The organism is Gemmobacter caeni, from assembly GCF_003054195.1.
Taxonomy (GTDB): Bacteria; Pseudomonadota; Alphaproteobacteria; order Rhodobacterales; family Rhodobacteraceae; genus Gemmobacter; species Gemmobacter caeni.
Genome location: NZ_QBKP01000005.1, coordinates 56,562 through 283,095 on the forward strand (window position 1 = coordinate 56,562; position 226,534 = coordinate 283,095).

Sequence of the window (226,534 nt, forward strand, 5' to 3'; positions counted from 1 at the left end):
TCCCGCCGGAAGAACGGTCGCGCCGCAAGCTGGTGCGCCGCGTCCATATCCTGTCCATCGGGGCAGCCTGGGTTGTCACCGTGCCGCTGACCGCGCTGCTGTCGGCGCTGATCTTTGTGATGCTGCGTCTGCTGACCTGACCTGCGTCAGACCAGCAGATCCTGCGCATCCTGATCACGGACATCGAAGACCCGCTTGTAGCGGGCCACTTCCTCTGCGGGGCCCATCGCCTTGTTCGGGTTGTCGGACAGCTTCACCGTGGGCCGCCCATTCGCGCTGACCGCCTTGCAGACAAGGCTGAACGGGGCCAGACGGTCCCCTGCCAACCCCCGGAAATCGTTGGTCAGCATGGTGCCCCAGCCGAAGGATACTTTGACCCGCCCGACGAAGCGGGCGTGGAGCTCCTCGATCTTTTCGACATCCAGCCCGTCCGAAAAGATCACCAGTTTGCGGGTCGGATCTTCCCCCCGCTCCTTCCACCAGCGGATCGCCATTTCGGCCGCCCCCGCCGGATCGCCCGAGTCGATGCGGATACCAGTCCAGGTCGTCAGCCAGTCCGGCGCATGTTTCAGAAACCCTTCCGAGCCGAAAGTATCGGGCAGAATGATCCGCAGATTACCGTCATGTTCGTCATGCCAGTCCGCAAGAACGCGATAGGGCGCCTGAGCCAGTTCGGCATCACTTTCTGCCAGTGCGGCATAGACCATGGGCAGTTCATGGGCATTGGTGCCGATGGCCTCGATGTCGCGTTTCATCGCGATACGGCAGTTCGAGGTGCCGATGAACGCATCGCCCAGACCTTCCTGCATCGCCTGCACGCACCAGTCCTGCCACAGGAAGCCATGACGCCGCCGCGTGCCGAAATCCGCGATCTTCAGCCCCTCGATCCGCCGCAGCCGCTCGATCTTTTCCCACAGGCGGGCCATGGCCCGTGCGTAAAGCACCTGAAGCTCGAACTTGCCCATGTCGCGCAGCACCGCACGCGAGCGCAGTTCCATCAGCACGGCAAGCGCCGGGATTTCCCACAGCATGACCTCGGGCCAGCGGCCTTCGAAGGTCAGCTCATATTGGCCATCCCGCTTTTCAAGATGGTAGTCGGGCAGGCGCATCCCTTCGAACCATTCCATGAAATCGGGGCGGAACATCTGGCGTTTGCCGTAAAAGGTATTCCCCCGCAGCCAGGTGCTTTCCCCGCGGCTGAGGCTCAGCGAGCGGACATGATCCAGCTGTTCCCTCAGTTCGCCCTCGTCGATCAACTCGGCGAGGCGGATGGATTTGGTGCGGTTGATCAGGCTGAACACCACCGTCGTGTCCGGCTTGTTGCGGAAGATCGACTGGCACATCAACAGTTTATAAAAATCCGTATCGATCAGCGAACGGACGATCGGGTCGATCTTCCAGTTGTGGTTGTGGACCCGTGTTGCGATATCGACCATGACGCCTCTCCCTTTGCGCCCATGTCTAAGGCATCGGCGGGGGAAACGTCAAAACCCGTATCGCCATGATGCGCCACCTGGGTCAGCAAATCATACAGTTCCCGGCGTACCAGTGGCTTGGACAGCATGCCATCCATCCCGGCCGCTACCACGGCCGCCCCTTGCTCACCCTCTGAAAAGGCCGTCTGGGCCACGATTTTGCAACGCGGCAGGCCCGTTGCTGCTTCATATGCGCGGATTGCCCGTGTCGCAGCCAGACCATCCATGCCGGGCATCGACAGATCCATCAGCACCAGATCCGGCGGGTCCGCCTTGTACTGGCGCAGCGCCTCGGCACCGTCGCGGGCGGTAGTGACCCGGGCGACACAACGCTCCAGCAGCTTGTGGACAATCATCAGATTCGTAGCATTGTCTTCCGCGATCAACACATGCAGCCCGGTCCGGGGCGCGGCCCCCTGCCCGACTGCCGGTGTCATCAGCATGGCCCCGGTCGCCCGCCGCAAATGCAGCGTCAGGGTAAAGACCGACCCTCGGCCCGGCAGAGCGGCGACCGTGATATCCCCACCCATCTGTCGTGCCAGGAGGCGCGAGATCGTCAGACCCAGCCCCGATCCGCCGAACCTTCGGGAAATGCTGCTGTCAGCCTGGGTGAAACTGTCGAATATGGTCTCCAGCCGCTCGGGCGCAATGCCAATGCCGGTATCCTCGACCTCTATCTGCAGCCGGTCCGCCTCGGGACCGGGCTGGCAATCCAGCCTCACGATGACAAAGCCCTGATCGGTGAATTTCACCGCATTGCCCAGCACATTCAGCAGCATCTGGCGTATCCGCCCGCCGTCCCCAAGATGGCGTGGGAGGTGGTCAGGCTGCACAATCCGAAGCGCTATCCCCTTCTTCGCGGCAGAGGGGCGCAGCAGATTAACCACACTTTCCACGCCCGCGGCGACCGAGATTGGCTCGGTCAGCAGATCGGATTTTCCGGCCTGCAATTTTGACAGATCCAGAACATCATTGATGATCGTCACCAAGGCCCGTCCGGATTCGATGATCGTATCCAGATAATCCCGCTGCTCGGGGTCCAGCGCCGTATCGCCCAGCAGGTCTGCCATTCCGATCACGCCATGCAGCGGGGTGCGGATTTCATGGCTCATCGTCGCCAGAAACTGCGATTTTGTCCGTGCGGCAGCCTCTGCTGCCTCGCGCGCCGCAGCGAGTTCAGCGGCATGCAGGCGCGCCTCGGTCACGTCGCGTTCCACCGCGATGAACACCTCGGCCCGGCCCCCGGCATCCAGAACCGGCGTCAGCGATACATCCATCCAGAGACGCTGACCATCCTTGCGCCGGTTCTGAAGCTCCAGCCGCACCGGCTGCGCCACATCATAGGCCCGCCGCAGGCGCGCCAGATCTTCGGCCCGCGTCTCGGGCGCATTCAGCAGATCGCCAGGCTTGCGACCAAGCGCCTCCTCAAACGTGTATCCGGTGATGCGGGTAAACGCCGGATTAACCCATTGGATGCTGCCATCCGCCCCCGTGAACACCACGCTGTCACCCGCATGCTGCGCCACAAGCGCAAGCCGGGCCGATTTGCGCGCGGCCTCTGCCAGCGCCTCGCGCGACTGGCTCAGCGCAAGCTGTTCATCCAGAAGCGCGCGTTCGAAGCGGCCCCGTTCGTGCCGCCCTTTCTCGACCGCGCGAATGAACAGCGCGGTGCTGTAGCCAAGAATGAGGATCGACAGGATCAGAAACAGACTGTCAGGGCCGTGCTGCGACAGCAGGTCAACCATCAACGCAACAGCAGACACACCATACACGCCCAGACGCGCCGCGCCGCCTTCAGGGAAATGGTGCCGAACCAGACCTGCATTCAGGATGGCCGACATCAGGAAGACGGCGGCAAAGACCTGCGCCCCGATCAGCGGGATCACATGCCAGCAGAGCGCAATGCAGCCAGAAATTGTCAGCGCCTGAAACCCGGCAGAAGCTGTCGCCAGCCTGCGCAGCCCGGGCGGAATACGGTCGGGGCAGCACCGCAGGATCAGCCGCAGCACCAGACAATCCACCGCTTCGCCGCCCAGCGCCAGCGCGATGCTCGCCGGGGCCATCCAGGTAGCGCCAAGCGCGCCAATCACTGCGGCGCCAATTACGGTCATCGTCTGACGCACCAGAAAGGTGCGAACCCGCCCACGCGCATAGCGGCGGAACAATCCATCGGGGCTGTTCCGTTTTATGAAGCTTTCGCGCGCATCGGCGACTGCCGTATCCATCCCAACGCCCTGCAGATTTCCCGCACAGGCTAGATGCCGGACCTTAACAGACCGTGTGCATCAGACGAGTTTCACACCCGCATTCCGCATCTGCTCCAGCGCTGCAGCCAGCGAACCGTCGAGGTCGATCCCCCGGCAGGCAGAAAGCCTGACCTTCACATCGAACCCGAGCCGCACAGCATCCAGAGCCGAATAGGCCACGCAGAAATCCGTCGCCAGCCCAACCAACGTCAGATCCGTAGCCCCGCGCGTGCGCAAATAGCCCTCCAGCCCAGTTGGCGTCGTGTGGTCATTTTCGAAGAACGCCGAATAGCTGTCGATCCCGGTGCGAAAGCCCTTGCGGATCACCAGATCGGCGGCATCGGCATTCAGCCCGGCATGAAAGCCCGCCCCGGCGGTGCCCTGCACACAATGCACCGGCCACAACACCTGAGGACCATAGGGCATCTCGACCATGGAGAATGGCGAAGTGCCCGGATGATTGGCGGCGAAGCTCGCATGATCCGCCGGGTGCCAGTCCTGTGTCAGCACACGCACGGAGTAATCGGCCAGCATCGCGTTGATCTCGGGCACGATCTCGTCGCCCCCTGCAACCGCCAGCGCGCCACCGGGACAGAAATCGTTCTGGACGTCGATCACGATCAGGGCCTCGGTCATGGCTGGTCCTCTTTCACTGCTGCCCCTCTTGCGTAAGGCCGCCCGCAGCTTGCGTCAACGCCGCACCCCTGCGCGCGGCTCTTGCCAGCCAGGGGGCGCTGACCTATGCCCGTGCCATGATCACCATTGCAGCGCTCTACCACTTCACCCGCTTCCCCGATCCCGCTGCACTGCGCGCGCCGCTCTTTGCACTGGCCGAGGCGCAGGGCATCAAAGGCTCGCTCCTGCTGGCGCAGGAAGGGATCAACGGCACGATCGCCGGTTCCCGCAGCGGGATTGACGCGATGCTGGCCCATATTCGCGCCCTGCCCGGCTGCGCGGATATGGAGCACAAGGAAAGCCACGCCGAAACCATGCCCTTCGGCCGCATGAAGGTCCGGCTGAAGCGCGAGATCGTCACCATGGGGCAACCCGATGTCGACCCGCGCGCCCGTGTCGGCCATTACGTCGCGCCCGCAGACTGGAACGCGCTGATCAGCCAGCCCGATGTCGCGGTGATCGACACCCGCAACGATTACGAGGTCGCCATCGGCACCTTCCGTGGCGCCATCGACCCGCAGACCGCCAGTTTCCGCGATTTCCCCGCATGGTGGGAGGCGAACAAGGATCGCTTTCACAACAAGCGCATCGCAATGTTCTGCACAGGCGGTATCCGCTGCGAGAAATCAACGAATTTTCTGCTGGCGCAGGGCGTGGAAGAGGTCTTCCACCTCAAGGGTGGCATCCTGAAATACCTGGAGGACATGCCCGAGGATCAAAGCCTCTGGGATGGTCAGTGCTATGTCTTTGACCAGCGCGTCAGCGTGGGTCACGGCCTCGTTCCGGGCGGGCTTGCCACCTGCCACGCCTGCCGCCGCCCGCTGCAACCCGAGGATCTGTCCCGCCCGGAATACGAGGAAGGCGTCTGCTGCCATCACTGCGCGAATGAATATTCCGAGGCTGACCGCGCCCGCTTCCGCGAACGCATGCACCAGATGCGCCTGGCCGAGACGCGCGGCACCCGGCACCTCGGCGGCTGATCTTTTATCTTGGTGAAAATATCCTCGGGGGTGAATTGGCCGCAGGGCAAGAGGGGGCGGACAGCCCCCTTCTTCACGCCTCGGGGATCAGGATTTCCCGCTTGCCGACATGGTTCGCTGGCGTGACGACACCCTGCTCCTCCATCTGCTCCACCAGACGCGCGGCCTTGTTGTAGCCGATGCCCAGCTTGCGCTGAATGTAGGAGGTCGAACATTTCCGGTCACGCGCCACGATCGCCACCGCCTGATCGTAAAGCGCGTCCTCGCCATCGGTATTACCCCCGGCATTGAGGCCAAGCACCGCGTCGATATCGCTGGCAACCTCGTCATCCGGGCCTTCCACCACGCCCGACATATATTGCGGCGGGCCAAAGCTCTTGAGGTGGTTCACGATTTCCTCGACCTCTTCGTCCGATACGAAGGGCCCGTGGATACGCGTGATGCGCTGGCCGTTGCCCATGTAAAGCATGTCGCCCTGGCCCAGAAGCTGTTCCGCGCCCTGCTCGCCCAGAATGGTGCGGCTGTCGATTTTCGAGGTCACCTGGAAGGAAATCCGGGTGGGGAAGTTCGCCTTGATCGTGCCGGTGATCACATCGACCGAAGGCCGCTGCGTCGCCATGATGAGGTGGATGCCCGAGGCCCGCGCCATCTGTGCAAGGCGCTGGATGCAGGCCTCGATCTCTTTCCCGGCCACCATCATCAGGTCGGCCATCTCGTCCACGATGACGACGATATAGGGGAAGGGCTCGGGCGCGAATTCCTCGGTTTCGAACACCGGCTCGCCGGTATCCTCGTCAAAGCCGGTCTGGATGGTGCGCTTGAACATCTCGCCCGCAGCCTGCGCCTCGCGCACCCGGCCGTTATAGCCGTCGATGTTGCGCACCCCCATCTTCGACATCTTGCGGTAGCGCTCTTCCATCTCACCCACCACCCATTTCAGGGCGACGACCGCCTTCTTCGGATCGGTGACGACGGGCGACAGCAGATGCGGAATCCCGTCATAGACGGAAAGTTCCAGCATCTTCGGGTCGATCATGATCAGGCGGCATTCCTCAGGCGTCAGCTTGTAGAGGAGGCTCAGGATCATGGTGTTGATGGCGACGGATTTCCCCGACCCAGTGGTCCCGGCGATCAGCAGGTGGGGCATCTTGGCGAGGTTCGCCACGATCGGGTCGCCGCCAATATCCTTGCCCAGCGCCAGCGGCAGGCGCAGCTGGCTGTCACCGAAGTCGCGCGCGGCGAGGATCTCGCGCAGCACCACCTTTTCGCGGCTGGCATTGGGCAGTTCGATCCCGATGACCGAGCGGCCCGGAACGGTGGATACCCGTGCCGACAGCGCCGACATTGAGCGTGCGATGTCATCGGCGAGCCCGATCACCCGGCTGGCCTTCAGGCCCGGCGCCGGTTCGAGTTCATACATGGTGACGACCGGGCCGGGGCGGACCGAGACGATCTCGCCCTTCACGCCGTAATCATCCAGCACGGATTCCAGCATCCGGGCGTTTTCTTCGAGCGCCTCGTCCGACAGCGCGTGGCGCGTGATCGTCGACGGCGATGCCAGAAGCGACAACGGCGGCAATTCGTAAGCCGCGTTCACCTGATCCTCGAAACGCAGGCGCGGTTGCGACTCGGCCACCGCCTGACGTGACGGCGTGATCGGCTTCTTGGCCGGATGCTGCACCACACCGCGTTTCACCTCGGGCGTGACCAGAGGCGCCGACGGACGTGCGGGCATCCCGCCCGTTTCGGCACGCAACGGCGCGACGTGGCTCACCGGCGTCGGGTCATAATCCGGTTCGTAATTATCATCCGGCGACCAGTCATCATAGGCGTCTTCCACCGGCTCGGCCACCGGCGCCGGGGCAGGCGCCTGCATGCGCGGGGCGGCGGGCACAATCGTCTCGGCCTCGTCACGCCACATGGCGGGCTGCGCGGGCAGGACCGTAGCCGCAACCGGCATCCGGGTCGCAGCGGGGCGCAGCAGCGGGGCCGGGCGATCCAGATCCGCCGCAGCAGCGGCATGGCCTGAATCGAGCGCCAGCGGCTTTGCACGCGGGGCAATGGCAGGTTCGGCCACCAGACGCGGCATCGGGCGCGGCGCGGGTGCCGCGACCGGCGGAGGCGCAACCGGCTCGGGCCGCAGGGCGGGGGCCGCCATCTGCGCCGCCTGTTCGGCAAGCTGGGCCTGCGCCGCCGCAGCCCGCGCCGCCGCCGAAGCGACCGCTGCGGAAATCGCATTCGCGGGCTCTGCCATCGCCGGTTCGGGTGCGGCCATTGCCGGGGCCATGACCGGCGGCTCGATCCGCAGGCCACGACGGTTCAGCGCCGGTTCACGGCGGGCAATCGCGGCTTGCAGCGGCGTCATATGCGGCTGCGGCGCAGCCACACCCTTGCCATGCCGCACGCGGCTGCGGATCACGTCAGAGATGCGGGCCTTGATCCGGTCTTCCGGGGCCAGATCGGCCTCGGGCATTGCGGCCTGCATCACCGGCAGTTCGGGCATCGGATCAGGCTCTACCACCCGGCGCAGACGGCCCAGCAGCCCTTCCTTCCGGCGCGGCGCGGGCGCCTCCATCGGAGGTGCTGCAAGACGGGCCGGCGCACGGCCTGCCCCGCCGCCCAGCTTGGCCGGAGCGCCGAAGTCCGGCACGAAACCATCATCCTCATCAGCTTCCAGCAGATCATTCTCGACCGGCAGATGCATCGGCAGCGTCGGCTGGAGATCGGCGCGGATGACACGATTGCGGCGGGCGGCTCCGCCCGGCATCGACAGGGCCGCAGGGGCCATCATCGCGGGCTGCATCTGCGGCGGAGGTTCGGCAAGCCGTGCCGATTGGGCCTCTGCCCGACGCTGGCGTTGCCGCGCCTGGGCCGCCTGTGCCGCGCGCGCCGCACCAGCGGTTCCGCGGCCCGCCCAGACCATGATCTGCGAATAGGCCATCACGCTGCCCAGGGCGAGGAAATGCCGCAGCACGCGCAGCTCTTCTGCGTCAAAGCCGGTGACGAACAGCAGCATACCCAGCAGCGCCAGCCCGGAGATGAGCGACATGACCTTCAGCCCGAACGTCGCTTTCACCGGCGCGACGCCCAGCATCGCCCCGAGCACGGTATCTCCGAACAGCCCGCCGATGCCAAAGGCATGCGGCCAGTCGGCACCCGGCACATGGGTCGCGGCAAAGACCGAGGCCATGGCCACAGCAATCAGGGCGAAGACCACGCGGCCCACAGCACGTTCGGCACCGCGATGCAGCACGAAGCGCATACCCCAGGCGAACAGGATCAGCGGGATGGCCCAGGCCCCCTTGCCGGTGATGATCATCAGGGTCGAGGCGATGGCCGCGCCGATCCCGCCCAGCCAGTTGCGCACGGGCTGATCTGTGGCGACCATCCAGCCCGGATCTTCCGGCGAGTAGCTCAGCAACATGACGGTGAACAGCAGCGCGGCGGCGATCAGGCCCAGCCCGATCAACTCGCGCGCGCGGCGCTCCAGCGCGGCCTGGGTGTTCGGGTCCACCAGCGGATCACGTTGACGCATCTGATACAAAGCCATCTGCCACCTCAGCCGTAAATGCAGTCGCGCAGCTTCGTCAGGCCGCGTTCCGTTTCGTCTTTTGGCGCCACCAAAGCGACGCGGATGTAGGGCTTGCCCGGATTCTGCCCGCCGACATCGCGCGACAGATACGCCCCCGGCAGCACCCGCACGCCCGTCTCGGTCCAGAGCTTCAGCGCCGCCGCCTCGCCATCCTCGACCGGCAGCCACAGGAAGAAGCCGCCTTCGGGCGATTGATAGCCCTGCATGCCGCCGAAGATCCGGTCGGCCAGCGCGAATTTCTCCTGATACAGCGCGCGCGAGGCGGCCACATGCGCCTCGTCACTCCAGGCGGCTTCCGCCACGCGCTGCAAGGGCAGCGGCAGTGGCGCACCGGCAAAGGCCCGCAGCTTGCGCAGTCGCTCCATGCTTTGCGGCCCGGCGGCCACGAAACCCGACCGCAGACCGGGCAGGTTTGACCGTTTTGACAGCGAATGAAAGGCCAGCACCCGTTCGGGATCGGCACCCACCTCGGCCGCGACCTCAAGGATGCCGGGCGGCGGGCTGTTGCGCCAGATCTCGGAATAGCATTCATCCGCGAAAATCTGGAAATCATGCTTCTCAGCCAGCGCGAGCAGGGTTTTCCAGTAGTCGCGGCTGGCCACCGCGCCCTGCGGATTGGCGGGCGAGCAGATATAGGCGACTGTCACCCGGTCCAGCAGATCGGCAGAAAGCCCTGCGAAATCCGGCAGATGGCCAGTCGCAGCGGTGGCTGGCACATAGACCGGCTCCGCCCCCACAGTCAGCGCCGCCACGGCATAGACCTGATAGAACGGGTTCGGCATCAGCACCACGGGCTGCTTGCCGTTCTTGGTTTCCGGGCACAGCGCGATACAGGCGTTGAACAGCCCCTCGCGCGTGCCGTTCAGCACCATGAAACGATCCGCCCCCAGCGCCACACCATAGCGCCGCTGCACCCAGCCAGAAATAGCGGCCAGCAGTTCGGGCGTGCCGTCATTCGGCGGATAGACCGAGAAGCCATCCAGATTCGCCGCCAGAATCGGCCCGACGAAATCGGGCATCGCATGTTTCGGCTCGCCGATCGTCATGGCGACCGGCGCCCCGCCGGGGGGCAAATGATCCAGCAATTTCCGCAGACGCGGAAACGCATAATCCGGCAGGTTCGAAAACCGCTCAGGAAACGCCATTGGTATACTGCCTCATCTCGGGGTCATATCGCCCCGTTTGCGATGAGGATAGCGGGCAAGCCCTGCCCGGTCCAGTAGATCGTGACACAATCGGTTGTATGTGCCGGGCGAATGTGACTTTTGCGCCCTCAGCCCAGCGCGCGTTCCACCGCGGCGCCCAGCCGCAGCAGGCGTTCCTCCTGCATCGCGGGGCCCATCAGCGAAATCCCGCAGGACGGCTGGCCAGTTGGAAGGGTCAGCACGCACAGGCCCAGCACGTTACCGATGCGGGTGTTACGCAGCGCCAGCAGGTTTTCAGAGGTGAAATAGGCGTGATCTTCCATCAGCCGCTTCGCATCTGGCGGCAAGATGGGCGAGGTCGGGATCAGCACGGCATCGAAACCGCCAACCCGGCGCTCCCAGATCTTGCGCAAATCCTCCAGCCGCCGCCAGGCCGCGATATAGGCTGTCGCCGTGACCGCAGCACCGGCCCGGAAACGCTCCAGCACCGGGGGGAACATTTTGTCTGGCGCCGCCTCGATGGTCTTGCCCCAGATTGCATAGGCTTCGGGCGTGAAGAGGTCGGCAGCCAGCCGCATCGCCTCGGCCACTTCCGGGGCATCGAACTCGTCAATGGTGGCGCCTGCATTGGCCATGCGGCGCAATGCCCCGTCAAACCCCTGAGCCGGCGCGTCGCGCAGATCATCCAGCGCCACGGTTTTCAGCACGCCGAAACGGGCGTTGGTGAGACTCGCCCCGTTCAGATCCGCCACACGACGGGCTGACAGGACAGAAAGGATCAGCGCGCAATCCTCCACCGTCGTCGCCAGCGGGCCGACCGTATCGAAACGGTCGCACAGCGGCACCACCCCCTTGGTCGACAGCCGGCCATGCGTGGTTTTCAGCCCGACCAGATCGTTCCAGGCAGCTGGCACCCGCACCGACCCGCCGGTATCCGAGCCGATGGCAGCAGGCGCCAGCCCGAAGGCCACCGAAGCCGCCGCGCCCGAGGATGACCCGCCCGGCACCGCATCGGGGAAGTTGATGCAGGGCGGCGTTGCCGTCACCGGGTTCAGCCCGAGGCCGGAAAACGCCAGTTCCGTCATATGTGTCTTGCCCAGACAGACCAGACCCTGCGTCGTCGCCCCATGCAGAAGCTCGGCATCCGTATCCGGCACCCGGCCCTTCAGCAGCGCCGATCCGGCCTCGCAAGGCACGCCCGCCGCATCGAAATTGTCTTTCCAGCTCAGCGGCACGCCATCCAGCGGGCCGATGCGGGTTCCGGCACGCGCGCGACCGACTGCGGAAACTGCGGTGGAGCGCGCCCGGTCCGCCGTCGTGCGGGCATAGATGCGCTTCGCATCAGGGTGGCGGGCGATGGCGTCCAGGAAAGCCTCGGTCAGGTCAACCGGGTTGATTTTTCCCGCGTCGATTGCCCGTCCCAGATCCGCCGCACTGCGCCCGAGCCATTTGTCCATCATCGCCGCAAACTCCGCTGTTTGGCGCAGGCTAGCGACGCAACGGCGCATGGACAATCCCGCTTGGCGCGCCATATTGGGCGCATGATGCCGGATACCGATATTCTGATCGCGGGCGGCGGGCTGAACGGCCCCGCGCTGGCCCTTGCACTGGCCCAAGGCGGGCTGCGTGTCACCGTGGTGGACAGCCGCCCCGCCCCCGCGCGGGCCGAAGCCGGGTTCGACGGCCGCGCCTATGCGCTGGCGCTGGCGTCCAAACGCCTGCTGGTGGCGACCGGCGTCTGGCCGCGCATCGCGCAAAGCCAGCCGATCCTCAAGATCAAGGCCAGTGATGGCGAGGCGGGACAAGGCGCCGCGCCCTGGGTGTTGGGCTTTGATTCGGCCGAGCTTGAGGAAGGCCCGATGGGCTTCATGGTCGAGGACCGGCATCTTTACGCGGCCTTCCTTGAGGCCATGTGCGACGCGCCGGGTATCACGCTGCTGTCGGGCGAAACCGTTATGGCGCAAGAGGCGGATGCGCAGGGCATCATCGTCACGCTCGCCTCGGGTCAGCGGCTGAGCGCACGGCTGCTGGCGGGTTGCGACGGGCGGCAATCAGGCACCTGCGCCCGCGCCGGTATCCGACGCACAGGCTGGGGCTATGGGCAGACCGCGCTTGTCACCGCGATCCGGCATGAAAAACCGCATGAAGGGGTGGCGCATCAGTTCTTCATGCCCTCCGGCCCGCTGGCCATCCTGCCCTTGGCGGGCGGCCACCATTCCAGCATCGTCTGGAGCGAGACCGACGCCACCGCACGCGCCATACAGGCACTGGACGATGAAGGCTATCTGACCGCGCTGCGCCCGCGCTTCGGCGATTTTCTGGGCGAGATCGCACTGGCGGGCGCCCGCTTCACCTATCCGCTGAACCTGACGCTGGCCACCAGCTTCATCGCGCCGCGCGTGGCGCTGATGGGCGATGCCGCGCATGGCGTGCATCCGATTGCCGGTCAGGGGCTGAACCTCGGCCTGCGCGATGTGGCCGCGCTGGCGCAGGTGGTGATCGAGGCGCATCGGCGGGGCGAGGATTTTGGCAGCCTGACGACGCTCGACGCCTATCAACGCTGGCGGCGGTTCGATTCCACGACGCTGGCGCTTGGCATGGATACGGTCAACCGGCTGTTTTCCAACAGCAATCCACTTCTGCGGCTGGGGCGCGATCTGGGGCTTGGCGCGGTGAACGCCCTGCCCGGCCTGCGGCGCAGTTTCATGCGGCAGGCGGCGGGGCTGACAGGCGATCTGCCAAAACTCCTGGACGGGAAGCCGATCTGAGGATCAGTCCAGCGCGCGGGCTTCCGAGACCAGCATGATCGGGATGCCGTCGCGCACAGGAAACGCCAGCCGCGCGGCCTTGGATACCAGTTCCTGCCGCTCGGCGTCCCAGGTCAGTTGCGCCTGCGACATCGGGCAGACCAGCGCCTCCAGCATCCGCCGTTCGGGGGTGTTCTGATCGGTCATTGCAGACGCTCTCCTTCCGTGCCGCCGCGCAGGGCGATTTCCATCAACGTCACCAGCGTTTCGCGTCGCGTGGGCAGCGAGGGGGCCTCCAGCAGCGCCTGCTTGTCCGCCGGCTCGAACGGACACAGTATCGACAGCGAATTGACCAGCAATTCGGCCTCGGCCTCTTTCAGGCTGCCCCAGTCGGAAGACAGGCCCTGACTTTGGAAATACCGCGCCAGCAGATCCAGAAAGCCGTCGCGGTCAAAACCCGGATCGGTTTCCGCCGCACCAAGGTCGCGGGCGAAGGGCGCCCAGTCCACCGCCCAGCGGCGATAAGGCTGAAAACCCTGCACCTCTTCCCGCAGGCGGAAGCGCGACACCCCCGAAAGGGTGATCATATAGCGTCCGTCCTCGGTTTCGGAAAACCCGGTCAGGCGACCAGCGCAGCCGATGGCATGCAGACGCGGTGCCCCGGCCCCCGGCACCTCGCGGGGCTGGACCATCCCGATCAACCGCTGTTCGGTCTTCATGCAATCGGTCAGCATCGCCAGATAACGCGGCTCGAAGATATGCAGCGGCAAACGGGCCCGCGGCAGAAGCAGCGCGCCCGGCAGCGGAAAGACCGGGATCAGGTCGGGCAGGTCGGCAGCTTTGATCATGGCCATCAAACTAGGCCGCGCGGCAGGTCAGGCAAATATCATCGACGAAAGTTTGCGCCGCCCCTTCAGCACGATGGGGTCTTGCGGCTTCAGCGCGTCGAAGATGGTGAAAAGCTGGGCACGCGCGGCACCGTCATTCCATTCGCGGTCCCGGCGGAACAGGTCCAGCAACTCGTCCACCGCCTCGTTCACCTTGCCCGAGGCATTCAGCGCCACCGCCAGATCAAAGCGCGCCTGATGATTGTCGGGATTGGCCTCGACCGCCGCGCGCAGCTCCGCCTCCGGGCCCGCATTGGCAGCCTGCTTGGCAAGCTCGATCTGCGCCCGAGCCGCCTCGACCTCCTTGGCGTGGGCGATCTTCGCGGGCACACCGGCGAGGAATGCCTCGGCCTGTTCGACATTGCCCGCCGCCATATGTGCACGGATCAACCCGCCATAGGCGGCTGCATTCTCCGGCTCCTCGCCCAGAATTGCGGCAAAGATTTCGGCCGCTCCGACGGCATCGCCATCGGTCAACGATTGTTCCGCCATCTCCAGCGCCTCGCCCAGCCCGCCGTCACCTGCCATGGCGGCAACGCGCTCGATAAACTTGGTCAGCTCCGACCCCGGCAGCGCGCCCTGAAAGCCATCGACCGGCTGGCCCTGCCAGAAGGCATAAACCGTCGGGATCGACTGGATACGCAATTGCCCCGCGATCATCTGGTTTTCATCGACGTTGATCTTGACCATCCTGACCCGGCCTTTGGCCGCGGTCACAGCCGCCTCAAGCGCGGGGCCAAGCTGTTTGCATGGGCCGCACCACGGCGCCCAGAAATCGACGATCACCGGCACTTCGCGGCTTGTGTCGATCACATCGGCCATGAAGGTGGCTTCCGACGAATCCTTGATCAGATCGGCCCCGGCGGGGGCGGTCTTTTGGGAATCCAGTCCGAACATCGCGTCCTCGTGTCTTGCAGCTTTGCCCCTATATGGGCGCAGTGCCGCAAAAGGCCAAGGGGAATTGCATTTCCTGCGTCCGGCACTAGCCTGCCGGAAAAGCGGAGAGTGCCATGCCCGTTCTGATGACCTTCGGCGACAGCAATACCCACGGTTCACCCCCGATGACCGACCGCGTGAGCTATCATCGCTTCGGCCCGGATGTCCGCTGGCCGCGCCGGGCGCTGGCGGCACTGGGGCCGGAGTGGGAGCTGGTGGAGGAAGGTCTGCCAGGCCGCACCGCGCAATTCGACGACCCATGTATGGACGGGCTGATGAACGGTCATCCGGCGCTGCGGCAGGCGCTGCAAAGCCACGGGCCGCTGGATGTGCTGACCATCATGCTGGGCACCAATGATGTGAAAACCCGCTTCGGCGCCAGCCCCGAAACGGTAATGGGCGGCATCGCCGGGCTGCTGGACCTTGCGCTCGGGGTCGAGATGCAGGCCCGGCATGGTGGCTTCCGCGTGCTGCTGATCTGCCCGCCGCCGGTGCTGGAAACCGGCGTCCTCGCGCCGGATTTCTGGGGTGCCCGCACCAAATCTCTGGCCCTGCCCCCACTCTACCGCGCGCTCGCCACCTCTCGCGGGGCAGCCTTTCTGGACGCAGGGGAGGTGATCAGCGTCAGCCCGGTCGATGGCGTGCATTTCGAGGCAGAGGCCCATGCGGCTCTGGGCGAAGCCGTGGCCGAAAGAGTGGCGGCGCTGGTGTGAGAACTTGCCCGATGCGACGGGCAGGCTCGCGAACGACGCCTTGTCCGGTGCCGGAAATTTCATCTGACAGGCTCGTTCCCCCGCAGTAAGCTGCAATCATGGGTTTCAGGGCTGCCTTGTTTCGACTGTTGGCTGTCACCGTCTTTATGGCGGCTGTCGGCCTGTCGCCCGGCGCGGTGTCCATCGCCAATGCGATGCCACAGCCGCAGAGGGCGCAGGCCATGACCACCCCCGATTGCCACAGCATGACCGCTGACAGGATGAATGAAACCTGTCGCCAGCATTGTCTGGGCCAGACGGTGATGACCGAAGCCTTCGCGCCGCCTGGCCTGGTGCAGCGTGTCGTGCCGTTCGAACCGGCGCCGGTTCTTGCCCTTGCAGCCTCCACCGGCCCCGAACCGGAAGGCAAGCCACCACGCCTTTGCCTCCTGTCCCAAAGTCCCACTTTTGACCGGAGATCAAGATGACCCGATTTTCCCGCCGCGGCTTCATGGCCGCCTCTGCGGCTATGGCCGCTTCGCTTGCAGTGCCCGCCCGGCTGCGTGCCGCCACCGCCCCGCTGTCGCTGACCGCCACCACCCGCGTAATCGAGGTTGGCGGTCGCGCGGCCACCGTCATGGGGCTGATGAATGCCCAGGGCGGCCTTGGCCTGACGCTCGACACCGATCAACGCTTTCGCGTCGATCTGACCAATGCGTTGCCGGTCGAGACGATCATCCACTGGCACGGCCAGATCCCCCCGAATGCGCAGGATGGCGTGCCCAACACCAATCCGATGCTGAAACCGGGCGAGACCCGTGGGTATGATTATGCGCCCCGCCCCGGCACCTTCTGGATGCACAGCCATCTGCCGGAGCAGGAAATCGGTCTTCTGGCCGCACCGCTGATCCTGCGCAGCGCCGAGGATCTGCGCACCGACCGGCAAGAGGTGGTGATGTTCCTGCACGACTTCGCTTTCCGTTCGCCGGAAGAAGTGCTGGCAGAGGTGACGGGCGGCATGGCGATGGATCATGGCAGCATGAACCACGGCGCGCCGGCTGGCATGGATCATTCCGCCATGGGGCACGGCAGCATGGGGACCATGGGCGAGATGAGCGGTATGGCTGACATGGCCATGGACCTCAACGATTTCAACTTCGACGCCTATCTGGCCAATGACCGCACGCTGGACGACCCAGAGGTCATCGCCGTCGAACCGGGCGGGCGCATCCGGCTGCGGGTCATCAACGGTGCCTCGATGACCGCTTTCTGGGTGGATACCGGCACCCCGGCCCGGCTGGTCGCGGTGGATGGCGAGCCGGTGCAACCTCTTCCCGGCGACCGCTTTTCCATCGCCCCGGCACAGCGGCTGGATATCGAGATCAACCTGCCCGCCGATGGTGCCGCACTGCCCATACTCGCCCTGCGCGAAGGCGCGCGCGAACGCACCGGCATCGTTCTGGCCCCGAAGGGCGCCGCAATCCCCCGGATGGCCACGCTTTCCGACGAGGCGCATCCGCCGGTTTCCGGCGACATGCGGCAGGAATTGGCCTTGCGTGCCGTAACCTCGCTCCCCGAACGCCCGGTGCAGAACCGGCAGATGGTCATGCTGGGCGGCGCGATGCAGCCCTATGTCTGGACGATCAATGACCAGACATGGGACAACCGGACCCCGGTCGCCGCGAAAAACGGCGAGAGGGTGGAACTGATGTTCCATAACATGTCGATGATGGCACATCCGATGCATCTGCATGGCCATGTGTTTCAGGTGGTCGAGGTCAACGGCACCCGTTTCGCGGGTGCGCTGCGCGATACGGTGCATGTGCCCGCCATGGGCAGCGTGACCATCGCCTTTGACGCGGGTGAGGTCGCGCCCTGGATGCTGCATTGTCACCACATGGGCCATCTGGCGACCGGAATGATGACGGAACTCGCGGTCTCCGCCTGAGCCGCCTCAGCCGCCGATCCACCCTGCGTGGGTCGGCGGCTGCGCGGGATCGTCATAAACCCGCCAGTCGATCCCGCCACCGTCAAGCCGCATCACCACCGTGGCCAGCGTGTTCTCCTCATCCGGGTCGCGCGGGTCGCTGCGGCGGATCGGCAGGCCCGGCCCGGCGGCATCGGCCAGCACCGCCAGCGGATCGCCAGCCAGCAAAGCCTCAGCCCGCGCCTGCCGGTCTGCGGAAGACCGGGTGATATATTGCGATGCCAGCCCGCCTGGATGGTGCAGCGCGTGATTGGCATGGGCGAAGGGCGCCGTGACCTCCTGCGCCGACATTGCACCGCCGCCATATTCCACCGACCAGAGCCGCCCGCTGGCGGCCTCGCCCAGCCCGATGTGGAAACCGCCGGAGTTCGCGCCTTCCAGCACCGCCAACGCCTCGGCCGCCGAACGGCAGGCGAGGATCGCCCGGCCCAGCACCATGCGCGGAACCGTTGGCTCCACCCCTTGCAGGCGGATGTTGTTGACCGTCATCCCCAGCCCCGCCCCGGTCATCGCGAAAGTATGGCCGGGGATCGACCCCGGATAGCAGAAGCTGACGAACTGCGGTGCGCCCTCCGGCGCCAGATCAGCCAGAAAACACTGGCCGCGCAGGTTGGGGTAGCCGTCTTCGTTATGCGCCATAACCGCCGGGGTGCCGGGGCGCAGGACCGAGGTGCAGCCCTCGGCTTCAGCAAACGGCGGCAGCGCGGCGAGGATGTCCCCCCGGCACTGCCAGGCGAAAACCTCGGCGAAAGACAGGTCCAGCCCTTCGGCCAGTCCCTCGATCTCAGCCCAGATCGCCGGAAAGCAGTTGCGCACGGTTTCCGCCATCCGGGCGCGGCGGCCTGCGTGTACCGGATCGACCACCTCGCGCCAGAAGGGGTTGCCGCGCAGATGGGTCAGCACGGCCGCCCGCCCCGCCATACCCAGCGCCCGCCCGATCTCGCGCGGGGTGCCTTGGGCTTTCAGTTGACCGAGTGTCATGCTGCCTCCTGTTTTCTGCCATCGAAGCCGGAGGACTGGCGGATGACAAGCCCTGCTGCGGTTAACCGCCCGTTTACGATTCGGGGCGCAAGCTGGCGGCATGACCAGATCACGCGCCTTCGCCGAAGCTCCCCTGCCCCTTTTCGCCCCGTCAGGCGACGAGGATGAGGCGACAGGTGCGGCCCTGCCGGGGCGCTTGCCCTCGTATATTGCCGACCACCGCAAACGCCTGCGCGCACGGTTCATGGAGGGCGGCGCCACCGCCCTGCCGGATTACGAATTGCTGGAACTTCTGCTGTTTCGTGCCATCCCCCGGCAGGATGTGAAGCCGCTGGCCCGGCTGCTGATGGAAACCTTCGGCGATTTCAACCGCGTGATTGCCGCCCCGGTGCCGCGTCTTCTGGCGGTGAAAGGGGTGGGAGAGGCGGTGGTGCAGGAATTGAAGATCGTTGAGGCGGCGGCGCAGCGCATGGCGCGGGCGAAGGTGATGCACCGGCCGGTGCTGTCAAGCTGGGACGCGCTGCTGGATTATTGTCACACCACCATGGCGCATCGGGAAACCGAGCAATTCCGTATCCTGTTTCTGGATCGCAAGAATGTGCTGATCGCGGATGAGGAGCAGGCACGCGGCACGGTGGATCATGTGCCGGTCTACCCCCGCGAAGTGGTGAAACGGGCGCTGGAACTGAATGCCAGCGCACTGATTCTGGTGCACAATCACCCTTCCGGCGACCCGACACCCTCGGATTCAGACATACAAATGACCATGCAGATCCGCGACGCGGCCGAGGTGCTGGGCCTTGTTTTGCACGATCATCTGATCATCGGGAAAGAGCGGGAGCTCAGTTTCCGGTCTCAGGGCTATCTGTGAACACCGGGCGCAACCAGACCTCCACCCGCCGGTTGGCGCGGCGCCCGGCGGCCGTGGTGTCGCAGGCCATGGGCAGCGCCTCGCCAAACGCTTCGACCTCTGGCAGGCGTGCAGGATCGGTGCCGCCCGGCAATGTCGCAGACAGCGCGGTCAGCACACCGATGGCCCGGCTTTCCGACAGCCGCATATTGGCCGCGCCATCGCCCGAACCATCAGAGAATCCCGCGAGGATCAGCCTGTTTCCACGAAAGGCATCAACCTCGATCAGGCGCGCCAGCAGGCGCAGGTTTTCGCGCGAGCGCGCATCCAGCGTCGCGGACCCATCCTCGAACCGGAAGGTCAGCGACGACCGGCTGGCGCCCGCCATGGCATCGGCCAGACGTTTCAGCTCGGCCAGCGGCACATCACCCCCTGCCCCCTTGATCGCGTTCAGCAGGCGCAGCCCGTCCGCAGTCAGCGGCACGCTTTCCGGGGCGCGGTCGATATATCCAGCCCCGGCCACGGCAGTTTCGGCTGCCGGATGGTCGAGGAAATCCAGAAACTCCCGTGCGAACAGCGGCAGGCGGCGGCGCGGCGTCAGGAGGCTGATGGCAAAGGTCAGAGGATAATCCCCCGCCTTCACCAGTGCCCGGTCCGCCAGCAGCGGAAAGCCGCAGCTGTCGGTCAGCGGCAATGCCCGTGCGGCGCCGCGCTGCGCCTGCCCGGTGATCGCCAGCGCCCAGGGGTCACGCGCCACTGCCTCGGCCAGTGCCTCGGGCGTGTCATGGATCACGACCGCAGGCACATCACGCCCCAGACGCGCCACCAAAGCCTGCTGCACCGACGTATCCTTTGCCAGCGCATGCAGCGCCAGCGGCATGTCAGGCCCGCCCAGCGCCTGCCAGTTGCGAATTTCGCCCGACAGCGCCTGCGCCAGATCGGGGGTCGAGATCCGGGGCAGCCGGTTGTCGCGCGCGACAATCGGGACCAGCGCATCCAGCGCCATGGCCCGTGCGCCGAAACCCTTGTCGGCGGTTGCCGAAACCGCAAGCTCTGCCGCGCCGGACAACAGTGCCGCCCGCGCCTCCTCCGGCGAGGACGGGATGAAGGTGATGCGCGCCAGCACCTGATCGGTTCCGGTTTCCGACAAAGCCGCGATGAAACCGGCGTCCTGCGGTTCCAGCTTCAGAGCCAGCCCGCGCGTTTTCGCATAAGCGGCCAGCAGCGGCGGCAAAAGCGCCTTGCCCGGCGCCTCGGCCCCGGTGATGCGCAGAACAGCAAGTGTTGCGGTCAGGTCGGGGCAACCCGGTCCGTCACAGATCACGCCTTCGCCATCCACCGTCAGCATGCCGAACCGGGTTTCGACCCGGTAAAACTCGCCGTCAAAGCCCATCAGCGTGCCGTCGATCGACAAAGACCCGTCGCGCGCGGTCAGGGTGACATCCTGCGCCTGTGCCGCCTGTCCGCAAAACGAGAGCGCGGCGAAAACCGCCGCGCACCAAAGCATCAAACGCATATCGGGCCTTCAAGTTACCTTGTGGCGAGTTTCGTCCCGGACACGAGGTTTTTCAATACCAGAATATCGCCCTTCGCTGCGCAGTCCGGCATGGCCAGTGTCAGTTCAGAGCTGTCGCTTTGTCCGCCGAACGACGCCACAGTTTCGCCCAGCAGTTCGCGTCCGCAGGTCGCATCGGTAACAGCGGCCTCAACCACCACATCCGGCATCCCGTTGGCCGGGAAGGTGTAAACCTCGGCCAGCATCGCCAGATCGACCGAATCGTCCCCCAGAAGGGACAGGAACCCGCCGGTCAGCGGTTTGCCCGGCACCGGCGTGTGCGGCGCATTGGCCGAAACATGGCCGGGCTGGCCATAATCGGCCCCGTTTTCAAACGCCTGCAACTGGAACGCATCGGCATCGAGCCATTGCACCGCGAACCGGCGCAGCCCCGCGACCTCGGGCATCGGGCGGGTTGCCTCGACCCGGGTGCCATCCGCCAGCTTGACTGTCACGGTGCCATCCGTCGTCATCGCGGGCAGATCAAGAAACAGCGCCCCGGTGGTAGAGGTCTTTCCGGTGACGGCCAGCCCGCCCTGTTTGATGACAACGCGCGCGTCCGGCTGGCAGGGGGCCAGCAGGGTCAGGCCCAGCATGGCATGGTCCTTGGCCGCGAGATCCAGCGTCACGGGGCAGGCCTCGGCCTGTGTCGGGGCAGTATCCTGCGGCATGGCGGGTGGCGCAATCTTCGCGGGGGTGCTGTCCGGCTGTGGCGTCAGCATTGGCGCAGCGGGCACCTCGGCAGCGGGCCGCGTCAGGATGATCGGGGCCGGGTCGGATTCGGCAGCCAGCGGCACCACGCTGGTCGATTTCACCTTCACGGCGGCCTCCCGTTGCGCGGCCAGTTTCTCTTCCGCAGCACGGTTCTGCACGAAATGACCAGCGCCCAGCCCGACAGCCAGCAGCGCGGCGGCAAGTGCGATTCGACGTTTCATGTCCATCGGAAGGCTCCCGAGTTTTTGTCCCGGTCAGGACTAGTCAGGAAACCGGGCCATTCCGTGGCGAAAGCGGGGAATGTTTCCAGCAGCGCGCCGGTGGGCCGCCTCAGACGAGGCGACCGTGGCAATGCTTGAACTTCTCACCCGAACCGCAGGGGCATGGGTCATTGCGCGACGGGTTGCCCCAAGTCGAGGGGTCGGCCTCGTCAAAGCCAGCGGCTGCGATATGTTCCACCGCCTCATGGCTACCCGAAGCCGCCGCCGCGTCGGCGGCGTCCTGCGCGGCCTGCTGCTGCGCCAGATATTGCGCCATCATCTGCTGCTGTTCTTCCTGCGTCACCGGCCGGATCAGAGCGAGCTTCTGAGTCACATCCTGACGCAGCCCGTCCAGCATGGTTTCAAACAGGGCAAAAGCCTCGGTCTTGTATTCCGACAGCGGGTCACGCTGGGCATAGCCACGGAAGCCCACGACCGAGCGCAGATGTTCCAGCCGCAGCAGGTGTTCGCGCCACTTGCCGTCGATGGTTTGCAACAGAAGCTGCTTTTCGATGTTGCGCATGGTTTCCGGCCCGAAGCTTTCCAGCTTCTCGGCCATCATGGCATCCGAGGCTTTCTCCAGCCGTTCGCGGATCACATCCTGGTCGACGCCCTCTTCCTTCGCCCAGTCGATCACCTGAACGTCCAGCGCCATCTTTTCCAGCAGCGCCGCATAAAGGCCGGTCGTGTTCCACTGTTCAGGATAGGTCTTGGCCGGCATGAACTGTTCGACCAGATCGTCGATGACCTGATAGCGCATGTCCTGCGCGATTTCCGACAGATCCTCGGCCTGCATGATCTCCAGCCGCTGACCGAAGATCACCTTGCGCTGGTCGTTCATCACGTCGTCGAACTTCAGCAGCTGCTTGCGGACATCGAAGTTGCGGCCCTCGACCTTTGCCTGCGCGCGTTCCAGCGACTTGTTGACCCAGGGGTGAACGATGGCCTCGCCTTCCTTCATCCCCAGTTTCGACAGCACGCTGTCCAGCCGTTCCGAGCCGAAAATCCGCATCAGATCGTCTTCCAGTGACAGGAAGAAAACCGAGCGGCCGGGGTCGCCCTGACGGCCCGAACGGCCGCGCAACTGATTGTCGATGCGGCGGCTTTCATGGCGTTCGGTGCCCAGAACGAACAAGCCGCCCGCCTCGATCACCTTCTGCTTTTCTGCGGCATGTTCCGCCTCGACCTTGGCGCGCACTTCGTCCGGGTGCAGATGCGGGTCGGCGGTGATGGCCTGCATCACCTTCATTTCGACATTGCCACCCAGCTGGATGTCAGTACCGCGCCCGGCCATGTTGGTGGCGATGGTCACCGCGCCGAAGCGCCCTGCATCCGCCACGATCTGCGCTTCCTGTTCGTGCTGCCGCGCGTTCAGCACATTATGTGGCACACCGGCCTGTTTCAGCAGGTCGGACAGGAATTCCGATTTCTCAATCGAGGTAGTACCGACAAGGATCGGCTGGCCCTTTTCATGCGCCTCGCCGATGGCCTTGACCACACCTTCGTATTTCTCGCGCGCGGTGCGATAGACCTGATCGTGTTCGTCCTTCCGCGCGACCGGACGGTTGGTCGGCACTTCGACCACACCAAGCTTGTAGATTTCCATGAATTCTTCCGCCTCGGTCTGGGCGGTGCCGGTCATTCCCGACAGCTTGTTGTAGAGACGGAAGTAATTCTGGAAGGTCACGGAAGCGAGCGTCACGTTCTCGGGCTGGATCTGCACCGCTTCTTTGGCTTCGATGGCCTGATGCAGCCCGTCGGACAGGCGGCGGCCCCGCATCATCCGGCCGGTAAATTCGTCGATCAGCACAACCTCGCCGTCGCGCACGATGTAATTCTGATCACGGTGGAACAGCTTGTGGGCGCGCAGGGCCTGGTTGATGTGATGCACCAGAGACGTGCTTTCGGGGTCGTAAAGCGTCTGGCCTTCGGGCAGCAAACCGGACTGGCGCAGACGGCTTTCGATGAACTCGTTACCCTCTTCGGTATAGGTCGCGTTGCGGCCTTTTTCGTCCAGCTTGAAATGCGCCTCAGTCAGTTCGGGCATCAGCGCATCGACGCGGGTGTAGAGGTCGCTGCGGTCCTGGCTCGGGCCTGAAATGATCAGCGGCGTGCGCGCTTCGTCGATGAGGATCGAGTCGACCTCGTCCACGATGGCGAAGAAATGGCCGCGCTGCATCATCTCATCGATGCTGCCCTTCATGTTGTCACGAAGGTAATCAAAGCCCAGCTCGTTGTTCGTCGCATAGGTGATGTCGGCGCGATAGGCCGCGTGTTTCTCGGCCTCGGGCTGATAGGGGTAGACCACGCCGCAGGTCAGGCCAAGCTGGGCAAAGACCTTGCCCATCCATTCAGAGTCGCGCTTGGCCAGATAGTCGTTCACCGTGACGACATGAACGCCCTTGCCCGCCAGCGCGTTCAGATAGGCCGGGAAAGTCGCCATCAGCGTCTTGCCCTCGCCGGTCTTCATCTCGGCGATATTGCCCTGATGCAGGAAGATCCCTGCCTTCAACTGCACGTCGAAGGCCCGGAGGCCCAGCGCGCGGCGCGCGCCTTCACGGCAGTTGGCGAAGGCTTCGGGCAGGATGCTGTCAAGGCTTTCGCCCTTGTTCTGCACGCGGTCCTGAAGGGCGCGGGTGCGCGCGATCAGATCCTCGTCGCTCAGCGCCTGAAACTCCGGCTCCAGCGCGTTGATCCTGGCGACCATCGGGCGAACCGATTTGACCTTGCGGTCATTGGGCGTGCCAAAAACCTTCCGCGCGAGCGTTCCGAGACCAAGCATGTTTTCTCCGGTGTCCGGTTGCTGACAGAAACGTGCGAGACGGGGGCCTTGCCCGCCTCACCCAGCTTTCATAGAAGAACCCGGAAAGGCGCGGAAGGTGCCCCGTCTCGCGCGACCTTCGCGGATGTAAGGGGGCGGAAGCGCCAAGTCAACGTGGCGCGGCACGCGCCCCGATCAGGAGACGGTGATATGGCGAAAATAACAACGATCCTTGGGGCGTTTGCGCTGACGGTGGCCCTCGCCGCCCCGGCCCTCGCGGCCGACCCCACTGCCGAAACCGTTGTGGCCGATGTGAATGGCACCCCGGTGACGCTGGGGCAGATGATCGCCATGCGCGCCTCGCTGCCGCCGCAATATCAGGCGCTGCCCGATGACGTCCTGTTTAAGGGGATCCTGGATCAGCTTGTGCAACAGACACTTCTGGCACAATCGGTGGAAAAGAACCTGTCGAAGCGCGACCAGATCACGCTGGAAAATGAACGCCGTGGCCAGATCTCGGCCATCGCGCTGCAACAGGTGGTGACAGCGGCCGTGACCAATGCCGCACTGCAAGCCGCCTATGACGCCAAATACAAGGACTTCAAGCCCGGCACCGAATATCACGCCGCGCATATCCTCGTGGACAGCGAGGAGAAGGCCAAGGAAATCAAGGCACAGATCGAGGGCGGCGTCGATTTCGCCGATGCGGCCAAGACCCACGGCACCGACGGCACCGCCGCCAATGGCGGGGATCTGGGCTGGTTCGGCCCCGGTATGATGGTCAAACCCTTCGAGGATGCAGTTGTGGCGATGAAGCCGGGTGAATTGGTCGGTCCGGTGAAAACCGATTTCGGCTGGCACCTGATCAAGCTGGTCGAAACGCGTCCTTCCGCCGCGCCCGCGCTGGACGATGTGCGCGACGAGCTTGCAGCCGAGATCGAGAAAACCGCGATCACCGATCACCTCGCCGCGCTGGAGAAGGATGCGAAGGTCGAGAAACCGGGCGAAGGGATTGACCCGGCCGTCCTGAAAGACGAGAGCTTGTTGGACAAGTAATCTCTGCCGGAGTTGCGCCATGAGCAAGACCGACTGGAAGGCCGAAGCCAAGGCCCTCAAGAAGAAGCTGAAGAAGAAGGTCGCCACCCTCACGGCGCAACTGGAAGAGGCGGCAGAAACCGCCAAAGACCGCGCCGAGGATTTGGCCGAAGCTGCGGTCGCTGCGGTGAAGAAGGCTGCCAAGCCGGTGTCGCCGCTGGCCCCTGCGGCCTTCCCGGTGCTGCCGGTCATCAAGGGTGCGGCCTTTTCCGCAGTCGGCGCCGGGATCAAGTATCAGAACCGCCGCGACGTGATGCTGGTCAGCCTGTGCCCCGGCACCACCGTCGCGGGGGTGTTCACCCGCTCCTCCACCCGCTCGGGCTGCGTGCGCGACTGCCAGGAGAAACTGGCGATGAAGGCACCGGCCGATGCCGGCGCCGCCATCGTGGTGAACTCGGGCAATTCCAATGCCTTCACCGGCAAGATCGGGGACAAGGCGGTGGCCGAGGTCACCGGCAGCGCCGCCGCGGCACTGGGGCTGCCCGCCAGCCGGGTGTATTCCTCCTCCACCGGCGTGATCGGTGAACCCCTGCCCTTCGAGAAAATCACCGCCGTCATGCCCGCGCTGGTCGAGGGCCTGACGGAAGAGGCGATCCAGTCGGCTGCCGAAGCCATTATGACCACCGACACCTTCCCCAAGGGGGCCAGCGCCGTGATCGAAGGCGAAGGTGGTCCGATTCATATCTCGGGCATCGCCAAGGGGTCGGGCATGATCGCGCCGGATATGGCGACGATGCTGGTCTATATCTTCACCGATGCGAAGATCAGTGCCGCCAACCTGCAAAAGATGCTGTCGCGGAATGTGGACGAGACCTTCAACTCGATCACCGTCGACAGCGACACCTCCACTTCGGACACGCTGCTCCTCTGCGCCACCGGCCAGAGCGCAGCGGCAGAAGTCAAGGCCACCGGACCCGTCGCCAAGGCCTTCGAGGCCGCGCTGCGCAGTGTGATGATGGATCTGGCGCATCAGGTTGTGAAGGATGGTGAAGGCGCCACAAAATTTGTGGAAATCCGGGTCACCGGCGCCGCCTCGGCCGAAGATGCGCTTCGCATCGGCAAGTCCATCGCCGACAGCCCGCTGGTCAAGACCGCGCTGGCCGGACAAGATCCGAACTGGGGTCGTATCGTCGCCGCTATCGGCAAATCCGGCGCTGCAGCAGACCGCGACAAGCTGCGTATCACCTTCGGCGATCTGATTGTCGCCGAAAAAGGCTGGCGCAACCCCGACTACCGTGAGGAAGACGGCGCCGCCTATTTCCGCCGTTCGGAACTGGTGATCGGTGTCGATCTGGGGATGGGCCGGGCCAAACGCTCGATCTGGACCTGCGACCTGACCAGCCGTTACATCGAGATCAACGCGGATTACCGCTCCTGATTTCATCTGTTCATAAATATCCCACAGGGGGTCCGGGGGACGCGAAGTCCCCCGGCACCTGCCAGAAGCGGAACATCTGCCATGAAGATTCTTCTCGTCGCCGCCGTGGCGCTGATTGACGCTGACGGTCGCGTGCTGCTGGCGCAACGCCCCGAGGGCAAATCTCTGGCCGGGCTGTGGGAGTTTCCGGGCGGCAAAGTTGAATCCGGCGAATCACCCGAGGCCTGCCTGATCCGCGAGTTGAAGGAAGAGCTGGGCATCGACACCTGGAAAAGCTGCCTCGCGCCGCTGACCTTCGCCAGCCACGCCTATGAGGATTTCCACCTGCTGATGCCGCTTTTCGCCTGCCGGCGCTGGGAAGGCATTCCCACCGGCCGCGAAGGGCAGCGAATCGCCTGGGTGCGGGCACAGGCACTGAAGGATTACCCGATGCCGCCCGCCGATATTCCACTCATCCCGATCTTGCGCGATTGGCTTTAATTTTTTGCAGGCAACGAGAATTTTGCCTCTTTTGTGAAATTTTCTTAGTAGCGGGTTAACCACTTCCCCCGTATTCTTTACCCGTTCTGGCTGAATTTGGGGGGAGAGATGCTGAGAACGATCGCCTTGGGTTCGTGTGTATCCGTGCAGGGAATTGTGGTCGGCTCGACGCAGGACGGAAAGCTGATGGTGCGGGTCGATGACAAGACCTTCGTTGGCTATCCGGTGTCCGGTGCGCGCAACTGAGACAACCGATGAAAAAGCAAAAGGCCGGGCAGTTTGCCCGGCCTTTTGCTTTGCGCGCCACTGACCTCAGGCCAGCGAGCGCTGCACTTCCTCGCGTTCGAATATCTCGATGACATCGCCCGCCCGGATATCCTCGTAGCGTTCGAAGGCCATGCCACATTCCTGACCGGACTGCACTTCCTTGACCTCGTCCTTGAAGCGCTTGAGCGTTTTGAGCGTGCCTTCGTGGATGACCACGTTGTCGCGCAGCAGGCGCACACCAGCCGAACGGCGCGCAACGCCCTCGGTGACGATACAACCCGCCACATTGCCCGCGCCGGTGATGCGGAAGACTTCCTTGATCTGCGCGTAACCGATGAAGTTTTCGCGCACTTCGGCCTTCAGCAGCCCCGAGGCTGCCGACTTGATGTCGTCGATCAGGTCATAGATGATCGAGTAGTAGCGGATTTCCACGCCCTTCTGCTGCGCCGCGTTGCGCGCGGTCGCATTCGCCCGGACGTTGAAGCCGATGATCGGCGCGTTCGAGGCTTCGGCCAGACCCACATCGGTATCGGTGATCGCACCCACACCATAGTGCAGCACGCGCACGCGCACCTCGTCGTTGCCGATCTTTTCCAGCGCCTGAACGATGGCCTCGGCAGAACCTTGCACATCGGCTTTCACCAGCACCGGCAGTTCCGCCACATCGGCATCGGCCTTCGCCTTCGCCATGAGCTGTTCCAGCGTGGTCGCGGCACCGGCAGCGGCGCGTTTGTCCTTGGCGGCCTGTTCGCGGTAATCCGCGATCTCGCGCGCCTGCGCCTCGGTCGACACCACGTTCAGCACGTCACCGGCTTCGGGCGTGCCGTTCAGGCCCAGCACCTCGACCGGAACCGACGGTCCGGCTTCGGTGACGGTTTCGCCCTTGTCGTTGATCAGCGCACGAACCTTGCCCCACTTCTCGCCCACGACGAAGATGTCGCCGCGTTTCAGCGTGCCGTTCTGCACCAGAACGGTGGCAACCGGGCCGCGACCGACATCCAGCTTGGCCTCGATCACCGCGCCCATGGCGGGGCGATTCGGGTTGGCCTTCAGTTCAAGGATCTCGGCCTGCAGAGCGATGGCTTCCAGCAGGTCATTCAGGCCCTTGCCAGTCTTGGCAGAAACCTCGACATCCTGCACGTCGCCCGACATCGCCTCGACCACCACTTCGTGCTGAAGCAGGTCGGTGCGCACCTTCTGCGGGTTGGCATCCGGCTTGTCGCATTTGTTGATCGCGACGATCATCGGCACCTTCGCCGCCTTGGCGTGGGCGATGGCTTCAATCGTCTGCGGCATCACGGCATCATCGGCCGCGACCACCAGGATCACGATATCCGTCACCTGCGCGCCACGGGCCCGCATCGACGTGAAGGCCGCGTGACCGGGCGTATCGAGGAATGAGACCAGCGAACCATTCGGCGTCTTCACCTGATAGGCACCGATGTGCTGGGTGATGCCACCGGCCTCGCCCGACACGACGTTGGCCTTGCGGATCGCATCCAGCAGCGAGGTTTTGCCGTGGTCGACGTGACCCATGATGGTCACGATCGGCGGACGCGATTCCAGATCCTCGGCCTTGTCTTCGACGGTGTCGATGACCTGTTCCACATCGGAATCCGACACGCGCACGGCGCGATGACCGAAATCCTCGATGATGATTTCGGCGGTATCGGCGTCGATGGTCTGGTTCATGTTGACCATCATGCCCATCTTCATCAGCGCCTTGACCACGTCGGCGGCGCGTTCCGCCATCCGGTTGGCCAGTTCGCTGACAACGATGGTTTCAGGCAGCTGCACGTCGCGGGCCTGCTTTTCGGCCTTCTGACCGAATCCCATGGCCTTGTTGCGGGCCTTTTCCTGCTTGCGCTTCATCGCGGCGAGCGAGCGGGTGCGCCCGCCCTCGCCATCCAGCGCGGCAGTCAGGGTCAGCTTGCCGGAACGGCGGCCATCATCGCCCTTGCCCTTGGCACCACGGTCCCGATCACGCTCTTCGCGTTCGCGGTCAGTCTTGCGCGGGCTGACAGTCGTTGCGGGCTGTTTGGCAGCGCCGCGTGCTTCTTCCTCGGTCGCAGGGGCAGCCGGGGCGGCCTCACGCGATTTCGCGGCAGGCTTGGCGGCTTCGGCTGCGGCACGCGCTTCTTCCTGCTCGCGCTGGATCTGCGCACGCGACTTGGTGCCAAGAATATCAGCCTTGCGCTGCGCGGCAGCGGCAGCCTTGGCCTCCGCCTCGGCACGCGCCTGACGCTCTTCTTCTTCCTGACGGGCCTTGATGGCCGCTTCGCGCTCGCGCTCTTCGCGCTCCTTCGCCTCGATTTCCTCGCGGCGGCGCTGACGATCTTCCTCGCGCTGACGCTCTTCCTCGGCGCGGCGCGCGGTATCCTCGGCCTCACGGGCCTTGGCGGCGCGCAGCGCAGCCAGGCGCCGTTCCATCTCGGCGTCGGAGATCCCGGCGGGGCGCTTCGACGGATCGCCCAGATGCGAGGCCGAGCCGCCACCTGCGGCACCGCCTGCGGTGCCGGGCTTCGGCACCACCACGCGCTTGCGCTTGGTCTCCACCACCACGGTGTTGGTCCGGCCGTGGCTGAAGCTCTGCTTCACCTGACCCGGGCGCTTGCCAGCGCCGCCACCAAGCCCGAGGGGTTTTTTACCGTCCGTATCGCTCATACCGTCTTCGTATCCTCTCCGGCGGTCTCGCCGCCGTCATGCTGGCCTGCGACTCCACCCCGGAGCCCTGCCAGCCTTGCCGCTTCCTCTACAACACGGTCGCTGAGTCCACCAGCCGCAAGCGCGCCGTGTATGGCACTTTCGCGGCCAAAAGCCAAACCGATTTCCTGTCCGGTCAGGCAGCCGATGAACAGCCCCGTCTTCGCGGGCGGGCGGAGCTTCGATTTGCCCCGTTCCGACCCGTCACTGGCCTGGATCAGCACGGTCGCCGTGCCATCCACAAGCCAGCCCTTCACCTTCTCGTACCCGGTCACCGCCAGCCCCGCCTTGCGGGCGAGGCTCAACAGTTCGACCACGCGCTTCGCCAGCATCGCCTCAATGAGGTCCGCCAGCGCCGGGGGCGGCGTAACCCTGGTCCGCGCCGCACGCGAGAACAGGCCCTTTGCCGCCGCACGGTCCAGCGCCTCGCGGGTGGAAGTCACCCAGAAGCCCCGGCCCGGCAGCTTGCCCAGCAGATCGGGCACCACGTCGCCATCCGGCCCCGCGACGAAACGGATCAACCCGGCCGTCGGCCCGGAGTCACCCGAAACGATGCATCGCCGTTCCGGGCCGTCCCTGTCGTCCTTGCGGCCGCCGCGCGTCATGGGAAACCCGAGGCTCAGGCCTCGGCCTCCTCGGCGTCGCCCTCTTCGTCTTCAGCCTCGGCCGCTGCCAGTTCGGTCGGGTCGACCCAGCCCAGCATGACGCGCGCCGTCATGATCAGGGTCTGCGCTTCTTCCAGCGAGACCTCGAACTTCTCAAGCACGCCGTCATCTTTCTTGCGCTGGCCGTTTTCGGTCGTCCAGCCGCCAGCCAGTTCCCAATCGGCGCAGGTGGCGAAATCTTCCAGCGTCTTGATGCCGTCCTTCGCCAGCGCCTCGATCATCTGGGGTGTCAGCCCCTCGAAGTTGAACAGGCTGTCATCAACGCCCAGTGCACGGGCATTCTCGATGGCCTTGCGGTTCTGTTCCTCGATGTAATCGCGGGCGCGGGCTTGCAGTTCCTCGGCGGTGCCTTCATCGAAACCGTCGATGGACAGAAGCTCGTCCTGATCGACATAGGCCACTTCTTCCAGATTGGTGAAGCCTTCCGCCACCAGAAGCTGGGCCATCATCTCGTCGATATCAAGGGTATCCATGAAGAGTTTCGTACGCTCGGCGAATTCGGCCTGACGACGCGCCGATTCCTCGGCCTCAGTCATGATGTCGATGTCCAGCCCGGTCAGCTGCGAGGCCAGACGCACGTTCTGACCGCGGCGACCGATGGCCAGCGAAAGCTGTTCGTCCGGCACCACGACCTCGATCTTGCCTGCCTCCTCGTCGAACACGACCTTGCTGACCTCGGCAGGTTGCAGCGCGTTCACGAGGAAGGTGGCGGTATCGCCGTTCCAGGGAATGATGTCGATCTTTTCGCCCTGAAGCTCGTTCACCACGGCCTGCACACGGCTGCCGCGCATACCGACGCAGGCACCCACAGGGTCAATGGAGTTGTCATAGCTGATCACGGCGATCTTGGCGCGCGAACCCGGGTCACGGGCGACGGCCTTGATCTCGATGATGCCATCATAGATTTCCGGCACTTCCATCTTGAACAGTTCCGCCATGAACTGCGGATCGGTGCGCGACAGGAAGACCTGCGGGCCACGGGTCTCGCGGCGCACATCCTTGACGTAGCAGCGGATACGGTCATTCGGGCGATAGCTTTCGCGGCCGATCTTCTCGTTCCGGCGCAGGATGCCTTCGCCCCGCCCAATATCGACGATCAGATTGCCATATTCCTCGCGCTTCACCACACCGTTGATGATGGTGCCCTTGCGATCCTTGAATTCGTCATACTGACGGTCACGCTCGGCCTCGCGCACCTTTTGCAGGATAACCTGCTTGGCACTTTGCGCGGCGATACGGCCCAGATCCACGGGCGGAACCTCGTCGATCACCTCGTCCCCGACCTGCGGGTCTTTCAGATAGGTTTTGGCCTGCTTGACGGTCAGCTGGGCGTGGTGATTCTCGTATTCCTCGTCCGGCACCACGGTGCGGATGCGGGCAAAGGTGGCGCGGCCCGTCTTGCGGTCGATCTTGACGCGGATGTCCAGTTCGGCGCCGTAACGCGATTTGGCGGCACGGGCGAGGGATTCCTCCATCGCCTGAATCACCAGATCCGGGTCGATCATCTTTTCGCGCGCCACCGCCTCGGCGGTTTGCAGAAGCTCCAGCTGGTTCGCAGACGTAATCGCCATGATGTCCTCTTGGCCTGTCAGTGTTTCGTCGCGGGGGTTTCGAGGTCGTCGTCCTCATCCCCTTCGGTTTCTTCGATCTCGTCGAACTTCGATTCGTCGATGACGCCGGCTTCCTTGCGCTGGCGCAGAACCTCGGCGATCAGTTCGTCGGTCAGCAGAAGCTTGGCATCCGACAGCCAGTCGAATTGCAGCCCGATGGTCAGCGTCTCGCCGCCTTCCTCGATCTCGATCAGTACCTCGTCGCCTTCAGTGCCTTGCAGCACACCCTTGAAGCGACGACGGCCATCAATCAACTCGGTCGTTTCCAGCCGCGCCTCGTAATCGACCCACATGTCGAAGTCCTTCAGGCGGGTCAGCGGGCGGTCGATGCCGGGGGACGAGACCTCAAGCACATAATTGTCCTCGATCGGGTCTTCGACGTCCAGCAGGGCCGAAACGGCGGTGGAGACGGCGGCACATTCGTCCACCTCGATCCCGCCATCCGGGCGGTCCACCATGATTTGCAGGGTCCGCGTCTTGCCGCCCATCAGGCGGATGCGCACCAGTTCGAATCCCAGCCCTTCGATGACCGGGCCGACAATGTCGGCCAGTCGGCGGTCGATGGCGGTCTTGGCGATGAGATCGGTCATCCGGGTTCCAAAAAGCAAAAAACGGGCTCGAGCGGCCCGTTTACATCTTTCGATGGGCCGACGGTTTGGACCCGTCAGCGCCGCTGTTGAGAGCCATATAGGCCGTTCCGCCCCGGAAAGCAAGGCGGAATGCCAGAGGCCTCCTCAAGCCGATTGTGGGCCGGGCACGGCACTGATAGCCTGAGGCCGCTGCGGCGCCGTATTTCTGCCGCCTGCAAGACCCCAAGCCTCTGGTTCCATTTTCTTTACGGAGTTTCCCATGTCCAAGCGCATGATCACCCTCAACGGGGCAACTGCGTTCTCTGCCTTCGGCTTCAGTTTCAACTGGGATGAGCGCCAGATCAGCTCCGTCTACATCAACAACGAATCGACCGGCACATCCGACAGCCTGTCGCTGAAACTGTCCGGCCAGCCCTGGACCATCCGGCGCCTTTCCTTTGACAGTTCCGCGCCGGGCACCCCTTTGTCGCTGACGATCACCGATGCGAATGACGGTGTTGTCGGGCGGCGGCTGGATCTTGTGCAGCTGCCCTCGGACGGAAATGTGAACATCACACTGCACGACACCCGCATCCGTTACCTGAGCGGTGGCGCGGATTCGAATGTCACCCTGTCGCTGGGGTCGCAGCAGACCAAGCATGTCGAGCTTTATGACGCGCGACAAAGCAAAGTGACGCTGGGCGACGGCGCGGTTCAGACGCTGATGCTGAGCCAGGGGAATGACACCGTGACCGGCGGCAGCGGCTATGTCGGATTCATCGACTTCGACGAGGGCAACAACACCTTCATCGGTGGCTCGGGCTATGTCGGCTCCATCCGTTCCAACGGCAACAACACCTTCGAACTGAAGGGCGGGGCCGACAGCGTCAGCCTGGGATCGGGCACCAGCAAGGTTGTCGTCAGCGGCGGGTTTGTCGGCGCGATCACCAGCTTCTCCGGCACAAATACAGTCACCATCGGCGCAGGCGGCGAAGTGCGCAGCATTGGCTTCTCCGGCGGCATCGACAAGGTGAGCGTCGCGGGCAGGGTCGAGCAGGTTTCGCTCGGCTCCAACAAGGACACTTTGACGATCACCGGAAACGGTCGTGTCAACCAGGCCGATCTCGGCGACGGCAACAACAGCTTCCGCATGAGCGGGGAGCAGGTGAACTCGGTCATCGCCTATGACGGCAACGACAGTTTCACCGTGACCTCGGGCAACATCAACCAGATCGCGGCGGGAGGCGGCAACAACAAGTTCATCCTCAAGGGCGGCTGGATCGGCGCGATCCAGAGCTATGAGGGCAACGATACCGTCACCTTGTCCGGCACTGCGCAGGTGAACACGCTTTCTCTGGGTAACGGCATCAACAAGGTGAAAACCGCAGCCGGTTGGGTGGATCATATCGCCACCGGCGACGGCGCCGACACCATCAGCCTCGGCGCGGGCGGAGCCGGGTCGGTAACGACCGGCGGCGGCAATGATTTGGTGCGCACCGGCGCGGGCTGGGTGGACAGCCTCAGCACCGGCGAAGGCAATGACACCGTGACGCTGGCCAAGGGCGGCGTCGGTACGCTGCGGCTGGGCGGGGGTGACGACAGGGTGATCGTGCAGGCGCAAGACCCGGCCAACGGGTTGCTGCTGTCCGGTGGTCAGGGTGTCGACACCCTGGATCTGAGCCAGTTCTCAAAAGGCGTGGTGATCACGCTGAACAACCTCGGCGCCTGGCAGAATCCCGCCGCGAAGAACGGCAACATCGACGGCGCGGGCAAGGGCTATCTGGCCGTGACCGGGTTCGAGAATGTGCAGGGTTCCGCAGGCGCGGACCGGATTGAGGGGAACGAGCTGGCAAACCGGCTGACCGGCGGTCTGGGGAATGACACGCTCATCGGCGGGGCAGGCAATGACACGCTGCTGGGCGGCGGCGGCAATGATGTCTTCGTATTCAGTGCCGGCAGCGGCACCGACCGGATCGAAGGCTTCACCGCCGGGGCGGACCGCATCCAGATCGCGGGGGCGGATTCCCTTACGGACCTTACCTTCACCAGCCTCGGCGCCACCGAAACCCGCATCGACATGGGGGCAATCCATATCGTCGTGACCGGCCTTTCACTGGGCCAGTTGCAGGATGCGGGAAACTTCATGTTCTGAGGAATCCGCGTGCGGGCGGTCAGACGCCCGCACCGCCCGCCGGATTGTCACGCCAGACGCGCCAGTTCAACGGCGCCGCCAGACAGAGCCACGCGGCATAGGGCAGGATCAGAACGAAGGCCAAGCCATCAAGACCCCAGAAGGTCCACAGCATCCCCAGTACGGCAAAACACAGCGCCAGCATCACCAGCACCGACATGCCCATGCGGCGCGCACCGAAGAAGGTCGGCGTCCACAGCGTATTCAGCGCGATCTGCAAGGCCCAGAAGCCCATGGCAAAAGCGTTGCCGGGTTGCCCCGCAACCCGCGTGGCCGCAAGGCTGGACAGGACGTAGATCGTGGTCCAGGCAACCGGAAACATCCAGTTCTTCGGTCGCCAGTCGGGTTTCACCAGCCCTTCGTACCAGTCCCCCGGCTTGAACATCCAGCCGGTCAGCCCGGCGGCCAGGCTCGCCCCCAGGAACAACGCGAAAAGCCCCCAGTCAAAGGGAAGTGTGCCATCCATCTACAGATCTTTCATCAGCGGCCGAAGCCCGTTCATCACGGATACAAGCCCGGCAGAGATCCCCGGTTCCGAAAGAGCGTGCCCGGCCATGCCCACCATGCGCAAATCACAGCGCCGCCAGCCCTGCGCAAGACGCCATGCGGCGGCGGGCGGACAGATCATGTCATAGCGGCCCTGCACGATGGTGGCACCGATCTGCTCGATCCGGTCCCGGTTCTGCAAGATCCAGCCATCGCTTTCCAGAAAACAGCCATTGACGAAATAATGATTCTCCAGCCGCGCGAAGGCACGGGCGTAGTCTGACGGGCTTTCGTGCCAGGCCCCCTCGGTGCTGACCGAGGCGAGCGCGTTTTCCCACTGTGCCCAGATACGGGCAAAGCGCATCTCTTCCAGCAGGTTGCCGGAAAACAGGCGACGGTGGTAAGCGCCAATCATATCCCCCCGCTCTGCCTCGGGGATCGGTTCGACAAACCGCGCCCAGAGATCGGGGAAGAACGCCCCCGCCCCGCCGCCATAGAACCAGTCCAGTTCCGACCGCGTGCCCAGAAACACACCGCGCAGCACCAGGTGGCGCACACGGTCCGGGTGGGTGATCGCATAGATCAGCGCCAGCGTCGCCCCCCAGCTGCCGCCGAACAGCACGAAACGGTCGATCCCCAGCAATTCGCGGATTGTCTCGATGTCTGACACCAGATGCCAGGTGCTGTTCGCCGCCACCGCCGCCGTCGGGCGCGAGCGGCCACATCCGCGCTGGTCAAACAGGATCACCCGGTAAACCTCGGGGTCGAAATAGCGCCGCATCGCCGGGCTGCACCCGCCGCCCGGCCCGCCGTGCAGCACCAGAACCGGCACCCCATCCGGGCGGCCGCATTGTTCCACATAGATGCGATGCCCGTCGCCCATGTCGATCTGGCGCTGGTCGAAAGGCTCGACCGGCGGATAAAGATACTCGACTGCGCGCTTTTGGCCTGATCTGTGATCCATGATCGTATTATATAACCGCCCGGAACCATTCCGCCACGGGAGAGAATGCCATGTCCACCACCATCGACCCCGGTGAAGTCGCGAAATTCGAGGCGATGGCCGCCGAATGGTGGGACCCGTCAGGAAAATTCAAGCCGCTGCACCAGATGAACCCCTGCCGGCTGCATTACATCACCAGCCAGATTTCGGCCGAGTTCGACCGCAATCTGACCCATCCGCAGCCGTTCGCGGGGCTACGCATCCTCGATATCGGCTGTGGCGGCGGGCTTCTGTCGGAACCGATGGCGCGACTCGGTGCCGATGTGGTGGGCGCCGATGCGGCGCCGCGCAATATTCCTGTGGCACAGCTTCATGCCGAACAGTCGGGTCTGACGATCGACTATCGCAACACCACGGCAGAGGCGCTGGCCGAGGCGGGCGAACAGTTCGACGTGGTGCTGAACATGGAGGTGGTGGAGCATGTGGCCGATCCGCTGGCCTATCTGACAGCCTGTCAGACCCTGCTGAAACCCGGCGGGCTGATGATCTGTTCCACCCTGAACCGCAACGCCAAGAGCTTTGCCATGGCCATTGTCGGTGCCGAGTGGGTGATGCGCTGGCTGCCGAAAGGCACGCATGACTGGGCCAAGTTCATCACCCCGGACGAGCTTTACGACCTGATCCGCCGCGCCGGTCTCGACCCGGTGGATCGCAAAGGTATGGTGTTCAACCCCGTCAGCTGGAACTGGAGCCTGTCGGCCCGCGACCTTTCGGTGAACTATGTCACCGCGAGCGTGAAGCGGTGAAAGCCGTGCTGTTCTGGGCGCTGCTGCTTCTGGGGTCGGCCTGGGCGGGCACCGCGCTCTGGGTGCAGTTTCCGCAGGCCCGTCCCGTCGCGATGGCGGCTTTCGCGCTGCTGGTCGCCGGGGTGGTCTGGGCCAGGCTTGGCCCCGGCTGGGGGTGGAGCGCACTTGCGCTGTCCGCGCTGGTGATCGGTGGCTGGTATCTGAGCCTGCACCCACAGCAGAACCGCGACTGGGCGCCTGATGTCGCCCATATCGTGCAGGGCGATATCGAGGGGGACAAGGTGACGCTGCACAACGTCCGCGCCTTCCGCTGGACCGATGCCGCCCATGCCACCGAGCTCTGGGAAACCCGCAGCTACGATCTGTCGCAACTGACCGGGGCCGACATGATCACTTCGGTCTGGGACAGTCCGAAAATCGCGCATCTCCTGGTCAGCTTCGGCTTTGCCGATGGCCGCCATGTGGTGTTCTCGGTAGAGATCCGTCGCGAGAAAGGCGAGGCCTTCAGCAGCATCGGCGGCTTCTTCCGCCAGTTCGAACTGTCACTGATCGCAGCCGACGAGGCGGATGTGGTCAAACTGCGCACCAACTTTCGCGGCGAGGAAGTGAGACTGTATCCCCTGCGCCTGACGCCAGAGCAGTTGCGCGCTGTGTTCCTGCGATATGTCGAACTGGGCAATGCACTGAACGAAAAGCCGCGCTGGTATAATACGGTCACTGCCAATTGCACCACCGTTGTCTGGCAACTGACGCGCGTGCTGAACCCCGATCTGCCGCTGGACCGCAGCCTGCTGCTGTCAGGCTATCTGCCCGACTGGCTTTACCGCATGGGCGTTCTGGCCGACGAGGGTACGCTGGAAGATATCCGTGCCCGCGCGGTGATTTCGGACCGCGCGAAGGCCCTGCCCGAAGGGGCGGATTATTCCGTTGGTATCCGCGCGGGGCGCTAAGGCTTACAGGAAGTCCCCGGCTCCGATCTGGTCAAGCGTCAGGCCCTTCAGCAAGACGGTGCCATCGCCATGCTCCACCAGAACGCCCGCGGCCTTCTGGGTCAGACCGTAACCACCACGCACCGAAAGATGGTCGATGCCGTCCTGAAAGTCGGTGATCGTATCGGCACCGCTGCGCGCGCCAAACACGAACAGATCGGCCCCGCGCCCGCCGGTCAGCACATCGCGCCCCACCCCGCCCTCCAGCCGGTCGGCACCGTCGTCACCTGACAGCGCGTCATTGCCCGCGCCACCTTGCAACCTGTCACCGCCCCGCCCGCCAGAAAGCACATCGCGGCCAGCGCCGCCCAACAGCGTATCGGAACCATTCGCGCCAGACAGGGTGTCATTGCCCCCCAGCCCGTCCAGCCGGTCATTACCGCGCAGCAGGAACAGGCTGCCGGGGGCAAGAGTGTCGTCACCGGCCGAACCCGTCACCTCGTAGCTTTGCGCGTTGACAGCGCGCACCAGTGCCGACCGGCCATAGGTCACATAGACCCCGCCTGCATCGCGATGGTGCAGCGGAAACACGCTGTCCGCATCAACACGAAAGCCGTCGATTTTCAGCAGAGTGGTAAAACCAGCGGCAAAATGCGTAAGCGCCGCATAGCTGAAACTGCCGCTCAGGGCCGCATCGCCGCTTTGCTCGATCACTACACCATTGCCCGACAAGCCCGCATAGTAGAAATCGCCGATATGGACGGAAATCGCCCGGCCATAGCCCAGATAGACCGTCGAATTGCCGTATCCAGACAGAAGCTTGTCGCTCAACCCGGCCAGATCGCCGGTCACTGATACCGTTGCCATGTCACCCCTCACGAATCGCTGCACGCAATCTGCCAGAACCGCGTGCAGCGTCAATTCGGGTTACACGGCCTCGGACGACCTCGCCCAGAGGTTGATATCCTCGTCCGAGGCGATGCGGTCGATCTCGGCCAGCTCCTCGGGCGTGAAGGTCAGGTTGCCGATGGCGCCCGCGCAATCGACCACCTGTTCGGGTTTCGACGCCCCGATCAGCGCAGTGGTAATACCACCGTCGCGCAGAACCCAGGCAATCGCCATCTGCGCCAGCGTCTGCCCGCGCTTTTGCGCCAGCGCATCCAGCGCCCGCACGCTGTCCAGCGCGCGCGGCGTGATGGTTTCGGGCGCAAGGCTCTTGCCCTGCGCGGCGCGGCTGCCCGCCGGGATACCGCCCAGATATTTCTTGGTCAGGATCCCCTGCGCCAGCGGCGTGAAGGCGATGGAGCCGACGCCCAGATCGGCCAGCGTGTCCTTCAGCCCGTCGCGTTCCACCCAGCGGTTCAGCAGGTTGTAACTGGGTTGATGGATCAGCAGCGGCGTGCCCAGATCCTTCAGGATCGCCACCGCCTCGCGGGTGCGCTGGCTGTTGTAGCTGGAAATCCCGACATACAGCGCACGGCCCGAACGAACGATGTGATCCAGCGCCATCATCGTCTCTTCCAGCGGCGTTTCCGGGTCGAAACGGTGGGAATAGAAGATATCGACGTAATCGAGACCCATCCGCTTCAGCGACTGATCACACGAGGCAATCAGATACTTGCGGCTGCCCCATTCGCCATAGGGCCCGGCCCACATATCATAGCCCGCCTTGGACGAGATGATCAGCTCGTCCCGGTAGCCCGCGAAATCGGTGCGAAGAATTTCTCCGAATGCCTCTTCGGCGCTGCCGGGAGGCGGGCCATAGTTGTTGGCCAGATCGAAATGGGTAATCCCAAGGTCAAAGGCAGTGCGGCAGATGTCACGCTTGACCTGATGCGGGGTATCGTGGCCGAAGTTGTGCCAAAGGCCAAGGCTGACCGCCGGAAGCTTCAGCCCCGAGTGGCCGCAACGGCGATAGATCATGCGGGAATAGCGGTCATCCGCCGGGCGATAGGTCATGGCATCCTCCGTGTTCGGCAGGATGATAGCGCTACCGCCCGGCATGTGAAAGATCGTGGAGGAAAGATCAGGCGATCTCCATTTCCTCGACCAGCACGGCCCAGCCCGCACCGTGCATATCACGGTCGGCACGGGTGCCCTGCACCACCGGGCGCGGCACCGACAGTTTCACCACGTTCAGATCAGGGATATCGAAGCGTTTCATCGCCTGCGGTTCAACCCCGAACAGATGCGCGACGCGGGTTGTATCCAGCCCCGTCGTGACGCGGGCGAAAGCCTCGGCACTGCCGCAGAAAATATCCACCGTCAGCCAGAACGGCCCGGCATTCTTGGACCGGACCTTTTCGACCAGCGTTCCCAGTTCAGCCATGGCCCACCTCGTGCACATCCAGACGGAAGGCCGACATCGGATCGTCCAGCCGCATTACATGGTTCAGACAGAATTCATACAGCGCCCCGCGCTGCATTTCCGCTGGCGAGAAGGGGAAGGCGAAGGTCGGCATCGGCTCATCCTCGGTCAGCGCGTGATGCAGCAGATAGGGGTTGAGCATCTTGCCCGCCTCAGCCGCCTGCGCCTCGGTCGGGCAGGTGACGATGCCCAGAACCCCCACCTCGACCGGGGTGGTCGTGCGGTTTTCCAGCGGGCCAAGCGTTGCGTCCATGCCGATCAGCCGCAGTTCCAGCGTGAAGTCATCAGGCGAAAGGCCCATCCGCTCCACGATCTGCGCCGCGACGCGGGCCTGCACATCCGCCGCCCATTCGCGGGCATGGCGCACATAGCGGCGGTCCCGCAGCAGGGCCAGCGCCACGGTCTGGTAGCCCGCGACGCGGGCGCCCTCCAGCTTCACCGTATAGACGCCCCTGATCCATTCCGAGCCTTCGACGCGCACGCGCCGCGCATCCAGCGCAGTATAACTGGCGCCGGTGACATCCAGATGCCCGCCCGGCTCATACAGCACGAAGGGATCGGAGTTTTCGTAAAGCATATGCGCCGACACCGTGTAGGGCGTGGCGGCGGCGGTCAGGGCCATCGGCTCCATAGTGAAGCCGGTCGCGTCAAAGTCGATCTGGATGACGCCAGTGGCAGGCTGGGTGGTGGCGATGGCGCCGCATTCACCGATCTTGGCGCCGTGCCAGCAGGCCCCCGGATGATCGCCGTTCACCAGCGGCAGCGCCGCGATGATGGCCGTATCGGTGGTCCGCCCGGCAATCACGATATCGGCGCCGGTCGCCAGCGCCGCCGCGATCTGCTCAGCCCCCGCCAGCGCCACGATATTGCTGCAAGCGTCGATCAGCGCATCCGAGATTTCTGGCGCCGGAAACAGCGGCGCGATGCGCCCTTCGGCCAGCGCGGCTTTCACCGCGGCCGCGGATTGCCCGCTTTTCAGCGTGGCGACGCGCAGGGTTTGTCCGGTTTCGGCTGCGATCTCGCGGGTGATTTCCAGCAGCCAGTCCACTGCGCTGTCGGCGCCGCAGGTGCCCGCCGTGCCGATGACCAGCGGCACGCCCGCCTCGGCACGCGCCTGCATCAGCCCGCGCCACTCCGCCTTGGTCGAGGCGCGCGAATATTTGGACACACCACGCCCAAGGTAAGAGGGCCCACTGTCCGTGGACCCCCCGTCAACCGCGATGATATCCGGCCTGTTGGCGATACCGCGCGACAAAGCCGCGCGGTCATAGCCAAGGCCCAAAGCCCCGGTGGGGATCAGAACCCGTGTCATACCTCAGTCCTCGTTTGCTTCCATGGCAGGCACCGGCGGCTTCTTCAGCACGGTGCGCAGGAACAGCGGCGCAATGAAGCCGGCGATCGCCGCGATCCACAGGCCGATGGAGATGGGGGTCGAGAACAGGAAGGTCCAGTCCCCGTCCGAAATCACCATGGCCCGGCGCAGGCTGTCTTCCATGTTTGAGCCCAGCAGGATGCCAAGGATCACCGGCACCGTCGGCACGTCCAGCTTGCGCAGGAAGTAGCCCAGCACACCAAAGACCACCATCAACAGCAGATCGAAGGTGCTGCCCGACAGAGAATAGATGCCGACAAAGCTGATCATCGTGACCATGGGCAGCAGGACCCAGGCCGGGATCATCAGAACGCGGACGAACAGCTTCACCATCGGCACGTTCATCACCAGCAACACGATATTGGCGATGAACAGGCTGGCGATCAGACCCCAGACCACTTCGGGCTGGTCACGGAACAGCGTCGGCCCCGGCGTGATGTTCAGCGTCAGAAGCAGTGCCAGCATCACCGCCGTGGTGCCCGAACCCGGCACACCCAGCGTCAGCATCGGCACCATCGCACCACCGGCCGCGGCATTGTTGCCCGCCTCGGGCGCGGCCACGCCGCGCGGATCGCCCTGGCCAAAGCGGCCCCGCGAACCGAGGATGCTCTTTTCGGCCATGTAGGCCATGAACGAACCCAGCGACGCCCCCGCCCCCGGCAGAACTCCGGCCACAAAGCCGATGCCGGTGCCGCGCAGCATGGTCCCGGTGGAGGCTTTCAGATCCTGCCACGGGATTGTCAGCTTGCCGAGAGTCACGCCGATGGCGCTGTTGCGGCCATGGCTTTCAATGAAGATGAAGATTTCCGAGATGGCGAACAGACCGACGATTGCGACAAGGAAATCCACCCCGTCCATCAGGTGCATGTTGCCGCCGGTATAGCGCGGCAGGCCGGTCGAATTGTCCAGACCGATCATCGCGATGCCAAGCCCCAGACAGGCCGCCGCTGCAGCTTTCGCCTGGTTCTTCGAGGCGACGCCGCCCAGCGTGCAGAAGGCCAGCAGGTACAGGGCGAAATATTCGGCCGGGCCGAACAGATAGGCGATGCTGGCCAGCACCGGCGCCATCACGACAAGGCCGATGGTCGCAAGGAAAGAACCGACAAACGAGGCGACACCCGAAATCACCAGCGCGTCCCCTGCCCGGCCCTGCCGGGCCATCGGGAAACCGTCCAGCGTGGTCATCATCGCAGGTTCGTCACCCGGAATGTTCAGCAGGATCGAGCTGATCCGCCCGCCATACATGGTGCCGTAATAGACCGAGGTCAGCAGCACCAGCGACTGTGTCGCATCCAGACCCATGGTGAAGGCGACCGGAATGAGGATCGCCACGCCATTGGCCGGGCCAAGGCCGGGCAGCGCGCCGAACATCGTGCCAAGGAAACAGCCGACCACGGCCAGCAGCAGCGTGAAGGGGGTCAGCGCAACGCCGAACCCCATGACGAGGTTGGAAATCGTATCCATCAATGCCCCCTCAACCCATCAGTGCTCTTGGCAGGGCGACAAGCCCGAGGCCGAGGGCGTATTTGAACAGCACGAACAGGCCGACCGACAGGCAGATGCCCGTGATCGCCGCCTTCGCGGGCTGCGGCGCGATCATGTAGCTGACACCGGCCGCGACCAGCGCGGTGGGGATCAGGAAGCCCAGCGGCGCAAGCATGTAGGCATAAAGGGTCAGGATAACGACCGTCAGCGCCATCTTCATCCAGACCGGCAGGGGCGGCCATTCCGGTTCGGCATCGGGCTTCCACAGCATCGCGAGCCCGCACAGCAGGCCGACGACGGCGATCATCATGGGAAACACCCGCGGGCCCACCGGGTCCGACAGAAAGCTGGTCTGGATCTGGAAGGCGCCCGCGAGATACGCGAGCGCCAAGATCGCCACGACCAGACCGAAGATCCGGTCGCTGGCCATTACTGGATCACCCCGATTTCTTTCGAAAGCTCGGTGGTTTCGGCAACGACGCCATCCACCCAGCTCTGGAAGTCAGCACCGACCTTGGTGAAGGGGGCGAGGCCGTTCGACGCCATGACCGCTTTCCACTCATCACTGTCCGCCACTTTTTGCAGCTTCTCGGCCCAGGCGTTGAAGGCGTCGTCGCTGATGCCCTTGGGCACATACAGGCCGCGCCAGTTGACGACCTCGACATTGAGGCCCTGCTCCTTGGCGGTCGGGATATCCTCGAAGCCCGGCACGCGCTCGGAGGTCAGCACGGCCAACGGACGCACGTCGCCCGATTTGATGAAGCCCACGATTTCCGACATGTCGCCGGTCATCGCCTGGGTGAAGCCGCCGATGGTCTGGGTGATCGCCTCTGCACCGCCGTCCATGCCGATGTACTTGACCTTGGCCACATCGGTGAAGCCTGCGGCTTTCAGCACCATCAGCGGCTTCAGGTGGTCAAAGCCGCCCGCAGCCGACCCACCGGCAAAAGCCACCGAGCCGGGATCTGCCTTGATCGCCTCGACCAGATCGGTCAGCGTCTGATAGGGGCTGTCTTTGGCAACCACGATCACACCGGGGTCGCCACCGATGGCACCGACGAAACGCACCTGATCGGCGGTCGCGCCACCATAGGCATTCTGCGCCAGACGGGTGGTGGTGGCCGACGAGGCCGCGACGATCAGATCGGCGTCCTTGCCGCGCTCGGCGACAACATGGCTGAAGGCAAGGCCGCCACCGGCGCCCGCCATATTGGTCACCTGAACCGGCTGGTCGACCAGTTTAAGATCATAAAGGATCTTGCCGATCTGACGGCAGGTGAAGTCCCAGCCGCCACCGGCATCCGCCGGGGCGATGCATTCGGTCGCGAAGGCCGAGGTGGCGCCAAGGCCAAGGGCAGCACTGGCCAGCAGTGCGCGGAACAGGGTCGATTTCATGCGTGTCCTCCCGAGACATCTTTTTCAAAGCGGGGCCGGCCTCCACCGGCCCTTGCGGGGAACACGATTCGCTGAAAAGCTGACATGAACCTGTCACCAGCGATGAAAACTGCGGCAATGCGCTTTCTTCTTGTCGAGGATAACGACGATCTGGCCCATTCGGTCGCCACACGGCTGGCGCTGGACGGGCATGCGGTGGACCGTGCGGCGGGAATCGCCGAAGCCGAGGATTGCCTCGCTGCCGCCAGCTATGACCTGATCCTGCTGGATATCGCCCTGCCCGATGGCGATGGCCGCGATTTTCTGGTGGCCCAGCGCCGCGCCCGCCGGGATACGCCGATCATCATGATGACCGCCCGCGCCGCCGTTTCGGACCGGGTGGATGTGCTGGACCTTGGCGCTGACGACTACATCACCAAACCCTTCGACTTTGCCGAGCTGGAGGCCCGCTGCCGCGCCGTGCTGCGGCGCCGGGGTGGCGCCTTGCAGACGGTGCGCGACTATGCGGGCGTCACCTTCAACCCGTTGACCGCCACGGTCAGTATCGCGGGCGAAACACGGGAACTGCGGTCACGCGAATTGCGGCTGCTGGAAATCCTGCTGTCCGCGCCCGAGCGGATCTTCTCGAAGGCGCAGCTTTGCGACCGGCTGTTTTCCTATTCCGAAGCCGTGTCAGAGAACGCGATCGAGGTCTATGTCGCCCGCCTGCGGAAAAAGCTGGAAGGCTCTGCCGCCCGGATCGAGACGCTGCGCGGCGTCGGCTACCGGCTGACCGGCGAATGACCGGGCGCATACGCTGGCGCATGCCAAGGGCGCCTCTTTCGCTCCGGCAGCGGCTGCTGTTACAGCTTCTGGGCATCGCTGCGATGCTGGCGGTGTTTCTGTATTTCACGGTCCGCACCGTGGCCGGACAGGCCGCCGAAACGACACAGGATGGCATTCTGGGCGCCGCCACCACGGCCATCGCCGAACAGTTACGCGCGGGCACCGAACAGGTGGAAATTGACCTGCCTTACGATGCCTTCTCGGTGCTGGGCTCGATTTCCGAAGACAGGGTGTTCTACCGCATCGACGTGGGCGGCGAGACAGTGACCGGCTATGACGACCTGCCGCTGCCGCCCGAGGCTTCGGGCAAGGTCGGCCCGCAGTTCTATACTCGCCCCTTCCGCGACACCGAGGTGCGCATCGCAGCCGTCACCCGTCAGGTGGTGGTTGCAGGGCAGGCCCTGCCCGTTCTGGTGCTGGTCGCCCAGACCCGGCTGGGGCAGGACGCGATTGCCGAACGCATCGCCAACCGCGCGGCGGGGCTGGGGCTGGGGTTCTTCACCCTGGCACTTCTGCTGTCGCTGATCGCGGCAGGATCGGTTCTGGCCCCCATCGACCGGCTGGCCGAGGCGGTGGCCCGGCGCGGGCCGGAGGATCTGCGCGCCGTCGATGCCAGCACCCCGCGCGAACTGGTGCCGCTGGTCGGTGCGCTGAACGGCTTCATCGCCCGGCTGCGCGCCGCTCTGGGCCGCACAGAAACCTTCATCACAGAAGCCGCGCATCACATCCGTACCCCGCTGGCCACTGTCCGGGCACAGGCGGAAATCGCGCTGCGGCAATCCGATAACGAGGCGACGCGCCAGACTCTGCGTGGCGTGATCCGCGCGGTCGAGGAAAGCGCGCGGTCCGCCACGCAGTTGCTGGATCACGCCATCGTCGTCTATCGCTCCGACAGGATGACCTCGGACGCGCTGGATTTCGGCGCGCTGGTCGCGGGCGTGGTGGCCTCCATCGAACCCGCCGCCTCGCTGAAGGATGTCGACCTGCGGCTGTCACCCGCAGCGCAGCCCCTGCCGGTGACGGGCGACCGGGCGCTGCTGGAAAGTGCGGTGCGCAATATTCTGGACAATGCGGTGAAATATTCGCCCGAGGACAGCGTTGTCCGCCTGTCGCTGGCCGCTGAGGACAACCGCGCGGTGCTGCGGGTCGAGGATCGCGGGCGCGGCCTGTCGGGCCTTGACCCCGCCAGCCTTTCGGGCCGCTTTCGCCGGGGTGGCAATGTCGCCGATGTGGTGGGTTCGGGCCTTGGCCTGACCATCGTGACCGAAGTCGCCGCAGCCCATGACGGGCGGTTCAGCCTGACGGAACGTGAAGGAGGGGGCGTATGCGCCGAATTCTCTGTGCCCTTGCAGTAATCCTTTCGCCTCTCTGCGCCGCCGCCTTCCCGGTGGAGGAGGAACACGTCTTCCCCGGCACCGGCGCAGGGTCCGAGTTGTGGATTCTGTCCACCACCGACACTGAATATTTCGCCCCGCTGCTGACCGCCTTTCAGGCGCGCCATCCGTCGGTGACGATCCGCTATACCGTGACCGGCAGCGCCAGTGTCTACACTGCGGTGGCCGATGAGGGCGTGGCCTGCGATCTGGCGATTTCCAGCGCGATGGACCTGCAGATGAAGCTGGCAAATGACGGCTTCGCCCTGCCGCATGCCAGTGCCGCACAACTGCCGGACTGGGCGCAATGGCAGGATCGTATCTTCGGCTTCGCGCAGGAGCCGGTGGTGCTGGTCGCCTCGCGCAAGGCGCTGGAAGGGCTGGCCCTGCCCCGCACCCGCCGTGATCTGATCGACCTCCTGCGCGATCATCCCGGCCGGTTCGAGGGCCGGATCGGCACCTATGACCCGCTGCAATCCGGCGCGGGCTATCTGTTTGCAACGCAGGAGGCGCGGCAATCCGACAGTTTCTGGCGACTGGCCGAGGTGATGGGTGCCAACCGCCCCCGGCTTTACGCCAGCACCAAGCCCATGCTGGACGATCTGGAAACCGGCACACTGGCGCTGGCCTATAATGTGCTGGGCAGCTACGCCGCCACCCGCGCCGCGCATGACCCGGATGTGGCGCTGATCGAGTTCGAGGATTTCACTCTGACGCTTTTGCGCACCGCGCTGATCCCGAAAGACGCGCGCAACCCCGAGCTTGCAGGCATGTTCATCGACTTCCTGTTGTCACCCGAAGGCCGCCGTCTCTCTGGCCAACAGGGGGGCCTGCCGCCGGTGAACGAGGCCGCACTCGTGCAGACCCCGCGCCTGCGCCCGATCCGGCTGGACCCTGGCCTGCTGGTCTATCTGGACCGCGTCAAGCGCCGCGCCTTTCTGGAGGAGTGGGCCGCAGCAGTGAAGCAGCCGTGAAAGCCCGCCGGATGATCCTTGCCTTGTCCGGAGCGGTTTGAAACAGTTTGGCGGTCCGGCGGGCGTTCATCGCGCCGTCACGTCACCGAAGCAGCCTGACCGCGCCGGGTGCATGTCTCGGATCGGAGCTTTTGCCATGAACCGTCTTTGCCGCCGGAGTGCAGCCTGTCTTGCCTTGCTTCTGTCGGCCCAGCCGCTGATTGCACAAACCACCGATGCCCTGCTGACACCCGAACAGATCACGACACTCGAGGGGGCGGAGGCCGATCTGCGCGCGCGGCTGGCCCCGCACGCCGACGGTCAGGACACCGCCGCCGTGGCCGATTTTCTGGCGGTGATCGACGGGGATCGCCTGCCGATGCCCGACCGGCTGAGCCTTGCCAATACCCCCTGCAGTGTGCGCAGCCTTCAGGTCACCGCCGATATCGCGCTTGGGTATCCGTTCTTTCCATGCAGCTTCCGGCAGGAGGGTCCGGCCGGGCTGGTGTTTCAGAAAGATGCAGGCTCCCAGCGCCGGCTGGGGCTGGTTCTGCCCGGCGCGACCGGAACGAACTTTGCCTTCCGGGGTGGCAGCTATTTCACCGGCGAGGCCCCGCGCGGCTACACTGGCGACCCCGAAGCCGGAACAGACAGTCTGGGCCTGATGTACCGGGGCGGGCCGGATCGGTATTACATCATCTTCGCGCCGGTCGACGGGCGCGGAGAGGTTTATGAAATCCTGACGCAGTAAAGGGCAATGACATGACCACCGGCTTTCTGGCGCTTAACGCCGGGTCTTCCTCGCTGAAGGTGGCCCTGTTTCCGGCAGAGGGAGACACGGCCCTGCTGACCGGCCAGGCCGAGCGGATCGGGCCGGAGGGCCGCATGGTTCTGAAGGATGGCACCGGCGCGGAACTGACATTGCCGCCCGGTGATCTGTCCAGCCATGAAGGCGCGCTGTCCATGGTGATCGGCACGGTGAAACAGCACTTCCCCGGCCTGCGCATGGGCGCCGTGGGCCACCGGGTCGTGCATGGCGGGCTGGATTACGTCCAGCCGGTTGTCGTGACCGATGCCGTGCTGGCAAAGCTGCGGATGCTGGAGCCTTTCGCCCCGCTGCATCAGCCCCACAACATCGCGGGTATCCGCGCCGCCATGGCTGCCTTCCCCGATGTGCCGCAGATCGCCTGTTTCGACACGGCCTTCCATCGTGGCCAGCCCTTCGTGAACGACACTTTCGCCATTCCGCACCGTTATTACGAGGCGGGCGTGCGGCGCTACGGCTTTCACGGCCTCAGCTATGAATATGTCACCGGAGAATTGCGCCGTCTCGCGCCGCATCTGATGGAAGGGCGCGTCGTTGTCGCGCATCTCGGCAATGGGGCCTCGATGTGCGCCATCCATCGCGGGCGCTCTGTTGCCTCTTCCATGGGGTTTTCGGCGCTGGACGGGCTGCCGATGGGCACCCGCTGCGGCCAGATCGACCCCGGCGTCCTGCTGTACATGCTGGATCGCGAAGGGCTGAATACCGCTCAGATCCGCCAGATCCTGTACAACGAATCCGGTCTTCTGGGCCTGTCGGGCGGGCTGTCGAACGACATGCGTACGCTTGAAGCCGCCGACAGCCCCGAAGCCCATCGCGCCATCGACTACTTCGTATTCCGCGTACAGCGCGAACTGGGCGCCATGGCCGCCGTCATGGGGGGAATCGACGCACTGGTCTTCTGCGGCGGCATCGGGGAAAACTCGCGCAGCGTCCGCCGCCGGATCTGCGAGCGTCTGGGCTGGATGGGGGTCGAGATCGACCATGGCAGGAACGCAGAAAGCGCCACGGTCCTGTCATCCGAGTTTTCGCGCACCACGGTCATGATCATCAACACGCATGAGGAACTGGTGATCGCCCGTGCCGCCCGCGCTGCCGTGGGGATTTCGGTGTCCTAGTGCCGCTTCGGCAGCCGACACCAATTCGTCATCTGGCAGTCACCGCACCCTTACAACGCGGGTGTTAGCTGCGGCGCAGGATTTCCGCGCCGCACCAGCCTGCGGCGCCTGCCGGAGGGTACATGCCATGAATGCCGTCCATCCCGTCCGTTGTGCCCGGCAGATTGAAGAGATCGTGCCGGTCATCTCGGTCGTGGTGCCGCTGCATGACGAGGCGGCCAGCATCGCGCCACTTACCGCGCAGATTCTGGAAATCCTCGCCGGGCAGGCGTTCGAACTGATCCTTGTCGATGACGGTTCGGAAGATGAAACACGGGCCGAACTGTTGCGGCTGGCCCGGCACGAGCCGCGCATCCGCGTGCTGGGGCATGACCGGGCGGCAGGGCAATCGGCGGCGATCCATTCTGGCGCGCGGGCGGCGCGCGGCCGTATCGTGGCAACGCTGGACGGGGACGGGCAGAACCCGCCGGTCAACCTTCCGGCGCTGATCGCGCCCCTGATGGACCCGCGCCGCGACCCGGCGCTGGCGCTGGTTGCCGGTCAGCGCATCGGGCGCCGCGATACGCTGGGCCGTCGGCTGGCATCGCGCTTTGCCAACGGGTTGCGCGGCTGGCTGCTGGGCGACAGGACGCGCGACACCGGCTGCGGGCTGAAGGCGTTTGACCGCGCCGCCTATCTGGCACTGCCCTATTTCAACCACCAGCACCGCTTTCTGCCCGCGCTGTTCCTGCGCGATGGCTGGAAGATCGCACATGTCCATGTGACCCATGCACCGCGTCTGGCCGGGCGGTCGAAATACACCAATCTCGGGCGGGCGCTGGTCGGGATCACCGATCTGGCGGGCGTTGCCTGGCTGATCCGCCGCCGCAAACGGGTAACCCCGCACGAAATCGCCGCCGGGGCCGGAGCATGAGCCGCGAGGCGGTCTGGGCCGCCCTGCACGTTACCGACTGGACCGAGTTCACCTGGGTGATGATCGGCCTTGGCGGGCAGCTGATGTTCACCATGCGCTTTCTGGTGCAATGGATCGTGTCGGAACGCACGCGCCGGTCGGTCATCCCGGTGGCCTTCTGGTATTTCTCGATGGCCGGGGGTGTGGTGCTGCTGAGCTATGCGCTGTGGCGGCGCGACCCCGTGTTCGTGTTCGGGCAGGCGACGGGGCTTGTCATCTATTCCCGCAATCTTTGGCTTATCCATGCTGAAAAGCACCAGCCTGCCCAAAGCCGCGCCTGACTGCCTGCAGGCGGCGTTGCTGGCCATTGCCGCGCTGACGCTGTGGCGGCTGGGCATGCTGGCCGCGATGCGGACCGAACTTTGGACGGATGAATCGCAATACTGGCTATGGGGGCAGTCGCTGTCCTTCGGCGCCTATTCCAAGCCTCCGCTGATCGGCTGGCTGATCCGTTCCACGACCGAAGTTGCGGGCGACACGCCCTTCGGGGTGCGTCTTGCGGCGCCTGTGCTGCATGGGGTGACGGCGATGCTGGTCATGGCGCTTGCAGCGCGGCTGACCAATGCGCGCGTGGCGGCACTGGCCGGGCTGACCTATGCGACCATGCCCGCAGCCACGCTGGGCGCGATGATGATGACGACCGACACACCGCTGCTGTGTGCCATCGCGGCGGCGCTGCTGATGCAGCACCGGCTGGCCGCGCGCGCTTCGACCGGCGATGCGGTGTTGCTGGGGCTGGCGCTGGGGCTGGGGTTCCTGTCGAAACATGCGATGCTGTTTGCCATGGCCGGGATGGCTATGGCCGCGCTGGTATCCCCGGCATGGCGGATCACCCGCCGCGATGCGACAATAGCCGGGGCGGTTGCCCTGTTGCTGGCGCTGCCGAATCTGCTGTGGATCGCCAGCCACGGTTTTGTGACCCTGCATCATCTGGCCGAAGATGGCGCGGCGCAGGGTTTTGGCCTGCATCTGTCTGGTGCTGTCCGCTTTTTGGCCGAACAACTCGCGGTGATGGGGCCGCTGGCCTTTCCGGCCTTCCTGCTGGGTCTGCACGCGCCCCGCCCGCCACTGCGCGGCGCCGTGACGGTGGCGCTGGTGATCCTTGGCATCGTCACGCTTCAGGCGCTGACCAGCCGGGCGCTTGCAAACTGGGGCGTGGGCTTTACGGTCACGGGCAGCATCATCGCCGCGCACTGGCTGGCGCGGCACCGGGCGCTGGCCTTTGCCTCGCTGGCACTGGGTGCGGCGGTGGCGATTGCCCTGCCGCTCATCGCCACTTTCGGCACCGGCTGGCGGATCGGGGACGGGCCGCTGATCCTGTCGCGCTATCTGGGCCGGGCCGAGGTCAGCCGGCGCGCAATGGATTTCGCAACGCGCAATGGCGCCGCCGTGATCGTGGCCTCAGATCGTGGCCTTCTGGCTGATCTGAGCTGGCAGAGCCATGGCTCCGGGCTGGAAATCGCCGCCACCCCGCATGACGGACCACCCCGACACCACTGGGACCTGGCGCTGCCGCTGACCGCTGCTCCGGGCACACCGGTTGTGCTGTTGATGCAAGGGGCGGAGCCACCCGCCTGCGCCACCGGCCCGTCTGACCACTGGATCGCCGGGCCAGGCTTTGCCGAGGGGCGACAGATGTCGCTGGTCCTGACCACCCCCGAATGCCTGACGGAGGCCAAGGATGACTGACCCCACCCTCGCCCGCCTGCATCATGCCGCGCTGATTGCAACGCTGGTTGTGCTCTGCCTGTTCAGCGCCGAACCGGCACTGGATATCGCCCTTTCAAGCCGGTTTCTTGATCCGCAAGGCGTTTTCGCCCTGCGCGGAAACCCCGCCATCACCACACTCAACGACAGCCTGCGCTGGGGGTTGACCGCTTTTGCCCTTCTGGCGGTGGCTCTGCCAGTGCTGGCACGCACGCTCGGCTTCACACCGCGATCCGGGCTGGCCGGCTGGCATTTCCTTGCGACCGTGTTCGTCATCGGCCCCGGCCTGATCGTGAACGGCATCCTGAAAGCCTATGCGGGACGTGCCCGTCCCGCTGACATCATAGAGTTCGGCGGGACGCGACAGTTCACTCCCGTCCTGCAAATCAGCGACCAGTGCAGCCAGAACTGTTCCTTCTCCTCCGGTGAGGTCGCGATGACGGCGACTTTCGCCTTTGCCCTGCTGGCCCTGACATGGCCGCATCTGCCGAAACCGCGCCGGTGGCTGGCCGTCGCCGCTGCTGCCGCGCTGATCGGGGCAAGCCTGCTGCTGCGCGTTGGCATGGGGCGGCATTTCACCTCGGACGCGCTGGCCTCGGTCGCCATTTCGGCCTTCGTGGTGATGGGCGGCTACCGGCTGTTCAACCTTGGCACCGCGCGGCAACAGATGACATGGCAGGCGATCCACAGTGATGGGCTGGCACTTTCCGGACATCTGCAACGCCGGTTTCAGCGCCTTGCCGCGCAGATGCGCCGCCTTTTGCCACTGGTGACGGCTGAAAGGCGCTGATGCGCGGAACCGCAAGAAAGTGTCACACGACTTGCACCCAAGGGGGTTAGGCCCTATGTGGACCGCTCTTGTCCCTTTTGGCCCCGGGGGGGATTCTTGATGATCCAGACGCCTTACTACCTGATTGATCGGGTGAAGCTTTCGCGCAACATGGAAATCATCGACCGGCTGCGCGCGCAGTCCGGCGCCAAGGCCCTGCTTGCGCTGAAATGTTTCGCAACCTGGCCGGTGTTCGACCAGATGCGAGAGCATATGGACGGCACGACCTCCTCCAGCCTTTACGAACTGCGGCTGGGGCGCGAGAGGTTCGGCAAGGAAACCCACGCCTATTCCGTTGGCTGGTCCGACCACGAGATCGCCGAGGCGGTAGGCTATGCCGACAAGATCATCTTCAACTCCATCGGTCAGCTTGAACGCTTCGACAATCAGTCGGCACAGATCGAACGCGGGCTGCGGCTGAACCCGCGGTTCAGCACTTCGGGCTTTGATCTTGCCGATCCGGCCCGCCCCTTCAGCCGTCTGGGCGAATGGGACCAGAAGAAGATCGAAACCGTGATGGACCGCATCTCGGGCTTCATGATCCATTACAACTGCGAGAATGCGGATTTCGACCTGTTCGACACGCAGCTTGCCCGCATCGAGGATGAGTTCGGCGACCTGCTGAAACGCCTGAAATGGGTCAGCCTCGGCGGCGGCATCCACTTCACCGGCGAGGGCTATCCGGTGGACAAGCTCGCAGCCCGGCTCCGCGCCTTTCAGGATCGGTTCGGTGTGCAGGTCTATCTGGAACCGGGCGAGGCCGCGATCACCAATTCCGCCAGCCTTGAGGTGACGGTGATCGACACGCTGAACAACGGCAAGGATCTGGCCATCGTGGATTCCTCGGTCGAGGCGCACATGCTCGACCTGCTGATCTATCGCCAGTCGGCGAAGATGGAGGTCGCGGGCGATCATCCCTGGATGATCTGCGGCAAATCCTGCCTTGCGGGCGATATTTTCGGCGAGTTCAACTTCCCCACACCGCTGTCGGTGGGCGACCGGCTGTCGATTGCCGATGCCGCAGGCTATACGATGGTGAAGAAGAACTGGTTCAACGGCGTGAAGATGCCCAGCATCGTCGTGCGCGAACTGGATGGCTCGCTGAGCCTGAAACGAGAATTCGGCTATGCCGACTACGAGAGCAGCCTGGGCTGAGACTCTCCCTTCCCTCTGTCCTTAAAGGAGACGGTTCGAAGTGAAACGGAACGTGTTGATCATCGGCGCCGGTGGCGTGGCTCAGGTCGTGGCGCATAAATGTGCGCAACACAATGACCGGCTGGGCGATCTGCATATCGCCAGCCGTACGCGGGCGAAATGCGAGGCGATCATCGCCAGCGTCCATGAAAAGAACGCGATGAAGGTGCCGGGCACTTTCGCGGCCCATGCGGTCGATGCGATGGACAGTGCCGCCGTCGCCGCGCTGATCCGCGAGACCGGCGCGCAGATCGTGATCAACGTGGGTTCGGCCTTCGTGAACATGACGGTGCTGGAAGCCTGCATCGAGACCGGCGCCGCCTATCTGGACACCGCGATCCACGAAGACCCGGAAAAGATCTGCGAAACGCCGCCGTGGTACGGCAACTACGAATGGCAACGCCGCGACCGCTGCAAGGCGGCCGGTGTGACCGCGATCCTTGGCATCGGCTTTGACCCCGGCGTGGTGAACGCCTATGCCCGCGTGGCTGAGGGGATGCTGGACAAGATCACCTCCATCGACATCGTGGACATCAATGCCGGGTCGCATGGCAAATGGTTTGCCACCAATTTCGACCCCGAGATCAACTTCCGCGAATTCACCGGCACGGTCTATTCGTGGCAGAATGGCGGCTGGCAAACGAACAAGATGTTCGAGGTCGGCCAGACCTGGGATCTGCCGGTTGTGGGCGAACAGAAAGCCTATCTGACCGGCCATGACGAGGTGCATTCGCTGTCGGCGCGCTACAAGGATGCCGATGTGCGGTTCTGGATGGGCTTTGGCGACCATTACATCAACGTCTTCACCGTGCTGAAGAACCTTGGCCTGCTGTCGGAACAGCCGGTGAAGACCGCCGAGGGGCAAGAGGTCATTCCGCTGAAGGTGGTGAAGGCTGTGCTGCCCGATCCGGCCAGCCTCGCGCCGAACTATATCGGCAAGACCTGCATCGGGGACGTGGTGAAGGGCGTGAAGGATGGCCAGCCGGCCGAGGTCTTCATCTACAACGTCGCGGATCACAAAGAGGCGTTCGAGGAAGTCGGCTCGCAGGGCATCAGCTATACCGCCGGTGTGCCGCCGGTCACCGCCGCGCTGCTGATTGCCGATGGCACCTGGGATGTGGGCACGATGGTCAATGTCGAGGAACTGGACCCCAAACCCTTCATCAACCTGCTGAACACCATGGGCCTGCCGAGCCGCATCAAGGATGCGCAGGGCGACCGCCCGCTGGATTTCTGAAACACACAAGGCCCGGTCTGAACGCCGGGCCTTTCGCTTATCGCCGCATCATCGCCAGCCGGATCAGCGCGCGTTCCATCAGTGCCATGGCAGGTGCGCGCGAGGCGGACCGCAGCGTCAGGTCGGTTTCCACCAGCAAGGCCAGCGCATCCTCCAGCCGCCGCGCGCCCCAGCTTTCGGCCTGACGCATCGCCCGATCCTTGCGCGGACCGCGCAGCCGGAACGAGGCCGGGCCGCGCGGATCAACCACCAGCGCATGCAGGGTACGGAAATGGCGCATGGCAAAGATGCATAGCGTGACGGGCTGCACCCCCTGCCCCTCCAGCCGCCGCATCAGCTGCCCCACGGCAGCGCCCCGCCCTTCGGCCACAGCCTCCACCACATCATCTACCTCGGCATCCACCGTCGCCGGGGCCATGGCGATCACATCGGCGGGCGTCAGCGGCGTGCCGTCGCCCCATTTATACAGCGCGATCTTCTCGACTGTCTGGCGGAAGTCACCTGGATCAAGCTCTTTTGCCAGCGACAGAAGATCGGTCATCGCCTCGGGCGCGATGTCGCGCAGGCCGCTTTTGCCCAGCGTGCTCTCGATTTCCTCGCGAGAGGGGGGGTCGTCATAGATGCCAAGGCAGCGCGCCGTCGGATGCGATTCGAACAGCTTCACCAGCGCCGATTTCGCAGTCAGCCCGCCCGCGGTCACCAAGATCTGCGCGTCACCGGGACGCCAGTCGCGGAACGCCTCGGTCACCGCAGGGGCGATGGTGTCGGTCGCTTCCTCCACGAAGACCACGCGCGGACCAGGAAAGAAACCCTGCGCCTTCATCGCATCCATCAGAAGCGCCGGTTCCTTGCGCACATCACCGCCCGACAGGCGCGCAAGCCGCATCTCAGCCTCGCCCTCCGGCCCGATCAGGGCAGCAATAGCCTCCTGCCGCCGCAGTGAAACGCGCATGGCGTCCTGCCCGTACAGCAGCAGCCCCGCCGCCGCCGGATCGGGCTTGGCACAATAGGCCGCCCCCGCCGCGCCGGTCAGCTTCACAGGAAGCTTCCTGCCGTCGCCAGAAGCCGCGTAACGATCTGGTCAGCCAAAATCCGCATCAGGCGATAGGCCGCATCCTCCTCCGCCGCCAAACCGGCGACGGTGGATCCGGTCGCCGACCAGGAGGTGAAGCTGGCTGCCGTGCCTTCGGCCAGCGGTGTGCCCGCAGCATTTTTCACCACCCAGTCCACCGTGCCGCGCAAATTATAGCGCGTCGTCGCGTTCTCTGGTGTAACGCCGACACCGATGCTTTCGGTGCGGATGGTGTAGGACAGCCGATAGCGGTCGCCCTGCGGGCGTCCCAGCCGTTCCTCCAGCCGCTCGACCAGATCGAAGCCGTTCTTGTCGGACGGCGCATCGACGCGGATCGCGCCTTGCAGCGCGGCGGCAGGTCCGCCCGGCGCATAAGCCGGGGTGAAGGTGCAGCCCGTCAGGGCCGCACCGGCGAGCGTGATGAACTGGCGGCGTTTATACCACGACATTGATGATGCGCCCCGGTACGACGATGATCTTCTTCACCGGCTGACCGGCCAAGAACTTAACCACATCCTCGTTCGCCAGCGCGATCTTTTCAACCTCTGCCGCCGCCATATCCTTCGGCACGCTGATTTCCGCCCGCCGCTTGCCGTTGATCTGGATCGGCAGCGTCACGGTATCATCCACCAGCAGCGCCGGATCGGCCTTGGGCCATGCGGCCTGCGCGCAGAGGCCTTCGCCCCCCTGATATGACCAGATGGATTCCGCGATATGCGGGGTCATCGGCGACATCAGCTGCGCCAGCGTGCGGATCGCCTGTTTCATCACCGGAGTCGAGGCATCGGCCTTCGCCAGCACATTGGTAAAAGCGTAAAGCCCGGCGATGGCCTTGTTGAAGGCAAAGCCGTCAATGCCCTTCGTCACCTCATCCACAGCCTTCGCCGTGGCTTTCAGCAGCGCCGCATCGTCCTTGCCCTGATGATCCGCATGCAGTTCGCCGATGCGGGAACACAGGTTCCACACACGGGTCAGATGCTTGAAGGCCGCCTCCGCGCCCGAGGCCGTCCACTCCACGTCACGCTCCGGCGGGCTGTCCGACATGACAAACCACCGCGCGGTATCGGCACCGTAAGAGGCGATGATGTTCATCGGATCGACGACATTCTTCTTGGATTTCGACATTTTGGCCGAGGGGATGACCTCGACCACTGTGCCGTCCTTCAGCGTGGCGCCGGTTTCGCTGCGGATGATGTCTTCGGGCAGATGATAGACATATCCAAAGATCGGCTCTTCATGGCCATCGGGAAACGTGGTTTTTCGTCCCGTATCTTCCCAAGTTCTGTAGATCTCGTGCGTCACCATGCCCTGCGTGAACAGCGCATTGAACGGCTCCCGCGCCTTGGCGGGCAGGTGGCCGGTTTCGTTCATCGCGCGGGCGAAGAAGCGGCTGTAAAGCAGGTGCAGAATCGCGTGCTCGATGCCGCCGATATACTGGTCGACGTTCATCCAGTATTCGGCATCCTCGGCCACAGTCGGCGTGGCGGCGCGGGGCGCGGTGAAGCGGGCGTAATACCAGGACGAATCGACAAAGGTGTCCATCGTATCCGTCTCGCGCCGCGCCGCTGCCCCGCATTTCGGGCAGGCGGTCGCGGCCCAGGTCGGGTGACGGTCGAGCGGGTTGCCAGGTTTGTCGAAGCTCACGTCATAGGGCAGCTCGACCGGCAGGTTTTCCTTTTTCTCAGGCACCACGCCACAGGTCGCGCAATGCACGACCGGAATCGGGCAGCCCCAATAGCGTTGCCGCGACACGCCCCAGTCGCGCAGACGGAACTTGGTGACGCCCTGGCCAAAGCCCTTGGCCTCGGCCAGCGCGATGGCCTCCGCCACACCCTCGTCGCCGGTCATCGGCTTGTTGCCCGCGATACCGCGAACATATTGAACCCGCTCGGATTTCATCGGCACAAAGGCTTCGGTCAGCGGCGCGTCCTCCGCCCCTTCCGCCACATAGACCGCCTTGATCGGCAGCCCGTATTTGGTGGCGAATTCGAAATCGCGCTGGTCATGCGCCGGGCAGCCGAAAATCGCGCCGGTGCCGTAATCCATCAGGATGAAATTGGCGATCCAGACCGGCAGTTCCCAGTTCGGGTCCAGCGGATGCTTCACGCGGATTCCGGTATCCATGCCCAGCTTCTCGGCGGTTTGCAGGGCTTCCTCGCTGGTGCCGATGCGGCGGCATTCGGCGACAAAGGCCGCGATCTGCGGATTGGTCTTTTCCAGTTCCTTCGCCAGCGGGTGATCCGGGCTGATCCCGGCGAAAGAGGCGCCCATCAGCGTGTCGGGGCGGGTGGTATAGACCTCCAGCCGGTCAAAGCCCGCCGGCGCCGCCACGGTTTCAAAGCCGAATTGCAGCCCGCGCGACTTGCCGATCCAGTTGGCCTGCATCAGCCGCACCTTCTCGGGCCAGTCCTTCAGACCATCAAGCGAATCCAGCAGATCGCCCGCCATGTCGGAGATCTTGAAGAACCACTGGGTCAGCTCGCGCCGTTCCACCACGGCGCCCGAGCGCCAGCCCTTGCCGTCGATCACCTGCTCGTTGGCCAGCACGGTCATATCGACCGGATCCCAGTTCACCACCGCCGCCTTGCGATAGACCAGACCCTTTTCCATCATGTCGATGAACATGGCCTGCTGCTGGCCGTAATATTCCGGGTCGCAGGTGGCGAATTCTCGGCTCCAGTCGATCGACAGGCCCAAGGGCTTCATCTGTCCGCGCATGTCGGCGATATTGCCGTAGGTCCAGTCCTTGGGATGGCCGCCACGCTCCATCGCGGCGTTCTCGGCGGGCATCCCGAAGGCATCCCAGCCCATCGGATGCAGCACCGAAAACCCGCAGGAAGATTTGTAGCGCGCCACCACATCGCCCATCGTGTAGTTGCGCACATGGCCCATGTGGATGCGCCCCGAAGGATAGGGGAACATCTCAAGCACATAATATTTCGGCTTGGCCGCATCGCGCCGGGCGGTGAACACCCCGGTCTTATCCCAGGTTTCCTGCCATTTCGGCTCGATCTGGCTCGGTTCATAGCGCGACATGCTGGCCTCATCTCATCGGTTCGACGCGCGCGAATTAAACCGACCGGGCCGGAACAGTCCAGCCCGCGCAGCTTTCAGCTTGGTTCAAATATCCCGGGGGAGTCGCGCCAAAGGCGCGGCGGAGGCAGCGCCCCCACCCTGCGGCGTCACAGACGGCTGTCGCGAACGCGGATTTCCCGTGCGCGGGTCAGAATCGCATCCTCGACCGCGCGCTGGGTCTGCGGCGAGACGGCGGCACCACCGCGCCCCTGCAACGAGACGCGCAGCGAGCGCGCATCCAGCGCCGGATCACTGATATAGATCGTCGCACGATAGGCGCGACCGCCGCCGGGCGGCGTGCCATAGCCGGTCACGATGACGCCGGTGAAGGGGTCGACCGATTCGATGGGCAGGAAATTCAGCACGTCCAGCGAGGCCTGCCACAGATAACGGTTCACCTCGACCGTGGTATTCGGATCGGCACCGCCGCCGAACAGATCCCAGATCTTCCGCTGACGGGTCTCGTCCGAAATCTCACGGGTTGCCACGGTGCTGCGCTGCTTTGCCTTGGGCACCACGGCTTCGGTCTGCGAATGATCCACCGACCTGGCCTTGCCACTGAACAGGCCGGAACCGCCGCTGCCGATCCCGCCACAGGCCGCAAGGGCAAGGACCAGACTGCCGGACAGCGTAAGACGCGCAAGGCTGGGCAAGGACATTCGCTACTCCCGTCGATATAAAGGCTGTCTAGCCGAGCGCCCCGGACCGGACAAGGCTTTTCCCGCCTTCGGCTTTCCCGTGCGGGCTCGCGCGTTCGCGCGAGGGCATCTTGCCCTTCCCGTGGCAGGACTGTGACATTGGTGCACCATACACCGCCGTGTTTCCCGACGGGCCGCCACAGCCGATTGCAATTCGAGGCCCAACGGCAGAAATAGAGGCCATACCCAATTCGGATTCCCCTGAGTTGGGCCGCACCTTTGAGTCAACGAGGGAAAACGATGAAAAAGATCCTTCTCGCCACCACGCTGCTGGCTTCGACCGCCACCGTGGCTTCGGCTGAAACCGGCGTGACCCTGTCGGGCTACGGCCGCTTCGGTCTGACCTACCTCGACACCCGCGCTGTCGAGACCCAAGTGACGACCCGTCTGCGTTTCAACATCGACGGCAAAACCGAGACCGACTCGGGCGTAACCTTCGGTGGCCGTATCCGCATCCAGCACACCAACGGCGCGACCGCTGCGACCGCCAACGCTGCGATGCTCTACGCTTCGTTCGAAGGCTTCCGCGTTGAAGTCGGCAACGTCAACACCGCGTTTGACTCGGCTGGCCTGATCTACAACGCCGAAATGGGCTTCGTGGACTCGTCGTACGGCGACCCGCAAGGCGCGTTCTTCGCCTACGCTTCGGGCGCTACCCCGGCCAACTACACCGGCGTGTTCGCTTCGTACTCGATGGGTGACTTCACCGGTCGTATCTCGTACGTGAACCCGGACCAGACCGTTTCGGGCTCTACCGAAGAGCTCTCGGTGTCGTTCGACTACGCTTCGGGTCCGTTCGCCGTGTCGCTCGCCGCCTACCAGGACGGCGCTGGCATTGCCAACAACGACGGCTTCTTCCTGGGTGCTGCGTACACCATCAATGACGCTGCCACCGTTGGCCTGAACTACATCGACGAAGACTCGGCCGGTGGCCGCGTTGTGACCCTGTACGGCAACTACACCATGGGCGCCACCACCCTGCGCGCCTACGTTGCTGACCTGGACGTCGCCGGTGCTGACACCGCTTACGGCCTCGGCGCTGACTACGACCTCGGCGGCGCTCGTCTGTCGGGCTCGATCCAGTCGGGGTACGCTGGCGAGACCTGGGCTGACGTCGGCGTTCGCTTCGACTTCTGATCCCACGATCAGTCAGTTAGGAAAGGGCGGGGTTTACCCCGCCCTTTTCCTTTTGGGCTCCGGTCTTGCCGGGGCCTTTTCTTTTCCCCCCTGCTGTGGCCATCTGCGGCCAAAGACGGAGGCGGCGATGGGTCTGACGGAAATCAAGTCACGGATAGCAGTGGCAGAAACAGCGGCAGGGCGCCCGCAGGGTACGGTGACGCTGATCGCCGTGTCGAAAGTGCAGCCGCTGGAACGGGTGATTGCCACGCTGGAGCAGGGGCAGCGCATTTTCGGCGAGAATTATGTTCAGGAAGCTGCCGGGAAGTGGCCAGATCTGCGCAGCCGCTTTCCCGGCACCGCGGTCCATATGATCGGCCCCTTGCAGACCAACAAGGCCAGGCTGGCGTTCGATCTGTTCGATGCGATCCACACGCTTGACCGGCCGTCACTGGCGGACAAGCTTTCCCGGCTGGCACAGGCGCAGGGGCGCTGCCCCATGCTTTTCGTGCAGGTGAATACCGGGGCAGAGCCGCAGAAGGCGGGCATTCTGCCCGATGACGCCGATGCCTTTATCGCGGATTGTCGCGCGAAGGATCTGCCGGTCGCGGGCCTCATGTGCATTCCGCCCGAAGATACGGACAGCACGCCGCATTTCGTGCACCTGGCCGAAATCGCGACCCGCAATGGGCTCTCGCAGCTTTCCATGGGGATGAGCAGCGATTTCGAGGCTGCGATTGCCCGCGGTGCCACTCATGTGCGTGTCGGCAGCGCGATCTTCGGCGCTCGCAGTTACGCCTGACGCCTAAAGCAGATGCCCCGATTTCGCGGCTTTCGTCGCCAGATAGCCGCGATTTTCAGGTGTTTCCCCGACGCGAAGCGGCACACGTTCGGTCACATGAAGACCCTGCCCCTCCATCATGGTGATCTTGCGGGGATTGTTGGTCAGCAGCCGCACCTCTGAAAACCCCATGGTCTTCAGGATGCCCGCGCCCAACCGGAAATCACGTTCATCATCCTCGAATCCCAGCCGGTGATTGGCTTCGACCGTATCGAAGCCCTGATCCTGCAAGGAATAGGCCCGCATCTTGTTGGCAAGACCGATCCCCCGGCCTTCCTGATTGAGGTAAAGCAACACCCCTGCGCCCTCGGCCCCCATCTGCGCCAGCGCGGCGCGCAGTTGCGGGCCGCAATCGCATTTCAGGCTGCCGAGTACGTCGCCGGTGAAACAGGCCGAATGCAGGCGGGCCAAAACCGGCGCCTTGCGGTCCGGCTGCCCGATCTCGATGGCATAATGTTCCTCGCCGCCGTCCTCGGGACGAAAGATATGCACCCGCCCCGCCGCACTTGCGACCATCGGCAGGCGGGCCGAAACGACCTCGGACAGCGGCGAGGCGCGGTCCAGCTCCACCGCCGCTTCTGCAATGTCGATCACCGTCAGATCGGCGGCACGCGCCAGGGCAGCACCCTGCACCACCGGCACCACCACGACCGCAGGCAGCAGACGTGCCGATTTCGCCAGGGCGATGGCCGCGCGGTGCAGGCCCGGCCTGCCCCCCCGGATTTCGTGAAACGGTCCTTTCATCGGCAGGCGCAGGTCATCGGCCGGATCGGCCATGGCCGACAGCCAGTCCAGCCCCGCGTCGGCGGGCAAGGCCAGCCGCGCCAGATCGCCGTCGTAAACCCTGATCTTCAGCGTCTCCGCCCGCCGGACGGTCAACGCAAGTTCCGGCTGGCCCAGACGGCGCAGCTCCTCCAGCCGCGCGGAGCCAAGCGTCTCGACCGGCACCGCGACCGCTGCGGCCTCGCCTTCGGTCAGCATTACGGGAACGCCCATGCGCAGATCGCCGCGCGCGCGGGCAAGCCGTTCGATGATGCCGGGGCCGGCGATGGCGGGGGTGCTGGTCATGCTGCGTCCTCTTGCGCCCTATGTAACGATCCGGGTGGGAAAGTGAAACATTTCCCCCCGTTGCGACACGAGGCCGTGACTCCTTCGTCGCAAATCTTGCCGGAACCGTGAAGGGGGCTCATGTGTTGGGCAAGCAACCACGGAGGCCGCACGATGGCAACGCTGCGCAAAATTCTTCTGGTCGACGACGACGACGATCTGCGCGAGGCGCTGAGCGAACAGCTTGTGATGACCGAGGATTTCGATGTTTTCGAAGCCTCTACCGGCCTTGAAGGTCTGGAGAAAGCCAAGGGCGGCGGGCATGATCTGGTGATCCTCGACGTCGGCCTGCCTGATACGGACGGGCGCGAACTGTGCCGCCGGATGCGCAAGGCGGGCGTGAAATGCCCGATCATGATGCTTACCGGACACGATACCGATGCCGATACGATCCTCGGGCTTGATTCGGGCGCAAATGACTATGTGACCAAGCCGTTCAAATTTCCTGTGCTGCTGGCCCGCATCCGGGCACAGTTGCGGCAGCACGAACAATCCGAAGATGCGGTGTTCCAGCTTGGCCCCTATACGTTCAAACCGGCCCAGAAGCTTCTGGTGGACGAAAAGGAACGCAAGGTTCGCCTGACCGAGAAGGAAACCAATATCCTGAAGTACCTTTACCGCGCGCAACAAGGTGTTGTGGCTCGGGATGTGCTTCTCCACGAAGTCTGGGGTTATAACGCGGGGGTTACCACCCACACACTTGAAACCCACATCTATCGTCTGCGCCAGAAGATCGAGCCGGACCCCTCCAATGCACGTCTGCTGGTGACCGAATCCGGCGGATATCGGCTGGTCGCTTGACCAGTTGGAAAAAAATGGGCGACGATGGTCTTATTGTTGCCGGAATGCGTGATTATATCATGCGACAGGTTCCCCTCGCCGCGTCGGGGTCATGACGCGGCATCCTCCCTGTTGGACTAGGCCGGGCAATGCCCGGCCTTTTTTTTCCGAACAGATGTGATACAATCTATGGATGTGCTTCGAGGTGGCCTTTTCGCCCGATTCACATTCTCCCTGTTGGAAGCCTGGCCGGGCCTTGTGCCCGGCGTCTCTTCCGCCCGACAATTCCGCAGCGGCATTTGCTGGTGATGTTGGAATCCTGCATCGCGCATCCTAAATATAATCAGGTGTCTGCGGCGCTTTTGCCCGAGGAGGTCCGGTGTCGATGCGATTTTCCCTTGTCTGTCTTGCCCTTGCGGGCACGACCCTTCCGGCGGCGGCGGAAAGCCTGTCCTTCACGCTGTCGAATCAATCCAATGCCGATCTCACGGAATTTTACGCCTCGCCCGTAGGCACAGAGTCCTGGGAAGAAAATATCCTGTCCACCGGCGCCTTGCCCGCCGGAGCCAGCGGCGACATCACCATCGCCGAAGCCAAGGGATGCGAGTATGACTTCCGCATGGTCTTCGCCGATGGCGACGTGCTGGAAGACCGCAGCAACATCTGCGACAGCGGCGCCTATACCATCCAGTGACATCCTGGCCAGCCATCATGGTGCCTGACACCAGCGGGGCCGTTCCGGCGCTTTACGTCACGCGCCGCGCCGCCTAGACAGGTTGGCGAAAGGAAACCGCCATGCCCTTTACACTTGCCACCTGGAACATCAATTCGGTCCGTCTGCGCGAGGCAATCGTCTCGCGGCTTATGCAGGAGGAGGCGCCTGACGTCCTTTGCCTGCAAGAGATCAAGACCCCGATCGACAAATTCCCCCGCGAGGCGTTCGAGGCGCTTGGCTACCGCTATATGGTTGCGCGCGGGCAGAAGGGCTATAACGGCGTCGCCATCCTGTCGCGCCTGCCGCTGGAAGATGCGGGCGACCGCGATTTCGCCGCGCTGGGTCATGCCCGGCACGTTGCCGCGCGGCTGGAAAACGGCGTGACGGTGCACAATTTCTATGTACCCGCCGGCGGGGATATTCCCGACCGTGAGGCCAATGTGAAATTCGGGCAGAAGCTGGATTTCCTGACCGAGATGCGCGACTGGGCTCATGCGGAAAAGCCGTCGAAAGCCATTCTTGTCGGCGACCTGAACATCGCCCCGCGCGAGGATGACGTCTGGAACCACAAGGCCCTGCTGAAAATCGTCAGCCACACGCCCATCGAGGTAGAGCATCTGGGTGCGGCGCAGGACGCCGGTGGCTGGGTGGACGTGACCCGCAAGGATATCCCCGAAGGGCGACTTTATTCGTGGTGGAGCTATCGCTCCCCCGACTGGGATGCCGCTGACAAGGGCCGCCGGCTGGACCACGTCTGGGCGACGCCCGATATTGCGGGCGCCGCGCATGGCAGCCGCATTCTGCGGCCCTGCCGGGGCTGGGAGCAGCCCTCGGACCATGTGCCGGTCTTCGCCACCTTCGACCTGTGATCACCGCTCGGGCGGAGTGAAGGTCAGCCCGTAGGCAGCATAGGCGGCGGCGATACGCCCGTCGGCCAGTGCCGCCGCGACGGCATCGTCCAGCGCATAGGCAAGGTCGCGGTGGCTTTGATGAACCGCGATACCGACGGTCCAGCTTGCCAGGGCAAAGCCCGCCAGCGGCGGCTGATGCACAGCGATCCCTTCCGTCGCGCCATATTGCAGTTGCGCGCGAGGGCCCATGGCCGCCATGACCTCACCCGCCGCCAGCGCCTTCATCGCCCTGGCCATATCGGGAAAGCGATGGATGTTCGGCCCGATCTGCCCCCCCGGAAAGGCGGTCAGATAGAAGTCAGAGATCGAATCATTCTCCACCGCCACGGTGTCAAAACGGAAATAGGCGGGCACCGGCCCGCCTTCATGCCGGGGTTTGTCGGAAGGCACCGCATCCGGATAGGCGTCAAGCCGGTAGGCAATGGCCACCTCTTCCTTGGCATACTGGCCGGTAAAGACCACCTGTTCGACAAGGCAGGTGAACTCGCTGTTGTAGGGCACCCGCATCATCACATTCGATACGGGCTCCTTCTGCACGGTGCCACGCCAGATGTAGGACATCAGATCGGTCTGCACATTCTCGCCCGCCTGCACGAAGCGATATTCCGGCTTCACGCCCAGCCCCTCGGCCAGAATACGCCCGACCTCGACATCCACGCCGCGCGGCGTACCCGCGTCATCCCAGCTGTAGGGCGGAAAATCCTCGTAGACCGCGATGTTCAGGGTGCCGCGTGCAACGATATCGTCCAGCGTCTGCCCGACATACTGGCGCGAAGTGTTCTGCGGGCGGGCGCCCGGCGCCACACCTTCGCAACGGCCAAAAACGGGTGCGGCGGCGAGGCTGAAAAGCCCCGCCGCCAGCCCCGCAACAAGTGCGGAACGCCGATCCATGTCAGTGTGCCGCCGAAAGCCCGACCGTCAGCGCGTCGGCCGCATGTTTCGCCCCGAGGTCAGAGCCGTCCAGCAGCTTCGCCGCCCGGCTCGCCGCGCTGTCCGCCACCGGCGCCCCGGAGGCCGTCTTGACCTCGACGGCAATGGCTCCGAGTTCTTCTTTCAGAGCCGGTTGATCCGCCCCACCCGCCATCAGCGCGTCGCGGATCGCGGTCAGCCGTGCGGAATGGCCATCCAGCGCACCATCCTCGGGCCGCGTCTCGATATAGGTGCGGATCGCCCAGCCTGCCTTCTGGCCCAGGACCTCGCCAAAGGCCGGCATCTTGGTCACGCCGTCCTGGGTATAGCCGTGCTGGAACCGCTCCATGAACCATTCATCGCCATATTCCTCGGCCTCCAGAAAGCGCAGATCAGGGGCAAGACCGCCCGAAACCGCGCCGAGGCCATGGCAGCGTGCACAGTTCTGATTGAAGGCGCTGTCGCCGATCTCGACCGCCTTGGCCCAGACCTCGTCCCCTGCCGCCGCTGCACGATAGGGATTTTCGGTCAGCCATTCCTCACCCACATCGGGCAGCGCATCGGTATTTACCGGCTGCGGGGCCACATCGCCGTGGGCAAAAGCCATGGTCGCAAGCCCCGCGAGGGCCACAGCGGCAACGAAGCCGCGGGTCATGTTCGTCATTGCGCATCCTCCCTGAGCACTTGAGCCGAGCTAACCCGTCAATGCCGCACCGCGGTATTGGACTTTCGTGCAAAGCGGCAGGGTCTTGCGACCAATGTCCAATACCCTCGGGCCGTCCCGCCGCCCAACATCCCTCTCAGGGAGACGAACGATGCCGAAAAAGACCTTGTGCCGGGTGGCCGTGGCTGCCGTGAGCGGCTTTTGCCTGATGCCCGCCAGCGGCCTGCACGCCGAGCCTCTTGCCGTCGAGGTCGTCTATCTGCGCCAGCAAGAAATGCGTCCGCCTGTGCTGTCGAACCTTGATCCTGTGCCGGAAGATCTGGGCATTGCCGGCGCCGAAGTCGCAATGGCCGACAATGCCACCACCGGCAAATTCCTTGGCCAGACCTATACGTTAAACGTGATCGACATTGCGCCGGAAGGCGATCTGCCCACCGCCGCGCGCGACGCGCTGGCCGGGGCCGGGCTGGTGCTGGTCGACGGCACCGCCGCCGAAATTCTGGCCGTGGCGGACATGCCAGAAGCCGCAGGCAAGCTGCTGTTCAATGTCGCTTCGGGGGACGAGGCGCTGCGGTCCGCCGATTGCCGGGCCAACCTGTTGCACACAATCCCCGAGGATGGTGCGCGCACCGATGCGCTGATGCAGGTTCTTGCCGCGAAACGCTGGTCAAAGCTGGCGATGATCACTGGGCCGAAGCCCGCCGATCTGGCCTATGCCGATCATTTGCGCCGGTCCGCCGCCAAGTTCGGCCTCACGCTGGTGGGTGAAAAGGCGTGGAGCTTCGACACCGACCTGCGCCGCGCCGCCACGGTTGAACTGCCGCCCTTCACGCAGGATCTGCCCGACCATGACGTGCTGCTGGTGGCGGACGAGACCGACGATTTCGGCCGTTATGTGGAAAACAACACGTGGCTGCCCCGGCCCATCGCCGGGTCGGAAGGGCTGGAGCCGCAGGGCTGGACGCATGTGATGGAACAATGGGGCGCCGTGCAGTTGCAGAACCGATTTGAACAGACGGCGGGCCGCGACATGCGCAGCCGCGACTATGCCGCCTGGACCGCCGTACGCGCAATCGGAGAAGCTGTTACCCGAACCGGCAGCGCCGACCCCGCCACCCTGCGCGGTTACATGCTGTCCGATGCGTTCCAGCTCGACGGGTTCAAAGGGCGCGGGCTCAGCTTCCGGTCTTGGAACGGCCAGTTGCGCCAGCCCATCGCGGTGGCCAATGCCCGCGCGCTTGTGACGCTCGCCCCGGTCGAGGGCTTCCTGCACCAGCGCAACGAAACCGACACGCTTGGCCTCGACGAACCGGAGAGCCAGTGCCACGCCTTCACGGAGTAACCCGATGCGCCGCCTTGCTGCTGCCCTGCTGCTGACTGCCACGCCGCTGATCCCTGCCCCGATCCATGCCGGAGAAATCTGGGTCACCAATGAAAAGGATGACACGGTCAGCGTGATCGACACCGATACGCTGGAGGTCATCAAGACCTATCCCACCGGCGAGCGCCCGCGTGGCGTGACCTTCTCCAAGGATTTCAAGCGGCTGTACATCTGCGCTTCGGATAGTGACACCGTGCAGGTGATGGACCCCGACACCGGCGAGATCCTGCATGACCTGCCGTCGGGCGAAGACCCCGAACAATTCGTGCTCGCCCCCGATGACCGGCATCTCTACATCGCCAACGAGGATGATGCGATCACCACGGTCGTCGATACCGAAACCCGTCAGGTGGTGGCGCAGATCGACGTGGGGGTGGAACCCGAAGGCATGGCCATCAGCCCCGATGGCAAGATCGCCATTACCACCTCTGAAACCACCAATATGGCGCACTGGATCGACACGGCGACGCACAAGCTGTTTGCCAATACGCTGGTCGACAGCCGCCCGCGTCATGCCGAATTTACCGCCGATGGCAGCCAGCTTTGGGTCAGCGCCGAAATCGGCGGCACCGTCACAGTGTTTTCGGTGGCCGACCAGCGCGAACTGGGCAAGGTGCATTTCGCCATTTCCGGGGTGAATGACGATCTGATCCAGCCTGTCGGCTTCAAGTTCTCGCCCGATGGCAAGCGTGCCTTCGTGGCGCTTGGCCCCGCCAATCATGTCGCGGTCATAGACACCGCCAGCTTCGAGGTGACGAATTACATCCTCACCGGACGGCGGGTCTGGCATATGGCCTGGTCCCCCGATCAAAGCCAGCTTTTCACCACCAACGGCGTGTCCGGCGACGTGACGGTGATCGACGTTGCCAGCGAAACACCTGTCAAATCCATCAAGGTCGGCCGCTTCCCCTGGGGCGCGGCGATGCGGCCGTAACCTGGAAAGGAAATTCCATGAAACCACTGATCCTTGCCGCGCTGCTGGCCGCCCTGCCTGTTGTCGTTCATGCCGAGGCAGAAGATGACGATGATACGGCCCTGGGCGCTGCCGGTCTGATGTCCAAAGGCAATAAAAGCGAACTGCCGCCGATCCTGTTGTCCGCCGGTACGCCGCTGGCCGATGCGCCCTGGAAGCTGAAATCCGGCCATTACTACGAGGTCGAGATCGAGGCCGATGGCAGCCAGGAGCTTGGCCTTGTCGCGCCGGAATTTTTCCGCGCCATCTGGATCGACGAAATCGTCATCGAGGGGCTGGAAGTGCGGCCGCTGGGCCTCGATTCCGTCGAGTTTGACGAGGCGGGCACCATGGAAATCGGCTTTATCGCCGTGAAGCCCGGCAGCTATGTCATGCGCGTGCCCGGCACCAAGGGCGATACGCAGAAGCTGGACATCGTCATCGAATGACCCCCGGCCTCGGCATCCATGCGGTCAGCTACAGCTATGGCGCGAAAGTGGCGCTGAGCGAGGTGACGCTTGAGGTGCCGAAGGGCCGGTTCTGTGCGCTCCTCGGGCCGAACGGGGCAGGAAAATCGACGCTGTTTTCCCTGCTCACACGGCTGTTTACCACGCGGACAGGCCGCATCGCCGTGGCGGGTCAGGATCTGGCCCGCGCGCCCCGCGCCGCGCTGGCGCGCATGGGCGTGGTGTTCCAGCAACCAACGCTGGATCTTGACCTGACGGTGCGGCGCAACCTGCTGTATTTCGCAGCCCTGCACGGCATCGGCGGGCGCGAGGCCGAGATCCGCACCGCCGAGGCGCTGGAGCGTCTGGGCATGGCCGAACGCGCGGCCGAACCCGTCCATGCCCTGAACGGTGGCCACCGCCGCCGGATGGAACTGGCGCGCGCCCTGATCCACCGGCCCGAGGTCTTGCTGCTGGACGAACCGACGGTCGGCCTTGATGCCGCCGCACGGGCAGCGATCACCGCACATGTCCACGATCTTGCCGATCAGGGGCTGGCCGTGCTCTGGGCCACGCATCTGACGGACGAGGTGCGCGACAGCGACCAGCTTGCCATTCTGCATCGCGGTCGCCTGCTCGCCTCCGGCACCACCGGCGACCTGCGCGGGGACGAGCCGCTGCGCGAGATGTTCCTGCGTCTGACGGGGGTCGAGGCATGATCTGGTGGCTGGCCTTCCGCGCCATCCTGCACCGCGAGGCGCTGCGCTTTCTGGGTCAGCGCGGACGGCTGGTTGCCGCACTGGTGCGACCGCTGGTATGGCTTCTGGTCTTTGCCGCCGGGTTCCGCGCGGCACTGGGCCTGTCGATCATCCCGCCCTACCAGACCTATATCACTTACGAAATCTACATCACCCCCGGCCTCTGCGGCATGATCTGCCTGTTCAACGGCATGCAAAGCTCGCTGAGCCTCGTCTATGACCGCGAGATGGGGTCGATGCGCCTGCTGTTGACCGCACCCTTGCCGCGCTGGTGGCTGCTGCTTGCCAAGGTCACGGCGGGGGCGATGATTTCGCTGCTGCAATGCGCGGCCTTCCTTGCCATCGCGGCGGCTTTCGGCATCCGCATGCCATGGCCGGGCTATATCGCCGCCATTCCTGCCATTCTGCTGGCCGGGCTGATGCTGGGGGCGCTGGGTCTGATGCTGTCCTCCTTCATCCGCCAGCTTGAAAACTTCGCGGGGGTGATGAACTTCGTCATCTTCCCGATGTTCTTCCTGTCCTCGGCGCTTTACCCGCTGTGGAAGATGAAAGAGGCAAGCCCCCTTCTGGCCCGGCTTTGCGCCGTGAACCCCTTTACCCATGCGGTCGAGCTGATCCGCTTCGCGCTGTACCTGCAACCCAATGCGGCGGCTGCGGGATGGGTCTTGCTGGCGCTCATGGTGTTCGGCACGGCAGCGCTTTGGGGCTATGATCCGGCGCGGGGAATGCAGGCGCGCAAAGGGTCTTGAAACCGCGAGACCGGCTTCCCAGATCACTGGAGCGGGTGCCAGTACGGGCCCGCGCTTCAACCCCGGCCCGCCCGTAACGGGGGGCCAGACAGACATCGCTCCAAGAGGATGACCATGCGCAATCTCGATTTCGCACCGCTTTACCGTGCCACCGTGGGTTTTGACCGGATCGCCGATCTGATGGATCGTGCCCTCAGCGCCGACGTGGCCCAGCCGACCTATCCCCCCTACAATATCGAAAAGATTGACGAGAACGCTTATCGCATCTCGATCGCTGTCGCGGGCTTCACGCCCGAGGAACTGAGCGTCGAGGTCAAGGAAGGCGCGCTGTTCGTGTCGGCCCGCAAGGCACCGGAAGAGGCCGAACGCAGCTACCTGCATCGCGGCATCGCCACCCGCGCGTTTGAACGCCGCTTCGCGCTGGCTGATCATGTGCGCGTCACCGGCGCCACCCATGAACACGGCATGCTGCACATCGACCTCGTGCGCGAAACGCCCGAGGCGCTGAAACCCCGCCGCATCGAAATCGCCCGCCCCGCCGGGGTGGCGCAGGTGGTGGATGCCGCCGTCAACTGACCCCGCCCGCAAGGACGGCAAGGCCCGGAGATTTCTCCGGGCCTTTTGCATTGGCGCGAAATTTTCAGGCCGCAGGCCAAGGATTGCGCAGCCCGTCGCGTCTGAATAGCGTCATGCGCATGGAAACACCGGATGAAACCCTTGCTCTGGCCGCCGCAGGTGGCGACCGCGCCGCCTTCGCGGCGCTGGTGACGCGGCATTACGACCGGGTTTACGGTCTGGGCTGGCGGCTGACCGGCTCGGCCGCGGATGCGCAGGATCTGGCGCAGGAGATTTGCGCCGCCCTGCCCGCCAAGCTGGCAAACTGGCGGGGCGAGGCGCGGTTCACCACATGGCTTTACCGTGTCGTGGTCAATGCCGCCTCCGATCTGCGGCGGCGGCAGGCGACGCGGGCACGGGCCGCTGATGGCTGGGGCGATTGGGAAATCGCCCGTCAGGCCGAAATGGAGGAATCCCGCGCCGCGCGGCAGTGGCTGGAAGGCGCCATGGCCCGGCTGTCGCCGGAACTGCGCGAAACCGTCGCGCTGGTTCTGGGCGAGGAACTGACCCAGGCCGAGGCGGCCGAGGTGCTGGGCCTTTCCGAAGGCACGGTCGCCTGGCGCATGTCCGAGGTGAAAAAGCGGCTGCGCCGCATCGCAGCAGAGGACGAGGCGCAATGACCGATGATTTCGACAAGCTGAAATCGGCCCTGCGCGCCGCCCCGCCACCGCCCGGTGATGCGGCGCGGATGGCGGCGCTGGATGCCGCGCTGCAAAATTTCGATCTTTTGCAGGACAGCCGCCAAGAAACCGCTGCGCCCGCACGTCCCAATCCGGCAAGCCCTGAAAGGAAGGGCTTTCTGACCGGAGTCAAAGACATGCTGAAATCCCTTTCCCCCGCCGGGCTTCTGGCGGCAACGACCTCTGTCGCCGCGCTGGCCGTGGCGGTAATCGCCCTTTCCCCTGCGCTGCACCAGCCGCCCGAACCGGCACTGGTGCGTCTTGCGCCGCAACCCGCCACGCCGGAGGCCGCCGAAGACATGGCGCCCCTCGCCGCCCCCGCGCCGCAAGCCGCCCCGCCTGCTTTGACCGCACGCAAGGCCGCTCCGACCAGCATGCCCTCCGCTGATGCGCCAATGGTGTTGGAAGCCGCGCCGGAAGCGATGATCGCGGCTGGCGGCGGAATGGCCCCGACGGACATGGTGGCCGCGCCCGAACCCGATACCTCGGCCTTCGCCAATGCCGATGCGAATCCGGTGAAATCGGTCGAGACTGACCCGGTTTCCACCTTCTCGGTCGATGTGGATACGGCCTCTTACGCCGTGATCCGCCGCGATCTGGAAGCGGGCACCCTGCCCCCGCCCGAGGCGGTGCGGATCGAGGAGATGGTGAATTACTTCCCCTATGCCTATCCCGCACCGGAAGGCGATGCGCCGTTCCGCGCCGATGTTTCGGTCATGCCGACGCCGTGGAATGCGGGCACCCGCCTGGTGCGGATCGGCTTGCAGGGCCGCCTGCCCGCGCTGGCGGACCGGCCGCCGCTCAATCTGGTGTTTCTGGTGGATACCTCGGGCAGCATGGACGAACCTGACAAGCTGCCGCTGCTGAAACAGGCGCTGCGGCTGGTGCTGCCGCAACTGCGCCCCGAGGATGAGGTGGCCATCGTCGCCTATGCCGGTTCGGCCGGTGTGGTTCTGCCGCCCACGCCCGCCCGCGAAACCGCCGCGATTTCCGCCGTGCTGGATGATCTGGCGCCCGGCGGCGGCACGGCGGGTGCCGAAGGGCTGGCCGAAGCCTATCGTCTGGCCGACCAGATGCGCGGCGAGGGTGAAATCAGCCGCGTGCTGCTGGCGACCGATGGCGATTTCAACCTCGGGATTTCCGACCCTAAGGAGCTTGAGACCTTCATCGCCAGGGAACGTGCCGGTGGCAGCTATCTGTCGGTGCTGGGCTTCGGGCGTGGCAATCTGGACGATGCCACCATGCAGGCGCTGGCACAAAGCGGCAATGGCATGGCGGCCTATATCGACACCGCACAAGAGGCCCGCAAGGTGCTGGTGGATCAGCTGTCTGGCGCGCTGTTCCCGATTGCCGACGATGTGAAGATGCAGGTCGAATGGAACCCCGCGCAGGTCGCGGAATACCGGCTGATCGGCTATGAAACCCGTGCCCTGCGGCGCGAGGATTTCAGCAATGACAAAGTGGATGCGGGCGAAATCGGCGCCGGACATCAGGTGACTGCGCTATACGAGATCACCGCGCCGGACAGCCCCGCCCGCCTGAACGAACCGCTGCGCTATGGCACGGCGACCGAGGCCACCGGACCCGCGGGGGAACTGGGCTTCCTGCGGCTGCGCTATAAGGCGCCGGGTGCGGCAGAAAGCCAGCTGATCGAAACCCCTATCCTTTCGAGCGACTTGGCCCCCGACGCGGATGCCCGCTTCGCCGCCGCTATTGCAGGCTTCGGCCAGCTTCTGACCGGCGCGACCTATCTGGGCGACTGGAGCTGGGACGATGCCATCCGACTTGCCGACGGCTCGCGGGGCGATGACCCGTTCGGCTATCGTGTCGAGGCGGTTAACCTGATGCGTCTGGCAAAAAGCCTGAACCGCTGACGCGGGTGATGCCCGCTCAGGGCATCACCTCGAAACGGTCCACGTCGATCATACCATGGTCGGTGATCTTCAGATGTGGGATCACCGGCAGCACAAGGAAGGCGAGTTGCAGGAAGGGTTCTTCCAGCTCCACACCCAGGGACCGGGCGGCAGCGCGCAGCGTGATCAGTTCGTCACGCACCACCTCGAACGGCTGAAGGCTCATCAGACCGGCGACGGGCAGCGCGAGTTCCGCCAGAACCTTGCCGCCTTCCGTCACCACAAAGCCGCCCTCGATCTCGCCCAGCCGGTTGGCGGCCAGCGCCATATCGGCATAATCGGCACCCACCACCGCGATATTGTGGTGGTCGTGACAGACGGTCGAGGCGATGGCGCCGCGCTTCAGGCCAAAGCCCTTGACGAAACCGGTGGCGCGGTTGCTGTTCTTGCCGTGGCGTTCGATCACCGCGATCTTGACCAGATCGCGCGCGAGGTCAGGGCGCTTGTCGCCGTCGGTCGGCGCGATGTCATAGGTCAGATGTTCGGTGATGATCTTGCCGGGCAGGATGCCGATGACCGGAGTTTCGGCGCGGTTGCCGCCGGTGCGGAAATCCTCGGCGCGCACCGGCGGCGCCTTCACCGAATGGCGCGCGACCGGCGGCACGATCTGGCGGGTGGCGAAGGCGGCATCCCCCACCCGCACCCCGCCGGTGAACACCATTTCAGGGCGGCAGGTGGCCAAATCCTGTAGCACCACGATGTCGGCCCGCTTGCCCGGCGCGATCAGGCCCCGGTCCTTCAGGCCAAACGCCTCGGCCGCCGAAAGGCTCGCGGCGCGGTAAGCGGCCAGTGGCGGGCAGCCCAGCGCGATGGCGGTGCGGATCAGGTAATCCAGATGGCCGTGTTCGGCGATGTCCAGCGGGTTGCGGTCATCGGTGCAGAAGCAGCAATAGGGCGAGGTCCGTTCCGTCAGCATCGGCGCCAGCGCATGCAGATCCTTCGAGACCGAGCCCTCGCGGATCAGCACCCGCATCCCCTTGCGCAGCTTTTCCATCGCCTCGGTGGCCGTTGTCGCCTCATGCTCCGTTCGGATACCGGCGGCGATATAGCCATTCAGGTCGCGCCCCGAAAGAAGCGGCGCATGGCCGTCAATATGGCGACCGCGAAACGCCTCAAGCTTCGCCATGCAACCCGCGTCCTGATGCAGCACACCGGGGAAATTCATGAATTCGGCCAGCCCGATGACGCGCGGATGATCCATCAGCGGCACGAGATCCGCGGCCTCAAGCAGGGCGCCCGCCGTCTCCATATGGGTCGAGGGCACGCAGGAGGACAGGTTTACCCGGATGTCCATGACGGTATGGGCCGAGGCGTCGAGGAAATAACCGATGCCTTCCAGCCCGCAGACATTGGCAATCTCGTGCGGGTCGCAGATCGCCGTCGTCACGCCATGGGGGCCGACGCAGCGGTCGAACTCGTAGGGCGTGACCAGCGAACTCTCGATGTGCAGATGCGTGTCGATGAAGCCGGGGACGAGGATCTTGCCCGTCACATCCACCACCTCGCGGCCTTCGTAAGAGTCAAAGACGCCTACGATCAGCCCGCCGCAGATGGCGACGTCGCTTTCCAGAAGCTCGCCCGTGATCACATCGAACACCCGCCCGCCGCGCAGCACCAGATCGGCGGGGGCAAGGCCACGGCCTTGCGTGATGACATCGGAAAGCGGCGGCAGGGTCATGGCGGTCTCCTTTTCCCGGCAGTGAAGCGCAGGGCGGGCGGCGCGGCAAGCCGTTTCCGGCTTGCACCTGCTGACAGGGGATGCCACCCATGGGCCAAGGAAGGAAACGCCCCATGCGACCGCTGCGCGGGATCACCTACAAGCTGCTGTCCGTTCTGGTGTTCATCACCATGTCGGGGCTGATCAAGGCCACCGCCGCGCATGTGCCCGCCGGGCAGGCCGTGTTCTTCCGGTCCTTCTTTGCCATTCCGGTGATCGTGGTCTGGCTGCTGACCCGGCGCGAGTTTCCCGCCGGGCTGCGGGTGCAAAGCCCGATGGGCCATGTCTGGCGCGGCGTGGCGGGCACCTGCGCCATGGGTTTCGGTTTTGCCGGTCTGGCCTGGCTGCCGCTGCCCGAGGTGACCGCCATCGGCTATGCCGCGCCACTGCTGACCGTGGTTTTCGCCGCGATGTTTCTGGGCGAGGAGGTGCGCGCCTTCCGCATTTCCGCCGTAGCCCTGGGCATGTGCGGCGTGCTGATCGTGCTCTGGCCCCGCCTGACGCTGAGCCGCGAGGGCGTCGATCATGCGCAGGCGATGGGCGCGATGCTGGTGCTGACCGGCGCGGTCTTTGCCGCACTGGCGCAGGTCTTCGTGCGCAAGATGGTGGCCACCGAAAAGACACCCGCCATCGTGTTCTGGTTCTCGCTGACCTCGACGCTCCTGTCGCTCATCACGCTGCCCTTCGGCTGGGTGGTGCCCACGGCGCAAGAGGCGGCGCTTCTGGTGATGGCGGGGCTCTTGGGCGGGATCGGGCAGATCCTGCTGACATCGAGCTACCGCGAGGCTGATGCCTCGCTGGTGGCGCCGTTCGATTATGCCTCGATGCTGTTCGCGCTGGCGATCGGCTATTTCATCTTCGCCGAAGTGCCAACCCTCCCCATGCTGGGCGGGGCCAGTCTGATCATCACGGCGGGCATTCTGATCATCTGGCGCGAACGTCGGCTGGGGCTGGAACGCGCGCGGCAGCGCAAGGCAATGACTCCCTGATCAGGCGTTGAGGTGATCCTGAAGCGTCAGCAGGTCGGCCCATGTGTCCCGCTTCGCATGCGGATTGCGCAAGAGGTAGGCGGGGTGCAGCATCGGCAGCACAGGCTTGCCCCAGGCCTCGGCCCATTTGCCGCGCAGACGGGTGATACCCCGCTGACGCAGCACCGCCTGAGCGGGCGTGTTGCCCATGATGACAATGACCCCCGGATCGGCCAGTTCGACATGGCGGCGCAGGAAGGGCACCATCATCGCCATTTCCTCGGGCGTGGGTTCGCGGTTCGAGGGCGGGCGCCAGGGCATGACATTGCTGATGTAAAGCGCGCGCTCCGCGTCGGGGCTTTGGCGGCCAAGGCCGATGGCGGCAAACATGCGGTCCAGCAACTGCCCGGCACGGCCGACAAAGGGCAGGCCCTGCATATCCTCGTCGCGGCCCGGCGCCTCACCGATGACCATGACGCGGGCGGCGGGGTTGCCATCGGCAAAGACGGTATTCCGGGCGCCGCGCTTCAGGTCGCAATGCGGATAGGCGCCCAGCGCCTCGCGCAGTGCCTCCAGCGTCGGCGCGCGCTGCGCTGTTTCCCGCGCCACGGCGACCGGATCAATCTTCGCCGGCTCGGGTGGTGGTTCGGGCATCTGCCGTTGTGCCGGGCCGCGCGCCGGAGCCGGGGCAGCGGCGCGGGCGGGCGGGGCCTCCCGTTCGGCCAGATCATAGCGATCCAGCGGCGCATCCAGCACCGGCTCCGTCACACCAAGTTCGTGAAGCCACTGAAGTGCTGCGGCAGAGGCGTGCCAGTCGGCGAGGATGTCGGCGTCGATTCCCATATTCGCCAACCTATGCCCCGCCGCCTTCCGGGGCAACAGCGCCAGATTGCCCGACGAAGGCGGTTGTGCCAGAACGGGGCATGGCGAGACGGGTTCCCAGGCTTCTGATCCTCGATTGTGACGGCGTGTTGATCGACAGCGAGATCATCAGCGCCCGTATGCTGGTTGCCGAACTGTCGCGCCTGGGTGTGCAGATCGACCTGCCCTATGTGTCGCAGCATTTCCTTGGCCGCAGCTATCCGACCGTCATGGCGACGATCCGGCGCGAATTCGGGCTGGATCTGCCCCCAGAATTTGAAACCCGCTACCGCGAGGCGCTGCTGGAGGCGTTCGGCCGCGAGCTGAAGATCATGCCGGGTGTTGCGGACATGCTGGATGACCTGTCGGTCCCGACCTGTGTCGCCACCTCCTCCAGCCCGCGGCGGGTGGAAATGTCCTTGCGGCTGGTGGGGCTGTGGGACCGGCTGGCGCCGCATATCTTCACCGCATCCGAGGTGTCGCGCGGCAAGCCCGCACCTGACCTGTTCCTGCATGCCGCTGCGCGGATGGGCGCCGCGCCGCAAGACTGCCTTGTGATCGAGGACAGCCTGACCGGCGTGCGCGCGGCCCTTGCAGCAGGGATGGAGGTCTGGCGTTTCACCGGCGGCAGCCATATGGGCCCCGATACACCGCCCGAACCCGAAGATGCGCGCCCGCATCATCGCTTTGCCTCTTTCGGCGATTTCTACCGGATCGCCCCCGACCTACGGAGCACGCCATGAGCCGCGCCGAACCCGAGACCTCACCACAGGACGATGCCGCGCGGGCGGCCTGGCTTTACTACGTCGGGGGCATGACGCAGGACCAGATCGCGGGTGAACTGGGCATCAGCCGCCAGCGGGCGCAGCGGCTGGTCAGCCGGGCGATGGCGGAGGGATTGATCCATGTGCGGCTGAACCACCGCATCGCCGCCTGTCTGGATCTGGAAACCGCGCTGAAGGACAGGTTTGGCTTGATGCGCTGCCGCGTGGTGCCCTCTCTGGGGGCGGGGGCCGATCCGGTCACCGCCATCGGCAGTGCTGCCGCCGCTGAGATGGAACGCTTCCTGCGCATGCCTGATCCGCTGGTCATCGCTCTTGGCACCGGGCGGGCGCTGCGCGGCATGGTGGATGCGCTGACCCCGATGGAGGCAGAACAACATCGCCTCGTATCGCTGATCGGCAATATCGCCCCCGATGGCTCGGCCAGCTTCTTCGACGTGGTGATGCGGATTGCCGACAAGGTGCGCGCGCCCCATTACCCGATGCCGGTGCCGGTGATCAGCCCCACCCCGGAGGAACGCGCCGCCTTCCACGCGCTTGCCCCGGTGCAGCGGGTGGTGGAGCTTGCGCGCAAGGCCGATGTCGTGGTCGTAGGCGTCGGGCAGATGTCCGACGACGCGCCGCTGCTGGCCGATGGATTCGTCAGCCGGGCGGAACTGGACGAGATGCAGGCGGCGGGTGCTGTCGGCGAGGTCGCGGGCTGGGTTTTCGATTCGGCGGGCAATTACCTTGATCTGGGCACCAACCGTCGTACGGGCGGGGTGCGGGTGACACCGGGGCTGGATCGGCCCGCCGTCGGCATCGCTGCGGGCGCAAGCAAGGTGTTGGCGATCATCGGCGCGATGAAATCCCGCATTATCAATAGTCTGGTGACAGACGAAGCCACAGCGACCGCTATTCTGAACCGCCCGTAAGCCTTGTTTCCTTCGCATTTGCGGCGAATCCGGGGGCTTGACGGGTGCGCCATCATGTGAGCAATTACCCATAGTGCGATGATTTGCTCATTCGCATACAGGGAGGATCACTGATGAACATGACACTCCGCGCCATGCTTGGCGCGACGGTTTCGCTTACGCTCGCGGGTGCCGCGCTGGCTGAAACCACGATCACCGTCGCCACCGTGAACAACGGCGACATGATCCGCATGCAAGGGCTGATGGACGACTTCAACACCAAGCACCCCGACATCAAGGTCGAGTGGGTAACGCTGGAAGAAAACGTCCTGCGCCAGAAAGTCACCACCGACATCGCCACCAAGGGCGGCCAGTTCGACGTCATGACCATCGGCACCTATGAGGCGCCGATCTGGGGCAAGCAGGGCTGGCTGGTGCCACTGAACGATCTGCCCGCCGATTATGACGTGGACGATCTGCTGCCTGCCATCCGTGGTGGCCTGACCGTTGACGGCAATCTGGTCGCGGCACCGTTCTACGGCGAAAGCTCGATGGTGATGTATCGCACCGACCTGATGGAGAAGGCCGGGCTGACCATGCCTGACGCCCCCACTTGGGACTTCATCAGGGAAGCCGCCGAAAAGATGACTGACAAGGCCGGCGAGGTCTATGGCATCTGCCTGCGCGGCAAGGCCGGCTGGGGCGAGAACATGGCCTTCCTGACCGCCATGTCCAATTCCTTCGGAGCCAAGTGGTTCGACATGGACTGGAAACCCCAGTTCGACCAGCAGCCCTGGAAGGACACGCTGACCTTCTATCTGGACCTGATGAACAACTACGGCCCGCCCGGCGCGTCGAACAACGGATTCAACGAGAACCTCGCGCTGTTCCAGCAGGGCAAGTGCGGCATGTGGATCGACGCGACCGTTGCGGCGAGCTTCGTGACCAATCCGAAGGATTCGACCGTGGCCGACAAGGTCGGCTTTGCGCTGGCCCCTGACAAGGGCCTGGGCAAGCGCGGCAACTGGCTCTGGGCCTGGAACCTCGCCATCCCGGCGGGCACCCAGAAGGAAGAGGCCGCCAAGACCTTCGTCGCCTGGGCAACCTCGAAAGAGTATCTGGCTCTGGTCGCCGAGAAAGAGGGCTGGGCCAACGTGCCGCCCGGCACCCGCACCTCGCTGTATGAGAATGCCGAATACCAGAAAGTGCCGTTTGCCAAGATGACGCTGGAAAGCATCAACGCGGCCGACCCGACCCATCCGACCGTGGATGAGGTGCCTTATGTCGGCGTGCAGTTCGTGGCGATCCCGGAATTCCAAGGCCTTGGCACCGCTGTCGGCCAGATGTTCTCGGCCGCGCTGGCGGGCACCACCTCGGCGGATGACGCACTGGCACAGGCGCAGGCCATGGTGACCACGGAAATGACCCGCTCGGGTTATATCAAGTAAGGAACACCTGTCGTTCCTCCCTGGGCGGGGCTGGCCCTCTCACATCCGCTGGCCCCGCCGTTTCATTCCCCTCCGACATTCAGGAAACGCCATGGCAACCGAACATTCGCGGACGGCGGCGCGCCTCATGGTCTCTCCCGCGGTCATCCTGCTGTTCCTGTGGATGATCGTTCCTCTGGGCATGACCATCTATTTCAGCTTCCTGCGCTACAACCTGCTGATGCCCGGCATGGAAAGCTGGACCGGCTTTGACAATTATTACTACTTCATCACGCAACACGCCTTCTGGGATGCGCTGATAAACACGCTGCTGCTGGTGGGGGGTGTGCTGGTCATCACCGTCGTCGGTGGCGTTGCGCTGGCGCTGCTGCTGGACCAGCCGTCCAAGGGGCAGGGCATCGTGCGCGTCATGGTGATCGCGCCTTTCTTCGTGATGCCCACCGTTTCGGCGCTGGTTTGGAAGAACATGTTCATGAACCCCGTGAACGGCATGTTCGCCCATATCGCCAAGGCGTTTGGCTTGCAGCCCTTCGACTTCCTGTCCCATGCGCCGCTGGCCTCGATCATCCTGATCGTCGCGTGGAGCTGGCTGCCCTTCGCGACCCTGATCCTGCTGACCGCCCTGCAAAGCCTTGACCGCGAGCAGATGGAGGCGGCCGAGATGGACGGCGCAAGCTGGCTGAACCGCTTCATCTATCTGACGGTGCCGCATCTGACGCGGTCGATCACCGTGGTCGTGCTGATCCAGTCCATCTTCCTGCTGTCGGTCTTTGCCGAAATCCTTGTCACCACCAACGGCGGCCCCGGCACGGCTTCGACCAACCTGCCCTACCTCGTCTATGCGCAATCGCTGCTGAACTATGACGTGGGCGGCGGCAGCGCGGGCGGCATCATCGCCGTGATCCTGGCCAATATCGTTGCGATCTTCCTGATGCGGATGATCGGCAAGAACCTGGAGACCTGAGCCATGTCGCGCAAATCTACCGCCACCCGGCAGGCCGTCGTCACGGTCGCGGCCTGGACCATCGGCTTCCTGATCTTCTTTCCGATCCTCTGGACCATCATCCTCAGCTTCAAATCCGAGGGCGACGCCATCAAGGCGCCGCTGGATGTGCTGACCTCGACCTGGACGATGGAAAGCTATCACGAGGTGCAGGAACGCTCGAACTACCTGAAGCATTTCTGGAACTCGGTCGTCCTGTCGCTGGGTTCCACCCTGCTGGCGCTGTTGATCGCCATTCCGGCCGCCTGGTCGATGGCCTTCGTGCCCGGCAAACGCACCAAGGATCTGCTGATGTGGATGCTGTCGACCAAAATGATGCCCGCCGTGGGCGTGCTGGTGCCGATGTATCTGATGTTCCGCGATTTCGGCCTCCTGGACACCCGCATCGGGCTGGTCGTGGTGCTGACGCTGATCAATCTGCCGATCGTGGTCTGGATGCTTTACACCTACTTCAAGGAAATCCCCGGCGAGATCCTTGAGGCCGCGCGGATGGACGGCGCCAACCTGCGGTCGGAAATCCTTTACATCCTGACGCCGATGGCCGTGCCCGGCATCGCCTCGACCCTGCTTCTGAACATCATCCTGGCCTGGAACGAGGCGTTCTGGACCCTGCAACTGACCACTTCGAACGCGGCGCCGCTGACCCAGTTCATCGCCAGCTATTCGTCGCCCGAGGGGCTGTTCTACGCAAAACTCTCGGCGGCCTCGACCATGGCCATCGCGCCGATCCTTATCCTCGGCTGGTTCAGCCAGAAACAACTCGTCCGCGGCCTGACCTTCGGCGCGGTGAAGTGAGGTAACCCATGGGACAGATTACCCTTTCCTCGATCACGAAAAGCTTCGGCGACGTGAATGTCATCCCGCCGCTGGATCTGACGATCAACGATGGCGAATTCGTGGTTTTCGTCGGACCCTCGGGGTGCGGCAAATCCACCCTGCTGCGGCTGATCGCCGGGCTTGAGGACATCTCCTCGGGCAAGATCGAGATCGACGGGCGCAATGCCACCGATGCGGCCCCGGCCGAACGTGGCCTTGCGATGGTGTTTCAAAGCTATGCGCTTTACCCACATATGTCGGTCAGGAAGAACATCGCCTTCCCGCTGAAGATGGCGAAGATGCCGCAGGCCGAACAGGACCGGAAGGTTGAAAACGCGGCGCGTATCCTCAACCTCTCCAGCTATCTGGATCGCCGTCCGGGGCAGTTGTCGGGCGGTCAGCGCCAGCGCGTCGCCATTGGCCGCGCCATCGTGCGCGAACCGGCCGCCTTCCTGTTCGACGAGCCGCTGTCGAACCTTGACGCGGCGCTGCGTGTCACGATGCGGCAGGAAATCAGCGAGCTGCACCAGTCGCTGAAGACGACGATGATCTACGTCACCCACGATCAGGTGGAGGCGATGACCATGGCCGACAAGATCGTGGTGCTGAACGCGGGCCGGATCGAACAGGTGGGTTCGCCTCTGGAGCTGTATCGCAGCCCGCGCAACCTGTTTGTCGCAGGCTTCATCGGCAGCCCGAAGATGAACCTCATTACCGGGGCCGAGGCCGACAGGCACGGCTGCGCCACCCTTGGCGTGCGACCCGAACATCTGGAAGTCACAGCCGACGGCCCGTGGAATGGCGTGATCGGGCTGGCGGAGCATCTGGGGTCCGATACCTTCCTGAAGGTCGCGGTGGAAGGCGTGGGCGATCTGACGGTGCGGGTGCCCGGCGAACGCGGGTTGCATCATGGCCAGACCATCAGCCTTCTGCCGCCCCCCGACAAGCTTTACCGCTTCGACGCAAACGGGATGGCGCTTTGATGCGGCTGGCGGAGAAAACGGCCCTGATCACCGGGGCAGCACGCGGCATCGGGCTGGAGTTCGCCCGCGCCTACATCGCCGAGGGCGCGACGGTGACGCTGGCCGACGTCAATGCGGCTGCCGCCGAAGCCGCCGCGGCGAAGCTTGGTCCGCAGGCCCATGCGGTGCAGATGGATGTGACCGATCAGGCCAGCATCGAGGCCGGTTTCGCCTCCGCCATCGCGCGGATGGGCAAGCTCGACATCCTTGTGAACAACGCGGCGCTGTTCACCGCCCAGCCCATCGCTGACATCACCCGCACCGATTACGACCGTATCTTTTCGGTCAATGTGGCGGGCACGCTGTTCTGCATGCAGGCGGCGGCGCGGCACATGATCGACCGGGGCGAAGGCGGCAAGATCATAAACATGGCCAGTCAGGCCGGGCGGCGCGGCGAAAGCCTTGTGGCGGTTTATTGCGCCTCGAAAGCCGCCGTCATCAGCCTGACGCAAAGCGCCGGGCTGAACCTGATCGCCCATGGTATCAACGTCAATGCCATCGCCCCCGGCGTGGTGGACGGCGAACATTGGGATCATGTGGACAGCCTGTTCGCCCGCTTTGAAGGCAAGCCCCCCGGCCAGAAGAAACGCGAGGTCGGCGCCGCCGTGCCCTTCGGGCGCATGGGCACGGCGCAGGATCTGACGGGTATGGCGATCTTCCTCGCCACGCCGGAAGCCGATTACATCGTCGCCCAGTGCTTCGGCGTGGACGGCGGAAACTGGATGGCCTGACCATGACTGTAGAAACTCCGCGCTACGACCGCAGCAAGCTGACCCCCGGCATCGTCCATATCGGGCTGGGCAATTTTCACCGCGCGCATATGGCCGTCTATCTGGACGACCTGTTCAACCTCGGCCTCGGACATGACTGGGCGATCCTCGGCGCCGGGGTGCGCGCGCCGGATGCAAAGATGCGGGATGCGCTGAAGGGGCAGGATTGCCTTTCAACGGTGATCGAGCTTGATCCGGCAGGAAAGACCTGCCGCCGTATCGGCAGCATGATCGACTTCCTGCCGGTCGAGCCGGGCAATGCCAGCCTGATCACCGCGATGACCCGGGCAGAAATCCGCATTGTCAGCCTGACGGTGACGGAGGGCGGCTATTTCATCAACGCGGCCACTGGCCAATTCGACCCCGCCGCACCCGAGATCATGGCCGATGCCGCCAATCCCGACGCGCCGGGCACCGCCTTCGGCGCCATCGTCGCGGCGCTGAAGGCCCGGCGGGCTGCGGGCGTGCCGCCCTTCACCGTCATGTGCTGCGACAACCTGCCAGGCAACGGCCATGTCACCCGCGCCGCCGTGGTCGGCCTTGCCCGCCTTTCAGACCCCGAGCTTGCAGGCTGGATCGACGCCCATGTCGCCTTCCCCAATGCGATGGTGGACCGCATTACCCCTGCCACCGGCCCGCGCGAACGCGCCATGGCGGCGAGCTTCGGTCTGGCCGACGATCCGGTGCCGGTAACGTGTGAGCCGTTCCGGCAATGGGTGGTGGAAGACCACTTCCCCGCCGGCCGCCCGCCGCTGGAACAGGTGGGCGTCACCTTCTCCGACCATGTTCATGCCTACGAGATGATGAAAATCCGCATCCTCAACGGCGGGCACGCGATCATCGCCTATCCCGGCGGGTTGATGGACATTGAATATGTGCATGAGGCAATGGCGCATCCGCTGATTTCCGCCCTGCTGGACAAGGTGGAACGCGAGGAGGTCATCCCCTATGTGCCGCCGGTGCCCGATACCGATATCCCGGCCTATTACGATCTGATCCGCGCGCGCTTTGCCAATCCGGAGGTGGCGGATACCGAACGCAGGCTCTGCCTCGACGGGTCCAACCGGCAGCCGAAGTTCATCATCCCCTCGGTGCGTGATGCGCTGGCGGCGGGGCGTCCGGCGCGGGGGCTGGCGCTGGTTTCGGCGATGTGGTGCCGGTATTGCGCGGGCCGCACCGACAGCGGCGCCGAAATCGCACCCAACGACCCGAACTGGGACGTGCTGCAAGGGCTTGCCCGGCAGGCGCAGGAACAGCCGTATGTCTGGCTGGAACAGCGCACGATCTATGGCGATCTGGCCGACCATGCGGGATTCGCGGCGGATTTCGCGCATTGGCTGCGCAGCCTTGCGACACAGGGCACCGAAGCGACGCTGCGCGCCTATCTGGCAAGCTGAACAACGCCCTGCCTCCCCTGATCAGGGGATGCTTTGGCCCAAGACACTTGCCCGTCCGCCCGGCATCGCGTTACGCTTTAAAGACCCCGGCAGGCCCGGGGTCTTCCAGTTCAGTTCTATCGCGATGCATTGATCCGAAGGCCTTGCCTTTTCCACCCGCCATGAAGGGGGACCAGAATGCCGATCAGAGACATGGCCCATAGCTGGCTCACATCCGACGATACTTCTGTGACGCTGGGCGAAGCCGATGATTTCGTATCCGGCGGCCGGATGATCCCGTTCGAACTGGAACGGGTCTGGACTGGCAGCTGGTATGACTACCGGATCGCCACCCCCACCTTCAACGGCCGGTTCACCGTCGATCTGGGCGCGGGTGACGATGTGTTCCAGGTCAGCAGCGGCGATGATGACGTAGAAGGCGGCGCAGGCTTCGACCTGCTGGATTTCCGCATCGACACCTTTGCAGAGGGTGAGCTTTATGGATGGGAGTTCGATCTGCCCTATCCGCGTTACTACGCCAATGTCGATCTGGCCGCCGGAACTGCATCCTGGCAGGGCCGTGACATCGTGCAGGAAGAATCCTCGACGATCTGGGACAACGGCAAGGCCGTGGGCACCAAGCATTTCAGCTTTTCGATCACGAACTGGGGTGGCTACACCGACAGTCTCCGCAACTTCGAGGCCGTGATCGGATCGGAAGGCAATGACATCATCAGCGGCAGCGATGGCGAGGTGGAGTTCTACGACCTCAGCGAGGGCGGCAGCGATACGGTCAACGGGCGTGGGGGGATCGACTGGATCGGTTATGGCCGGGGCTCTGGCGGCTCGCTTTTCCCCGATGACCTCACAGCGATCCGCGCGGACCTGACGGCGGGCACCGTGCAGACCCGCGGTGGCTATTACGAGGATTACGCAACCATCGTCACCTCGCTGAAGGGGATCGAGAATATCCTGGGGTCACCCAACAAGGACATCATCAAGGGTGACAACAAGGCCAATGCGATCTCGGGCGGGCTGGATGACGACACGCTGGACGGGCGGGGCGGTGTCGATACGCTGGTGACCGAATTTCACCTGACCGACGCCTTTGACGATCTGCTGGAAACCTCGTGGGAGGCCTTTAACGGCGAACGCCCCGACCCGAATCTGGGGGTTGAAGTCGATCTGGCGGAGGGCTTTGCCAGGGATGGCAACGACGCAGACTCGATCCGTAACTTCGAGAATGTCACCGGCACATCGCGCAATGACACCATCGCGGGCGACCACAAGGGAAACCTGCTGGAAGGCGGCAAGGGGGCTGACCTGCTGTCCGGTGCGGCGGGCAAGGATACGCTGGATGGCGGCGAGGGTGTCGATACCCTGACCGGCGGTGACGGCAAGGATGTCTTTGTCATCACGCCGGGGGCCACCAACGGGCCAGACAAGATCACCGATTTCACCTTTGGCACCGATGCACTCAGCATCAGGCAACCCGCCGCGACAGGAGTTTCCGCAATGATCAAGCTGGGTGGCAATCTGATCAAGCTGATGGACGGGCTGGAGGGGTATCTCAACACCAGCGGCAAGAACATCATTGTCAGCGATGCGACCAAGACCGCGCTGGTCGAACTATCGAACGGTGTGGCTCAGCTTGCGACCCATCTGACCGACACGATTATCAAGCCGACGGACAAGAGCATCGGCACCTCGGGCGATGATGTGCTGGTGGGCAAGGCTGCGGCGGACAAGCTGGTCGGTCTGGATGGCAACGATGTATTGCGCGGCAATGGCGGCAATGACGATCTTTCGGGCGGCGCGGGCAAGGACCGGCTGCTGGGCGGATCTGGCAACGATGTGCTGTCCGGCGATGCGGGCAATGACGTTTTGTTCGGTGACGAAGGCAATGACCGCCTCTCGGGCGGCGACGGCGCGGATGAACTGCGCGGCGGGGCCGGGGCGGATACGCTGGAAGGCGGGGCGGGCAACGACACGCTGATCGGCGGCGCGGGCAAGGACCGTTTCATCTTCGGCCAGAACGGCGGCGTCGACCGGATCGAGGGCTATGAGCGCGGCGATGTGCTGGATATCTCCGGCTTCGCCCAGATCGGGCTGAAACCGTCGCGCGGCGATCTTGCGATCGAATGGGCCAACAAGGCGCAGCGCATCGCGCTGGTGACGCTGGACGATCCGCTGAGTTCCAAGGACATCGCGCTGTTCGAGGTGGAACTGGGCAAGAAGGACACGCTCAGTTCTTTCCTCGACAATGCGAATTTCGCCTTCAAGGGCGGGCTGGCCACCATCTTTGCCGATCTGGGCGATGCGATCACCAAAGGCACCAGCAAGATCAACCATATTGTCGGCAGTGTCGGGCAGGATGTGCTGCGCGGTCTGGGCGGCAATGACATTCTGGAAGGCAATGCCGGCAACGACAAGATCGACGGCGGCGCGGGCGATGACCAGATTTCCGGCGGCACCGGAAACGACCGGCTGATAGGGGGGGCAGGCAATGACAAGCTGGTCAGCGACGCGGGCAATGACACGCTGGACGGCGGCGACGGCAATGACATGCTGGTCGGCGGCACCGGCAAGCTGTTGCTGCGCGGCGGCGCGGGCAACGACACGCTGGTCGCCAATGGCGGCACGACACAACTGGTAGGCGGCGAGGGCGAGGATACTTTCGTGCTCAGCAAGGATGCCCTGACGAAGGGCAAGATCGACCTCGTGGATTTCAACCCCGATGAAGACCGCCTGCTGATCGACCCGTCGCTGGATCTCGAAAAGATGAACCTGACCATCAAGAACAATCTGATGACCATTGAAAGTCTGAACGAGGCTTTCCAGATGCGGGCAGACCTGTGGGATGACATCCTCGGCAGCATCCGCTGAGACCTGCGCCGATTTCACCGATTGATCCGCCTTCCCCGGCTGCCTATAACGCGGCAACCGCTGCCGAGGGAGGTTTCCATGTCGTTCCGCGCCCGTCATCTGCTCGGCATCGAACACCTCGCCCCTGACGAGATCCGCAGCGTTCTGGATCTGGCCGAACGCTATGTCGATCTGAACCGGCGCACCGTCAAAAGCTCTGACGCGCTGGAGGGGATGACCCAGATCAACATGTTCTTCGAAAACTCGACCCGCACGCAGGCGAGTTTCGAGCTGGCGGGCAAGCGTCTCGGCGCCGATGTGATGAACATGAGCGTTGCGCAGTCCAGCGTGAAGAAGGGCGAGACGCTGATCGACACAGCGCTGACGCTGAACGCGATGCACCCTGACCTGCTGGTGGTGCGGCATCCGAACTCCGGCGCGGTCAACCTTCTGGCCAGCAAGGTGAATTGCGCTGTGCTGAACGCAGGCGACGGCAAGCATGAACATCCGACACAGGCCCTGCTGGATGCGCTGACCATCCGTCGCGCGAAGGGCCGCATCCAGCGGCTGACCGTGGCGATCTGCGGCGACATCGCGCACAGCCGGGTGGCGCGGTCGAACCTGATCCTTCTGGGCAAGATGGAAAACCGCGTGCGGCTGATCGGCCCCCCGACGCTGATGCCCTCGGGCGTGGCCGAATTCGGCTGCGAGGTGTTTGACGACATGCGCGAGGGGCTGAAGGGCGCCGATGTGGTGATGATGCTGCGGCTTCAGAAGGAACGGATGGATGGCGGCTTCATCCCCTCAGAACGCGAATATTATCACCGCTACGGGCTGGACGGGGAAAAGCTGTCGGTTGCCGCGCCGGATGCCATCGTCATGCACCCCGGCCCGATGAACCGCGGGGTGGAGATCGACGGAGAGCTGGCCGACGACATCAACCGCAGCGTGATTCAGGATCAGGTCGAGATGGGCGTCGCGGTGCGCATGGCCTGCATGGACCTCCTGGCCCGCAACCTGCGTGCCGAACGCGGCGCGAAGGCGGCGGAGACCATGGTATGACCGATGGCCCCGCCCGCGACAGCCTGTTTCGCGGCCCGCAGCCGCTGGCCGAAGGTGAGCGGCTGGTGGAGACCTTTCGCGCTGACCGCACGGTCTACTGGCGCAACACCCTGATCCTTGTGGTGGTTTTCGGCACGCTGGCCGGGGCCGCGCTGCTGGCGCTTGGCAACCCCTATCCATGGATCGGGCCGGTCGCGGCGGTGCTGGCGCTGGGCCTGCGGTCGGCCTGGCTCGCCTCCGAGGCGCTGGCGGCGGAATGGCGGCTGACCGACCGGCGGCTTTTGGGCCCCGCCGGGCAGGCGATCCCGCTGGGTGATATCGCCGATGTGAAGCCGGTGTTCGGCGATCTGGTCGTCATCACCCGCTCGGGCGAGAAATTCCTGATGAAATACCTGCGCGACGGCGCCGCCACCCGTGCGCGGATCGAAGCGGCACGGGGCGGGCGGGCATGACCGATTTGCAGCCGGGCGAGCGTATCCTGTGGGAAGGGCGGCCCGAGCCGGGCGGCCTTCTGGATGTCTCGCGGCCCGGCGAAATGATCTTTGGCCTCGCCTTCATCGCTTTTTCGCTCTTCTGGATGACCAAAGCGATGGAACAGGGCGCCTTCTGGCTGTTCGGCCTGCCCTTTCTGGTTGTCGGCCTGAAACTTGCGTTCTGGCGGGCCTATCAGCCGCGCCTGCGGGCAAAATTCGCGCGCTACACGCTGACCGACCGCCGCGCCATCGCGGCGATGCACTGGCCGCTGGCCGGGGTGCGGGAACATGCGCTGACACTGACCCCGGCGACCATCGTGGACAGTGAGGGCGAGCCAGCAACGATCACCCTGCGCCAGCAGATGACCGGCCCGCGCGGCGCAGTGACCGAAAGCCTGATCTTCGACCGTATCGACGAAAGTGCGCAGGTGCTGGCGCTGATCCGGCAGGTGCAAAGGGGGGCTGCATGAAACCCGATCCCAACCGCAAGCCCACCAAAGAGGAAATGCGCGCCGGCGGCATGGTGGCCGTCGCTGTTCTGGTCTTCCTCGGGCTTTTCACACTCGTTTTCGTGCTGGGGTCCGGCTGATGCCCGCCCCTGCATTTCAATCCTACCCCCGGAGGGCATGACATGACCCTGCATTTCACCAATGCCCGCCTGATCGACCCCGAGGCGCTGACCGATGCGCCCGGCAGCCTGACGCTGCGCGGCGGGCAGATCGTCGCGGTGAACGAACCTGCGCCCGAAGGGGCCGAGATCGTGGATTGCGGCGGCAAATGCCTTGCCCCCGGTATCGTGGATCTTGGCGTCAAGATCGGCGAGCCGGGCGAACGGCACCGCGAAAGCTTTCGATCCGCCGGGCTGGCGGCGGCGGCGGGTGGGGTGACGACAATCATCGCACGCCCCGATACCGCGCCCGCCATCGACACGCCTGAGGTGCTGGAATTCGTGACGCGCCGCGCGGCCGAAGCCAGCCCGGTGCGCATCCGCCACATGGCCGCGCTGACCAAGGGCCGTCAGGGCCACGAGATGACCGAGATCGGCTTTCTTCTGGATGCGGGCGCGGTGGCCTTCACCGATGCCGATGCGGTCAGCACCGATACCAAGGCGCTGGGGCGGGCCTTCACCTATGCCCGCAGCCTTGGCGCGCTGGTGATCGGCCATCCGCAGGAACCCGGCCTGTCGAAAGGCGCCGCCGTGACCAGCGGCAAGTTCGCCTCGTTGCGCGGTCTGCCGGGTGTGCATCCGATGGCGGAACGCATGGGCTTTGACCGCGACATCGGCTTGGTCGAGATGACCGGCGTGCGCTATCACGCCGACCAGATCACCTGCGCCCGCACCCTGCCCGCGCTGGAACGCGCGCGGAAGAACGGGTTCGACGTGACGGCAGGGGTGTCGATCCATCACCTGACGCTGAACGAGATCGACGTGGGCGACTATCGCACCTTCTTCCGCATGACCCCGCCGCTGCGGTCCGAGGAGGACCGTCTGGCCATGGTCGAAGCGGTGGGGTCGGGGCTGATCGACGTGATCTGTTCCATGCACACCCCTGCCGACGAAGAAAGCAAGCGCCTGCCCTATGAAGAGGCCGCATCGGGCGCTGTCGGGCTTGAAACCCTGCTGCCCGCCGCGATGCGCCTTTACCACGCCGGCCATCTGAGCCTGCCGCAATTGTGGCGCGCACTCAGCCTCAACCCCGCGCGGCGTCTGGGTCTGCCGCAGGGCCGGCTGGCAACGGGCGCCCCCGCCGATCTGGTGCTGTTCGACCCGGATGCGCCCTTCGTGCTCGACCGTTTCACCCTGCGGTCCAAGTCGAAGAACACCCCCTTTGACGGGCAGCGGATGGAGGGTAAGGTGCTCGCCACATGGGTGGGCGGCACCCGTGTCTTTGCGGCAGGAGAATAACGCATGCCGGGCCTGACGACCGATCCCACGACACTGTTTCTGGTTGCCTTATTTGCCTATCTGCTCGGGTCGGTACCCTTTGGTGTGGTCATCACGCGCCTGATGGGGCTGGGCGACCTGCGGCAGATCGGTTCGGGCAATATCGGTGCAACCAATGTCCTGCGCACCGGCAACAAGGGGGCCGCAGCGGCAACCCTGCTGCTGGATGGCGCCAAGGGGGCGGTGGCGGTGCTGATCGCGCGGACCGTGGCGGGCGAGGACGCGGCGCAGCTTGCCGGTCTGGCGGCCTTTCTGGGCCACCTGTATCCGGTGTTCCTGAACTTCAGGGGCGGCAAGGGTGTGGCAACCTTTCTGGGCGTCCTGCTGGCACTGGCCTGGCCCGTCGGCCTTGCCTGCTGTGCCACCTGGCTGGTGGTTGCCATCCTCGCCCGGATTTCTTCACTGTCGGCGCTGGCCGCAGCGGCGAGCTCGACCATCTGGATGCTGGTTCTGGGTCAGGGCCAGATGCTGTTTCTGGGCATGATCCTGACGCTTCTGGTGTTCTTCCGCCACGCGGCCAACATCCAGCGGCTGCGCACCGGGACGGAACCGAAGATCGGCAAGAAGTGAGGCATCGGGGCGCAGGCCCCGCGCCCCGGCTCGTCACACCACGCGCGCAGCCTGATAGAGCGGCGCGAGGCTGCCGCCCCATTCCCCGTTATAGGCGGCAAGGAAGCGATCTGCCTGCACCTGCCCGCTGCCAAGGCTTTGCATCAGGGGCGCCAGCAGGCGTTCCTCGCCCAGACCGCGCGCGGCAAGCCCGGCATGCGACAGGCCCACGGTGGCATGCGCAAGGTCAATCAGCTTCACGCCATTCGCCTCACCCGCCAGTGCGGAAACCGAGGCCGCAACCCGCAGCTCTTCGCGCGTTTCCGCATCGAAGCCCTTCACCAGATCCCATGCGGCATCCAGCGCGGCATCGTCATACATCAGCCCGACCCAATAGGCGGGCAGTGCCACGATATGCGGCTGATCCCCGCAATCGGCGCCGCGCATCTCGATGTATTTCTTCACCCGCGCTTCGGGGAAAACGGTGGTCAGATGGTCCGCCCAATCCGACAGCGTGGGCTTTTCGCCCGGCAGCGCGGGCAGTTCGCCGCGCAGGAAATCGCGGAAGCTCTGGCCCAGCGCATTGATGTATTTGCCGTCGCGGTAGACGAAATACATCGGCACATCCAGCACCCAGTCGACATAGCGCTGAAAGCCCATGCCGGGTTCAAAGGCGAAGGGCAGCATGCCGGTACGCGCGTCATCCAGGCCACGCCAGATGCGTGAACGCCAGGACCGATGGCCGTTCGGCTTGCCATCAAAGAACGGCGAGGAGGCGAACAAGGCGGTGGCAACGGGTTGCAGTGCCAGCGCGACGCGCAGCTTCTTCACCATGTCGGCCTCAGAAGCGTAATCGAGGTTCACCTGCGTCGTCGAGGTGCGATACATCATCTGCGTGCCATGGGTGCCGACGCGGCCCATGTACTCGGTCATCAGCCGATAACGCCCCTTGGGCATCACCGGCATCTGGTCATGGGTCCATTCCGGCGCGGCACCCAGGCCAAGGAAGCCAACGCCCCAGCCCTCGGTCACGGCGCGCACCTCGTCGAAGTGGTTCTGCAATTCGGCGGCGGTGTCGTGCAGGCTGGCCACCGGGGCGCCCGAAAGCTCGAACTGGCCACCCGGCTCCAGCGAGATATTGGCGCCGTTGCGGCTGAGGCCGATGATATGCTCGCCTTCCAGCACAGGCTGCCAGTTGAAACGGTCGCGCAGCTCTTCCAGCAGCGCCTTCACCGAATGCGCACCATCATAGGGTAGCGGCAGGTGGCTGTCGGTCAGGAAGCCGAATTTCTCGTGCTCGGTGCCGATGCGCCATTCGGCTTTCGGTTTGCAACCCGAGGCGAGGTATTCGGCCAGTTGCTCGAACCGCTCGATGGGGCCGCCACCGGATTGAGGAATGGACATGGGGAAGGCTCCGTTCGATGCGGGTCGGGCGCTAACAGGTGGCGCGCGTTCGCGGTCAAGTCAAGGCACGCCGCGCAGGGCGATGCCAGATGACAGGCCCGAGCGTATCTGTCGCAGAGGCAGGCAGGCCGCCTGACGCGGCGCCCCCTATGGGGGCGAGGGCGGCAACAAGAGTATGGCTGTCCATCCCCGGCAGGGCCGAGAAGGCATCGAACAGACGATCGGCCCCAGTGGCATCAACCGGCACCAGCAGGGCCTGCCCATCCGCCTGTTTCAGCCGCCAGAAACGTCGCCCGCCGCGCGCAAGCAGTCGCAACTCGACCAGTTCGCGCAGTGAAACCGCCCCACCGCCGGTCGGGCCGAAATAGGTGATCTGGCTTTCGTCCAGCTCCACCAGCCCCGGACCGATACTGTTCTGCCGGAACCGCGCGCGACGCAGGGCGAGGATGAGGAAGGCCGTGCCCGCCGCCGCAAGCGCCAGCCCCAGCGGCCCGAAGACCCAGCCACCGCGACCGGCAAGCCACAGGCCGAAAGCGCCCAAGGCGAGGGCAAAGCCGCTTTCGCGCCAGCGGGAGAGCGTGGCCAGAGCCTCGGGGCGAATCACTTCCAGTCTCCCAATGCCGACTGCCACAGCGTCAGCGCCGCGAGCGCCGCCGTTTCGGCACGCAGGATGCGGGGGCCAAGGCTTGCCTCCACCACCTGCGGCAGGGCGGCAAGCTTTGCACGCTCGCGGTCGGAAAAGCCGCCCTCGGGGCCGATCAGGATGGCCCAAGGCCCGGCGGGTTGCCCGGCCAGCGCGGTGGCGACACCCGCCTTCGCTTCATTGCACCACAGGATGCGACGTCCGGCGGGCCAGCCCGCAAGAAGCCGGTCGAGCGGTTGCAGCTCGGCCACCTCGGGCACGAAAGTCGCGCCGCATTGCTCCGCCGCCTCGACCGCATGGGCCTGCTGACGATCCGCGCGCAGACGTTCGGAATTGGTGAAGTGAGTCTGCACCGGCAGGATGCGCGCCACGCCCAGTTCCACCGCCTTTTCCACGATGAAATCGGTGCGCGCCTTCTTGACCGGGGCAAAGACCAGCCACAGATCCGGCGGCGCCTGCAAGCGCCGGGTCTGCGACTGGCAGACCAGCCGCCCGCCGCGCTTGCCCGCCTCGGCCACCTCGGCCAGCCATTCGCCATCCCGGCCGTTGAACAGCAGCACCAGCGCGCCGGGTTGCAGCCGCATCACGGCGAACAGATAGCGTGCCTGATCCTCGGTCAGCGGAACCGATTGCCCCCCGGCAAGAGGGTGGTCTACATAAAGCCTGATCTTCGCATCTGCCATGACAGGCCAAACCTATGACCGAGCGCGCCAAAACGCCAGAGGCCCAAGCAAGCGTCGCCGATGCGCCGAAGGGGAACTGGGTCGATCTTTACGCCTCCGCTGCGCTGCGCCCCTATCTGCGGCTCAGCCGGGCCGACAGACCCATCGGGACGTGGCTGCTGCTTCTGCCCTGCTACTGGGGCCTGTGGCTGGCGGCTGCCGCCGATCCGGCGGGCATCGGCTGGCGCGATCTGTGGATCTTCGCGGGCTGCACGGTTGGCGCAGCCGTCATGCGGGGCGCTGGCTGCACATGGAACGACATCACCGACCGCGAGTTTGATGCGGCTGTGGCGCGCACCCGGTCGCGCCCCCTGCCCTCCGGTCAGGTCAGCGTGCGGCAGGCCGTGGTCTGGATGGCGCTGCAATGCCTGATCGGGGCGGCGATCCTGTTCACCTTCACCCCTATGGCCATCGCGCTGGGGGTGGCCTCGCTGGCGCTGGTGGCGATCTATCCCTTCGCCAAGCGGTTCACCTGGTGGCCGCAGTTCTTTCTTGGCCTCGCCTTTAACTGGGGCGCACTGGTGGCCTGGGCCGCCCATACCGGCAGCCTGAGCCTGCCGCCGGTCATCCTGTGGGTGGCGGGCATCCTGTGGACGCTGTTCTACGACACGATCTATGCGCATCAGGACAAGGAGGACGACGCGCTGATCGGCGTCAAATCCACCGCGCGGCTGTTCGGCGATGACAGTTCGCGGCTCTGGCTGACACGCTTCCTGATCGGATCGGTCAGCCTCGCGGCGCTGGCCGTCATCGCGGCACTGATCGAGGCCGGATCGGTCTGGCCGATGGCGCTGGGGTTGCTGGGGGTGATGTTGTTCGGCTGGCACCTGCGCTGGCAACTGGCGCGGCTGGATACCACCGACACCGAAAACTGCCTGCATCTCTTCCGGTCGAATCGCGATGCAGGGCTGATTCTTGCGCTGTTTCTTGCCGGTGCGGCGACGGTCTGATTGATCCGTTCGTCCCGGCACCCTAAGGAAGCAACAACATAAAGGTTCCGAAGGCCCACCGATGAGATTACGCACCCCGCTCCTGACGACGGCCGCTTTTGTCGGCGGGGGGGTGGTTTCCATCGTGATCGCCTGGACAGCCGCCATGCTGATCGAGAACCGGACAGAGGCGGCGGTGCGGTCACAACTGCTGACCGCTGGCATGACATGGACCCATGTGCGCACGACGGGGCTTCAGGTTCGCCTGTCGGGTGAAGCGCCGAACGAGGCCGCGCGGTTCCGGGCGGTCAACCTTGTCGGCGCAGTGGTCGATTCTTCGCGCGTGCGTGACCGGATGTCAGTGGCCCCGGTGCGTGCGATCGAGGCGCCGCGCTTTTCGGTGGAAATGCTGCGCAATACCGACGGGCTTTCGGTTATCGGGTTGCTGCCCGCTTCGGTGCGGCTGAACCCGGCCGATCCCGAACCGGAAGCCGCCGATCAGTTGCTGCGCGACGAGGTTTCAGCCATCGCAGGCGATTTGCCAGTATCGGACATGCTGGAAACCGCCGCATTTCCGGCGCCTGAGCGGTGGTCCGAGGCGCTGGCCTTCGGGACCGAAGCGCTGAAACTGCTGCCGCGCTCCAAGATCTCGGTGGCGGCGGATCGGGTAGCGGTGACGGCAATTTCCGACAGCGACGCGCAGAAACGGCGGCTGGAAACCGAACTGGCCAAGATCAGGCCCGCAGGGCTGGAGGTTGTGGTCGAGATTTCGGCACCGCGCCCGGTGCTGACGCCCTTCACCCTGCGGTTCATCAAGGATGCCGAGGGCGCACGCTTTGATGCCTGTTCCGCCGACACTGATCGCGCGCGTGACCGCATCCTGCGCGCTGGTACGGCGGCGGGCGTGCAGGGCACTTCGATCTGTACCGTGGGTCTGGGTGTGCCGACCCCCAGTTGGGCCGAAGCGGTAGAAGCCGGGATCAAGGCCGTGGAGGCTTTGGGCGGTGGCAGCATCACCTTCTCCGACGCCGATGTCACGCTGCTGGCGGAACCGGGCGCTTCGCAGGCGACCTTCGATCAGGTGGTGGGCGAATTGCAGACCGCGCTTCCCGCCGTCTTCTCGCTGAAATCCACCCTGCCGCCGAAACCCGATGCCAAGGCGCAGGGCCCGGCCGAATTTACCGCCACGCTGTCGCCCGAGGGGCGGGTGCAGTTGCGCGGCCGCCTGACCGATGCGCTGCTGAAATCGGCGGTCGACAGCTACGCCCGCGCGCGGTTCGGGGCCGATCAGGTTTATACCGCAACACGCTTCGACGAGGATCTGCCCGATGGCTGGCCCGTGCGCGTTCTGGCCGGGCTGGAGGCGCTGGCCGAACTGCATGACGGCAGGCTGACCGTGCGCGCCGATACGGTGGACCTGACCGGGGTCAGCGGCAATCAGGGCAGCCGGGCGCGGGTGTCGCAGATCCTGTCCGGCAAGCTGGGTCAGGGCCAGTCTTTCCGCGTCAATGTGCGCTACGACGAGGCGCTGGACCCGTTCGCCGCCCTGCCCAGCCCGCAGGAATGTGCAGCCGAGCTGAACAAGGCGGTGGCCACCAGCAAAATCAACTTTGCCCCCGGTTCCGCCGAGATTGATGGGCCGACAGGCGAAACGATGGAAGCTCTGGCCAAGATCCTGCTGGGCTGCCCGGTGATGAAGCTGGAAATCGCCGGTCATACCGACGCGCAGGGATCGACCGAGGGGAACCTCGCGCTCAGCCAGGCGCGGGCCGAGGCGGTACTGCTGGCGCTGCAAGGGCGGCGCGTCGACATCAGCGGCATGGTGGCCAAGGGCTATGGCGAAGGGCTGCCGATTGCCGACAACGGCACCGAGGAAGGGCGCGAGGCGAACCGCCGCATCGAATTCACACTGCTGGAAACTGCCGCACCGGCCGAAGCTGCCGAGGAAGATCAGGTCGAGGCCACCGCCGCAGCGGCAGAAGGTGAAGCCGCGCCGGAATCCGCACCTGCCGCTTCCGCCGGGGAGGACGGCCCGGATTTCTCGAATGATACCAGCCCTTCGATCGCCCCGAAGGAAATCACCACAAGGCCGAAACCCCGGCCCGCAGAGAACAACTGACCGATGACGACCCGAGCTTGAGGACCGCACAGCATGAACCGCAATGAATTCGTCATCGTCTCGGCCGTCGTTCTGATGCTGGCCTTCACTCTAGGCTGGTTCGCCAACTGGCTGGTGCACCGCTTCCGTCGCGTCTCGGCCGCCGATATGGGAGAGCTGGAGCGTCTGGCGCAATCGCTGCACGAGGCCGAGGAAACCCGCGATCAAGCGATTATCTATCTGGAACAGCGCGAGGCAGAGCTGAGCAACCAAATCGCCCAGACCGAGGCGGAACTGCGCGCCGCGATGGAAGGGCTGCGCGATGCCCGGCACGAGGCCGAGGAAATGCGCGCTTATATCGAGCGGATGCATTCCAACGGCTGACCGCTGCGCGGTAATTTTTGATCAAAACATGCAGAATCCACCGGAAACCGTCGTTGCCGAACTGGACAGCGGCGGCGCAAAGGAGTTTCCTGCGCGCGACCCGAATGAGGAGGCTTCCATGCTTGATTCCGTGACCGACCTGCGCGCGCTGCTGAAAGACCCGTCGCTGCTGGCGACCCAGGCTTATGTTGCCGGGGAATGGATCGACGCCGATGACGGCAGCACCTTCGAAGTGACGAACCCCGCCCGCGGTGATGTGATCTGCACCGTGCCGAACCTTGGCCGCGCCGAAACCGCGCGCGCCATTGCCGCCGCCGAAAAGGCGCAGAAGGAATGGGCCGCCCGCACCGGCAAGGAACGCGCCGCCGTAATGCGCAAGTGGTTCGAGCTGATGATGGCGAACCAGGACGACCTTGGCGCGATCCTGACCGCAGAAATGGGCAAGCCGCTGGCCGAGGCGAAGGGCGAGATCGCCTATGGCGCCAGCTTCATCGAATGGTTCGGCGAAGAGGCCAAGCGCATCTATGGCGAAACCATTCCTGGCCACCAGCGCGACAAGCGCATCACCGTGATCAAGCAGCCCATCGGGGTTGTCGGCTCGATCACGCCGTGGAACTTCCCGAATGCGATGATCACCCGCAAATGCGGCCCGGCCATCGCGGTGGGCTGTGGCTTCGTCGCCCGCCCTGCGGCGGAAACTCCGCTGTCGGCGCTGGCGCTGGCGGTGCTGGGCGAACGCGCCGGGCTGCCGAAGGGCCTTTTTTCGGTCATCACCTCAAAACGCGCCTCGGATATCGGCAAGGAGTTCTGCGAGAACCACGCCGTCCGCAAGCTGACCTTCACCGGCTCGACCGAAGTGGGCCGCATCCTGCTGCGTCAGGCTGCGGATCAGGTGATGAAATGCTCGATGGAGCTCGGCGGCAATGCACCCTTCATCGTGTTCGACGATGCTGATCTGGACGCGGCGGTCGAAGGCGCGATGATGTCGAAGTTCCGCAACAACGGCCAGACCTGCGTCTGCGCCAACCGCATCTATGTGCAGGCTGGCGTCTATGATGCATTCGCCGAAAAGCTCGCCGCCGCCGTGCGCAAGCTGAACGTCGGTGACGGGCTGGAGGCTGGCGTGACCACCGGCCCGCTGATCAATATGGATGCGGTCGAGAAGGTCGAGGAACATATCACCGATGCTCTGGGCAAGGGCGCACAGATCGTCACTGGCGGCAAACGTCATGATCTGGGCGGCACCTTCTTCCAGCCGACTGTTGTGGCCAATGTCACCGACGAGATGCTGGTGACGAACGAGGAAACCTTTGGCCCGCTGGCGCCGCTGTTCAAATTCGAGACCGAGGAAGAGGTGGTCGAGAAGGCCAATGCCACCATCTTCGGCCTTGCCTCCTACTTCTATGCCCGTGACATCGGCCGCATCACCCGCGTTCAGGAAGCGCTGGAATACGGCATCGTCGGCGTGAATACCGGGATCATCTCGACCGAGGTGGCGCCCTTCGGTGGCGTCAAGCAATCCGGCCTTGGCCGCGAGGGCTCGCGTCACGGGATGGAGGATTATCTGGAGATGAAATACATCTGCCTCAGCATCTGATCCACCCGGATCTTTCGCAAGCGGCCGTCGGGACCCCCCGGCGGCCGTTCGCGTTCAGGGCGCCTCGCCCAGCGTAATCTCCACCGCGCGGGCATAGGTCATGTCGGCATCGAACCGGCCTTCCTTCAGGAAAAGCACGGTCTGGGCAATGACCTCGGGGCTGAGCATCATGAAAGTATGGGTCACCGGCAGGGTGATATGCGCCTTCATACCCGCCACCTTGGTCGAGGCGACGGAAACCTTGCCATCGTCGCGCCCCGTGATGATCGAGGAATAGATCGGGTTCAGCGAACGGTTGCCTGCGATCACGCCCAGTTCGTAATCCGGCAGCGGCAGGGCACGCGGCACCGATCCGGCGCCGGTGCCCAGCTCCAGCCCGGCGGGGCCGTTCAGCCATTCAAAGGCACCAATCTGGCCGAAGGCATCCACCAGTTCAGAGCCGTGGTTGGGCGGCGCCAGCATGACGACACGCCCCATCACCTCGGGCTTGTGATCCTTCAGCCAGACGCGCGCCAGAATGCCACCCATCGAATGCGTGACGAAATGCACCGGGCCGGGCGCGCATTGCGCGACACCCTCGCCCACCAACGGCGCCAAATCGCGGATCGGCGCCTCGGTCGAGGGATAGCCCTCGTTCACCACCTGATAGCCCTGCGCCTCCAGCGCCTCTTGCATCGCCAGAAGCGAGGCCTCGCTGCGCGCAAGGCCGTGCAGCAGAACGACGCAATCGGCCTTTGCGATCCCTGCGGACAGGCCGGTCGCAAGGGCAAGGCTCAGGGCAAGATCACGGCGCAGGTTCATGCGGCGGAGCATGGACAAAGCCGCGCGCATCGGCAAGGCTCGGCCCATGAAAACCCCGTGTCCCCGCCTCGCCGTGCGCGGCCTGATCCTGCACGAAAACCGCCTGCTGCTGGTCAACGCCTGGGGCGGCGGCGTATCCGACCTGTGGTGCGCGCCCGGAGGCGGCGTGGAACGCGGCGCCTCGCTGCCCGACAACCTGATCCGTGAAGTGCATGAGGAATGCGGGCTGACCGTCACTGTGGGCGAGGTGGCACTGGTAAACGAGTTCCACGATCCGAACGGGCCGTTTCATCAGGTGGACGTCTATTTCCGCTGCGCCATCGTCGCGGGCGACCTGCGGGCGGACTGGCGCGACCCCGAGGGCGTGGTGACCGAGCGCCGCTTCTTCGCCCGCCCCGATCTGGCGCATATCCGCTACAAGCCCGACAGCCTGCCGGTCGCCGCATGGGATGGTGGCGTGACCTATGACCCGCTGGAGCCGATCATCCGATGAGCCGCGCTTTCGTCAAGGAAGATACCAATGATCTGGCGCCGCTGCCCGACCTGCCGGTGTCGCCGCATCCGAATTACGTCACCCCGCGCGGGCTGGCGGCCTTGCAGGCGCGGCTTTTGGCGGTGCAGGCAGAACTCGCCCAGTTGCGCGCGCGGGCAGAGCGGCTGGACCGGCTGCCCGAGGCGGCGGCGGAGCGGGACATCCGCTACCTTGAGGCCCGACTGCGCAGTGCCATCCTGATTGATCCGGCCAGCCATGGCACGACCGAAGTTGCCTTTGGCCATCGCGTGACAGTGGCGGATGAGGACGGCGCGGAGGTGGCTTATGAAATCACCGGCGAGGATGAGGCCGATGCCGCACTTGGCCGCATCGCCCCGCAATCGCCGCTGGCGCGGGCGCTGATCGGGGCGCGGGTCGGCGATGTGGTGACATGGCGCCGCCCGGCCGGGGCGGTGGAACTGGAAATCCTGAAGATCGAGGTGCCCGATGATCCGTGATCTGGACCCGCAGACCGACCTTGCGGCGGTGGAGGCGCTGTTCCGCGCCGCCGCAGATTATGTCGATCTTGAAAGCGGCGCGGCGGTCGATGGCTCGCAGGCCGCCAGTTTCTTCACCGATGCCCCGCCCGGGATCGACCCGGCGACCAGCCTGCGTCTCGGGATGTTTGCCGCCGACCGGCTGATCGGCAAGGTGGATGTCGCCTTCGGCTATCCCGAGGCCGGAGACGCCTATATCGGCCTCATGGTCTTTGCGCCAGAGGCACGCGGCTCCGGCCAGGGCGTGCGGCTGCTGCGCGAGGTCGAGGCGCGTGCCAGGGCGCGCGGCGCCACAAGGCTGTTCATCGCGGCGCTGGAGGCTAATGCGAAGGGCCGCGCCTTCTGGGCACGCGAAGGATTTCAGCCCGATCAGGTTTTCCCCGACCGGGACTATGGCGCGCGGCGCCATACCGTGCACCGGATGGTGAAGGCGCTCTAAGGCTCAGGCCCGCGCAGCCGTGTCGCAGGAGGCCCAGACCCAGCCGCAGAGGGCAAGGCTCAGCTTGTCGCCCGCCAGCGTTGCCCCCTCTTGCGGCCCGTCCAGCGCGGTCAGACCCTTGACGGGCAGGCTCACCGGCTTGTCCGACAGGTTGAAGGCGCAGAACACAGACCCCTCCGCCCCGTCGCGCCGGAAGGACAGCAGGGGGGGCCTCACATCAAAGAACGTGCTGCGCCCGGCCACCAGCGCCGAGCCTTTGCGCCACGCCAGCAGGCTGCGATAGCAGTCCAGCACCGACCCCGCCCCCTGCGCCGCCACATTCCGCGCCAGTTGCAGCGGCTTTACGGGCAGCCAAGGCTTGCCGGTGGTGAACCCGCCATGGGCCGAGCCATCCCAGACCATCGGCGTACGGCATCCGTCACGGCCCTTGTAATCCGGCCAGAAGCGGAAACCCGGCGGGTCGGTCAGCTCGTGATATTCGATGTCGGTCTCGGTCTGGCCCAGTTCCTCGCCCTGATAGAGGCAGATCGAGCCCTCAAGGCTCAGCAGCATCGCGGCCGCCAGCTTTGCTACCGCGTCCTGCGGGCCATGGTCGGCCCAGCGCGAGACATGGCGGATCACGTCATGGTTGGAAAAGGCCCACATCGGCCAGCCATTCGGTGCGGCGGTAAAGAACCCCTCGACGCGCGACCGGAAATGCGCAGGCGTGAACTTCGGCCCCAGCATGTCGAAACTATAGGCCATGTGCAGCCGGTGGCCCGAGGTATATTCTTCCATGATACGCAGGGCACGGCGCGGGCCTTCGCCCACCTCGCCCACCATGGTGCGGGCATCGAATTCGTCGAGCAGTTCACGCATCCGTTCCAGAAACGGCAGATTTTCCGGGCGGCATTTGGAATATTCGTGGTCCTGCATGTCATAGGGGTTCACGGCGGGAATGTTTTCCTCGCGTGGCTCCGGCCCGTTGTCACGCAGCTTCGCATCGTGGAAGTAGTAGTTCACCGTATCCAGCCGGAAGCCATCGACCCCGCGTTCCAGCCAGAAGCGCATGGTGCCCAGCAGGTAGTCCTGCACCTCCGGGTTGTGGAAATTGAAGTCCGGTTGCGAAGTCAGGAAGTTGTGCAGGTAATACTGCCGCCGGCGCGAATCCCACTCCCACGCACTGCCGCCAAAGACCGAAAGCCAGTTCGACGGCGGGCTGCCATCGGGCTTCGGATCGGCCCAGACATACCAGTCGGCCCTGGGGTTGCTGCGGTCCTTGCGGCTTTCGACAAAGGCGGGGTGCTGGTCCGACGAATGGCTGATGACCTGATCAATGATGACCTTCAGCCCCAGATCATGCGCCCGCGCAACCAGCGCGTCAAAGTCCTCCAGCGTGCCGAACAGCGGGTCGATGTCGCAATAATCGCTGACATCATATCCCATGTCGGCCATCGGGCTTCTGAACACCGGCGACAGCCAGATCGCATCAACGCCAAGCCCCGCCACATGATCCAGCCGGGCGGTGATACCCTTCAGATCGCCGATGCCGTCACCATCACTGTCCTGAAAGCTGCGCGGATAGATCTGATAGACCACCGCGCCGCGCCACCAATCCGTCATCCGAAACCCCATAAATGTTCGCGCTAACATCACGACGAGCCGTCTGCATGGCAAGCGGGATCGGCAGCGGGCGGCATAAATTCCTGCCGATTGTGGCCGCAGGGGCAAAATCGCTGCCGGAAGCATCAGGAACGGTCATTGTATGCATCACAAAAATCAAATTGACCCTGCCGCAGGCGCGCATCACCTTGCACCGACCCCCCGGAGCGCGCCGATGACCAAAGCCCCCCTTTTCACGCCAGTCCTGATCGCGGGCTGTGCCATCCTGCTGCTGAACTTTGCCCTCAGGGCAAGTTTCGGTATGTTCCAGATCCCGATTGGCGAGGAATTCGGCTGGCCGCGCGCGGAATTTTCGCTGGCCATCGCCATCCAGAACCTTGCCTGGGGCATTGGCCAGCCGCTTTTCGGTGCGGTGGCGGAACGGTTCGGTGATCGCAAGGCGATCATCGGCGGAGCCATTCTGTATGCACTGGGTCTGGTACTGTCATCCTATGCGATGACGCCACTGGAAATGCAGCTTTACGAAGTGCTGGTAGGCTTCGGCATCGCAGGCACCGGCTTTGGCGTGGTGCTGGCGGTGGTGGGGCGCGCGTCGTCGCCGGAAAACCGCTCGCTCGCGCTGGGGATCGCCACGGCGGCCGGGTCGGCCGGTCAGGTGGTCGGCGCGCCCCTGGCCGAAATTCTGCTGCAAAGCTTTCCGTGGCAGACGGTGTTCCTGATCTTCGCCGCAATCATCATGGCGACGCTGCTGGCGTTGCCCTTCCTGCGCTCGCCCGAGATGGCAACCAGACAGGAGCTGGAGGAAAGCCTTGGCACGGTGCTGAAACGCGCCTTCACCGACCCGTCCTATATCATGATCTTCCTCGGGTTCTTTTCCTGCGGCTACCAGCTTGCTTTCATCACCGCGCATTTTCCGGCCTTCGTGACCGAGATGTGCGGCCCGATCGACCCGAACGGCCCGCTGGCCGCCATGGGGATCGAGACGACCTCGGCCCTGGGCGCCGTTGCCATCGCGGTGATTGGTCTTGCCAATATCGTGGGCACCATTACCGCCGGGATGCTGGGCAAGAAATACACCAAGAAATACCTGCTGGCCGGGGTTTATACCGCGCGGACCATCGTGGCGGCGCTGTTCATCCTGCTGCCGATGACACCGACAACTGTGCTGCTGTTCTCGCTGTCCATGGGGGCACTTTGGCTGGCAACCGTGCCGCTGACCAGCGGGCTGGTCGCACATATCTACGGGCTGCGCTACATGGGCACGCTTTACGGCTTCGTCTTCCTGTCGCACCAGATCGGCGGCTTCCTCGGCGTCTGGCTGGGCGGCAAGATGTATGACCTGACGGGCGGCTATACGCTGGTCTGGTGGATCGGCGTCGGGGTCGGTGCCTTCTCGGCGCTGGTGCATCTGCCGATCCGCGAAAAACCCTGGGCGCCGCAGGCAGCCTGATGCGCGCCGGGATCGCTGCGCTGGTCGCCGCCTATGTCCTCAGCCAGTTCTACCGCGCTTTTCTTGCGGTCATGGCGCCGGTTCTGAAAACCGATCTCGGGATCGGGGCTGAGGATCTGGCGGCGGCCTCGGGCCTGTGGTTCCTGACCTTCGCGGCGGCACAGATTCCGGTTGGCTCCGCGCTGGACCGGATCGGGCCGCGCCGCACGGCGGCGGTTCTGTTCGGCCTTTGCGCAGGCGGCGGGGCATTGGTGTTCGCGGCCGCCTCCTCCGCATGGCAGATCCAGCTTGCCATGGCGCTGATCGGGGTGGGCTGTTCGCCCGTCTTGATGGCGACCTATTACATCTTCGCCCGCACCTACGCGCCCGCAATCTTCGGAACGCTGGCAGGGGCGGTCATCGGCATCGGCAATCTGGGCAATATCGCGGGCTCCCTTCCGCTGGCGTGGGCGGTGGAGAGTTTCGGCTGGCGCGAAACGCTGGTGGCGCTGGCTGCCGTATCGCTGGTCATCGCGGGGCTGGTTGCCCTGCTGACGCGCGACCCGGAACGGGTGGAGGGGCAGGCGCGCGGCTCGGTGCTGGATCTGCTGCGCATGCCCGCGATCTGGCCGATCCTTGCGATGATGTCAGTGGCCTATATGCCGCCCGCCGCGCTGCGCGGGCTGTGGGCCGGGCCTTACTATGCCGATGTCTTTGGCGCCGATACCGCGCGCATCGGGCAGGTGACGCTGGCGATGGGGCTGGCGATGGTGGCCGGGAATTTTGCCTATGGCCCACTGGACCGGCTGTTCCACTCGCGCAAGCGGGTGATCCTGACCGGCAACCTGATCTGCGCCGGCGGCTTTCTGGCGCTTTGGGCCATGCCCGCAGCCGGGGGCTGGGTGACGCCCGGTCTGATGGTGCTGATCGGGCTGACCGGCGCCACTTTCGCGATGATCGTCGCGCATGGCCGGGCCTTCTTCCCACCGCATCTGGTGGGACGCGGGGTCACACTGATCAACCTGTTCGGCATGGGCAGCGTCGGGATTTCGCAGATGATCACCGGGCGGCTGCATGCCGCCATTGCGCCGACACCACCCGAGGCGCCCTATCAGGCGCTGTTCCTGTTCTATGCGCTGGTCATGCTGGCTGGATGCGCCATCTACCTTCTGGCACAGGATCGCACGGACTGAGCTTTCCCTTGCCGCACCGCGCCCCTATCTTGTGGCGCGAAAGGCAGGCCGATGATCGTCTATCCCGCTGAATACAATGCCCGGAAAGAGGCGGTCTTTGCCGCCCTTGCGCAGGTGGAGGGCGAAGCCCGCCGCCTGCCCTTCGCCCCGCTGCGCTTCCGCGACTGGCCCGAGACCGGCGCGCGCGTGGCCACCGCGCTGATGCGGGCAAAGCGGCAGCCGCGCGGACCCGTGATGCGCTGGCTGAAGCGACAGCTTTTGCGCGGACAATACAACTGGGCACGCAGCTATTTCGCCGCGCATCCTGACAGGGTGGCGGTAGCGTGGAACGGGCTGACCGGCTCGCGCATGGCCTGGCTTCAGGGCGCCCGCGACGCGGGCGCACCTGTGCTGCATGCCGAGCTTGCCCCGCTGCCGGGGCGGATCACGCTGGACCCGACTGGGGTGAATGCCGAAAGCAGCGTGCCGCAGGACCCGGAATTCTTTCGCGCCTGGGCCGCGTTGCATGAAACCCACCGCTGGCGCGAGGCGGGCGCTGGGCTCAGCGCGCGCGCCTCACGCCGGGCCGATGTGGGGCAGGCCGGGGCCGATGGCCTGCCCGATACGCCTTTCCTGTTCTGCCCGCTTCAGGTGCCCGATGACAGTCAGGTCCGGCTGTTCGCCGGATGGTGCGGCGGGATGGGCGGGTTTCTGACCGCGCTGACGCAGGCCGTGCCGCATCTGCCCGAGGGCTGGCACCTGCGCGTAAAGGAACACCCGTCGGCCAGACAGGCGCTGGGGCCGCTGCTGGAGCCGCTGCTGGCGACCGGACGGGTGGTGGTGGACAATGCGACCGATAGCTTCGCCCAGCTTGCCGCCGCGCGCGGGGTGGTGACGCTGAACTCCTCGATGGGGTTGCAGGCATTTTTTCATGACCGACCGGTGGTGACGCTGGGCCGAGCCTTCTTCAACCTGCCCGGGCTGGTGCATCATGCTGGCGGGCAAGAGGCGTTGAACGCCTTGTTCGCGGCACCAGAGGCGCTGGGCTATGACGAAGCCCTGCGCGCGGCCTTCGTGGCATGGCTGGCAGAGGTCTATTATCCGCGGTTCAGCCACGAACCCGGCCAGCCGCCCAGCTTTGACCGGCCCGCCTTCGCCGCCAAACTGGCCGAAGCCCGGGCGGCTGCCGGGGGGCGGGAATGAACCGGCTGGGCTACCTGATTGCCAAATACGGCCGGAATGACGCAGCCTTTCAGGCCGCCTCTATTCCCGAAGGCGAATTGCTCGCCCCGCTGGCGGGCAAGCGCATCGCACTGGTCGGCAATGCGCGTGCGCTGGCGCAAGGCGCATTCGGGGCCGAGATCGACGCCGCCGATCTGGTGATCCGCATTAACGCCGCGCCGATCCCCTCCGCCCGGTCACATGGCACGCGAACCGACTGGGTGGGCCTTGCCGTTCGCATGCCAGCCGCGCGGCACCGGCTGCTGGGCCAGCCACGCCTGTTGTGGATGTCGCCCAGGCTGCACCGCATTTCATGGCTGGTGGCATCGCAGCCGGGGTTCTTCCGCTATCCGCGCCCGCGCTATGATGCCCTGCGCGCGAAACTGGGCGTCGGCCCGACCACCGGGATCATGCTGATCGAACTGCTGGCGGATTCGGACCTGGCAGAGCTGCGGCTTTACGGGTTTGACTTCTTCGCCTCGCTGTCGCTGTCAGGCCCGCGCACGGCGGCGGATGTGGGGCATAATTTCGCGGGCGAGGCGGATTTCGTGGCCGATCTGACAAAGCGTGACCCGCGTATCCTTCACCGGCGATGATCGCGCTTTCCCTCGCCGGGGGATTGGGCTAAGGGGCCTCGTCTTCTCTGTGAAATGGAGGTCCCCCCGATGGGCTACAGAGTCGCCGTCGTCGGCGCCACGGGTAACGTGGGCAAAGAAATGCTGAACATCCTCGCCGAGCGCGAGTTCCCGGTGGACGAGATCGTGGCGCTTGCGTCGCGCAATTCGCTGGGCACTGAAGTCAGCTTCGGCGACAAGACTTTGAAGACCAAGGATCTGGCCGAGTTCGATTTCACCGGCTGGGACATCGCCTTCTTCGCCATCGGTTCCGATGCAACGAAGGTCTATGCGCCCAAGGCGGCCTCGCAGGGTTGCGTGGTGATCGACAACTCGTCGCTGTATCGCTACGACCCGGAAATCCCGTTGGTCGTGCCGGAAGTGAACGCCGAGGCGGTGGACAACTACAAGAACAAGAACATCATCGCGAACCCCAACTGCTCGACCGCGCAGATGGTGGTGGCGCTGAAACCGCTGCATGACCGCGCGAAGATCAAGCGCGTCGTCGTCGCCACCTACCAATCGGTGTCCGGCACGGGCAAAGAGGCGATGGACGAACTGTGGAACCAGACCAAGGGCGTTTTCGTCCCCGGTCAGGAAGTTGCGCCGAAGGTCTATCCCAAGCAGATCGCCTTCAACGTGATCCCGCATATCGACGTTTTCCTGGACGATGGCTCGACCAAGGAAGAATGGAAGATGGTCGCCGAGACCAAGAAGATTCTCGACAAGTCGATCAAGTTGACCGCGACCTGCGTGCGCGTGCCGGTGTTCGTGGGTCACTCGGAAGCGATCAACGTCGAATTCGAGGAGCCGCTGGACTGGCAGGAGGCGCAGGCCATCCTGCGTGAAGCGCCCGGCATCCTCGTCGTCGACAAGCGCGAGGCCGGTGGCTACATCACCCCGGTAGAATGCGTCGGTGAATACGCGACCTATGTCAGCCGCATCCGCGAGGATTCGACTGTAGAAAACGGCCTGAGCTTCTGGTGCGTGTCCGACAACCTGCGCAAGGGCGCCGCGCTGAATGCGGTGCAGATCGCCGAGGTTCTGGGCAAGCGCTGCCTCAAGAAAGGCTGAGCCGCATCTGACGGTACGTCAAAGGCCCCGCTTCTGCGGGGCCTTTTCGCTTGTGGCGCTGGCCTGACGTTGACCGCAGGCGCGGGCGGGTCTATCCCCCACCCATACGGCCAGCGGAGGCGAGATTGACGATTTACCTGCATCAGAATGACCTGCCCGACGGGCTGGACCTCGGCCCGGTGGTGGCGATCGACACCGAGACCATGGGCCTCGACCCGCGCCGCGACCGGCTGTGCGTGGTGCAGCTTTCGGCGGGCGATGGCCATGCGCATCTGGTGCAGATCGCGCGCGGCCAGACCAGCGCGCCGAATCTGGAGCGGCTGCTGACCGATCGGGCGGTGGTGAAGCTGTTTCACTTCGGCCGTTTCGACATCGCGGCGATGCAGAAGGCCTTCGGCGTGACCACCGCCCCGGTCTGGTGCACCAAGATCGCGTCAAAACTGATCCGCACCTTCACCGACCGGCACGGGTTGAAATACCTGCTGGCCGAGCTGGTGGGGGTGGATGTCTCGAAACAGCAGCAGACCTCGGACTGGGGGTCGGCCGAGCTGACCGAGGCGCAGAAGGAATATGCGGCGTCGGACGTGCTTTACCTGCACAAGCTGAAAGCGGCGCTGGAGGCGCGGCTGATCCGCGAGGGCCGGATGGAGCTGGCGCAGAAGTGTTTCGATTTCCTGCCAACGCGGGCAGAACTCGATCTGCTGGGCTGGGAGGAACCGAATGACCTCTTCCACCACTGATTTCCTGGCCGTCGGCCGTCGCGTCATCCGCCGCGAATCGGAGGCGCTGGACCTGCTGGCCGACACGCTGGACGGCACCTTCGGCGCGGCGGTCGATCTGATCCTGAAGGCGCGCGGGCGGGTCATCGTCTGCGGCATGGGCAAATCGGGCCATATCGCCCGCAAGATCGCCGCCACCTTTGCTTCGACCGGCACGCCGGCACAATTCGTCCATCCTGGCGAGGCGAGCCACGGCGATCTGGGCATGGTGACCGCAGATGATGTGGCGCTGGTACTGTCGAACTCGGGCGAGACGCCGGAGCTTGCGGATGTCATCGCCCATACCCGGAGGTTCAGCATTCCGCTGATCGGGGTGGCCAGCCGGGCGGGTTCGACCCTGCTCAGGCAGTCGGATGTGGCGATCCTGCTGCCCCCCGCGCCAGAGGCCTGCGAAACCGGGATCGTGCCGACGACCTCGACCACCATGACCCTGGCACTGGGGGACGCGCTGGCCGTCGCGCTGATGGAACACCGGCAGTTCACGCCCGACCAGTTCCGGGTCTTCCACCCCGGCGGCAAGCTGGGTGCGAAACTCGCCACCGTGCGGCATCTGATGCATGCCGACCTGCCACTGGTCAGCGGCGCAACCCCGATGAGCGAGGCACTGCTGGTGATGAGCCAGAAGGGCTTCGGCGTGCTGGGCGTGATCGACGCTGACCGCCATCTGATCGGCGTGGTGACGGACGGTGACTTGCGGCGGCATATGGACGGTCTGCTGTCCCTGTCAGCCGAACAGGTGATGACGCGCCATCCGCGCACCATCGGCCCCGAGGCACTTGCTGAAAAGGCGGTGGCCGAAATGAACGCCCGCAAGATCACCTCGCTTTTCGTGGTGGACCCCGAGGGTTCGCAACAGGTGGTCGGGCTGATCCACATTCACGACTGCCTGCGCGCGGGCGTGGTCTAGGCCATGGCGAGGGATGCCCATTCGCGACTGGTGGGATGGCTGAAGGTCATCCTGCCGCTGTCTGCGCTGGCGATTCTCTCGACGCTGTTCCTTGTCGCACGCACGGTCGATCCCGATGCGGCAATCCCTTATTCCGATGTCGAGATCGCCGAACGCCTGCGCGAGCCACGCATGACGGCGCCCACGCTCGCCGGAGTAACCCGCGACGGGGCGACGATCACAGTAACTGCCGCCGAGGCCCGCCCTGCCGAAGAGGCAGGCACCTCCGCCAGCAGCGTCCGCGCGCGTCTGGAAACCCCGGATGGCGCGCATACCGCCCTTTCGGCGGGTCAGGCGCAGGCGGATGCCAGCGGCACACTGGTCACGCTGGATTCGGGTGTTCTGCTGTCCAACTCCGCCGGATATGAGATGAAGACCGAGGCGCTGCAACTGCGTCTGGACACCACACAGGCGACCAGCACCGGCCCGGTCGAAGGCTTCGGCCCGCCCGGCCAGATCGAGGCGGGTGGAATGGAGATTACGGAAGCCCCCGGCGCTCCGGGCCAGTATGTTCTGGTTTTCAACGGTGGCGTTCGCCTGATATACCAGCCGCGTAACCCCTGACAGAGGCCGATCATGCGCTGCCGCCCCCTTCTTGCCCTCGCCCTGAGCTGCCTGCTTCTGCCGGTCGCCGCAGGCGCGCAGCAGGCGAATATCGCATTTGGCGGGCTAAAGCAGGATACCAGCCTGCCAGTGCAGGTGGAGGCCGATAACCTGACCGTCGAACAGGCCACCGGCACCGCAGTATTCAGCGGCAATGTCCGGGTGGCGCAGGGGGATCTGAAACTCGCCGCTGCGCGGGTGCAGGTAGAATATGCCGCCGACGGCAAGGCCATCGAGCGGTTGCATGCCTCGGGCGGCGTGACCATGGCCAATGCGACCGACGCGGCCGAGTCGAAAGAGGCGGTCTACACCATCGGCTCCGGCAATCTGGTGATGACGGGCGATGTTCTGCTGACCCAGGGCAAAAGCGCCATTGCCGGGCAGAAGCTGGTGATCGACCTCAAGGCAGGGACCGGCACCATGCAGGGGCGGGTCTCCACCACCTTTGTGCCGGGCAACAAGTGATGACGGATCTGGCGGTGACAGAGGGTTCAGCCGGGCTGCATGTGCGTGGCTTGCGGAAAAGCTACAGGAAACGGCCTGTGATCCGCGATGTGACGCTGGATCTGCAACGCGGCGAGGTCGTGGCACTTCTGGGCCCCAACGGCTCGGGCAAGACGACCTGTTTCTACTCCATCGCTGGTCTGGTGACGCCCGAGGGCGGGCAGGTGCTGATCGACGGCAAGGATGTGACCACCTTGCCGATGTATCGCCGCGCGCGGCTGGGCGTGGGCTATCTGCCACAGGAAATGTCGATCTTCCGCGGGCTTTCGGTCGAGGACAACATCCTCGCCGTGCTGGAGATTCGCGAGCCCGACGGCCACAAGCGGCGCGAGCGGCTGGAAGAACTTCTGTCTGAATTTTCCATCACCCACCTGCGCCGCGCACCTGCGCTGGCGCTGTCGGGCGGGGAAAGACGACGGGTCGAAATCGCGCGCTGTCTTGCCGCCGATCCCAAGTATCTGCTGCTGGACGAACCCTTTGCCGGGGTGGACCCGATCGCGGTGGGTGAGATCCGTCATCTGGTGCAGGATCTGAAGCTGCGCGGCCTTGGCGTGCTGATCACCGACCACAATGTCCGCGAGACGCTGGGCATCGTGGACCGCGCCTATATCCTGCATGACGGCCATGTCCTGATGAGCGGCACAACCGACGAGATCGTACGCGACGAAACCGTGCGGCGGGTCTATCTGGGCCAGAGCTTCCGGTTGGGCTGAGCCCTCACCGGCGCGACAAACCGCCTGTCATGCGGACTTCATGTACCTGTTGACAAGTCACGTCATCCTGCCGCCAAATACCCGGGATGCGTGCGAGAACCGCCCCCGACTCCAGCCCTGACCGGCAGCTTCCTGCCGAGCCGACTGGTATCCAAGTGCAGGCGGCCCCATGTAAAATTCATCAGCGGGTAACCCTGCATGATGCAGGATTTGCCGTGCTGTTTTCGTGAAGGAGGAGCCATGCGTTACCAGATCAGTGGAAAACAGATTGATATCGGTGAGGCGCTTCAGACCCATGTGAAGGCCGAACTGGGCGAGGTGGTGGAAAAATACGCCCAGCGCCCGACCGACGCTGTGATTGTGTTTTCCAAGGCCGCGCACGAATTCGTATGCGAGGCCACGATCCACCTTTCCACCGGGCTGAATGCCAGTGCGAAAGGCAGCGCATCCGAAGTCTATGCCGCGTTCGAGGCCTGCCGCGAGAAGATGGACAAGCAATTGCGCCGTCACAAACGCCGCCTGCGCGACCACCACCACAAGCGCACGGCCCCTGTTGAATTCGACGGCGGTTCCTCCTATATCCTCGCCCCGACCGATGAGGGCGACGAGAGCGAGGCAATCTCTGATCAGCCCATCGTCATCGCCGAGATGGAGACGAAGATTCCTTCGATCACCGTCGGCGAGGCGGTGATGCAGTTGGAGCTGGCCGGGCAGAAGATGCTCGTCTTCCGCAATGAAGGACATGGCGGGGTGAACGTCGTATATCGCCGGGATGACGGCAATATCGGCTGGATCGACCCGCGCAACAGCAAATAGCGCCTGCGAGGCGCGGAATAGACGGCGACCCTGATGGAAATTTCAAAGATTCTCAATCCTGAGTCCGTCAGGGTCGTCAGTCAGCTGACCAGCAAGAAGCGCCTGTTTCAGGAGCTGGGTGAAATGGCGGCACAGGCTTACAAGCTGAATGCCTCCATCGCCATTGATGGTTTGCAGGAACGCGAAAGCCTTGGTCCGACCGGCGTGGGCCATGGCATCGCCCTGCCACATGCGCGTCTGGAAGACCTGAACAGAATCGTCGGTGTGTTTGTGCGTCTGGAAAAGCCGCTGGACTATGACAGCGTCGATCGCCAGCCGGTCGATCTTGTGTTCGGCCTGTTCGCACCCAAGGATTCGGGGGTCGAGCATCTGAAGGCGCTGGCGCTGGTCAGCCGTACCATGCGCGATTCCGGCATCTGCACCAAGCTGCGTGCCAACACCGATCCGGCAAAGCTGTTCGCCATTCTGACCGAAAGCCGGGCGCCGCAGGCGGCCTGACGGTCAGTCGCGCCAGCGACCGAAACCATAGCCTATGTAATCCCGCTGATAGGCGTCGCGCGCGGCGTTTTCCAGTTCCGCATCATGGATGCGGAACAGCGCCTCGGCCAGGGTCAGATCACAGGACAGGTCCGGCATGACGACGCCCGTCTCATCACACAACCAGGTCAGCCCTTCTGCCAGACGATCCTCGCGCAGCACGGCATCCGGCCCCTGGAATTGCGCGAAGCCTTGCAAGACGGCGGTCTGCGAGGCAAAGCGCGGGTCGATCTTCTGCCCGGTCTGCCCCGAAAGATAGAGCTTGAGCCAGCGCAGCACCGCCAGAAAGGCCATGCGCTCTTCCTCTGCTGTCAGCGGTTGCCCCGGTACGGGCAGATCCAGCTTGTAGCTGCGGGTCAGCAGGCGATAGAGGTCGCCTCCCTCCATCACCACAGCCCGAAAGCCGGCATAGGCCCGCAACAGAGGGTGGCGCAGCACGGTGAAGCTGCGGTGCGGAGCGTTCTGCCGTTTCCACTGTCGCAGGGTTTTCTGCACGAAATCCGTGACGATCCCGCCGGTTCCCAGACGGCCCAGCCAGTCGCGTAACTCTGCCTCCGGCCCACCGCGCAGGGGCATGTAGAGCAGCGGCGCATCCGCAGCCGCGACGAAGCCCGGTATGCCGGGCGTGCGGCGCGGTTCAAAATTCGGGGTGCGCGCAAGGTTGAAACGATCCAGCCGGGCCAGAGACCGCTCCATCTCGGCCGGATTGCTGACCTTGTCTGCGATTTCCTCGGGGTTCTGCTTCTTGAGCTTCGGGTCCAGCGCCGTCAGCCGGGCCGGAACCCCCAGAAAGGCGGCAAGGCCGTTCAGGACATCCAGATCGTTCAGATCCTCGTAGTCGATGTAGAAGGCAGTTTGCCCCGTCACCTGCAAGCCGTGGAGCAGATGCACCTGAAACTCCTGCGCCGCGCGCAGATGGGCCTCAAACTCTGCCGGATCGAACCGCGCGCGCGCAGTTTTCAGCTTTGCCGCATTCTGCAACTTCCACTGGCCGGTATCCTGCGCGATCTTCAGGCTGACATAGCTTTCGACCGGATTGCGGGTGAGGATGATCTTTGCGCAGGCCGGATCGGCCAGAACCGCCCCGATCACGCGGGCATCATGGTCGTGGAAGCATCGAAATCCCGCCATGCCCTGCGTCGCCGCACGCATCGCGGCCAGCACCGGAAAAGGATCGGCATCGCGCTCGGCAATGTCGATACCCCAGAGCGACAGGTTGTCCTTCTTGCCCATGAAATGCGGGTTGAACACCTCGCCATGACAGGTCACCCCCTCAAGCGCGTTCAGGTTCGCCTCCAGAAAGTTGGAACCCGTCCGCATTTCGGCGAACATCACGAAAGAGGTGAATCCGGTCGGGGGCAAATCACTTCACCAGATAGGGGCGGCCGCGCCGCGTGGTCGAGGGGCGCGGGTCATCCCCGGCAGGAAAATCACCCATCAGGACAGGCTGCATACCCTGATTGCGCAGATTTTGCAGGAACTGGCCGAAACCGACCAGATCCGACATGCGCGGCGCCTCGGTCAGGCGGCGGCTGGAGCGTGGGCTGATCTCGTCGATGATGGTCTGCAACGGCTCCATCGGGTTCTCGATAAATTCGGCCAGCGTCCAGATCCGTACCCGTGCCTTAACGTGCAGGGACCGCAGTTGGGCCAGATGGTCGGCCTCGATCTTCTGAAGACGGGCCGCCTCTTTGCGGATGTCACCGAAATTGCGGTTGGAATGGAACAGCGGCACCGCCCAGGCGCCCGAGATGACCGAGACCTGCGCATTCGGATCACGGGCTAGGAAGGGGCCGATCTTCTGGTTATCCCGCGGGCCGAACTGGAAGCACTGCCTCTCGCCCCGCGTGTTCCACATCAGGTTCCCCATAAAGCCGCGCAGGTTATAATCGCGCAGTGCGGGACTATCGGACAGGGCGCCGTTATAGACCGTCTCGCCCCCCGCGAATTCCACACGGTCGGGCGCGAACAAATGGCCATGTACCCGCGATCCGGTGACCTTGCCCAGCCAGATGTCGAAATTCTCGAACAGATCGGAAAAGCCTTCGAACACAGAATAGGGCGCAGCGGTCATGCCGTTTTCCCAATCGAGGTTCGGGAAGCGGCTTTGCATGTACAGCCCGGCCCGGCCCTTGGTCCGTCGTTCCACCGCCTTGGCAAACAGCCGGTCGATCTTGCCCGGGTTCGGTTCTGCCGCTGGTTGGCGGGCCAGATCGTCGGACAGGAAGATGCGGTAAAGCTTGTCCGCATGCGGCCAGATCTTGCGCGCCACAAAGCAATCGGACCGGCGCAGCAATTGCAGGTGATCGTCGTAGAAGATGTGCGGCTTGCCCTGAAAATCGAACTTCGACAGCGTGAGCGAGCGGCTTTCGACATTGACCGAAACCTGCCGCACAAGCGTCTGGAAGTAGCTTTCATCAGGAATCCAGACCTTGCGGAAGTAGCGGTCATAGACCGGGCGTTCCGGGTCTTCCAGGATGGCAGACAGGGTTTGCCTGGTCAGACACCACCACTGGCTGCCAAGATGCGGCACAAGGGCAGGCGGAATGCGACGGCGATACCGGACCCGGCGTTGCAGCCGGACATAGCCATCGAACAGCCGGCGCTGCTTGCGCCACGAGAACGGGAAACGCAGCGTGAAACGCTCGATATTCAACCCGCCGATCGTCCAGCCAACATCCTCGGTCGTGACGCTTTCGATGAAATCGGTTTTCGGCCGCTCGTCGAGATAAGCCACCAGTTCCTCGACCGGGCGCAGGGGCAGGCACGACCCTGAGGCAAGATAGACATGCCGGACGCCCGGAAACTCGTGCAGCATCATGGTGGCGGCCGCCTGCGTGGCGGCAACCAGACCCCAGCTTCCCCATTCGCAGGCATGGCGCGGCGAAAAGCGGATGTCGGGCACGCCTTCCAGATCGCGCGTCATCCGGCGCAGCGCCGATTTCGACACGCGCTTGTCGACATGGATCACCACCGGGCAACCATGATCGGCCCAATAGCGCGCCACCTGTGCGGCACGGCCCAGCGCGGTGTGGCAAAGCATGACGAAGCCGACGCTCACCCCCGCCCCCTCACGCCCAGTTGCCCTTGGACATCAGCCCGAGAATCTCAAGCTGGCGCCAGTTGATGTATTTCTCGCTCCACTTGCACCAGAAATCCGGGCTGGCGGCCAAACCCTCCTGATAGGCGCGGTATTCGTGACTGTTGGCGTAGTGCTGCTTGCGCGCCATTTCTTCCGCCGCCTTGTGGGCGAAGGTATCGAGGAACTTGGCGTGCAGAAGGCAGCCCGAAGCCTTTTCGCCGCCCCATTCGTCATAAACGAGGTTCAGCCCGCGCGGCAGCAACATGTGGGTCGAACTGACATAGGCATAATCGCGGTGCCATTTCACCAACGGAATCTTGTTCAGCGCCGGCGCACGTTCCGGTGCATCGGTAAAGAAGGTGCGCGCACGGGGCCCGCCCTGAATCCACAGATTGCCGAACTTGCGGTTCTTCGACATCGTGTAATTGCCGCTGTCGAACCATTGCGCGGTTTCGAACGGATCAGTGCCCTCGCGATAGGCATGTTCGCCGAACGGACCCTTGGGATACATGTCCAGCAACATCGCCGAGAAGGATTTGATGGAACTGGCATCCAGCCAGTCGGTCAAGGCGCGCAGCGGCCTCGTATCACAGAACGGGTAGACGAAGAATTCATCCGAATCGACGACCAGCGACCAGTGGCCATGGCCATAGCGCATTTGCAGCCAGTTCAGCCAATCCACCCCGAACCGGGCCCGCTTGTAACTGGCCCGCGTGGTCCAGACCGAAACATCCGGCTGCGCCGCCAGATACTCGCGCGAGCCGTCCTCGCTGTCATTGTCCACGAAAAGGAAATGATCGATCCCCAGATCCCGGTAATACCGCAGGAAATAGGGCATCCGCACTTTCTCGTTCCGGAGGGTCGAGAACAGCAGAAGATCACCCGACCGGATGGCCCCGGTCCGGTCGGCAACGGGTTTCAGCTCACGTCGCTTGCGAAACGCGCGAATACGCCAGCGCTTGCGGGCAAGCCGAAGCTGATATGATGACAGTATGCCCACACACTCTCTCCGACCGGCATCAGCCAGCCCGGTTTACCAGTCATTGCTTAAGACGGTTTTGAAATGGGCATCCCAGTCGAAGGGCGCCATTGTCGATCCCGCCTCCCGGAGGGTTGCGGCTGCCGTGCGCTGGCGCGGACTGGCTGACAACGCCCGGAAAATTGTTTCCGTCCAAGAATAAACATCTGATGTCCCGAGGTAAATGCCTGTATCGCCAAGAAGTTCACGCAAAACCGGCAAGTCCGAAACATAAACCGGAACCCCGAGCGCAAGCGCCTCCAGCGGAGGCAAGCCAAAGCCTTCGGCCAGGCTGGGGAAAAGCAGCCCCTGCGCGCCGGTCAGCAGGCCGGAAAGGGCCGCATCATCCAATCCCGGCGCCTCAATCACATGGGCAGGTGCTGCGTTCAGCCGGGCGAAGACCTCTTCGTTCCGCCACCCCCGGCTGCCCGCGATCACCAGCTGCGGCATACGTTCCGGTGGCAGACGTTTGCCCAGCCGCTCCCAGACGTCCAGCAGCAACATATGGTTCTTTCGCGGCTCGATGGTGCCGACCGCTACAAAATATGGCCGTTCGGGATCAAGGCCGGGCAGATGAAACGGGCCGGGGGCGGGGGCGACGATGCCCAAAGGGGCGACCACCCCTTCCGGCAGGCGGCCAAAGCGGCGCAACTGCGCCTCGTTCGCCTGCCGAGTCACCTGCGCGGTGTGGATGACCCGGTCCGCCCCCGCCGCCACCGCAGCCATCTTGCGCGCAAAGACCTCGGGAATCCCGGCACGGGTATATTGCGGGTAATCAAGGGGAATCACATCGTGCAGCAAAACCGAACTGCGCAGGCCTTGCCGCCGAAGTGCTGCAAACAACGCGGGCGTCAGATGGCTGTGCCCCACGTTGTAGTAGCGGCAATCCACTGGCAACCGGCGCAGCAGCAAGTTCGGCAAGAGGGACGGCACCCGGCGACACGCCAGCCTGTAAACAGCGGTTTCCGCCTGCGCGCGCAAGGGGTTATCAGCAAACCTCAGCCGCGCCCAGCGACCGGCCGCGGGCAAGGGCAACCCGGCCCGCGCCATCTGCGCAAGCTGGTTCGAGCCGTCAGCACCCAGCAGCACCATAAAAGAAGACAGGCGGACCAGCGCATGAAGCGCCGGACCGCCTGCTTTGTGATCCGCCAGAAAGCGGTCAAGATAAGCGAGCTCTACCCGGTCGATTCCCGTCGCCACCGGACGACCCAGACGCGACATCAACCGCGTCAGATCCAGCAGGCGAGCGGTGGGCACGCGGGTTACTGCGCGGCTTTCTGTTGGGCCAGGGTGTCGTGGAGGTAGGCGGAGAATTCGTCGCGGAGGTCGTCGCGGGCCATGCCGAAGGCGACGGTGGCCTGCAGGAACCCGGCTTTCGAGCCGCAGTCGTAGCGCTGGCCGCGGAAGCGGTAGCCGTAGACGCCCGAGCCGCCCTCGCCAATCTCTTCGGCGATGGCATCGGTCAGCTGGATCTCGCCGCCCGCGCCCTGTTTCATCCGGTTCAGGTTGGTCAGCACCTTCGGCGACAGGATGTAGCGGCCGATGACCGCAAGGTTCGACGGCGCTTCTTCCGCCTTCGGCTTCTCGACCATGCCTTTGGCCCGGACGATGGTGCCCATGTCCTCGGCGATGTCGAGCACGCCATAGGCCGAGGCCTTGGGCGGCGGCACTTCCATCGCGGCGACCATGTTGCCGCCGGTCTGTTCGTAGGCCTCCACCATCTGCGCCAGGCAGGATTTCTCGGCCGCGATCACGTCATCGGGCAGCAGCACCGCGAAGGGCTCGTTGCCGATCAGGCGGCGGGCGCACCAGACGGCATGGCCCAGCCCCATCGGCCGGTTCTGCCGCACATAGGCGATGGCACCCGAATCCATGTTGGTGTCCTTCAGGACCTCCAGCAGGTCATCCTTGCCCTTCTTGCGCAGCGCGCTTTCCAGCTCCGGCGCATGGTCGAAGTAATCCTCCAGCGCCGACTTGCCGCGCGAGGTCACGAAGATGAACTCCTTGATCCCCGCTGCCCGCGCCTCGTCGATCGCGTACTGGATCAGCGGACGGTCCACCAGCGTCATGATCTCTTTCGGGATCGACTTCGTCGCAGGCAGAAAACGGGTCCCGAGACCCGCAACCGGAAATACCGCCTTGGTCACCTTTCTGGGCTTCATGATCTGGCTCGATTCCTCTTGCATTTGCATGCTTTCAAACAAAGGCTGGCACGCCATTTCCGGCGATCATACCGCATTTCATCCTGCATAACCAAATAAAGTGACAAAAGGGTGCCATTTTGGAAGTCAGGTGTGGGATTACGGCAAACTCCTGTGACGCCTAACGCAGGCCATGCGCGCACTCAAGACACCCGCTCGGGGTCTGCCACACATGGGCGCACTTCCGCCCATCTGCGACATTCACGCAGCACCCTGTCATCGAAACGCATCAGGCGGAAAGGCGGTTCCTCGCGGCGGGCCGCGCCGAACAGCCCTCCCCATTGCTGCCAGTAGCCATCGGGATGGAAATTCGCCCGATGGCGCAGCCCTGTCGGACTGAAGCGCAGGACCGTGGTCACCGCCCCCGCCGCCACCGCCGCACGCGCCCGGCGGGCAAGCTGCGCGCGTTGCCACACCCTGCCCGCCACAACAGCGCCCGGACGCGGCCCGGTGCCAGGAAGCGGAAGGAAGGACCCGGAGCTGTCGGGCAAGGATGGGAGTACCGGCAATGGACGGGCAGCCCCGTCCGCTATACCCGCATGTAACCCCCGCAGCAGAAGCTCGACCTCGCGTGGCTCGATCCGGCCGGTGACCATATGGCTGAGCAGCCGCCGCCGCTGGTCGGCATGCAGACGGTCCAGCGCGGGGGCCCATTCCCGCTCTGCGGCATGACGGCGCAGAAAAACCATGCTGGAGGCGCCGATCTCATGCAGATCCAGGGGCACGCGGTCGGCCCGGCGGCGGTTGCTGGCCTCGAAGCCGTGATGCACCTGCGCATCGGGCACAACGGCGGTCATACCAAGGGGGGCAAGACGCAGGGCAATATCGGCATCTTCAAGGTAGAACCGATAGGCCGGATCGAAACCACCCACGCCAAGCAGGGCCATGCGCCGAAAGGCGCAGTTCGTGCCCACGGGCTTCACCGCCTGTTGTGGCGTGCCGGAGTGCATGCTGATGCCAGACGGAAGGTGCAGCGCATGGTCCTGCCCCGTCGCATCGACCCCGGTCGCCGTCCACTGAAAGGAAATCCCGTTGCGACCACGCGTGAACCCGGTTGCCGCGACCACGCCTGGAGTCTTGAAGGCCGCGGCAAGGCGGCTCGCCCAGGTCGGCTCGGCCACCGCATCGTCGTCGATGAAGGCTACAGCCTCACCCGCAGCCAGAGCGAGCCCGGTGTTCCGCGACAACGAGAGGTTGGGAAGTGCCGCCACCGCCAGTTTGCAGACCAGCCCCGCCGCCTGCATCGGCGCGACCACCACCTCGCAGGCGGCCCTGTCGGCCACGACGCAAAGCTCCAGCTGCGGATGATCCTGCTGCCGCAACCCGGTCAGGCAGCGCCGCAAGGCTTCCGGCCGCTGCCAGCTTGCCACGATCACACTGATCGTGGGCAGATCGGTCACGCGCCGGCCATCTCGGCCATCATGGCCTCGATCCGGGGCACATCCTCGGGGTTGTTCAGCTCCCAGAACTGACGCCCCTTGGCTTCGACCTCGACGCAGAGCACGTTGCGGCCCTGCTCGAGGAAACGGAGCTGCTCCAGCCCCTCCAGCACCTCCAGCGGGCCAACCGGCCAGGATAGATAGGCGCGCAGCGCGCGCGGGCGATAGGCATAGACGCCAACATGGTGAAAGACCGGCGTCGCATCCTCGTCAGCAAAGGTCTTCCCGGTATAGGGGATCACCTCTTTCGAGAAATAGAGCGCCCGCCCGCCCACGCCGAACACGGCAGTGGTGCCGCCGACCCGACCCGCACGACGGTCGGCCAGAAAGCCGTTCAGCGCCCGGCCATCGCAGCGCAGCACCGGCGTCGCAATATCGGCCTGCGGATCCGAGCGCAGACCGGCAATCAGATCCTCGACAAACCATGCGGGTGTCAGCGGGGCGTCGCCCTGCAGGTTCACCACCATCTCATAGCCCGGCAGCTTCGCCGCCACCTCGGCGCAGCGTTCGGTGCCGTTCTGGCAGGCGGAGGAGGTCATCACCACCTCGGCACCAAAGCTTTCGGCATGGGTTTTGATGCGGTCGTCATCGGTGGCGACCACCACGCGATCAACACCCTTCACCCCCTGCGCCGCCTCCCATGAGCGGCGGATCAGGGTCTTTTCCCCATCCGGTCCTTTCAACGAAACCAGAGGCTTACCCGGATAGCGGGTCGAGGCATAGCGGGCGGGAATGGTCAGAAGGACGCTCACTTCTTCAGCTCCACACCCGGCGCATAGGCGATGAAGAACGGATTATCCCAGCCCGCCTTGCCATAGGCCAGCGGCGCGTGATCATCGAAGCGTACGACATGGCCGCCGGCACCGCGCAGCACGGCATCGCCGGCGGCGGTATCCCATTCCATCGTCCGGCCAAGGCGCGGATACAGGTCGGCCTCGCCTGTCGCCACCAGACAGAATTTCAGCGACGACCCGGCCGAGGTCATGTCTTTTACCCCGTATTTGCCGATGTAATCATCCGTCGCAGCATCGCGATGCGACTTGGAAGCAACGACCATCAGCGCATTATTGTCCGGCGTACTGACATGCAGCGGCGTGACCGGGCCACGCGCGGCCTTGTCGAAAGCGCCGGTTTCCTCGACCGCTGCGCCATCCTCCTGCGTGTAGAACAGCCGTCCCTTGGCCGGAGCATAGACCACCCCCCGCAGCGGCACCCCGTTTTCGACATAGGCAATGTTGACGGTAAAATCGCCACGGCGCTGCACGAACTCCTTGGTGCCATCCAGCGGATCGACGATCAGGAATGTCGACGCGCTGAGGCCATGGCTCGCCGCCTGCTCTTCGGTGATCAGCACCACATCCGGAAATGCCGCGCGCAGACCAGCCGCGATGATCGCATCCGCGGCCTCGTCCGCCTCGGTCACCGGGCTGGAATCACTTTTGGATTTCACCTCGAACTCGGGCGAGTTGTAGATCTCCATGATCCGGTCACCCGCTTCCAGAGCGAGACGTCGAATGGCGGGAACGAGGGTCGAGTGATCCATGTGCAGGCTCCGCGCGGCCCTTGGGGCCTTAATGTTGCTTCATTTTTCTGATCCCCTTATCATCCGTCGCTAAGGGATCGGCAAGATTTCCCGCGCAAGATGGGAACCAGGTCCGTAAGAGGTGCGGCAGAATGTTCGAGGCAGAACGCGCAAGGTCGTCGGCACAATCGGCCTTCGCCACGCTGGAACTGATTTTTCACGCCAGCGTACGGCATGTGCGTCAGGGGCATGGCAATGCTGTGCTGGGTCTGCTGCTGAACATGGTGCAGACCGTCGTGCTGGTGCTGGTGTTCTATACGATGATGACGCTGATGGGATCGAACCGGGCAGCAGCCGTGCGCGGGAATTTCGTGCTTTACGTCATGTCCGGCGTCTTCATGTTCATGACTCATTCCAAGGCTCTGGGTGCGGTGGCGGGTGCCGAAGGCCCGACCTCGGCCATGATGAAACACGCGCCGATGAATACCATCGTGTCCATCGCCTCATCGGCGCTGAGTTCACTTTACCTGCAAATTCTGTCTGCTTCCTGCGTGCTTTATGGCTACCACGCCGCCTTCACGCCCATCACCATTCACGATCCCGTCGGTGCGATGGGGATGATGCTGCTGTCCTGGGCCTCGGGGGTGGCCATTGGCATGATCTTCCTCGCCGCTAAACCATGGGCACCGGATGTTTTTGGTGTTGTGACAATGGTTTACATGCGCGCAAACATGATCGCCAGCGGTAAGATGCTGATTGCCAACCAGGCCCCGCACAAGATCCGGCAATGGTTTGACTGGAACCCCCTGTTCCATACCATCGACCAGGGCCGGGGCTTCGTGTTCATGAATTACCATCCCCACTACACCAGCATCGGCTATGCCGTGAAGGTAACCTGCGTCTGTTTCGTCATCGGGATGATGGCGGAATTCTATACCCGTAAACATATCTCGGCCAGTTGGTTCTCTAAACGATGACGTCACGCTTTGCTGCCCTGATCGCCTGCTCTTGCCTTACCACCCCCGCCCTCGCGCAGGACATGCCTGCCCTTTTCGACGTTCGGGACGTGGCGCCGGATGATGTGCTGAACATCCGCACGCTGCCCGAAGCAAACGCACCACAGATCGGCAGCCTGCCGCACGATGCCCGCATGGTCGAGGTTGTCGCGCTGGCGCCCGGCGGCACCTGGGGCCGCGTCAGCCTGGGCGAGGCGTCGGGGTGGGTCTCGATGCGCTATCTGGCGCCCGTGGCTGGGCCGGGCTGGCAAAGCCTTGACCGGCCAATGACCTGCTTTGGCACCGAACCCTTCTGGTCGCTGGTCTACGACCCTGCCCGGCGCAATATGGCGCTGTCACAGATGGGGGATCAGGACGGGGCGCTTGGGCTTTGGATTGACTGGCACCTGTCCAGCACCAGCCGCGCAGGCCAGATCGGCTGGCAGATCGAGGGACCAGCGCGGAAGGGCTTTGCCACGCTGACCGCCGAGTCCTGCAACGACGGAATGAGCGACCGGGATTACGGCCTGTCGATCAGCCTGTTCGTCAATCCCGATCAGGAAAGCGGTGCCGAACCCATCGCCCTTTCGGGTTGCTGTTCGCTGGCCCCCTGATCGGGCGGAACAACAGGGGGCTTTCCCCCTGCCGTTCTGGAAATTCATCCGATTGTCACGCTTGCAGGGGCTTTTCGCCCTGCCTATATACGCCGGGAAGCCGGTTGGGGCGGGCCGCCCCGCCGCTTGAAATGGGATCGGGGACGGAAGCCTTTTCAGGGTCCGCCTCCACAACATCGCCGAAAGAAGAGGTAGCATATCATGGCCAAAGTCATCGGGATCGACCTCGGGACCACGAACTCCTGCGTCGCCATCATGGACGGGTCGCAGCCGCGCGTCATCGAGAACTCCGAAGGGGCTCGCACCACGCCCTCGATCGTGGGCTTTACGGAAAATGAACGTCTGGTCGGACAGGCCGCCAAACGGCAGGCCGTCACCAACCCCACCAATACCGTTTTCGCAGTCAAGCGCCTGATCGGGCGCCGCGTGACCGATGCGGAAGTGGAAAAGGACAAGAAACTGGTGCCCTATTCCATCGTGAACGGTGGGAACGGCGACGCCTGGGTCGAAGTCCGCGGCGAGAAATTCTCGCCCGCGCAAGTCAGCGCGATGATCCTTCAGAAGATGAAGGAAACCGCCGAAGCCTATCTGGGTGAAACCGTTACTCAGGCCGTCATCACGGTTCCGGCCTATTTCAACGACGCACAGCGGCAAGCCACCAAGGACGCGGGCAAGATCGCGGGCCTTGAAGTGCTGCGCATCATCAACGAACCGACCGCCGCCGCACTGGCCTATGGTCTGGACAAGAAAGACACCAAGACCATCGCCGTCTATGACCTTGGCGGCGGCACCTTCGACATCACCATTCTGGAAATCGACGACGGCCTGTTCGAAGTGAAATCTACCAACGGGGATACGTTCCTCGGCGGCGAAGACTTTGACATGCGTATCGTCAATTACCTGGCCGAAGAGTTCAGGAAAGAACATGGCGTCGACCTGACCCAGGACAAGATGGCGCTTCAGCGCCTGAAGGAAGCGGCCGAAAAAGCGAAGATCGAGCTGTCGTCCTCCAGCCAGACCGAGATCAACCAGCCGTTCATCTCGATGGACCGCAACTCGGGCACGCCGCTGCACATGGTGATGAAGCTGACCCGCGCCAAGCTGGAAAGCCTTGTCGACGACCTGATCAAACGCTCGATGAAGCCCTGCCAGGCCGCGCTGAAGGATGCAGGCCTGTCGATCAGCGACATCGACGAAGTGGTTCTGGTCGGCGGGATGACCCGGATGCCGAAAGTCATCGAAGAGGTGACCAAGTTCTTCGGGAAAGAACCGCACAAGGGTGTGAACCCCGATGAGGTGGTGGCGCTGGGTGCGGCCATTCAGGCCGGCGTGCTGCAAGGCGACGTGAAGGACGTGGTTCTGCTGGACGTGACCCCGCTCTCGCTGGGCATCGAAACGCTGGGCGGCGTGTTCACGCGCCTGATCGACCGCAACACCACGATCCCGACCAAGAAGAGCCAGGTCTTCTCGACTGCCGAGGATAACCAGAACGCCGTGACGATCCGGGTGTTCCAGGGTGAGCGTGAAATGGCGGCCGACAACAAGCTGCTGGGCCAGTTCAACCTGGAAGACATCCCGCCCGCGCCGCGCGGCATGCCGCAGATCGAGGTGACCTTCGACATCGACGCCAACGGCATTGTTTCGGTTTCGGCCAAGGACAAAGGCACCGGCAAGTCGCAGAACATCACGATCCAGGCGTCCGGCGGTCTGTCCGACGACGAGATCGAAAAGATGGTGCGCGATGCCGAGGCCAATGCCGAGGCCGACAAGAAGCGCAAGGAACTGGTGGAAGCCCGCAACCAGGGCGAAGGCCTGCTGCACTCGACCAAGAAGTCCCTGGCCGAACACAGCGACAAGGTCGATCCCTCGACCGTGGAAGCCATCGAACTGGCCATGGGGGCGCTGGAAGAAACGCTCAAGTCCGACGATGCGGGCAAGATCCGCGGCGGCATCCAGAACCTGACCGAAGCAGCGATGAAACTGGGCGAAGCCATCTACAAGGCGCAGAAGGCCGATGGCGACGGCGGCGCGGATGAAGATGGCCCCCGTTCGGTCGATGACGACATTGTCGACGCCGATTTCGAGGATCTCGGCGAAGACAAGCGGAAGTAAGACCGCGGAAATCCGAAGGGGGCGGTCCGGCAACGGGCCGCCCCTCTCCGGTTCCGAAGGGGGATAAGCCATGGCAAAACGTGACTATTACGAGGTGCTCGGCGTCTCGCGCGGGGCATCTGCGGATGAACTGAAGAAAGCCTACCGGGCCAAGGCCAAAGAGCTTCACCCCGACCGTAACTCCGACAATCCCAATGCCGAAGCCGAGTTCAAGGAAGTGAACGAGGCTTACGACGTGCTGAAGGATGCGGACAAGAAGGCGGCCTATGATCGGTTCGGTCACGCGGCTTTTGAAGGCGGCATGGGCGGTGGCGGCGGCCCGCGTGGCGGCGGCTTCAGTGGCAACGGTGATTTCGCCAGCGCGTTTTCGGACGTTTTCGAAGACCTGTTCGGCGACTTCATGGGCGGCGGCGGTCGCGCCGGTGCACGCTCGCGTGCGCAACGCGGCTCGGACCTGCGCTATAACCTGCGCATCAATCTGGAGGAAGCCTACAAGGGCGTTCAGAAGACCATCAATGTCCCGGCCTCGGTTGCCTGCGACGCCTGTCATGGCACCGGAGCCGAGGGCGGCGCCGAGCCTGTGACCTGTCCGACCTGCTCGGGCATGGGCAAGGTGCGGGCGCAACAGGGCTTCTTCACCGTCGAACGCACCTGTCCGACCTGCAATGGCATGGGGCAGATGGTGAAAAATCCCTGCAAGGTCTGTCAGGGTGCCGGGCGGGTCGAGAAGGACCGTGCGCTGTCGGTCAACATCCCGGCCGGGGTGGAGACGGGCACACGTATCCGGTTGGCCGGTGAGGGCGAGGCAGGTCTGCGCGGCGGGCCGACGGGTGACCTTTACATCTTCATCGAGGTGAAGGAACACCCGATCTTCCAGCGTGACGGCGTGCATCTGTTCTTCCGCGTGCCGGTGCCGATGGCCACCGCTGCGCTGGGGGGCGAGGTCGAGGTGCCGACCATTGACGGCGGCCGCAGTCGCGTGAAGGTGCCCGCGGGGAGCCAGACCGGCAAGCAGATGCGGCTGCGCGGCAAGGGTATGCCTGCGCTGCGCGGGGGCGGCACCGGCGATCTGCTGATCGAACTGGTGGTGGAAACCCCGGTGAACCTGACCGCCCGCCAGCGCGAATTGCTGCGCGAGTTCGAGAAACTGTCGGAAGAAAACAACCCAGAAGCCAGCTCTTTCTTCAAGAAGGTGCGCAGCTTCTGGGACGGGATGAAGAACTGAGAACGACCGGGGCGCCCGTGTGGCGCCCCTTTCGTTTCAGGCGCGGCGGATTGGATCGGCCAGAAGGCGCAGCCCGTTCAGCACCACCAGCACCGTACCACCCTCGTGCCCCAGCACCGCCAGAGGCAACGGCAGATCGAAGAACAGCCCGCCGATCACCAGCACCAGCATGGCGCCCAGCGCGAAGATCAGGTTCTGCCGGATGATGCGCGCCGTGCGCCGCGCCAGATGGCGGGCGGCGGCAAGCTGCCCCATCTCGTTCGACATCAGCGCCACATCGGCGGCCTGCAAGGCGACCTCGCTGCCCGCCGCGCCCATGGCGATACCGACATCGGCGCGGGCGAGGGCAGCCGCATCGTTCACCCCGTCGCCAACAAAGGCCACGCGGCCCTGCGCCGCCAGATCCCCCACCAGCGCCACCTTATCGGCGGGCAAAAGGTCGGCGTGGATTTCCGTTTCCTGAAAACCAAGATCGGCACCGATACGCCGGGCCACGGCATGACGGTCGCCAGTCATCAGTGCCAGGGTCAAACCTTCGGAACGCAGCCGGGTCACCGCCGCGCGCGAACTGTCGCGCGGCCGGTCCGCCACAGTCACCGCCCCCAGGATCTCGGCCTCGCGGCCCAGCCAGATCAGTGTTTCCGCCCCGTCGCTGACCCCATCCAGATGCGGCAGGTCAGCCCCCATGCGCGCCGCCATCCGCGCATTCCCGGCCCACAAGGGGCCATCGGGATGCTGCCCGGTGACGCCCTCGCTGGGATGGGCGTGGACCTCATGCACCCCCGCCGCATCAATACCGCGCTCGGCCGCCGCACGACGGATCGCATCGGCGATAGGATGTTCCGATTGCGCCTCGATCCCCGCCATCAGTGCAAGAAAGCGTGATTCATCCGTCGTATGCAGGCCTGTCACCTCGGCCCGGCCGGTGGTCAGCGTGCCGGTCTTGTCGAAGGCGAAGGCGCGGACTTCGGCCAATGCCTCCAGCGCGCCGCCGCCTTTGAACAGAACGCCGCCCCGCGCGGCGGCTGACAGCGCCGACAGGATCGCGGCAGGAACCGAGATCACGACCGCACAGGGGCTGGCCGCCACCAGCAGCGTCGCCGCCCGGTAAAGCGCGGTATCCATATCTGTGCCAGTGGCCAGAAAGCCCAAAAACGCGGCGACGGCCCCAAGCAACACGGCAATCGTATAACGCTGGCCGAACCAGTCCGAAAATCGCTCGGACGGCGCCTTTTGCGATTGCGCTTCCGTCACCAACGCGACCATCCGGGCTACGGTACTGTCAGCGGCGGCATGGCTGACCTCAACCTCCAGCACGCCATTCAGGTTCACCGTCGCCTCGAAAACCCGATCCCCCGGCCCCTTGTGTGCGGGCATCGATTCGCCCGTCACCGTCGACAAATCCATCGAGGCCTCGCCTTCGACGATCACCCCGTCCACCGGCACCCGCGCACCGGGGCGCACGACCACGATGTCGCCTGGCAGAAGCTCTGCCGAGGGCACCTCGACCACCGTTCCGCCCTGCCGCTTGAGCGCGGTATCGGGGCGCAGCGCCATCAACGCCTCGACCGCGCGCCGCGCCCGCCCCATCGCACGTGTTTCCAACGTTTCAGAGATGGCAAACAGGGTCAGCAGAACCGCCCCTTCGAGGGCAGAGCCGACAGCAGCCGCAGCAAGGGCTGCAAGCACCATCAGGAGGTCGATATCCAGCCGCCGTTCACGAAACAGTTCGGACAAGGCGGAAAGGGCGGTGGGAACGCCAGCGGCCAGATAAACCGCTATCAGGCCCGCCGGGCCCCACCAGCCAGGCAACAGAAAGGCGCTGAAGAGCGCGGCGCCCATCCCCAGAAGAACGACTGCAATCAGCAGGTTGTCATGGTTCCCGTGGCTGTGTTCCGGCATGGCTGTCCCCTTTCGGGGTGAGCTTATGCGATGAGCTGTTGGCCCGCAAATCCGGTAATCCGCGCCGTGACGATCTGCCCCTCCGGTTGATCGCTCTCAAACCGGACCTCGGCGAAATGTTCCGTCCGGCCCATGCGCGGCGTCTCTGTCAGGATCTGGCGCGTCTGGCCGGTCTGGCTGGCAAGATACCGGGCCAATGCCAACTCGCCTTCGGCCCGCAGCCGGGCAGCTCGCGCCTTTGCCACAGCCCCGTTGACTTGCGGCATGCGCGCTGCGGGTGTGCCTTTGCGCGGGCTGAACGGAAAGACATGCAGGAAGGTCAGCCCGCAGTCGCCTATCAGCTTCACCGAGTTTTCGAACATCTGTTCGGTTTCAGTCGGAAAGCCCGCGATGATATCCGCCCCCAAGACAATGTCTGGCCGCAGGCGCCGCGCCTCCTCGCAGAACCGGATGGCGTCATCGCGCAGATGGCGGCGCTTCATCCGTTTCAGGATCATGTCATCCCCGGCCTGAAGGCTCAGGTGCAGATGCGGCATCAGCCTCGGTTCGGTGGCAATAGCCTGCATGAGCATCTCATCCGCCTCGATCGAATCGATCGAACTGATGCGCAGGCGCGGCAGATCCGGCACCAGCCGCAGGATGCGCATGACAAGATCGCCCAGCCGGGGGGTTGCGGGCAGATCCGCCCCCCAGCTTGTCAGATCGACGCCAGTCAGGACGATTTCGTGAAACCCCTTGTCTACCAGCCGCTTGATCTGTTCGACCACGACCCCCGCAGGCACCGAGCGTGAATTGCCCCGGCCATAGGGAATGATGCAAAAGGTGCAGCGATGGTCACAGCCATTCTGCACCTGAACATAGGCGCGATGACGGCCAAACCCGTCGATCAGGTGCCCGGCGGTTTCGCGCACAGACATGATGTCATCCACCTGCACCTTTTCGGTCAGGCCAATCAGATCGGGCGCGCGCAAGCCAGACCATGTTTCGGGCTGCATCTTTTCGGTATTGCCGATGACCTTGGTCACTTCCGGCATTGCCGCGAAGGTTTCGGGTTCGGTCTGCGCCGCGCAGCCCGTCACGATCACGGGCGCCCCCGGATTTTCGCGGGCCAGGCGGCGGATTTCCTGCTTGGCCTTGCGCACGGCCTCTGCCGTGACCGCGCAGGTGTTCACAATCACGGCGTTATCGACACCCGCCGCCGCGGCCAGTTCTTTCATGGCTTCGGTTTCATAGGCGTTCAGCCGGCAGCCGAGCGTAGAGAAAACCGGGGCTGTCATTCCAGACCTGCCAGAAAATCCGGGCGCAGCACACCGTCGAAGACTCGCGCAACCGGCCCGGACATCCAGACGCCATCCTCGCGCCAGTCGATTTGCAGCAAGCCGCCATCGACCACGACATCGACCTTCCGACCCGTCAGGCCGCGCTCCGCAGCCGCGACGGCAGTGGCACAGGCGCCCGAGCCGCAGGCCAGGGTGATACCCGCCCCCCGCTCCCACACCCGCATACGCAGCCGGTCCGGCGCCAGAACACTTGCGAATTCGACATTCGTCCGCTGCGGGAACAGGTTGTGACGCTCATAGATCGCGCCCTGGCCCGACACATCCACTGCCTCGGCATCATCAACAAAGAAGACGCAATGCGGATTCCCCATCCCGACGGCAGCGGGGGTGCCCGGCAATGTCAGGCGCGTGGTATCCTGCGCTTCAGCCAGCGGAATATCGCGCCAGTCCCGTTGCGGATGCCCCATGTTGACGGCAACGCGGCCATCCGACAGGCGGCGTGCGGTGAGCCGACCGCGCTGGGTCGTCAGTTCCACCGCATCCTGCGCCAGTTGCTGCATCATATAGGCGCTGACGCAGCGGGTGGCGTTACCACAGGCACCTGCGCGGCTGCCATCCGCATTCCAGAAATCGAGTGCGAAATCGGCATCTGCCGCATCGCGAATCTCGGCAAGCTGATCAAAGCCGACACCGCGATTGCGGTCCCCTACCGCCTGCGCAAGCGCAGCCGTGACCACCGCCCCGCGCCCGCGCGAGTCGATCACCACAAAATCATTGCCTGCTCCATGCATCTTCATGAAGGGCAGGCCGTGGGGGAAAAGCTCTGTCATGCCAGCCTCCTACCCCAGCTTGAAGGATTCTGCCAGAGATGACGATTTTTAAGTGGATTGGCTCTTGACCGCCCCCCGCGAGTTCCGTAGTTAGCCGCTCACAGAAGGCGGGCCCGTAGCTCAGTTGGTAGAGCAACTGACTTTTAATCAGTGGGTCACAGGTTCGAATCCTGTCGGGCTCACCACTGTAATCCTGCGATAGGCGATTGTTATATATTGCACTTTGCAGTTGACGTATCCTTCATTACACAGATCTCATCGCTCTCGTTTATGCGGGTTCTGACCATGGTTTGACGACTGGCCACGGCCTGCAAAACAGGCTGCCCATAACCAACTTCCAGACACACCATGATCTTCGCAGTCGCTTTTGAACTGTGTAACGCGACAAAAACATGGGGGTTTTTAAGAGAGTGCGTTGCCCTATCCGTCGTCAGGTGTCGTTACCCGTCGCCATCCGTCTTTCCTCAATAAAATAAGGCGCTTGCCGAGGCTGTGAGGCTCTGGTGGCGTGTCTGGGCGGCTTCGGGGCGGTCATGTCGGTCGCGACGAAAATATTGCGCCAAACAGGTGGCCAGAGCGTGATCCGCGCCCTCGCTGGCGCCCGGACCCGAGCTGCTAATCGCCCGAAAACATCAATAAAACTTGGCTTTAACGGCTGTTTCAGGGCGATTCAGCCAATCCGGGGAAAGTGCGAAACTCGGAACTCGTGCGCGGATTTTTGAACTCAGTTCATAGTTACGTCTTTTCAATAGCTTACGGGGATTTCACCCGGTCTTTCAGCCCCGAAACCCCTGTTTTTAGGCCGGAAACTCGGAACTGGCGGCCTTCCAGTTCATAGTTACATGATTTCAATGCGTTATGAGAAATGGCGATGTGCGAGCTATGCGCCATCCGCATAGGTCAGCGGAGCCGCGCGCCGGTGCCTGCCCTTCGCACCCACACGCTTCAGCCGCCGGGGACCCGGCCTGCGATCTGGTGTGAAGCCTGATCTTGCGCATGTCGGTGGCTCCGGCTCGCAACATGCTTCCCTTGGCCATGGCCTGTTTTCGGTCTTGCCCGATGGGACGGTTGTAGACGGCTGCGGCACCAGCTACGCATCGCCGCTGGTTGCCAAGACCGCCGCGAAGCTGGTGCACGAGATCGAGGGCGAGGTCTCCAGAGAAACGCTTATTGGACTTCTTGTTCACAACGCTGAGACCCCAGAGCCATTGCGTCCGAAGGAACTCGGGCCTGTCGCACGCCACCTCGTCGGTTTCGGCTTGCCGCCTTCCGCTGACAGGATTTTGGAAACTGGAGATCACTCGATCACGCTGGTGTTTGCCTCTCGCATCCAAGAAGGCCAGCAGATCAATTTCCGATTTTCGTGGCCGCCTTCGCTGGTCGCCGGCGGAAAGTGTAGAGGCTACGCGAAGCTCACTCTGGTCTCCACTCCTCCCCTAGTTGTGCAGCCGCAACGAAAATTGGCCGGTTCGATGAAACCGCAGTGCAGCATCCTACTGGAACCGACCGGCGGCTTTGGGCCGTCTTCGACGCGGCGCGCAGCCTCGGCAAGGGGGGCGAAGGGAGCGTCGAGATATGCATTTTGCGCATAGCTCTGCCTTCAGTTGCTGCCCCCTAATTTTGTCGTTTTGGCCACCTATTTTTGTCGCGCTACAAACTGGCCGGCGAGGCCTGAGACACGCGATCAATAGGTGATGGTCACGATGATCGTGTCAGAATAGATTCCCGGCGGTGGAGTTGCCTGCGCGGGAACACGACCGTAGACGGTAAAGCTCTGCGCCGCACCGCTGCCAGTGCCGGGCTGAGCGGCGCCGTCGCCCAGTTCTCCCCAGGAAAGGCTGCGCGCCGCATCACGAAACAGGCCGTACCAGATCTGGTTTCCGCCTGTATCCTGCATTTTCCGGTCGCCCGGCCCGGTGCCGTAGAAGCCGTAACCCAACCCGATATCGAAAGCGGAATTGGCGGTGCAGGTCACGTCAATCTGGCTGGTCGCGTCGATGGCGCTGTTCAGCAGTCCGGTTGTGCTGAAATCCAGATCCTCCGCTGTCACAAGACAGTCCGGCACCACATCTGCCAACACGGAAAAGGAAAAGCTCGCGGTGCGGTTGGTGCAAAACAGAAGCAGGTTGCAGGTCGTGTAATCCACCCTCACATCAAGGGGATTGCGGTCGAAAACCGAACCATAGCTGCCCGGTATCACGCTGCCTTGACCTCCCGGTACACGGGCATAAACCGGCACATTCATCCCCGAGGTTGTCAGCAGGGTAAGCACAGAGGCGCCGGTCAGCCGGATCGGCTGTCCGCCATAGCTCCAGTAACTTCCGCCAAGCAGATCGCTGCGCGCCGCGTCACGATAAAGCTGGAAGTTCAGTGGCGTCGCCGTAGTGGTGCTGGTCATCCGCCGGGTCGCGCCATTCGCCCCGCCGCGCCCCTCCCCGACATGGATGCGAATGTCGATGGACGACAGCAAACCCAGAAACGCGCTGCAACTGACCGAGATCGTGCCAGTGGTATCGGTGGCGCCGGAGGAAAGTGTATCGACCTGGCCGAAAACGATGTCGCTCGCCGAAAAGCTGCAAGTCTGTGCCCGCGCCATGCCCGCAGTGGCGGTCAGGCAGAACAGGAACAGCAGCCAGATCAGCGCGGTTCGGATCATTGGCAAACTACCCCGGCGATTTCCGTAATCCTGCCGGGTTCATCGGCATAGGCAAAGCTGCCGCGACAGGACGGTTTCCCCGGATAGGTCACGCTGACGGTGTTATTTGCGTGCAGGCCAAGTGCATAGACCTGCCCGTCTAGCCCACCAGCAGACCATCGTCGCGGCCATTGATCTGTACGCCGCCGCCCACATCCAGCGGCAGCCCACCGGCATCGACCAGTACGATCATCGCGCCTGCCGGATTGGCCTCGACCCCAAAATCGACGCGGGCACCGCTGTGATAGGCCGGACGCACGGTCTGGCGGGTGCTGCCGATGGCTGCGTCAAGGGGCAGGGTCGAGGGGTCGATCGACAGGACATTCCGTTCGTATCCGCGCAGGTCGGGCACAAGCAGCCTGCCCGAGCGCCCGGTCCGGCCCACGAGGCGGTTTTCCGATTTGACCTCCACGCCCGCAGCACCTGCATCGACCACGGCAAAGGAATCCTGAATGCGACGGGTCAGAAAAACCCCGCCCCCTGCCACCGCAACAGATCCATCAAGCCTCAGGCCCAGACTGCGCGACCTGTCAGAAAATTGCGCGCCCAGCTCGGCCCGGCCATAGCGCCCATTCAGCCCGAGATTGGCGCGCAGGCTGGTCGCCTCCTCCCGGCTGGCCTGCACCCGCCAATCATAGCCGCGTTGCCGGTCGCGGTTGCCCCCCGAAGCCGTCGCCGCCAACCGGAAACCATCATTCCGTCGTTCAAGCGTGCTGCCTGCATAGCCACGTTTTCCCAATGGCACATGCAGGCCAAGGCCGAGCACCGTATCCGATGTTTGCCCGCGCACGGTCAACGCGCTGAGGCTCAGCGTGCCGCCGTCCAGCACAGGGCGGCTGTAGGCAAGGCCAAGGCTGGTGTCCGCACTGCCGTCGGCGCGCCGGGTATCGGCGGCGAACAGGCTCGCGGCGGCCCCGCCCGGCCCCGACAGTGGCATGGTCAGAGAAATCTGACCCAGCCGGGTCAGCGGCGAGGCCGGATCACCCGCCAAGCCAGGTTCCGCCGTCACCGCGGCAATGTCCGAAAAATCGCCCCAGCTCCGCATCAGCCGACCGGAGGCCTGCAACCGGCCGAAACTCAGTTTGCCCGAAAGTTCGGCCAGTTGGCCGTCCCCCTGATCAGACCGGCTGCGTGCATAGCTGAAAGTCGATGTGCCCAGTGTGCCAAGCCGGAAGGTCGCGCCCAGCCCGCCCATCCGCAGATCCGGGCCCGCCTCGACATGGCCATGCAGTGTCAGCGCCTCGGACACGCCGATCCGGAAGGTCGCGGCGCCGAACAGATCGTCGGCGTAATGGTCATCATCCGTACCCATGCCCAGCCGGGGGGCGCCCAGCGCAAAAGCATAATCCGCCACCCCCGGCCGCAGCAGATCGGAGGAAACGAGGAAAGGCAGATCAACGCGCGTTTCCCGCCCGGTGATATCGCGCACGATCACCTGCGCCTCGCCCGAACCACTGGCAAGCGGCAGGTCGGTCAGCGTGAAAGGACCAGCGGGAACCTCGGTCGCATAAGTGCGGATCGAGTTGGAATAGACCTCAACCGCCGAAGGCACTGCCGCACTGCCCGCAAAACTGGGCAGAGGGATCGTCACCAGATCGGGACGCAGACTGAAATTGCGCTCCACCAGCAGGCCGCCAAGCCGCACCGGGCGGGTCCAGGACGGTCCGCGCGTGGTGAAATCACCGATCTGCACCTGTACGGCCCTGCCGGGGAAGGCACTGCGCCAGTAGGTCTCCAGCCGACGATGGCGCAGCCCTGCAACCTCGTCCTCGGTCAGGGCGAAACCATAGGTCATTGCGCCCAGCGGCAGAAACAGCCGGGCCTCGAAGGCCCCCGCCGCAGTTGTATCTGTTGCTGACCCGTCAGCTGTCACCGCTTCGAAATCCAGCGCATAGTTCAGCACCAGCCCGAAGCCGCTATCAACCGCGCCCTCCTCCCCCTCATACGGTCTCGGAGCCGGGCGGGCACTGACCACATGCGGTGCCAGCGCTGTGTCGGTCGCCTCGAACGAGATCGTCTGCGCCGCCTCGTCCAGATCCCAGCGCAATCCGGGCAACTGATCCAGCCGCACCTCGCCGCGCCGCGCTGCTGCATCCGGCAGGATACCGCTGTTGCGCAACTCATCTGCATCAGCCACCAGCAGCCCGTTGCCGTGGTCGGTGAACCGGGTCACAAGGTTCATCGCCCGTCCGTTTACAAAAACCTCCAGATAGAGTTCACGCGGTGCCGGGCTGTCAGGCTGGCCTGCCCCTGCAATCGGAAAGGCCAGCAGGGCCACCGAACAGACAATACGGCGCAACACCCGCCGGACAGCTGAACGGCCATCACTGCCGCGCGACAACAGCATTGGAAGTGCCGGTATTGGTGGCCGCACTCAGCCGGTTGATGCCCCGCGCTGCACCGCTGAGGTGCCATTGCATCACCGAATTGCCCAGCACATAGCCCAACAGCCCGTTGCGACGCAGCACGACCCGACTGTCACGCCCAAGCCGCAGATCGGCGATGCGCAGCCGCCTGTCGCCTGTATTCTGCGCCTGAAGAACGATGCCCCCTGCGGTTTCGCGCAAAGACCAGCGGACAGATGGCGCTTTCGCACCGGAAGCGGTGAAAAACAGCGGAATGCGCAGTTCGGTGGCAAAGGCGACGGTGCCGTTGGGCGCATTGCGGTCAGGCACTTCGTCCACGATGATGCGGTAGGCTTCCTCGCCCTGCACCGGCGACTTGCCGGGACGCACCACACGGATGGTCTGCGCCGTGCCCGGAGCCAGCCGGGTCATGGGCGGGCTCACCACAACCTCCCGCGTGGGGATCAGGCTTTCCTGGCCATTGCGTTGCTGCCAGCGAAAGACACGGGTCTGCACGGTGATCGGCGCCCGCCCTTCGTTGCGCAGGGTCAGCACCGTCGCAGCCCCCGGCGCCGTCACGTCCAGCGTGACCGGCGAGACACGCAGACCCTCTGCCAGAACAAAACCGGGCGAAAGTAAAGCGATGCAGGCCGCCAGAAGGCTGCGGCGCAACAGGCCGGACAGGGCAGTCATGCTTGCTCTCCGGCTCAGTAGGTCACGGAAACGGTGATGGTATCGGTGTAAGTGCCGGTTGCGGGGGTGCTTTGCGGCGCTACCCGGCCATAGACGGTAAAGCTTTGCGCCGCACCCGTTCCGGTCGACGCCCGCGTATCCGTGCCGATCACGTCGCCCCAGTTCGTGCTGTGCGAGGCATCCTGATAGATCCCGTAGCCGACCGTCGCAGAAGCACCCGAAGTCATCAGCCGGGCGGCGGTGGTCGCGCCGGAACCAAGCCCTTCGTTGAGGCCGATATCATAGGCCGTGCCGGGTGTGCAGGTCACCTGAAGGGTTGCCGTGGCATCGGTATTGGCCGTCAGCACGCCCACGCTGCCAAAATCGAGATCCTGGGTCGAGGTGATCTGGCATTCCTCTGCAATGGTGATTGTCACGTCGAAGCTGTCTGTGACCGTCTGGGCAGAGGAGGTGCCCGCCAGCAGGCCAGCGGCCAGGAATGCGGATATGCCGATCTTGATGCTGAACTTCATGTGAAACCTTTCTGCTCTGCCTGTGGGGGCCGGTTAGCCGGTTTGTTGAAATCGCAGGTATGACCTGAAAAACATTACAGGTTGTATTTACTGAATATAACTCTCTCTAAAATGCATGTTCCGCCAAGGAGGCGTTTGGGTCAAGAGCTTTCAAATTCCTGTCGGAACCGGCGGGCGCGAGGGATCAGGGTCAGACAGCGGACGCGCGCCTGTTGCCAGTCTTCCGGTCCGGGTGTGCCGATGATGGGCAAGCTGTTGTGCTGACAGATGTGCGGAGAGCGACAGAGCGATGGACCAGCACCTGTCTGCGGGCGCGCTCTGAACTCTGGCACCTGCTTTTCCCTTAATGGAAATCCCGGCTGGGAAACAATCTTTTGGCCTGTTCGCGCGGATGTCTGGCGCGCGGGGCGGGATGGGTGCGGGGCGCATTGTCTGTCTTGGGGGTGGTCTGCCCGACAGCATCTTCCATCGGGTGCCCCAAACCGGACAGATAATGAGAGACATCCTCGATCTGCTGCGCAATCACATGCACCACGATCCCTTCCCGCTGCAGCGGGCCGGTGACACGCAACAGGCGCCCCCCCATGACCGCGCGGCGATGGGCCTCAAAGACCTTGCGCCAGACCACGATATTGGAGACGCCTGTTTCATCCTCCAGCGTCAGGAAGATCACGCCCGAGGCAGTGCCTGGCCGCTGACGCGTGATGACCAGTCCGCAGACCGTGGTACGCTGCAACGGCGCAGCAAGAAGCGCATCGTGACGCAGCAGGCCGGGCATCACCGGGCGCAGCAATTCCATAGGATGCGCGCGCAACGTCAGCCGTGTGGAGACATAATCCTCGACCACTTCCTCGCCCAGATGCATCTGCGGCAGCATGACAGCGGGTTCGCGGATCGCCTCGCCGTCAAGCGGATCGTTGAACAGCGGCAGTTGTGAGGGTGCCCGGATCGCGCGGACCTGCCAAAGCGCAGCGCGTCGGGTCAGCCCCATGCCGGAAAAGGCATCCGCCTCTGCCAGCCTCTCAAGTGCTGCTGGCGCGACACCGGCGCGCAGCCAGACGCTTTCGGGATCGCGATACCCATTCTTGCGCGCCGTCGTGATCCAGAGTGCATCTTCCTGCCGAAACCCCTTGATCTGACGAAACCCGAGCCGCAACGCCAGCGCCCCGTCCGCACGGCGTTCCAGTGTATTGTCCCAGCCACTGTGGTTGATGCAGATGGGGCGGATCTCGACCTGATGTTCGCGCGCGTCACGCACGATCTGGGCCGGAGCATAAAACCCCATGGGCTGAGAGTTCAGCAAGGCACAGGCAAAGATCGCCGGATGGTGCCGTTTCAGCCAGGCAGAGACATAAACCAACAGCGCAAAGGCCGCAGCGTGGCTTTCGGGAAAGCCGTAATCGGCGAAGCCCTCAATCTGACCAAAGCAGCGGGAGGCGACCTCGGCATCGTACCCATTGGCCAGCATGCCGGCGATGAACTTGTCGCGGTGTTCGCCAATGGTGCCCATGCGGCGAAAGCTGGCCAGTGAACGACGCAGATGATCTGCCTCTTCGGCGCTGTAGCCTGCACCGACCACGGCAATCTGCAAGGCCTGTTCCTGAAACAGGGGCACGCCCAGAGTGCGGTGCGTGACCTCCTCCAGTGCGGGGCCGAAAGGTTCGGGCGCTTCCAGCCCCTGACGGCGGCGGATATAGGGCTGCACCATACCCCCCTGGATAGGCCCCGGACGCACGATGGCGACCTCGATCACCAGATCATAGAATTGCTCCGGCCTCATCCGGGGCAGGAAATTCATCTGTGCCCGGCTTTCCACCTGAAACACACCCACGGCATCGGCGACCTGCAACATCCTATAGGTCGCCGCATCCTCGGGCGGTACGCTGTCCAGTGTCAGGGTCCGTTTTTCGTGACGTTTCAGCAGGTCAAAGGCCTTGCGGATGCAGGTCAGCATCCCCAGACCCAGCACATCGACCTTGAGGATGCCCAGCGTGTCGATATCATCCTTGTCCCACTCGATCAGCGTGCGATCCTCCATCGCGGCATTCTCGATCGGGACCAGCTCGTCCAGCCTGCCCCGCGTGATCACGAAACCGCCGACATGCTGGGACAGATGCCGCGGAAAGCCGATGATCTCGCCGATCAGGCGCAACGTCTGCGACAGCCGAAGGTCACGCGGGTCAAGCCCCAGTTCACGGATACGTTCGGGCTTGGGGCCTTCGTTTGACGATCCCCAGATCTGGCCCGAGAGGCTGGCCGTCACATCCTGACTGAGGCCCATCACCTTGCCCACCTCGCGGATTGCCGCGCGCGAGCGGAAATGGATCACCGTCGCACAAAGCCCGGCGCGGTGACGGCCATATTTAGCATAAATCCACTGGATGACCTCCTCACGACGCTCATGCTCGAAATCGACGTCGATATCCGGTGGCTCGCCCCGGTGACGAGAGATGAAGCGTTCAAACACCATGCCGATCATATCCGGCGAAACATCGGTGATGCCCAACAGATAGCACAGAATCGAATTGGCCGCCGACCCGCGCCCCTGACACAGGATGCCTTGCGAGCGGGCGTATTGCACGATGTCATGCACGGTCAGGAAATAGGCCGGATAGTTCAGCTCTGCCACCACGGCCAGTTCCTTGGCCAGCAAGGCTCCGGCCTTCGCGGTTGCACCAGCGGGATAACGGCGGTTCAGTCCTTCTTGGGCCAGCCGGGTCAGGCGCGCCATCGGGGTTTCGCCGCTCTCCGCAATTTCATCCGGATACTGATAGCTGAGTTCCGACAGATCGAAGCTGCAACGCGTTGCAATTTCCAGCGTTCGGCGTAAGGCGGCGGGGTGATCGCGAAACAGCCGCTGCATGTCCTGCGCCCCTTTCAGGCGCCGCTCGGCATTGGCAAGCGCGCGGGTACCGATTGTGTCAATCGTGCAGCCTTCGCGCATGCAGGTCAGCACATCGGCCAGTTGCCGCCGCGCGGCGCGATGCATCAGCACATCTCCAACCGCCACCATGGGCGTGGCGCAACCCTGCGCAAGCCGCGCGCAGGCGGCAAGCCAGGCCTGATCCGATCCATCGTAGCGCGGCGCGGCTCCCAGATAGACATGACCGGGAAAGCGGTTGCGAACCTTCTGGATATATGAGGCCACCGCCCCGAGATCGCCCGGCAGGGCAATCAGGATCATGCCTTTGCAGCCTTCCAGCAGATCTGCACAGTCCAGATGACATTCGCCCTTTTCCGCCCGCCGCTTGCCCAGCGTCAGCAGCCGCGCCAACCGCTGGTAAGCGGCAAGATCGACGGGAAGGGCAATCCATTCAACAGGGCTGTCACGCAACACCAGCCGCGCTCCGACAATGAGCCTTGGCAGGCGTGGCACCTCCGGACAGGGAATATCCTCCGGGGTGCCAATTTCCTGGCGTGAGCAACTGTCGACGCGATGCTGTGACCGGATCTGCACAGATTCGCCTGTTCCCTTCCCGAGGATCTGCAACGCGCGATAGGCCCGCACCACCCCGGCCAGGGAATTGCGGTCCGTGATGGCAATGGCTTCAAGGCCCAGTTCGGCAGCCCGGGTCACAAGTTCCTCGGGATGGGACGCACCCCGCAGAAAGGTGAAATTCGAGGTGACGCACAGCTCTGCATAGTTCATGCAAATTCCCCCTGCACAAACCAGCCCGGATTTTGCGGGGTGTGAAACATCCACAGCCGCCGCCCCTGATGCGTTTCGACCCGCCAGTAATCGCGCAGGCCCCGGCGCCAGTTATCATCCTGAAGCCACCATTCCGGGGCAATCCGTTCCGGCCCCGTCGCGCGGCCGACTGTCAGGGACATACCCCGCCAGCGGAAGCGCGCCGGCGGTTCGTGGCCGGTCGCCACGACTGGTTCGGGCGGAAACAGGATCAGCGGACGCGGACGCGGCGCAACCCAGCCCCGTTCCGGCCGGGAATAGGCTGCAGGGACAAGGATGAAACTGCGTTCAGGAATGTGACTGTCGGCGGGCAGGAAGCGCTGCACATTCTCCAGCCCGATCCGGGTGCCGATCCGGGTGATCAGATCGTCAAGCCGCCCGGGATCGCGCGGACCGATATGTGTCACCTGCTCAGGTGGCAGAGGTTCGACCTGCACAGCCTCCAGCCGCATCTGGTCGATTCCAAACCCCGCATCCACCTCGGCGACGCCCCGTTCGAACAACGGCAGTATCCGTGCCGGATCGCGCATGGGACGTGCCAGCCGCAGCTCGACATCGCTTGCGGCGCGATCTACGCGGCGCAGGGACAGACACAGAATCCTTGCCCCCGCCTGATGGTCTTTCAGCTTGGCGCACAAACGCTCCAGCAGACGCGCCGTCCCGGCCATGACATCGCTGACCAGCCCGATGGGTTCGGGCAAGGTCATGCGCACGGCGTAATGGGGCGGATCGACCTCTGGCCCGATCTGCTCCGCCTGCCGCCCAAGCGCCTGATCGAGCCGCAGCAACAGTTCCGCTCCGAAACGGCGGGCCAGAGGCGCGCGCGGGCTGTCGGCCAACTGACCGATGCTGCGCAGGCCCATTCGCTGCAAGCTGGTTACCGTTTCAGGATCAAGCCGCAGGGCCGCGACAGGCAAGTCCTCAAGCGCGGCATCCTCACCATGATGCGCCCGCGCCCAGGCCGCCCCGCGCGTATCGCCGGTGCCGATCTGCACCGATAAACCGGCACGGCAAAGCCGTGCGCGCAGCGCGGCAATCATCACCTCTTCACCGCCAAAGATATGCGACGATCCGGTGATATCCAGAACCAGCCCATCCGGCGTTTCGATCCCAACCCAAGGGCACCAGCGTGTCGCCCAACGGCGCAACAAGCCCAGAAAGCGCCGGTCCGCCTGCGGGTCTGCCTGCAGGCTGGACAGGTCCGGGCAATAAGCCCGCGCATCGGAAAACGGCATCCCGCGATAGAGCCCGCGGGCCTCGGCCGCCTCGTTCAGGCAATGAACCCGGTTGGCACTGCCCTGCCGCAGCGTCAGAACGAAGGGCCCATTCTGCGCATGCATGCGCAGAGCCCGGTCACTCGCGAGCCGGGGAAACCACAGTGACACGATGCGCCTTTGAGTCCCATCGAACATGCCAGGCCCCAATTGTTCCTGATTTGTTCTTGATAAGACTCCACTGCTGACGAGTCGAGTCCTGCGGATCGAACACCGGCCTGCAATGCCATCGCGTTTCCGCTGCGTTCGAACCCATGCCCTCTGCGATCAGGCACAGCCCGGTCGTTCCTCCGGCCCTGGCCGCCAGTTGCAACCGCCGCCCGGCAGTCAGGTCAATTCTGGCGGTAAGTTCCAGAACAACCAGAGGCACCGCACCATCGCGCAATGCCTCTTCCGCCACGGCGAGTGTAGCGGTCTGGTCCTTCGTCTGTATCAGGATAAGCCGTGAGGGATCGAACCCTTCGAACCCCAACGGATTAAGCTGTTCAGACCGCCAGCCTTCCCGAATCCAGAGCAGGTCCGCGCCGACCTGAGCAGCTGTCCAGAGCGCAAAACTCGCGGCAAGCGGCCCGCTGGCCTCGTGCACACGCGAGCGTCTGGGGGGATAGGCGGTCAGTTCGGGCAATTGCGTGGATGCTCCGGCAAGATTGACTACACCCAGCATACTACATCCTGAACCGCAAGGTTGATGGCAGAATGTTGAAAGGGCGCGGCTACACGGGGTAGCCGGGCCGGAAGGCCGGATTACCAGCTTGAACGCATCCCTGCCGGATCAAGAGGACTCCCGCTGTCGCGGCGGGCACTCTGACCTGCATGATTGCCTAGAACCTGGTGATAACCGTCGTGCCAGTGCCCTGAAACCTGTCCATCGAGATCAGGGCATCAATCGATTCCTCCAGACTGATCGTCCTGCCGACCAGCAGTTCGGGTTTCAGCTTGCCGGACAGGATCATCGGCATCATCACGTCATAGCGATGCGCCTGCATTCCGTGGCTGCCAAGGATTTCAAGCTCATGTGCCACGATCCGGCTCATCGGCACGACGGGCGTGCTGTGGTCACCCAGCATGAGCCCGACCTGCACATGCTTGCCACGGCGGCGCAGGTTCAGGATCGAATTGAAGCAGGTCTGCGGATTTCCAAGCGCATCCAGCGAGACATGTGCGCCGCCGCCGGTGATCTCCATCACAGCTTCAACCACATTGGCCGTTGACCTGGCGTTGACCGTGGCGGCCGCACCCAGGGCACGGGCCAGTTCCAGCTTGTCTTCCGCAATGTCGATCGCGACGACATTGGCACCAAGCGCGCTGGCGATCATGATGGCAGAAAGGCCGACACCGCCGCAGCCATGCACGGCGACCCATTGGCCCGCCGCGACCTTGCCCTGATCGACAACCGCGCGGAACGACGTCACGAAACGGCATCCGAGGCTGGCCGCCGTGGCGAATTCAACGGCGTCAGGCAGGGCCACCAGATTCAAGTCGGCATTATGGATCGAGACGAACTCGGCGAACGATCCCCAATGGGTAAAGCCCGGCTGAAACTGGTTGTGACAGACCTGCTGGTGTCCGGCATGGCATTCGGGGCAATGGCCACAGCCCCCGACGAAGGGGACGGTGACGCGGTCCCCAGCTTTCCATCTGGTCACATCCTTGCCCGTTGCGACGATGACCCCCGCCAGTTCGTGCCCCGGTACATGCGGCAACACGATATCGGCATCGTGCCCCACCCAGCCATGCCAGTCGCTGCGGCAGACCCCGGTCGCTTCGACCTTCAGCACTACCCCATGCCGCTCCGGCGCAGGCTCGGGCAGGCTAACCAGCTTCGGCCGCTGGTTGAAGGCTTCGTATATCACGGCTTTCATCAGGATTCCTCGCTCAGACGGATTTGGCATGACCGCCTCCGGACACTACACCCTGATCCGGGAAAGGCTTTTGCCAAAATCCCTATATATGCGTCACTTTCAGACGTATTCTGCCCCGACTGGCGTCACATGAGGAGGAGTCTTCCAGAATGCATCAGATTGACAGGATAGATGCCGAAATCCTCAACCGGCTCCAGCGGGACGGGCGTCTTTCCAACACCCGGCTGGCAGCTCAGCTTTCCCTGAGCGAGACGCCCTGCTGGCGCCGTCTGAAACGGCTGGAAGACAGCGGTATCATTGAAGGGTATCAGGCGGTCCTCAATCGCCGTGCGCTCGGGCTCGGCGTCATGGCCTTCGTCCAGCTTGGCTGCGCGCAGCACGACGAGAAGGTGACCCGAGAGTTCAATCTTGCTGTTCAGAACAGCCCGAATGTCCTGTCCTGCCACAACACGACCGGCGAGTCCGACTATCTGCTGGTCGTCGTGGCCAGAGACCTTGATGATTACAGCCGCTTCGTCGAAACGGTCCTGAGGCGCCTGCCCGGCGTCACGAGCATTCGTTCAAACCTGTCCTTGCGAGAGTTGAAGTCGTCGAACCAGTTACCCGTCCTCAATCTTCCCCTCCGCACGGGCGCTGGCGACTGACAGAGGTATCCGAAGGCAATCACTCGGGTAAGCTGCGGGAGCGCAGTTCAGGTCAGCCCTGGGGGCGAGTTCTGCGGACAGATCGCCCGATCAATTATACCTGTGTGATGTAACTTTTTGAACAGACATAAGGCCGATTGCAAGTCACCCCATGCCAGATTGCCTCCCGCAAGGTTCGGCAACCCGCTTCAATAGCGGGTCGTCATCCGATGGTCGCGGCGATAGATCAGGCTGACATAAGTGACCACCTGGTCCTGCCATGTGGTCTGCCGCTCCACCCGGAACAGGGCATCGCCCGCGCGGCAGTTGAGCAGCATGGCCTGCTCGGGATCGGCAGTCGTCGCAGAAAAGCTGATCTCCACATCTGAGAACGGCACCTGCTGCACCAGCCATTCATTGGGGCCGACGGTCGAGAAGTCGAAATCGCGGCCCTGCGGGGTGGCGGCAAGGTTGATCCAGCGGTCCTCCAGCTGAAAGGGCCTGCCATCCGCGAAATGCATGCAAACCAGATGCAGCACCTCGGTCCCCTGTTTCAGGTTCAGCCTCGCACGCAGCCAGTCGGGCGCCAGCATCACCTCGGACCGGATCAGCGCATAGCGATAGGTCGCCCCCTGCTCCTCGATCTCCTTGCGGATCATCGGGATCTCGAAGCGCACCTGACGCACCGGGCTCAGACGCACGCGGGTGCCTGCCTTGCGCTTCCTTTCAACGAAACCCTCATCCACCAGCTCGCGCATGGCGCGGTTCACGGTCGCACGGGCGGCGCCATATTCCACCGCCAGCTCCTGCTCGTTTGGCACGGCACTGCCCGGCGGCCATGTCCCGTTCAGGATCCGCTCCAGAATATCCGCCTTGATGTCTCGATACGTCATTTCACCACTTCATCCGCTCACGGCACGCACAGTCTGCCCGGTTGGCAGGCAGAAGCCGAAGCATTTCAACCTCTATCTCGCAAATCCTGCCGATTTTTCTGGACTGGAGTATATTCTTCGTCATTATGAATATCCATAACAGGTTCAAAGTCTATACAAATGGCATCCAAGCTATCACCGATCCCGAAACTTGTCCTCAGAAGACTTGCCATCGGGGCGCTCACGCTCATCGTGGTTTCGGCCGTCATCTTCTGGGCGGTCGAACTGCTGCCCGGCAGCATCGCGACCGAAATTCTGGGCCAGTCGGCCACGCCGGAAACCATCGCCGCCTTCAACGCGCAATTCGGGCTGAACGATCCGCCGCTCTGGCGTTATGTCGCCTGGCTGGGCAACGCAGTGCAAGGCGATTTCGGCCAGTCACTCGCCACGAGGCGCCCGATCACCGACCTGATCGGCGACCGCGCTTTCAACACCTTCTTCCTGGCCGCCTATGCAGCCGTGATCGCGGTGCCCGTGTCGATCCTGCTCGGGCTGATCGCCGCGCTTGATCGCGGATCGCTGCTGGACCGCTGGATCTCCAGTTCCACCCTGGCGGTAATTTCCTTCCCGGAATTCTTTGTCGCCTATATCCTGATCCTGATCTTCGCGGTGCAACTGGGCTGGTTCCCCAGCCTCGCCGGGGTCACCCCCACAATGGGGCTGGCCGAACGGCTTACCGTCAGCTTCCTGCCCGCGCTGACCATGGTGCTGATCGTGACCGCGCACATGATGCGGATGACACGGGCGGCAATCGTGAACCTGCTGGCCCTGCCCTATATCGAGATGGCCGAACTGAAGGGGATGAAGCGCTGGCGCATCATCGCCATTCATGCGCTGCCCAATGCGGTGGCCCCCATCGTGACTGTTGTGGCACTGAACCTCGCCTATCTGATCGTCGGCGTGGTGCTGGTCGAAGTGGTTTTTGTCTATCCGGGCCTCGGGCAATTGCTGGTCGACAGCGTAGCCAAACGCGACATGCCCGTGGTGCAGGCCGCCTGCCTGATCTTTGCCGCAACCTACATCCTGCTGAACCTTGTGGCGGATGTAATCGGCATCCTGTCGAACCCCCGCCTGCTGCACCCGAGGTGACGTTGTGACCCACTGGCTTTTCCACCTCCCCAGCGCACCGCTGTCGGCCCGGATCGGGCTGGCGCTGATCGGGATCTATGCCATCCTTGCGCTTTTTGCGCCGCTGATCGCCCCCTACGGCGAAGCCGAAGTGGCCGGCGCCGCCTATCAGCCCTGGGTCGCCCCCTTCTATCTGGGAACGGACGCACTGGGCCGCGATGTGATGTCACGGTTGATCTATGGTGCGCGCAATACGGTGGGCATTGCACTGATCACCACCTGCCTTGCGTTTCTGATCGGGACGGCACTTGGCCTGCTGGCCGCGACGGTCGGCGGCTGGGTCGACACCGTGTTGTCGCGGCTGATCGACGTGCTGATGGCGATTCCATCGCTGATCTTCGCGTTGCTGATCCTGACAATTACCGGCGCCTCGGCGGCGGCACTGGTCCTTGTCATCGCGGTGCTGGACAGCACGCGGGTCTTCCGTCTGTCGCGTGCCGTGGCGCAGGGCATCCTGACCATGGATTACATCGAGGTTGCCCGGATGCGCGGTGAGGGGCTGGGCTGGATCATCCGCCGCGAGATCCTGCCCAATGCCTCGGCCCCGTTGATCGCCGAATTCGGGCTGCGGTTCTGCTTCGTCTTCCTGTTCATCTCAGCGCTCAGCTTTCTGGGGCTTGGCCTCCAGCCACCGACAGCGGACTGGGGTTCCATGGTGCGGGAAAGCGCGCGGCTGATTTCCTTTGCCAATTTCGCAACCTGGCAAACCGCCACCTTTGGTCTGGCCCCTCTGCTTCCGGCCACGGCAATCGCCATCCTGACCGTTGCGGTCAATCTGGTGGTGGACTGGGTGTTGCACCTGTCCAGCGGCTTGAAGGACTGAGCCATGACCAAACTTCTGGAAATTCGCGATCTGTGGATCGAAGGCCGTTCCGGGGACGACTGGCACAAGATCGTCAAGGGCGTCAGCCTGGATCTGGCGCGGGGCGAAGTCCTGGGCCTGATCGGTGAAAGCGGCGCGGGCAAATCGACCCTCGGCCTGACCGCCATGGGGCATGTCCGCCCCGGATGCCGGATCGCAGGTGGATCGATCCGCTTTGACGGGCAGGAACTGGTTGGGGCCAGCGCGCAAACGCTACGCGACCTGCGCGGACGGCGTATCGCCTATGTCGCCCAATCCTCTGCCGCAGCCTTCAACCCGGCCTGGCGTCTGATCCGGCAGCATTGCGAAGCGCCCGTGTGCCATGGCGTGATGCCCCGCGCGCAGGCCGAGGCCGAAGCCGTGCGGCTTTATGGCGAGATGCGGCTGCCGGACCCGGATCAGATCGGGTTCCGCTTTCCGCATCAGGTATCCGGCGGGCAGTTGCAACGCGCCATGACGGCGATGGCCATGGCCTGCAAGCCTGACCTCATCATCTTTGACGAACCCACGACCGCGCTGGATGTCACAACGCAGATCGAAGTGCTGGCCGCGATCCGCGATATCGTGCGCAACCACGGCGCCGCGGCGATCTATATCACGCATGATCTTGCCGTGGTCGCGCAGATGGCCGACCGGGTGAAAGTGCTGCTGAAGGGCGAAGAGGTCGAAGACGCCCCGGTGCGCGAGATGCTGGCCAACCCGCGCGAGGCTTATACCCGTTCCCTCTGGGCTGTGCGGGAGTTTCAGCCCGCACCGCGCGATCCGGCTCCTGCAAGCCCGCCGTTGCTGAAGATCGACGGGGTGGATGCCTCCTATGGCACGCATAAGGTGCTGGAAAACGTATCACTGACCGTGCCGCGCGGGCGAACCGTGGCTGTGGTGGGCGAAAGCGGCTCCGGCAAATCCACCACGGCGCGGGTGGTGATGGGGCTTCTGTTCCCAGGCGCGGGCAAGGTGACATTCGACGGCGCGGCCCTGCCCACGACCATCGGCGCCCGGTCGCGCAGGCTTTTGCAGCGGATGCAGATGATTCACCAGATGGCCGATACCGCGCTGAATCCGCGCCACCGCATCCGCGAAGTGCTGGGCCGTCCGCTGGAGTTCTATCTTGGCCTGAAAGGGCGGGAAAAAGAGGCCCGCATCCGCGAGTTGCTGACCGAGATCGAGTTGCCCCCGGATCGTTTTATAGACCGGCTGCCGGGTGAGCTTTCAGGCGGTCAGAAACAGCGTGTCTGTATCGCCCGCGCTTTGGCCGCCGAGCCGGAGCTGATCATCTGCGATGAAGTGACCAGCGCGCTGGACCAACTGGTCGCCGAGGGTATCCTGCGCCTGCTGGACCGCATCCAGCGTGAGCGCGGCATAAGCTATTTGTTCATTACCCATGATCTCGCGACGGTGCGGGCGATCGCCGATCATGTCGTGGTGATGCAGCACGGCCGGGTGGTGGAACAGGGCGACAAGGACAGGATTTTTTCGCCGGAGCACGAACCCTATACTGATCTGTTGCTGTCATCGGTGCCCGAGATGGACCCGGACTGGCTGAGCAGGGTGCTGGATCAGCGGCGGGCTGCGGCAAGTTGATCATCTGCCCTGCCGACAGGAAAAAGGCGGCCCTTTGCGGGGCCGCCTTTTAATTTCCAGTCTGCCGGGAACTTACAGATCCAGCACCACACGCCCGTTGGGGCGGGAGCAGCAGATCAAAGCCTGACCGGGGCCCGGAGGGTCCAGCGGCTCGCTGAAATACTCCACCTGCCCGTCCTTCAACCCGCAGCGACAGGAATTGCAGATACCCGAGCGACAGACAAAGGCCGGGTCCAGCCCCGCACTTTCGGCAAGTTCCAGAATCGAGTTCACACCGCTGTTCCACGCGACGGTCACGCCCGACCGGGCAAAGACCACCTCGTTTCCGGTTTCTGCATCAGCCATCGTCAGGGCCGCAGGCAGCGCCTTTCTGGCAGCCGGTTCCGCGATCTTGCGCACATCCGGATCGGTCAGAAAATCCAGCTTATCCAGGGATTTCGGGGCATTCACCGGAATGCGTGGAATGGCAGGCGGGGCCGGTGCGACCTGATCGGCGGCCAGTTTGGGCAACGAGCCGCCGGGGCCGAAGAATTCATAGGCGATCCGCTCCGGGGCAATGCCGAGGCCGGTCAACAGCCGCCACATCGCCACCATGAAGGGCACCGGCCCGCAGAGATAGACCTGATAATCGTCCAGCGGCAGCAAGGATTGCAGCAGTGCCGCATCCACCACCCCGGTCGCATCCGCGTGATCCCCCGGCGCGGGATTTCGCAGCACATTGCAGACGGAGATCCGCCCGGCAGATGCAGCAGCCAGCGCTGCCACCTCGGCGCGCAGCGGCTGCACCCCGCCGTTTTCCACCGCATGTACCAGCCAGACCTTGCGGTTGCTTTGGGCCAGACGATGCAGCATCGACAGAAGCGGCGTCAGCCCGACCCCGCCCGCCAGCAACAGAACCGGGCGCGTGCTGTCTTCGTCCAGAAAGAAGGCGCCGCGCGGAGCCGCGACCTCGATCTCGGCGCCCTCAGCCAGATGATCATGCAGCCAGACCGACCCGATGCCGTCGGGCCTGCCGTTCAGCCCCGCCTCGCGCTTGACCGAAATCCGGTGGCAATCCGCAGCATCAACCGCATTCGACAGCGAATAGGTACGCAGCACCGGGCCTTCCGGGCCGGGAATGCGCAGGGTCAGATATTGCCCCGGCCGCGCGGGCCAAAGCGCACCGCCGTCAGACGGCACCAGATGGAACGAGGTGATGACGCTGCTTTCCGGGTGCTTGCGCATCACCCGGAACCGCCGGAATGTCTCTGCCATGGTTCAGGCCTGCATCTTGGCGTCGACGGCCTGCTCTTCGGCAATCATCGCCTCAAGCTGGCGGCGGAAACGCAGCTGACCTGCATCAATTGACAGGTCGATATGCGGCGAAGTCTTTTCGCGCAGCCCGATCTGCACCGCGTTCAGCACCGCGCGATCCTCCTCAAAGGCGTGACGGACATCCTCGCTCATCATCGCCGACAGCTCGGCATCGTCAGGCCGGATATTCCGCAGCTGGAACCAGTAATAGCGGGTTTCCGTCTCGGTCGTCGGCGTCATGAAGTTATAGCTGTCCATGACAAAGGTCTTCTCGTGCAGCGTGCCTTCCGGCCCGCCGGTGCCCGCTGGTGTGAAGATCGCGCGGATCAGCGCGCTGCACGGATAGCGCACCTCGTAATGCTGCAAGCGGTCGCAGTTGCCTTCAAACTCCACAATCTTTGCATAGAACGGTGCCGGGGCCACATCCATCATCCAGCGGTGGACGATCACGCCATCATCGGTGCGCGTGACCTTCAGCGGCGTGTCCTTGGTAGCAGCCTGGGCAAAGCTGGTCTCGTGCACCCAGGCGACATGGGTCGGGTCCAGCAGATTGTCGGTCATCAGCAGATAGTTGCACTGCAACTCCATCGCCGCACCACGATTGATACCCCAGTCGGGGCTGTCGAAATTCGGGATGTCGATGATGTCATCGACATCGGCGATGGCGGCGTTGCCCATCCAGATCCAGACCAGGCCATATTTTTCATGTACCGGATAGGCGCGCACCTTGGCCGCCGAAGGAATACGGCCCCCGCCGGGCGCCCAGACGCATTGCCCTGCACAATCGAAAGTCAGGCCATGATAGCCACATTCGACGGTATCGCCCTTGATCCGGCCCTTGGACAGTGGCAGCTTGCGATGCGGGCAGGCATCTTCCAGCGCAATAACCTCGCCCTGCGCAGTACGGAAGACGCAGATCTTCTCCCCCAGGACCAGAATCTGCCGAAGGCTGTTTTCGATCTCGCTGCTCCAGGCGGCGACATACCAGGCATTTTTGAGAAACATGGCTACATCCCTATTTGGCGGTGTTTTCAGGGATTATGCGCAGACAAAAAATTGCTGGCCAGCCAAGAACGTCTGGTTGATTGTTTAGCTGTGCTTACTTCTCGTGTCGCGATTCACCTTGGTTTCCGACAGAACCCAGTTGAGAAAATCACGCGCAGGCTTGTGAGTCATGGTCGTCAGTCCCCAGCAGATGAAATAGGCTTCGGGCATCGGCAGAACCTCATCCGACAGCCGCACCAGCCGCCCGGAATCAAGGTCCGGTCCGGCAAAGGATGCCTGGGCCAGCACCACCCCCTGCCCGGCTGCCGCTGCCTCCAGCGCAAGGCTGGACAACGAATACACCGCGACCGTCCGCATCGGGCCCGCCACCGGAGTGTTTTGCGCGGCGAACCAGTTGGCCCAGTCCGGGGCCGCCGTTTCATCCATGCCCCAGTCAATCCCGATCAGCGGCAGACGGGCCAGCCCCTTGTTGGTTCTCGCCTCGGGATGGCGGGCCAGAAACTCGGGCGAGCAGGCGGGAAAGCAGGTATCGGTGAACAGCGCCCGTGAATGCGGATAGCGCGAAGCGGCCATCCCATAGGTCAGGCGAAAGGTCAGATCCATCAACTGCGGTTCGGTCTCGCGATGTGTGGCAACGATTCGCAAGGTGGTGTCAGGCGCATTCGCCTGAAAACGATGGATCATCGGATTCAGCCACTTTTGCAGCAGCGTCGGCAGCCCGCTCACGGTCAGGTCTTCCGACACGCGCTGCGCCGAAATGAACTCCTGCGCGCGGGCCAGCCGGTCAAAACCCTGCGCAATCATCTCGTGATAGATATGCGCGGCCGGAGTCATCGTGATCCGCCGCCCTTCCCGCAACAGCAACGGCAGCCCTGCATGATCTTCAAGCAGCCGCAATTGCTGGCTGATTGCGCCGGGCGTGACGCCAAGGCTGCGGGCGGCTGCATGAACAGTGCCTGTCCGGCCATATGCATCGAACGCCTGCAGGGCGCGCAGCGGCGGAAGGCTTGTGCTCATTTTTAAGATCCATCCTGGATGACTGTTTAGGCAGGCTTAACAAGTATACAGCGGTAATGATTTGCGGGCCAGCGATACAGGTCTTAGGCTATTAAGATCATACATAATAGCAATCCCCCGAACCAGACTGCCGACCATCCACAGATCCGGCGCCTCCACAGAAGGGGCGCCGTCAACAGGGAGAAAGCCAGATGGCTCTATACACCACCCGTCGCTCCGCTCTGCTCGGCATGGGGGCGATGTCCGTCGCCGCCACACTTGGCCTGAACGCCCGTCCGGCCTTCGCACAGGACACGCCCCGGTCCGGCGGCACGTTCCGGCTCGGGATCTCGGATTTCAGCACGGCCGACACGCTGGACCCGCAGGTCAACGAATACCGCTTCATGATGCACCTGCAATATCAGCTGCGGAACTGCCTGGTTGAAATGGGCCCCGGCGGCGTGCTGGTGCCGGAACTGGCGACCGAATGGGGGCCGAATGCCGATATGTCGGCCTGGATCTTCAAGATCCGCTCCGGCGTCACCTTCAGCAACGGCAAGCCACTGACCGCCGAGGATGTGGTCTGGTCGCTGAACCTGCACCGCGGACCGGATACCATCTCGGGCGCGAAGGCACTGATGCTGGCGGTCAAGGATGTGGCCGTCACCGCCCCGATGGAGGTCACGGTCACTCTGGACGGTCCGAATGCGGGTTTCCCTGCCATTCTGTCGATGATCAACATGCTGATCGTGCCAGCCGAAGACCGCGAGTTCGACAAGGGCATCGGCACCGGCGGCTATATTCTGGAAACCTACGAGCCGGGCCTGCGCAGCGTCGTGCGCAAGAACCCAAACTACTGGAAAGAGGGCCGCGCCCATTTCGACGCGATCGAACTGCATTGCATCGCCGATATCAATGCCCGCACCACCGCCTTGCAAACCGGCCAGATCGACGCCATGGGCTTTGTCGATACCGTCACCGCGCCGCTTCTTCAGGCCATGCCGGGCATCAACCTGATCCAGACCCAGGGCAAGCTGCACCACGGCTTTGCCATGAACGTCACCGATCCGCTGTTCAAGGACCGTGATGTGCGTCTGGCGATGAAGCTTGCCATCGACCGGGAGGAGGTTCTGGCCAAGATTCAGGGGGGCTATGGCTCGATCGCCAATGACCAGCCGCTGTCGAAGGCCTATGCCTATCACAACTCCAGTCTCCCGCAGCATTCCTATGACCCGGATCAGGCCAGGGCGCTGCTGGAAAAGGCCGGGGCCACCGGGCTGACCGTGCCGCTGCACGTCGCCGAACTGCCCTTCACCGGGGCCACCAACATGGCGCAGCTTTACGCCGAACAGGCCGCCCGCGCCGGGATCACCATTGAGGTCAAGCGGGAGCCGGATGACGGCTACTGGTCCAACATCTGGGGTAAACGTCCGATGTTCGCGACACGGTGGTCGGGCCGCGTGAACGAAGACGCGATGCTGACGCTGGTCTATTCGCGTCAAAGCATCGGCAGCTACAATGAAAGCAGCTGGGACAATGACACATTCAACAAGACGCTGGTTGCAGCCCGCAGCGAAGCCGACGAGACCCGCCGCAAGGAGCTTTATTGGGAATGCCAGAGCCTGATCTGGGAAGATGCCGGGCTGGTGGCTCCGATCTGGGCCGATTTCCTGGATGCTACCAGTGACAAGATCGGTCATGGCGAAATCGCCAATGACTGGGAACTGGATGGCGCGCGCTGCGGCGAGCGCTGGTGGTTCAAGGCCTGATATTGCGCAATTCTCTCCGGTCCGGTGCGATACCGGGCCGGAGATGTGGCGCGATGGCAGGTCCGTCCCATCGTCGCTTTCCCAACCCCGGAAAAGATCATGACCCAAACCGACCCATGCGCTGGTGTGCAGGCTGCGATTCTTGCGCTGGAGGCCCGTTTCGGCAGCCGCCTCAGCCGCGCCGAGGCTGTCCGGGCCCAGCACGGCTCTGTCGAAAGCTGGTTGCCAGAGGCCCTGCCCGATGCGGTTCTGTTCCTCCAGACAACCGAAGAAGTTTCCGAAGCGGTTACGCTGTGCCACCACCATGGCGCGCCGGTCATTCCCTTCGGCGCAGGCTCCTCGATAGAGGGGCAGGTGCTGGCGCCGCATGGCGGCATAAGCTTTGATCTGTCGGGCATGGACCGGGTGCTGGCAGTGAACGCCGAAGACATGGACTGTGTCGTGCAATGCGGGGTGATCCACCAGAACCTGAACGAGCATCTGCGCGCCACCGGGCTGTTTTTCCCGGTCGATCTGGGCGCGCATGCCACGCTGGGCGGCATGGCCTCCACCCGGGCCTCGGGCACGACCACGGTGCGCTACGGCTCGATGCGCGAACTGGTGCTGGGCCTGACCGTGGTGATGCCCGACGGGCGGGTGATCCGCACCGGCGGGCGGGCGCGCAAATCAGCATCAGGTTACGACCTGACGCATCTGTTCGTCGGGGCAGAAGGCACGCTGGGTATCATCACCGAAGTGACATTGCGGCTGTTCGGCAGGCCCGAGGCCTCGCGCTCGCTCCTCTGCGCATTCGAGGATCTGGAAGCGGCCACCAGCTGTGTGGTGGCGGCGCTGCAATCCAGCCTGGGCCTGACCCGGATCGAACTTGCCGATACCCTGCAAATGCAGGCCATCAACGCCCATGCCGGGTCCACCCTGCCGGAACGGCCGACCCTGTGGGTGGAAATCACCGGCTCGGCGCCCGCGGTGGCCCATGACGCCACTCTGTTCGCCGAACTGTCGGAAGGCAGCGGGGCGCTGCATGTCGAGACCGCCGACAACCATGAGGCCGCCAACCGTATCTGGCGGCTGCGCCACAATGCCCTTTACGCGACGCGGGCGCTGCGACCGGGGATCAAGGGCATCTCGACCGATGTCTGCGTGCCGATCTCGCGCCTGCCTGACTGTATCGCCGAAATCCGCGCGGAAATCGACAAGACCGCGCTGATCGCACCGCTGATCGGCCATGCGGGCGACGGCAACTTTCATCTGGTGCTGATGTTCGACCCGGAAGATGCGCAGGAAACTGCGGTGGCGCGACAGATCAATGCCAGGCTCATCTCCATCGCGCTGACCATGGGGGGCACCGCCACCGGCGAGCACGGCGTGGGCCTCGGCAAGATGGGCTACATGCAGGCCGAACACGGCGCCGCACTGGATGTCATGCGCCAGATCAAGCGGGCGCTCGACCCGTCGGGGATCATGAACCCCGGCAAGATCTTCACTCCCTGACAAGGTGTTTCCCATGACCTCCCCTTCCTCGGCAGCGCTGATCCGCACCGAAATCGCCGCATTGCCCGATTACAATGCCGGGCTTGCGCTGGATCAGTTCCGCGCCCGTTATGGCCGTGATGCGCTGGCCAAAGTGGACAGCAACGAAAACCCCTTCGGCCCGTCGCCCGCAGCGATCGAGCAGATCCGCGCCGCAGCCGCAGGTGTCGGTCGTTACCCCGATGCCGGTGACACCGCCCTGCGTCAGGCAATTGCCGCCCGCACGGGCCGCGACGCTGAAACCATCATCCTTGGCAATGGGTCAGAGGATCTCATCGGCGCCATCTACCGCGCCACCCTGCGGCCCGGCGACCGCGTGGTCACCATCTGCCCGAGCTTTGGCCTGCATGAATTCGGCGCGCTGAGCCTTGGGGCCGTGGTGGAGAAGGTGCCCTTCCCCGCCGATTGGCGGTTCCCGGTGGACGGGCTCATCCAGGCGATGGCACAGCCCGTGCGCATCCTGATCTTCTCGTCCCCCTCGAACCCGGCGGGTCCGGCCATCTCGCAAGGCGAGTTGACCCGCCTGCTGGCGGCTGTGCCCGAGGGGACGCTGATCGTTTTTGACGAGGCTTATCGCGAGTATCTTGAAGGCGATCTGGCCTTTGAGGCAACCGGATTGCTTGACCGCGCAGGCCACGCCTGGATCAGCCTGCGGACCTTTTCCAAAGCCTACGGGCTGGCGGGCGCACGGGTGGGCTACGGCCTCTGCTCGGACAGCGGGATGGCGCGGGCGTTGCGCAAAACGCGCAACCCTTTCGCGGTCAACGCGCTGGCCGGTGTCGCCGCGCTGGCCGCTCTGGCCGATGACGCGCATCTTGACCGCACCACAACCCATATCCGGGCCGAGCGGAAACGGATCGCCGCAGCGTTGACCGCTATGGGGATCGAAGTCGCCCCGTCACAGGGCAACTTTCTGTTCTTCAGGACCCGGCTGCCGGGCACCCAACTGGCCGAAGCGCTGCGGCATCAGGGCGTGCTGATCAAAGGTTGGCAGGAAAGCCCGTTTCTTGACTGGGCACGCGTCACCGTCGCGCTTGCGGAAGAAAATGACAGCTTTCTCAAGGCCCTGCCAATGGTGCTTTGAAGGTCTGCCTACCTGACCCTCTGCCAAAGCGGAAGCCGCCGGACAGCGGCGATATCCCCTTGCTGCCAGGACATATCCTGGCAGCAAGCCCCTCGCAGAAGACCCAGCGTCACAGGGTCTGAGGCAATTCAGACCCGCAACCCATTCCACAAAAGCCCGGAGTTATTTCAGATCAGCGGCGACGCAATTTGATCCGGATCGACCGGGAATTCTATATGATCCGCCAGCACTACACGGCATTTCTCAGCATGGGGAATTGCCCTATAGTGCCGCCTGCCTTACCAATAGGGCAAAGGAAGGGGATCCTTATGACTGAAATCAACCTGGACGCGTTTTCACTTAGTGAGCTCAAGCAACTCGAAAAGTCGGTTGCAAAGGCAATTGCCTCATTCGAGGATAGAAGAAAGGCCGAAGCCCGCGCAAAGGTCGATGAACTGGCCCGCGAACTCGGCTATTCTTTCGAAGCTCTTGCCGAAGCGGCAACCGCCCGCAAACGCGCGCCTGCGGCTGCAAAATACCGCCACCCGGAAAATGCTGACCTCACCTGGTCAGGCCGGGGCCGCAAACCCCGCTGGATTAACGAAGCGCTTGAGGCGGGCAAGTCACTCGACTCGATGCTGGCCTAAGGGGCTCCGGTTCAACGGGCTTCGGCGGTGGATTGGCGCAATGATTTGCGGCGCCCGGCGACAACCGGGCCGCAAAACCTTCTCTGATATCGGGGGCGCATATGGCGCCCGTTTCGCGAGTTCCACCGCCGTTTTCAATAAGCCCGCACCAAGGGGCCAAACAATCCAGATGACCATTTTCATCTGTGCATGATCTGAAAGCGAGCCATCTGGTGACAAGTATCTTGGCGCGTCTCTAAGCGTATCTGCTCAGCTGGAAGCTGAATTCCGCGCTATAAGATTCGGATCATAGAACAAGCGAAAGCCTGTGACCGGATATATGTGCAACTCCTGCGGCACGCCTTACGCTGGCGGGTGCAGGCGACGCGTGGCATCCGGCGTCAGCACGGTTGCCACGATCCGGTCCCGGAACAGCGCAACATGGCGCGCGGCAACCAGTTCTGCGCCCGTGGTATCCTGATCGCGAATCAGCCGGACCATCTCACGGTGATCGGCGATCGTCAGATCCAGGTGGTTTTGCAGCCGCGCCGCAGCGCCATCATGTTCGATGAAGCTGACGTGCCCGACCCGCATCCCCTCGATCAGCGCACGTTCATAAGCGTGATGCAGGTGCATCGAATGCGCCGCCTCGCTGATCGCCAGATGAAACCGAAAATTCATCTCGTTCAGCGCATCGACATCGCGGCGTGGCGCGGCCTGTTCGAAGCCCAGCGCCGCAGCCTCGATCGCCTGCATCTGCGCTTCGGTCCGGCGAACGGCGGCCAGCGTGGTCTGCGCACGCTGCAAGAGATCGAGAGATTCGAAGAAATCACGCAAATCGAACAGGTTCATCGCGGCCACGCGCGACCCGCGACCGCGCACCGCCTGTACCAGACCCTCGGCCGTCAGCCGGATCAGCGCTTCGCGCACGGGCGTGCGTGACACCTCATAGCGCGCAGAGATCTCCACCTCGTCCAGATCGGAGCCAGGCCGCAGTTCCATGCGCAGAATCGCCTGGCGCAGCATGCGGTAGACATGTTCGGCCCCGCGCTCCGCGGGCGGTTTCGCCGCCGCCGGTTTTTTCACCATCTTACCGCCTCCGCTGCATGGATGCCACGCGCCGTATACAGCCGCGCATACCTGTTTTCCAACTCGGAATGATCCTGACAAGAAACTGTTGACAGACGCATATTATACATTGTGTATTTTTATGGAATACAGAGAGGATTCATGACATGGCCGAAACCTGGACGATAGGCGTCGATGTCGGGGGCACGTTCACCGATCTTTGCGCCATCGAAAGCGCCAGCGGGCGTATCGCCCTGAACAAGGTCTCCAGCACGCCCGCGAACCCCGCCGAGGCAATCATCGCCGGGCTCGACGCGCTGGCCGAGAAGGCAGGCTTTGATCTGGGCGATGTACGCGCCATCGGGCACGGCACCACCGTTGCCACGAATGCGCTGATCCAGCGCACTGGTGCCAAGGTGGCGATGGTAACAACGCGCAATTTCCGCGACCTCGTCGAAATCGGCCGCCAGATCCGCCCGAAGATGTATGACCTGAAGGCAGATTTCCCGCCGCCGCTGGCCCCGCGACATCTGCGGTTTGAAGTTGATGAGCGGATCGGGGCCGATGGTGCCGTGGTCGAGCCTCTCGACATGGCCAGCGTCGATGCGGTCATTGAGTCCCTGCGCGCTGAACAGGTCGAGGCGGTCGCAATTGCCTTCCTTTTTGCCTATCTCAACCCGGCGCATGAACAGGCGGTCAAGGCACGGCTGGTCGCCGCGCTGCCCGGAGTGGCGGTGTCGGCCTCGTCGGATGTGATGCCCGAATTCCGGGAATATGAACGCTCTTCGACCACCTTGCTCAATGCCTATCTGCAACCGGCCTTCGCGCAGTACATGCATACCCTCCAGGCCGAGGTGGCGACGCGCTCGCCGAAATCGAGCCTTGGCGTCAACCAGTCGAGCGGCGGGCTGATGTCGGTCGGGACGGCGCGAGAATTCCCGATCCGCACGGCCATGTCGGGCCCGGCAGCGGGCGCCAACGGCGCGATCCATACCGCGATGCAATCGGGCGTTGCCAATGTCATCACCTTTGATGTCGGCGGCACCAGCGCGGATGTGGCATTGATCCGGAACCGTTCGATCGGTCTCGCCTTCGACCGCGATGTGGCGGATTTTCCGGTGCGCATGCCGATGGTCGACATCAACACGGTCGGCGCGGGTGGAGGCTCGCTGGCATGGTTCGACCGTGACGGGCTGATGAAGGTCGGCCCCGCCAGCGCAGGCGCCCGTCCGGGGCCTGCCTGCTATGGCCGGGGCGGCGATCAGGCGACGGTTACAGATGCCAATGTGGTGCTGGGCCGGCTTTCTACCAGCGGCCTGCTGGGTGGCGACATGTCACTGGATGTCGAGGCATCGTTCCGGGTGGTTGGCCGCGTCGCCGGGCAGCTGGGCTGCACGGTCGAGACCGCCGCGCGCGGCATCCTTGACGTGATGGCCGCGAATATGGTGCGCGCAATCCGTGCAATCTCGGTCGAACGGGGGCACGATCCGCGCGATTTCGTGCTGATGCCCTTTGGCGGCGCGGGGCCGCTGCATGCCGAGGCCTGCGCGCGGGCGCTGGGGATCGCGCAGATCCTCGTGCCACTGTCACCCGGCATCCTTTGTGCGCAGGGGCTGCTGGTCGCGGGCCGGTCGGAAAGCCTGGTGCGCTCGCAGCGCATCGCGCTGACACCCGCCGCAGGGCCAACGCTGGAGGCTCTGGCGGAAGAGATGCGGCGCGAGGCCGATCAGTGGTTCGAGGCCGAAGCGATACCTGCGAACGAGCGGAGCGCCACTCTGGTCGCAGACATGCGTTACATCAGTCAGAATTATGAGCTGCAAATCCCGGTAACCGGCGCGCTGACTGATCTCGAAACGCTCAGGCAGTCGTTTTTCGAGGCCCATGCCAGGGCCTACGGATTCTTCAATGCAGACGACCCGGTCGAGGTGATGGCTCTGCGCCTGACGCCTCAGGGCGCACGCCCTGAAATCGGCAGCCCGCCAGGCCGCGCCACCGCCTCGCGTGTGCCGCAGCCGAAAAGCCGACGCCCGGTCTGGTTCAGCGGGTCGCAGGCGCTCGACACGCCGGTTTACGACCGGGATGATCTGGCAGCCGGCACCGAACTGACCGGCCCCGCAGTGATCGACCAGTTCGACTCGACCCTGCTGCTGTTCCCCGGCGACCTCGTCCGCGTCGACGGCGCCCGTAACATCCTGATCACCCGCGGGGAGACCGAGCTTTGACCCTCCATGATACCCTGACCGCCGCCACCGCAACTGCAAGCGATGGCCCCGATGCGATCACTGTCGAAATCGTCGCCTCGGCCTTCCGTTCAGTCGTGGACGAGACCTTCATCGCGCTGATGAAAAGCGCCTATTCCACCAACATCAAGGAACGTCACGATCATTCCACCGCGATCTGTGACCGCGCCGGACGGCTGATCGTACAGGCGGAAATGTCGCTGCCGATCCATCTGGCCTCGATGACCGGGCTGATGCAGGCAGTGCTCACGCGCTACGCCCCGGAGGACATCCGCGAAGGCGATATCTTCGTGGCAAACGACCCGCATGTCGCGGGTGGCACCCACCTGCCTGACATCAACTATGCGGCGCCGATCTTTGTCGACGGGCGGCTTCTGGGCTTTGTATGCAACATCGCCCACCATGCTGACATCGGTGGCATGGTGCCGGGATCAATGGCGGGCGGCATGTCCGAAATCTATCAGGAGGGGCTGCGGATTCCTGTCGTGCGGCTGTTCCGCGCCGGAGAACTGCAACAGGATATTCTGGACCTCCTGCTGCTGAATGCGCGGATTCCACAGGAACGCCGGGGGGATCATTTCGCGCAGATCGCGGCCTGCCGTCTGGGCCTGCGCCGGGTGGGCGAGATCGCCGAGCGGTATGGCGCCGCGCTGATCGAACAGGTGTGGGACTCGCTTCTGACGCGGACGCATGCACGGATGCGCGCAGCCATCGCAGGCCTGCCCGACGGGGTCTATCGCTTCGAAGATGTGATGGACGATGATGGCTGCGGCACCAGCGACATTCCGATCCGACTGGAAATCACGGTCACCGGGGACCGGGCGGTGTTCGACCTGCGTGGCTCGGCACCACAGGTCAAGGGCAATATCAACCTGACGCGCAATGCTGCCAAGGCGGCGGTCGCCTATGCGCTGCGAACGCTGCTCGACCCCGAGATTGCCAACAACGAGGGTATCCTGGATTGCTGCGAACTGCTGACCGAGCCTGGCAGCATCGTCGATTGCATCGCCCCCGCGCCGGTGGCGCAACGGCTCAATACCTCGCAGCGACTGGTGGATGTGATCATCGGCGCGCTGGCGCCCGCCCTTCCCGATGCGGCAGTCGGGGCCTCCAACGGGGCCAATACCACCGCAGTTTTCTCGGGGATCGACCCGCGCAATGGCAGGCCGTACCTCTATCTTGAGACCCTGGGCGGCGGTGCAGGCGGGCGCAGCGACCGGGACGGCAAAGATGGCGTTCAGGTGCATATCACCAATACGTCGAACCTGCCCATTGAAGCCATCGAGACCGAATATCCGCTGCGGGTCGTCAGCTATGGCTTCGTCGAGGATTCAGGCGGTGCCGGGCGTTATCGCGGCGGCGCGGGCCTGCGCCGGGTGATCGCGCCGGTGGAACACGATTGCACCTTCAATGGCGCGGGCGAACGGTTCGCCCATGCGCCATGGGGAATCTTCGGCGGGACGGAAGGCCGCCCCGGACGCTTCGTGCTGACCGGACCCGAGGGTGAGACCGTGCTGGTTGCCAAACCATCCGCCGTGCCGCTGCGCCGCGATCAGGCAGTGATCGTGGAAACCCCCGGTTCGGGCGGTTACGGCACCCCTGCCGAACGCAGCGCCGGGGCCGTGGCCGAAGATGCCCTTTCGGGCAAGTACACTGCGGCCTTCCTTGACAGAAACTATCCCGCGCAACGCCGCGGATGATACCGGCGGGGCGGCCCGTGCTGCCCCGCTTCCACGCAAAGACAAAGAACAGCAACAGGGAAAAGACATCATGAAAACGCTGACGAAATCGCTTCTGCTCGGGGCCTTTCTCACCTCTGCGCTGCCCGTCTGGGCGCAAACCGTCACCTGGGATCTGGCGAATGAATATCCGCCGAACTCGGTCCATGCGCGTTCGGCCGACACGTTCATCGCGACGCTCAAGGAAGTCTCCGGCGGTGACATCGTGGTGACGGCCCATCACGGTGCCGCGCTTGGTTACAAGTCGCTTGACCAGTACGACGCGGTCGGTGACGGCGCGCTGGACATCGCCTCGTCGTTTGCAACGCCGTGGTCAGGGATTAACCCGGTGTTCATCCTGTCCTCGATCCCCTTCCTTGTCGCCACCCCCGCCGAAGAGCGCATGCTTTACGAGATCGCCAGGCCCTACTACGAGGCGGTACTGGCCGACGACAATCAGGTGCTGCTGTTTGCGACTCCCTGGCCGCCGAGCGGGCTTTGGGGCAAGAAGCCGCTCGACTCACTTGAGGCATTGTCGGGCGTCAAGCTGCGCACCTATGACGCCAATGGCACAATCACCTTTGGCAACACCCCCGCCACCCCGGTTCAGCTGAGCTGGGCAGACACCGTGCCGCAGCTTTCGACGGGCGCGATTGATGCCGTGCTGACCTCCGCCGATGGCGGTTCGGCCTCGCAGCTTTGGGAACAGCAATCGCATTTCACCGAGGTGAACTATGCGATGCCACTACAATTCGTGCATATGAACCGCGACGCCTATGAGGCGCTGAGCGACGAGCAGAAAGCCTGGGTGGCCGAGGCCGCGAAAGCCGCCGAGGATTTTGGCTGGAACCTGCTTGAGGACCGTGTCGCGCAGAATTATGCCGAAATGCAGGGCCATGGCATGACCGTAGTGACCGGCGTTGATCCGGCCTATATCGCCGCGCTGACCGAGGCCGCGAAACCCGCGCTTGAGGAATGGAAGGGCAAGATGGGCGCCGATGCCGACGCCATCCTGAGCGCCTTCGACGCGAAACGCGCGCAATGACGAGCGCCGCTGACACCCGAGACATCGCCGGCTGGCTCCGGCCGGCGATGCTTTTTCAGCGCGGGGTCTTTGCCCTGTCACAAGCCGCTGCGGTTCTGGCCGCTCTGCTGGTGGTGGGGATGACACTGCATATCCTTCTGGAGATCGTGCTGCGCCTGCTGGACCGATCAACCTTCATCCTGGACGAGATGGTCGGCTACGGCATTGCCGGGGCGACATTCCTGTCGCTGGGCTACGCTTTCGAGCATTCGGCGCTGGTGCGGGTCGGCCTGCTGGTCGACCGACTGCGGGGCCGGGCGCGCCGCATGGTCGAAACCTTCTGCGGGATCACCACACTGGCGGTAACATCGCAGATCGCCTGGGTGATCGCACGATCGGCACTGCGCAGCTTCGAGCGCGGCCGCACATCAAGCTCGATTGCCGAAATCCCGCTCTGGATTCCCGAGGCGGTCTGCGCCGCGGGGCTCATGATCTTCGGCCTCCAGGTTTTCGCCTGGACGCTGCGCCAGATCTTCGACCTGCCGGGGCCGGTGGCACCGGGAGACGAAGGCCCGCTCCAGAACGACCTGTAGGCACAGGCAGAAAGGGAATACATGGACCCGCTCGTTTCCGGCCTGGCGCTGATCGCGATGCTTGTCGTGACCCTCGGCAGCGGGGTCTGGATTTTTGTCGGCTTGCTTCTCGTCTCGGTCGCCGGGCTGCATTTCCTGGTCGGGATGCCGCTTGACCGCGTTTTCACAATTGCCGGCACGATCACCTACCGCAGCGCCTCCACCTGGGAAATGGCTGCTGTTCCGCTGTTCATCTGGGTCGCCGAACTGATCTTCCGGTCGTCGGTTTCGGCCCGGCTGTTCCGGGGGCTCACCCCCTTCGTGGATCGGATTCCGGGGCGCCTGCTGCACACCAACGTCCTGGGCTGCACGCTTTTTGCCGCTGTCAGCGGCTCCTCTGCCGCGACCACGGCGACGGTCGGCAAGATCACGTCCTCCGAACTGCTCAATCGCGGCTACAACCAGAACATCGCGGTGGGCTCGCTTGCCGGGGCGGGCAGCCTGGGGCTCTTGCTGCCCCCGTCCATCGCGATGATCATTTACGGCATCCTCGCCGAAGTCTCGGTCAGCCGGCTCTTTGCGGCAGGGGTTTTGCCGGGGCTGATGGTGTCGGGGCTTTATTCCGGCTTCATCATGCTGATGGCATTGATCCGCCCCGGCATTGCCCCGGCCGGCCATCAGGATTTTGGACTGCGCGACTATCTGCGGGGGGCCTTGGATCTGCTGCCCGTGGTGGCCCTGATGGGGATTGTGCTGGGCGCGATTTATTCGGGTATCGCGACACCGTCCGAGGCGGCGGCAGTAGGGGTCTTCGCAGCCTTCGGTCTGCTGATTCTGCTTGGCGAACTGAACTGGGGACTGATCCGGGCCAGCCTGATGGGCACCGTGCGCACCAGCACGATGGTCTGCATCATCCTGGTCTCGGCCTCGCTGTTGTCGACCACGCTCGGTTATCTGCACCTGCCGCAGGAACTGGGTGCGGCAATCGGTGCGATGAACCTTGATCCGCTCGCGCTGATCGCGCTGCTGGCGCTGTTCTACCTGCTTCTGGGGGTCTTCGTTGACGGGGTGGCGATCATCGTGATGACGCTGCCGATGACCTTGCCGCTGGTGACGGCAGCCGGATACGACCCGGTCTGGTTCGGCGTTTTCCTGGTGCTGATGGTCGAGATCGGCCTGCTGACACCGCCGGTAGGGATCAACCTTTTCGTTCTTCAAGGGCTGACCAACTGGCCGCTGGGAAGGGTCGCGCGGGCTTCGGTGCCGTTCTTCCTGCTCTTCGGTCTGGCTGTGATCCTGCTGGTGATCTTCCCGCAACTGGCGCTGTGGCTGCCGGATCAGCTTTACGGCAAATAAAGACGGCGCCGGGGTTCGACAAGAGCCCCGACGCCGCGTGTGCTATCGAACTGTCCGGCGCTGACCAGATCACCCGGCGCCTTGACCGACAGGCAAGTCACCGCCGCGATCACAGCGTCATGATGTCTGCCGCCAGCCTCGGCGATCAGAGCCTCGCGCGGCAAGATGCAGCATGGAGAAGAAATGCGGGTGGCAGAAGGATCGGGATCAGGGCGAAACCGATCAGGACGACAATCAGGATCTTCGGGGCCGCGCATGGCACGCACTTTGCCCGGAGAGGAAAACCCGCATCGGTTACCGGCCTGTGCCGCAGCGCACTGGACCGGTGGCGTATGATGCACTAGGAATCGGCTCTGTCCTGCCCCGCGCAAGCCCGATTTGCCCGGCGCCAGACGGTGAGCCTGCCGCGCCACCTTTCCACCACCCCCCGGAGAGAGCTCGAAATGACCGCCGATTGCCCCGAGCACCTGCTGCTGCGCCAGCTTTTTGACCGCGCGGTGGAGGTTGCAGACCCGATCCGTTCGCTTGCCGCACATCTGCCACCAAAGCCTGCGGGGCGAGTCGTGGTGATCGGAGCGGGCAAGGCCAGCGCCCGCATGGCCGAGGCGGCAGAGGCGGCCTGGGGTCCCTGCGAAGGGCTTGTCATTACCCGCTACGGCTATGCCCGCCCCTGTCGCGGCATCGAGATCGTGGAAGCCGCGCATCCGGTGCCCGATGCCGCCGGGGTGGCCGCCACCGCGCGGATGCTTGATCTGGTCGCGGGGCTGAATGCAGATGACTTCGTGCTCGCGCTGATCTCGGGCGGGGCTTCGGCCCTGCTCTGTGCGCCTGCGGGCGGAATGACCCTTGAGGAAAAGCAGGCGGTCAATCAGGCACTGCTGTCCTCGGGTGCGCCCATCGGGCAAATGAACATCCTGCGCAAGCATCTCAGCCGGGTGAAGGGCGGGCAGCTTGCCGCCGCCGCCTATCCTGCCCGGATGCTCACCTTGCTGATTTCCGATGTGCCCGGCGATGCACCGGGGCTGATCGGCTCTGGCCCCACGGTGGGCGAGGCGGCAACGGCGGCGGATGCTGCGCAGATCGCGGCGGAATGGCAGATCCCGCTGCCCGCATCTGCACAAGCGGCGCTGTCGCAAAGCGGCGTGCTGGCCCCCGAAGATCCGCGCCTTTCAAAGGTTCAGAACCTGATTTACGCCGCGCCTTCGCAATCACTGGCGGCTGCCAGCGCGCTGGCCGAAGCGGCGGGGCTGAAGGTCATCAGCCTTGGCAATGATCTGGAGGGCGAGGCCCGCGAGGTCGCAAACACCCATGCAGCCGAGGCCCTGCGCCTGCAGGCCGCGCGCAAGCCAGGCGATGCGCCGCTTTTGCTGATCTCCGGCGGCGAGTTGACAGTCACCCGTCGCGGCAAGGGCGTCGGCGGGCCAAATGCGGAATATTGCCTTGCCCTCGCCATTGCCTTGCAGGGCGCGGCAGGTATCCATGCCATTGCCTGCGATACCGACGGCATTGACGGCGCCGCCGAAGTCGCGGGCGCGGTGATCGGCCCTGATACGCTGGCCAGAGCAAAGGCGGCCGGGGTCGCCCCTGCCGATGCGTTGGCCGCCAATGATGCCCACAACTTCTTTGCAAGCATCGGCGGGCAGGTGGTGACCGGGCCGACACTGACAAATGTCAACGATTTCAGGGCGATTCTGATCGGCTGACACCGGCGGCAGATCAAGGGGCCATCCCCGAAAACAGGCCGCAATCTCGTCGCGCGGCCTGCGGTTTGGGGGCGAGGACTGGTATTCGGCGAACCCACTCCTGCTGGTGAATTGCTTCTGCCCCAGAAAAGACTGGCCCCGTAGCTGCCATGTGTCCATGCGCCGCCCCGTTGGCCCGACAAGGCGGAGCGCACCCTGACGGGAACATCGGCCGGGTCTGTCAGGTCGCAACGGCGGGTCACGGGCAGCGCCTCTGCTTTCGACATGAGCGTACCGGACCGCCTTGCGGCTCAGCTTTCCGGCTGACATGCGCGGAATGATATGAAGATCGACGCCGGTCTTCGGCTGTCGGATATCACGTTCGATGGCGCAAAGCCGGATGATATCTGCCCCTGTCCGGCTCGGCTGGCACCTCTGCGGCACGGGAAGCTGCGTGCGCATACCGTCATGTTCTGGTTATGATGCCAGAGCGAAGAAACCATCTCCCCGCGATGGGAAAAAGAAGCCCACGTCTCCTCGTTGAGCTTCACGACCAGAGCGCCCAGCCTCCTGGCCTTTTCGGCGAAGTTCTTCTGGATGCCAGTGCCCGGGAAGACAGGGATATCTCGTCGGCCAATGCGGCCGTATCACCCATCGGGAAGTTCAGGCCCGGACCCGGAAAGTTCGCGCAGAAAGGACCGGATCAATCTGCTGTCCTTGCGATCAGAACGAGCAATTGCACAAAAGCGAATATGGTAGCTGAACACCTCGGGCATCAATTCTTGTAGCTGGCCTTGCTGAACCCAATGCAGTGCGAGGTGATCTGGCAGAAACCCCAGATAGCTCCCCGTCATGACAAGGATGCCGATACCTTCAATCGAGTTTGTCCGACTGACGATCCGTAACTTGTCACCATGCACGCCGAGCCTGTCGCTCAACAGATAGTCTGGCGATGCAATCTCGGCGGCACAGATATCTTCCATGTTACAGATGCGCCCGAATAGCGGATGGCCCTGACTGCAATAAAGCGACATCCGTTCTCTGTGCAGCTCGTGATAATCCAGATCGTCAGCACGGGAGTGCGCAGGTAAAAAACCGACATGTGCCCTGCCGTCGCGAATTGATGCACGCACACCCGAGGGAGGCAGGACGATCAACTCGATCCGCACATCTGGCGCGCGGGCTTTGAAGCGCGCGATATGTTCCGAAACGCGGTTCTTGTGATCGGAAAGTGTGCTTTCGGTGATGGCAAGACGCAGCTCGCCCTTCATGCCCAGCCTGTAGCCCCTCAACTGGTCTGAAACATCATCCATGGCGTTCATGAGCCGTTGGGCAGCCTGAAGCACGAACTCGCCATCCGGCTCCAGCATGAAACCGCCGCGGCCGCGTGTGCAGAGCCGAAGCCCTATGCGGGCCTCAAGATCTGACATCGCCCGGCTGACTGCTGCTTCGCTGAGGCCAAGCCTGGCTGCCGCGGGCGCAAACCCCTTCTCGGCTGCGACGCAATGGAAGACTTTCAGAAGGCGGATATCGCTGATGGCCAAGCTGAACATTACTTACCTGAATCGCAAGTATAGATACATAAACTTGCATATATTTCAGCCTTATGCCTCTGACAAGGTTTCTCGCGGAAAGCGAGGAAAGCCTATGACCAAACCCAAATCAGAAATCTATCAGCCGCTATCGTCGGATGTGGTGCCGCGCTATGCGGGCATTGCCACCTTCATGCGGCTGCCCCAGGTATCACTGGAGCAAGCCACCGACCTCGACATCGGGATCATTGGGGTTCCGTGGGACGGCGGCACCACAAATCGGGCTGGCGCCCGCCACGGCCCGCGTCAGGTGCGCGAGATGTCGGCCCTGATGCGGCGCTATCATCCGGTGCTGAACATCAGTCCCTACGAGATTGCAAACTGCGCTGATCTGGGAGATGCGCCGGTCAACCCGCTGGAAATTGTGGGCACTCTGGACGGTCTGAAAGCCCATTATCAGCAGCTTGTCGGACGCGGCATCACCCCTTTGTCCGTCGGCGGTGATCATCTGGTGACGCTGCCGATTCTGCGTGCCCTGGCAGAACGTCATGGCCCCCTGGGCATGATCCAGTTCGACGCGCATTCGGACCTGTGGGATGTTTATTTTGGCGGCAGCAAATACGCTCATGGCACGCCATTCCGCCGCGCGATCGAAGAAGGAATCCTCGATCCGAACCGACTGGTGCAAATCGGCCTGCGCGGCGGTCTGTACAGCGCCGAGGACAACGACTGGGCCGTTGAACAGGGCGTTCATCAGTTCCCGATCGAGGCCGTGGAAGAACAGGGCTGCGACGCCGTTCTGGCCGAAGCCCTCCGCCTTGTCGGCGCCGGGCCTGCCTATGTGACATTCGACATCGACTGCCTGGACCCGGCCCATGCCCCGGGCACCGGAACCCCAGAGGTCGGCGGCTTCACAACATTACAGGCCCAAAGGATGCTGCGCCGCCTGCGTGGCGTGAACTTCGTTGGCGCGGATGTTGTCGAGGTCTCGCCCCCCTTCGATCCGGGCGGAGCAACCGCGTTGGCGGGCGCGACGATGCTGTTTGAACTGATCTGCCTTCTGGCAGAGCGCCGGGCGCTCGCCACCGGCTGAGGGGTCGAAGCCGGCCGGGCCGGTTCCGCGGGGAGGCGGGCGGCCCGGCAATAAATCACACAAGAAACGGGGTTCATCCGGCCGATCCGCCAGGGTCGCCCGATACATGGCCCCTCCATATGGGAGGAGAATGAAATGATGCTCGATGTTGTCATCGTCATCGCCTATTTCGCGATGATGATCATGTGTGGGGTCGTGGCGATGCGCCGGCTCAAAAGCACATCGGATTATCTGCTGGCGGATCGCAACCTGCCATTCTGGGTGTTTTTTCCCTGCCTGTCGGCCGTTATTCTCGGCGGCGGCTCGACCTTTGGTTCGGCCTCTCAGAGCTATCAGTTTGGCCTTTCGGGCGCATGGATCACCTTCATGTTCGGCCTCGGCGTGGTTTTTGTCGGGCTGTTCTTCGCGGGCAGAATCGCCAAACTGGATGTCTTCACACTGAGCGAATTGCTGGAGCGCCGATATGGCCATGGCAGCGGCTATGTCAGTGCGATGGTCTCGACGATCTATACCGTGCTGATCGCGGTGGTGCAGATCATTGCCCTGGGAACGATCCTGAAAGAACTCTTGGGCTGGAGTCTGAATGCCGGCATTCTGGCGGGCGGCATGGTGACGGTGATCTACACCATGATCGGCGGGATGATCGCCATCACGATCACGGATTTCCTGCAATTCGTGCTGATGTCCATCGGCGTTGTCCTTCTGTTGATCTTCGGGATCGACGCTGTCGGCGGGGTTCAGGCCGTGACCGAAGCGGTCCCTCCCGATTTTCTGACACTGACCAATATCAGCGGTCAGCGCCTGATGGGATTGTTCCTGTCCCTGTTCCTGGGGATCATGATTGGTCAGGATATCTGGCAGCGCATTCTGACGGCCCGGAACCAGCGCGTCGCCAAGGTCGGATCGATCTTTGCGGGCCTTTATTCCGTTGGCTGGGGTGCTGCGATGGGGATCTGCGGCCTGCTGGCCTATATCCTTCTGCCCGGCCTTGAATCTCCGCAATCCGCCCTGCCGGCCCTGGTCATCAAAGTCCTGCCTGCGGGACTGAGCGGCATCGTGCTTGCCGCCCTGATGTCAGCCCTGATGTCGACCGTCAGTGCAACTGTCCTGGCCTCCGCCACGCTGGTGACGAATGACATCCTCAAACCGTTGCTGAAACTGAGCGAAGCGGACGAATTCAACGTCTCTCGCATTCTCACAGCGGTGACGGGCGTCGTGGTTATCCTGCTGTCGATCTATGTCGGTGATGTGTTCGTCGCCCTGGATACGGCATACTCCTACCTCTCGGGTTGCCTGTTCGTCCCGATTGTGGCTGCACTGTTCTGGCCAAGGGCAATCTGGCAAGGGGCGATCGCCTCAATGATCATCAGCGCGGTTGCTGTCACGGCCAGCCTGGCGATTTACGGGCCATCCAGCACTGTACCGATCGTATCCGGAATAGGCTCAAGCGCTGTCGTGATGATCCTTGTGAGCCTGCTCTTTAAGCGCATGCCTGCTGCAAAGAGCTGACTGCAAGAGGGGGTGCGATATCACGAGCGCTGCTCGAGAGATCGGGGTTGATGGTGAAAACCGTTGCGGTGGATGGGTTCCGTGGCCGTCCTGGTGGCGACGTGATCCGGGAAATCAGCGTCAGCCCCCCTGATTGCCTCCCGCCCAAGAGTGCTCGATCTGCCTGAACAGTTGCAGAAAGATAAACGTCAGACTTCGGTTCTGCTGCGCCGGTGCCCGGTGGCCAAAACGCTATCACGTCAAACTGCCGGGCAAATCCTCAAGGTGCAGCAGAAACATCCTGAACTTGGCTCCCTTGTCGGTGTCTGGTCCGCAACTCTCGGGTGCAATGATGCCTGCCGATTCCCCTCAGGTCATCCAGGAAAGCTTGCTCATCATAGCTCCCGCCGGTCTGGAAGACTGAATCAAACAGGCTAGGCAGCCCCAGGCCGATCAATGGTTTTTGCTGTAAATGCATGACTATATGAAAAAATTTTCCCAACCGGGGAGGCGGTATACTCCTGTCATGACAGCAATGCCTGCAATTTGCGTTGGAAAACTCTTTGTATATTGACGCATGATTTGATCCTATGATCAAATGATTCACGGACAAGAGGTGAACCAGCACCCAACCGCAACCCAACAGGAGCTTTCATGAAAAGTCGGATTCCGCTTCTGCTAGCGAGCGTTCTCGCCAGCTCAGCTTTCGTGCTTCCAGCCTCGGCACAAGAGGTCGCCTGCCCTGTCAAGATCGGCGGCGTCCTGTCTTTGACCGGCCCCATCGGGTCGGTCGGGCAGAACATCGCAAAAAGCGCCCAACTCGCCATCGCGACCATCAACAAAGGCGGTGGGGTCAAGGGATGCCCGGTCGAGATGGTCCTGCGTGATGATCAGGGGCAGCCCAATGTCGGCGTGGACGCTGCAAAGTTTCTGATCGAGGTCGAGGGCGTCAAGGCAATCACCGCCGCGATTTCGTCAGGCGTGACCGTGCCGGTTCTGACCTCGGTGACCGCCGACGCGCAGATTCCACAGATTTCGTGCTGCTCCTCGGCAAACATCCTGACCGAGTTGGGCAAACAAGGCAAAACCGGCGGTTTCTTCTTCCGCACCTTCCCGACGAACCAGAACCTTGCCTATCCACCGGCGATGATCGCCGCGGAAAAGGGTCTCAAACGTGTTGCGATCATCTATGTGAACAACGATTACGGCAGTGCCCTGTCGGAAAACTTCAAGAAGGCGTTCGAAGCTCATGGCGGCGAAGTCGTCAAAGCCGTGGCCTTCAACGAAAACCAGGCTTCCTATCGGGCCGAGGTCAGCACGGCTTTGGCTGCGGATGCAGATGCGTTGCTGTTGGTCGCATTCCCGGTTGACGGTGCGAGCATCGCGCGCGAATGGTTGTCACTGGGCGGCGCCAGGTCGATGATCCTGAACAACGCGTTGCGCAGCCCCGATTTTGTCGAGGCCGTGGGCGCACAGTATCTCACCGAATCGTGGGGGACCGACAATGCCGCGGCAAAAGGGCCCGAGCTTGATAGCTTCCGCGAGGCATTCAGCGCGGCAAATCCGGGCATCGCACCCGAAGGCCCTGGCATTTACAATATCTATGACGCGATCATGGCGCTCGGACTGGCAATGAATATCGCGCCCGACCTCAGCGGGCCTTCGATCCGTGATGCGATGTGGCAGATCCAGACCGAAGACGGCACGCCCATCGGAACCGGTGCCGATGATTTCGCCAAAGCCATCGAGGTGATCAAGGCAGGCCAGGGCATTTCCTATGTCGGCGCGACGGGTGCCGTGAACTTCGACCAGTATGGCGACGTCAAAGGCCCCGCTCTGGTCTGGAGCGTCGCCGAAGACGGCACCCTGACAATTGACCGGGAAATCGACCTTCGGGAGATGGACGACCTGTTCCGTAAAGTTGACGGGTAAAGGTCGCAGATAGGGATGAGCAAACGCTACACGCTGTCGCACTGGGGGCTGTACGAGGTCGAAAGGGATGCCGCCGGTGTCCCCGATCTCGCCCCATTTTCTCGTGATCCGGACCCGAGTCCGATCGGACAAGGCCAGCTTTCTCCGCAAATGGCCGCACTCCGGATCACCCGCCCGGCTGTTCGTCGCAGCTGGCTCGACAACGCCGGACGCGCGCCGGAACGCCGCGGGCTGGACCCGTTTGTTGAACTCGAATGGGACGAAGCGCTGGATCTGGCAGCGTCTGAAATTGCGCGGGTCCGTGAGCAGTTCGGCAATCGGTCAATCTTCGGCGGGTCTTATGGCTGGTCGAGTGCCGGACGTTTTCATCATGCCCAAAGTCAGGTGCATCGTTTCCTGAATGCTGCGGGGGGTTATGTGCGGCATGTGGACAGCTATTCCCTTGGCGCCGCGAATGTGATTTTGCCCCATGTGGTGGCCCCTATGGACCAGCTCATGGCAGAGCATTCGTCATGGGACACACTGGCCGCGCATACCCGCCTTTTCGTCAGCTTCGGCGGCATTCCGGTGAAGAACTCCCAGATGAATGCGGGCGGGGTCGGCATACACCACACGCCAGCTGCGCTGCGCACTCTGGTCGATGCGGGGGTGCGCATCGTCAATATCGGGCCGGTTGGTGACAATGTCGGAGCGATCTCGGGGCAGGTCGAATGGATACCCTGTCGCCCGAACACCGATACCGCCGTCATGCTGGCGATGGCGCAGGTTCTTTTAAGCGAGAACCTGCATGATCGGGCGTTTCTGGAACGGTGCTGCACCGGGTTCGACCGGTTCGCGCCCTACCTGACCGGAGAAAGCGACGGCCAGCCCAAGACGCCAGCCTGGGCCGAGCAAATCAGCGGCGTGCCGGCCGCCACAATCGCCCGACTGGCGCGGGACATGGCCGCGACGCGCAGCATGCTGAACGTCTCATGGGCGATGCAGCGCGCAGAGCACGGCGAACAGCCGTTCTGGATGGTGGTCGTCCTGGCCGCGATGATGGGCCAGATCGGCCAGCCGGGAGGTGGATTCGGCGTCGGTTATGGCGCCGCGAACCTGCTTGGCAGCCCGCATATACGATCCAAAGGACCAACTCTGCCGCAGGGTCGCAACGGCGTGACCGACTTCATCCCCGTCGCGCGACTGGCGGATATGCTGCTGGGTCCGGGCGCAAGTTTTACCTATAATGGGGAAACCTATCAGTATCCGGACATCCGGCTGGTTTACTGGGCGGGGGGCAACCCGTTCCACCACCATCAGGACCTGAACCGTTTACGCCGAGCCTGGGCACGCCCTGAAACAATCATCGTGAACGACCCGTGGTGGTCGCCTGCGGCGCGGCGCGCTGATATCGTCTTTCCTGCCACGACCACTCTGGAACGCAACGACATCGGCAGTTCGACGCTGGAGGCTTTCATCGTGGCGATGCGTGCGGTGGAAAGCCCGGCTGGGTCGGCGCGCGACGATTACGATATCTTTGCCGGTCTTGCTCGTCGGCTCGGTTGCGAGGCCGACTATACAGAAGGGCTGGACACCATGGGCTGGCTGCAACGGCTTTATGCCGAGGCCCGCCAGATAAATAAGGGCCTTGGCATAGAACTGCCGGAGTTCGACGAATTCTGGCAATCTGGTCTGGTCGACATGACCGCGCATGATCGACCCGCCACCATGTTGCACGATTTCGTCGCGCAACCCGCCCAGCGTCCCTTGAATACCCCATCGGGGCGGATCGAAATATGGTCAGACCGCATCGCCGAGATGGCACTGGCTGATTGCCCGCCGCATCCGGTCTGGCTGGAGAAGCGCGAATGGCTGGGCTCTGCGGGTGCCGCGCAATATCCGCTGCACCTGCTGACGGACCAACCGGCCCGAAAACTGCACAGTCAGCTTGATGCCTCACCTCATAGCATGAGCGGCAAGGTCGAGGGGCGCGAGCAGGTGCATATGCACCCTTCCGAGGTTGAACAACGCGGCCTGCACGATGGGCAGATTGTCGAAATTTTTAACGGCCGGGGCCGTTGCCTGGCCGCCGTCTGCGCGAATTCACAGATCATGCCCCGCGTTGCACGCCTGAATACCGGCGCGTGGTATGATCCATGCCCCGATACCGCGCTTGATCGCCATGGCAATCCCAACGTGCTGACCCGGGACATTGCCGCTTCGTCCCTGTCGCAGGGTTGCGCCGCGCAAAGCTGCCTCGTCGAAATCCGTGCATGGGAAGGGCCGCTGCCCGATATTGAGGCCTTTCAACTGCCGCAAAGGCAATCCAGATGAGCAGATCCCGTTCCGATATCGACAAGAGCATCTGGGCCTCGCCTGCGACCTTGTCGTTGCCGCCCGTCCCCACCCGAAGCGATACCGATATAGCCATCATCGGCGGGGGGTTTACCGGGCTGACCGCAGCGCTGCATCTTGCACAACGCGGGCACAGCGTCACGGTGCTGGAAGCCGGTGAACCCGGCATGGGCGCATCGGGTGTCAATGCGGGCTTTGTCGTGCCGAATTTCGCCAAGGCCGACCCGGCCGCCGTGCGAGCCCGGCTGGGCAGGCAAAAGGCCGACCGGCTTTTGCGCATGATCGGCGCCGGGGCCGAGCGGGTTTTCGAGACCATTCGAAATCAGGGGATCGATTGCGCCGCAGAACAGACTGGCTGGATGCATGTCGCCCATAGTCCCGACACCCTGCCGATGCTGGCCCAGCGCGTCGCTGACTGGAACGAACTGGGCCGTCCGCTGAAACTGCTGTCGGCGGAAGAGGCCCGCGCGCGTACTGCGGCGCGTCATTGTCACGGCGCGTTGTTCGATCCCTCGGGCGGGATGCTGAACCCGCTGTCCTATGCGCGCGGTCTGTCCATAGCCGCAATTCGGGCCGGTGTGACGCTGCATGGCAATGCCCCGGTGACGGCACGCCACCGCGAGGGCGCGGGCTGGGTGCTGTCTGGTCCCGGTTTTCAGGTGAAAGCACGGCTGGTCCTGCTTTGCACGAATGCCTATCGCACGGGCGTCGCGCGGGAACTGGGGAAATTCACCGTGCCCCTGCGGGTTTATCAGATCGCGACCGCGCCGCTTTCCGCCGACGAGGCGGCACGCCTGTCGCCGGCACGCATCCCCTTCGCCGATACCCGGGCGAACCTGTTCACCGCCAGACTGACCCATGACAACCGGCTGATCAGCGGGGGCATGGCCGTATTGCCGTTCCGGGCTCAACACCGCCTTGCCGGGCGCATCGCCACCAGGCTGGCATCCGAGTTCGGACTGTCGCATACGCCTGAAATAGCGAGTATCTGGCAGGGCACAGCAGCGATAACGCTGGATTTCCTGCCGCATCTTTATAATCTCGGCCCCGGATTCTGGGGCGGGATCGGCTGCAACGGACGCGGTATCGCGCTGACCGCCATGCTGGGCGAGGTTATGGCCGATCTCGCCTCGGGTGTGCCGGTCGACGAGTTGCCAGTGCCGCTGGCGCAATCGAAACTGCCGCTTCCCCGGCTCGCCACCAGCCTGGCGACCTCGGCCACGGTGGCGCAGGTCCGCTGGAGCGACTGGCGGAAAGGGCTTTAGGATGCTGGTTCTGACAGCAGCAGATGTGAAGCGCTGCGTGGGAATGGCCGAGTGCATTTCGGCCGTCCGTGCAGAGTTGATCGAGGAGGCCAAAGGCGCACATAAACAGTTTTCGCGCCACCAGCTTTCGGGTGGCGAAGGGCAGGCTCTGATGGGGCTGATGCCGATCGCGCAAGTTGCGGGCGATCCGACATGGGCGCTCAAAGCGGTCACTGTCGCAAGGTCCAATCGCGCCCGCGGACTGGATACGCATCAGGGCGTGATGCTATTGTTCGAAGGCTGCACCGGACTTCCGCTGGCTGTCATCGATGCCAGCGCGATCACGGCGCTGCGCACGGCGGCGACCTCGGCCATCGCGACTCTGGCGCTTGCGCGGCCTGATGTTTCCCGCGTCGCGTTTCTTGGCGCAGGCACTCAGGCGCGCGCGCATCTTGAAGCGTTGCGCCTTGTGCTGCCACATGCAGAATTTACGCTGTGGTCGCGTTCTGGTGCGGCTTCATTGGCCGAAGAGATGGGAGCCAAGGCCTGTCAGGATATCGCGGCTGCCCTGAGGGATGCCGACGTGATCTGCACCGCCACTGCTGCGGACAAGCCGCTGATTGATCCCAGGTGGGTCATGCCGGGTGCGCATATCAACGCGATCGGGGCGAGCAGACCGGATGCGCGTGAATTGGGCAGCGACCTGATCGCCGACGCGGAGTTGTTCACGGATTCCCGCCTGCAAGCCCATACCGAATGCGGCGAATACCTTTTGCCGCTTGCCGAAAGACGCATCACTGCCAATCACATTCTTGCAGAGCTGGGCGAAGTGCTTGCGGGCTTCCATCCCGGGCGCAGCGGCAGTGATGCCCTGACCATATTCAAGTCATTGGGAACCGCGACCCAGGATCTGGCTGCCGCCAAATTGGTATTGCGCAAGGCTCACAGCCTTGGGGAAGGTCAATCGATAAACTGGACGGACGACGCAATTCCGCAAGGCGCATGATCTTCGGGAATGCTGCCGGTCGTGACCGATGGTCTTGACCGATAGCAGATTTCCCGCGCCACCTGATGTGCACAGGCCCTTGATCAGCGTTCGGGAGTTGAGTGAGCTTGGATAAGATTTCACCATTGGCCTGCTCACAGATAGTCATCGCAACGCCTACACCACGGCGCCCCATCAGACAAAGAGACCACGGCCTAAGAGACTTGCGCTCGTAGCGCCGAGCGCATATGTGGAAAGATGTCATTTGATCAAGGACAGCTTGGATGAACGTCGACTTTTTGGAGCCGGTATCATCGCGGTCTACCGTGCAGGATCGTGTCTATCATCAGTTGCGAGCCGCGCTGATGTCGGGCCATTTCGATCCCGGTCAGGTTTTGACTATCGGGTCGCTGGCCGACCGCTTTCGAACCAGCCACATGCCGGTGCGTGAGGCTCTGCGTCGTCTGACCGCAGAGAACGCCCTTGTGGTTGTCAACAACGGATCAGCTCAGGTGCCGGTCGTGTCGCTCGAGGGGCTTGACGATCTGTGTCTGACCCGCACCGCGCTGGAGACGCTGGCCGTCAAACTGTCCACTGATCGCTGTTCGCCAGCTGATCGGGCGAAGTTTCGTGCTCTGGTCGAGGGGCACGCCGCTGCTGCAGCGAACCGCGATCTGCAAGGAATGCTTCAACTTAATCAAGAGTTGCATTTCGCGATCTACAACGCTTGCGGATCAGCAGTGGTCGTGCAGTTCATCCAGTCGCTGTGGTTGCGCTTTGGTCCCTACATGCGGATGCTGTCTTCCCACATCGGACCGGCAATCGAAAGCGGTGAATATGAGCCATCGCGCCATCATGCCGATCTGGTTGATGCCATGGACGCGCATGACGGGCATTCGGCTGCGGAAGCGCTTAGGGGTGATATCGAAACGACCCAGACATTGCTGCGCGAATTGTGCAAGCGAGAGATCCAGTCGTGATCTCTCGCTGATACGTTTACTTAACGGCTGGTCCGCGAGGTCGTCGGCGCTTCACCGACAAGGCCGCGCGGCCGAAACAACAGCACGAGCACAAGCACGATCCCGATAAACATCGCCTGCACTGCTCCGGCCTGCGCCTGAAGGCCGACGGGCATAAAGCGTGCGATGGCGGCGCCCAACATGCTCCAGATACCCCAGACCAGAATGGCACCCAACAAAGCGCCAAGAGCATTGCCGCTGCCGCCCACGATCAGCATGGTCCAGACCAGGAAAGTCACAATGGGCAGGAAGTCCGCCGGGCTGACAAAGCCGGTGAAGCTGGCATAAAGCGCCCCACCCAACCCCATCAGCGTCGAACCGATGACAAAGCATTGCAGGCGGAACGCCACGGTGTTTTTGCCAAGTGTGCGAGCCGCCGGCTCATCCTCGCGCATCGCGCGCAGCACCCGACCCCAGGGCGAACGGGTCATGCGTGCCAAAGCGTAGCAGACCAGGGCAAGCACCGTCGCGACCAGTCCCAGATATGCAATACCGTTCCACAACCGGACTTCGAACAGACCCCGGGTGGGGTTGGGCAATTGCCCGATGCCCATGGTGCCGCCGGTCATTGGCTGCCAGTTGGTTACGATCAGCTGAATGGTTATTGCGATCCCGAATGACGCGACCGATAGATAGTCGTCTCGCAGCCTTATGGTCGCCAACCCGACCAACAAAGCCGCGAACGCTGATATCAGCATCGCGCCGAAAATCCCGACCGCCCAGGGCAGGCCGAAATTTCCCAGAAATGCGGGGCTGGCCGGTGCCGTCAGAATGGCAAATCCATAGGCACCGATGGCGTAAAAGCCGACCACACCTGCATTGAAAATGCCAGTCTTGCCCCATTGCAGATCAAGCCCGAGCGTAACGATACCGAAGATCAGTGCCACCGTCAGAAAGAAGGCAAAATAGGAGATAAGTCCGATCATGGTGCCCTCACAGCCGGGAAGATTTTGAAAAAAGCCCCTGCGGACGTAGGGACAATACCAGCAGCAGCAGAACAAACGGCACCGCACCTTTGTAGCCGGTCGGCAACATAAGCGTGGACAGGCTTTCCGCCAATCCTACGATGAGGCCACCAAGGACTGCACCGAAGAGATTTCCGCTGCCCCCCAGAATTGCCGCGGCAAAAATTGCAAGTAGCATGTTGAAGCCAAGTTCGGGCCGAAGCTGAACGGTCAGGCCGGCGAATATCCCCGCCAATGCGGCCAGGGCACCCGACAACATCCACGTCCAGCGAATGACCGCCGCAACATCAATGCCCGAAGCCCGCGAAAGGGCCGGGTTATCCGCCATGGCGCGCATGGCGATGCCACTGCGGCTGCGGCTGAGGAAGAGATGCAGGACCACCACCAACACTACGGTCAGACCCAGCACGAAAATCTGATCCGGCAGCATCCGGACGCCTGGCAGGATTTCGACCGCCATCGTCAGGTTGCGGCTGTAATACTGCGCGTTGCCGCCCCAGAAGAACAAGACTGCGTGGCGAAGCGTCAGGGCCACGCCGAAGCTTGCGAAAACCAGCGTCAGGCGCGCGGCTCCGTTCGCTCGCAACCGCCGGAAGACAAGCGCATCCACCCCGATCGCCAGGAAGCCGGTGCAAATGCACGCAACCAGAACGGCCACGAGGAACGGCCATCCGAACGAGAATGGCGCCAGCGGCGTGCCCAAAGGCAGGCTGCCCACCACCATCAGGGCGATATAGGCGCCCCATGTCAGAAGTTCTGAATGTGCGAAATTGGAAAATCGCAAGATCTGCGAGCAAAGAGAATATCCGATAGCCCCCAGGGAAAGGATGCCCCCTGTCAGTAGTCCATCGACCAGCGCCTGTCCGATCATGTCGTTTTCCCTATGCCAAGAAATGCTCTTGCTATTCCGTCGTCGGCCATCAGCGCTTCCGGCGTTCCTTCAGAATGGTTGCGGCCCTCGACCAAAATGCAGGCGCGATCACAGACCGCGAGCGCAGCTTTCACGTTCTGCTCGACCATAAGGACCGCGATGCCCGAGCCTGCCAACGTCTTCAGGCTTTCCAGAACCTCTGTGACGACAAGCGGGGCAAGCCCGGCTGTCGGTTCGTCCAGCAGGATCAGACGGGGCCGCGTCATCAGGGCCCGCGCAATCGCAAGCATCTGACGCTGCCCCCCCGACAGGGCGTTGGCCGCCTGGTTGCGCCGTTCAGCCAGCGCCGGAAAGCGCTCATAGGCTTCGTCCAGCCGCTCGTTCATCACCGCGCGCGGCAGGGTATGCGCCCCGGCCTTAAGGTTATGTTCGATGCTGAGCTGTGCAAAAACGTTTTCGGTCTGCGGCACGAAACCGATACCCGCCGCGACGATCCGATGCGTCGGTACGCCCGTCAGATCCTGGCCATCGAAACAGATCCCCCCCTCTCCAACCGGGACAAGCCCCGCCAGTGCTTTCAGAAAGGTGGATTTCCCTGCCCCGTTCGGACCGAGCAGGGTCACGAACTCGCCTGCATCCACCTTCACCGAGGCGTCAAAAACAATCGGCATTCCCGGGATGTAGAAGGCCTCGAGATTCTGGACCTTAAGCAATGGCAGCGTCATGCCGGTACCTCGCCAAGATAAGCGTCGATCACCTTCCGGTCGACGGTCACTTCGGCGGGCGTGCCCTCGGCAATGCGGCGCCCCTGCGCCATGACGACGATGCGTGCACAGATCCGCATCACCAGATCCATATTATGCTCGACGATCAGAAAGCTGACCCCCCGCGCATTCAGTTCGACGACGCGGTCGATAAGATGCTCGATCAGCGAGGGGTTCACGCCGGCCGTGGGTTCGTCGAGCAGGATCAGACGCGGTTCCGCCATCATGACCCGCGCCAGTTCCAAAAGCTTTTGCTGGCCGCCCGACAGCGATCCTGCCATTTCCTGCGTCATGTGCGTCAGATTGCAGAATGCAAGCACATCCTCGGCACGGGCACGGTTCTCGCGCTCCTGCTGCGCCACGACACCCGGCTGAATCCAATTGCTCCAGAAGCGTTCCCCGCTCTGGTTGGGGGCAGCGCACATGACATTTTCCAGTACTGTCATCTTGCGGAATGGTCGCGGTATCTGAAAGGTTCTGGCAAGTCCGTGACGAAAGACCTGCTCGGGCTTCATCCCTGTGATGTCATGGCCCTGAAACAGAACCTGCCCGCTGCTGGGCCGTGTTTCGCCTGCGATAAGGCCGAACAGTGTGCTTTTGCCCGCCCCGTTCGGCCCGATGAGACCCGTGATATCGCCCTTGCGCAGATCGAGGTTCACGCCATCGACGGCCTGTAAAGCACCAAAGCTCTTGCGCAGTCCTCGGGCCTGCAGGATCAGTTCCGCGTTCATGATTTACCCTCTTGCCACAGGGCGTTGAAAAAGGACTGCAACCGATCCATACCTTCGGAAATCCTTTCGATCCCCTCGGAGCCAAAGCAGACGCGCAAGTGGCCCTCGCCCGATGCGCCATAGAATGTGCCGGCCTCGACGACCACGCCTGCCTCTTCCAGAATACGGTCTGCCATCTCCTGCGCACCGATCCCGAAGGCAGAGATATCGGGGAAGGCATAGATTGATCCGTGCGGCAGCGCACAGCGCACCCCTGGCATCTGGTTCAGCCGCGACACGACCAGATCGCGGCGGGCTTTGTCATCGGCGATAAGTCTGTCGAGTATTTCACGATCACCGTTGATGGCAGCCAGGGCGCCGTATTGGATGAACGTATTAACGTGGGTGACATCGTTTGCGGTGATTTTCAACAGCCCGGCCATCACCCAGTCGGGTGCATGCAGATAGCCCAGCCGCCAGCCATCCATCGCGTAGGATTTGGTAAAGGCGAAAGCGCTGATCGTACGCTCGGCCATACCCGGCAGGGCGGCAATGCTGTGATGGGTCACACCGTCATAAACGATGTCCTCATAAACCTCGTCAGAAAAGACCAGAAGATCGTGGCGGATCGCCAGATCGGCCAGGCCCTGCAGCTCTGCCTTGGTATAGACGCGCCCCGTTGGATTGACCGGATTGACCAGCACGATCATGCGCGTCCGCGCAGTCAGATGAGGTTCGATCAAGTCCGGACGCAGAGTGAAATCATCACTCGCATCCAAGGGGGCGAACACCGCCTTCGCACCGGCAAGCTCGATCTTGCCGAGATGCTGGGGATAATACGGCTCCAGCAGGATAACCTCGTCATCCGGATCAAGCACGGCCATGAACGCCGCAAAAGATGCGTGCGTCAGCCCACATGTTACGAGGACGCCGTCCGGGGTGGCCGGAATACCGTTTCGTTGCGACAGCTTGGCCGCCAATGCGTCGCGCAGCACCGGCAGCCCGCGAAGGTCACTGTAATGCACCTCACCACGCCGCAAGGCCTCGATGGTGGCCTCCTTGATCGGGGCCGGGGTGTCGGCATGAGGACGACCAAGCTCGAGATGCACCAGATCACGCCCGGCATGGCGAGCCGCCGATGCCTTTTGATACATGCCGAATGATTTTTCCGATGTTCCGGAAATCCGGGCGGCTACGCGCTTCATGCCATGCTCCTCCGGGCGGTCATCTCAAACTCGACCTTGATATTGGAGTCGGGGAAGCCGCAGGTTATTGTTGTGTTGGCGGGGCGCGGGTCGTCGAAGATCTCGCCAAGCAGCTTGCAGATCTCGACGGTGTCAGCGGCATCCGAAAGATAACACCGAACGCGCACAACATCGGCAAAGCTTGCGCCTGCCTGTTCCAGAGCCGCCCCGATCACCTCAAGCGCCTTGCGCGCCTGCGCGACTGCCGTGCTGGCGAAACCCTTTATCTCGGCGTCAAACCCCGAGGTCGCCGAGACAAACACCCACTCTCCGTCGACCAACGCGCGCGAATAGCCCGCGAGTTCTTCAAAGGGCGATCCGGAATATATTGCTCGTCTGGACATGCTCACTCCCCAAGTGTTTGCGCATTTGATCAATGGATCGTAAAAAAGCCCAAGTCAAACGGTTTGTGCGAGCAAACAGCCAAGCTCCAGACCCATTGATTTCGGTTCTTTGGCGTAATTCAGGCACTGCAAGGAGATCTGACCGATGAGCAATCTTACCGGCTGACCGACGCGCAGATAGAGCGGCTGAAGCCGTCCCTCCCCAAGAGCCATGGCAAGCCCAGCGTTGATGACCTCCATGCCTTCAACGGCATAATTTCTATCAATCGCAATGGGTTCAGCGTTGCGGCTCGCCGAAGGAATACGGTCCGGCGAAGACCCTCTGCAACCGCCGGAAGTGCTGGGGCGACAAGGGGGTCTTCGTCCGGATCATGGTGGGCCTTGTTGCCGAAAGCGCCGAACACAAGACGATCATGATCGACGCGACCTGTCTCAAGGCATACGGCACGGCATCAAGCCTGCGGGTCAAAAAAGGGGGGCGAACGCACCAGATCGGACGAACCAAAGGTGCCATGAACACCAAGTTGCACACTGTCGCGGATGCGAAGGGGCGGCCGATCCGGTTCTTCATGTCCTCCGGGCACTTTCTCGGCTATCCAGGCATCGCCTGTCAGGTAACGGGTCAGCTCACGCTCACTCATCACAATCCATTCCATGCTCGATCTTCTGAGGTATTTCATCGGGATCGTCGATGCAGGCTCAATGACCCGCGCGGCCGATCTGCTCGGCGTGGCGCAGCCCTCGCTGTCGGCGCATATCGCACGGATGGAAGAGAATCTCGAGGTGGCGCTGTTCGAGCGCCTGCCGCGCGGCATCCGGCCGACCGAAGCGGGCATGATCCTCTATGACAGGGCGCAGACGATATTGGCCAGCGTCGATCAGGCACTGGCCGATGTGCGCAGCCTGTCGCGCAGCGTCTCGGGCAAGGTGCATCTGGGCCTCACGGGCACGATCAACGGGGCGCTGGCCGTGCCGCTGATCACGGCGGCACGGCTGCGGTTCCCGGCCTTGCAGATCGTGATTTCCGAGGCGATGAGCGGCTTCCTGCAGGATTGGGCGGCGGCGGGCAAGATCGACCTCGGGATCATCTACGGCGAGCGAGAGCTTGCGGGCCTGAGCTGTGCGCCGCTGTTCATAGAAGAGCTGGTGGCGCTGACCCTGCCCGGCGATGCGGCGCAAAGCTTCGCCGAGCTCGCCGCGCGGCTCCCCTTCATCCTGCCGGGCCCGGCCCATGGCCTGCGCCAGACCATCGACGACGGCCTGAAGCGGCTCGGGATCGCGGTCGAGGTGGGGTTCGAAGTGGCCTCCTATCAGAACATCGTCGATTTCACGACTGCGGGCTTTGGTGCCTCGATCCTGCCCCGCCATGCGGTCGCCCGCGATCTGGCCGAGGGCCGGTTGCGGGCGCTGTCGCTCGGCACGCCGCCGATGACCCGGGTCGCGAGCATCGTGGCCCCGACGACCCGCGCCCGGAGCGGCCCGGCCGTCGCGCTTGAAAGCCTGCTGCGCGAGGTCGTCGCCGATCTGATCGCAGCCGGGCGCTGGCAGGGGGCGCACCCGCACTGAGCCACCGCCCCAGTCGCGATGAAACCGGGCGAACTCGTGACCGGCTCGTGATTGGCGTGCGGGCGTTGATCCTTGCCGCAGGGTCGGGATAGCCGCGCGCCGTCTGGTTGCAACCCGCGCGCGCAGCCGTTTGATACCCCGCCAAAGCAGCAAAAGGTCGCGATGCCTTTTGCGACGCACGACCGATCCGTCGTGACCGGCACCATGCAGGTGGAAAATGCGCTTTGCCAGATCGATCCCGATAATCGTAACCTCGGACATGGATGCTACCTCCTTCTGTGATGGCTTCAACACGCATCACATTGGCACATTGCGATGCGATCAGGCGGGAGCGCCCACGCCGTCGACATGACCTAAGTCGCAGCCGTGGTGGCAAGCGCGTTGATTTGATCGGTGTCGCGTAGGGCTGCCTCGGCCTACATCCTCCAGAAGTAATTGATTTTCATAAATTTTATTCTAGTACGGTCGCGCCGCGCACACTCCAGGACCCGATCCCCCAGCCTCAACTCTTGCTGCCGCCGATTTGGCCGTCGCAACCAGGTGCCGCCGGTGCAATCCGCGTCATTGGCAGACTGCGGGGCGGCATGGCCTAGCGTCTGCGCATCGCCAGAGAAGATGGCGCGAAGGAACTGATATATCGTTATATCTATACACTTTCCACAAAGAAAATCCTGATCATTTTTTCGAATATTTCCATGTTTTCATCAGAAATATCGAATCAAAAAAGTGATATAACACTATTGACAGAATCCTGATTCGATCTGAATGATGGCTTTGTCCGAAGGGGAAATCAGCTATGACGAAGCCGGTTATCGCAGTCATCGGGGCAGGTCTGATCGGGCGGTCCTGGTCGGTTCTGTTCGGCGCTGCAGGTCATGAGGTTCGGCTTTGCGACATGTCGCAAGCGGCGCTGGATCAGTCGCGGCAATGGCTGGCCGAGCGGCTGCCTGCGGCGGCGATGCAGCGGATCCGCTTCTATCTGGAACTGGAGCGGGCGCTGGATGGCGCCGCCTATGTGCAAGAGGCTGCGCTGGAAGATCTGCCGATGAAACTGGCACTGTTCCAGTCGATCGAAGACCTGGTCGATGACGATTGCGTGCTGGCCTCATCCACCTCTGCCCTGCTGCCCGACGATATTTTTGCCGCGATGCGCCGACCGGAGCGCTGCCTGGTCGCGCATCCCGCCAACCCGCCGCATCTCTTGCCGGTGGTGGAACTGGTGCCCAGCGCCGCGACCGATCCTGCCGTGATCGACCGGGTCGCCGCGATGATGACGGATCTGGGGCAGGACGTGATCCGCGTGCAGCAAAGCGCGCCGGGTTTCGTGCTGAACCGGCTGCAATCGGCACTGGTGGAAGAAGCGCTGCGGCTGGTCGCCAGCGGTGTGGCCAGCCCCGACGATGTCGACCGTGCCGTGCGCTCGGGCCTTGGGATGCGATGGGCCTTTGCCGGCCCGTTCGAAGTGATGGACCTTAACGCCAGCGGCGGCTTCGCCGATTACGCGGCCCGGCTTGGCCCGGCCCTGGCAGCCTCGGCGCCGGGGGGCAGCGAAACCAGCGCCTGGCATGGCACCGCCCCGGCTCTGATCACCCAGGCCCGGAGAGAAAGCCTTGATATAAAAGAGATTCCGGCCCGCCAACGCTGGTTGGCCGACAAATTGCAAGACCTGCGCCGACTGAAGCAGCCGCTGCGGGAAACGTCTTCTGAAGGAGCATTGTCGTGAGCGAGAAGAAACCGAAATCCGGCAGCAAGGTGATCATCACCTGTGCGGTCACTGGCTCGATCCACACGCCGACCATGTCGGATCACCTGCCGCTGACCCCGGATCAGATCCGCGACGAAGCGATCGGTGCGGCGCAGGCCGGGGCGGCCATCTTGCACCTGCATGCCCGCAATCCGGTCGATGGCAGCCCGACGCCCTCGCCCGATGTGTTCCGCGCATTCCTGCCGCAGATCGCCGAGGCGACCGACGCAGTGCTGAACATCACCACTGGCGGCGGCCATAACATGACGGTGCAGGAGCGCCTGGCCGCGCCGCTGGAATTCAAGCCCGAGATGTGTTCGCTCAACATGGGCTCGATGAATTTCGGCCTGTTCCCGATGCTGGAGCGCTACCCGAACTGGAAGCATGACTGGGAGCCGAAATATCTTGAGAACTCCCGCGACTTCATCTTCCGCAACACCTTCAAGGATATTGAATATATCCTGAAGCATCTGGGCGATGACTGCGGCACCCGCTTTGAATTCGAGTGCTACGATATCGGCCATCTGTATACGCTGGCGCATTTCCTGGAACGCGGGCTGGTGAAGCCGCCGCTGTTCGTGCAGTCGATCTTCGGCATTCTGGGCGGCATTTCGGCCGATCCGTCCAATGTGATGCATATGCGCGAAACCGCCGAAAAGCTGTTCGGCGCGGATTACCAATGGTCGATCCTGGCCGCCGGACGCCATCAGATGGGGCTTTGCACCATGGGCGCGATCCTGGGCGGCAACGTGCGGGTGGGGCTGGAGGATTCGCTTTATCTGGGCAAGGGCCAGATGGCCAAAAGCAATGCCGATCAGGTGTCGAAGATCCGCCGCATCCTGGAGGAGCTTTCGCTGGAAATCGCCACGCCAGCCGAAGCGCGGCAGATGCTTGACCTGAAAGGGGCTGCGGCCACCGCGATCTAGGGGGCGGGCCGTCGGCCCGCTTCCTCCCGACAAATGAGAGCCACGCCAAAGTGGTCTTCAGCAACAGGAGAGACTATGCGCTTTGCAACCGATACCGGGGGCACGTTCACCGATCTTGTCGTCGAGGATGACGACGGTTTCGTGCGGATGTTCAAGGCCTCGACCACGCCCGACGATCCGATCCGGGGCGTGCTGGATGTGCTTCAGGTCGCCGCCGACGATTACGGGATCAGCCGGGCCGAGATGCTGGCCAAGGGCGATCTGTTCATCCATGGCACCACGCGGGCGATCAATGCCATCGTGACCGGCACGGCGGCGAAGACGGCGCTTCTATGTACCTGGGGCAATCCCGAAGTGCTGGTGCTGCGCGAAGGCGGGCGGATCGAGCCGTTCAACTTCACCGTGCCCTATCCCAAGCCCTATATTCCGCGCGCCTTGACCTTCGAAGTGCCCGAGCGCATCTTGCATGATGGCAGCGTGGACCAGCCGCTGGACGAAGCGGCACTGCTGGCGATCATCGCCGAGATGAAGGCGCAGGGCGTCGAGGCGGTGGCGGTCAGCCTGCTGTGGTCGGTCGTGAACCCGGTGCATGAACTCAGGATCGGCGCGCTTCTGACCGAACATCTGCCCGGCGTGCCGGTGACGCTCTCGCATGAGGTGAACCCGATCCTGCGCGAATATCGCCGCACCTCGGCCACCGCGATTGACGCCTCGCTGAAGCCCCTGATGACCACCTATATGGAAACGCTTGAGGCGCGACTGCGCGAGGCGGGTTTCAGCGGGCGGGTGCTGGTGCTGACCTCGCAAGGCGGGGTGCTGGATGCCGTCGATGTCGCCCGCCAGCCGATCCATTCGATCAATTCCGGCCCCTCGATGGCCCCGGTCGCCGGTCGCTATTTCGCCGAGGCCGATTGCGCGGCGAAAGACGCCATCGTCGCCGATACCGGCGGCACCACCTATGACGTAAGCCTGATCCGCGGCGGCACGATCCCCTGGGCGCGCGAGACCTGGATCGGCCAACCCTTCCGTGGCCACATGACGGGCTTTCCCTCGATCGACGTGAAAAGCGTCGGCGCGGGCGGCGGCTCCATTGCCTCGGTCGATGAGGGCGGGCTGTTGTCGGTAGGCCCGCGCAGCGCGGGGTCGGTGCCCGGCCCGGTCTGCTATGGCAAGGGCGGGTTCGAGCCGACGGTGACCGATGCGGCGCTGGTTCTGGGCTATCTGGACCCGGATAATTTCCTGGGCGGCGCCATCTCGCTCGACCTGATCGCGGCAGAACGCGCGATTGAAGAGCGCATCGCGAAACCGCTGGGCCTGTCGGTCTATGAGGCGGCCTCGGCCATCCTTGATGTCGTGACGGAGAATATGGTCCAGGCGATTGACGATATCACCGTGGCGCAGGGGTTCGATCCGGCCAATGCGGTGCTGATCGGCGGCGGCGGCGCGGCCGGGTTCAACTCGGTGCTGATCGCGCGCAGACTGGGCTGCAAGACGCTGGTGATGCCGCAGGTCGGCGCGGCGCTTTCGGCGGGCGGTGGTCTGATTTCGGAGCTGACCAACAATTTCCGTGTCATCGCCGCCACCCGCACCGATGCCTTCGACGCGGACCTCGTGGCCAAGACGCTGAAAGACCTCCGCGAAAAGGCCGAGGCCTTCCTGGCCGCCACCGGCGATCAGGCGATTGAAAGCCGCATCACCTTCAGCTTCGAAGGACATTACCCCTCGCAGGTCTGGGATATCGAAGTCACGCTGCCCTCGGACCGGATCGGCGATGTGAAAGCACTGGAAACCGCGTTCCATGACACGCATGAGGCGCTGTTTGCCGTGCGCGACGAAGGCGCCCCGGTCGAAATCGTCAGCTGGCGCGTCGATGTGGCGGTGAAAATCCGCTCGGGCAGCATCGGCCAGATGCAGAATATCGGAATTGGCGGCAAATCCACCCGGCGGAACTGCTATTTCCGCGAAACAGGTCTGGGCGAAGTCCGTCTGGCCAGCTTCTCCGAAATGACCGAGGACGACCGCGTGCGCGGCCCGGCCATCGTGGAAAGCCCCTTCACCACGGTTGTGGTCTTCCCCGGATCGGAAGCGCGCAAGGTTGCCTCCGGCTCGGTTGTCATCGAACTGCTGGGAGAAAACGCATGAACCGGCCGCTGAACCATGGCGCAGAGACGCGCAAGACCGGCGCGATCGACGGTGTGAAGCTGGCGATCCTGAACAACCGCTGGGAGGCGGTGGCGCGCAAGATGGCGAATACGCTTTTGCGCACCGGGCGCTCGGGCGTTCTGGCGACGGCGCGGGATTTTTCCTGCTGCATCGTCACCGCCGACAACCGGCTTCTGGCCACGGCGGAAAGCATTCCGATCCATGTTCTGGTCGGCCCCGACATGATGGCGCGCTCGATGTGCGAGTTGCACCCCGGTCTGAAGCCGGGCGATGCCTTCCTGCACAACTCGCCCTATCACGGCTGTTCCCATGCCGCCGATCTGTCGATCCTGGTGCCGGTGTTCGACGATGACGGCCGCCACCGCTATACCGCCATCGTCAAGGCGCATCAGGCCGATATCGGCAACTCGATCCCGACCACCTATTTCGGCCATGCGAAAGACGTCTATAACGAAGGCGCGCTGATCTTCCCGGCGGTGCAGGTGCAGCGCGATTACAAGGATATCGAGGATATCATCCGCATGTGCCGGATGCGTATCCGGGTGCCCGATCAGTGGTGGGGTGATTACCTTGGCATGATCGGCGCTGGCCGGATCGCCGAACGCGAGATCCGCGCCGTGGGCGCCGAATTCGGCTGGGACGAACTGGCGGAACTGGGCGAGCAATGGTTCAGCTACAGCGCCGACCGGATGAAGGCGGCGATTGCAAAACTGCCGGCGAAGACCGCCACCTCCAGCTCTACCCATGACCCGCTGCCGGGCACGCCTGCGGAAGGGGTACGGATCAACACCACCGTCTCGGTCGATCCGGCAGAGGGGTTCATCGACATCGACCTGACTGACAATATCGATGCGCTGGACCTGGGCATCAACGTTTCCGAGGCCTGCACGCGGACCGCGGCGCTGATTGGGGTGTTCAACTCGATCGACCATACCGTGCCGCGCAATGCGGGATCGTTCGGGCGGGTGCGGCTGAAGCTGCGCGAAGGCGCAGTCGTGGGCGTCCCGAAACATCCAACCAGCTGCTCGGTCGCGACGACCAATGTCGCCGACCGGATTTCCAATGCGGTGCAGACGGCGATTGCCGCGATGGACAGCCGCTTCGGCCAGGCAGAGACCGGCGCGCTCAGCCCGGCGACGATGGCGGTGATTTCGGGCAAAGACCCCCGCAAGGGCAAGCCCTTCGTCAACCAGATCTTCCTGGGGGCCACCGCCGGGGCGGGGACGCCCACGGAAGACAGCTGGATCACCATCGCTCATGCCGGCAATGCCGGGATGCTGTATATCGACAGTATCGAAATCCTTGAGATGGCCTATCCGATCCGCTGCTATCAGCGCCGGCTGGTCACCGATACCGAAGGGGCGGGGGAATTCACCGGCGCGCCCAGTCTGATGGGCGAATATGGCCCCGATGGCTGCGAGATGGTGGTGAATGCGGTCAGCGACGGCACCCTCAACGCCGCCAAAGGGGCGGCAGGTGGGGCCAGTGCGGGCGGAGCGCGGCAATATCGCAAGCGGGCCGATGGCAGCCTTGAGGAACTGCCGGTCGTGGTCTCGGTGACCGTGGCCCCCGACGAGCGCATCCTTTCCTATTCCTGTGGCGGTGGCGGCTTCGGAGATCCGCGCCAGCGCCAGCCCGAGCGCGTCCTTCACGACCTGCGCGAGGGCCTTGTGACCCGGGAACGGGCGCAAGAGGTCTATGGCGTCTCGGTCACCGAGACGCTCGAGATCGACCGCGAGGCCACTGCCCGGCTTCGCGCGAAATAAAACAATAAAAACAATATATAATCGTCCAACAGCCAGGAGAAACTGACATGAAGCACATGCTTCTTACCGCCTGCTCGGCCGCCTTGTCCCTTTGTCTTGCCCTGCCGGTTCAGGCCGATGACACCCCGATTGTGATCGGCGTCGCCAGCGGCCAGACCGGCACGCTGGAACCCTGGGACAAGGGGGCCGCACGGGGGGCCGAACTTGCGGTTGATGACATCAACGCGGCGGGGGGGCTGTTGGGGCGCCCGGTCGAGCTGGTGATCCGCGACACCAAATCCGACCCCTCGCTTGGGCCGACCGCCGCGCTGGAAGTGCTGGACGCCGGCTCCGAGATGGTGCTGGTCGCCTGCGACTATGACTTCGGTGCCCCCGCCGCGCTGACGGCGATTTCCCAGGGCAAGATCGCCATGTCCAGTTGCGCGGCCGATGCCAAGTTCGGCGTGCAGGGCGTTGGCCCGCTGGCCTATACTCAGGCGCTGGCCACCAATGGCCAGGGCGCTTTGCTGGCCGAATTCGCGGCCGAACAGCCCGGCTGGGACAAGGTCTACATCATGCAGGATACGGCGATTGAATATACCAAATCGCTCTGCGCCAATTTCCGCAAACGCTGGGTCGATCTGAAGGGCGAGGACAGCATCCTTGGCGAAGACACCTGGAATGGGTTGAATGACAATGCAATCGCGGGCCAGATCTCGCGGATCAAATCCGACGGGGCGGATGCGAATTTCATTGTCTGGTGTGGCTTCACCAACAATGGCGCGATGATGCGGCAACTGCGCTCGGCCGGGGTCGATCTGCCGGTTCTGGCATCGGAATCGATGGATGGCAGCCACTGGATCGAGGCGGTGCCGGATCTGAGCGATTTCTATATCGCGGTCTATGCCTCGATCTGGGGCAATGATCCCGATCCCAAGATCGCCGCCTTCATGACCCGCTTTCAGGAGAAATTCGGCGAACCGGCACGGATGGGCCATGTGGTGACCGGCTATACTGCAGTCGAGGCCTGGGCGCGGGCGGTGGAAAAGGTGGGCAGTCTGGATACGACGGCGATCCAGACCGCGCTTGATGGCTTTACCGGAGAGCCGCTGCTGACCGGGCCTTCGACCTATACGCCCGATCTGCACATCAACCTGACCAGCCCGATGCTGATGATGAAGGTCACGAATGGCAAATACGAGCCTATCGGGCGGCGCGCGGCAGAAAAGGTCTCTCCGCCGGAATTCTGAGCTGTGGCGCGGGCGGCATCAGTGCCGCCCGTTCGCCCGTCCCGTGGCCTCACCCCCCGGGGCGGTTTCCCCACTCTCGAAAGGTACGCCATGACCCATATCCTGACCGCGACGGGCGTGACCGTCCGATTCGGGGGGCTGACGGTGATCGACGATGTCGACCTGGAGCTGCGCCCCTCGGAAATCCTTGGTCTGATCGGCCCCAACGGGGCGGGGAAGACCACCTTCGTCAATGTTCTTTCCGGCTTTCAGAAGCCGCAGACCGGCACGATCCGCATCGGCGATACTGACATCTCGGCCACGCTGCCGGATGAGCGGGTGCGGCGGGGCCTCGTGCGCACCTTTCAGGCGGTGCGGCTTTTTCCGGCGCTGACGGTTGCCGAGAACCTGCTGGCGGCGGGCTTCGCGATGGGGCAAAGCCGCCGCGCGGCGAAGGCCGAGATCGCCACACTGGCCGCGCTTCTGGATCTGGACGGCTGGCTGAACACCGAAGCCCGCGCGCTTCCCTACGGGGTCGAGCGGCGCGCCGGGATCGCGCGCGCGATGATGGCGGGACCTGCCTTCATCATGCTGGACGAACCGGCGGCGGGGATGAACCACGAAGAGGCCATGGCCTTCCTGTCTGTGATGGATGCGATCCGGGCGCGCGGCTGCGGTATCCTGCTGATTGAACACAATATGGATATCGTGTTCCGCCTTTGCGACCGGGTGCAGGTTCTGCGCAGCGGCAAGGTTCTGGCGGCGGGAACGCCCGATGAAATTCGCAATCACGCCCTGGTGCGCGAAGCCTATCTGGGGAGTGCTGCGGCATGACCCCGCATCTGCAAATCGAAGACGTGTCGGTGACCTATGGCGCGGTGCGCGCGCTGAACCGCCTGTCGATCCATGCCGCCAAGGGCGAGACGGTCGCGCTGATCGGCCCGAATGGTGCCGGAAAATCCTCGCTTCTGCTGGCCATCGCGGGGGTGGTGCCGCTGCGGTCCGGCGCGGTGCGGCTGGAGGGGCGCGATCTGGCAGGACAGGAGCCCGAGCAGCGCGTCGGTCTTGGCATCTCGCTGGTGCCCGAGACGCGCGATGTGTTCAAGAAGCTGTCCACCCATGAAAACCTGCTGATCGGCGCCAGTCGGCGCCGACTGACCCGGGCGCAGATGCAGGCCGATGCCGACCGGATCTATGCGCTTTTCCCCCGTCTTGCTGAAAGGCACAACCATATGGCGGGCTTCCTGTCGGGGGGCGAGCAGCAGATGCTGGCGATTGGCCGCGCGCTGATGGCCGAACCCGGGCTATTGATGCTGGACGAGCCATCGCTTGGTCTTGCGCCAGTGGTGACCGATGCGGTCTATGCCGCGATTGCCACGTTGCGCGATCAAGGCACCACCATTCTTCTGGTCGAGCAGAACGCCGCCCGCGCCTTTTCGGTTTGCGATCGCGCCTATCTGATGCAGGCCGGCCAGGTGATCGAGGAAGGCAGCGCCGAAACCCTCAGCGCGCGTGGTTCGGTCGAATCCGTGCTTTTCGGCCGTTCGGCCCCGGCGAAGGAGCTGCGCCCATGACGCTGTTGCAGATGCTGATCGACGCGGCCAGCGTCGGCGGGCTTTACGCCCTGACCGCCATTGGAATCGGGCTGATCTTCGGGGTGATCGGCCTCGTGAACTTCGCCTATGGCGAATACATCATGGTCGGCGCCTATGTGCTGTTGCTGAGCGCCGGTCTTTACTGGCCCTTTGCCATTGGCGCAGTGCTGGTCTTTGTGGTGCTTTTCGCACTGGCCAGTGATTTTCTGGTGTTTCGTCAGGTGCGCCGCGCGCCACCCGAGACTTTGATGATCGTGTCTTTCGGGCTGAGCTTCATGATCCAGCATATCTGGGTGGTGATGTTCGGATCGCTGACCAAGACCGTCAACTTCCTGCCCGCGATCAATCGCAGCGTCGAAATTGCCGGGCTTCGGATCGCCGGGGTCAGCCTGTTGCAGATCGCGGCGACGGTGGTGCTGACCACTGTGCTGGCGCTGTTCATCAAATATACCCGCATCGGCTATCAGATGCGGGCGGTGTCGGAAAACCCGCGCATGGCGCGGCTGGTCGGCGTCAACAGTAATTGGGTGATCGCGGTGGCTTTCGCGATTTCTGCGGTGCTGGCGGTGACAGTTACGGTGCTGTTCGTGGCGCAGACCGGCTCGATGACGCCCTTCTTCGGCGTTTCGCTGACGATGATCGGCTTTGTCGCCACGGTGATCGGCGGCATGGGCAGCCTGCCGGGCTGCGCGCTTGGCGGCTTTCTGGTCGGCGCGGTGACCACGATCCTGCAAATGGTGCTGCCGCCACATCTGCAACCTTTCCGCGAAGCCTTCGTCTTCACCTCGGTGATCCTGATGCTGCTGGTCCGCCCGCAGGGTCTGATCGCCGTCCGGTCCGCATGGGAGCGTGTCTGATGCCTGACCAACAAAATCCGCTGCGCGACATGGCGGCCTGGCTTTGGCCCTGGGCGGTCTGGGCGGTGCTTCTGCTGGTGCTGACGCTGATCTTTTCGCAGATCAGCCCGGCCATGGCGCGGATCACCACCGATACGCTGATCAGGCTGGTGATCGTGACCGGGCTTTACATCTTCGTCGGCAATTCCGGCATCCTGTCCTTTGGCCATGGCGCTTTCCTGATCGTCGCGGCCTATGCCTCGGCTTGGGTGACAATTCCGGTGGCGATGAAAGGGGTGATCCTGCCCGGCCTGCCCGAGATGCTGCGCGGCATCCAGATTTCACCCTTGGGCGGGCTGGTGGCGGGGGTGGTGCTGGCGGCGGTTCTGGGCCTCTTGGCCGGTATCCCGCTGATGCGGCTCAGCGGCATTGCCGCCTCGATCGCGACCTTTGCCTTTTTCATCGTGATTTCTGTGATTTACAACAACTGGACCGATTGGACGAAAGGCACCGCCTCGCTGGTCGGGCTGCCGACCTGGGTTGGGCCATGGGCGGCGCTGGCGGCGGCGCTGACAGCGCTTCTGATCGCCTGGGCTTTCCAGAATTCGCGCGCCGGGCTGTTGCTGCGGGCCAGTCGCGAAGATCTGGTCGCGGCGCATGGCGCAGGCATCCGGGTGATGCGCCTGCGGCTGCTGGCCTTTGTCCTCAGCGCCGCCGTCGCGGGGGCCGGAGGCGTTTTGCTGGGCCATAACAACGGCGCGCTGACCACGGCAAACAATGTCTATCTGAACCTGTCCTTCATCGTGATCGCGATGCTGGTGGTGGGTGGCATTCGCAGCATGTCGGGCGTGGTGGTCGGAACGCTTGTCCTGTCAGTTCTGGCCGAGATCTTCCGGCGCTTCGAGACCGGCGTGGATATCGGTGGGGTGATGCTGCAGATCCCCGGCGGCACGCGCGAAGTGCTTCTGGGCCTGTGCATGTTGCTGGCACTGATCCTGCGGCCCGATGGGCTGAGCCGGGGGCGGGAAATACGGGTGCCGGGCATTCTGCGCGGCACCAGGCCTGGGGCCAAAACCAAGAAGGAAGAGGCATTGCCATGAAACTGGATCTGACCGGCCGCCGCGTGGTGGTCACGGCGGGCTGCGGCGGCATTGGCCGCGCCATCGCCGATGCCTTTGCCAGCGCCGGGGCGCGGGTCGCGGTCTGCGACATCGACCCCGCCCTTGTCACGGCCTCGCCGCATCTGGCGCGGCTGTGCGATGTTTCGGACGAGGCGGCGGTCACCGCATTCTTTGCCGAGGTGATGGCAGAGTTCGGCAGCATCGACGTGCTGGTGAACAATGCAGGCATCGCCGGACCGACCCGGGCGGTGGAAGAGATCAGCCTGGCCGAGTGGCGCCAGACCCTGGCGGTGAACCTGGACGGGCAATTCCTGGCCGCCCGCGCGGTCATTCCGGCGATGAAAGCGCAGCGCAGCGGGGCGATCATCAACCTGTCCTCGACCGCCGGGCGAATGGGCATGCCGCTGCGCGCACCCTATTCCGCCTCGAAATACGGAGTGCGCGGCCTGACCGATGTGCTGGCAATCGAACTCGGAGAATACGGGATCCGCGTCAACGCCCTGATGCCGGGGATGGTCGCCGGGCCGCGCCTGGACAAGGTCGTAGCCGAACAGGCCTCGGCGCGCGGCATGACTGGTGCGGCCTATCTGCCCTTGATGCTGCACAATATCTCGATGCATCAGACGGTGACACCGGAAGACGTGGCGGCGATGGCGGTTTTCCTGGCTTCGGATGCCGGGCAACATATTTCCGGGCAATCCATCGGAATCTGTGCAAATTTCGAAAGCTACCGGGCCCCGCTGGCCCGCATACCGGAGGAAGCCGATGGCGACTGAGCGACTGGCTGAAATTGACGCGCTGTTCTCGCTGGCCGGGCGCACGGCGCTGATCACCGGCGCATCGGGCGGGATCGGGGCCGCGACGGCGCGGGTTCTGGCGGCTGCGGGCGCGCGGGTGATCCTGATCGCGCGCAATCTGGACCGGCTGGAAGAAGAAGCGGCGCATCTGCGCGCCTCAGGGGCGGAGGCCCTGGCGCTGCGGGCTGATCTGGGCACGGAGCAGGGGCTTGAGGCTTTGGTCGCGGCGCTGGCCGCGGCTGGCGAGGCACCGGATATACTGGTCAACAATGCCGGCATGATTGATCGCGCGGCCTTTGACGATGTGAGCCGGCCCGGCTGGGACGAGGTCATTGGCCTGAACCTGACCGCGCCGATGTTCCTGACCCAGGCGCTGATCCCGGCGATGCGGGCACGCGGCTGGGGGCGGGTGGTCAATATCGCCTCGATCCTGGCGCTTCAGGGCAAGAAGAACGCGCATTCCTACACCGCCAGCAAGCATGCGATTGCCGGGCTGACCCGGTCGATGGCGGCCGAGCTTGGTCAGGATGGGGTCTGCGTCAATGCGCTGTGCCCGGGCTATATCCGAACCGAGATCAACACCGTGCTGCAACAAGATGCTGGCTTCGGCGCGATGATCGCGGCAAGGGTGCCGCTGCAGCGCTGGGGCGAGACGGCGGATCTGGCCGGCCCGCTGCTTCTGCTGTGTTCGCCCGCGGCATCCTATCTCAACGGCCATATGCTGGTGGTTGATGGTGGCATGACGGCGGTTCATTAAATGGTGGTTTCGAAGAAAGGACAGTCCTCAGTGATCAGGCGCTCGAAACGGGCAGAGGGACACAGCGATCAGGCGCTGTTGGCGCTGGACACCTCTTTGATGGAGGATGTGAACCTGCATGATCGGGTCTATCAGATCCTGCGCAACGCGCTGATCCGTGGCCATTTCGCGCCGGGGGCGCAACTGACGATCCGCAGCCTGGCGAAGGTGCTGGGCACGTCGATGATCCCGGTTCGCGATGCGCTGCAACGTCTGGTGGCCGAACGCGCGCTGGAATTGACCGAGAACCGCTCGGCCCGTGTGCCCGAAATGCGGCCGGAAAGCTTCCGCGAGCTGGTCGAGATCCGGCTGATGCTGGAAGGCGCAGCCATCCGGCGGTTGGACCTGCCGCTGACACCCGAGCAGATGGACGAATTGCGGCTGGTCAATCACAAGGTGGAACTGGCCGTGCGGCGCGGCGATGCCGAGGCGGTGACCGTCGCCAATATGGAGTTTCACTTCCTGTTGTACCGGCTTGCAGGCGGGGAATTGCTGTATCGGATGATCGAGACGCTTTGGGTGCGCGCGGGACCGCTGCTGCGGCTGCCCTTCCGGGCTGAGACCTATGCGCCGGATGTGTTCAGCCGCGGGGTCGAGCGGCATAACGAAATCCTGGAGGCGCTGGAGCGGGGGGATCACGAAACCGCCAGCCGCTCGTTGATCGCAGATATCGGCGATACGGCGCGGTGGTATGAAACCTGCTTCAGCGCCTTTGCCCATCCGGCAGCGGAGCCGGAACAGGTGAAGAGCTGACCGCGACCCACGCTGTGACTAAAGCGGCGCCAGCATCGCGGCAACGGCACCGGACAGGGCGGAATCGGTCGCACCGGCCTGCCGCCAGGCCGGACGGTCGTCGCGATCGATCAGCATTGCCCGCACCCCTTCGATGAAATCGCCGCTTTCGGCGGCGCGGGCGGTGAAGCGGAATTCGCGTTCCAGCGCCTCGGGCACGCTGTGGGTGGTCTCGGCCGCCGCAATCAGTTGCAGCGTCGCGGCCATGGCCAGCGGATCATGGTGCGCCAAAGCGGTGCGAATTGCCTCGGGGATCGGCCCGGTTTCTTGCGCGGCCGCCGCGCTGATCGCCCTCAGCCCGGGGCGGGCGAAGATCCGGTCAATCTGCGGGCGGGCGCCCGCCAGATCCGAGTCCGGCGCTCTGCCCTTAGGCAACACCGCCGGATCGCCGCTTTCCGCAAGCCACTCGATCAGGCCGGGCCAGTCGGCCTGCGGCAGCAGAAGATCGGCAAAGCCGCAATAGATCGCATCGCCGGGCGTCATGCGCGCGCCGGTCAGGCCCAGATACAGACCCGTCCGCCCCGGCGACCGGGCCAGAAGCGCGCTGGCGCCGACATCGGGCACCAGGCCGATCCGGGTTTCAGGCATTGCCATCTGCGTGGTCTCGCCCAGAATCCGGTGGCTGGCATGGCCGCCGATCCCGATCCCGCCGCCCATCGTATAGCCCTGCATAAAGGCGATGATCGGTTTCGGATACAGAGCGATCAGCGCATTCATCCGGTATTCGTCGCTGAAGAAATCGCGGCCAAAGGTGAAATCGCCCGCCTGCGCTGCCCTGACCACCGCGACCACATCCCCGCCAGCGGAAAAGGCACGATCACCCGCCGCATCGAAGATCACCAGCGCCACCGCCGGATCCGCCCGCCACGCGTCAAGCGCGGCCAGGATCGCCAGGCACATCTCACGCGTCAGCGCGTTCAGCCGCGCCGGTCGGTTCAGCGTGATGCGCCCGGCACGGCCTTCGCGGCGGATCAGAACGGCGGGTTGGAACGGATCAGGCACGGGCATCTTCCAGCATCATCCTTGCGGCCTTTTCGGCGATCATGATGGTCGGGGAGTTGGTGTTGCCGCTGGTGATTGTCGGCATGACCGAGGCATCGGAGATCCGCAGCCGCCCCAGCGCACGCATCTTCAGCCGCGGATCGACGACCGAGCCGCCATCGCTGCCCATCCGGCAGGTGCCGGTCGGGTGGAAGATCGTGGTGCCGATATCGCCTGCCGCGCGGACCAGATCGTCGCGGCTGTCATAGGCCGGGCCGGGGCGAAACTCTTCCGGGCGGAAGCGGGCAAAGGCCGGTTGCGCGGCGATCTGCCGGGTCAGCCGGATCGAGCGCGCCGCCACCTCGCGGTCGCCCTCGGTCGACAGGTAATTCGGGCGGATCGCGGGTGCGCTGCGGAAATCGCCGCTTTTCACATGCACCGAACCGCGGCTTTCGGGCCGCAGATTGCAGACGCTGGCGGTGATCGCCGGGAAAGGATGCACCGGGTCGCCGAATTTATCCAGGCTGACCGGCTGCACATGCCATTCCAGATCGGCACTGGCCTTTTCCGGGCCCGAGCGGGTGAAGATCCCCAACTGGCTCGGCGCCATCGCCATCGGGCCCGAGCGTTTCAGCAGATATTCCAGCCCGATCGCGGCCTTGCCGAACAGGCTTGAAGCTTTTTCGTTCAGTGTCGGCACGCCATGCACCTTGTAGACCAGGCGCAGTTGCAGATGATCCTGCAGGTTCTCGCCGATCCCGGCCACCTCTTTGACCGGCGCGATCCCCGCTGCGGCCAGCACCTCACCCCGGCCGATGCCCGACAGTTCCAGCAGCTGCGGCGAGCCGATGGCACCGGCCGACAGCACCGTTTCACGCAGCGCCCGCGCCTCCTTGCGGCTGCCCTGATGGTGGAAGACAACGCCCCTCACCTCGCCTTCCTCGATGATCAGCCGTTCCGCCTGGGCGCCGGTCAGCACCCGCAGATTGGGCCGCCCCGCTGCCGGGCGCAGGAAGGCTTTCGTGGTGTTCCAGCGGACGCCGCGACGCTGGTTGACCTCGAAATATCCCGCGCCCTCATTGTCGCCGCCGTTGAAATCGTCATTGCGCGGGATGCCGAATTCCAGCGCCGCATCGCGAAACGCATCCAGCACCTCCCAGTGCAGCCGCGCCTTCTCCACCCGCCATTCGCCGCCCGCGCCATGCAGCGCGCTGGCGCCAAGATGGTAATCCTCCTGCGCGCGGAACAGCGGCAGCACATCCTCCCAGCCCCAGCCGGTGCAGCCCGCCTGCGCCCAGCCGTCATAGTCCTGCGCCTGGCCCCGCATATAGATCATGCCATTGATCGACGAACAGCCGCCCAGCACCCGCCCGCGCGGGTACAGCAGCGACCGGCCGTTCAGCCCCGGTTCTTCCTCGGTGCGGAAACGCCAATCGGTGCGCGGGTTGTTGATGCAGTAGAGATACCCCACCGGAATATGGATCCAGGCGTAATTGTCACGGCCGCCCGCTTCCAGCAGCAGAACCCGGGTTTTCGGATCGGCCGAAAGCCGGTTCGCCAGCACGCAGCCCGCGCTGCCCGCCCCGATCACGATGTAATCATAGCTTTCCACTGACACCCCCTTCTCGCTGCCCAGCCCCAGCGCGGCCTGCATCGGGTCGCATCCCTGCAAGGGACGCGGCCGCAGCCGACGCTTCGATATGTTCATAATTGTTCAGGCCCTCCTCCGGACCGTCTTGGGAAAATGCGTCAGTATTTCTTTTCAGACAAGCCATTCAGGCTGATTGATTTCTCACAGAATATGTACGAAAACGAACAGCATGACGCAGTTCAACTGGGACGACATGCAGTTCTTCCTGGCCCTGGCCCGGGATGGCCAGCTCAGCGGGGCCGCGCGCCAGCTTGGGTCATCGCATGTCACGGTGGCGCGACGGATAGACCGGCTGGAGGCCGCGCTGCGCCAGCGCCTGTTCGAACGCTCGGCCCGAGGGTATGAGTTGACGGCCAGCGGCCGGCGTCTGGTCGAAACGGCTGAGCGGATGGAAGAAGCCTCGGGCGGGGTCATTCCCGGCGCGGGGCCGGGCCAGGGCCTGACCGGCAATCTGCGCCTTGCCGTGCCCGAAGGCTTTTCCAACTTCTTCAGCGAACATATGCTGGCGGCCTTCACTGCGCGCTTTCCCGATCTGTCGCTGGAACTGATCACTCTGACCCAGGTGATCTCGCTGTCGCGGCGCGAGGCAGATTTGACCGTGACATTGGACCCGGTGACGCGCGGGGGCTATCGCTCCGAGCGGCTGGCCGATTATCAGCTAAGGATTTATGCGGCCAAATCCTATATGGCCGCGCAAGAGCCGATCCGTTCGCGGGCCGATCTGCTGAAGCATCGCTTCCTGGGCTATATCGAGGAAATGCTCTTCGCCACCGGCCTCGACTATCTGGGCGAGGTGCATCCCGGCCTGCGACCCGCCTTCAAGAGCTCCAGCATCTACAGCCAGATGATCGCTGTGCGGCAGGGCAATGGCCTGAGTGTCCTGCCCTGCTACATGGCCAAAGCCTGCCCCGATCTGGTGCCGGTTCTGCCCGACGAGATTGCGCTGACGCGCACCTACTGGCTGACCTGCCATCGCGACACGCGGCAGATGCGGCGCGAACGGGCGGTGATCAGCTTCCTCACGGAAGAAATCCTCCGCCACACCGATCTCTTGCTGGACCCCGCAGTCTGAACGCTCAAAACGCCGCGCGATACAGCGCCAGCGCGTCGGATTCGGTCACCGGAACCGGGTTGTTGCCCAGAAGTCGGGTCTGCAGCATGGCATCCGCAGCAAGAACAGGCAGACTTTCGGCACTGACGCCCACATCGCGCAGCCGGCGCGGCGCGCCGGAGCGGTCCATCAACGCCTCCATGCCGGCAATGAAATCCGTGGCCGCAGCGCCAAAGCCCAGAAGCGCACCCAGTTCGGCATAAAGCGGTGCTGCGGCGGGCAGGTTGTGACGCAGGACCGGCCCCAGCATGAGCGCATTGGTCAGCCCATGCGGCAGGTGATAGCGGCCCCCCAAGGGATAGGCCAGCGCATGCACCGCGCCGACCGGGCTGTTGGCAAAGGCCTTGCCGGCGAGGCAGGCACCATACAGCATCGCCTCGCGCGCAGGGCGGTTCTGCCCATCGGTGCAGGCGGTCACAAGGTTCGCGGCCAGCAGCCGCAGGGCCTCGCGCGCATAAAGATCGGAGAGCGGGTTCTTCTTGTGCCGCGAAGTATAAGCCTCGATCGCGTGGACCATCGCGTCGATGCCGGTAGCGGCGGTCTGGCCCGGCGGCAGGCCCAGAGTCAGCGCGGCATCCAGCAGCACCAGATCGGCATAAAGCTGCGGGGCAACGACGCCCATCTTGGTGGTCTCACCCGTAGTCAGGATGGTGATATTGGTCACTTCCGACCCGGTTCCGGCGGTGGTGGGCACCTGAACCAGCGGAAGACGACCGCCCTGCACCTTGTCGATGCCGTAAAGCCCCGCCAGCGGCTGGTCACTGTGCAGCAGCACCGCGGCCAGCTTGGCGATATCGAGCGACGAGCCGCCGCCAAAGCCGATCACCAGATCGGCCCCTGCGGTTCGGCCCAGCGCCACACAATCGAGGGCCACCGACTCCGGCGGATCGGCCACCGTGCCGTCGAAGACGCTGACCCGGAACCCCGCCTCTTCCAGCGTGGCCAGGGCTGGCGCGATCACCCCCAAACGCACCAGCGGTGCATCGGTGACCAGCAACGCCCGGCGCGCCGAAAAGCGCGCGGCCAGCAGGCCGCCCAATCGCCGGGCGCCGTCCCATTCGATCTTCAGGGCGCCGGGCGCGTCAAAGGTGAAATCCTGCATCATGGCCCTCGCCCGGTTCAGATCGTCATATGGCGGTCGACCACCGCGTCGGTCAGGCCCGAAATATCGCCGCCTTCCACCACCGCGCCCTTTTCCAGCATCGCAAAGCGCGAGGCGGCACGGCGCAGGAAGCCGATATTCTGCTCGACCAGGATCACCGTCAGGCCAAAGTCGCGGCTCATCCGCAGGATCACCTTCTCGATATCCTCGACGATCGAGGGCTGGATGCCTTCGTTCGGCTCGTCCAGAAGCACCACATCCGGCTCGGCCGCAAGCGCCCGGGCGATGGCCAGCTGCTGCTGCTGCCCGCCCGACAGAAGCCCGCCGCGCCGGTCCATGTTTTCCGCCAGATAGGGGAACAGTTCGGGCACGATCTCGGGCACGGCGCGCTTGCCCGCACGGTTGGCAAAGCCCCCCATCACGATGTTTTCGCGCACGGTGAAATCAGGGATGATGCCGCGCCCCTGCGGCACATAGGCAATTCCAGCGCGGGCGCGCATATGGGTGGGCGCCGCCGAGATGTCGCGCCCGCCCAGCCGCACCACGCCCTTGGCGCTGTCGGTCAGGCCCATGATGGTCTTCAGCAGCGTCGTCTTGCCGGTGCCGTTGCGCCCCGCAATGCCGGTGATCTTGCCCTCGGGCACCTCGAGGCTGATGCCATTCAGCGCCCGCGACCGTCCATACCAGCTTTCCAGATTGGTCAGGCTCAGCATGCGGAAATCTCCTGTGACCCCAGATAGGCGGCGCGCACGGCCGCATCGCTTTCGATCTCGGCCACGGTGCCTTCGGCCAGAACGCGCCCCAGATGCAGAACCGTGATCTTCTCGGCAATGTCGCGCACGAAAGCCATGTCATGCTCGACCACCAGCATGGTCTGATTGCCCTTCAGCCGATTGATGATCGCCGCAGTCTTGCCGGTTTCGGCCTGGGTCATTCCAGCTGTCGGCTCGTCCAGCAAAATGACATCGGGGCTCTGGATCATCAGCATGCCCAGTTCCAGCCACTGGATCTGGCCATGGCTCAGCGTGCCAGCTTCGGTCTTCATCTGATCGGACAGGCCGACCAGGTCGATCACCTCCTCCACACGCGCCCGATCCGCCGCGCTGCGCCCGATTCGCAGGTTGGAGAAGACGCCGGGATGGTGCGATTGCGCGACTTCGATATTCTGCCGCACCGTCAGCCCGGTGAAGATCGAGGGGATCTGAAACTTGCGCCCGATCCCGGCCCGCGCGATGCGGTATTCGCGCAGGTTGGTGACATCGCGCCCGTTCAGCAGCACCCGCCCGGATGTTGACCGGGTCCGGCCGCTGATCAGATCCATCAGCGTGGTCTTGCCGGCACCGTTCGCGCCCAAGAGCACCCGCAATTCGCCCTTCGCCACCTTCAGCGACACGCCATCAACGGCGCGGAATCTTCCGAAGCTGACGCCCAGAGCTTCGGTCTCCAATGCGTAAACGCTCATTGCCGCACCTCTTGCTTCAGGGCTTCGGGACGCCACCGCCCGGTCAGCCGACGCATCATGTCATGGGCAAATCCGCCAAGCCCCTGCGGCAGCCAGATCACCACCAGCACGAAGACCAGTCCGACAATCGCCTTCCAGGCCTCGACCAAGGCTTCAGTTTCCGAAGCCCGCGCCTCCAGCACATTGATCAGGATCGCGCCGATACAGGCTCCCAGGATCGAGCCGCGCCCGCCCACCGCCGCCCAGACCACCATCGAGACCGAGAAGGTCAGATCCAGGAACGAGGGCGAGGCGAACTCCGCCACCACCACATAGAGCATGCCAGCCAGACCCGAGATCGCCGCCGAGACCGCGAAGAAGAAGGTCTGATAGGCTGGCACGTCATAGCCCAGATACAGCGCCCGGGTCTGGCTGTCGCGGGTGGCCTGCAGCACGGTGCCGGCGCGGGTCGCGACCAGAAGCCGTGCCAGAACCAGCACCACGATCAGCGCAATTGTAATGACGTAATAGGTCGTCACCGCATAGGGATCCAGCTCGGTGCCGAACAGGTTGAAATAGCCCAGGTCGGTCAGCCCGTTGAACCCGTTGGTCAGCGGTTGGGCATCAACCAGCAAGAGCCGCGCCAGCAAGACCAGCGCCAGGGTGATGATCGACACGAAGACGCCGGAAATCCGCTGGCCGAAGATCAGCCTGCCCAGCAGCGTGGCCACGATCACCGGCGCGATAATCGCCATCGCCACCCCGAACCATTGCGACTGGAACGGGATCCACAGCCAGGATCCGGGCGTGATGCAGCACAGATCGGTCGAGGCGCCGGGCTGCGCATTCCACAGCATGAAATCCGGCACCGGCTGGTCGGACCCCTGTTGCAGGCTGGTATAGCTCGCGAGCTTCAGCGGCATCGCCATCGCATAGGCGCCGAGGCCGAAGAACAGGCCCTGCCCCAGGTTCAACACCCCGGCATAGCCCCATGTCAGCGCGATGGCGGCGCCCAGCATGCCGAAGCACAGATATTTCGCCACCCGGTTCAGCCAGAAGTCATCGCCGGTCAACGGCAGCGCCAGCAGGACGGCGAAGAACAGCAGATAGGCCCAGATGCGGTAATTGGTCAGAAGGGAAGTCATGCCTCAGCGCCCCTTGAAGCTGAACAGCCCGGCGGGCCGGAGAAGGATCACAAGGATCACCACCAGCAGGACCGAGGCCCGCCCGGCAATCTCGTTGAAGAAGATGGCGACCAGCGCGTTGATCTCGCCCAGGATGCCAGCGGCGGCCATCGTGCCCAACAGGCTGCCCACGCCCCCGGTCACGACGACCATGAAGCCGTCGACCACCATCGTCGCCCCCATGTCGGGCGAGACCGAGCGGAAGCCCGCCATCAGCACCCCCGCCACCCCGGCGAGGCCCGAGCCAAGCGCGAAGGTGATCGCATTGGTGGCCTTGACATCGATGCCGCAGGCGGCGGCCATTTGCGGATTGCGGATGATCGCGCGCACCTTCATCCCAAGCGGCGTGCGATAGAGGGTGAACCAGGTCAGCCCCGCCAGAACCAGCGTCACCAGCACGATGAAGACGCGATAGCTGTTCAGTTGCAGCCCGAACAGGCCCAGTGTGCCTTGCAGGAACTGCGGCACCGGCACGTTCTGCAGGCCCGAGCCCAGACCCTCGACATGGATGCCGAAAAAGCTCAGGCCGAATTCCAGCCGGATCGCCTGTTGCAACAGGATCGCGATGCCCCAGGTGGCCAGAAGCGTATCCAGAAGCCGCCCGTAAAGCCGCCGCACCACCAGGCGCTCCAGCCCATAACCAAGCGCGGCGGTGACAAGGAAGGCCAGCGGTATCGTCAGCAGCAGGTTGGTGCCCAGCCAGATATTGGACAGAACCGCGACATAGGCGCCGATCATGACCATCTCGCCATGGGCCATATTGATGATGCCCATGGCGCCATAGGTGACCGCAAGGCCCAGCGCCACGAGCAGAAGGATCGAGCTGAGGCTCAATCCGATGAACAGAGTATCGAACACAGGCGACCGGCCTTTCGAGGAGGGTGGCGGCCCGGGCAGGCATGACCCGCCCGGGCACGGCAGATCAGAGTTTCGAGCTGTCGAGACCGGCGGCGGTGCAGAACAGGTTTTCTGCCGTCTCGCCATAGCCGGAATACGGCAGCGGCTTGATCGGCTTGCCATAGCTGTCGACGATCTTGCTCTGGCCGTCGTCCTGCCACTGACCAATATTCGGGGTCACCCAGGTGTGGAGGTTGTCGGGATCGACCTTCACCGGGCCACCGGGCGCATCATATTCCTGCCCGCGGATATTCTCGCGGATACCGTCCGCCGAGAAGTCCCCTGCCTTCTCAACGGCCTGTTTCCACAAGAACAGCTGGAAATAGGCCGCTTCCAGCGAGTGATAGGTGATCGCTTTGGGATCATTCACGAAGGCGCGGTAGCGCTCGATGAAACTGCGGTTTTCCGGCCGGTCGATCGACATGAAATAGGGGAAGGAGGTGTAGCTGCCCGCCGCATATTCCGGCCCCATCGCGGCGATCTCGATCTCCGAGGTCACCGTGGCGCAGATCGGCAGCTCGGCATGGCTGAGGCCCTGATTGCGGAATTCGCGGTAGAAGGAAATGATCGAATCGCCCACCACATGCGACAGGACCACATCGGCGCCGGACTCCTTGATCTTGTTGACCATCACGGCCCATTCGGAATGGCCAAGCTCCAGATATTCATCAGCCACCCATTCGGCACCGCCCGCCTCGATCAGGCTTTTCGAGACCTTGGCCATCTCGCGCGGATAAACATAGTTCGAGCCGACGATGAAGAATTTCTTCTTGCCCAGCGTGTTGATGATCCAGGGAATGTAGTTCGAGAGCTGCTGGTTCGGCACTGCGCCAAGGTAAACGACATTGCGCGAGCATTCGAAGCCCTCGTAATGGGTCTGGTAGAACAGCATCGCATTGCGGCGTTCAAAGATCGGCAGCACCGCCTTGCGGCTGGCCGAGGTGTGGCAGCCAAACACGGTCTGCACCTTGTCTTTGATCACAAGCTTCTGCGCTTTTTCGGCGAAAGTTTTCGGGTCAGAGGCACCGTCTTCGACGATTACCTCGATCTGCTTGCCCAGCACGCCGCCGGAGGCATTGATCTCGGAGGCCGCAAGCTGCACGGCGCTGGCCAGCATCTTCTCGACCACGGAAAGCCCGCCGGTCTGCGAGTAAAGCGCGCCGACCTGAATAGTCTCAGCGGCGCGGGCGCTGCGGATATATCCCGGCATGGCCAGAGCGCCCGCCGAAACCGCAGCAGTGGTCAGAAACTGACGACGTTTCAGTGTCATTGTTTTTCCCTGTTGTTGGTGGCCATGCACAGGCAAAGGCCATGCCTGCGATGGGGTTTCTTATGCTGGAATTACGACCGACAGCGCTGTCGAAACAAAAAAGCCCGCCTCGCTCCTGCAGAACGATTGCGGGCTGCATTGCCTATGGAACGGCCAGCCTGAGGCGGGCCGTGCGGAGGTGGCCGGACAAGCCGGGGACCATCCTGAAGCGAAGTTAATCCGATTCTTTCGGATCGGACAAGAAAATTTCTTCCCCCACAGAGGCAATACCTGCAATTTGGGTGTGAGCACCGGCGATGATGTCCTGAGCCACCGCTTCAATCGCGATACGGCGGCTCATGGCTTCGGCACGCAGCTCACGATGGGCCTGGTCCTCGTCGATATTGCGGGTGGCCATCAGGATGGTCTTGGCACGGCTGACCGCCTGTTCACCCTTGACCTTGCGCTTGTAGCGGCGTGCATCGCGGGCAAGGTTCTGGGTCTGGGTCCAGATATTACGGGCAATCGCCAGATTGGTCAGCAGACCGAAGGGCTTGATCGGTCGCCCGATCACCGCCATCGCGCCGCTTTCCAGCACCAGCTGCAGCGTGGCGGGGTTTTCATAGCTGACAATTGCCAGAAGCGTGGGCGCTGGATTTTCCATGGTGCGAAACAGACGCCGCAGCGCCTCGCGCTGGTCATCGACAATCGCCACCAGCACAATATTCGTGCCCTTGGGCAGCTTTTCCGGCACCGGCCAGACCAGCTGCGGCATGCAGCCGATCCGCCGCAGATGGTCGGTCAGGGCCATGCCCTCCTCGTCCATCGGATGCAGGACGACGACCGAGAGATTGCGCAATTCCTTAAGGAAGGCGTAGCTCATCATGAACCTCAGAAGCGCGCGGCGCTGAACGGAAAAGCGATGGGGTCGGTGTCTTCGGGCAGGCCCGAGATCCGCACCAGATAGGGGTCGGGCGCCACACGCTCGGTGGGCTGGCTGACGATGTCATAGGGGCCCTGCTCGCGGATCCGGGCGACGCGCGGCCAGAGATGGGTGTGATTGGTCAGCCGGTCCACCCGCACCGCCCCCTGCGGCGCATCGACCTCGACCTCGTACAGCGCCGGCAGCAGCGCCTCGATCCCGTCTTCGCCCGCCAGAGCCAAAGCCGCGGCGTAGAGATGAACCGAGAAATAGGCGGCCTCGGCGGGGGCTGTGGCCGGGATCGGCCCGCCCGCTGCCAGCCGGAAGGCGCGGGCGAAGGCCAGCGCGGCAGGGATGCGCAGCGAATCGAAGAACGGCGCTGCGATCACATGGCCGTCAGCCACGCCGGGCGGCATCCGCGCCACATCCACTTCGCTGGTCGACTGGCTGGCGATCGGGCAGGTCTGCGGATCGAATCCCGCCTCGCGATAAGCGGTGTAGAAGGGGATGATCCCGTCGCCCACCACGGTGGAATAGATCATATCCGGCTTATGGTCGCGAATACGGTCGATGATCTGGGTCACATGTTTATGCTTCAGATCCAGCGGTACATAGATCTCGTCCACAACCTCCCCCCCACGCGAGCGCAGCAGGTCCGAGACAATGCGGTTCGATTCGTAGGGATAGACGTAATCCGAGCCGACGAGGAACAGCCGGCGCCCGAAGCTGCGATGCAGATAATCGACCAGCGGCACCGAATTCTGGTTCGGCGCGGCGCCGGTATAGACGCAATGGCGCGAATATTCGAAGCCCTCATACAGGGTCGGATAGAACAGCAGCGCGTTGTAGGCCTCGATCTCGGGCAGCATCGCCTTGCGCGTGCTCGACATATGGCCGCCGAAAATCACCTGGATACGCTCGTCGCGGCACAGCTCCTGAGCATGGCTGCGATAGAGCGCGGGCGTCGATTTCGGATCGCGGAAGACCGCGTGCAGCTTGCGCCCCAGCACGCCGCCCATCGCGTTGATCTCGGCGATGGCAAGCCGCGTCGCCGCCAGCTGATTGCGTTCGATCGCACCTGTCACGCCGCTTTGCGACATGATCACGCCGATCCTCCAGGGGTCGTCTGTCATGCACCCGTCCGAAACCCGGCCCGGCTCCTCCGGCCCGTAAAAAAACAAAAAAGCTCTCGCCCGAAATCAATCGGAAGAGAGCTGCCCTGCTCAAGGATAGGATCATCAAGACTGAAGCCGTGCCGCTTGTCAAACCCCATTGCAGCAGATTCCGGCGCTGGCGCGAGATGGTGACAAATTGCGGCAAATTCTGCCTTGACGACAGGCAGAAACGAGGATCACATCGGATTGATCGTTCGCCTGCGGCTTCTGTGGTCCCTTGGTTCCGCCCGCCGCCAGCGGCCACGATCCCGGCATGGTAATAGCGCCAGGCCGTCGGGCAAGGCTTTGCCACGCCCCGCCTGACAAGGATGTCAGAGTTTCACCCGCATCGACCGGAAGACGGTCTCGGCCAGGGCCATTGGGCCTGGCGGCCGATATCGCTCTGATCCTGCGCTTTCCCTTCACCGTCCCGCTCTGCCCCCGGCAGAGCGTCAGCTGCGCTTTTTCGCGCGGAAAGGCCCGAAATGTCTACCAAAGCTGAGACCCCGCAGATCGATCTTGGCGCTTTGACGATCACCCAAGCGCAGGCCGCCTTCGCCGATGGCAGCCTGACCTCCGAGGCGCTGACCCGTGCGTCGATCGCGCAGATGAAGGCGCTGAACGGCAAGTATAATGCGGTGATCTTCGAATGCGACGACGCGCTGGACGTCGCGCGCGACATCGACCGCCGCCGCGCCGCGGGGGAAAAGCTTGGCCCGATGGCGGGGATTCCGGTGGTGATCAAGGACACGGTCGATATGGTCGGCTATCCATCGACCGCAGGCTGGCGGCTTCTGTATTCCGGCACCGGCGGCGTCGATCTGATGCCCGAACGCGATGCGCCGGTGGCGGCGCGGATGAAGGCGGCGGGAGCGGTGATTCTGGGCAAGACCAATGTGCCGATCCTCAGCTGGACCGGCACCCATGCCAATGACAGTTGGGCCGGCCCGACGCTGAACGTGGTGCGGGAAGATCGCGCCCCCGGCGGCTCCAGCGCCGGCACCGCCAGCGCCGTTGCCGCGCATTTCTGCCTGACCGGCCTCGCCGAAGAAACCGGCGGCTCGATCCAGAACCCTGCCTCGGCCCAGGGGCTGGTGGGGATCAAGGCGACGATTGGCATGGTACCGAATGCTGGCGTCGTGCCGCTGTCGGGCAATCGCGATATGGTGGGCCCAATCGCGCGCACGGTGGAAGATGCGGCGATCTGCCTGGACGCGATTGCGGGCTTCACCACCGAAGACCCCAAGACACTGGCTTCGGTTGGCCATATCCCGCAGGGCGGTTTCGCGGCCAACCTGTCGAAGGACGGGCTGAAGGGCAAGCGCATCGGTCTCTATGGCCCGGGCTGGCGCAAGGATGCGCTCTCGCCCGAGACGGCGGCGCTGTATGAGCGTGCGAAAGCCGAACTGGCGGCCGCGGGGGCGGTTCTGGTCGAAGACCCGTTCTCGGGCACCGATTTCAACACGCATCGCCAGATCACCCCCGGTACGCCCTTCTTCGACGGGCGCGGGCTGGAATCGCTTCCCTACGATATCAGCTGCTATCTGAAGCGTCTGGGTCCCGATGCCGCACTGAAGACCTGGGAAGACTTCGTCGAGGCGACCAAGGCCGAAGATCCCTTCGCCAAGGGCGCGATCCTGGGCTATCTGCACGAGCTGCCCGATTTCGCCGCAGTGCTGAAATCGCCCGCGACGCCGCCCGCGATGCCGCAATTCACTGCGTTGAAAGACACCTATCTGCGGCTGCTGCGCGAGGTCTTCGCCCGTCACGACCTGGACGCGCTGGCCTATCCGCAGATGCTTGAGGAACTGCCGGGCCTGCATTCCGGCGATGCGATCCGCGAAACGACGGTGGGCGAGTTGAACATCGCCGGCATCCCCGGAATCACGGTTCCGGCGGGCTACTACGCCTCGGGTGCGCCGTTCGAGTTGATCTTTCTGGCTCAGCAATGGGACGATGCGGCGATTATCAATATGGCCTATGCCTACGAACAGGCGACGCTGCATCGCAAACCGGCGGTCTGACGCAGGCCATCTGTGAAAACGTATATCGGCCGCTCCTGATGACAGTTTCAGGAGCGGCCTTCGGCACAACGCGACGGGACAGGATCAGGCCATGAGGGCGGCGGCGGATTTGCGCAGCAGCGCCTGATCCGATCCGCAGACAAACAGAGTCACGCCCCTGGCGTGCCAAACCGGGATCTGCGCCGGGTCGCCCACGAAAAGCCCCACGGCGCGGCCCGCCGTGCGACATGCGGCGACCACCCGGTCGATGGCCGCGTCAAGCTCGGGCGACGGGAAGGCTACCCCCATCGACTGCGACAGATCCGCCGGCCCCACAAAGAGCAGGTCCACGTCCTCGATGGCGGCAATGGCGTCGAGATGCTCAAGCGCGCTCTCGTCCTCGATCTGCACCATCGCGACGCTGGTCCGGTCGCTGGCCTCGCGGTAGGCGGGGATGCTCATGCCGCCATAGTTTCCTGCCCGCGGCGAGGGCGAGAGCCCGCGCTTGTTGCGCGCGAAGCGGACCGCATCGCAAACCGCCTCGGCGCCCGCGGCGTCCAGAACGTGCGGGACCATGACGCCGGTCAGTCCGAGGTCGAGCAGCGGCGCGATCCAGTCGGTGCCTTTGCCCCAGCGACGTGACAGCAACGGCAGGCCCACGGCGCGCCCGGCGAGCGAGAGCATATCCATTTGCCCCAGCTCGATCGGCGCGTGTTCCTGGTCGATCACCGCGAAGTCGAGCCCGGCATGGCCGAGGATCTCGACCACATGCGGCGAAGGTGTCTTGACGAAGGTGCCAACGAGCAGCTCGCGCGCCCTCACCCGGTCCCTGAAGGTGGTGGTCATGGTGGTGTTCCTCCCTGCTCTGTGACCTCAGGCGCCGAACGCCTCGATGACCAGCGCGATACCCTGACCGCCGCCGATGCACATGGTGACCAGCGCGTGGCGACCGCCGATGCGCTGCAATTCGTGGATCGCCTTGACCGCGAGGATCGCCCCGGTGGCCCCCAGCGGATGGCCAAGCGCGATGGCGCCGCCGTTGGGGTTCACCTTCTCCGGATCGAGCCCGAGCAGCCGATTCACCGCGATCGCCTGTGCCGCGAAGGCCTCGTTCGATTCGATGACGTCCATGTCGGCAATCGTCAGCCCCGCCCGCGACAGCGCCAGCGGCACCGCCTCAACAGGGCCGAGCCCCATGACCTCGGGCGGCACACCCGCCACGCCCCAGGACAGGAGTCGCGCCATGGGCGACAGGCCGCGGGCGGTGACCTCGTCCTCACCCGCCAGAACCAGCGCCGCGGCACCGTCATTGATACCGCTGGCGTTGCCCGCAGTCACACTGCCGTCCTTACGAAACACCGGACGCAGCCCGGCAAGCTGGGCGGCGGTGGTGCCGGGGCGCGGGTATTCGTCAACGGCCACGAGGGTCTCGCCACTGCGCGAGCGCACCGGCACCGGCACAATCTGCGCGGCGAAGCGCCCCTCGGCCAGCGCCACCCCGGCACGGCGCTGGCTTTCGGCGGCGAAGGCATCCTGATCGACGCGCGAGATGTTATGACGCTCGGCCACGTTCTCGGCAGTGATGCCCATGGCGCCGCAGCCGAACGGATCGGTGAGCGCGCCCATCATCCAGTCGGTGGCGCCCGCATCCCCCATCTTGATGCCATGGCGCATGCCGTCGACCGAGAACGGCGCACGGCTCATGGCCTCGGCGCCGCAGGCCAGCGACAGGCGGCTTTCACCCGCACGGATCATCCCCGCCGCGGTCGCGATGGCCTGCGCACCGGACCCGCAAAGCCGGTTGAGCGTCAGCCCCTGCGAGCTGTCCGGCAACCCCGCCCCGATGCCGATGGCACGGCCAAGATAAAGGTCGCGGGGCCTGGTCGGGATGACGTTGCCCACAACGGCGTTGTCGATCTGCTGAGCCTCGACACCGGCCCGGCGGATCGCCTCGGTGGCGGCGAGGATGCCGAGCGCGTCGGGCCCGAGCGACGACAACGCGCCGCCGAAACTGCCGATTGGCGTGCGTGCGGCACCGAGAATGAAAACATCCTGCATGACATATCCTTGTCTGCGCGCGACGAGGCACCCTGCCCCGTGGCGCGGTTCGCTTGTCCGGTGCGCGAGCGTCCTGACGCGCGGCGTCAGCCGTCGAGGCCGATCACCTGCGCCGCGTTCGTCGAGACCATCGGCTTGATCTGCGCGTCGGTATACCCCAGCTCCAGACAGGTCCGGACCGCAGTGCGAAAGCCCTGCAACGGCGAGATCGTCCCCACCTGCCCCAGATCCGAGCACAGGATCGTCCGCTCGGGGCCGACGAGGTCGATATAGGCCTTGAGCTCTTCATTGGAGCGGTTGCGAAACTTCGAGCCCTCGACGAAGAAAGCCAGCGAATGCTCGACCTGCGCGCCCATGTTCGCGATCTCGAGCGTGTCCTCCATCGAGGCGCCGACGATATCCTCGGGATGGGTGAAGATCAGCCGCTCGACCCCCCGCTTCTTCGCCTCGGCGAAGACCCTCTTCGTCTCGCTGACGTGGATGTGGCCGCTGGCCAGCGCCAGCCCCGTGGCGGCGCAGACATCCAGGATATCGAGCAACTCGGGCAGCATGGCACCGTCGGCATCAAACAGCGGCACGGCACGCGCCGGGCGGATCTTCTGCGTCGAGGCCGGGTGCGACCAGTCGGACGAGGCCTCCCATGTGAGGTGGTTCTCGGCGGCGAGGGTCGGAAGCCAGACCACCTTGCCGCCCATCGCAGCGGTGTGCTCCACCGCATAGGGGTTGAGCCCGCCCACCACGTTGTTCAGCACGATCCCCGAGAACACCCGCGTGCTCAGTTCAGGGTGGTGCGCCTTGATCAGTGCGGCACACATCACGCCGGAATAGTCGTGGTCCTTGGTGACCATCGCCGAGAAGCCCGCGCCCGACAGATCGCGGGCCAGATCGAGATGATCCACCGCGCGGGGCGCGATCGACGGACCGCTGTGGACATGGGGGTCCACTGCCCCCTGGAGGATCTCGGAAATGCGCGCCTCTTGGTCCAGCGCCAGCCCGTCCGCGGATGTCATCGTAGTGCCTCCCATGTGCTCTGCCCGGGGCAACTGCCCCGCGTTCGGTCATCGGCCTTTGACAGGCGTCGGCCAGATATGACTTTCAGCTTGTCCCGCTGAGCGAAACTATGTTCTATTATTTTTCAGATGGCGCCCGTGTCAAGCGGCGAAGTTTCAAGCGCCGGTTCCGGCGCGCCCCGGCGCAGTCGGTTGCAGCCTTGCGCAGGGCGGTTGTAGAACCTCTTGGCGCGGCCAGAACCAGAAGGAGGCAGGGATGCCGGAAGACGACAAGAAAATGGCCGAGGGGCTTCAGTCCGTCATTCTGACGATGCAGATCGTTGACCAAGTGGCGCGGACCGGCAAGGGCGTCGGGGTCACCAGCCTCGCCACCGCGCTCGGCACTTCCAAGAGCCGCATCCACCGGCACCTGCAGACGCTGGTGCAGCAGGGCTATGTGTTCCAGCACGAGGATTCCGAGCGCTACGAGATCGGCCACCAACTGGTGTCTCTGGGACAGGCGGTGCTCGACAACAGTGGGCTCATCAGCTCGACCCGCGACTCACTTCTGGCGCTGCGCGACCGGCTCGGGCATTCCGCCGTGGCCTCGCAACTGACGCCGGACGGGATGCTGGTGATCGCAACCGTCCCCGGCCGCTCGCCCATCGAGATCGGCGTCCGCGTGGGCTCGCTTTTGTCCTTCCATGGCTCGGCGCAGGGCAAGGTGGCGACGGCGTTTTCCTCCGAGGCTTTCCAGCGGCGCGTGCTGACCGGCGCGTTGACCGCCTTCACCGAACACACGCTCACCGACCCTGCCCTGCTGGCGGCCGAGTTCGAGGTGATCCGCCGCCGGGGCTGGGCCACCGCGCCCAACCAGGCGGCACTTGGGCTCAACACCCTGGCGAGCCCGATTCTCGACGGCTCCGGCGCGGTCTGCGGCTCCGTGGGGATCGTCGACCTCACCCAGTCGCTGGCCGCCGATCCCGGCACTGAACATGCGGCCGCCGTGCTGGAGACCGCGCGGCAGATCTCGGTCCTTATGGGCCATTCCGGCCCGCTTCCCTTCGGCTGACACCCGCTATCCCCCGAAAGCAAGAGCGAGATTTGCCATCCGGTCGCCCCTGAGGCGCCGGAAAAGACGGGATTTCGCCTGCCCGAAATGGGCCAGCCGGCACCGCATCAGCCGCATGGGCACTCCCCGAACGCGAGGACTTGACAGCCCCGAGTGAGCATCCGTATGTTCCGTTTGCGAGAACGATGTTCTGCTAAAAGAAACACGAGCCGCTCCGACCATGGCAAGAACGTCCCCGAGCCGGGGCCGCGGGACCGCCACCGGAACGCGAGGATAGCCCCCTGAAGGGGCTTTGCCCGACGGGCATGACGCTTTCACGGCACTGTCCGGAGAACGCGGAAGATACGAGAGACGGGCGGTCGGAGGGGGCCGCCGGGAAAGGAAGAAGATGTACGACAAGTCCGATCCGCGCGCGTCGCTGGCCGCTTCGAAATCGGCGAGCATGCTGAACCAGACCGGCCTCGTGGCAGTCGAACAGGGCGCAACCTTCTACGACAGCGCGCCGCAGCTCTCCGACGCGTCGGGCCGCACCTGGTTGCACAGGGGACACAACTTCCTCGTGGCCTATAGCCTTGCCGAGCCGGGCGCCGTGTTCGCCCGTGACGCACAGGAAGACGAGTACTGTGTGCTGCTGCCGCAGAACGGTGCCGAGATCGAATGGAACGGCGAGACCGTGCAGGTCCCGGGCAACTCCATTGCCTTCGTGCCTGCCGGTGCCAGCCGTCTCACCAGCCGCGAGGGCGGCGAGCTCGTGCGGCTCTTCACCACGCGCAGCGCCGACCTCGTCGCGCTCTGCGGCAATGCGCAGGGCTATGACGTGCCGCGCCACCACATCCCGCCGCTGCAGGACTGGCCAGCCCCGCCGGGCGGCTGGAAAGTCCGGCACTATTCGCTCGACGTGGCCCCCGAAGCAGGCCGGTTCGGGCGTATCTTCCGGTGCACCACGCTGATGGTGAACGTGCTCGACCCGTTCGACGGGCCGCGCGATCCGTCGAAGATGTCGCCGCACCACCACGACGATTTCGAACAGGGCTCGCTGGCGCTGACGGGTTCCTTCACCCATTACCTGCGCTGGACCTGGACCAGCGATATGGCAGACTGGAAGGAGGACAAGGCGCTGGAGATGGGCGCGCCATCGCTGCTGGTGATCCCGCCGCCGGTGATCCATACCACGCGCGCCACTGGGGCGGGCAGCAACCTGCTCGTTGATATCTTCAGCCCCCCGCGTGAGGATTTCTCGGCCAAACCTGGATGGGTGCTGAACGCAGGGGATTACCCGAAGCCGGCCTGACCGGCCACGATTTGCGCCGGCTGGACCGGCCCTGCGACCGGCGCAGGCGAGGAAGAGGGCCGCGCCGGGCCGCCTAAAACGTCACCGAGGGAGGAAACCACAATGACCATTCACAGAAGAACCCTGCTGACCGGCGCCGCTGCTATGGGCATGGCGCTGGCCGCGCCCCATGTCGCCCGTGCGGCCGGGCGCCGCATGCGCTTTGCCCATGCCGCCAACGAGGTACATCCGGGTCACCGCCTGGCCACCAGCTTTGCCGAGGCTCTGGAAGAGCTGATGCCCGGCGGTTTCGAGGTGCAGATCTTCCCGAACCGCCAGCTGGGCGATGACAAGCAATTGCTGGAGGGGGGCGTCGCCGGGCTGATGGATGTGGTCGCCGTCTCTGGGGTGCTGATCCCGCTGGTCACGGGACGTCAGGCGATGAACGCCTGGCAGATGCCCTTCCTCATCCGCGACTACGACCATTTCGGCGAGCTGGCGCTCGGCGACGTCGGGCAGAAGATCCTCGACGATCTGCGCCCGGCCGGGCTAGTGGGCCTCGCGGTCGCCGACACCGGCCAGCGCAACTTCCTGTCGATCAACAAGGCTGTCACCACGCTCGCGGATTTCTCGGGGCTCAAGACCCGCATCGTGCCGGTGCCGCTGCACCAGCAGATCTGGGAGACGGTGGGCACCGCGCCCGTCGGCCTGCCCTATGGCGAGGTCTATGGCGCGCTGGAAACCGGGGTAATCGACGCTGTCGAGATCAACGTCTCCTCGATGCTGGGCGAAAACCTCTGGGAGGTCGGCAAGCACTTCACGCTGACCGGCCACTACCCGTGGCACATGTCGACGGTGATGTCCGAACGCTTCTTCGAAGGGCTCAACGACGAGGAGAAGGCCGCCGTGATCGAGGCCGGCCGGCGTTCGGTCACCGCGACGCTCGACTATGCCAAGACGCAGGATCTCGAGGGCCGCGAGGAGCTCAAATCCAAGGGCGTCGAGATCGTCGAGCTGAGCGAGCTCGACCAGATGCGTGATCGCGTGTCTGACCTGACGGCGGAGTGGTCCGGCAAGGATCCTCTCATCGCCGAGCTGGTCGCGGCCGCCGGCACGCCTTCCTGACACAGCCATCCCGCGAGGGCCTGAGCGCCACCGCGGGACACCCTCACAGGGAGGATGAAACCGATGCAGGACAGAACCGGGCCCCTTACCCGCTTCGTCACAAGCTACATATGGCTCGTGCGCACCCTCGCCGGGGTCAGCATGCTGCTGATCGTCGTGATCATGCTGGCGCAGGTATTCTGGCGCTACATTCTGGGAGGCAGCCTGATCTGGGCCGAGGAGCTTTGCCGCTACCTGCTGATCTGGCAGACCTTTCTCGTGCTGGGCCTTGCCTTCTCCAAGGGCGAGTTCGTGGTGCTGGAGTTCGTGCCCTCGCTGCTCAGCCCGCGTCTGCGCTGGCTGCTGAAAGCGGTGATGGCGGTGCCGATCGTGGTCTTTCTCGGGCTCATGGCCTGGTACGGCTGGGATTTCGCCTCGCGCTTCGATCGCCAGACCATCCCCGCACTCGATTTCATCTGGACCGCGCTTTCGGGCGAGGCGCTGGGGCTCTCGATCCGCTGGGTCTATGTGAGCGTGACCGTGGGTCTCGCGCTGCTGGCGCTGCATGTGCTCGGAGACCTGGCGGTCAGCTTCCGCCGCCAGGTCATCAACAATCTCGAAGACACGGCGCCTGACGCCGACTGTACAGCGGCCGAAACCACATGAGCAGCTTCTTCCTCCTTTTCGCAGGCTTCCTCGCCACTGGCGTGCCCATTGCGCTGGCGCTCGGCATCGCGGGCACCGCCTATCTCTACCTCTCGGGCAACGGCATGATGGCGCTGATGCTGCCGCAGCGGATGATCGCGGGGGTCGACCAGTTCGTCCTGCTGACGATCCCGCTGTTCCTGCTGGCAGGCACGCTGATGAATGTGGGCGGCGTCACCGAACGCATCGTGACCTTCGCCCGCGCCATGGTCGGCCACCGCCGGGGCGGCATGTCCTCGGTGTCGATCCTGTCTTCGGGTTTCTTCGCAGGGATCTCGGGCAGCGCCACCGCCGAAGCCTCGGCGCTTGGCTCGATCCTGATCCCGTCGATGGCCAAGCAGGGCATGCCACCGGCCTATGCCGCGGCGCTGATCGCAGTAAGCTCGGTGATGGGGCCGATCATTCCGCCGTCGATCACCATGATCATCTACGGTGTGTTGTCGGGCGCCTCGATCGGGCAGCTCTTCCTAGCGGGCATCATGCCGGGCATCGGCATCGCCGTGGGGCTGCTGATCTACGCGAGCTGGCGCGCGCGCCGCGACGGCTTCCCGGTCACGCCCCGGATGACAGCGCGCGAGCGCCTCGCCGCAACCCGCCGCACCCTGCCTGCGCTGCTGCTGCCGCTGATCATCCTTGTGGGCATCAAGGCGGGGATCTTTACCCCGACCGAGGCCGCCGCCGTGGCGGTTGGCTATGCGCTCATCATCGGGTTCGTCTACCGCGACCTGACGATCGCGCGGGTCTGGGAGGCGCTGATCGCCGCCGCGCTGGTGTCGACATCCATCCTCTTCATCACCTCGATGGCCAGCATCGTCTCCTTCGTCTTCACGCTGGAACAGGTGCCGCAGCTGATCGCCGATGCCATGCTGTCGCTGACCGAAAACCCGTGGATGATCCTGCTGCTGCTCAACATCTTCCTGCTGGTGCTGGGCATGTTCCTCGAGCCGATCTCGATCCTCATCCTGACGATGCCGATCCTGATGAAGTTCCAGGCGCTGATCGGCATGGACCCGGTGCATTTCGGCATCATGGTGGTGCTGAACGTGGTTATCGGCATGGCGACGCCGCCGGTGGGCATCCTGCTGTTCATCGCTTCGGCGATCTCGGGCGAGCCGGTGGGCAAAGTGATCCGCGAGGCGATGCCGATGGTGGGGGTCTGCCTGCTGGTGCTCACGGTGATCGCGCTGGTGCCGCAGGTGTCACTGTTCTTCCCGAGTTTCCTGAACTGAGGACTGACATGATCGCTCGCAACATCCTCATCGTCGTGGCCCACCCCGACCCGGCCTCGTTCAACCACGCGCTGGCCCGGGGCACCGCTGCGGCGCTGCGACAGGCCGGGCACCGGGTCACGGTCTCCGACCTCGCGGCCGAGGGCTTTCGCGCCGACGTGGGGGCCCATGACGTGACCGAGCGCGCCGACGCCGGGCGTTTTCATGTTCAGGCCGAGCAGGCCAATGCCGCCCGCCACGGCACCTACGCCGAGGACATCCGCCGCGAGCAGGCACGCGTGGCCGAAGCTGACAACGTGATCCTGCAGTTCCCGGTCTGGTGGGGTGGCCCGCCGGCACTGATGAAGGGCTGGATCGACCGGGTGCTGAGCTACGGCTTTGCCTATGTGGACGGACGACGCTTCGAAACCGGCCTGTTCCGGGGCCGCCGCGCGATGATCAGCGTCACCACCGGCGGCACACCCGAACGGTTCTCTGAGAACGGCGTCTACGGCCCGATTGATCCGCTGCTGATGCCGGTCCGCAAGCTGGCGCTGGAATACATGGGCTTCGAGGTGGCCCCCCTGCAGGTGGCCTACGGCGTGCCCCGCACCTCGCCCGAGGCCCGCGCCGCCCATCTGGCGGCCGTGGCGGAGGCGGCGCTGCAACTGGCGGCGCTGCCGGTCGAACGCACCGACGCCTGGCGCACCGCACTCGACGACGTTCCGGAAGGGGCCTGGGCGCGCAAAGCCTAGATTCCTGCGGATTTGTCCCCGCGTATGCGGGGGAGCCAAGACCAGCCGAAGCGACGCGACTGGAATGCGGGGTCTATCCCCGCGTATGCGGGGGAGCCCCAGCCCATGCGTCTGTCGGCCAGAATTTCGCGGGTCTATCCCCGCGTATGCGGGGGAGCCTGCTGTTCGGGGAGCAAGTCGCAAGCTCGGCAGGGTCTATCCCCGCGTATGCGGGGGAGCCCTCTGCGCCTGGCGACATACTGCGGGATGCGTGGGTCTATCCCCGCGTATGCGGGGGAGCCGATTTGAAGGGCCGCGCACATTTTCATGCGATGGGTCTATCCCCGCGTATGCGGGGGAGCCAAGGCATGCCCGGGCTACACGTTCCCACCTGGGGTCTATCCCCGCGTATGCGGGGGAGCCTGCAGGGCCATATCAAGGTCACGCTGCTGCCGGGGTCTATCCCCGCGTATGCGGGGGAGCCGCTGGGCGATCTGGCTCATGCTGGCCGCGACGGGGTCTATCCCCGCGTATGCGGGGGAGCCTGACAGTCAAGGACACCAAGCCGAAAGCTATGGGGTCTATCCCCGCGTATGCGGGGGAGCCACCGCCAGCCATAATCGTCGGGCAAGGGGTCTATCCCCGCGTATGCGGGGGAGCCTCGACCGAGCCGAGCCAGCTGACCAGCGCCCGGGGTCTATCCCCGCGTATGCGGGGGAGCCAAATCGGTGATCGAGAACGCGCCCGCACCGGGGGGTCTATCCCCGCGTATGCGGGGGAGCCGTCGTCAAGCGTCGGGTCCTCGATCAAATCGCGGGTCTATCCCCGCGTATGCGGGGGAGCCATTGCCAGACGGCTTGTCCTTACAGGTCTCGACGGTCTATCCCCGCGTATGCGGGGGAGCCTCTTTGAGCTATATCTCTGTATTTCCACGAATGTCAAAGAGCATGAAGGCGAGTTGGCGTGATATTACTTTCGTTTTACGAGCAAGATGCCATCCGCATCCACAATGGTCTTGGCGGGCTCGCCCACCGGACAGCAATTCAGGCTGCTCACCATCGGCCGCTGGTTCTGAGGAGACCCATCATGAAAATCTCGTTCTCGCCCTTCCGCTCCGATGCCGCCCTCACCCTGTCCCGGCAGGGCGATGTCCTGACCATCGACGGTGCGGATCTCGACTTCGGCCCCTTGCCCGAGGGCGCCGTCCTGCCGTGTGAAGCGGTGAACTGCGACTGGCTGGCCTCGGAGGTCACCCGGATCGACGGGGTGATCCATCTGACCCT

206 protein-coding genes, 1 tRNA gene, 2 pseudogenes and 1 CRISPR repeat array (1 of these 210 running past the window's edge) are annotated in these 226,534 nt (G+C 64.1%); of the genes and pseudogenes, 124 read left to right on the plus strand and 85 right to left on the minus strand.

What is annotated here, in order from left to right; genetic code table 11:
- Positions 1-140, plus strand: partial view of an inorganic phosphate transporter gene (locus tag C8N34_RS09350; protein WP_108128680.1) — the end only. Its footprint begins 1,330 nt before the window's first position; only the last 140 of its 1,470 coding nucleotides appear in the window; the start codon falls outside the window, past its left edge; it ends in the stop codon at positions 138-140.
- Between the two features lie 6 nt (positions 141-146).
- Here the strand turns inward: C8N34_RS09350 and pncB are convergent, their stop codons facing one another.
- The 3 genes from pncB to pncA are packed head-to-tail and all read right to left on the minus strand — an operon-like array spanning position 147 to position 4,357.
- Complete coding sequence (gene pncB / locus C8N34_RS09355; RefSeq protein WP_054302822.1) at positions 147-1,436, minus strand: nicotinate phosphoribosyltransferase; 1,290 nt, start codon at positions 1,434-1,436, stop codon at positions 147-149.
- Entirely contained in the window at positions 1,370-3,700 is a 2,331-nt protein-coding gene (locus tag C8N34_RS09360) for a PAS domain-containing hybrid sensor histidine kinase/response regulator (RefSeq protein ID WP_108128681.1), read from the minus strand. The genes pncB and C8N34_RS09360 overlap by 67 nt, the downstream gene beginning before the upstream one ends.
- Before the next feature lie 60 nt (positions 3,701-3,760).
- Positions 3,761-4,357, minus strand: a complete 597-nt coding sequence (pncA, locus tag C8N34_RS09365; protein WP_108128682.1) for a bifunctional nicotinamidase/pyrazinamidase — start codon at positions 4,355-4,357, stop codon at positions 3,761-3,763.
- A gap of 116 nt (positions 4,358-4,473) precedes the next feature.
- Here pncA and trhO point away from each other — a divergent pair, with 116 nt between their 5' ends.
- Entirely contained in the window at positions 4,474-5,376 is a 903-nt protein-coding gene (trhO, locus tag C8N34_RS09370) for an oxygen-dependent tRNA uridine(34) hydroxylase TrhO (protein ID WP_108128683.1), read from the plus strand.
- Positions 5,377-5,449: 73 nt separating this feature from the next.
- On the opposite strand, the gene C8N34_RS09375 is transcribed toward trhO, so the two are convergent.
- From C8N34_RS09375 to C8N34_RS09385, 3 genes are all read right to left on the minus strand, one after another.
- Positions 5,450-8,926, minus strand: a complete 3,477-nt coding sequence (locus C8N34_RS09375; protein WP_108128684.1) for a DNA translocase FtsK — start codon at positions 8,924-8,926, stop codon at positions 5,450-5,452.
- Between the two features lie 8 nt (positions 8,927-8,934).
- Entirely contained in the window at positions 8,935-10,113 is a 1,179-nt protein-coding gene (locus tag C8N34_RS09380) for an aminotransferase class I/II-fold pyridoxal phosphate-dependent enzyme (protein ID WP_054301345.1), read from the minus strand.
- A gap of 128 nt (positions 10,114-10,241) precedes the next feature.
- Positions 10,242-11,570, minus strand: coding sequence for an amidase (locus C8N34_RS09385; protein WP_108128820.1), 1,329 nt, complete (start codon positions 11,568-11,570; stop codon positions 10,242-10,244).
- Positions 11,571-11,654: 84 nt separating this feature from the next.
- On the opposite strand from C8N34_RS09385, the gene C8N34_RS09390 reads away from it, so the two are divergent.
- The gene (locus C8N34_RS09390; protein WP_108128685.1) at positions 11,655-12,881 is read left to right on the plus strand and encodes an FAD-dependent monooxygenase; all 1,227 of its coding nucleotides are present in this window, start codon (positions 11,655-11,657) and stop codon (positions 12,879-12,881) included.
- A 3-nt stretch (positions 12,882-12,884) separates the two neighbouring features.
- Here the strand turns inward: C8N34_RS09390 and C8N34_RS09395 are convergent, their stop codons facing one another.
- Genes C8N34_RS09395 through C8N34_RS09405 form a run of 3 tightly spaced genes read right to left on the minus strand, consistent with a single transcriptional unit; the run spans position 12,885 to position 14,644 of the window.
- Positions 12,885-13,067, minus strand: a complete 183-nt coding sequence (locus tag C8N34_RS09395) for a Trm112 family protein (RefSeq protein ID WP_108128686.1) — start codon at positions 13,065-13,067, stop codon at positions 12,885-12,887.
- On the minus strand, positions 13,064-13,708 hold the full coding sequence (locus C8N34_RS09400; RefSeq protein ID WP_108128821.1) for an LON peptidase substrate-binding domain-containing protein: 645 nt from the start codon (positions 13,706-13,708) through the stop codon (positions 13,064-13,066). The genes C8N34_RS09395 and C8N34_RS09400 overlap by 4 nt, the downstream gene beginning before the upstream one ends.
- Before the next feature lie 27 nt (positions 13,709-13,735).
- The gene (locus C8N34_RS09405; RefSeq protein WP_108128687.1) at positions 13,736-14,644 is read right to left on the minus strand and encodes a thioredoxin family protein; all 909 of its coding nucleotides are present in this window, start codon (positions 14,642-14,644) and stop codon (positions 13,736-13,738) included.
- 113 nt (positions 14,645-14,757) lie between these two features.
- Between C8N34_RS09405 and C8N34_RS09410 the strand changes: the two genes are divergently transcribed.
- From C8N34_RS09410 to C8N34_RS09420, 3 genes are all read left to right on the plus strand, one after another.
- Entirely contained in the window at positions 14,758-15,396 is a 639-nt protein-coding gene (locus tag C8N34_RS09410; protein ID WP_054301349.1) for an SGNH/GDSL hydrolase family protein, read from the plus strand.
- A 116-nt stretch (positions 15,397-15,512) separates the two neighbouring features.
- A complete protein-coding gene (locus C8N34_RS09415) occupies positions 15,513-15,863 on the plus strand; it encodes a hypothetical protein (RefSeq protein ID WP_145693629.1) in 351 nt (116 codons plus the stop codon).
- Positions 15,860-17,323: a multicopper oxidase family protein gene (locus C8N34_RS09420; protein ID WP_108128689.1), complete on the plus strand. Its 1,464-nt coding sequence runs from the start codon at positions 15,860-15,862 to the stop codon at positions 17,321-17,323. Before C8N34_RS09415 ends, C8N34_RS09420 begins: the two co-directional genes overlap by 4 nt.
- Positions 17,324-17,329: 6 nt before the next feature.
- Here C8N34_RS09420 and C8N34_RS09425 read toward each other — a convergent pair whose 3' ends face one another.
- On the minus strand, positions 17,330-18,343 hold the full coding sequence (locus C8N34_RS09425; RefSeq protein ID WP_108128690.1) for a C45 family autoproteolytic acyltransferase/hydrolase: 1,014 nt from the start codon (positions 18,341-18,343) through the stop codon (positions 17,330-17,332).
- A gap of 100 nt (positions 18,344-18,443) precedes the next feature.
- Here C8N34_RS09425 and radC point away from each other — a divergent pair, with 100 nt between their 5' ends.
- Positions 18,444-19,214 (plus strand): RadC family protein, encoded by a 771-nt coding sequence (gene radC / locus C8N34_RS09430; protein ID WP_054301352.1) that lies wholly within the window; start codon positions 18,444-18,446, stop codon positions 19,212-19,214.
- Here radC and C8N34_RS09435 read toward each other — a convergent pair.
- The 3 genes from C8N34_RS09435 to secA all read right to left on the minus strand — a co-directional run bounded on the left by C8N34_RS09435 (position 19,186) and on the right by secA (position 24,504).
- A complete protein-coding gene (locus C8N34_RS09435) occupies positions 19,186-20,709 on the minus strand; it encodes a phosphate ABC transporter substrate-binding/OmpA family protein (protein WP_108128691.1) in 1,524 nt (507 codons plus the stop codon). The two genes, radC and C8N34_RS09435, sit on opposite strands and share 29 nt — an antisense overlap.
- 14 nt (positions 20,710-20,723) lie before the next feature.
- The gene (locus tag C8N34_RS09440; protein ID WP_108128692.1) at positions 20,724-21,689 is read right to left on the minus strand and encodes a hypothetical protein; all 966 of its coding nucleotides are present in this window, start codon (positions 21,687-21,689) and stop codon (positions 20,724-20,726) included.
- A 103-nt stretch (positions 21,690-21,792) separates the two neighbouring features.
- The gene (secA, locus tag C8N34_RS09445) at positions 21,793-24,504 is read right to left on the minus strand and encodes a preprotein translocase subunit SecA (RefSeq protein ID WP_054301355.1); all 2,712 of its coding nucleotides are present in this window, start codon (positions 24,502-24,504) and stop codon (positions 21,793-21,795) included.
- A gap of 189 nt (positions 24,505-24,693) precedes the next feature.
- Here secA and C8N34_RS09450 point away from each other — a divergent pair, with 189 nt between their 5' ends.
- The 4 genes from C8N34_RS09450 to C8N34_RS26335 all read left to right on the plus strand — a co-directional run bounded on the left by C8N34_RS09450 (position 24,694) and on the right by C8N34_RS26335 (position 27,682).
- Positions 24,694-25,539, plus strand: a complete 846-nt coding sequence (locus C8N34_RS09450; RefSeq protein ID WP_108128693.1) for a peptidylprolyl isomerase — start codon at positions 24,694-24,696, stop codon at positions 25,537-25,539.
- 19 nt (positions 25,540-25,558) lie between these two features.
- A complete protein-coding gene (gene argJ / locus C8N34_RS09455) occupies positions 25,559-26,956 on the plus strand; it encodes a bifunctional glutamate N-acetyltransferase/amino-acid acetyltransferase ArgJ (RefSeq protein ID WP_108128694.1) in 1,398 nt (465 codons plus the stop codon).
- An 81-nt stretch (positions 26,957-27,037) separates the two neighbouring features.
- The gene (mutT, locus tag C8N34_RS09460) at positions 27,038-27,436 is read left to right on the plus strand and encodes an 8-oxo-dGTP diphosphatase MutT (RefSeq protein WP_054301358.1); all 399 of its coding nucleotides are present in this window, start codon (positions 27,038-27,040) and stop codon (positions 27,434-27,436) included.
- 108 nt (positions 27,437-27,544) lie between these two features.
- On the plus strand, positions 27,545-27,682 hold the full coding sequence (locus tag C8N34_RS26335; RefSeq protein WP_054301359.1) for a hypothetical protein: 138 nt from the start codon (positions 27,545-27,547) through the stop codon (positions 27,680-27,682).
- 66 nt (positions 27,683-27,748) lie between these two features.
- Here the strand turns inward: C8N34_RS26335 and infB are convergent, their stop codons facing one another.
- The 4 genes from infB to rimP are packed head-to-tail and all read right to left on the minus strand — an operon-like array spanning position 27,749 to position 33,271.
- On the minus strand, positions 27,749-30,367 hold the full coding sequence (gene infB, locus C8N34_RS09465; protein ID WP_108128695.1) for a translation initiation factor IF-2: 2,619 nt from the start codon (positions 30,365-30,367) through the stop codon (positions 27,749-27,751).
- Complete coding sequence (locus C8N34_RS09470) at positions 30,364-31,011, minus strand: RNA-binding protein (RefSeq protein WP_108128696.1); 648 nt, start codon at positions 31,009-31,011, stop codon at positions 30,364-30,366. The genes infB and C8N34_RS09470 overlap by 4 nt, the downstream gene beginning before the upstream one ends.
- Positions 31,012-31,025: 14 nt before the next feature.
- On the minus strand, positions 31,026-32,642 hold the full coding sequence (gene nusA / locus C8N34_RS09475) for a transcription termination factor NusA (RefSeq protein ID WP_054301362.1): 1,617 nt from the start codon (positions 32,640-32,642) through the stop codon (positions 31,026-31,028).
- A 17-nt stretch (positions 32,643-32,659) separates the two neighbouring features.
- A complete protein-coding gene (gene rimP / locus C8N34_RS09480) occupies positions 32,660-33,271 on the minus strand; it encodes a ribosome maturation factor RimP (RefSeq protein WP_054301444.1) in 612 nt (203 codons plus the stop codon).
- Positions 33,272-33,530: 259 nt separating this feature from the next.
- Here rimP and C8N34_RS09485 point away from each other — a divergent pair, with 259 nt between their 5' ends.
- On the plus strand, positions 33,531-35,402 hold the full coding sequence (locus C8N34_RS09485) for a calcium-binding protein (RefSeq protein WP_108128697.1): 1,872 nt from the start codon (positions 33,531-33,533) through the stop codon (positions 35,400-35,402).
- A gap of 19 nt (positions 35,403-35,421) precedes the next feature.
- Here C8N34_RS09485 and tspO read toward each other — a convergent pair whose 3' ends face one another.
- A complete protein-coding gene (tspO, locus tag C8N34_RS09490) occupies positions 35,422-35,907 on the minus strand; it encodes a tryptophan-rich sensory protein TspO (RefSeq protein ID WP_054301364.1) in 486 nt (161 codons plus the stop codon).
- Positions 35,908-36,891: a prolyl aminopeptidase gene (gene pip, locus C8N34_RS09495; protein WP_108128698.1), complete on the minus strand. Its 984-nt coding sequence runs from the start codon at positions 36,889-36,891 to the stop codon at positions 35,908-35,910. It abuts the gene before it with no gap.
- Positions 36,892-36,941: 50 nt separating this feature from the next.
- On the opposite strand from pip, the gene ubiG reads away from it, so the two are divergent.
- Both ubiG and C8N34_RS09505 read left to right on the plus strand, forming a co-directional pair.
- Positions 36,942-37,676, plus strand: a complete 735-nt coding sequence (gene ubiG / locus C8N34_RS09500; RefSeq protein ID WP_108128699.1) for a bifunctional 2-polyprenyl-6-hydroxyphenol methylase/3-demethylubiquinol 3-O-methyltransferase UbiG — start codon at positions 36,942-36,944, stop codon at positions 37,674-37,676.
- Entirely contained in the window at positions 37,673-38,626 is a 954-nt protein-coding gene (locus tag C8N34_RS09505; protein WP_242013814.1) for an Lnb N-terminal periplasmic domain-containing protein, read from the plus strand. The genes ubiG and C8N34_RS09505 overlap by 4 nt, the downstream gene beginning before the upstream one ends.
- 3 nt (positions 38,627-38,629) lie before the next feature.
- Here the strand turns inward: C8N34_RS09505 and C8N34_RS27125 are convergent, their stop codons facing one another.
- The 7 genes from C8N34_RS27125 to C8N34_RS09540 form a co-directional block, all read right to left on the minus strand.
- Positions 38,630-39,472 carry a calcium-binding protein gene (locus C8N34_RS27125; RefSeq protein ID WP_108128700.1) on the minus strand — a complete coding sequence of 281 codons (843 nt, stop codon included), beginning with the start codon at positions 39,470-39,472 and terminating at the stop codon, positions 38,630-38,632.
- Between the two features lie 60 nt (positions 39,473-39,532).
- Positions 39,533-40,564 carry an L-glyceraldehyde 3-phosphate reductase gene (gene mgrA / locus C8N34_RS09515; RefSeq protein ID WP_054301368.1) on the minus strand — a complete coding sequence of 344 codons (1,032 nt, stop codon included), beginning with the start codon at positions 40,562-40,564 and terminating at the stop codon, positions 39,533-39,535.
- 67 nt (positions 40,565-40,631) lie between these two features.
- Positions 40,632-40,934, minus strand: a complete 303-nt coding sequence (locus C8N34_RS09520) for a DUF4387 family protein (protein WP_054301369.1) — start codon at positions 40,932-40,934, stop codon at positions 40,632-40,634.
- On the minus strand, positions 40,927-42,285 hold the full coding sequence (locus tag C8N34_RS09525; protein WP_108128701.1) for an acyclic terpene utilization AtuA family protein: 1,359 nt from the start codon (positions 42,283-42,285) through the stop codon (positions 40,927-40,929). The genes C8N34_RS09520 and C8N34_RS09525 overlap by 8 nt, the downstream gene beginning before the upstream one ends.
- A 3-nt stretch (positions 42,286-42,288) precedes the next feature.
- Positions 42,289-43,809 (minus strand): tripartite tricarboxylate transporter permease, encoded by a 1,521-nt coding sequence (locus C8N34_RS09530; RefSeq protein ID WP_054301371.1) that lies wholly within the window; start codon positions 43,807-43,809, stop codon positions 42,289-42,291.
- A gap of 10 nt (positions 43,810-43,819) precedes the next feature.
- Complete coding sequence (locus C8N34_RS09535) at positions 43,820-44,260, minus strand: tripartite tricarboxylate transporter TctB family protein (RefSeq protein WP_054301372.1); 441 nt, start codon at positions 44,258-44,260, stop codon at positions 43,820-43,822.
- Positions 44,260-45,225, minus strand: a complete 966-nt coding sequence (locus tag C8N34_RS09540; RefSeq protein WP_054301373.1) for a Bug family tripartite tricarboxylate transporter substrate binding protein — start codon at positions 45,223-45,225, stop codon at positions 44,260-44,262. The genes C8N34_RS09535 and C8N34_RS09540 overlap by 1 nt, the downstream gene beginning before the upstream one ends.
- Positions 45,226-45,342: 117 nt before the next feature.
- Between C8N34_RS09540 and C8N34_RS09545 the strand changes: the two genes are divergently transcribed.
- The 11 genes from C8N34_RS09545 (at position 45,343) to C8N34_RS09595 (ending at position 56,236) form a co-directional block, all read left to right on the plus strand.
- On the plus strand, positions 45,343-46,008 hold the full coding sequence (locus C8N34_RS09545) for a response regulator transcription factor (RefSeq protein WP_108128823.1): 666 nt from the start codon (positions 45,343-45,345) through the stop codon (positions 46,006-46,008).
- Positions 46,005-47,405, plus strand: a complete 1,401-nt coding sequence (locus C8N34_RS09550; RefSeq protein ID WP_108128702.1) for a sensor histidine kinase — start codon at positions 46,005-46,007, stop codon at positions 47,403-47,405. Before C8N34_RS09545 ends, C8N34_RS09550 begins: the two co-directional genes overlap by 4 nt.
- Positions 47,375-48,397 (plus strand): ABC transporter substrate-binding protein, encoded by a 1,023-nt coding sequence (locus C8N34_RS09555; RefSeq protein ID WP_108128703.1) that lies wholly within the window; start codon positions 47,375-47,377, stop codon positions 48,395-48,397. The genes C8N34_RS09550 and C8N34_RS09555 overlap by 31 nt, the downstream gene beginning before the upstream one ends.
- A gap of 136 nt (positions 48,398-48,533) precedes the next feature.
- Positions 48,534-49,127 (plus strand): hypothetical protein, encoded by a 594-nt coding sequence (locus C8N34_RS09560; RefSeq protein ID WP_145693628.1) that lies wholly within the window; start codon positions 48,534-48,536, stop codon positions 49,125-49,127.
- 11 nt (positions 49,128-49,138) lie between these two features.
- Positions 49,139-50,317 (plus strand): acetate/propionate family kinase, encoded by a 1,179-nt coding sequence (locus tag C8N34_RS09565; protein WP_108128705.1) that lies wholly within the window; start codon positions 49,139-49,141, stop codon positions 50,315-50,317.
- A gap of 127 nt (positions 50,318-50,444) precedes the next feature.
- Positions 50,445-51,230 carry a glycosyltransferase family 2 protein gene (locus C8N34_RS09570; RefSeq protein WP_108128706.1) on the plus strand — a complete coding sequence of 262 codons (786 nt, stop codon included), beginning with the start codon at positions 50,445-50,447 and terminating at the stop codon, positions 51,228-51,230.
- The gene (locus C8N34_RS09575) at positions 51,227-51,550 is read left to right on the plus strand and encodes a lipid-A-disaccharide synthase N-terminal domain-containing protein (RefSeq protein WP_054301378.1); all 324 of its coding nucleotides are present in this window, start codon (positions 51,227-51,229) and stop codon (positions 51,548-51,550) included. The genes C8N34_RS09570 and C8N34_RS09575 overlap by 4 nt, the downstream gene beginning before the upstream one ends.
- Positions 51,513-52,958, plus strand: coding sequence for an ArnT family glycosyltransferase (locus C8N34_RS09580; RefSeq protein ID WP_108128707.1), 1,446 nt, complete (start codon positions 51,513-51,515; stop codon positions 52,956-52,958). Before C8N34_RS09575 ends, C8N34_RS09580 begins: the two co-directional genes overlap by 38 nt.
- A complete protein-coding gene (locus tag C8N34_RS09585) occupies positions 52,951-53,766 on the plus strand; it encodes a phosphatase PAP2 family protein (RefSeq protein WP_108128708.1) in 816 nt (271 codons plus the stop codon). Before C8N34_RS09580 ends, C8N34_RS09585 begins: the two co-directional genes overlap by 8 nt.
- Positions 53,767-53,865: 99 nt before the next feature.
- Positions 53,866-54,960 carry a carboxynorspermidine decarboxylase gene (locus tag C8N34_RS09590; protein WP_108128709.1) on the plus strand — a complete coding sequence of 365 codons (1,095 nt, stop codon included), beginning with the start codon at positions 53,866-53,868 and terminating at the stop codon, positions 54,958-54,960.
- 40 nt (positions 54,961-55,000) lie between these two features.
- Entirely contained in the window at positions 55,001-56,236 is a 1,236-nt protein-coding gene (locus tag C8N34_RS09595; protein WP_108128710.1) for a saccharopine dehydrogenase family protein, read from the plus strand.
- Positions 56,237-56,273: 37 nt separating this feature from the next.
- Here C8N34_RS09595 and holA read toward each other — a convergent pair whose 3' ends face one another.
- From holA to C8N34_RS09615, 4 genes are all read right to left on the minus strand, one after another.
- A complete protein-coding gene (gene holA / locus C8N34_RS09600; RefSeq protein WP_108128711.1) occupies positions 56,274-57,275 on the minus strand; it encodes a DNA polymerase III subunit delta in 1,002 nt (333 codons plus the stop codon).
- Positions 57,272-57,757, minus strand: a complete 486-nt coding sequence (gene lptE, locus C8N34_RS09605) for an LPS assembly lipoprotein LptE (protein WP_054301384.1) — start codon at positions 57,755-57,757, stop codon at positions 57,272-57,274. Before lptE ends, holA begins: the two co-directional genes overlap by 4 nt.
- Positions 57,744-60,344, minus strand: a complete 2,601-nt coding sequence (gene leuS, locus C8N34_RS09610; RefSeq protein WP_108128712.1) for a leucine--tRNA ligase — start codon at positions 60,342-60,344, stop codon at positions 57,744-57,746. The genes lptE and leuS overlap by 14 nt, the downstream gene beginning before the upstream one ends.
- Before the next feature lie 146 nt (positions 60,345-60,490).
- The gene (locus C8N34_RS09615; protein WP_054301386.1) at positions 60,491-61,042 is read right to left on the minus strand and encodes a DUF3576 domain-containing protein; all 552 of its coding nucleotides are present in this window, start codon (positions 61,040-61,042) and stop codon (positions 60,491-60,493) included.
- A 279-nt stretch (positions 61,043-61,321) separates the two neighbouring features.
- Here C8N34_RS09615 and C8N34_RS09620 point away from each other — a divergent pair, with 279 nt between their 5' ends.
- Positions 61,322-62,218: a porin gene (locus tag C8N34_RS09620; RefSeq protein ID WP_108128713.1), complete on the plus strand. Its 897-nt coding sequence runs from the start codon at positions 61,322-61,324 to the stop codon at positions 62,216-62,218.
- A 127-nt stretch (positions 62,219-62,345) separates the two neighbouring features.
- Positions 62,346-62,999: a YggS family pyridoxal phosphate-dependent enzyme gene (locus tag C8N34_RS09625; RefSeq protein WP_108128714.1), complete on the plus strand. Its 654-nt coding sequence runs from the start codon at positions 62,346-62,348 to the stop codon at positions 62,997-62,999.
- A gap of 3 nt (positions 63,000-63,002) precedes the next feature.
- On the opposite strand, the gene ribA is transcribed toward C8N34_RS09625, so the two are convergent.
- Complete coding sequence (ribA, locus tag C8N34_RS09630) at positions 63,003-64,106, minus strand: GTP cyclohydrolase II (RefSeq protein ID WP_108128715.1); 1,104 nt, start codon at positions 64,104-64,106, stop codon at positions 63,003-63,005.
- A 153-nt stretch (positions 64,107-64,259) separates the two neighbouring features.
- On the opposite strand from ribA, the gene C8N34_RS09635 reads away from it, so the two are divergent.
- The 3 genes from C8N34_RS09635 (at position 64,260) to C8N34_RS09645 (ending at position 66,509) form a co-directional block, all read left to right on the plus strand.
- Positions 64,260-64,946, plus strand: coding sequence for a response regulator transcription factor (locus C8N34_RS09635; RefSeq protein ID WP_054301390.1), 687 nt, complete (start codon positions 64,260-64,262; stop codon positions 64,944-64,946).
- 364 nt (positions 64,947-65,310) lie between these two features.
- A complete protein-coding gene (locus C8N34_RS09640; RefSeq protein WP_108128716.1) occupies positions 65,311-65,619 on the plus strand; it encodes a hypothetical protein in 309 nt (102 codons plus the stop codon).
- A 101-nt stretch (positions 65,620-65,720) separates the two neighbouring features.
- Positions 65,721-66,509 carry an exodeoxyribonuclease III gene (locus C8N34_RS09645; RefSeq protein WP_054301392.1) on the plus strand — a complete coding sequence of 263 codons (789 nt, stop codon included), beginning with the start codon at positions 65,721-65,723 and terminating at the stop codon, positions 66,507-66,509.
- On the opposite strand, the gene C8N34_RS09650 is transcribed toward C8N34_RS09645, so the two are convergent.
- Together C8N34_RS09650 and pedF are read right to left on the minus strand one after the other, a co-directional pair.
- Entirely contained in the window at positions 66,510-67,442 is a 933-nt protein-coding gene (locus C8N34_RS09650) for a transporter substrate-binding domain-containing protein (RefSeq protein WP_108128717.1), read from the minus strand.
- 1 nt (position 67,443) lies between these two features.
- The gene (pedF, locus tag C8N34_RS09655; protein ID WP_108128718.1) at positions 67,444-68,124 is read right to left on the minus strand and encodes a cytochrome c-550 PedF; all 681 of its coding nucleotides are present in this window, start codon (positions 68,122-68,124) and stop codon (positions 67,444-67,446) included.
- A gap of 151 nt (positions 68,125-68,275) precedes the next feature.
- Between pedF and C8N34_RS09660 the strand changes: the two genes are divergently transcribed.
- From C8N34_RS09660 to C8N34_RS09695, 8 genes are all read left to right on the plus strand, one after another.
- Complete coding sequence (locus tag C8N34_RS09660; protein ID WP_108128719.1) at positions 68,276-69,466, plus strand: ABC transporter substrate-binding protein; 1,191 nt, start codon at positions 68,276-68,278, stop codon at positions 69,464-69,466.
- Between the two features lie 4 nt (positions 69,467-69,470).
- Positions 69,471-70,439, plus strand: a complete 969-nt coding sequence (locus tag C8N34_RS09665) for a YVTN family beta-propeller repeat protein (protein ID WP_108128720.1) — start codon at positions 69,471-69,473, stop codon at positions 70,437-70,439.
- Between the two features lie 17 nt (positions 70,440-70,456).
- Entirely contained in the window at positions 70,457-70,906 is a 450-nt protein-coding gene (locus C8N34_RS09670) for a hypothetical protein (RefSeq protein ID WP_054301396.1), read from the plus strand.
- Positions 70,903-71,622, plus strand: coding sequence for an ABC transporter ATP-binding protein (locus C8N34_RS09675; RefSeq protein WP_054301397.1), 720 nt, complete (start codon positions 70,903-70,905; stop codon positions 71,620-71,622). Before C8N34_RS09670 ends, C8N34_RS09675 begins: the two co-directional genes overlap by 4 nt.
- On the plus strand, positions 71,619-72,410 hold the full coding sequence (locus C8N34_RS09680; protein ID WP_054301398.1) for an ABC transporter permease: 792 nt from the start codon (positions 71,619-71,621) through the stop codon (positions 72,408-72,410). The genes C8N34_RS09675 and C8N34_RS09680 overlap by 4 nt, the downstream gene beginning before the upstream one ends.
- A gap of 114 nt (positions 72,411-72,524) precedes the next feature.
- Positions 72,525-72,986, plus strand: a complete 462-nt coding sequence (locus tag C8N34_RS09685) for an Hsp20 family protein (protein ID WP_108128721.1) — start codon at positions 72,525-72,527, stop codon at positions 72,984-72,986.
- 119 nt (positions 72,987-73,105) lie between these two features.
- Complete coding sequence (locus tag C8N34_RS09690) at positions 73,106-73,645, plus strand: RNA polymerase sigma factor (RefSeq protein WP_054301449.1); 540 nt, start codon at positions 73,106-73,108, stop codon at positions 73,643-73,645.
- On the plus strand, positions 73,642-75,579 hold the full coding sequence (locus C8N34_RS09695) for a YfbK domain-containing protein (protein ID WP_108128722.1): 1,938 nt from the start codon (positions 73,642-73,644) through the stop codon (positions 75,577-75,579). Before C8N34_RS09690 ends, C8N34_RS09695 begins: the two co-directional genes overlap by 4 nt.
- Positions 75,580-75,595: 16 nt before the next feature.
- Here the strand turns inward: C8N34_RS09695 and ade are convergent, their stop codons facing one another.
- Positions 75,596-77,296, minus strand: a complete 1,701-nt coding sequence (ade, locus tag C8N34_RS09700; protein WP_108128723.1) for an adenine deaminase — start codon at positions 77,294-77,296, stop codon at positions 75,596-75,598.
- Between the two features lie 113 nt (positions 77,297-77,409).
- Here ade and C8N34_RS09705 point away from each other — a divergent pair, with 113 nt between their 5' ends.
- Positions 77,410-78,324 carry a DMT family transporter gene (locus tag C8N34_RS09705; protein ID WP_108128724.1) on the plus strand — a complete coding sequence of 305 codons (915 nt, stop codon included), beginning with the start codon at positions 77,410-77,412 and terminating at the stop codon, positions 78,322-78,324.
- On the opposite strand, the gene C8N34_RS09710 is transcribed toward C8N34_RS09705, so the two are convergent.
- Positions 78,325-79,146, minus strand: a complete 822-nt coding sequence (locus tag C8N34_RS09710) for a uracil-DNA glycosylase (RefSeq protein WP_108128725.1) — start codon at positions 79,144-79,146, stop codon at positions 78,325-78,327.
- Between the two features lie 80 nt (positions 79,147-79,226).
- Here C8N34_RS09710 and C8N34_RS09715 point away from each other — a divergent pair, with 80 nt between their 5' ends.
- The 15 genes from C8N34_RS09715 (at position 79,227) to plsY (ending at position 94,189) form a co-directional block, all read left to right on the plus strand.
- The gene (locus tag C8N34_RS09715; RefSeq protein ID WP_054301404.1) at positions 79,227-79,907 is read left to right on the plus strand and encodes an HAD family hydrolase; all 681 of its coding nucleotides are present in this window, start codon (positions 79,227-79,229) and stop codon (positions 79,905-79,907) included.
- The gene (locus C8N34_RS09720) at positions 79,904-80,860 is read left to right on the plus strand and encodes a sugar-binding transcriptional regulator (protein WP_108128726.1); all 957 of its coding nucleotides are present in this window, start codon (positions 79,904-79,906) and stop codon (positions 80,858-80,860) included. Before C8N34_RS09715 ends, C8N34_RS09720 begins: the two co-directional genes overlap by 4 nt.
- 119 nt (positions 80,861-80,979) lie before the next feature.
- On the plus strand, positions 80,980-82,287 hold the full coding sequence (locus C8N34_RS09725) for an ABC transporter substrate-binding protein (RefSeq protein ID WP_054301450.1): 1,308 nt from the start codon (positions 80,980-80,982) through the stop codon (positions 82,285-82,287).
- A gap of 91 nt (positions 82,288-82,378) precedes the next feature.
- Entirely contained in the window at positions 82,379-83,251 is an 873-nt protein-coding gene (locus C8N34_RS09730; RefSeq protein WP_108128727.1) for a carbohydrate ABC transporter permease, read from the plus strand.
- 3 nt (positions 83,252-83,254) lie between these two features.
- The gene (locus C8N34_RS09735) at positions 83,255-84,085 is read left to right on the plus strand and encodes a carbohydrate ABC transporter permease (protein WP_054301407.1); all 831 of its coding nucleotides are present in this window, start codon (positions 83,255-83,257) and stop codon (positions 84,083-84,085) included.
- 8 nt (positions 84,086-84,093) lie between these two features.
- Entirely contained in the window at positions 84,094-85,089 is a 996-nt protein-coding gene (locus C8N34_RS09740; RefSeq protein ID WP_108128728.1) for an ABC transporter ATP-binding protein, read from the plus strand.
- Entirely contained in the window at positions 85,089-85,859 is a 771-nt protein-coding gene (locus tag C8N34_RS09745) for an L-iditol 2-dehydrogenase (protein ID WP_145693626.1), read from the plus strand. The genes C8N34_RS09740 and C8N34_RS09745 overlap by 1 nt, the downstream gene beginning before the upstream one ends.
- A gap of 2 nt (positions 85,860-85,861) precedes the next feature.
- Entirely contained in the window at positions 85,862-87,295 is a 1,434-nt protein-coding gene (locus C8N34_RS09750; RefSeq protein ID WP_108128730.1) for a mannitol dehydrogenase family protein, read from the plus strand.
- A gap of 177 nt (positions 87,296-87,472) precedes the next feature.
- Entirely contained in the window at positions 87,473-90,160 is a 2,688-nt protein-coding gene (locus tag C8N34_RS09755; RefSeq protein WP_108128731.1) for a calcium-binding protein, read from the plus strand.
- A 78-nt stretch (positions 90,161-90,238) separates the two neighbouring features.
- Complete coding sequence (locus C8N34_RS09760) at positions 90,239-91,201, plus strand: aspartate carbamoyltransferase catalytic subunit (RefSeq protein WP_108128732.1); 963 nt, start codon at positions 90,239-90,241, stop codon at positions 91,199-91,201.
- Complete coding sequence (locus C8N34_RS09765; protein WP_108128733.1) at positions 91,198-91,653, plus strand: hypothetical protein; 456 nt, start codon at positions 91,198-91,200, stop codon at positions 91,651-91,653. The genes C8N34_RS09760 and C8N34_RS09765 overlap by 4 nt, the downstream gene beginning before the upstream one ends.
- Complete coding sequence (locus C8N34_RS09770; RefSeq protein ID WP_108128734.1) at positions 91,650-92,144, plus strand: hypothetical protein; 495 nt, start codon at positions 91,650-91,652, stop codon at positions 92,142-92,144. The genes C8N34_RS09765 and C8N34_RS09770 overlap by 4 nt, the downstream gene beginning before the upstream one ends.
- Entirely contained in the window at positions 92,141-92,263 is a 123-nt protein-coding gene (locus C8N34_RS27130) for a hypothetical protein (RefSeq protein ID WP_255349794.1), read from the plus strand. Before C8N34_RS09770 ends, C8N34_RS27130 begins: the two co-directional genes overlap by 4 nt.
- Positions 92,264-92,305: 42 nt before the next feature.
- Positions 92,306-93,580 carry a dihydroorotase gene (gene pyrC / locus C8N34_RS09775; protein WP_054301415.1) on the plus strand — a complete coding sequence of 425 codons (1,275 nt, stop codon included), beginning with the start codon at positions 92,306-92,308 and terminating at the stop codon, positions 93,578-93,580.
- 3 nt (positions 93,581-93,583) lie between these two features.
- Positions 93,584-94,189: a glycerol-3-phosphate 1-O-acyltransferase PlsY gene (plsY, locus tag C8N34_RS09780; protein WP_108128735.1), complete on the plus strand. Its 606-nt coding sequence runs from the start codon at positions 93,584-93,586 to the stop codon at positions 94,187-94,189.
- Positions 94,190-94,222: 33 nt separating this feature from the next.
- On the opposite strand, the gene C8N34_RS09785 is transcribed toward plsY, so the two are convergent.
- Genes C8N34_RS09785 through C8N34_RS09795 form a run of 3 tightly spaced genes read right to left on the minus strand, consistent with a single transcriptional unit; the run spans position 94,223 to position 96,898 of the window.
- On the minus strand, positions 94,223-95,572 hold the full coding sequence (locus C8N34_RS09785; protein ID WP_108128736.1) for a glutamate--cysteine ligase: 1,350 nt from the start codon (positions 95,570-95,572) through the stop codon (positions 94,223-94,225).
- 55 nt (positions 95,573-95,627) lie between these two features.
- Positions 95,628-96,176: a hypothetical protein gene (locus C8N34_RS26340; RefSeq protein WP_158640711.1), complete on the minus strand. Its 549-nt coding sequence runs from the start codon at positions 96,174-96,176 to the stop codon at positions 95,628-95,630.
- On the minus strand, positions 96,173-96,898 hold the full coding sequence (locus C8N34_RS09795; RefSeq protein ID WP_054301419.1) for a 16S rRNA (uracil(1498)-N(3))-methyltransferase: 726 nt from the start codon (positions 96,896-96,898) through the stop codon (positions 96,173-96,175). Before C8N34_RS09795 ends, C8N34_RS26340 begins: the two co-directional genes overlap by 4 nt.
- A gap of 14 nt (positions 96,899-96,912) precedes the next feature.
- Here C8N34_RS09795 and ubiA point away from each other — a divergent pair, with 14 nt between their 5' ends.
- The 4 genes from ubiA (at position 96,913) to C8N34_RS09815 (ending at position 101,945) form a co-directional block, all read left to right on the plus strand.
- Entirely contained in the window at positions 96,913-97,887 is a 975-nt protein-coding gene (gene ubiA, locus C8N34_RS09800; RefSeq protein WP_108128738.1) for a 4-hydroxybenzoate octaprenyltransferase, read from the plus strand.
- Between the two features lie 61 nt (positions 97,888-97,948).
- Complete coding sequence (locus tag C8N34_RS09805; RefSeq protein WP_108128739.1) at positions 97,949-99,985, plus strand: OmpA family protein; 2,037 nt, start codon at positions 97,949-97,951, stop codon at positions 99,983-99,985.
- Between the two features lie 33 nt (positions 99,986-100,018).
- Positions 100,019-100,348 (plus strand): hypothetical protein, encoded by a 330-nt coding sequence (locus C8N34_RS09810; protein ID WP_054301422.1) that lies wholly within the window; start codon positions 100,019-100,021, stop codon positions 100,346-100,348.
- A 118-nt stretch (positions 100,349-100,466) separates the two neighbouring features.
- Positions 100,467-101,945: an NAD-dependent succinate-semialdehyde dehydrogenase gene (locus C8N34_RS09815; protein WP_108128824.1), complete on the plus strand. Its 1,479-nt coding sequence runs from the start codon at positions 100,467-100,469 to the stop codon at positions 101,943-101,945.
- 54 nt (positions 101,946-101,999) lie between these two features.
- Here C8N34_RS09815 and C8N34_RS09820 read toward each other — a convergent pair whose 3' ends face one another.
- Positions 102,000-102,794 (minus strand): lipase family protein, encoded by a 795-nt coding sequence (locus C8N34_RS09820; RefSeq protein WP_242013813.1) that lies wholly within the window; start codon positions 102,792-102,794, stop codon positions 102,000-102,002.
- Between C8N34_RS09820 and C8N34_RS09825 the strand changes: the two genes are divergently transcribed.
- Genes C8N34_RS09825 through C8N34_RS09835 form a run of 3 tightly spaced genes read left to right on the plus strand, consistent with a single transcriptional unit; the run spans position 102,757 to position 104,214 of the window.
- Positions 102,757-103,239 carry an NUDIX domain-containing protein gene (locus C8N34_RS09825; protein ID WP_108128740.1) on the plus strand — a complete coding sequence of 161 codons (483 nt, stop codon included), beginning with the start codon at positions 102,757-102,759 and terminating at the stop codon, positions 103,237-103,239. The genes C8N34_RS09820 and C8N34_RS09825 overlap by 38 nt on opposite strands.
- Positions 103,236-103,736: a GreA/GreB family elongation factor gene (locus C8N34_RS09830; RefSeq protein WP_054301424.1), complete on the plus strand. Its 501-nt coding sequence runs from the start codon at positions 103,236-103,238 to the stop codon at positions 103,734-103,736. The genes C8N34_RS09825 and C8N34_RS09830 overlap by 4 nt, the downstream gene beginning before the upstream one ends.
- Entirely contained in the window at positions 103,726-104,214 is a 489-nt protein-coding gene (locus C8N34_RS09835; RefSeq protein WP_108128741.1) for a GNAT family N-acetyltransferase, read from the plus strand. Before C8N34_RS09830 ends, C8N34_RS09835 begins: the two co-directional genes overlap by 11 nt.
- Before the next feature lie 3 nt (positions 104,215-104,217).
- Here the strand turns inward: C8N34_RS09835 and C8N34_RS09840 are convergent, their stop codons facing one another.
- Positions 104,218-105,816 (minus strand): alpha-amylase family glycosyl hydrolase, encoded by a 1,599-nt coding sequence (locus tag C8N34_RS09840; RefSeq protein WP_108128826.1) that lies wholly within the window; start codon positions 105,814-105,816, stop codon positions 104,218-104,220.
- 47 nt (positions 105,817-105,863) lie between these two features.
- Between C8N34_RS09840 and C8N34_RS26345 the strand changes: the two genes are divergently transcribed.
- The 13 genes from C8N34_RS26345 to C8N34_RS09900 all read left to right on the plus strand — a co-directional run bounded on the left by C8N34_RS26345 (position 105,864) and on the right by C8N34_RS09900 (position 116,185).
- Entirely contained in the window at positions 105,864-106,034 is a 171-nt protein-coding gene (locus C8N34_RS26345) for a hypothetical protein (RefSeq protein WP_158640710.1), read from the plus strand.
- A complete protein-coding gene (locus C8N34_RS09845) occupies positions 106,031-107,266 on the plus strand; it encodes an MFS transporter (protein WP_054301454.1) in 1,236 nt (411 codons plus the stop codon). The genes C8N34_RS26345 and C8N34_RS09845 overlap by 4 nt, the downstream gene beginning before the upstream one ends.
- Positions 107,266-108,438, plus strand: a complete 1,173-nt coding sequence (locus tag C8N34_RS09850) for an MFS transporter (RefSeq protein WP_108128742.1) — start codon at positions 107,266-107,268, stop codon at positions 108,436-108,438. The genes C8N34_RS09845 and C8N34_RS09850 overlap by 1 nt, the downstream gene beginning before the upstream one ends.
- Before the next feature lie 51 nt (positions 108,439-108,489).
- Entirely contained in the window at positions 108,490-109,620 is a 1,131-nt protein-coding gene (locus C8N34_RS09855) for a capsular polysaccharide export protein, LipB/KpsS family (protein WP_108128743.1), read from the plus strand.
- Positions 109,617-110,234, plus strand: coding sequence for a glycosyltransferase family 29 protein (locus C8N34_RS09860; RefSeq protein ID WP_108128744.1), 618 nt, complete (start codon positions 109,617-109,619; stop codon positions 110,232-110,234). Before C8N34_RS09855 ends, C8N34_RS09860 begins: the two co-directional genes overlap by 4 nt.
- Before the next feature lie 69 nt (positions 110,235-110,303).
- Positions 110,304-111,326, plus strand: a complete 1,023-nt coding sequence (locus tag C8N34_RS09865; protein ID WP_054301455.1) for an aspartate-semialdehyde dehydrogenase — start codon at positions 110,304-110,306, stop codon at positions 111,324-111,326.
- Between the two features lie 125 nt (positions 111,327-111,451).
- Positions 111,452-112,066, plus strand: a complete 615-nt coding sequence (locus C8N34_RS09870; RefSeq protein ID WP_108128745.1) for a ribonuclease D — start codon at positions 111,452-111,454, stop codon at positions 112,064-112,066.
- Complete coding sequence (locus tag C8N34_RS09875) at positions 112,047-113,012, plus strand: KpsF/GutQ family sugar-phosphate isomerase (protein WP_054301430.1); 966 nt, start codon at positions 112,047-112,049, stop codon at positions 113,010-113,012. The genes C8N34_RS09870 and C8N34_RS09875 overlap by 20 nt, the downstream gene beginning before the upstream one ends.
- Before the next feature lie 3 nt (positions 113,013-113,015).
- Positions 113,016-113,615, plus strand: coding sequence for an LPS export ABC transporter periplasmic protein LptC (gene lptC / locus C8N34_RS09880; protein ID WP_108128746.1), 600 nt, complete (start codon positions 113,016-113,018; stop codon positions 113,613-113,615).
- A gap of 12 nt (positions 113,616-113,627) precedes the next feature.
- The gene (lptA, locus tag C8N34_RS09885; protein ID WP_054301432.1) at positions 113,628-114,119 is read left to right on the plus strand and encodes a lipopolysaccharide transport periplasmic protein LptA; all 492 of its coding nucleotides are present in this window, start codon (positions 113,628-113,630) and stop codon (positions 114,117-114,119) included.
- Positions 114,119-114,871, plus strand: coding sequence for an LPS export ABC transporter ATP-binding protein (lptB, locus tag C8N34_RS09890; RefSeq protein ID WP_108128747.1), 753 nt, complete (start codon positions 114,119-114,121; stop codon positions 114,869-114,871). The genes lptA and lptB overlap by 1 nt, the downstream gene beginning before the upstream one ends.
- 240 nt (positions 114,872-115,111) lie before the next feature.
- Complete coding sequence (gene hpf / locus C8N34_RS09895) at positions 115,112-115,687, plus strand: ribosome hibernation-promoting factor, HPF/YfiA family (RefSeq protein WP_054301434.1); 576 nt, start codon at positions 115,112-115,114, stop codon at positions 115,685-115,687.
- Positions 115,688-115,720: 33 nt separating this feature from the next.
- Positions 115,721-116,185: a PTS sugar transporter subunit IIA gene (locus C8N34_RS09900; protein ID WP_054301435.1), complete on the plus strand. Its 465-nt coding sequence runs from the start codon at positions 115,721-115,723 to the stop codon at positions 116,183-116,185.
- Between the two features lie 3 nt (positions 116,186-116,188).
- Here the strand turns inward: C8N34_RS09900 and C8N34_RS09905 are convergent, their stop codons facing one another.
- From C8N34_RS09905 to cysQ, 8 genes are all read right to left on the minus strand, one after another.
- Complete coding sequence (locus tag C8N34_RS09905; protein WP_338419718.1) at positions 116,189-117,586, minus strand: nodulation protein NodH; 1,398 nt, start codon at positions 117,584-117,586, stop codon at positions 116,189-116,191.
- Position 117,587: 1 nt separating this feature from the next.
- On the minus strand, positions 117,588-119,285 hold the full coding sequence (locus tag C8N34_RS09910) for a DUF5927 domain-containing protein (RefSeq protein WP_108128749.1): 1,698 nt from the start codon (positions 119,283-119,285) through the stop codon (positions 117,588-117,590).
- 10 nt (positions 119,286-119,295) lie between these two features.
- Positions 119,296-120,306 carry a glycosyltransferase family 2 protein gene (locus C8N34_RS09915; RefSeq protein ID WP_054301438.1) on the minus strand — a complete coding sequence of 337 codons (1,011 nt, stop codon included), beginning with the start codon at positions 120,304-120,306 and terminating at the stop codon, positions 119,296-119,298.
- A gap of 33 nt (positions 120,307-120,339) precedes the next feature.
- Positions 120,340-121,581: a glycosyltransferase family 4 protein gene (locus C8N34_RS09920; RefSeq protein WP_242013812.1), complete on the minus strand. Its 1,242-nt coding sequence runs from the start codon at positions 121,579-121,581 to the stop codon at positions 120,340-120,342.
- A 5-nt stretch (positions 121,582-121,586) separates the two neighbouring features.
- Positions 121,587-122,486, minus strand: coding sequence for a UTP--glucose-1-phosphate uridylyltransferase GalU (gene galU, locus C8N34_RS09925; RefSeq protein WP_054303357.1), 900 nt, complete (start codon positions 122,484-122,486; stop codon positions 121,587-121,589).
- A 182-nt stretch (positions 122,487-122,668) separates the two neighbouring features.
- Positions 122,669-123,925, minus strand: a complete 1,257-nt coding sequence (locus C8N34_RS09930; RefSeq protein WP_158640709.1) for a glycosyltransferase family 2 protein — start codon at positions 123,923-123,925, stop codon at positions 122,669-122,671.
- A complete protein-coding gene (locus C8N34_RS09935) occupies positions 123,922-124,716 on the minus strand; it encodes a 3-deoxy-manno-octulosonate cytidylyltransferase (RefSeq protein ID WP_108128751.1) in 795 nt (264 codons plus the stop codon). Before C8N34_RS09935 ends, C8N34_RS09930 begins: the two co-directional genes overlap by 4 nt.
- Entirely contained in the window at positions 124,713-125,507 is a 795-nt protein-coding gene (gene cysQ / locus C8N34_RS09940; RefSeq protein ID WP_054303278.1) for a 3'(2'),5'-bisphosphate nucleotidase CysQ, read from the minus strand. The genes C8N34_RS09935 and cysQ overlap by 4 nt, the downstream gene beginning before the upstream one ends.
- A 131-nt stretch (positions 125,508-125,638) precedes the next feature.
- Here cysQ and C8N34_RS09945 point away from each other — a divergent pair, with 131 nt between their 5' ends.
- The 4 genes from C8N34_RS09945 (at position 125,639) to dnaJ (ending at position 130,432) form a co-directional block, all read left to right on the plus strand.
- Complete coding sequence (locus C8N34_RS09945) at positions 125,639-126,463, plus strand: ABC transporter permease (protein WP_054303279.1); 825 nt, start codon at positions 125,639-125,641, stop codon at positions 126,461-126,463.
- Positions 126,460-127,095, plus strand: coding sequence for a COG3650 family protein (locus tag C8N34_RS09950; protein WP_145693625.1), 636 nt, complete (start codon positions 126,460-126,462; stop codon positions 127,093-127,095). The genes C8N34_RS09945 and C8N34_RS09950 overlap by 4 nt, the downstream gene beginning before the upstream one ends.
- 201 nt (positions 127,096-127,296) lie before the next feature.
- Positions 127,297-129,207 carry a molecular chaperone DnaK gene (gene dnaK / locus C8N34_RS09955; RefSeq protein WP_108128753.1) on the plus strand — a complete coding sequence of 637 codons (1,911 nt, stop codon included), beginning with the start codon at positions 127,297-127,299 and terminating at the stop codon, positions 129,205-129,207.
- Between the two features lie 70 nt (positions 129,208-129,277).
- A complete protein-coding gene (gene dnaJ, locus C8N34_RS09960; protein ID WP_054303282.1) occupies positions 129,278-130,432 on the plus strand; it encodes a molecular chaperone DnaJ in 1,155 nt (384 codons plus the stop codon).
- Positions 130,433-130,468: 36 nt separating this feature from the next.
- On the opposite strand, the gene C8N34_RS09965 is transcribed toward dnaJ, so the two are convergent.
- Genes C8N34_RS09965 through dapF form a run of 3 tightly spaced genes read right to left on the minus strand, consistent with a single transcriptional unit; the run spans position 130,469 to position 134,444 of the window.
- Positions 130,469-132,334: a heavy metal translocating P-type ATPase gene (locus C8N34_RS09965; RefSeq protein WP_108128754.1), complete on the minus strand. Its 1,866-nt coding sequence runs from the start codon at positions 132,332-132,334 to the stop codon at positions 130,469-130,471.
- Between the two features lie 23 nt (positions 132,335-132,357).
- Positions 132,358-133,611, minus strand: coding sequence for a tRNA (N(6)-L-threonylcarbamoyladenosine(37)-C(2))-methylthiotransferase MtaB (mtaB, locus tag C8N34_RS09970; protein WP_108128755.1), 1,254 nt, complete (start codon positions 133,609-133,611; stop codon positions 132,358-132,360).
- Complete coding sequence (dapF, locus tag C8N34_RS09975; protein WP_108128756.1) at positions 133,608-134,444, minus strand: diaminopimelate epimerase; 837 nt, start codon at positions 134,442-134,444, stop codon at positions 133,608-133,610. Before dapF ends, mtaB begins: the two co-directional genes overlap by 4 nt.
- Before the next feature lie 109 nt (positions 134,445-134,553).
- Here dapF and C8N34_RS09980 point away from each other — a divergent pair.
- Positions 134,554-134,629 (plus strand) — tRNA-Lys (locus tag C8N34_RS09980).
- A gap of 738 nt (positions 134,630-135,367) precedes the next feature.
- Entirely contained in the window at positions 135,368-136,036 is a 669-nt protein-coding gene (locus C8N34_RS09985) for a S8 family serine peptidase (RefSeq protein WP_211317726.1), read from the plus strand.
- Between the two features lie 92 nt (positions 136,037-136,128).
- Here the strand turns inward: C8N34_RS09985 and C8N34_RS09990 are convergent, their stop codons facing one another.
- The 8 genes from C8N34_RS09990 to C8N34_RS10025 all read right to left on the minus strand — a co-directional run bounded on the left by C8N34_RS09990 (position 136,129) and on the right by C8N34_RS10025 (position 147,513).
- Complete coding sequence (locus tag C8N34_RS09990; protein ID WP_108128757.1) at positions 136,129-137,100, minus strand: Csu type fimbrial protein; 972 nt, start codon at positions 137,098-137,100, stop codon at positions 136,129-136,131.
- Between the two features lie 139 nt (positions 137,101-137,239).
- Complete coding sequence (locus C8N34_RS09995; protein ID WP_158640765.1) at positions 137,240-139,321, minus strand: fimbria/pilus outer membrane usher protein; 2,082 nt, start codon at positions 139,319-139,321, stop codon at positions 137,240-137,242.
- A gap of 142 nt (positions 139,322-139,463) precedes the next feature.
- Positions 139,464-140,177 (minus strand): fimbrial biogenesis chaperone, encoded by a 714-nt coding sequence (locus C8N34_RS10000; protein WP_054303288.1) that lies wholly within the window; start codon positions 140,175-140,177, stop codon positions 139,464-139,466.
- Between the two features lie 14 nt (positions 140,178-140,191).
- Entirely contained in the window at positions 140,192-140,689 is a 498-nt protein-coding gene (locus tag C8N34_RS10005; protein WP_108128759.1) for a Csu type fimbrial protein, read from the minus strand.
- 343 nt (positions 140,690-141,032) lie between these two features.
- The gene (locus tag C8N34_RS10010; RefSeq protein ID WP_108128760.1) at positions 141,033-144,338 is read right to left on the minus strand and encodes an error-prone DNA polymerase; all 3,306 of its coding nucleotides are present in this window, start codon (positions 144,336-144,338) and stop codon (positions 141,033-141,035) included.
- A complete protein-coding gene (locus C8N34_RS10015) occupies positions 144,335-145,789 on the minus strand; it encodes a Y-family DNA polymerase (RefSeq protein WP_054303291.1) in 1,455 nt (484 codons plus the stop codon). The genes C8N34_RS10010 and C8N34_RS10015 overlap by 4 nt, the downstream gene beginning before the upstream one ends.
- On the minus strand, positions 145,731-146,315 hold the full coding sequence (locus C8N34_RS10020) for an ImuA family protein (protein ID WP_108128761.1): 585 nt from the start codon (positions 146,313-146,315) through the stop codon (positions 145,731-145,733). Before C8N34_RS10020 ends, C8N34_RS10015 begins: the two co-directional genes overlap by 59 nt.
- A 157-nt stretch (positions 146,316-146,472) precedes the next feature.
- Positions 146,473-147,513 (minus strand): zinc-dependent alcohol dehydrogenase family protein, encoded by a 1,041-nt coding sequence (locus tag C8N34_RS10025; RefSeq protein WP_108128762.1) that lies wholly within the window; start codon positions 147,511-147,513, stop codon positions 146,473-146,475.
- Between the two features lie 149 nt (positions 147,514-147,662).
- Between C8N34_RS10025 and C8N34_RS10030 the strand changes: the two genes are divergently transcribed.
- Positions 147,663-148,157 (plus strand): Lrp/AsnC family transcriptional regulator, encoded by a 495-nt coding sequence (locus C8N34_RS10030; protein WP_054303294.1) that lies wholly within the window; start codon positions 147,663-147,665, stop codon positions 148,155-148,157.
- Positions 148,158-148,345: 188 nt separating this feature from the next.
- Here C8N34_RS10030 and C8N34_RS10035 read toward each other — a convergent pair whose 3' ends face one another.
- Positions 148,346-149,029, minus strand: a complete 684-nt coding sequence (locus tag C8N34_RS10035; RefSeq protein ID WP_054303295.1) for a histidine utilization transcriptional repressor HutC — start codon at positions 149,027-149,029, stop codon at positions 148,346-148,348.
- A 159-nt stretch (positions 149,030-149,188) separates the two neighbouring features.
- On the opposite strand from C8N34_RS10035, the gene C8N34_RS10040 reads away from it, so the two are divergent.
- The 3 genes from C8N34_RS10040 to C8N34_RS10050 are packed head-to-tail and all read left to right on the plus strand — an operon-like array spanning position 149,189 to position 152,639.
- Entirely contained in the window at positions 149,189-150,157 is a 969-nt protein-coding gene (locus C8N34_RS10040; RefSeq protein WP_108128763.1) for an ABC transporter permease, read from the plus strand.
- Between the two features lie 4 nt (positions 150,158-150,161).
- Positions 150,162-151,019, plus strand: coding sequence for an ABC transporter permease (locus C8N34_RS10045; protein ID WP_108128764.1), 858 nt, complete (start codon positions 150,162-150,164; stop codon positions 151,017-151,019).
- 3 nt (positions 151,020-151,022) lie between these two features.
- Positions 151,023-152,639 carry an ABC transporter ATP-binding protein gene (locus tag C8N34_RS10050; RefSeq protein ID WP_108128765.1) on the plus strand — a complete coding sequence of 539 codons (1,617 nt, stop codon included), beginning with the start codon at positions 151,023-151,025 and terminating at the stop codon, positions 152,637-152,639.
- Between the two features lie 72 nt (positions 152,640-152,711).
- Here C8N34_RS10050 and C8N34_RS10055 read toward each other — a convergent pair whose 3' ends face one another.
- From C8N34_RS10055 to C8N34_RS10065, 3 genes are all read right to left on the minus strand, one after another.
- Positions 152,712-153,893, minus strand: a complete 1,182-nt coding sequence (locus C8N34_RS10055; protein WP_108128766.1) for a 2Fe-2S iron-sulfur cluster-binding protein — start codon at positions 153,891-153,893, stop codon at positions 152,712-152,714.
- A gap of 3 nt (positions 153,894-153,896) precedes the next feature.
- On the minus strand, positions 153,897-154,937 hold the full coding sequence (locus C8N34_RS10060; RefSeq protein ID WP_054303300.1) for an aromatic ring-hydroxylating dioxygenase subunit alpha: 1,041 nt from the start codon (positions 154,935-154,937) through the stop codon (positions 153,897-153,899).
- 84 nt (positions 154,938-155,021) lie between these two features.
- Complete coding sequence (locus C8N34_RS10065; RefSeq protein WP_108128767.1) at positions 155,022-155,954, minus strand: LysR substrate-binding domain-containing protein; 933 nt, start codon at positions 155,952-155,954, stop codon at positions 155,022-155,024.
- A gap of 191 nt (positions 155,955-156,145) precedes the next feature.
- Here C8N34_RS10065 and C8N34_RS10070 point away from each other — a divergent pair, with 191 nt between their 5' ends.
- The 4 genes from C8N34_RS10070 to C8N34_RS10085 all read left to right on the plus strand — a co-directional run bounded on the left by C8N34_RS10070 (position 156,146) and on the right by C8N34_RS10085 (position 160,942).
- Entirely contained in the window at positions 156,146-157,702 is a 1,557-nt protein-coding gene (locus tag C8N34_RS10070; RefSeq protein WP_108128768.1) for an ABC transporter substrate-binding protein, read from the plus strand.
- Positions 157,703-157,801: 99 nt separating this feature from the next.
- Positions 157,802-159,193, plus strand: coding sequence for an FAD-binding oxidoreductase (locus tag C8N34_RS10075; protein ID WP_108128769.1), 1,392 nt, complete (start codon positions 157,802-157,804; stop codon positions 159,191-159,193).
- A gap of 13 nt (positions 159,194-159,206) precedes the next feature.
- Entirely contained in the window at positions 159,207-160,316 is a 1,110-nt protein-coding gene (locus C8N34_RS10080) for an aminotransferase class I/II-fold pyridoxal phosphate-dependent enzyme (protein WP_108128770.1), read from the plus strand.
- A gap of 308 nt (positions 160,317-160,624) precedes the next feature.
- Positions 160,625-160,942, plus strand: coding sequence for an H-NS histone family protein (locus C8N34_RS10085; protein ID WP_054303305.1), 318 nt, complete (start codon positions 160,625-160,627; stop codon positions 160,940-160,942).
- A 342-nt stretch (positions 160,943-161,284) separates the two neighbouring features.
- Here the strand turns inward: C8N34_RS10085 and C8N34_RS10090 are convergent, their stop codons facing one another.
- Entirely contained in the window at positions 161,285-162,010 is a 726-nt protein-coding gene (locus tag C8N34_RS10090) for a GntR family transcriptional regulator (protein ID WP_108128771.1), read from the minus strand.
- A gap of 146 nt (positions 162,011-162,156) precedes the next feature.
- Here C8N34_RS10090 and C8N34_RS10095 point away from each other — a divergent pair, with 146 nt between their 5' ends.
- The 6 genes from C8N34_RS10095 to C8N34_RS10120 all read left to right on the plus strand — a co-directional run bounded on the left by C8N34_RS10095 (position 162,157) and on the right by C8N34_RS10120 (position 170,602).
- Complete coding sequence (locus tag C8N34_RS10095) at positions 162,157-164,211, plus strand: hydantoinase/oxoprolinase family protein (protein ID WP_108128772.1); 2,055 nt, start codon at positions 162,157-162,159, stop codon at positions 164,209-164,211.
- Entirely contained in the window at positions 164,208-165,929 is a 1,722-nt protein-coding gene (locus C8N34_RS10100; RefSeq protein WP_108128773.1) for a hydantoinase B/oxoprolinase family protein, read from the plus strand. The genes C8N34_RS10095 and C8N34_RS10100 overlap by 4 nt, the downstream gene beginning before the upstream one ends.
- 70 nt (positions 165,930-165,999) lie before the next feature.
- Positions 166,000-166,992 carry a TRAP transporter substrate-binding protein gene (locus tag C8N34_RS10105; RefSeq protein WP_054303309.1) on the plus strand — a complete coding sequence of 331 codons (993 nt, stop codon included), beginning with the start codon at positions 166,000-166,002 and terminating at the stop codon, positions 166,990-166,992.
- Positions 166,989-167,564: a TRAP transporter small permease subunit gene (locus tag C8N34_RS10110; RefSeq protein WP_158640764.1), complete on the plus strand. Its 576-nt coding sequence runs from the start codon at positions 166,989-166,991 to the stop codon at positions 167,562-167,564. The genes C8N34_RS10105 and C8N34_RS10110 overlap by 4 nt, the downstream gene beginning before the upstream one ends.
- A gap of 21 nt (positions 167,565-167,585) precedes the next feature.
- Entirely contained in the window at positions 167,586-168,899 is a 1,314-nt protein-coding gene (locus C8N34_RS10115; RefSeq protein WP_108128775.1) for a TRAP transporter large permease, read from the plus strand.
- Positions 168,900-169,342: 443 nt separating this feature from the next.
- Complete coding sequence (locus tag C8N34_RS10120; protein WP_108128776.1) at positions 169,343-170,602, plus strand: glycerate kinase type-2 family protein; 1,260 nt, start codon at positions 169,343-169,345, stop codon at positions 170,600-170,602.
- A gap of 626 nt (positions 170,603-171,228) precedes the next feature.
- On the opposite strand, the gene C8N34_RS10125 is transcribed toward C8N34_RS10120, so the two are convergent.
- Positions 171,229-172,125, minus strand: coding sequence for a LysR family transcriptional regulator (locus tag C8N34_RS10125; protein ID WP_211317724.1), 897 nt, complete (start codon positions 172,123-172,125; stop codon positions 171,229-171,231).
- Here C8N34_RS10125 and speB point away from each other — a divergent pair.
- The 7 genes from speB (at position 172,118) to C8N34_RS10160 (ending at position 182,169) form a co-directional block, all read left to right on the plus strand.
- Positions 172,118-173,206: an agmatinase gene (speB, locus tag C8N34_RS10130; protein WP_338419726.1), complete on the plus strand. Its 1,089-nt coding sequence runs from the start codon at positions 172,118-172,120 to the stop codon at positions 173,204-173,206. The two genes, C8N34_RS10125 and speB, sit on opposite strands and share 8 nt — an antisense overlap.
- 135 nt (positions 173,207-173,341) lie before the next feature.
- A complete protein-coding gene (locus C8N34_RS10135; protein ID WP_108128779.1) occupies positions 173,342-174,715 on the plus strand; it encodes a sodium:solute symporter family transporter in 1,374 nt (457 codons plus the stop codon).
- A 633-nt stretch (positions 174,716-175,348) separates the two neighbouring features.
- Positions 175,349-176,626 (plus strand): ABC transporter substrate-binding protein, encoded by a 1,278-nt coding sequence (locus tag C8N34_RS10140; RefSeq protein ID WP_108128780.1) that lies wholly within the window; start codon positions 175,349-175,351, stop codon positions 176,624-176,626.
- A gap of 15 nt (positions 176,627-176,641) precedes the next feature.
- Positions 176,642-178,939, plus strand: coding sequence for a molybdopterin-dependent oxidoreductase (locus C8N34_RS10145; RefSeq protein ID WP_108128781.1), 2,298 nt, complete (start codon positions 176,642-176,644; stop codon positions 178,937-178,939).
- Positions 178,936-180,225 carry an NAD(P)/FAD-dependent oxidoreductase gene (locus tag C8N34_RS10150; RefSeq protein ID WP_108128782.1) on the plus strand — a complete coding sequence of 430 codons (1,290 nt, stop codon included), beginning with the start codon at positions 178,936-178,938 and terminating at the stop codon, positions 180,223-180,225. The genes C8N34_RS10145 and C8N34_RS10150 overlap by 4 nt, the downstream gene beginning before the upstream one ends.
- Before the next feature lies 1 nt (position 180,226).
- Positions 180,227-181,210: an ornithine cyclodeaminase family protein gene (locus C8N34_RS10155; protein WP_108128783.1), complete on the plus strand. Its 984-nt coding sequence runs from the start codon at positions 180,227-180,229 to the stop codon at positions 181,208-181,210.
- Between the two features lie 263 nt (positions 181,211-181,473).
- Positions 181,474-182,169, plus strand: a complete 696-nt coding sequence (locus C8N34_RS10160; RefSeq protein WP_108128784.1) for a GntR family transcriptional regulator — start codon at positions 181,474-181,476, stop codon at positions 182,167-182,169.
- 20 nt (positions 182,170-182,189) lie between these two features.
- On the opposite strand, the gene C8N34_RS10165 is transcribed toward C8N34_RS10160, so the two are convergent.
- Genes C8N34_RS10165 through C8N34_RS26855 form a run of 7 tightly spaced genes read right to left on the minus strand, consistent with a single transcriptional unit; the run spans position 182,190 to position 187,346 of the window.
- Positions 182,190-183,134, minus strand: a complete 945-nt coding sequence (locus tag C8N34_RS10165) for a branched-chain amino acid ABC transporter permease (RefSeq protein ID WP_108128785.1) — start codon at positions 183,132-183,134, stop codon at positions 182,190-182,192.
- Positions 183,135-183,141: 7 nt separating this feature from the next.
- Complete coding sequence (locus C8N34_RS10170; protein ID WP_108128786.1) at positions 183,142-184,044, minus strand: branched-chain amino acid ABC transporter permease; 903 nt, start codon at positions 184,042-184,044, stop codon at positions 183,142-183,144.
- Positions 184,041-184,769, minus strand: coding sequence for an ABC transporter ATP-binding protein (locus C8N34_RS10175; RefSeq protein ID WP_108128787.1), 729 nt, complete (start codon positions 184,767-184,769; stop codon positions 184,041-184,043). Before C8N34_RS10175 ends, C8N34_RS10170 begins: the two co-directional genes overlap by 4 nt.
- Complete coding sequence (locus tag C8N34_RS10180; protein WP_108128788.1) at positions 184,766-185,539, minus strand: ABC transporter ATP-binding protein; 774 nt, start codon at positions 185,537-185,539, stop codon at positions 184,766-184,768. Before C8N34_RS10180 ends, C8N34_RS10175 begins: the two co-directional genes overlap by 4 nt.
- The gene (locus C8N34_RS10185) at positions 185,536-186,723 is read right to left on the minus strand and encodes a pyridoxal phosphate-dependent aminotransferase (protein WP_108128789.1); all 1,188 of its coding nucleotides are present in this window, start codon (positions 186,721-186,723) and stop codon (positions 185,536-185,538) included. The genes C8N34_RS10180 and C8N34_RS10185 overlap by 4 nt, the downstream gene beginning before the upstream one ends.
- Positions 186,720-187,106 (minus strand): RidA family protein, encoded by a 387-nt coding sequence (locus C8N34_RS10190; protein ID WP_108128790.1) that lies wholly within the window; start codon positions 187,104-187,106, stop codon positions 186,720-186,722. The genes C8N34_RS10185 and C8N34_RS10190 overlap by 4 nt, the downstream gene beginning before the upstream one ends.
- A 54-nt stretch (positions 187,107-187,160) precedes the next feature.
- Positions 187,161-187,346 carry a hypothetical protein gene (locus C8N34_RS26855; RefSeq protein ID WP_242013866.1) on the minus strand — a complete coding sequence of 62 codons (186 nt, stop codon included), beginning with the start codon at positions 187,344-187,346 and terminating at the stop codon, positions 187,161-187,163.
- Here C8N34_RS26855 and C8N34_RS10195 point away from each other — a divergent pair.
- The 14 genes and pseudogenes from C8N34_RS10195 to C8N34_RS10260 all read left to right on the plus strand — a co-directional run.
- Positions 187,269-187,714: pseudogene (locus C8N34_RS10195) on the plus strand (transposase); the annotation flags it as partial. The gene C8N34_RS26855 and the pseudogene C8N34_RS10195 overlap by 78 nt on opposite strands.
- Positions 187,715-187,760: 46 nt before the next feature.
- Complete coding sequence (locus C8N34_RS10200) at positions 187,761-188,672, plus strand: LysR family transcriptional regulator (RefSeq protein ID WP_108128791.1); 912 nt, start codon at positions 187,761-187,763, stop codon at positions 188,670-188,672.
- A 796-nt stretch (positions 188,673-189,468) separates the two neighbouring features.
- The gene (locus C8N34_RS10205) at positions 189,469-190,395 is read left to right on the plus strand and encodes a 3-hydroxyacyl-CoA dehydrogenase NAD-binding domain-containing protein (protein WP_108128792.1); all 927 of its coding nucleotides are present in this window, start codon (positions 189,469-189,471) and stop codon (positions 190,393-190,395) included.
- Positions 190,392-191,342: a 3,5-dioxohexanoate:acetyl-CoA acetone transferase gene (gene kce, locus C8N34_RS10210; RefSeq protein WP_199750729.1), complete on the plus strand. Its 951-nt coding sequence runs from the start codon at positions 190,392-190,394 to the stop codon at positions 191,340-191,342. Before C8N34_RS10205 ends, kce begins: the two co-directional genes overlap by 4 nt.
- A gap of 75 nt (positions 191,343-191,417) precedes the next feature.
- Positions 191,418-193,484: a hydantoinase/oxoprolinase family protein gene (locus tag C8N34_RS10215; protein WP_108128794.1), complete on the plus strand. Its 2,067-nt coding sequence runs from the start codon at positions 191,418-191,420 to the stop codon at positions 193,482-193,484.
- Entirely contained in the window at positions 193,481-195,271 is a 1,791-nt protein-coding gene (locus C8N34_RS10220; protein ID WP_108128795.1) for a hydantoinase B/oxoprolinase family protein, read from the plus strand. Before C8N34_RS10215 ends, C8N34_RS10220 begins: the two co-directional genes overlap by 4 nt.
- 47 nt (positions 195,272-195,318) lie before the next feature.
- The gene (locus tag C8N34_RS10225; protein ID WP_108128796.1) at positions 195,319-196,500 is read left to right on the plus strand and encodes an ABC transporter substrate-binding protein; all 1,182 of its coding nucleotides are present in this window, start codon (positions 195,319-195,321) and stop codon (positions 196,498-196,500) included.
- Between the two features lie 90 nt (positions 196,501-196,590).
- Positions 196,591-197,313 (plus strand): ABC transporter ATP-binding protein, encoded by a 723-nt coding sequence (locus C8N34_RS10230; protein ID WP_054303318.1) that lies wholly within the window; start codon positions 196,591-196,593, stop codon positions 197,311-197,313.
- Positions 197,310-198,053: an ABC transporter ATP-binding protein gene (locus C8N34_RS10235; protein WP_108128797.1), complete on the plus strand. Its 744-nt coding sequence runs from the start codon at positions 197,310-197,312 to the stop codon at positions 198,051-198,053. The genes C8N34_RS10230 and C8N34_RS10235 overlap by 4 nt, the downstream gene beginning before the upstream one ends.
- Positions 198,050-198,931: a branched-chain amino acid ABC transporter permease gene (locus tag C8N34_RS10240; RefSeq protein ID WP_108128798.1), complete on the plus strand. Its 882-nt coding sequence runs from the start codon at positions 198,050-198,052 to the stop codon at positions 198,929-198,931. The genes C8N34_RS10235 and C8N34_RS10240 overlap by 4 nt, the downstream gene beginning before the upstream one ends.
- On the plus strand, positions 198,931-200,010 hold the full coding sequence (locus C8N34_RS10245; RefSeq protein ID WP_158640763.1) for a branched-chain amino acid ABC transporter permease: 1,080 nt from the start codon (positions 198,931-198,933) through the stop codon (positions 200,008-200,010). Before C8N34_RS10240 ends, C8N34_RS10245 begins: the two co-directional genes overlap by 1 nt.
- A complete protein-coding gene (locus C8N34_RS10250) occupies positions 200,007-200,807 on the plus strand; it encodes an SDR family oxidoreductase (protein WP_108128800.1) in 801 nt (266 codons plus the stop codon). The genes C8N34_RS10245 and C8N34_RS10250 overlap by 4 nt, the downstream gene beginning before the upstream one ends.
- Positions 200,797-201,585 carry an SDR family NAD(P)-dependent oxidoreductase gene (locus tag C8N34_RS10255; RefSeq protein WP_158640762.1) on the plus strand — a complete coding sequence of 263 codons (789 nt, stop codon included), beginning with the start codon at positions 200,797-200,799 and terminating at the stop codon, positions 201,583-201,585. The genes C8N34_RS10250 and C8N34_RS10255 overlap by 11 nt, the downstream gene beginning before the upstream one ends.
- Before the next feature lie 30 nt (positions 201,586-201,615).
- A complete protein-coding gene (locus C8N34_RS10260; RefSeq protein ID WP_158640761.1) occupies positions 201,616-202,377 on the plus strand; it encodes a GntR family transcriptional regulator in 762 nt (253 codons plus the stop codon).
- Positions 202,378-202,395: 18 nt separating this feature from the next.
- On the opposite strand, the gene C8N34_RS10265 is transcribed toward C8N34_RS10260, so the two are convergent.
- Positions 202,396-203,418: an enoyl-CoA hydratase/isomerase family protein gene (locus tag C8N34_RS10265; RefSeq protein WP_242013864.1), complete on the minus strand. Its 1,023-nt coding sequence runs from the start codon at positions 203,416-203,418 to the stop codon at positions 202,396-202,398.
- Positions 203,411-205,051, minus strand: a complete 1,641-nt coding sequence (locus tag C8N34_RS10270) for a GMC family oxidoreductase (protein WP_108128828.1) — start codon at positions 205,049-205,051, stop codon at positions 203,411-203,413. Before C8N34_RS10270 ends, C8N34_RS10265 begins: the two co-directional genes overlap by 8 nt.
- 166 nt (positions 205,052-205,217) lie before the next feature.
- Between C8N34_RS10270 and C8N34_RS10275 the strand changes: the two genes are divergently transcribed.
- Positions 205,218-206,120: a LysR family transcriptional regulator gene (locus C8N34_RS10275; RefSeq protein WP_108128803.1), complete on the plus strand. Its 903-nt coding sequence runs from the start codon at positions 205,218-205,220 to the stop codon at positions 206,118-206,120.
- A gap of 4 nt (positions 206,121-206,124) precedes the next feature.
- Here the strand turns inward: C8N34_RS10275 and C8N34_RS10280 are convergent, their stop codons facing one another.
- The 8 genes from C8N34_RS10280 to C8N34_RS10315 all read right to left on the minus strand — a co-directional run bounded on the left by C8N34_RS10280 (position 206,125) and on the right by C8N34_RS10315 (position 214,087).
- Positions 206,125-207,264, minus strand: coding sequence for an iron-containing alcohol dehydrogenase (locus C8N34_RS10280; RefSeq protein ID WP_108128804.1), 1,140 nt, complete (start codon positions 207,262-207,264; stop codon positions 206,125-206,127).
- A 14-nt stretch (positions 207,265-207,278) separates the two neighbouring features.
- The gene (gene urtE, locus C8N34_RS10285; RefSeq protein ID WP_054303326.1) at positions 207,279-207,974 is read right to left on the minus strand and encodes an urea ABC transporter ATP-binding subunit UrtE; all 696 of its coding nucleotides are present in this window, start codon (positions 207,972-207,974) and stop codon (positions 207,279-207,281) included.
- Positions 207,968-208,723 carry an urea ABC transporter ATP-binding protein UrtD gene (gene urtD, locus C8N34_RS10290; protein WP_108128805.1) on the minus strand — a complete coding sequence of 252 codons (756 nt, stop codon included), beginning with the start codon at positions 208,721-208,723 and terminating at the stop codon, positions 207,968-207,970. The genes urtE and urtD overlap by 7 nt, the downstream gene beginning before the upstream one ends.
- Positions 208,720-209,847 carry an urea ABC transporter permease subunit UrtC gene (gene urtC, locus C8N34_RS10295; protein WP_108128806.1) on the minus strand — a complete coding sequence of 376 codons (1,128 nt, stop codon included), beginning with the start codon at positions 209,845-209,847 and terminating at the stop codon, positions 208,720-208,722. The genes urtD and urtC overlap by 4 nt, the downstream gene beginning before the upstream one ends.
- Before the next feature lie 3 nt (positions 209,848-209,850).
- Complete coding sequence (gene urtB, locus C8N34_RS10300) at positions 209,851-210,744, minus strand: urea ABC transporter permease subunit UrtB (protein ID WP_108128807.1); 894 nt, start codon at positions 210,742-210,744, stop codon at positions 209,851-209,853.
- Positions 210,745-210,808: 64 nt separating this feature from the next.
- Positions 210,809-212,053: a transporter substrate-binding domain-containing protein gene (locus C8N34_RS10305; protein ID WP_054303330.1), complete on the minus strand. Its 1,245-nt coding sequence runs from the start codon at positions 212,051-212,053 to the stop codon at positions 210,809-210,811.
- A gap of 214 nt (positions 212,054-212,267) precedes the next feature.
- Positions 212,268-212,915, minus strand: coding sequence for an ANTAR domain-containing response regulator (locus tag C8N34_RS10310; RefSeq protein WP_108128808.1), 648 nt, complete (start codon positions 212,913-212,915; stop codon positions 212,268-212,270).
- Positions 212,916-212,923: 8 nt separating this feature from the next.
- Positions 212,924-214,087: a transporter substrate-binding domain-containing protein gene (locus C8N34_RS10315; RefSeq protein WP_054303331.1), complete on the minus strand. Its 1,164-nt coding sequence runs from the start codon at positions 214,085-214,087 to the stop codon at positions 212,924-212,926.
- 506 nt (positions 214,088-214,593) lie between these two features.
- Between C8N34_RS10315 and C8N34_RS10320 the strand changes: the two genes are divergently transcribed.
- On the plus strand, positions 214,594-216,132 hold the full coding sequence (locus C8N34_RS10320) for an amidase (RefSeq protein ID WP_108128809.1): 1,539 nt from the start codon (positions 214,594-214,596) through the stop codon (positions 216,130-216,132).
- An 84-nt stretch (positions 216,133-216,216) separates the two neighbouring features.
- Here the strand turns inward: C8N34_RS10320 and C8N34_RS10325 are convergent, their stop codons facing one another.
- From C8N34_RS10325 to C8N34_RS10335, 3 genes are all read right to left on the minus strand, one after another.
- The gene (locus C8N34_RS10325; RefSeq protein ID WP_108128810.1) at positions 216,217-216,957 is read right to left on the minus strand and encodes an HpcH/HpaI aldolase family protein; all 741 of its coding nucleotides are present in this window, start codon (positions 216,955-216,957) and stop codon (positions 216,217-216,219) included.
- A 27-nt stretch (positions 216,958-216,984) separates the two neighbouring features.
- Positions 216,985-218,169: an acetyl-CoA C-acyltransferase gene (locus C8N34_RS10330; protein WP_108128811.1), complete on the minus strand. Its 1,185-nt coding sequence runs from the start codon at positions 218,167-218,169 to the stop codon at positions 216,985-216,987.
- A gap of 86 nt (positions 218,170-218,255) precedes the next feature.
- A complete protein-coding gene (locus C8N34_RS10335; RefSeq protein WP_108128812.1) occupies positions 218,256-219,179 on the minus strand; it encodes a DUF6282 family protein in 924 nt (307 codons plus the stop codon).
- A gap of 256 nt (positions 219,180-219,435) precedes the next feature.
- Here C8N34_RS10335 and C8N34_RS27235 point away from each other — a divergent pair, with 256 nt between their 5' ends.
- The 7 genes and pseudogenes from C8N34_RS27235 to C8N34_RS10370 form a co-directional block, all read left to right on the plus strand.
- Positions 219,436-220,230 (plus strand): IclR family transcriptional regulator, encoded by a 795-nt coding sequence (locus C8N34_RS27235; protein WP_108128813.1) that lies wholly within the window; start codon positions 219,436-219,438, stop codon positions 220,228-220,230.
- Positions 220,231-220,618: 388 nt separating this feature from the next.
- Positions 220,619-221,521: a cupin domain-containing protein gene (locus C8N34_RS10345; RefSeq protein ID WP_108128814.1), complete on the plus strand. Its 903-nt coding sequence runs from the start codon at positions 220,619-220,621 to the stop codon at positions 221,519-221,521.
- A 102-nt stretch (positions 221,522-221,623) separates the two neighbouring features.
- The gene (locus C8N34_RS10350; protein WP_108128815.1) at positions 221,624-222,625 is read left to right on the plus strand and encodes a TRAP transporter substrate-binding protein; all 1,002 of its coding nucleotides are present in this window, start codon (positions 221,624-221,626) and stop codon (positions 222,623-222,625) included.
- A gap of 63 nt (positions 222,626-222,688) precedes the next feature.
- Positions 222,689-223,270: a TRAP transporter small permease gene (locus C8N34_RS10355; protein ID WP_158640760.1), complete on the plus strand. Its 582-nt coding sequence runs from the start codon at positions 222,689-222,691 to the stop codon at positions 223,268-223,270.
- Positions 223,267-224,538, plus strand: coding sequence for a TRAP transporter large permease (locus C8N34_RS10360; protein ID WP_108128817.1), 1,272 nt, complete (start codon positions 223,267-223,269; stop codon positions 224,536-224,538). The genes C8N34_RS10355 and C8N34_RS10360 overlap by 4 nt, the downstream gene beginning before the upstream one ends.
- Before the next feature lie 8 nt (positions 224,539-224,546).
- The gene (locus C8N34_RS10365; RefSeq protein WP_054303341.1) at positions 224,547-225,272 is read left to right on the plus strand and encodes an NAD(P)H-dependent oxidoreductase; all 726 of its coding nucleotides are present in this window, start codon (positions 224,547-224,549) and stop codon (positions 225,270-225,272) included.
- Between the two features lie 8 nt (positions 225,273-225,280).
- A CRISPR array of direct repeats spans positions 225,281-226,156; the repeat unit is 29 nt; unit sequence GGGTCTATCCCCGCGTATGCGGGGGAGCC.
- 181 nt (positions 226,157-226,337) lie between these two features.
- A pseudogene (locus C8N34_RS10370) lies at positions 226,338-226,534 on the plus strand (hypothetical protein); the annotation flags it as partial.

What these genes read in the sequence shown, in the direction of transcription:
- C8N34_RS10025 (WP_108128762.1), bottom strand. Translation starts at nt 147,513, where the DNA reads ATGAAAGCCGTGATATACGAAGCCTTCAACCAGCGGCCGAAGCTGGTT.
- C8N34_RS10145 (WP_108128781.1), top strand. Translation starts at nt 176,642, where the DNA reads ATGAGCAAACGCTACACGCTGTCGCACTGGGGGCTGTACGAGGTCGAA.
- C8N34_RS10245 (WP_158640763.1), top strand. Translation starts at nt 198,931, where the DNA reads ATGCCTGACCAACAAAATCCGCTGCGCGACATGGCGGCCTGGCTTTGG.
- C8N34_RS09440 (WP_108128692.1), bottom strand. Translation starts at nt 21,689, where the DNA reads ATGGACATGAAACGTCGAATCGCACTTGCCGCCGCGCTGCTGGCTGTC.
- mutT (WP_054301358.1), top strand. Translation starts at nt 27,038, where the DNA reads ATGAAGATTCTTCTCGTCGCCGCCGTGGCGCTGATTGACGCTGACGGT.
- lptA (WP_054301432.1), top strand. Translation starts at nt 113,628, where the DNA reads ATGCGCTGCCGCCCCCTTCTTGCCCTCGCCCTGAGCTGCCTGCTTCTG.
- C8N34_RS10175 (WP_108128787.1), bottom strand. Translation starts at nt 184,769, where the DNA reads ATGACGCTGCCATTGCTTAAGGTCCAGAATCTCGAGGCCTTCTACATC.
- mtaB (WP_108128755.1), bottom strand. Translation starts at nt 133,611, where the DNA reads ATGACAGCCCCGGTTTTCTCTACGCTCGGCTGCCGGCTGAACGCCTAT.
- C8N34_RS10275 (WP_108128803.1), top strand. Translation starts at nt 205,218, where the DNA reads ATGACGCAGTTCAACTGGGACGACATGCAGTTCTTCCTGGCCCTGGCC.
- C8N34_RS10185 (WP_108128789.1), bottom strand. Translation starts at nt 186,723, where the DNA reads ATGAAGCGCGTAGCCGCCCGGATTTCCGGAACATCGGAAAAATCATTC.
- C8N34_RS10310 (WP_108128808.1), bottom strand. Translation starts at nt 212,915, where the DNA reads ATGAGCTACGCCTTCCTTAAGGAATTGCGCAATCTCTCGGTCGTCGTC.
- C8N34_RS10220 (WP_108128795.1), top strand. Translation starts at nt 193,481, where the DNA reads ATGAACCGGCCGCTGAACCATGGCGCAGAGACGCGCAAGACCGGCGCG.
- C8N34_RS09555 (WP_108128703.1), top strand. Translation starts at nt 47,375, where the DNA reads ATGCGCCGAATTCTCTGTGCCCTTGCAGTAATCCTTTCGCCTCTCTGC.
- C8N34_RS26335 (WP_054301359.1), top strand. Translation starts at nt 27,545, where the DNA reads ATGCTGAGAACGATCGCCTTGGGTTCGTGTGTATCCGTGCAGGGAATT.
- C8N34_RS09730 (WP_108128727.1), top strand. Translation starts at nt 82,379, where the DNA reads ATGGCAACCGAACATTCGCGGACGGCGGCGCGCCTCATGGTCTCTCCC.
- C8N34_RS10180 (WP_108128788.1), bottom strand. Translation starts at nt 185,539, where the DNA reads ATGAACGCGGAACTGATCCTGCAGGCCCGAGGACTGCGCAAGAGCTTT.
- C8N34_RS09865 (WP_054301455.1), top strand. Translation starts at nt 110,304, where the DNA reads ATGGGCTACAGAGTCGCCGTCGTCGGCGCCACGGGTAACGTGGGCAAA.
- C8N34_RS09635 (WP_054301390.1), top strand. Translation starts at nt 64,260, where the DNA reads ATGGCAACGCTGCGCAAAATTCTTCTGGTCGACGACGACGACGATCTG.
- C8N34_RS10355 (WP_158640760.1), top strand. Translation starts at nt 222,689, where the DNA reads ATGCAGGACAGAACCGGGCCCCTTACCCGCTTCGTCACAAGCTACATA.
- dnaK (WP_108128753.1), top strand. Translation starts at nt 127,297, where the DNA reads ATGGCCAAAGTCATCGGGATCGACCTCGGGACCACGAACTCCTGCGTC.
- C8N34_RS09675 (WP_054301397.1), top strand. Translation starts at nt 70,903, where the DNA reads ATGACCCCCGGCCTCGGCATCCATGCGGTCAGCTACAGCTATGGCGCG.
- lptC (WP_108128746.1), top strand. Translation starts at nt 113,016, where the DNA reads ATGGCGAGGGATGCCCATTCGCGACTGGTGGGATGGCTGAAGGTCATC.
- C8N34_RS10070 (WP_108128768.1), top strand. Translation starts at nt 156,146, where the DNA reads ATGGCTCTATACACCACCCGTCGCTCCGCTCTGCTCGGCATGGGGGCG.
- plsY (WP_108128735.1), top strand. Translation starts at nt 93,584, where the DNA reads ATGCCGGGCCTGACGACCGATCCCACGACACTGTTTCTGGTTGCCTTA.
- C8N34_RS09420 (WP_108128689.1), top strand. Translation starts at nt 15,860, where the DNA reads ATGACCCGATTTTCCCGCCGCGGCTTCATGGCCGCCTCTGCGGCTATG.
- infB (WP_108128695.1), bottom strand. Translation starts at nt 30,367, where the DNA reads ATGAGCGATACGGACGGTAAAAAACCCCTCGGGCTTGGTGGCGGCGCT.
- C8N34_RS09950 (WP_145693625.1), top strand. Translation starts at nt 126,460, where the DNA reads ATGACGTCACGCTTTGCTGCCCTGATCGCCTGCTCTTGCCTTACCACC.
- C8N34_RS10015 (WP_054303291.1), bottom strand. Translation starts at nt 145,789, where the DNA reads ATGTTCGATGGGACTCAAAGGCGCATCGTGTCACTGTGGTTTCCCCGG.
- C8N34_RS09665 (WP_108128720.1), top strand. Translation starts at nt 69,471, where the DNA reads ATGCGCCGCCTTGCTGCTGCCCTGCTGCTGACTGCCACGCCGCTGATC.
- C8N34_RS10270 (WP_108128828.1), bottom strand. Translation starts at nt 205,051, where the DNA reads ATGCAGGCCGCGCTGGGGCTGGGCAGCGAGAAGGGGGTGTCAGTGGAA.
- C8N34_RS10320 (WP_108128809.1), top strand. Translation starts at nt 214,594, where the DNA reads ATGTCTACCAAAGCTGAGACCCCGCAGATCGATCTTGGCGCTTTGACG.
- urtE (WP_054303326.1), bottom strand. Translation starts at nt 207,974, where the DNA reads ATGCTGAGCCTGACCAATCTGGAAAGCTGGTATGGACGGTCGCGGGCG.
- dnaJ (WP_054303282.1), top strand. Translation starts at nt 129,278, where the DNA reads ATGGCAAAACGTGACTATTACGAGGTGCTCGGCGTCTCGCGCGGGGCA.
- argJ (WP_108128694.1), top strand. Translation starts at nt 25,559, where the DNA reads ATGAGCAAGACCGACTGGAAGGCCGAAGCCAAGGCCCTCAAGAAGAAG.
- C8N34_RS10235 (WP_108128797.1), top strand. Translation starts at nt 197,310, where the DNA reads ATGACCCCGCATCTGCAAATCGAAGACGTGTCGGTGACCTATGGCGCG.
- C8N34_RS10250 (WP_108128800.1), top strand. Translation starts at nt 200,007, where the DNA reads ATGAAACTGGATCTGACCGGCCGCCGCGTGGTGGTCACGGCGGGCTGC.
- C8N34_RS09720 (WP_108128726.1), top strand. Translation starts at nt 79,904, where the DNA reads ATGAGCCGCGCCGAACCCGAGACCTCACCACAGGACGATGCCGCGCGG.
- C8N34_RS09590 (WP_108128709.1), top strand. Translation starts at nt 53,866, where the DNA reads ATGATCCAGACGCCTTACTACCTGATTGATCGGGTGAAGCTTTCGCGC.
- pip (WP_108128698.1), bottom strand. Translation starts at nt 36,891, where the DNA reads ATGGATCACAGATCAGGCCAAAAGCGCGCAGTCGAGTATCTTTATCCG.
- C8N34_RS09545 (WP_108128823.1), top strand. Translation starts at nt 45,343, where the DNA reads ATGCGCTTTCTTCTTGTCGAGGATAACGACGATCTGGCCCATTCGGTC.
- C8N34_RS09470 (WP_108128696.1), bottom strand. Translation starts at nt 31,011, where the DNA reads ATGACGCGCGGCGGCCGCAAGGACGACAGGGACGGCCCGGAACGGCGA.
- C8N34_RS09400 (WP_108128821.1), bottom strand. Translation starts at nt 13,708, where the DNA reads ATGATCAAAGCTGCCGACCTGCCCGACCTGATCCCGGTCTTTCCGCTG.
- pyrC (WP_054301415.1), top strand. Translation starts at nt 92,306, where the DNA reads ATGACCCTGCATTTCACCAATGCCCGCCTGATCGACCCCGAGGCGCTG.
- C8N34_RS10335 (WP_108128812.1), bottom strand. Translation starts at nt 219,179, where the DNA reads ATGACATCCGCGGACGGGCTGGCGCTGGACCAAGAGGCGCGCATTTCC.
- C8N34_RS27235 (WP_108128813.1), top strand. Translation starts at nt 219,436, where the DNA reads ATGCCGGAAGACGACAAGAAAATGGCCGAGGGGCTTCAGTCCGTCATT.
- C8N34_RS09570 (WP_108128706.1), top strand. Translation starts at nt 50,445, where the DNA reads ATGAATGCCGTCCATCCCGTCCGTTGTGCCCGGCAGATTGAAGAGATC.
- C8N34_RS09855 (WP_108128743.1), top strand. Translation starts at nt 108,490, where the DNA reads ATGATCGTCTATCCCGCTGAATACAATGCCCGGAAAGAGGCGGTCTTT.
- C8N34_RS09830 (WP_054301424.1), top strand. Translation starts at nt 103,236, where the DNA reads ATGAGCCGCGCTTTCGTCAAGGAAGATACCAATGATCTGGCGCCGCTG.
- C8N34_RS10105 (WP_054303309.1), top strand. Translation starts at nt 166,000, where the DNA reads ATGAAAACGCTGACGAAATCGCTTCTGCTCGGGGCCTTTCTCACCTCT.
- C8N34_RS09520 (WP_054301369.1), bottom strand. Translation starts at nt 40,934, where the DNA reads ATGGCTGAACTGGGAACGCTGGTCGAAAAGGTCCGGTCCAAGAATGCC.
- tspO (WP_054301364.1), bottom strand. Translation starts at nt 35,907, where the DNA reads ATGGATGGCACACTTCCCTTTGACTGGGGGCTTTTCGCGTTGTTCCTG.
- C8N34_RS09385 (WP_108128820.1), bottom strand. Translation starts at nt 11,570, where the DNA reads ATGGACAAATGGCTCGGGCGCAGTGCGGCGGATCTGGGACGGGCAATC.
- C8N34_RS10115 (WP_108128775.1), top strand. Translation starts at nt 167,586, where the DNA reads ATGGACCCGCTCGTTTCCGGCCTGGCGCTGATCGCGATGCTTGTCGTG.
- urtC (WP_108128806.1), bottom strand. Translation starts at nt 209,847, where the DNA reads ATGACTTCCCTTCTGACCAATTACCGCATCTGGGCCTATCTGCTGTTC.
- C8N34_RS09680 (WP_054301398.1), top strand. Translation starts at nt 71,619, where the DNA reads ATGATCTGGTGGCTGGCCTTCCGCGCCATCCTGCACCGCGAGGCGCTG.
- C8N34_RS10225 (WP_108128796.1), top strand. Translation starts at nt 195,319, where the DNA reads ATGAAGCACATGCTTCTTACCGCCTGCTCGGCCGCCTTGTCCCTTTGT.
- C8N34_RS27125 (WP_108128700.1), bottom strand. Translation starts at nt 39,472, where the DNA reads ATGGCAACGGTATCAGTGACCGGCGATCTGGCCGGGTTGAGCGACAAG.
- C8N34_RS10040 (WP_108128763.1), top strand. Translation starts at nt 149,189, where the DNA reads ATGGCATCCAAGCTATCACCGATCCCGAAACTTGTCCTCAGAAGACTT.
- C8N34_RS09745 (WP_145693626.1), top strand. Translation starts at nt 85,089, where the DNA reads ATGCGGCTGGCGGAGAAAACGGCCCTGATCACCGGGGCAGCACGCGGC.
- C8N34_RS09585 (WP_108128708.1), top strand. Translation starts at nt 52,951, where the DNA reads ATGACTGACCCCACCCTCGCCCGCCTGCATCATGCCGCGCTGATTGCA.
- C8N34_RS10035 (WP_054303295.1), bottom strand. Translation starts at nt 149,029, where the DNA reads ATGACGTATCGAGACATCAAGGCGGATATTCTGGAGCGGATCCTGAAC.
- C8N34_RS09820 (WP_242013813.1), bottom strand. Translation starts at nt 102,794, where the DNA reads ATGGGCCGAGCCTTGCCGATGCGCGCGGCTTTGTCCATGCTCCGCCGC.
- C8N34_RS09945 (WP_054303279.1), top strand. Translation starts at nt 125,639, where the DNA reads ATGTTCGAGGCAGAACGCGCAAGGTCGTCGGCACAATCGGCCTTCGCC.
- C8N34_RS09640 (WP_108128716.1), top strand. Translation starts at nt 65,311, where the DNA reads ATGCGATTTTCCCTTGTCTGTCTTGCCCTTGCGGGCACGACCCTTCCG.
- C8N34_RS10325 (WP_108128810.1), bottom strand. Translation starts at nt 216,957, where the DNA reads ATGACCACCACCTTCAGGGACCGGGTGAGGGCGCGCGAGCTGCTCGTT.
- pncB (WP_054302822.1), bottom strand. Translation starts at nt 1,436, where the DNA reads ATGGTCGATATCGCAACACGGGTCCACAACCACAACTGGAAGATCGAC.
- C8N34_RS10010 (WP_108128760.1), bottom strand. Translation starts at nt 144,338, where the DNA reads ATGAACTATGCAGAGCTGTGCGTCACCTCGAATTTCACCTTTCTGCGG.
- C8N34_RS10240 (WP_108128798.1), top strand. Translation starts at nt 198,050, where the DNA reads ATGACGCTGTTGCAGATGCTGATCGACGCGGCCAGCGTCGGCGGGCTT.
- C8N34_RS10190 (WP_108128790.1), bottom strand. Translation starts at nt 187,106, where the DNA reads ATGTCCAGACGAGCAATATATTCCGGATCGCCCTTTGAAGAACTCGCG.
- C8N34_RS10165 (WP_108128785.1), bottom strand. Translation starts at nt 183,134, where the DNA reads ATGATCGGACTTATCTCCTATTTTGCCTTCTTTCTGACGGTGGCACTG.
- cysQ (WP_054303278.1), bottom strand. Translation starts at nt 125,507, where the DNA reads ATGGATCACTCGACCCTCGTTCCCGCCATTCGACGTCTCGCTCTGGAA.
- C8N34_RS09650 (WP_108128717.1), bottom strand. Translation starts at nt 67,442, where the DNA reads ATGGATCGGCGTTCCGCACTTGTTGCGGGGCTGGCGGCGGGGCTTTTC.
- C8N34_RS09875 (WP_054301430.1), top strand. Translation starts at nt 112,047, where the DNA reads ATGACCTCTTCCACCACTGATTTCCTGGCCGTCGGCCGTCGCGTCATC.
- C8N34_RS26855 (WP_242013866.1), bottom strand. Translation starts at nt 187,346, where the DNA reads ATGGAGGTCATCAACGCTGGGCTTGCCATGGCTCTTGGGGAGGGACGG.
- C8N34_RS09565 (WP_108128705.1), top strand. Translation starts at nt 49,139, where the DNA reads ATGACCACCGGCTTTCTGGCGCTTAACGCCGGGTCTTCCTCGCTGAAG.
- C8N34_RS09685 (WP_108128721.1), top strand. Translation starts at nt 72,525, where the DNA reads ATGCGCAATCTCGATTTCGCACCGCTTTACCGTGCCACCGTGGGTTTT.
- C8N34_RS09840 (WP_108128826.1), bottom strand. Translation starts at nt 105,816, where the DNA reads ATGACGGATTGGTGGCGCGGCGCGGTGGTCTATCAGATCTATCCGCGC.
- C8N34_RS09530 (WP_054301371.1), bottom strand. Translation starts at nt 43,809, where the DNA reads ATGGATACGATTTCCAACCTCGTCATGGGGTTCGGCGTTGCGCTGACC.
- C8N34_RS09560 (WP_145693628.1), top strand. Translation starts at nt 48,534, where the DNA reads ATGAACCGTCTTTGCCGCCGGAGTGCAGCCTGTCTTGCCTTGCTTCTG.
- lptE (WP_054301384.1), bottom strand. Translation starts at nt 57,757, where the DNA reads ATGTCGTGGTATAAACGCCGCCAGTTCATCACGCTCGCCGGTGCGGCC.
- C8N34_RS10330 (WP_108128811.1), bottom strand. Translation starts at nt 218,169, where the DNA reads ATGCAGGATGTTTTCATTCTCGGTGCCGCACGCACGCCAATCGGCAGT.
- C8N34_RS09425 (WP_108128690.1), bottom strand. Translation starts at nt 18,343, where the DNA reads ATGACACTCGGTCAACTGAAAGCCCAAGGCACCCCGCGCGAGATCGGG.
- C8N34_RS09765 (WP_108128733.1), top strand. Translation starts at nt 91,198, where the DNA reads ATGACCGATGGCCCCGCCCGCGACAGCCTGTTTCGCGGCCCGCAGCCG.
- nusA (WP_054301362.1), bottom strand. Translation starts at nt 32,642, where the DNA reads ATGGCGATTACGTCTGCGAACCAGCTGGAGCTTCTGCAAACCGCCGAG.
- C8N34_RS09525 (WP_108128701.1), bottom strand. Translation starts at nt 42,285, where the DNA reads ATGACACGGGTTCTGATCCCCACCGGGGCTTTGGGCCTTGGCTATGAC.
- C8N34_RS10280 (WP_108128804.1), bottom strand. Translation starts at nt 207,264, where the DNA reads ATGATGCAGGATTTCACCTTTGACGCGCCCGGCGCCCTGAAGATCGAA.
- C8N34_RS10000 (WP_054303288.1), bottom strand. Translation starts at nt 140,177, where the DNA reads ATGACTGCCCTGTCCGGCCTGTTGCGCCGCAGCCTTCTGGCGGCCTGC.
- C8N34_RS09375 (WP_108128684.1), bottom strand. Translation starts at nt 8,926, where the DNA reads ATGGCTTTGTATCAGATGCGTCAACGTGATCCGCTGGTGGACCCGAAC.
- C8N34_RS09390 (WP_108128685.1), top strand. Translation starts at nt 11,655, where the DNA reads ATGATGCCGGATACCGATATTCTGATCGCGGGCGGCGGGCTGAACGGC.
- C8N34_RS09785 (WP_108128736.1), bottom strand. Translation starts at nt 95,572, where the DNA reads ATGTCCATTCCTCAATCCGGTGGCGGCCCCATCGAGCGGTTCGAGCAA.
- C8N34_RS10160 (WP_108128784.1), top strand. Translation starts at nt 181,474, where the DNA reads ATGAACGTCGACTTTTTGGAGCCGGTATCATCGCGGTCTACCGTGCAG.
- C8N34_RS09690 (WP_054301449.1), top strand. Translation starts at nt 73,106, where the DNA reads ATGGAAACACCGGATGAAACCCTTGCTCTGGCCGCCGCAGGTGGCGAC.
- ubiG (WP_108128699.1), top strand. Translation starts at nt 36,942, where the DNA reads ATGTCCACCACCATCGACCCCGGTGAAGTCGCGAAATTCGAGGCGATG.
- C8N34_RS09835 (WP_108128741.1), top strand. Translation starts at nt 103,726, where the DNA reads ATGATCCGTGATCTGGACCCGCAGACCGACCTTGCGGCGGTGGAGGCG.
- C8N34_RS09770 (WP_108128734.1), top strand. Translation starts at nt 91,650, where the DNA reads ATGACCGATTTGCAGCCGGGCGAGCGTATCCTGTGGGAAGGGCGGCCC.
- C8N34_RS09705 (WP_108128724.1), top strand. Translation starts at nt 77,410, where the DNA reads ATGCGACCGCTGCGCGGGATCACCTACAAGCTGCTGTCCGTTCTGGTG.
- hpf (WP_054301434.1), top strand. Translation starts at nt 115,112, where the DNA reads ATGCGTTACCAGATCAGTGGAAAACAGATTGATATCGGTGAGGCGCTT.
- leuS (WP_108128712.1), bottom strand. Translation starts at nt 60,344, where the DNA reads ATGTCGCGCTATGAACCGAGCCAGATCGAGCCGAAATGGCAGGAAACC.
- C8N34_RS10345 (WP_108128814.1), top strand. Translation starts at nt 220,619, where the DNA reads ATGTACGACAAGTCCGATCCGCGCGCGTCGCTGGCCGCTTCGAAATCG.
- C8N34_RS10110 (WP_158640764.1), top strand. Translation starts at nt 166,989, where the DNA reads ATGACGAGCGCCGCTGACACCCGAGACATCGCCGGCTGGCTCCGGCCG.
- C8N34_RS10305 (WP_054303330.1), bottom strand. Translation starts at nt 212,053, where the DNA reads ATGACACTGAAACGTCGTCAGTTTCTGACCACTGCTGCGGTTTCGGCG.
- pedF (WP_108128718.1), bottom strand. Translation starts at nt 68,124, where the DNA reads ATGACGAACATGACCCGCGGCTTCGTTGCCGCTGTGGCCCTCGCGGGG.
- C8N34_RS10140 (WP_108128780.1), top strand. Translation starts at nt 175,349, where the DNA reads ATGAAAAGTCGGATTCCGCTTCTGCTAGCGAGCGTTCTCGCCAGCTCA.
- C8N34_RS09615 (WP_054301386.1), bottom strand. Translation starts at nt 61,042, where the DNA reads ATGTCCTTGCCCAGCCTTGCGCGTCTTACGCTGTCCGGCAGTCTGGTC.
- galU (WP_054303357.1), bottom strand. Translation starts at nt 122,486, where the DNA reads ATGAAGCCCAGAAAGGTGACCAAGGCGGTATTTCCGGTTGCGGGTCTC.
- C8N34_RS09360 (WP_108128681.1), bottom strand. Translation starts at nt 3,700, where the DNA reads ATGGATACGGCAGTCGCCGATGCGCGCGAAAGCTTCATAAAACGGAAC.
- speB (WP_338419726.1), top strand. Translation starts at nt 172,118, where the DNA reads ATGGCCAAGCTGAACATTACTTACCTGAATCGCAAGTATAGATACATA.
- C8N34_RS09550 (WP_108128702.1), top strand. Translation starts at nt 46,005, where the DNA reads ATGACCGGGCGCATACGCTGGCGCATGCCAAGGGCGCCTCTTTCGCTC.
- C8N34_RS09380 (WP_054301345.1), bottom strand. Translation starts at nt 10,113, where the DNA reads ATGGCGTTTCCTGAGCGGTTTTCGAACCTGCCGGATTATGCGTTTCCG.
- C8N34_RS09810 (WP_054301422.1), top strand. Translation starts at nt 100,019, where the DNA reads ATGAACCGCAATGAATTCGTCATCGTCTCGGCCGTCGTTCTGATGCTG.
- C8N34_RS10095 (WP_108128772.1), top strand. Translation starts at nt 162,157, where the DNA reads ATGGCCGAAACCTGGACGATAGGCGTCGATGTCGGGGGCACGTTCACC.
- C8N34_RS10215 (WP_108128794.1), top strand. Translation starts at nt 191,418, where the DNA reads ATGCGCTTTGCAACCGATACCGGGGGCACGTTCACCGATCTTGTCGTC.
- urtD (WP_108128805.1), bottom strand. Translation starts at nt 208,723, where the DNA reads ATGAGCGTTTACGCATTGGAGACCGAAGCTCTGGGCGTCAGCTTCGGA.
- C8N34_RS10050 (WP_108128765.1), top strand. Translation starts at nt 151,023, where the DNA reads ATGACCAAACTTCTGGAAATTCGCGATCTGTGGATCGAAGGCCGTTCC.
- C8N34_RS09575 (WP_054301378.1), top strand. Translation starts at nt 51,227, where the DNA reads ATGAGCCGCGAGGCGGTCTGGGCCGCCCTGCACGTTACCGACTGGACC.
- C8N34_RS10205 (WP_108128792.1), top strand. Translation starts at nt 189,469, where the DNA reads ATGACGAAGCCGGTTATCGCAGTCATCGGGGCAGGTCTGATCGGGCGG.
- C8N34_RS10030 (WP_054303294.1), top strand. Translation starts at nt 147,663, where the DNA reads ATGCATCAGATTGACAGGATAGATGCCGAAATCCTCAACCGGCTCCAG.
- C8N34_RS10085 (WP_054303305.1), top strand. Translation starts at nt 160,625, where the DNA reads ATGACTGAAATCAACCTGGACGCGTTTTCACTTAGTGAGCTCAAGCAA.
- C8N34_RS09435 (WP_108128691.1), bottom strand. Translation starts at nt 20,709, where the DNA reads ATGCGTTTGATGCTTTGGTGCGCGGCGGTTTTCGCCGCGCTCTCGTTT.
- C8N34_RS10080 (WP_108128770.1), top strand. Translation starts at nt 159,207, where the DNA reads ATGACCTCCCCTTCCTCGGCAGCGCTGATCCGCACCGAAATCGCCGCA.
- C8N34_RS09860 (WP_108128744.1), top strand. Translation starts at nt 109,617, where the DNA reads ATGAACCGGCTGGGCTACCTGATTGCCAAATACGGCCGGAATGACGCA.
- C8N34_RS09395 (WP_108128686.1), bottom strand. Translation starts at nt 13,067, where the DNA reads ATGACCGATCAGAACACCCCCGAACGGCGGATGCTGGAGGCGCTGGTC.
- C8N34_RS09825 (WP_108128740.1), top strand. Translation starts at nt 102,757, where the DNA reads ATGGACAAAGCCGCGCGCATCGGCAAGGCTCGGCCCATGAAAACCCCG.
- C8N34_RS10360 (WP_108128817.1), top strand. Translation starts at nt 223,267, where the DNA reads ATGAGCAGCTTCTTCCTCCTTTTCGCAGGCTTCCTCGCCACTGGCGTG.
- C8N34_RS10230 (WP_054303318.1), top strand. Translation starts at nt 196,591, where the DNA reads ATGACCCATATCCTGACCGCGACGGGCGTGACCGTCCGATTCGGGGGG.
- C8N34_RS10120 (WP_108128776.1), top strand. Translation starts at nt 169,343, where the DNA reads ATGACCGCCGATTGCCCCGAGCACCTGCTGCTGCGCCAGCTTTTTGAC.
- C8N34_RS09755 (WP_108128731.1), top strand. Translation starts at nt 87,473, where the DNA reads ATGCCGATCAGAGACATGGCCCATAGCTGGCTCACATCCGACGATACT.
- radC (WP_054301352.1), top strand. Translation starts at nt 18,444, where the DNA reads ATGACCAGATCACGCGCCTTCGCCGAAGCTCCCCTGCCCCTTTTCGCC.
- C8N34_RS09715 (WP_054301404.1), top strand. Translation starts at nt 79,227, where the DNA reads ATGGCGAGACGGGTTCCCAGGCTTCTGATCCTCGATTGTGACGGCGTG.
- C8N34_RS09965 (WP_108128754.1), bottom strand. Translation starts at nt 132,334, where the DNA reads ATGCCGGAACACAGCCACGGGAACCATGACAACCTGCTGATTGCAGTC.
- C8N34_RS10060 (WP_054303300.1), bottom strand. Translation starts at nt 154,937, where the DNA reads ATGTTTCTCAAAAATGCCTGGTATGTCGCCGCCTGGAGCAGCGAGATC.
- C8N34_RS09740 (WP_108128728.1), top strand. Translation starts at nt 84,094, where the DNA reads ATGGGACAGATTACCCTTTCCTCGATCACGAAAAGCTTCGGCGACGTG.
- C8N34_RS09795 (WP_054301419.1), bottom strand. Translation starts at nt 96,898, where the DNA reads ATGGCAGATGCGAAGATCAGGCTTTATGTAGACCACCCTCTTGCCGGG.
- C8N34_RS10365 (WP_054303341.1), top strand. Translation starts at nt 224,547, where the DNA reads ATGATCGCTCGCAACATCCTCATCGTCGTGGCCCACCCCGACCCGGCC.
- C8N34_RS09710 (WP_108128725.1), bottom strand. Translation starts at nt 79,146, where the DNA reads ATGGGAATCGACGCCGACATCCTCGCCGACTGGCACGCCTCTGCCGCA.
- lptB (WP_108128747.1), top strand. Translation starts at nt 114,119, where the DNA reads ATGACGGATCTGGCGGTGACAGAGGGTTCAGCCGGGCTGCATGTGCGT.
- ubiA (WP_108128738.1), top strand. Translation starts at nt 96,913, where the DNA reads ATGACCGAGCGCGCCAAAACGCCAGAGGCCCAAGCAAGCGTCGCCGAT.
- C8N34_RS09485 (WP_108128697.1), top strand. Translation starts at nt 33,531, where the DNA reads ATGTCCAAGCGCATGATCACCCTCAACGGGGCAACTGCGTTCTCTGCC.
- dapF (WP_108128756.1), bottom strand. Translation starts at nt 134,444, where the DNA reads ATGACAGAGCTTTTCCCCCACGGCCTGCCCTTCATGAAGATGCATGGA.
- C8N34_RS10315 (WP_054303331.1), bottom strand. Translation starts at nt 214,087, where the DNA reads ATGACAGACGACCCCTGGAGGATCGGCGTGATCATGTCGCAAAGCGGC.
- C8N34_RS09620 (WP_108128713.1), top strand. Translation starts at nt 61,322, where the DNA reads ATGAAAAAGATCCTTCTCGCCACCACGCTGCTGGCTTCGACCGCCACC.
- C8N34_RS10170 (WP_108128786.1), bottom strand. Translation starts at nt 184,044, where the DNA reads ATGATCGGACAGGCGCTGGTCGATGGACTACTGACAGGGGGCATCCTT.
- C8N34_RS10065 (WP_108128767.1), bottom strand. Translation starts at nt 155,954, where the DNA reads ATGAGCACAAGCCTTCCGCCGCTGCGCGCCCTGCAGGCGTTCGATGCA.
- secA (WP_054301355.1), bottom strand. Translation starts at nt 24,504, where the DNA reads ATGCTTGGTCTCGGAACGCTCGCGCGGAAGGTTTTTGGCACGCCCAAT.
- mgrA (WP_054301368.1), bottom strand. Translation starts at nt 40,564, where the DNA reads ATGACCTATCGCCCGGCGGATGACCGCTATTCCCGCATGATCTATCGC.
- C8N34_RS09670 (WP_054301396.1), top strand. Translation starts at nt 70,457, where the DNA reads ATGAAACCACTGATCCTTGCCGCGCTGCTGGCCGCCCTGCCTGTTGTC.
- C8N34_RS10155 (WP_108128783.1), top strand. Translation starts at nt 180,227, where the DNA reads ATGCTGGTTCTGACAGCAGCAGATGTGAAGCGCTGCGTGGGAATGGCC.
- C8N34_RS09845 (WP_054301454.1), top strand. Translation starts at nt 106,031, where the DNA reads ATGACCAAAGCCCCCCTTTTCACGCCAGTCCTGATCGCGGGCTGTGCC.
- C8N34_RS09815 (WP_108128824.1), top strand. Translation starts at nt 100,467, where the DNA reads ATGCTTGATTCCGTGACCGACCTGCGCGCGCTGCTGAAAGACCCGTCG.
- C8N34_RS09660 (WP_108128719.1), top strand. Translation starts at nt 68,276, where the DNA reads ATGCCGAAAAAGACCTTGTGCCGGGTGGCCGTGGCTGCCGTGAGCGGC.
- C8N34_RS09645 (WP_054301392.1), top strand. Translation starts at nt 65,721, where the DNA reads ATGCCCTTTACACTTGCCACCTGGAACATCAATTCGGTCCGTCTGCGC.
- C8N34_RS10135 (WP_108128779.1), top strand. Translation starts at nt 173,342, where the DNA reads ATGATGCTCGATGTTGTCATCGTCATCGCCTATTTCGCGATGATGATC.
- C8N34_RS09990 (WP_108128757.1), bottom strand. Translation starts at nt 137,100, where the DNA reads ATGATCCGAACCGCGCTGATCTGGCTGCTGTTCCTGTTCTGCCTGACC.
- C8N34_RS10005 (WP_108128759.1), bottom strand. Translation starts at nt 140,689, where the DNA reads ATGAAGTTCAGCATCAAGATCGGCATATCCGCATTCCTGGCCGCTGGC.
- C8N34_RS09735 (WP_054301407.1), top strand. Translation starts at nt 83,255, where the DNA reads ATGTCGCGCAAATCTACCGCCACCCGGCAGGCCGTCGTCACGGTCGCG.
- C8N34_RS10090 (WP_108128771.1), bottom strand. Translation starts at nt 162,010, where the DNA reads ATGGTGAAAAAACCGGCGGCGGCGAAACCGCCCGCGGAGCGCGGGGCC.
- C8N34_RS09580 (WP_108128707.1), top strand. Translation starts at nt 51,513, where the DNA reads ATGCTGAAAAGCACCAGCCTGCCCAAAGCCGCGCCTGACTGCCTGCAG.
- C8N34_RS10255 (WP_158640762.1), top strand. Translation starts at nt 200,797, where the DNA reads ATGGCGACTGAGCGACTGGCTGAAATTGACGCGCTGTTCTCGCTGGCC.
- C8N34_RS10200 (WP_108128791.1), top strand. Translation starts at nt 187,761, where the DNA reads ATGCTCGATCTTCTGAGGTATTTCATCGGGATCGTCGATGCAGGCTCA.
- C8N34_RS10020 (WP_108128761.1), bottom strand. Translation starts at nt 146,315, where the DNA reads ATGCTGGGTGTAGTCAATCTTGCCGGAGCATCCACGCAATTGCCCGAA.
- C8N34_RS09725 (WP_054301450.1), top strand. Translation starts at nt 80,980, where the DNA reads ATGACACTCCGCGCCATGCTTGGCGCGACGGTTTCGCTTACGCTCGCG.
- C8N34_RS10055 (WP_108128766.1), bottom strand. Translation starts at nt 153,893, where the DNA reads ATGGCAGAGACATTCCGGCGGTTCCGGGTGATGCGCAAGCACCCGGAA.
- C8N34_RS09900 (WP_054301435.1), top strand. Translation starts at nt 115,721, where the DNA reads ATGGAAATTTCAAAGATTCTCAATCCTGAGTCCGTCAGGGTCGTCAGT.
- C8N34_RS09995 (WP_158640765.1), bottom strand. Translation starts at nt 139,321, where the DNA reads ATGAACCTTGTGACCCGGTTCACCGACCACGGCAACGGGCTGCTGGTG.
- ade (WP_108128723.1), bottom strand. Translation starts at nt 77,296, where the DNA reads ATGACCCTGCCGCCGCTTTCCGATGTCATCACGCAAGGCCGTGGCCTT.
- C8N34_RS09450 (WP_108128693.1), top strand. Translation starts at nt 24,694, where the DNA reads ATGGCGAAAATAACAACGATCCTTGGGGCGTTTGCGCTGACGGTGGCC.
- C8N34_RS09805 (WP_108128739.1), top strand. Translation starts at nt 97,949, where the DNA reads ATGAGATTACGCACCCCGCTCCTGACGACGGCCGCTTTTGTCGGCGGG.
- ribA (WP_108128715.1), bottom strand. Translation starts at nt 64,106, where the DNA reads ATGACCAGCACCCCCGCCATCGCCGGCCCCGGCATCATCGAACGGCTT.
- C8N34_RS10350 (WP_108128815.1), top strand. Translation starts at nt 221,624, where the DNA reads ATGACCATTCACAGAAGAACCCTGCTGACCGGCGCCGCTGCTATGGGC.
- pncA (WP_108128682.1), bottom strand. Translation starts at nt 4,357, where the DNA reads ATGACCGAGGCCCTGATCGTGATCGACGTCCAGAACGATTTCTGTCCC.
- C8N34_RS09540 (WP_054301373.1), bottom strand. Translation starts at nt 45,225, where the DNA reads ATGAAATCGACCCTGTTCCGCGCACTGCTGGCCAGTGCTGCCCTTGGC.
- C8N34_RS09695 (WP_108128722.1), top strand. Translation starts at nt 73,642, where the DNA reads ATGACCGATGATTTCGACAAGCTGAAATCGGCCCTGCGCGCCGCCCCG.
- trhO (WP_108128683.1), top strand. Translation starts at nt 4,474, where the DNA reads ATGATCACCATTGCAGCGCTCTACCACTTCACCCGCTTCCCCGATCCC.
- C8N34_RS27130 (WP_255349794.1), top strand. Translation starts at nt 92,141, where the DNA reads ATGAAACCCGATCCCAACCGCAAGCCCACCAAAGAGGAAATGCGCGCC.
- C8N34_RS09760 (WP_108128732.1), top strand. Translation starts at nt 90,239, where the DNA reads ATGTCGTTCCGCGCCCGTCATCTGCTCGGCATCGAACACCTCGCCCCT.
- C8N34_RS10150 (WP_108128782.1), top strand. Translation starts at nt 178,936, where the DNA reads ATGAGCAGATCCCGTTCCGATATCGACAAGAGCATCTGGGCCTCGCCT.
- C8N34_RS09405 (WP_108128687.1), bottom strand. Translation starts at nt 14,644, where the DNA reads ATGTTCGGACTGGATTCCCAAAAGACCGCCCCCGCCGGGGCCGATCTG.
- C8N34_RS10075 (WP_108128769.1), top strand. Translation starts at nt 157,802, where the DNA reads ATGACCCAAACCGACCCATGCGCTGGTGTGCAGGCTGCGATTCTTGCG.
- rimP (WP_054301444.1), bottom strand. Translation starts at nt 33,271, where the DNA reads ATGACCGATCTCATCGCCAAGACCGCCATCGACCGCCGACTGGCCGAC.
- C8N34_RS09750 (WP_108128730.1), top strand. Translation starts at nt 85,862, where the DNA reads ATGACTGTAGAAACTCCGCGCTACGACCGCAGCAAGCTGACCCCCGGC.
- C8N34_RS09625 (WP_108128714.1), top strand. Translation starts at nt 62,346, where the DNA reads ATGGGTCTGACGGAAATCAAGTCACGGATAGCAGTGGCAGAAACAGCG.
- C8N34_RS09410 (WP_054301349.1), top strand. Translation starts at nt 14,758, where the DNA reads ATGCCCGTTCTGATGACCTTCGGCGACAGCAATACCCACGGTTCACCC.
- C8N34_RS09535 (WP_054301372.1), bottom strand. Translation starts at nt 44,260, where the DNA reads ATGGCCAGCGACCGGATCTTCGGTCTGGTCGTGGCGATCTTGGCGCTC.
- C8N34_RS09850 (WP_108128742.1), top strand. Translation starts at nt 107,266, where the DNA reads ATGCGCGCCGGGATCGCTGCGCTGGTCGCCGCCTATGTCCTCAGCCAG.
- C8N34_RS26345 (WP_158640710.1), top strand. Translation starts at nt 105,864, where the DNA reads ATGGCAAGCGGGATCGGCAGCGGGCGGCATAAATTCCTGCCGATTGTG.